At 36.5% G+C, this 230,686-nt stretch carries 169 protein-coding genes, 2 tRNA genes, 3 pseudogenes and 1 riboswitch (1 of these 175 cut by a window edge); of the genes and pseudogenes, 105 read left to right on the forward strand and 69 right to left on the reverse strand.

The window, feature by feature from the left end:
• Both G525_RS0105340 and G525_RS22210 read right to left on the reverse strand, forming a co-directional pair.
• Positions 1-309, reverse strand: a pseudogene (locus tag G525_RS0105340) (IS1595 family transposase); the annotation flags it as partial.
• A gap of 75 nt (positions 310-384) precedes the next feature.
• A complete protein-coding gene (locus G525_RS22210; RefSeq protein WP_035479127.1) occupies positions 385-1,500 on the reverse strand; it encodes a hypothetical protein in 1,116 nt (371 codons plus the stop codon).
• Between the two features lie 100 nt (positions 1,501-1,600).
• On the opposite strand from G525_RS22210, the gene proS reads away from it, so the two are divergent.
• The 3 genes from proS (at position 1,601) to rpsT (ending at position 3,616) form a co-directional block, all read left to right on the forward strand.
• Complete coding sequence (gene proS, locus G525_RS0105355; RefSeq protein WP_027125240.1) at positions 1,601-3,079, forward strand: proline--tRNA ligase; 1,479 nt, start codon at positions 1,601-1,603, stop codon at positions 3,077-3,079.
• Between the two features lie 187 nt (positions 3,080-3,266).
• Positions 3,267-3,338, forward strand: a tRNA-Glu gene (locus G525_RS0105365).
• A 26-nt stretch (positions 3,339-3,364) separates the two neighbouring features.
• On the forward strand, positions 3,365-3,616 hold the full coding sequence (rpsT, locus tag G525_RS0105370) for a 30S ribosomal protein S20 (RefSeq protein ID WP_027125241.1): 252 nt from the start codon (positions 3,365-3,367) through the stop codon (positions 3,614-3,616).
• Between the two features lie 232 nt (positions 3,617-3,848).
• Here the strand turns inward: rpsT and rho are convergent, their stop codons facing one another.
• On the reverse strand, positions 3,849-5,621 hold the full coding sequence (gene rho, locus G525_RS0105375; RefSeq protein WP_027125242.1) for a transcription termination factor Rho: 1,773 nt from the start codon (positions 5,619-5,621) through the stop codon (positions 3,849-3,851).
• Between the two features lie 219 nt (positions 5,622-5,840).
• Here rho and G525_RS0105380 point away from each other — a divergent pair, with 219 nt between their 5' ends.
• The gene (locus tag G525_RS0105380) at positions 5,841-6,251 is read left to right on the forward strand and encodes a DUF4293 domain-containing protein (RefSeq protein ID WP_027125243.1); all 411 of its coding nucleotides are present in this window, start codon (positions 5,841-5,843) and stop codon (positions 6,249-6,251) included.
• Between the two features lie 186 nt (positions 6,252-6,437).
• Here G525_RS0105380 and G525_RS0105385 read toward each other — a convergent pair whose 3' ends face one another.
• Entirely contained in the window at positions 6,438-6,929 is a 492-nt protein-coding gene (locus G525_RS0105385; RefSeq protein ID WP_027125244.1) for a metallophosphoesterase family protein, read from the reverse strand.
• A gap of 224 nt (positions 6,930-7,153) precedes the next feature.
• Between G525_RS0105385 and truA the strand changes: the two genes are divergently transcribed.
• Complete coding sequence (gene truA, locus G525_RS0105390; RefSeq protein WP_027125245.1) at positions 7,154-7,900, forward strand: tRNA pseudouridine(38-40) synthase TruA; 747 nt, start codon at positions 7,154-7,156, stop codon at positions 7,898-7,900.
• Between the two features lie 4 nt (positions 7,901-7,904).
• On the forward strand, positions 7,905-9,674 hold the full coding sequence (locus G525_RS0105395; RefSeq protein ID WP_027125246.1) for an ABC transporter ATP-binding protein: 1,770 nt from the start codon (positions 7,905-7,907) through the stop codon (positions 9,672-9,674).
• A gap of 88 nt (positions 9,675-9,762) precedes the next feature.
• On the opposite strand, the gene G525_RS0105400 is transcribed toward G525_RS0105395, so the two are convergent.
• Genes G525_RS0105400 through folP form a run of 3 tightly spaced genes read right to left on the reverse strand, consistent with a single transcriptional unit; the run spans position 9,763 to position 12,089 of the window.
• Positions 9,763-10,545 carry a diadenylate cyclase gene (locus G525_RS0105400; RefSeq protein ID WP_027125247.1) on the reverse strand — a complete coding sequence of 261 codons (783 nt, stop codon included), beginning with the start codon at positions 10,543-10,545 and terminating at the stop codon, positions 9,763-9,765.
• A 35-nt stretch (positions 10,546-10,580) separates the two neighbouring features.
• Positions 10,581-11,261 (reverse strand): hypothetical protein, encoded by a 681-nt coding sequence (locus tag G525_RS21665; RefSeq protein WP_051209815.1) that lies wholly within the window; start codon positions 11,259-11,261, stop codon positions 10,581-10,583.
• 3 nt (positions 11,262-11,264) lie between these two features.
• Positions 11,265-12,089 carry a dihydropteroate synthase gene (gene folP / locus G525_RS0105410; RefSeq protein WP_027125248.1) on the reverse strand — a complete coding sequence of 275 codons (825 nt, stop codon included), beginning with the start codon at positions 12,087-12,089 and terminating at the stop codon, positions 11,265-11,267.
• 163 nt (positions 12,090-12,252) lie between these two features.
• Between folP and G525_RS0105415 the strand changes: the two genes are divergently transcribed.
• The 5 genes from G525_RS0105415 (at position 12,253) to G525_RS0105435 (ending at position 15,974) form a co-directional block, all read left to right on the forward strand.
• Positions 12,253-12,792 carry a DUF1599 domain-containing protein gene (locus G525_RS0105415; protein WP_027125249.1) on the forward strand — a complete coding sequence of 180 codons (540 nt, stop codon included), beginning with the start codon at positions 12,253-12,255 and terminating at the stop codon, positions 12,790-12,792.
• A 29-nt stretch (positions 12,793-12,821) separates the two neighbouring features.
• Entirely contained in the window at positions 12,822-13,916 is a 1,095-nt protein-coding gene (locus tag G525_RS0105420) for a BT_3928 family protein (RefSeq protein ID WP_027125250.1), read from the forward strand.
• Positions 13,917-13,984: 68 nt separating this feature from the next.
• A complete protein-coding gene (tpiA, locus tag G525_RS0105425) occupies positions 13,985-14,734 on the forward strand; it encodes a triose-phosphate isomerase (protein ID WP_027125251.1) in 750 nt (249 codons plus the stop codon).
• Positions 14,735-14,810: 76 nt separating this feature from the next.
• Positions 14,811-15,647, forward strand: coding sequence for a 50S ribosomal protein L11 methyltransferase (gene prmA / locus G525_RS0105430; RefSeq protein ID WP_027125252.1), 837 nt, complete (start codon positions 14,811-14,813; stop codon positions 15,645-15,647).
• A gap of 51 nt (positions 15,648-15,698) precedes the next feature.
• The gene (locus G525_RS0105435; protein WP_027125253.1) at positions 15,699-15,974 is read left to right on the forward strand and encodes an ATP-dependent Clp protease adaptor ClpS; all 276 of its coding nucleotides are present in this window, start codon (positions 15,699-15,701) and stop codon (positions 15,972-15,974) included.
• A gap of 82 nt (positions 15,975-16,056) precedes the next feature.
• On the opposite strand, the gene G525_RS0105440 is transcribed toward G525_RS0105435, so the two are convergent.
• From G525_RS0105440 to G525_RS0105460, 5 genes are all read right to left on the reverse strand, one after another.
• A complete protein-coding gene (locus G525_RS0105440; protein ID WP_027125254.1) occupies positions 16,057-17,463 on the reverse strand; it encodes an MBL fold metallo-hydrolase in 1,407 nt (468 codons plus the stop codon).
• A gap of 151 nt (positions 17,464-17,614) precedes the next feature.
• On the reverse strand, positions 17,615-18,406 hold the full coding sequence (locus G525_RS0105445; protein WP_027125255.1) for a sulfite exporter TauE/SafE family protein: 792 nt from the start codon (positions 18,404-18,406) through the stop codon (positions 17,615-17,617).
• A 1-nt stretch (position 18,407) separates the two neighbouring features.
• The gene (locus G525_RS0105450) at positions 18,408-18,821 is read right to left on the reverse strand and encodes a DUF6691 family protein (protein ID WP_027125256.1); all 414 of its coding nucleotides are present in this window, start codon (positions 18,819-18,821) and stop codon (positions 18,408-18,410) included.
• A gap of 89 nt (positions 18,822-18,910) precedes the next feature.
• A complete protein-coding gene (locus G525_RS0105455; protein ID WP_027125257.1) occupies positions 18,911-19,471 on the reverse strand; it encodes a YeeE/YedE family protein in 561 nt (186 codons plus the stop codon).
• A 57-nt stretch (positions 19,472-19,528) separates the two neighbouring features.
• Positions 19,529-20,164, reverse strand: coding sequence for a Crp/Fnr family transcriptional regulator (locus tag G525_RS0105460; protein ID WP_027125258.1), 636 nt, complete (start codon positions 20,162-20,164; stop codon positions 19,529-19,531).
• Positions 20,165-20,314: 150 nt separating this feature from the next.
• Here G525_RS0105460 and G525_RS0105465 point away from each other — a divergent pair.
• The 6 genes from G525_RS0105465 to G525_RS0105490 all read left to right on the forward strand — a co-directional run bounded on the left by G525_RS0105465 (position 20,315) and on the right by G525_RS0105490 (position 23,157).
• Positions 20,315-20,388 (forward strand) — tRNA-Arg (locus G525_RS0105465).
• 518 nt (positions 20,389-20,906) lie between these two features.
• Positions 20,907-21,128, forward strand: a complete 222-nt coding sequence (locus G525_RS0105470) for a helix-turn-helix domain-containing protein (protein WP_027125259.1) — start codon at positions 20,907-20,909, stop codon at positions 21,126-21,128.
• Positions 21,115-21,447, forward strand: coding sequence for a HipA N-terminal domain-containing protein (locus G525_RS0105475; RefSeq protein ID WP_027125260.1), 333 nt, complete (start codon positions 21,115-21,117; stop codon positions 21,445-21,447). Before G525_RS0105470 ends, G525_RS0105475 begins: the two co-directional genes overlap by 14 nt.
• Positions 21,440-22,378: a HipA domain-containing protein gene (locus tag G525_RS0105480; RefSeq protein ID WP_027125261.1), complete on the forward strand. Its 939-nt coding sequence runs from the start codon at positions 21,440-21,442 to the stop codon at positions 22,376-22,378. The genes G525_RS0105475 and G525_RS0105480 overlap by 8 nt, the downstream gene beginning before the upstream one ends.
• A 216-nt stretch (positions 22,379-22,594) precedes the next feature.
• On the forward strand, positions 22,595-22,903 hold the full coding sequence (locus G525_RS20345) for a hypothetical protein (RefSeq protein ID WP_027125262.1): 309 nt from the start codon (positions 22,595-22,597) through the stop codon (positions 22,901-22,903).
• Positions 22,904-22,908: 5 nt separating this feature from the next.
• Positions 22,909-23,157, forward strand: a complete 249-nt coding sequence (locus G525_RS0105490; protein ID WP_027125263.1) for a hypothetical protein — start codon at positions 22,909-22,911, stop codon at positions 23,155-23,157.
• 26 nt (positions 23,158-23,183) lie between these two features.
• On the opposite strand, the gene G525_RS0105495 is transcribed toward G525_RS0105490, so the two are convergent.
• The 7 genes from G525_RS0105495 to G525_RS0105530 form a co-directional block, all read right to left on the reverse strand.
• Positions 23,184-23,552, reverse strand: a complete 369-nt coding sequence (locus tag G525_RS0105495; protein ID WP_027125264.1) for a hypothetical protein — start codon at positions 23,550-23,552, stop codon at positions 23,184-23,186.
• A gap of 133 nt (positions 23,553-23,685) precedes the next feature.
• Entirely contained in the window at positions 23,686-24,528 is an 843-nt protein-coding gene (locus tag G525_RS0105500) for a pPIWI-associating nuclease domain-containing protein (RefSeq protein ID WP_027125265.1), read from the reverse strand.
• 6 nt (positions 24,529-24,534) lie between these two features.
• The gene (locus G525_RS22215) at positions 24,535-24,699 is read right to left on the reverse strand and encodes a hypothetical protein (RefSeq protein ID WP_157491888.1); all 165 of its coding nucleotides are present in this window, start codon (positions 24,697-24,699) and stop codon (positions 24,535-24,537) included.
• A gap of 9 nt (positions 24,700-24,708) precedes the next feature.
• Entirely contained in the window at positions 24,709-25,206 is a 498-nt protein-coding gene (locus G525_RS22220; protein WP_157491889.1) for a hypothetical protein, read from the reverse strand.
• A 196-nt stretch (positions 25,207-25,402) separates the two neighbouring features.
• Positions 25,403-26,032 (reverse strand): recombinase family protein, encoded by a 630-nt coding sequence (locus G525_RS20350; RefSeq protein WP_051209816.1) that lies wholly within the window; start codon positions 26,030-26,032, stop codon positions 25,403-25,405.
• Between the two features lie 387 nt (positions 26,033-26,419).
• Positions 26,420-27,559 (reverse strand): DUF2971 domain-containing protein, encoded by a 1,140-nt coding sequence (locus G525_RS0105525; protein ID WP_027125268.1) that lies wholly within the window; start codon positions 27,557-27,559, stop codon positions 26,420-26,422.
• A 166-nt stretch (positions 27,560-27,725) separates the two neighbouring features.
• On the reverse strand, positions 27,726-29,225 hold the full coding sequence (locus tag G525_RS0105530; RefSeq protein ID WP_027125269.1) for a WG repeat-containing protein: 1,500 nt from the start codon (positions 29,223-29,225) through the stop codon (positions 27,726-27,728).
• Positions 29,226-29,460: 235 nt separating this feature from the next.
• On the opposite strand from G525_RS0105530, the gene G525_RS0105535 reads away from it, so the two are divergent.
• Together G525_RS0105535 and G525_RS0105545 are read left to right on the forward strand one after the other, a co-directional pair.
• Positions 29,461-29,736, forward strand: coding sequence for a hypothetical protein (locus G525_RS0105535; protein ID WP_027125270.1), 276 nt, complete (start codon positions 29,461-29,463; stop codon positions 29,734-29,736).
• A gap of 177 nt (positions 29,737-29,913) precedes the next feature.
• Positions 29,914-30,489: an SOS response-associated peptidase gene (locus G525_RS0105545; protein ID WP_084647710.1), complete on the forward strand. Its 576-nt coding sequence runs from the start codon at positions 29,914-29,916 to the stop codon at positions 30,487-30,489.
• A gap of 14 nt (positions 30,490-30,503) precedes the next feature.
• On the opposite strand, the gene G525_RS0105550 is transcribed toward G525_RS0105545, so the two are convergent.
• The 5 genes from G525_RS0105550 to G525_RS0105575 all read right to left on the reverse strand — a co-directional run bounded on the left by G525_RS0105550 (position 30,504) and on the right by G525_RS0105575 (position 38,687).
• A complete protein-coding gene (locus G525_RS0105550) occupies positions 30,504-31,010 on the reverse strand; it encodes a DUF4304 domain-containing protein (protein WP_027125273.1) in 507 nt (168 codons plus the stop codon).
• A gap of 251 nt (positions 31,011-31,261) precedes the next feature.
• Positions 31,262-32,533: a WD40/YVTN/BNR-like repeat-containing protein gene (locus tag G525_RS0105555; RefSeq protein WP_027125274.1), complete on the reverse strand. Its 1,272-nt coding sequence runs from the start codon at positions 32,531-32,533 to the stop codon at positions 31,262-31,264.
• A 278-nt stretch (positions 32,534-32,811) separates the two neighbouring features.
• Entirely contained in the window at positions 32,812-35,937 is a 3,126-nt protein-coding gene (locus G525_RS0105565; protein ID WP_035479131.1) for a type I restriction endonuclease subunit R, read from the reverse strand.
• A gap of 18 nt (positions 35,938-35,955) precedes the next feature.
• On the reverse strand, positions 35,956-37,176 hold the full coding sequence (locus tag G525_RS21670; RefSeq protein WP_051209817.1) for a restriction endonuclease subunit S: 1,221 nt from the start codon (positions 37,174-37,176) through the stop codon (positions 35,956-35,958).
• On the reverse strand, positions 37,173-38,687 hold the full coding sequence (locus tag G525_RS0105575; RefSeq protein WP_027125277.1) for a class I SAM-dependent DNA methyltransferase: 1,515 nt from the start codon (positions 38,685-38,687) through the stop codon (positions 37,173-37,175). Before G525_RS0105575 ends, G525_RS21670 begins: the two co-directional genes overlap by 4 nt.
• A gap of 296 nt (positions 38,688-38,983) precedes the next feature.
• On the opposite strand from G525_RS0105575, the gene G525_RS0105580 reads away from it, so the two are divergent.
• The 3 genes from G525_RS0105580 (at position 38,984) to G525_RS0105590 (ending at position 44,787) form a co-directional block, all read left to right on the forward strand.
• Positions 38,984-39,967: an SMODS domain-containing nucleotidyltransferase gene (locus G525_RS0105580; RefSeq protein WP_027125278.1), complete on the forward strand. Its 984-nt coding sequence runs from the start codon at positions 38,984-38,986 to the stop codon at positions 39,965-39,967.
• On the forward strand, positions 39,960-40,877 hold the full coding sequence (locus G525_RS0105585; RefSeq protein WP_027125279.1) for an S-4TM family putative pore-forming effector: 918 nt from the start codon (positions 39,960-39,962) through the stop codon (positions 40,875-40,877). The genes G525_RS0105580 and G525_RS0105585 overlap by 8 nt, the downstream gene beginning before the upstream one ends.
• A gap of 133 nt (positions 40,878-41,010) precedes the next feature.
• A complete protein-coding gene (locus tag G525_RS0105590; protein WP_027125280.1) occupies positions 41,011-44,787 on the forward strand; it encodes an nSTAND3 domain-containing NTPase in 3,777 nt (1,258 codons plus the stop codon).
• Positions 44,788-44,814: 27 nt separating this feature from the next.
• Here the strand turns inward: G525_RS0105590 and G525_RS0105595 are convergent, their stop codons facing one another.
• The 12 genes from G525_RS0105595 to G525_RS0105660 all read right to left on the reverse strand — a co-directional run bounded on the left by G525_RS0105595 (position 44,815) and on the right by G525_RS0105660 (position 54,777).
• Positions 44,815-45,396: a hypothetical protein gene (locus G525_RS0105595; RefSeq protein ID WP_027125281.1), complete on the reverse strand. Its 582-nt coding sequence runs from the start codon at positions 45,394-45,396 to the stop codon at positions 44,815-44,817.
• Between the two features lie 43 nt (positions 45,397-45,439).
• Entirely contained in the window at positions 45,440-46,465 is a 1,026-nt protein-coding gene (locus G525_RS0105600) for a zinc ribbon domain-containing protein (RefSeq protein WP_027125282.1), read from the reverse strand.
• 335 nt (positions 46,466-46,800) lie between these two features.
• Positions 46,801-47,049: a hypothetical protein gene (locus tag G525_RS0105610; RefSeq protein ID WP_027125284.1), complete on the reverse strand. Its 249-nt coding sequence runs from the start codon at positions 47,047-47,049 to the stop codon at positions 46,801-46,803.
• Positions 47,050-47,099: 50 nt separating this feature from the next.
• Positions 47,100-47,690, reverse strand: coding sequence for a ParA family protein (locus tag G525_RS0105615; protein WP_027125285.1), 591 nt, complete (start codon positions 47,688-47,690; stop codon positions 47,100-47,102).
• A gap of 7 nt (positions 47,691-47,697) precedes the next feature.
• On the reverse strand, positions 47,698-48,438 hold the full coding sequence (locus G525_RS0105620; protein WP_027125286.1) for a relaxase/mobilization nuclease domain-containing protein: 741 nt from the start codon (positions 48,436-48,438) through the stop codon (positions 47,698-47,700).
• Complete coding sequence (locus tag G525_RS0105625) at positions 48,435-49,031, reverse strand: hypothetical protein (RefSeq protein WP_027125287.1); 597 nt, start codon at positions 49,029-49,031, stop codon at positions 48,435-48,437. The genes G525_RS0105620 and G525_RS0105625 overlap by 4 nt, the downstream gene beginning before the upstream one ends.
• 10 nt (positions 49,032-49,041) lie before the next feature.
• A complete protein-coding gene (gene mobC / locus G525_RS0105630; RefSeq protein ID WP_169514428.1) occupies positions 49,042-49,377 on the reverse strand; it encodes a plasmid mobilization relaxosome protein MobC in 336 nt (111 codons plus the stop codon).
• A 116-nt stretch (positions 49,378-49,493) separates the two neighbouring features.
• Positions 49,494-50,333, reverse strand: coding sequence for a toprim domain-containing protein (locus G525_RS20360; RefSeq protein WP_051209818.1), 840 nt, complete (start codon positions 50,331-50,333; stop codon positions 49,494-49,496).
• Positions 50,334-50,338: 5 nt separating this feature from the next.
• On the reverse strand, positions 50,339-51,817 hold the full coding sequence (locus G525_RS20365; protein WP_051209819.1) for a DNA primase family protein: 1,479 nt from the start codon (positions 51,815-51,817) through the stop codon (positions 50,339-50,341).
• Positions 51,818-51,989: 172 nt separating this feature from the next.
• Positions 51,990-52,328, reverse strand: coding sequence for a helix-turn-helix domain-containing protein (locus G525_RS0105650; protein WP_027125289.1), 339 nt, complete (start codon positions 52,326-52,328; stop codon positions 51,990-51,992).
• A 76-nt stretch (positions 52,329-52,404) separates the two neighbouring features.
• Complete coding sequence (locus G525_RS0105655) at positions 52,405-53,436, reverse strand: hypothetical protein (RefSeq protein ID WP_027125290.1); 1,032 nt, start codon at positions 53,434-53,436, stop codon at positions 52,405-52,407.
• 90 nt (positions 53,437-53,526) lie between these two features.
• Positions 53,527-54,777: a tyrosine-type recombinase/integrase gene (locus G525_RS0105660; protein ID WP_027125291.1), complete on the reverse strand. Its 1,251-nt coding sequence runs from the start codon at positions 54,775-54,777 to the stop codon at positions 53,527-53,529.
• Between the two features lie 462 nt (positions 54,778-55,239).
• Between G525_RS0105660 and G525_RS20370 the strand changes: the two genes are divergently transcribed.
• Complete coding sequence (locus G525_RS20370) at positions 55,240-56,595, forward strand: site-specific integrase (RefSeq protein ID WP_035479134.1); 1,356 nt, start codon at positions 55,240-55,242, stop codon at positions 56,593-56,595.
• Between the two features lie 150 nt (positions 56,596-56,745).
• Positions 56,746-56,922, forward strand: a complete 177-nt coding sequence (locus G525_RS22010; protein WP_084647711.1) for a helix-turn-helix domain-containing protein — start codon at positions 56,746-56,748, stop codon at positions 56,920-56,922.
• Positions 56,923-56,953: 31 nt separating this feature from the next.
• Here G525_RS22010 and istB read toward each other — a convergent pair whose 3' ends face one another.
• The 4 genes from istB to pdxR form a co-directional block, all read right to left on the reverse strand.
• The gene (gene istB, locus G525_RS0105675) at positions 56,954-57,685 is read right to left on the reverse strand and encodes an IS21-like element helper ATPase IstB (protein ID WP_027125292.1); all 732 of its coding nucleotides are present in this window, start codon (positions 57,683-57,685) and stop codon (positions 56,954-56,956) included.
• A gap of 17 nt (positions 57,686-57,702) precedes the next feature.
• Positions 57,703-58,671 (reverse strand): Mu transposase domain-containing protein, encoded by a 969-nt coding sequence (locus tag G525_RS22645; protein WP_245577736.1) that lies wholly within the window; start codon positions 58,669-58,671, stop codon positions 57,703-57,705.
• Between the two features lie 75 nt (positions 58,672-58,746).
• Positions 58,747-59,247, reverse strand: coding sequence for a helix-turn-helix domain-containing protein (locus tag G525_RS22650; RefSeq protein ID WP_245577737.1), 501 nt, complete (start codon positions 59,245-59,247; stop codon positions 58,747-58,749).
• 315 nt (positions 59,248-59,562) lie between these two features.
• Positions 59,563-61,107, reverse strand: coding sequence for a MocR-like pyridoxine biosynthesis transcription factor PdxR (gene pdxR / locus G525_RS0105690; RefSeq protein ID WP_027125293.1), 1,545 nt, complete (start codon positions 61,105-61,107; stop codon positions 59,563-59,565).
• A 27-nt stretch (positions 61,108-61,134) separates the two neighbouring features.
• Here pdxR and G525_RS0105695 point away from each other — a divergent pair, with 27 nt between their 5' ends.
• The 17 genes and pseudogenes from G525_RS0105695 (at position 61,135) to G525_RS20395 (ending at position 89,539) form a co-directional block, all read left to right on the forward strand.
• Positions 61,135-62,382: a M14 family metallopeptidase gene (locus G525_RS0105695; RefSeq protein WP_035479136.1), complete on the forward strand. Its 1,248-nt coding sequence runs from the start codon at positions 61,135-61,137 to the stop codon at positions 62,380-62,382.
• 125 nt (positions 62,383-62,507) lie between these two features.
• Positions 62,508-65,585: a SusC/RagA family TonB-linked outer membrane protein gene (locus G525_RS0105700; protein ID WP_084647712.1), complete on the forward strand. Its 3,078-nt coding sequence runs from the start codon at positions 62,508-62,510 to the stop codon at positions 65,583-65,585.
• A 20-nt stretch (positions 65,586-65,605) separates the two neighbouring features.
• Positions 65,606-67,207 (forward strand): SusD/RagB family nutrient-binding outer membrane lipoprotein, encoded by a 1,602-nt coding sequence (locus G525_RS0105705; RefSeq protein ID WP_084647713.1) that lies wholly within the window; start codon positions 65,606-65,608, stop codon positions 67,205-67,207.
• A 10-nt stretch (positions 67,208-67,217) separates the two neighbouring features.
• Positions 67,218-67,721: a hypothetical protein gene (locus G525_RS0105710; protein WP_027125297.1), complete on the forward strand. Its 504-nt coding sequence runs from the start codon at positions 67,218-67,220 to the stop codon at positions 67,719-67,721.
• Positions 67,722-67,763: 42 nt separating this feature from the next.
• Positions 67,764-68,045, forward strand: coding sequence for a hypothetical protein (locus G525_RS0105715; RefSeq protein WP_027125298.1), 282 nt, complete (start codon positions 67,764-67,766; stop codon positions 68,043-68,045).
• A 414-nt stretch (positions 68,046-68,459) separates the two neighbouring features.
• Complete coding sequence (locus G525_RS0105720) at positions 68,460-69,629, forward strand: M14 family metallopeptidase (RefSeq protein WP_027125299.1); 1,170 nt, start codon at positions 68,460-68,462, stop codon at positions 69,627-69,629.
• Positions 69,619-71,172 (forward strand): N-acyl-D-amino-acid deacylase family protein, encoded by a 1,554-nt coding sequence (locus G525_RS0105725; RefSeq protein WP_027125300.1) that lies wholly within the window; start codon positions 69,619-69,621, stop codon positions 71,170-71,172. Before G525_RS0105720 ends, G525_RS0105725 begins: the two co-directional genes overlap by 11 nt.
• 17 nt (positions 71,173-71,189) lie before the next feature.
• The gene (locus tag G525_RS0105730) at positions 71,190-72,725 is read left to right on the forward strand and encodes a glutamate racemase (RefSeq protein ID WP_027125301.1); all 1,536 of its coding nucleotides are present in this window, start codon (positions 71,190-71,192) and stop codon (positions 72,723-72,725) included.
• A 157-nt stretch (positions 72,726-72,882) separates the two neighbouring features.
• Complete coding sequence (locus G525_RS0105735) at positions 72,883-74,577, forward strand: gamma-glutamyltransferase family protein (protein WP_027125302.1); 1,695 nt, start codon at positions 72,883-72,885, stop codon at positions 74,575-74,577.
• Between the two features lie 177 nt (positions 74,578-74,754).
• A complete protein-coding gene (locus G525_RS0105740; protein ID WP_035479139.1) occupies positions 74,755-76,107 on the forward strand; it encodes a metal-dependent hydrolase family protein in 1,353 nt (450 codons plus the stop codon).
• A gap of 462 nt (positions 76,108-76,569) precedes the next feature.
• Positions 76,570-76,884: a tyrosine-type recombinase/integrase gene (locus tag G525_RS21675; protein WP_027125304.1), complete on the forward strand. Its 315-nt coding sequence runs from the start codon at positions 76,570-76,572 to the stop codon at positions 76,882-76,884.
• 1,211 nt (positions 76,885-78,095) lie between these two features.
• Entirely contained in the window at positions 78,096-78,632 is a 537-nt protein-coding gene (locus G525_RS20390; RefSeq protein ID WP_051209821.1) for an RNA polymerase sigma-70 factor, read from the forward strand.
• A gap of 177 nt (positions 78,633-78,809) precedes the next feature.
• Positions 78,810-79,964 (forward strand): FecR family protein, encoded by a 1,155-nt coding sequence (locus G525_RS0105760; protein WP_027125305.1) that lies wholly within the window; start codon positions 78,810-78,812, stop codon positions 79,962-79,964.
• A 175-nt stretch (positions 79,965-80,139) separates the two neighbouring features.
• Positions 80,140-83,631: a TonB-dependent receptor gene (locus G525_RS0105765; RefSeq protein WP_027125306.1), complete on the forward strand. Its 3,492-nt coding sequence runs from the start codon at positions 80,140-80,142 to the stop codon at positions 83,629-83,631.
• A 12-nt stretch (positions 83,632-83,643) separates the two neighbouring features.
• A complete protein-coding gene (locus G525_RS0105770; RefSeq protein WP_027125307.1) occupies positions 83,644-84,987 on the forward strand; it encodes a RagB/SusD family nutrient uptake outer membrane protein in 1,344 nt (447 codons plus the stop codon).
• Positions 84,988-85,214: 227 nt separating this feature from the next.
• Positions 85,215-88,049: a M16 family metallopeptidase gene (locus G525_RS0105775; protein WP_027125308.1), complete on the forward strand. Its 2,835-nt coding sequence runs from the start codon at positions 85,215-85,217 to the stop codon at positions 88,047-88,049.
• 1,128 nt (positions 88,050-89,177) lie between these two features.
• Positions 89,178-89,539: pseudogene (locus G525_RS20395) on the forward strand (BfmA/BtgA family mobilization protein).
• A gap of 204 nt (positions 89,540-89,743) precedes the next feature.
• Here G525_RS20395 and G525_RS20400 read toward each other — a convergent pair.
• Positions 89,744-90,412 carry a hypothetical protein gene (locus G525_RS20400; RefSeq protein ID WP_051209822.1) on the reverse strand — a complete coding sequence of 223 codons (669 nt, stop codon included), beginning with the start codon at positions 90,410-90,412 and terminating at the stop codon, positions 89,744-89,746.
• A 441-nt stretch (positions 90,413-90,853) separates the two neighbouring features.
• On the opposite strand from G525_RS20400, the gene G525_RS0105795 reads away from it, so the two are divergent.
• From G525_RS0105795 to G525_RS0105825, 7 genes are all read left to right on the forward strand, one after another.
• Complete coding sequence (locus tag G525_RS0105795; protein WP_245577738.1) at positions 90,854-91,636, forward strand: DUF6577 family protein; 783 nt, start codon at positions 90,854-90,856, stop codon at positions 91,634-91,636.
• Positions 91,637-91,759: 123 nt separating this feature from the next.
• The gene (locus tag G525_RS0105800; RefSeq protein ID WP_027125311.1) at positions 91,760-92,068 is read left to right on the forward strand and encodes a hypothetical protein; all 309 of its coding nucleotides are present in this window, start codon (positions 91,760-91,762) and stop codon (positions 92,066-92,068) included.
• Positions 92,069-92,179: 111 nt separating this feature from the next.
• Positions 92,180-92,593, forward strand: a complete 414-nt coding sequence (locus G525_RS0105805) for a hypothetical protein (protein WP_027125312.1) — start codon at positions 92,180-92,182, stop codon at positions 92,591-92,593.
• Positions 92,594-92,891: 298 nt separating this feature from the next.
• Positions 92,892-93,074, forward strand: a riboswitch (cobalamin riboswitch).
• Between the two features lie 98 nt (positions 93,075-93,172).
• Entirely contained in the window at positions 93,173-95,176 is a 2,004-nt protein-coding gene (locus tag G525_RS0105810; RefSeq protein ID WP_035479201.1) for a TonB-dependent receptor plug domain-containing protein, read from the forward strand.
• 12 nt (positions 95,177-95,188) lie between these two features.
• Complete coding sequence (locus tag G525_RS0105815) at positions 95,189-96,325, forward strand: YncE family protein (protein WP_027125314.1); 1,137 nt, start codon at positions 95,189-95,191, stop codon at positions 96,323-96,325.
• 23 nt (positions 96,326-96,348) lie between these two features.
• Complete coding sequence (locus G525_RS0105820; protein ID WP_027125315.1) at positions 96,349-97,467, forward strand: hypothetical protein; 1,119 nt, start codon at positions 96,349-96,351, stop codon at positions 97,465-97,467.
• 21 nt (positions 97,468-97,488) lie between these two features.
• A complete protein-coding gene (locus tag G525_RS0105825; protein WP_027125316.1) occupies positions 97,489-98,811 on the forward strand; it encodes a DUF5074 domain-containing protein in 1,323 nt (440 codons plus the stop codon).
• Positions 98,812-99,083: 272 nt separating this feature from the next.
• Here G525_RS0105825 and G525_RS0105830 read toward each other — a convergent pair whose 3' ends face one another.
• Positions 99,084-99,476 (reverse strand): hypothetical protein, encoded by a 393-nt coding sequence (locus G525_RS0105830; protein WP_027125317.1) that lies wholly within the window; start codon positions 99,474-99,476, stop codon positions 99,084-99,086.
• 371 nt (positions 99,477-99,847) lie between these two features.
• Here G525_RS0105830 and G525_RS0105835 point away from each other — a divergent pair, with 371 nt between their 5' ends.
• The 3 genes from G525_RS0105835 (at position 99,848) to G525_RS0105845 (ending at position 101,598) form a co-directional block, all read left to right on the forward strand.
• On the forward strand, positions 99,848-100,468 hold the full coding sequence (locus tag G525_RS0105835; RefSeq protein WP_027125318.1) for a MarC family protein: 621 nt from the start codon (positions 99,848-99,850) through the stop codon (positions 100,466-100,468).
• Between the two features lie 279 nt (positions 100,469-100,747).
• Positions 100,748-101,044 (forward strand): cupin domain-containing protein, encoded by a 297-nt coding sequence (locus tag G525_RS0105840; RefSeq protein WP_027125319.1) that lies wholly within the window; start codon positions 100,748-100,750, stop codon positions 101,042-101,044.
• A gap of 152 nt (positions 101,045-101,196) precedes the next feature.
• A complete protein-coding gene (locus G525_RS0105845) occupies positions 101,197-101,598 on the forward strand; it encodes a carboxymuconolactone decarboxylase family protein (RefSeq protein ID WP_027125320.1) in 402 nt (133 codons plus the stop codon).
• 448 nt (positions 101,599-102,046) lie between these two features.
• Here G525_RS0105845 and G525_RS0105855 read toward each other — a convergent pair whose 3' ends face one another.
• From G525_RS0105855 to G525_RS0105865, 3 genes are all read right to left on the reverse strand, one after another.
• Positions 102,047-103,591 carry a RagB/SusD family nutrient uptake outer membrane protein gene (locus G525_RS0105855; RefSeq protein WP_027125321.1) on the reverse strand — a complete coding sequence of 515 codons (1,545 nt, stop codon included), beginning with the start codon at positions 103,589-103,591 and terminating at the stop codon, positions 102,047-102,049.
• Positions 103,592-103,611: 20 nt separating this feature from the next.
• On the reverse strand, positions 103,612-106,707 hold the full coding sequence (locus G525_RS0105860; protein ID WP_051209824.1) for a SusC/RagA family TonB-linked outer membrane protein: 3,096 nt from the start codon (positions 106,705-106,707) through the stop codon (positions 103,612-103,614).
• 260 nt (positions 106,708-106,967) lie between these two features.
• Positions 106,968-108,662, reverse strand: a complete 1,695-nt coding sequence (locus tag G525_RS0105865) for a tetratricopeptide repeat protein (RefSeq protein WP_027125323.1) — start codon at positions 108,660-108,662, stop codon at positions 106,968-106,970.
• A gap of 190 nt (positions 108,663-108,852) precedes the next feature.
• On the opposite strand from G525_RS0105865, the gene G525_RS0105870 reads away from it, so the two are divergent.
• The 4 genes from G525_RS0105870 to G525_RS0105885 all read left to right on the forward strand — a co-directional run bounded on the left by G525_RS0105870 (position 108,853) and on the right by G525_RS0105885 (position 119,036).
• Positions 108,853-110,871 (forward strand): MGH1-like glycoside hydrolase domain-containing protein, encoded by a 2,019-nt coding sequence (locus G525_RS0105870; protein WP_027125324.1) that lies wholly within the window; start codon positions 108,853-108,855, stop codon positions 110,869-110,871.
• Entirely contained in the window at positions 110,872-113,898 is a 3,027-nt protein-coding gene (locus tag G525_RS0105875; RefSeq protein ID WP_027125325.1) for an aminotransferase class III-fold pyridoxal phosphate-dependent enzyme, read from the forward strand.
• 10 nt (positions 113,899-113,908) lie between these two features.
• Positions 113,909-117,043, forward strand: coding sequence for a beta-galactosidase, LacZ type (gene lacZ, locus G525_RS0105880; protein ID WP_035479141.1), 3,135 nt, complete (start codon positions 113,909-113,911; stop codon positions 117,041-117,043).
• A 223-nt stretch (positions 117,044-117,266) separates the two neighbouring features.
• Positions 117,267-119,036 (forward strand): aminopeptidase P family protein, encoded by a 1,770-nt coding sequence (locus G525_RS0105885; RefSeq protein WP_027125327.1) that lies wholly within the window; start codon positions 117,267-117,269, stop codon positions 119,034-119,036.
• Between the two features lie 117 nt (positions 119,037-119,153).
• On the opposite strand, the gene G525_RS0105890 is transcribed toward G525_RS0105885, so the two are convergent.
• Positions 119,154-120,971 (reverse strand): TonB-dependent receptor plug domain-containing protein, encoded by a 1,818-nt coding sequence (locus tag G525_RS0105890; protein ID WP_027125328.1) that lies wholly within the window; start codon positions 120,969-120,971, stop codon positions 119,154-119,156.
• Positions 120,972-121,362: 391 nt separating this feature from the next.
• Between G525_RS0105890 and G525_RS0105895 the strand changes: the two genes are divergently transcribed.
• The 4 genes from G525_RS0105895 (at position 121,363) to G525_RS0105910 (ending at position 129,096) form a co-directional block, all read left to right on the forward strand.
• A complete protein-coding gene (locus tag G525_RS0105895) occupies positions 121,363-122,430 on the forward strand; it encodes an efflux RND transporter periplasmic adaptor subunit (RefSeq protein WP_027125329.1) in 1,068 nt (355 codons plus the stop codon).
• Entirely contained in the window at positions 122,430-125,519 is a 3,090-nt protein-coding gene (locus tag G525_RS0105900) for an efflux RND transporter permease subunit (RefSeq protein WP_027125330.1), read from the forward strand. The genes G525_RS0105895 and G525_RS0105900 overlap by 1 nt, the downstream gene beginning before the upstream one ends.
• Positions 125,506-126,825, forward strand: a complete 1,320-nt coding sequence (locus tag G525_RS0105905) for a TolC family protein (protein WP_027125331.1) — start codon at positions 125,506-125,508, stop codon at positions 126,823-126,825. The genes G525_RS0105900 and G525_RS0105905 overlap by 14 nt, the downstream gene beginning before the upstream one ends.
• 249 nt (positions 126,826-127,074) lie before the next feature.
• Entirely contained in the window at positions 127,075-129,096 is a 2,022-nt protein-coding gene (locus G525_RS0105910) for a protein-disulfide reductase DsbD family protein (protein ID WP_027125332.1), read from the forward strand.
• Positions 129,097-129,215: 119 nt separating this feature from the next.
• On the opposite strand, the gene G525_RS0105915 is transcribed toward G525_RS0105910, so the two are convergent.
• The 5 genes and pseudogenes from G525_RS0105915 to G525_RS20405 all read right to left on the reverse strand — a co-directional run bounded on the left by G525_RS0105915 (position 129,216) and on the right by G525_RS20405 (position 140,725).
• Positions 129,216-131,456, reverse strand: coding sequence for an FUSC family protein (locus tag G525_RS0105915; RefSeq protein ID WP_027125333.1), 2,241 nt, complete (start codon positions 131,454-131,456; stop codon positions 129,216-129,218).
• A 169-nt stretch (positions 131,457-131,625) separates the two neighbouring features.
• Complete coding sequence (locus G525_RS0105920; protein WP_027125334.1) at positions 131,626-132,192, reverse strand: hypothetical protein; 567 nt, start codon at positions 132,190-132,192, stop codon at positions 131,626-131,628.
• A 61-nt stretch (positions 132,193-132,253) separates the two neighbouring features.
• Positions 132,254-135,706: a pyruvate carboxylase gene (locus G525_RS0105925; protein ID WP_027125335.1), complete on the reverse strand. Its 3,453-nt coding sequence runs from the start codon at positions 135,704-135,706 to the stop codon at positions 132,254-132,256.
• 406 nt (positions 135,707-136,112) lie between these two features.
• Positions 136,113-138,026, reverse strand: coding sequence for a molecular chaperone HtpG (htpG, locus tag G525_RS0105930; RefSeq protein WP_027125336.1), 1,914 nt, complete (start codon positions 138,024-138,026; stop codon positions 136,113-136,115).
• Between the two features lie 249 nt (positions 138,027-138,275).
• Positions 138,276-140,725: pseudogene (locus G525_RS20405) on the reverse strand (alpha/beta hydrolase family protein).
• A gap of 176 nt (positions 140,726-140,901) precedes the next feature.
• Between G525_RS20405 and G525_RS0105940 the strand changes: the two are divergent.
• Positions 140,902-141,912 (forward strand): 3-oxoacyl-ACP synthase III family protein, encoded by a 1,011-nt coding sequence (locus G525_RS0105940; RefSeq protein WP_027125337.1) that lies wholly within the window; start codon positions 140,902-140,904, stop codon positions 141,910-141,912.
• 949 nt (positions 141,913-142,861) lie between these two features.
• Entirely contained in the window at positions 142,862-143,230 is a 369-nt protein-coding gene (locus tag G525_RS0105945; RefSeq protein WP_035479144.1) for a CoA-binding protein, read from the forward strand.
• Here the strand turns inward: G525_RS0105945 and G525_RS0105950 are convergent.
• Positions 143,201-144,643, reverse strand: a complete 1,443-nt coding sequence (locus G525_RS0105950) for a sodium:solute symporter (RefSeq protein ID WP_027125339.1) — start codon at positions 144,641-144,643, stop codon at positions 143,201-143,203. The two genes, G525_RS0105945 and G525_RS0105950, sit on opposite strands and share 30 nt — an antisense overlap.
• Before the next feature lie 123 nt (positions 144,644-144,766).
• On the opposite strand from G525_RS0105950, the gene recR reads away from it, so the two are divergent.
• The 13 genes from recR to rimO all read left to right on the forward strand — a co-directional run bounded on the left by recR (position 144,767) and on the right by rimO (position 156,733).
• Entirely contained in the window at positions 144,767-145,384 is a 618-nt protein-coding gene (gene recR / locus G525_RS0105955; protein ID WP_027125340.1) for a recombination mediator RecR, read from the forward strand.
• 6 nt (positions 145,385-145,390) lie between these two features.
• Complete coding sequence (locus G525_RS0105960) at positions 145,391-146,482, forward strand: glycosyltransferase family 2 protein (protein ID WP_027125341.1); 1,092 nt, start codon at positions 145,391-145,393, stop codon at positions 146,480-146,482.
• A 119-nt stretch (positions 146,483-146,601) separates the two neighbouring features.
• Positions 146,602-147,984 carry a dihydrolipoamide acetyltransferase family protein gene (locus G525_RS0105965; RefSeq protein ID WP_027125342.1) on the forward strand — a complete coding sequence of 461 codons (1,383 nt, stop codon included), beginning with the start codon at positions 146,602-146,604 and terminating at the stop codon, positions 147,982-147,984.
• Between the two features lie 162 nt (positions 147,985-148,146).
• On the forward strand, positions 148,147-148,923 hold the full coding sequence (locus G525_RS0105970) for a 3'-5' exonuclease (protein WP_027125343.1): 777 nt from the start codon (positions 148,147-148,149) through the stop codon (positions 148,921-148,923).
• 237 nt (positions 148,924-149,160) lie between these two features.
• The gene (locus G525_RS0105975; protein WP_027125344.1) at positions 149,161-149,772 is read left to right on the forward strand and encodes a fumarylacetoacetate hydrolase family protein; all 612 of its coding nucleotides are present in this window, start codon (positions 149,161-149,163) and stop codon (positions 149,770-149,772) included.
• Positions 149,773-150,114 carry an Hpt domain-containing protein gene (locus G525_RS0105980; RefSeq protein ID WP_027125345.1) on the forward strand — a complete coding sequence of 114 codons (342 nt, stop codon included), beginning with the start codon at positions 149,773-149,775 and terminating at the stop codon, positions 150,112-150,114. It abuts the gene before it with no gap.
• Complete coding sequence (locus tag G525_RS0105985; RefSeq protein ID WP_027125346.1) at positions 150,114-151,361, forward strand: competence/damage-inducible protein A; 1,248 nt, start codon at positions 150,114-150,116, stop codon at positions 151,359-151,361. Before G525_RS0105980 ends, G525_RS0105985 begins: the two co-directional genes overlap by 1 nt.
• A 78-nt stretch (positions 151,362-151,439) precedes the next feature.
• On the forward strand, positions 151,440-151,676 hold the full coding sequence (gene rpmB, locus G525_RS0105990) for a 50S ribosomal protein L28 (protein ID WP_027125347.1): 237 nt from the start codon (positions 151,440-151,442) through the stop codon (positions 151,674-151,676).
• 57 nt (positions 151,677-151,733) lie between these two features.
• Positions 151,734-151,916, forward strand: coding sequence for a 50S ribosomal protein L33 (gene rpmG, locus G525_RS0105995; protein WP_027125348.1), 183 nt, complete (start codon positions 151,734-151,736; stop codon positions 151,914-151,916).
• Positions 151,917-151,959: 43 nt separating this feature from the next.
• On the forward strand, positions 151,960-152,112 hold the full coding sequence (locus G525_RS22015; RefSeq protein ID WP_084647714.1) for a DUF4295 domain-containing protein: 153 nt from the start codon (positions 151,960-151,962) through the stop codon (positions 152,110-152,112).
• Between the two features lie 319 nt (positions 152,113-152,431).
• A complete protein-coding gene (gene ftsY / locus G525_RS0106010) occupies positions 152,432-153,385 on the forward strand; it encodes a signal recognition particle-docking protein FtsY (protein ID WP_027125349.1) in 954 nt (317 codons plus the stop codon).
• Between the two features lie 236 nt (positions 153,386-153,621).
• Positions 153,622-155,265, forward strand: coding sequence for an amidase family protein (locus G525_RS0106015; protein ID WP_027125350.1), 1,644 nt, complete (start codon positions 153,622-153,624; stop codon positions 155,263-155,265).
• 160 nt (positions 155,266-155,425) lie between these two features.
• Positions 155,426-156,733 (forward strand): 30S ribosomal protein S12 methylthiotransferase RimO, encoded by a 1,308-nt coding sequence (rimO, locus tag G525_RS0106020; RefSeq protein WP_027125351.1) that lies wholly within the window; start codon positions 155,426-155,428, stop codon positions 156,731-156,733.
• Positions 156,734-156,825: 92 nt separating this feature from the next.
• Here rimO and mgtE read toward each other — a convergent pair whose 3' ends face one another.
• A complete protein-coding gene (gene mgtE / locus G525_RS0106025; RefSeq protein ID WP_027125352.1) occupies positions 156,826-158,166 on the reverse strand; it encodes a magnesium transporter in 1,341 nt (446 codons plus the stop codon).
• 325 nt (positions 158,167-158,491) lie between these two features.
• On the opposite strand from mgtE, the gene G525_RS0106035 reads away from it, so the two are divergent.
• The 5 genes from G525_RS0106035 (at position 158,492) to G525_RS0106055 (ending at position 166,221) form a co-directional block, all read left to right on the forward strand.
• Positions 158,492-159,178, forward strand: a complete 687-nt coding sequence (locus tag G525_RS0106035) for a response regulator transcription factor (protein ID WP_027125354.1) — start codon at positions 158,492-158,494, stop codon at positions 159,176-159,178.
• A complete protein-coding gene (locus tag G525_RS20410) occupies positions 159,178-160,443 on the forward strand; it encodes a sensor histidine kinase (RefSeq protein WP_157491890.1) in 1,266 nt (421 codons plus the stop codon). The genes G525_RS0106035 and G525_RS20410 overlap by 1 nt, the downstream gene beginning before the upstream one ends.
• 199 nt (positions 160,444-160,642) lie before the next feature.
• Complete coding sequence (locus G525_RS0106045) at positions 160,643-161,989, forward strand: TolC family protein (protein WP_169514430.1); 1,347 nt, start codon at positions 160,643-160,645, stop codon at positions 161,987-161,989.
• A gap of 23 nt (positions 161,990-162,012) precedes the next feature.
• Positions 162,013-163,122 (forward strand): efflux RND transporter periplasmic adaptor subunit, encoded by a 1,110-nt coding sequence (locus G525_RS0106050; protein ID WP_051209825.1) that lies wholly within the window; start codon positions 162,013-162,015, stop codon positions 163,120-163,122.
• Between the two features lie 9 nt (positions 163,123-163,131).
• A complete protein-coding gene (locus G525_RS0106055) occupies positions 163,132-166,221 on the forward strand; it encodes an efflux RND transporter permease subunit (protein ID WP_027125357.1) in 3,090 nt (1,029 codons plus the stop codon).
• A gap of 42 nt (positions 166,222-166,263) precedes the next feature.
• Here the strand turns inward: G525_RS0106055 and G525_RS0106060 are convergent, their stop codons facing one another.
• Both G525_RS0106060 and G525_RS0106065 read right to left on the reverse strand, forming a co-directional pair.
• Positions 166,264-167,574 carry a carboxypeptidase-like regulatory domain-containing protein gene (locus G525_RS0106060; RefSeq protein WP_027125358.1) on the reverse strand — a complete coding sequence of 437 codons (1,311 nt, stop codon included), beginning with the start codon at positions 167,572-167,574 and terminating at the stop codon, positions 166,264-166,266.
• A 76-nt stretch (positions 167,575-167,650) separates the two neighbouring features.
• A complete protein-coding gene (locus tag G525_RS0106065; RefSeq protein WP_027125359.1) occupies positions 167,651-170,137 on the reverse strand; it encodes a M14 metallopeptidase family protein in 2,487 nt (828 codons plus the stop codon).
• 121 nt (positions 170,138-170,258) lie between these two features.
• On the opposite strand from G525_RS0106065, the gene bshC reads away from it, so the two are divergent.
• The 14 genes from bshC to era all read left to right on the forward strand — a co-directional run bounded on the left by bshC (position 170,259) and on the right by era (position 204,244).
• Entirely contained in the window at positions 170,259-171,869 is a 1,611-nt protein-coding gene (bshC, locus tag G525_RS0106070) for a bacillithiol biosynthesis cysteine-adding enzyme BshC (RefSeq protein ID WP_027125360.1), read from the forward strand.
• Between the two features lie 19 nt (positions 171,870-171,888).
• Positions 171,889-173,262: a pyridoxal phosphate-dependent decarboxylase family protein gene (locus tag G525_RS0106075; protein ID WP_027125361.1), complete on the forward strand. Its 1,374-nt coding sequence runs from the start codon at positions 171,889-171,891 to the stop codon at positions 173,260-173,262.
• A 379-nt stretch (positions 173,263-173,641) separates the two neighbouring features.
• Positions 173,642-178,366 carry a galactose oxidase-like domain-containing protein gene (locus tag G525_RS21680; RefSeq protein WP_051209826.1) on the forward strand — a complete coding sequence of 1,575 codons (4,725 nt, stop codon included), beginning with the start codon at positions 173,642-173,644 and terminating at the stop codon, positions 178,364-178,366.
• Between the two features lie 487 nt (positions 178,367-178,853).
• Entirely contained in the window at positions 178,854-183,875 is a 5,022-nt protein-coding gene (locus G525_RS21685) for a discoidin domain-containing protein (RefSeq protein ID WP_051209827.1), read from the forward strand.
• A gap of 525 nt (positions 183,876-184,400) precedes the next feature.
• Positions 184,401-190,022: an RICIN domain-containing protein gene (locus G525_RS20425; RefSeq protein ID WP_035479147.1), complete on the forward strand. Its 5,622-nt coding sequence runs from the start codon at positions 184,401-184,403 to the stop codon at positions 190,020-190,022.
• 545 nt (positions 190,023-190,567) lie between these two features.
• A complete protein-coding gene (locus G525_RS0106095) occupies positions 190,568-193,675 on the forward strand; it encodes a T9SS type A sorting domain-containing protein (protein WP_027125362.1) in 3,108 nt (1,035 codons plus the stop codon).
• Positions 193,676-194,184: 509 nt separating this feature from the next.
• Positions 194,185-197,184 carry a T9SS type A sorting domain-containing protein gene (locus G525_RS0106100; protein WP_027125363.1) on the forward strand — a complete coding sequence of 1,000 codons (3,000 nt, stop codon included), beginning with the start codon at positions 194,185-194,187 and terminating at the stop codon, positions 197,182-197,184.
• A 391-nt stretch (positions 197,185-197,575) separates the two neighbouring features.
• The gene (guaA, locus tag G525_RS0106105) at positions 197,576-199,111 is read left to right on the forward strand and encodes a glutamine-hydrolyzing GMP synthase (RefSeq protein ID WP_027125364.1); all 1,536 of its coding nucleotides are present in this window, start codon (positions 197,576-197,578) and stop codon (positions 199,109-199,111) included.
• A gap of 132 nt (positions 199,112-199,243) precedes the next feature.
• Complete coding sequence (locus G525_RS0106110; protein ID WP_027125365.1) at positions 199,244-201,151, forward strand: LysM peptidoglycan-binding domain-containing protein; 1,908 nt, start codon at positions 199,244-199,246, stop codon at positions 201,149-201,151.
• Positions 201,148-201,549, forward strand: coding sequence for an OsmC family protein (locus G525_RS0106115; RefSeq protein ID WP_027125366.1), 402 nt, complete (start codon positions 201,148-201,150; stop codon positions 201,547-201,549). The genes G525_RS0106110 and G525_RS0106115 overlap by 4 nt, the downstream gene beginning before the upstream one ends.
• Positions 201,549-202,133, forward strand: coding sequence for a DUF922 domain-containing protein (locus G525_RS20430; RefSeq protein WP_157491891.1), 585 nt, complete (start codon positions 201,549-201,551; stop codon positions 202,131-202,133). The genes G525_RS0106115 and G525_RS20430 overlap by 1 nt, the downstream gene beginning before the upstream one ends.
• Positions 202,134-202,149: 16 nt before the next feature.
• Positions 202,150-202,332 carry a DUF3820 family protein gene (locus G525_RS0106125; RefSeq protein WP_051209829.1) on the forward strand — a complete coding sequence of 61 codons (183 nt, stop codon included), beginning with the start codon at positions 202,150-202,152 and terminating at the stop codon, positions 202,330-202,332.
• A 34-nt stretch (positions 202,333-202,366) separates the two neighbouring features.
• Complete coding sequence (locus G525_RS20435; RefSeq protein WP_035479151.1) at positions 202,367-203,329, forward strand: YihY/virulence factor BrkB family protein; 963 nt, start codon at positions 202,367-202,369, stop codon at positions 203,327-203,329.
• Positions 203,330-203,365: 36 nt separating this feature from the next.
• A complete protein-coding gene (gene era, locus G525_RS0106135) occupies positions 203,366-204,244 on the forward strand; it encodes a GTPase Era (RefSeq protein ID WP_027125368.1) in 879 nt (292 codons plus the stop codon).
• Positions 204,245-204,367: 123 nt separating this feature from the next.
• Here the strand turns inward: era and G525_RS0106140 are convergent, their stop codons facing one another.
• Positions 204,368-204,874 (reverse strand): hypothetical protein, encoded by a 507-nt coding sequence (locus tag G525_RS0106140; RefSeq protein WP_027125369.1) that lies wholly within the window; start codon positions 204,872-204,874, stop codon positions 204,368-204,370.
• Between the two features lie 78 nt (positions 204,875-204,952).
• On the opposite strand from G525_RS0106140, the gene der reads away from it, so the two are divergent.
• A complete protein-coding gene (der, locus tag G525_RS0106145) occupies positions 204,953-206,257 on the forward strand; it encodes a ribosome biogenesis GTPase Der (protein ID WP_027125370.1) in 1,305 nt (434 codons plus the stop codon).
• A 95-nt stretch (positions 206,258-206,352) separates the two neighbouring features.
• Positions 206,353-209,133 (forward strand): outer membrane beta-barrel protein, encoded by a 2,781-nt coding sequence (locus G525_RS20440; RefSeq protein ID WP_035479153.1) that lies wholly within the window; start codon positions 206,353-206,355, stop codon positions 209,131-209,133.
• Between the two features lie 89 nt (positions 209,134-209,222).
• On the opposite strand, the gene G525_RS0106155 is transcribed toward G525_RS20440, so the two are convergent.
• The 6 genes from G525_RS0106155 to G525_RS0106180 all read right to left on the reverse strand — a co-directional run bounded on the left by G525_RS0106155 (position 209,223) and on the right by G525_RS0106180 (position 213,090).
• Positions 209,223-209,609: a VOC family protein gene (locus tag G525_RS0106155; protein ID WP_027125371.1), complete on the reverse strand. Its 387-nt coding sequence runs from the start codon at positions 209,607-209,609 to the stop codon at positions 209,223-209,225.
• Between the two features lie 175 nt (positions 209,610-209,784).
• Complete coding sequence (locus G525_RS0106160; protein WP_035479161.1) at positions 209,785-210,651, reverse strand: TPM domain-containing protein; 867 nt, start codon at positions 210,649-210,651, stop codon at positions 209,785-209,787.
• Between the two features lie 18 nt (positions 210,652-210,669).
• A complete protein-coding gene (locus G525_RS0106165) occupies positions 210,670-211,107 on the reverse strand; it encodes a TPM domain-containing protein (RefSeq protein WP_027125373.1) in 438 nt (145 codons plus the stop codon).
• 68 nt (positions 211,108-211,175) lie between these two features.
• Positions 211,176-211,775 carry a LemA family protein gene (locus G525_RS0106170; protein ID WP_027125374.1) on the reverse strand — a complete coding sequence of 200 codons (600 nt, stop codon included), beginning with the start codon at positions 211,773-211,775 and terminating at the stop codon, positions 211,176-211,178.
• Positions 211,776-211,787: 12 nt separating this feature from the next.
• Complete coding sequence (locus G525_RS0106175; protein WP_027125375.1) at positions 211,788-212,117, reverse strand: MerR family transcriptional regulator; 330 nt, start codon at positions 212,115-212,117, stop codon at positions 211,788-211,790.
• Between the two features lies 1 nt (position 212,118).
• Positions 212,119-213,090 (reverse strand): M23 family metallopeptidase, encoded by a 972-nt coding sequence (locus tag G525_RS0106180; protein ID WP_027125376.1) that lies wholly within the window; start codon positions 213,088-213,090, stop codon positions 212,119-212,121.
• Between the two features lie 217 nt (positions 213,091-213,307).
• On the opposite strand from G525_RS0106180, the gene alaS reads away from it, so the two are divergent.
• The 3 genes from alaS to G525_RS0106190 all read left to right on the forward strand — a co-directional run bounded on the left by alaS (position 213,308) and on the right by G525_RS0106190 (position 217,662).
• Complete coding sequence (alaS, locus tag G525_RS0106185) at positions 213,308-215,920, forward strand: alanine--tRNA ligase (protein ID WP_027125377.1); 2,613 nt, start codon at positions 213,308-213,310, stop codon at positions 215,918-215,920.
• Between the two features lie 482 nt (positions 215,921-216,402).
• Positions 216,403-216,492: a GxxExxY protein gene (locus G525_RS22830; RefSeq protein ID WP_342662739.1), complete on the forward strand. Its 90-nt coding sequence runs from the start codon at positions 216,403-216,405 to the stop codon at positions 216,490-216,492.
• Positions 216,493-216,705: 213 nt separating this feature from the next.
• Positions 216,706-217,662 carry a GSCFA domain-containing protein gene (locus G525_RS0106190; RefSeq protein WP_027125378.1) on the forward strand — a complete coding sequence of 319 codons (957 nt, stop codon included), beginning with the start codon at positions 216,706-216,708 and terminating at the stop codon, positions 217,660-217,662.
• An 80-nt stretch (positions 217,663-217,742) separates the two neighbouring features.
• Here the strand turns inward: G525_RS0106190 and coaD are convergent, their stop codons facing one another.
• Complete coding sequence (coaD, locus tag G525_RS0106195) at positions 217,743-218,198, reverse strand: pantetheine-phosphate adenylyltransferase (protein ID WP_027125379.1); 456 nt, start codon at positions 218,196-218,198, stop codon at positions 217,743-217,745.
• Positions 218,199-218,369: 171 nt separating this feature from the next.
• Complete coding sequence (locus G525_RS0106200; protein ID WP_027125380.1) at positions 218,370-219,347, reverse strand: D-alanine--D-alanine ligase; 978 nt, start codon at positions 219,345-219,347, stop codon at positions 218,370-218,372.
• Between the two features lie 334 nt (positions 219,348-219,681).
• Here G525_RS0106200 and G525_RS0106205 point away from each other — a divergent pair, with 334 nt between their 5' ends.
• The 4 genes from G525_RS0106205 to yaaA all read left to right on the forward strand — a co-directional run bounded on the left by G525_RS0106205 (position 219,682) and on the right by yaaA (position 222,975).
• Complete coding sequence (locus tag G525_RS0106205; protein WP_027125381.1) at positions 219,682-220,245, forward strand: PASTA domain-containing protein; 564 nt, start codon at positions 219,682-219,684, stop codon at positions 220,243-220,245.
• The gene (locus G525_RS0106210) at positions 220,245-221,294 is read left to right on the forward strand and encodes an RluA family pseudouridine synthase (RefSeq protein WP_027125382.1); all 1,050 of its coding nucleotides are present in this window, start codon (positions 220,245-220,247) and stop codon (positions 221,292-221,294) included. The genes G525_RS0106205 and G525_RS0106210 overlap by 1 nt, the downstream gene beginning before the upstream one ends.
• Positions 221,295-221,565: 271 nt before the next feature.
• A complete protein-coding gene (locus G525_RS0106215; RefSeq protein ID WP_035479163.1) occupies positions 221,566-222,093 on the forward strand; it encodes a hypothetical protein in 528 nt (175 codons plus the stop codon).
• A 123-nt stretch (positions 222,094-222,216) separates the two neighbouring features.
• Positions 222,217-222,975, forward strand: coding sequence for a peroxide stress protein YaaA (gene yaaA, locus G525_RS0106220; RefSeq protein WP_027125384.1), 759 nt, complete (start codon positions 222,217-222,219; stop codon positions 222,973-222,975).
• A 31-nt stretch (positions 222,976-223,006) separates the two neighbouring features.
• Here yaaA and G525_RS22025 read toward each other — a convergent pair whose 3' ends face one another.
• On the reverse strand, positions 223,007-223,138 hold the full coding sequence (locus G525_RS22025) for a 30S ribosomal protein THX (RefSeq protein WP_084647716.1): 132 nt from the start codon (positions 223,136-223,138) through the stop codon (positions 223,007-223,009).
• Positions 223,139-223,237: 99 nt separating this feature from the next.
• Here G525_RS22025 and G525_RS0106230 point away from each other — a divergent pair, with 99 nt between their 5' ends.
• The 3 genes from G525_RS0106230 (at position 223,238) to G525_RS0106240 (ending at position 225,600) form a co-directional block, all read left to right on the forward strand.
• Positions 223,238-223,960, forward strand: coding sequence for a hypothetical protein (locus G525_RS0106230; RefSeq protein ID WP_157491892.1), 723 nt, complete (start codon positions 223,238-223,240; stop codon positions 223,958-223,960).
• A complete protein-coding gene (locus G525_RS0106235; protein ID WP_027125386.1) occupies positions 223,961-224,692 on the forward strand; it encodes a uracil-DNA glycosylase family protein in 732 nt (243 codons plus the stop codon). It begins immediately after the preceding gene.
• Positions 224,693-224,805: 113 nt separating this feature from the next.
• Positions 224,806-225,600 carry a hypothetical protein gene (locus G525_RS0106240; protein WP_027125387.1) on the forward strand — a complete coding sequence of 265 codons (795 nt, stop codon included), beginning with the start codon at positions 224,806-224,808 and terminating at the stop codon, positions 225,598-225,600.
• Positions 225,601-225,820: 220 nt separating this feature from the next.
• Here the strand turns inward: G525_RS0106240 and G525_RS0106245 are convergent, their stop codons facing one another.
• The 4 genes from G525_RS0106245 to ggt form a co-directional block, all read right to left on the reverse strand.
• The gene (locus G525_RS0106245; RefSeq protein ID WP_157491893.1) at positions 225,821-226,120 is read right to left on the reverse strand and encodes a hypothetical protein; all 300 of its coding nucleotides are present in this window, start codon (positions 226,118-226,120) and stop codon (positions 225,821-225,823) included.
• 70 nt (positions 226,121-226,190) lie between these two features.
• Positions 226,191-227,990: a serine hydrolase gene (locus G525_RS0106250; protein ID WP_027125389.1), complete on the reverse strand. Its 1,800-nt coding sequence runs from the start codon at positions 227,988-227,990 to the stop codon at positions 226,191-226,193.
• A gap of 131 nt (positions 227,991-228,121) precedes the next feature.
• Complete coding sequence (locus G525_RS0106255) at positions 228,122-229,135, reverse strand: TQO small subunit DoxD (protein WP_027125390.1); 1,014 nt, start codon at positions 229,133-229,135, stop codon at positions 228,122-228,124.
• Between the two features lie 933 nt (positions 229,136-230,068).
• Positions 230,069-230,686 carry the end of a gamma-glutamyltransferase gene (ggt, locus tag G525_RS0106265; RefSeq protein WP_027125392.1) on the reverse strand. The gene runs 1,080 nt beyond the window's last position, so only the last 618 of its 1,698 coding nucleotides appear in the window; its start codon lies off the right edge, out of view — the gene reads right to left on this strand; it ends in the stop codon at positions 230,069-230,071.

Genomic DNA, 230,686 nt, shown 5'->3' on the forward strand with positions numbered 1-230,686 from the left:
ATAGCGCACACCCATATAGCGTGCAGATAGGCTCTTGGTTGATGAAGCCATTTCAAAACAAATAAAAAATGCTTTGCGAACTCCAAATTTAACCTTGTGGAAAAGCGTATTGGCCGTGGTAGATTCAATATGTCCGCAGATATTGCACTGTCTTGCAAAATCCTTGCGAACTTGGCAGGCAGTATGATTACATCTCAAGCATTTGTAGCCCATATTTGATTTAATTGAAGCTAAGTATTTCTTGCAATCTTCATCGGTTTTGAACCGATCAGAGAACTCTAGAAGATTTTGACCTTTAAAAATATCCATAATATTATATGTTTACTGACAATAAAGATATGTATTTAGATACTGACCTCTATTAAATTTTATAATTCTGAGATTTTATCTGCCACCACGTCTTGAGGATCCACTAGAGCTTCTTGATGGCGCAGAGGATCTTGATGGAGATGGGCTAGAGCTTCTTACCGATGGCGAAGAACTAGAGCTAGAACGGCTTGGTGTGTAGTTTGAGCTACTCCTTGAGCTAGAGCTGTTGTTTCCACTTCTCCTTGTAGTGTTGCTTCTAGATGTTCCAGAGCTATTAGTTCTTCTCGTAGGTGTTGTGGTTGTAGGCCGCGTTCTGCTATTAGGTCGTGTGCTCGGTTGAACCCTTCTATTTGTATTGGGTTGAACATTTCTGTTTGTTGAATTAGAACGCGTAGTGTTGCCACTTCTTCTATTAATAGTCGTATTGCTATTTCTTCTATTTATAGTAGTTGAGTTAGCGTTCGGTACTCTTCTGTTTGAAGAATTCACAGAGCTACGTCTTCCACTGTTGTTATTGTTTTTATTTATAGAAGACGCAGAATTTCTATTTATGGATGCGTTTGAGCGATTGTAGCTGGTGTAGATGCTGCCTCTCCTTCCATTACTGTAAGACAGATTTCTGTTATAACCGTAGTAACCGTAATAACCATTCCCATAATTTGGATAATATCCTCCATAACCATAGCCATAACCGTAATAAGGATAATATCCACCATATCCAAAGCCAAAACCATAGTAAGGGTAATATCCACCATACCCATAACCCCAACTGTATGGGCTATAATAACCATATCTGCTATATGGATACCAGCTGTTATTATTGTAATAAACATTGATATCTACGCTTTGGCTGTCTTGTCCCCAACCAGCATATCCGTCTTGGTACTCCATATCTCCGTTTTCGTCGGTATAGTTTCCTTCGTAATCGTCTATATTAGTAAAAATTACGTTTTCATCTTGAGCAATATACTCAAACTGTTGAGATTTCTGTCCAAAATACTCCTTGTAATAACTGTTGTTATTGGATGGAGCAGTTTCATAGTAGACTACATCCTGAGGAGCTTCGGAACGATAAATTCCATCATTTTCATAACCAGCGTACTGATATGATCCACAAGAAGCTACAGCGAAGAATAAACTTAGTGCAACAAAAAATGGCAATTTGCGATATAAGTATGTTTTAAATTGCATATCTATTTGTTTTTATTGTTGAACATTACAAAAATAGTTAGTTTTGTCGAACTATTTATTTATTTAACATAAGCGCAACTTTTGTGCCAAAATCCAAGTAATGAGTAAAAATCTTACAAGTAGAGCGGAAGACTATTCCAAATGGTACAACGAATTGGTTGTAAAGGCCGACCTGGCTGAGAACTCCGCAGTTAGAGGTTGTATGGTTATTAAACCATACGGCTACGCTATTTGGGAGAAAATGCAGGCGGAACTTGACCGAATGTTTAAGGAAACTGGGCATCAAAATGCTTATTTTCCGCTTTTTGTACCAAAGAGCTTGTTTGAAGCTGAAGAAAAGAATGCAGAAGGCTTTGCTAAGGAATGTGCTGTGGTTACACATTATCGATTACAGAATGATCCTGATAGTCCGGGAAAACTGCGCGTAGATCCGGAAGCTAAATTAGAAGAAGAGCTAGTTGTGAGACCTACAAGTGAAGCTATTATTTGGAGTACTTACAAAGGATGGATCCAAAGTTATAGAGACTTACCAATATTGATCAATCAATGGGCCAACGTTGTGCGATGGGAAATGCGAACACGTTTGTTTTTGAGAACTGCGGAGTTTTTATGGCAAGAAGGACATACAGCTCACGAAACCAGAAAAGAAGCATTGGCTGAGGCACTATTGATGAATCAGGTCTATGCTGATTTTGCTGAGAATTTTATGGCTATTCCTGTTATTCAAGGTGTGAAAACTGAAAGTGAGCGTTTTGCTGGTGCAGAAGAAACGTATTGTATTGAAGCGTTGATGCAAGACGGAAAAGCACTTCAAGCTGGAACTTCACATTTCTTAGGGCAAAATTTCGCCAAGGCATTTGATGTAAAATTCACAAACAATGAAGGTAAGCTGGATTATGTATGGGCAACCTCTTGGGGAGTGTCCACACGGTTGGTTGGTGCTTTAATCATGACTCACAGTGATGATAAAGGCCTGGTGCTACCTCCAAACTTGGCGCCAATTCAGGTAGTGATTGTTCCTATTCATAAAACGGAGGAGCAGTTGGAGGAGATTGGTGCTGTGGCAAAATCATTAATGCGTGAGTTTAAGGCAAAGGGCATCAGTTGTAAGTACGATGAACGTACGACACAACGTCCTGGAGCAAAATTTGCACAATATGAATTGCAAGGCGTGCCTTTGCGAATTGCGATTGGTCCCAAGGATTTAGAAAATAAAACGGTAGAGTTAGCGAGAAGAGATACCTTATCCAAAGAAAATGTGGCCATTGACGGTTTGGTGGATAAAATTGACGATTTGCTAATTGAAATTCAGCAGACATTATTTAAAAAAGCCCTTGATTTCAGGAATTCACATATTACTGAAGTTGATAGTTTTGATGATTTTAAAACTGTCTTAGAGACCAAGACTGGCTTTATATCAGCGCATTGGGACGGAACTGCTGAAACTGAGGATAAGATAAAGGAAATTACAAAAGCAACGATAAGATGCGTGCCCTTAGATCAGAAAAACGAATCGGGAAGCTGTGTGTTTACTGGGAAACCATCCACCGGAAGAGTGTTGTTTGCGAAGGCTTATTAAAATATTTTTAAAAAAGTTTGATTAGGTGTTGCAACATTTAAAAATAGTTGTATTTTTGCACCCGCTGAAAGACATGAATAATCAATATTTATGTCGGTCAGGTACACAATAAAATATTGTGTGTTCATTTAAAAAGTTTGCATATTGATAAAAAAAGCTATTAATTTGCAGTCGCAATAAAACAAATGGCCCGTTCGTCTATCGGTTAGGACGCCAGGTTTTCATCCTGGTAAGAGGGGTTCGATTCCCCTACGGGCTACAATTTTTTAATAAGAGAGAAAGAAAATGGCAAATCATAAGTCAGCATTAAAGAGAATCAGAAGTAGTGAGTCAAAACGTTTAACCAACAGGTATAAGCACAGAACTACCCGTAACGCTATTAAGAAGCTACGTGAAATGGAAAATGCAACAGAAGCTCAAGAGTTGTTGCCTTCAGTTTCAGCTATGATCGATAAATTAGCGAAGAAGAATATTATTCATGCTAACAAAGCAGCAAATTTGAAGTCAGGTTTGTCAAAGCATGTTGCTTCTTTATAAGATAAAGGAAAAGGTTTAATACTTTTAATAATCCATTCAATTTGAATGGATTTTTTTGTGTTTAAAAATTTGGATTATTGATTGTATAAATTGGTCTAGTTTTAAAATAGTTTCAGATGGATCTAAAATTAAAATACTTTCCAGATTTAGCTTTGTATAGTTGAATCTTAGCTAAAAACAAAAAAGCTCAAATTTTTAAATTTAAGCTTTTTTTATTCATCTGAATTATATATTATCCATTCATTGATACTAAAAACTCTTCATTGTTTTTGGTCTTTTTAAATCTGTCATTGATGAATTCCATAGCTTCAACGGGATTCATATCTGCAAGGTATTTACGCATCACCCACATTCTTTGAATGGTATTGTCATCCAATAGTAAATCGTCTCTACGCGTGCTGGAAGAGGTAAGGTCAATGGCTGGGAATATACGACGGTTAGATATTTTTCTATCCAATTGTAATTCCATATTACCGGTTCCTTTGAACTCTTCAAAGATCACTTCATCCATTTTAGAACCTGTTTCTGTTAATGCGGTTGCTATAATAGTCAAGGATCCGCCATTTTCAATATTACGGGCCGCCCCAAAGAAACGTTTTGGTTTGTGCAAGGCGTTGGCATCCACACCACCACTCAATATTTTACCAGAGGCTGGCTGAACAGTATTATAAGCTCTCGCCAAACGTGTGATGGAATCTAAGAGAATGACCACATCATGTCCACACTCTACGAGACGTTTTGCTTTTTCCAATACGATATTGGCGATTTTAACGTGCTCATGTGCTTCTTTGTCAAAGGTTGAAGCAATAACTTCTCCGCGAACATTACGTTGCATATCGGTTACCTCTTCTGGGCGCTCATCAATCAACAAAATCATTTGATAGACCTCAGGATGATTTGCCGCAATGGCGTTAGCCACATCTTTTAGAAGCATCGTTTTACCGGTTTTGGGCTGTGATACAATCATGCCACGTTGTCCTTTTCCTATTGGAGAAAACAAATCCATGATTCTTGTAGAAATCGTACTTTGTCTGTCGGCAATATTAAATTTTTCCTGAGGAAACAAAGGTGTCAAATGTTCAAAAGAAACCCGGTCTCTCACAACTTCGGGCTTTTGACCGTTTATTCTGCTTACTTTAATTAATGGGAAATATTTTTCACCTTCCTTAGGAGGTCTTACATGACCAAGAACGGTGTCTCCAGTTTTTAGACCAAACAATCTAATTTGAGATTGCGATACATAAATATCGTCTGGTGAGGAGAGGTAATTATAATCTGAGGATCGTAAAAATCCGTAACCATCCTGCATAATGTCCAAAACACCTTCACTTTCAATAATGGCATCAAATTCAAAATCTGGCTCTCTGTAACGGTTTCTATTGTCCTTGTTGCCGTTATTTACTTTAGAAGAGGCGTGATTGCTGTTATCACGATTATTGTTATCTCTATTAGAATTATGATCCCTAGAACTAGACTTATTCCCGTTGCTGTCATTAGAACGTTGTGATCTGTTCTCTTTCGGTTGTGGTTTGTTGGTCGATTCCTTTTCTTTTGGGTTATGTTTTTTCTTTTCTCGAGGCTCTGCTTTTTTAGGGCTAGATGATTCTGTTTTAGCCTTGGTAGAGATGTCAGCTGAAGCCGCCGCTTTAGAAGCTACAACCTGAGGTTGTGCTTTTTCAGCTATAGGTTTTGTTTCTTCGACTTTGTCAACTGGTAAGTCCATTTTTTGTTGGGTCTTGTCTGAAGTTGGTTTTTTCTCAACACGCTCTCTTTTTTTCTTTAAAGGCGCTTTTGCTGTTTTTGCTGGTTTTGGCGTTTCAGCTGGGGTGTCAGTAGTTGCAGTGATTTCTGTTTTTACGACATCTGGATTTGCTGCCTGTACATCTAAAATTTGATAGACTAGATCTAGTTTTTTGAGCGTACGGTACTTAGGTACATTAAGTTTTTGAGCTATTTCCTGGAGTTCAGAAAGCTTCTTTTCTTTTAATTGCGAAATTTCAAACATGTATGTTTATGGGTATTATTGTAAAATTGAAATTGGATTTATTCCGATACTCATTCAGAATTAAGAAGAGGAAAAAATCAAATGTAATTTAGAAGATTTAACAGCCTATCACTGTGTGAGTAACAAATTGTTAATGCAATAATACAATTTTATTTTAAAAATGACTGTATGTTTAAAAAGAAACTGTTAATTTTGCCCTTTAATTTTTTAGATTAATAAATGTTACAGCGTATACAATCCGTTTATTTACTTATAGCAGCCGTTTTTTCATGCGGCTTGATATTTGTATTCCATTTATGGACAAATGCCAACGATGTTCCAGTATATGCCAAGGATAATATGTTGTATTTAGCACTGTTTTTTGGATCGGCTGCATTATCTTTGATCTCTATTTTTAGTTATAAAAACAGGAAGTTCCAATTTGTTTTAGGACGACTTAATATCATATTAAACTTTATTTTATTAGGGTTATTTATTTATCTATTGCTAATGGCGCCTGGAGAGACTGAAATCTCTGAGAAAGGCGTTGGGATCTTTATTCCTATTTTCTCTATCGTATTTTTGGTGTTAGCCAATAAAGCCATAAAAAAGGATGAAGATCTTGTAAAATCTGTCGATAGATTGCGATAAACCTACTATCTTAATTTTATTAGTGCGTAAACCCGAGGTGAAGATCTCGGGTTTTTTTAGTGAAACTCATTTTTGAAAAGTACGAAGAATGCATTCAAAAATGTAAGTTCAATTATTTTCGCCCATTGCCGGGATCAGAGAAGACCTTATCAAAGAGAAGGATTTTTAGCAGTTTGGTTTTAAAACTCACTTCTTAAATTCAATCACCTCTAAATTATCAATCTTGCTCCCATCAATGGTAAAGCGCAACATTGTTCTGACGTTTTGAAATCCGTGTTTGCCAATGGCTCCCGGATTCATATGTATAAGATTGAGTTTTTTATCGGGCATCACTTTAAGGATATGGGAATGACCACAAATAAACAGTTTTGGAGGGTTTTGATAAATTGATTCTCTTATGCGAAAGTCATATTTTCCAGGATAGCCACCAATATGGGTGATCCATACATCAACACCTTCACACATAAACCGATTGTTTTCCGGGAATTCCAAACGTACTTTGGCATCATCGATATTGCCATAAACTGCTCTGAGCGGTTTGATCTTCTTAATAGCACCTGTTACTTCTATGTTGCCAATATCGCCTGCATGCCATACTTCGTCAGCCTGTTTCACATGTTTTAGGATTGCGTCGTCGATATAGCTGTGGGTATCTGAAAGTAGGAGGATTTTTTTCAAGTTCTGCTGTTTTGAAATATATTTAATATGAAACCTCACAGGTTTTGGAAACCCGTGAGGTTTAAAACGGAATTCTAATTATCTTTGCTCAGCACAAAAATAGTGATAATGACATTAATCTATTAGGGAGTAGTGTATTATCGCCTATCAAATCGTAGGTTAGTTATTCTATGGATTAAAGAACCGAAAATTTGATCTACATCTTTCAAATTTACCAAATTACATTGAGATATTTTATCGAATTGTCATATAACGGAAAAGAGTATCATGGTTGGCAAAGGCAACCCAACGCTATTTCCGTACAAGAGGTTTTGGAGCATGCATTGACTACGTTGCTGAGAATTCCTATAAAAATCATGGGCGCCGGGCGTACTGACACTGGCGTTCACGCCTCTCAAATGTACGCACATTTTGATATGGACGAAGCCTTTGATTTTGAGACCTTAGTATTTAAAATCAATTGGTTTTTGCCACCTGATATTGCCGTCCATCGCATTTTTATAGTACGGGATAAAGCACACGCCAGATTTCATGCATTGAGTCGAACTTATCATTACCGCATCTCTAACACCAAAAATGTATTCACACATGATTTTGCCTATAAAATTCATTTGCCTTTGGATATTGATAAAATGAATGAGGCCTGCAACATATTATTGCAGTATAAAGATTTTCAATGCTTTTCTAAAATGCATACTGATGTAAAAACGTATTATTGCGTTATTAAAGAAGCTTCGTGGGTTTTAAGCGGTACTGAATTGACTTTTATCATTACCGCCGATAGGTTTTTGAGAAATATGGTACGCGCTATTGTAGGAACCATGGTCAATATTGGTTTAGGGAAACTTGAGGTTAAACAATTACACGAGATCATCAAATCAAAAAGTAGGAGTGAGGCCGGATTTTCAGTTCCGGCCCATGGTCTATATTTAATGGATATTCAATATCCCAATACTATTTTTAACGATTAATGATATGACCAGCAAAAAGAAAACGAAAGTTTATGATGTCAGTCTTTTTAGGCGTTTAATGCAATATATTAAGCCTTATAAGCTTGTCTTTGCTTGGACTTTATTTTTTGTAATAGGGTTGGCTATTTTTGGTGCTTTAAGGCCTTATGTACTGCAGCAAGCTATTGACAACCATATAGAATCCCGCCAATATGAAGGGTTCATGTTCTATATTATTATAATGATTGCATTGCTGGTTCTTGAGGTAGTCTCTCAATTACTGTTCATCTATTATGCCAGTTGGTTGGGGCAATCTGTGGTTAAAGATATTCGGGTAAAGCTATTTAGGCATATCTTGAGTTTTAAGATGAAGTACTTTGACAACTCTTCTGTGGGCGTATTGATTACCAGAACAGTAACCGATATGGAGCGTATCTCCGATATTTTTGGAGAAGGTCTTTTTATGATTTTTAGTGATATTCTAAAGATGCTGGTGGTAAGTGGTGTCATGATTTTCATGAATTGGAAGCTCAGTATTTTAGTATTTACAACTATGCCCATCGTGCTTTTCGCAACTACAATTTTCCAGAAGTATATGAAAATTGCATTTGAAGATGTAAGGAATGAAGTCTCCAATCTCAACTCTTTCGTGCAAGAGCGTGTCACAGGAATGAAAATCCTGCAGCTTTTCACCAGAGAAGAAACAGAATATCGGAAGTTTAAAGAAATCAATGCCCGCCATAGAAAAGGTTGGTTAAAAACGGTTTGGTATAATTCGGTGTTCTTTCCAATAGCCGAATTTTTATCGTCATTAACTCTCGGACTAGTAGTTTGGTATGGCGGTATAAACATTCTTTCGGATGATTTAGCCTCCCAAGGCGATTTGTTTGCTTTTATTATGATGATTCCGATGTTGTTTAGGCCCTTGAACCAAATTGCAAACAGATTCAACACCCTTCAAATGGGGATTGTAGCTGCTAATCGGGTTTTTGATGTTTTGGATACTACCTCTCAAATTGATGATGTGGGGCAAATTGAAGCGCCAGAATTTGCTGGAGATATTAAATTTGAAACCGTTCATTTTTCATATATTGATGACGAGGAAGTCTTAAAAGGTATTTCGTTTGAAGTAAAATCGGGTCAAACCATTGCTATAGTCGGCGCAACAGGAGCTGGGAAATCGACCATTATTAACTTGTTGAATAGGTTTTATGATATTCAAAAGGGGAAGATTTTTATTGATGGTACTGATATCAAACAGATGACTTTAAGGTCTCTAAGAGCTCAAATAGCGGTCGTGCTTCAAGATGTCTTTCTTTTTGCGGATACTATTTTAAATAATATCACACTCAACAATCCTGAAATAACGGAAGCACGTGTGCAACAAGCGGCCAAGGATATTGGGATTCATGAATTTATCATGAGTCTGCCAAATGGCTATCATTATAACGTTAAGGAACGCGGCGTGATGCTGTCTTCAGGGCAACGGCAATTGATTTCTTTTTTGAGAGCTTATGTGACCAATCCGAGTATTTTGATTTTGGACGAAGCGACCTCTTCCGTAGATTTCTATTCTGAACAGTTAATGCAGGTTGCCACTGAAAAAATTACAAAGGATAGAACTTCAATCGTGATTGCACACCGTTTGGCAACCATTCAGAAGGCAGATAATATAATTGTTATGGACGCCGGACAAATTGTGGAACAGGGTACTCACAAACAATTACTTCAAAATAAGGATGGCTACTACAGAAATCTTTATGAGGTGCAGTTTTTGAAGGAAGAGGCTGTTTAGATACTTAAAACTGATTTTAGTATGTGGTGATCTTTGTTGAAAAATTACCACAAGCACTTATTAGATACTAATATTAGATTAGGGAATTTTACGCCAAATCTCTTTTAATCATTTCAATCAGTTCGGCATTGTCCTTGAACATCACAAACTCACCATTCTTTATAAAGGAAATCTGTCCTGTTTCTTCACTGACAGCAATAGCCAAGGCATCTGTTTTTTCGGTAATCCCTACCGCAGCACGATGTCTCAAACCAAACCTTTGTGGAATGTTTCTTTCGTTGCTAACAGGTAGTATCACACGTGTGGCCTTTACGGTATTACTTGCAATAACAATAGCGCCGTCGTGCAAAGGGCTGTTTTTAAAAAATATGGATTCTATGATGGGTTGGGTCACGGCAATATTCATCTCATCGCCAGAGCTTGTCAAAAAGTCGAGATTGTTATTGCGTTCCAAGACAATCAATGCACCAGTTCTGGTAGAGGCCATTTTCTGACAGGCAGAAATAATTACCTCAACATCAGTTTGGACTTGTTCTTCCGTTTTTAGAAAGTTAAGATGTCTTAAAAACTTACGTTTATTACCGAAATTTGTAGAACCCACCATCAACAGGAACTTTCTGATTTCTGGTTGGAAAACGACAATTAAAGCAATAATCCCAACGTCCATAAAACCGCTAAAAATAGTGCTCAATAAGCCCATCTTAAGGAAGGTAGTCAGTTTCCAAACAAAATAGATGATGATGATCCCAATAAAAATATTGATGGCAACAGTACCTTTTATGAGTTTGTAAACATAATATAAGAGAATGGCGACAAGGAAAACATCAATGAAATCGATGATTCCGAAATCCCAAAAATTAAGCTGATCCAAAAGTGTTGGTTTTTAGTAAAATTAATAAAATATGATTAATAAATAAATTCGTTTTCGTTAATGACCACATTGTTGGACTTCACTTTAGAAAGTGCAGATTTAAAGGTAATATAATCCTGAAAGTTCAGTTGGTCATTGATGTTCAGGAAAAATTCATAGGAAGCATCTTGTGGTAATGCTGCAAGATCCTCTTTTAAACTTTGTAAAGATGTTTTTTTAATAACAGAATCTTTAAAGATAGTCACAAGCTTGATGTCCTCAGCGCTTCTAAAATCAATGATGATGCGTTTTTCTCTCGGATTTTCATAGTCTGCTGATAAGTTGGGCAATACGTAATTGGTCTTATAAATGACCTTGGTGAAATCTAAAAAACCTAGGTTTTTGATACTCGTATCATTGCAGGTGTAATAGTTTTTAGAATTCACATTTTTATGAATTTCAGCATTTCGCTTTTTATCCTGTAAAAGGATAATTTCGGGAATAACCTGACTTAAAGTAAGTCTTCTATCAACATTAATAAGCCAGTTGGTTGTACTAATGATGTTGTTTTTATTAAGTTCTAAACTGTCTTTTTTCGTTTCATCATAAAAAATATAGATAGGTGAAATATCAAGAACTTCAGTAATGTCAGAATTTATTACTTCTGGAAGTAAAATTGTTTTTTCGTGATTACAAGAGAAAACCAAAAGCAATAATAGAAAACGTGAATATTTCATAGTTTATGAGTTTAAATGTTGTGTTAGTTTTACGCATTCTATAGCTTCCTTGACATCATGAACCCTTAAGATGGCAGCACGTTTTTGTAAAGCCACAGTATTCAAAACGGTGGTTCCGTTTAGAGCTTCAGATGCTGAAGTGCTAAGGGTTTTGTGGATCATTGATTTTCTTGATAACCCCACTAAGATTGGCTTTTCTAACATTTTAAATACTTCCAAATGCTTTAAAAGTTCATAATTCTGAGCGGTTGTTTTAGAAAATCCAAAACCAGAATCTACAATTACATCTATAATTCCTAAGGCCTTCGCCACAGCAATACGTTCAGAAAAATAATAAAGAATGTCTTTCAAAAGATGATTGTAATTCACATGTTGTTGCATGTTCTGCGGCGTACCTTTCATATGCATCATAATATAGGGCACTTTAAGTTTCGCCACGGTTGCCATCATCATAGAATCCATTTTTCCTGCTGATATATCATTAATTATGCAAGCTCCAGCGTTTATTCCTTGTTCTGCTACTTGACTTCTAAACGTATCAATAGAGATGCGAATATCAGGGAAGTGGTTGGATAAAAGTTTAATTATTGGCATCAACCGCCCCAATTCTTCCTTTTCACTGATATGTACAGCCTTTGGTCTCGAACTGTAGGCGCCAATATCAATAAAAGTAGCGCCATCGCTCAACATTTTATCAACTTGTTTTAAAACGGCATCTTCATTATTATAAAAACCGCCGTCATAAAACGAATCCGGAGTAAGGTTTAAGATACCCATAACCCTTGGGATGGTCAAATCAATAAGCTGTCCTTTACAATTAATGGTCATGAAGTGGGTCCGATTTCGAGGTTTAAAATTCAGAGTGGTGATTGTGCTAAAGTCAAATTTAAAGCTATTTCTTAAATTTTAATTTTATATCTGTAAAACTTTGAACCCTGAACTTTGAACTCTGAACTATTTAGGCGAAATTTACGCAAAATTACCAGTTTCTATGCAAGATACCTCAAAACAATATGATGCCGTTATTGAAAAATGCAGAAATCTCTTCGTTAATAAAATGTCCGATTACGGAAGTGCATGGCGTATTTTGAGGCTGCCATCATTGACAGATCAAATTTTTATAAAAGCACAGCGGATTAGAGGTTTGCAGCAAAATGCCGAGCAAAAAGTGGATGAGGGTGAAGAAAGTGAATTTATTGGCATTATTAACTATTGCACTATGGCCCTAATTCAATTAGATATGGGCGTGGTTGAAAAACCAGATTTGTCCGTCGATCAAGCAACCAAGCTTTATGATGAGAAGATTGTACTTTCCAAACAGCTGATGATGGATAAAAATCATGATTATGGAGAGGCATGGCGTGATATGAGGGTCAGTAGCTTGACCGACCTTATTTTGCAGAAACTATTACGGGTAAAACAAATTGAAAACAATTCTGGTAAAACTTTGGTTAGTGAAGGTATTGACGCCAATTACCAGGATATGATTAATTATGCGGTATTTGCTTTAATTTTGCTCAATCAAAAATAATGCAATCTTCAAAATAGATTTAAAATTTTATGAAACATTTCGTTAGCTTTAGTAGAATATTTGTAGGCATCCTTTTTATCATTTCTGGGTTTGTGAAATTGAATGACCCCTTGGGTTTTGCTTATAAACTTCAGGAATATTTTGGCACAGATGTTTTAAATCTGCCATTTTTAGACCCCTACGCACTTATTATTGCCATTATGGTGGTGGTTTTTGAAGTGGTGTTAGGAATCTTTCTTTTGATAGGATATAAACCGAAATTTACAGTGTGGAGTTTATTGCTGATGATTGTATTTTTCACGTTCCTAACGTTTTATTCTGCTTATTTTGATAAGGTAAAGGACTGTGGATGCTTTGGAGATGCAATGCCTTTAACGCCATGGCAAAGTTTTACAAAAGACATTATTTTGTTGTTTTTTGTTTTGATTTTATTTTTCGGAGTGAAGCATATCAAACCGATTTTCAGTAAACTTGGAACAACTGTTATTGCGCTTTTAGGCTTTCTTGCTTCACTATCCTTTGCATATTATGTGATCATGCATTTGCCGGCCATTGATTTTAGAGCCTATAAAATAGGAGATAATCTACAGGAAAACATGCAGCTTGCGCCTGATGCCAAAAGGGCCATCATTGATTACGAATGGACCTATACCATTAATGGCGAAACAAAAACTTTGACAGATCGCGGACAAGGGCCAGCTACTTACGATGAGATTATTGGTGTTGAAACAAAAGAAATTCAGGCAGCCGACCTCCCGAGGATTCAGGATTTTTCCATTGAATCTGAAGATGAAGATCTCACATCATATTTCTTGGAAAAAGATAAATTGCTCATGATTGTGGCATATAATTTAAAATCTTCAGAAAAAGAAGGGATGGCAAAATTGAAATCCTTGTCAGATGAAGCTCTTAAAAAAGGGTATACCATTATTGGCATGACGACTTCAGATGAAGCAACGAAGCAAAATATAAAAGCAAATTATAACTTAGATTTCGAGTTTTATCTGTGTGATGAAAAGGTGTTGAAAACCATTGTTCGCTCCAATCCTGGGGTAGTCATCTTGAATAAGGGGACCGTTGTGCAAAAGAAGCACTGGAATGATATTGAGGATTTAAAATTGTAACTTACAAAATAAAAATATTAATTATAAACTTGAAGTCCTTTCTCTTGAAAGGATCTATAAATAGGCTTATGAGAACTAAAATAGTAGCAGGAAATTGGAAAATGAACAATGATTTGGCACAAACCGAAACGTTGATTACAGAACTTAAGAGGCAGAACAATCCTTCTGATGTTGAGGTGATGATTGCACCATCGTTTACAAATCTTTGGCAGGCATTCAATTCATTAAAGGATGATTCGATTGAAGTTATTGCACAGAATATGCATTTTGCAGATTCCGGAGCTTACACAGGAGAAGTTAGTGGAGAAATGCTCAAGAGCCTTGGAATTAAGACGGTTATTTTAGGTCATAGTGAACGTCGGGCTTATTTCAATGAAACTGATGAACTATTGGCCAAAAAAGTAGATGCAGCATTGAAAAACGATATCCGTGTTATTTTCTGTTTTGGTGAAGAATTGAAAGATAGAAAGTCTGAAAAACATGAGGATGTTGTTGGCAATCAAATTAAAAACGCCCTATTTCATCTAGAAGCTGAGGCCTTTAAAAACATTGTTTTGGCTTATGAACCAGTATGGGCTATTGGCACTGGAGAAACAGCAAGTCCTGAGCAAGCACAAGATATGCACTCATTTATCCGAAAAACCTTGGCGGACAAATACGGCAAGGATTTAGCCGAGAGTGTGTCCATTCTTTATGGAGGAAGTTGTAAACCATCAAATGCGAAAGAAATTTTTTCAAAGCCAGATGTTGATGGTGGATTAATTGGAGGAGCAGCGCTTAAAGCTGAAGACTTTTTTGCAATTGCAAACTCATTTTAAATTTAATCAACCTTACTTCAATTTATAGTGTTACTTGTAAACTCTGTAAATCGTTAAGGATATCCTAAGTCAAATCATGTCCAATACCATTTATATAGGTTATTATTTTAAGGTTGCACCCTTGCAACCAGCAACTGAAATTCTGATTGCCGAATTAGGTTATGCGGGTTTTGAAAGCTTTGTGGAAACAGAGGAAGGCGTAACGGCATACATCCAAAAAGAGGAATGGAATGAAAATATTCTAGAAGATATTGATATTTTAAAATCTGATGAATTTGAAATTTCTTATACATTTGAGGATATTGAACAAACCAATTGGAACGAAGAATGGGAAAAGAATTTCAACCCCATTGTGGTTGATGGGGTCTGTTCCGTTCGAGCACCTTTTCATGCGAAACCGGAAACCGAATATGATATTGTCATCGAGCCAAAAATGAGTTTTGGAACGGGGCACCATGAAACGACCCACATGATGATTCAGCATATTCTTAACAATGATTTCAAAGACAAATCTGTATTGGATATGGGCTGTGGAACAGGTGTTTTAGCGATTCTTGCTGAAAAAAAAGGTGCCCATCCTATTGATGCCATTGATTATGATAATTGGTGCTATCTAAATAGTTTGGAGAATGTAGAGCGAAATGATTGTAAGCACATCACGGTTTTGGAAGGTGATGCAAGTTTGTTGAAAGATCAGAAGTACGATACAATTATTGCGAATATCAACCGAAACATCTTATTGAATGATTTGGGTGCCTACATAAAATGTTTGCACCCGAACGGATCAATTTTTTTGAGTGGATTCTACGCAGATGATATTCCAGCTATTCAAGAAGAATGCAATAAACAGGGCTTGAAGTACGTTGATAGATTAGAAAAAAATAAATGGGTTGCCTTAAAATTCGTAAATTAACGAACAGCCCAAATGAGTAGTATTAAATAGTGCATACTGAAGACTTAAAAAATGAGTACTAAAGAGAAAATTCAAGAAGACCTTCTCGTTGATACCTTAGAACAAAACTTGAACGAGATTGTATTGTATAATGACGATGTCAATACTTTTGATTACGTCATAGATACCTTAATTTACGCCTGTGACCATACTCCTGAACAGGCGGAGCAATGTTCTATCTTAGTGCATTATAAAGGGAAGTGTACCGTAAAAACTGGCCCTTATGAGGAACTTGAACCACGGTGTTCTAAGCTTCTTCAGGCTGGGTTGAGTGCGGAGATTGTATAAATTATGAGACCTCACAGGTTTTTGAAACCTGTGAGGTCTTACTAATATTAGCTTTGCGACTTTGCGTCTCTGCGAGCCAACTCTAAAAAGTCGACGGACACACAAATTCCGTCTTCGGCAAATCTGTTTCTTTAATGCTGGAATAGCCACCAGCAATATCCACTAGATCATTAAATCCGCGGGCTTTTAAAATTGATGCTGCAATGACCGAGCGATAGCCACCAGCACAATGGATGTGGTAGGTTTTTTTGCTGTCCACTTGGTTCATATTTTGATTGATAAGGTCTAGTGAGAAATGTTGTGCGCCTTCTAAATGCGTCGATTTATACTCCCCATCTTTTCTAACATCAAGAATATTGAGTTCTTCTGATTTTGCTTTTTCCGCAAATGCTTCTGCAGAAATGGATTCTAGAGTAGCCACATCTTTTCCAGCCGCTTTCCAAGCATCCATACCACCTTTCAAATAGCCGAGCGTATTGTCATAGCCCACGCGAGATAAACGGGTCACGGCTTCTTCGCTACGTCCTTCCGGCACTACAAGAATCAAAGGTTGTTTTAAATCAGTAATCAAGGCACCTACCCAAGGGGCAAATTGACCATCTAAACCGATAAATATAGAATTAGGAATATGACCTTCTATAAAATCACTTTGTGTTCTCACATCTAAAACCAACGCTTCTTCGTGGTTGGCCATTGCTTCAAAATCGTCAGGATTAAGAGCGACGTTTCCTGTTTCTAGAACCTGATCAAATGCTTCATACCCTGTTTTATTCATCAGGGCATTTTTTGCAAAATATTGTGGTGGTGGCGGCATTCCGTCCAAAACTTCATTTACAAATTCTGCTTTGGTCATATCCGCCCGAAGGGCATAATTGGTCTTCTTTTGATCGCCAATTGTGCCAACTGTTTCTTTGCTTAAGTTCTTCCCGCAAGCCGAACCTGCGCCGTGCGCTGGATACACAATAATAGTATCAGCCAAGGTCATAATTTTATTTCGAAGCGAATCGTAAAGCATACCCGCTAAGTCTTCTTTAGTTAAATCAGATTTAATGGCTAAATCAGGTCGTCCTACATCGCCTAAAAATAGGGTGTCGCCAGAAAATATAGCATGATGATTTCCATTTTCATCGCTGAGTAAAAAAGTTGATGATTCTAAGGTGTGGCCAGGAGTATGCAACACCTTTATAGTGATCTTTCCAATTTTGAACGTTTCACCATCTACAGCTGTATGGATATCATACGATGTTTCTGCTCCAGGACCAAAAACAATGGTCGCTCCTGTTTTGTTGGCCAAATCAACATGTCCAGAAACAAAATCGGCGTGAAAATGGGTTTCGAACACATATTTTATTTTAGCATTTTCAGCGTTGGCTTTGTCAATATAAGGTTGGATTTCGCGCAACGGATCGATTATAGCCACTTCACCTTCCGATTCAATGTAATAAGCACCTTGCGCCAAACATCCGGTATATATTTGTTCAATTTTCATCAATGTTTTTTTTTAATTCCTCAATCCATATAACTATTGGATTGAAATCTCATTTTTATATTTCCAAACCCTTTAATAGGAATGGTTTTTAATTTGTTTATCAAAGATACTAAACCTATAAATGTCATTTTGTAACTTCTGTAATCTTGACTTATGCCAATTCCATATACATAATATAACAGGCCATAATCAATGTGAAATATCCAAAGCCTTTTTTTAGCATTTGGTTGGAAACGTTCTTAGAGAAATAACCTCCTAAAATAATGCCTATGATAGTTACTGCAGAAAAGGTTAAAAGAAATGGCCATTGAATATCAATGTTTTGGATATCACCTGTAAATCCGATAAGTGAGTTTAGTGTTATAATTACTAATGATGTTCCAACGGCTTTTTTCATAGGAAGTTTTGCCCATAATACTAGGGCTGGTACATATAGAAATCCGCCACCAGCTCCAATAAGACCCGTGATTGTGCCAATAACAAGGCCTTGAATAAACGTGATATAATAAGGTTGGGTTTTGGTTGTAGTGACCACCTCTTTTTTAGTTTTGATCATGGATATGGAAGATAACAGCATGATAATCGCAAAAAAGAGCATGACGGCAATTTCTTTTGTAAGTATAAAATCACCAACACTGAAAAAAGTACCGGGCAAGCTCGGAACTAAATACCTTCTGGTTAAATAAACGGCTATAAAAGAGGGGAATGAAAAAATCAAGCCCGTTTTAAAATCCACCAGCTTTTTCTTATGTTTTTGGATGGTGCCAACCAATGAGGAAGAGCCAACTATAAACAAGGAATACGCGGTGGCAATAATCGGATTAAAGCCTAACAGGTACACCAGAATTGGAACGGTCAAGATAGAACCACCGCCACCGATAAGGCCTAATACGAGTCCCACTATAAGAGCTCCAGTATATCCTATAAGGTGTGCCGAATCCATATTAGTGCGGTAATTTATCCTTTAGGACGCCGTAGACGTAAGTGCCTAAAACAGCCGCTAAAATAACGATTAACATCGTAAAAACGCCTGTTCCAACCAAGATATACATGGGTCCCGGACAAGCACCAGATAGCGCCCATCCCAATCCGAAGAGAGTGCCTCCCAAAATATAACGCGTTAAACCTTTATCTTTATCAGGAACGCTCATCAAGTTGCCCTCAATATTTTTAAACTTGAATTTATTCGTTATTAACATTAATATGATTCCGGTACCAACAGCAGTACCAATAATGCCATACATGTGAAACGATTCAAAGCGAAACATCTCATAGATGCGATACCAGGAAACCGCTTCTGATTTCACCAGAATGATTCCAAAGACAATTCCAACGAGTAAAAATTTTAAAAATTTCATTTGTGTGTGTTTAATGTTTTTTGAATGTCAGAAGCAATGCCAGCGTCAACTTTTCAGCTAAATGTGGATTTGCAAAATGACAGCTTCTGTTAACCAAAAATTAAAGGGAATAATAAATGAATCATAATCAATCCACCTAAGAAAAATCCAATTACTGCAATTAAAGATGGCAGTTGTAGGTTGCTCAAGCCCGTAATGGCGTGCCCTGAGGTACAGCCACCAGCGTAACGGGTGCCGAATCCGACCAGAAAACCTCCAACAATTAAAATGGCCAATCCTTTAAGGCTGAAAGCAGCATCCCAGCTGAATAGTTCCGGCGGTAATAAGCTCTTCCCTGCGTTATCAAAACCGAGCTGTGACAGATTTTCAACAGTTACAGGATTTAAATCAATATCAATAGGATTTGAAAGTAAGAAATGAGCGATAAATCCACCGATGACGGCTCCTAGAACAACCGTTAAGTTCCATTTTTGGGATTTCCAATCGAAGTCAAAAAATTTGGTTTTTTTACCTGCACCTGCAATCGTGCAGAATGTTCTGAGGTTAGAGGACATGCCAAAGGTTTTTCCAAAATAGATAAGGATAAACATGATCATGGCAAGCAACGGTCCTGACACATACCATGGCCAAGGTTGTAAAATAGTTTCCATTAAATTAAATTTTTGCAAATGTAAGGGTAGTAAATGTGGAGTACGAATAATTCATGCTTAAAATTCGAGAACCTCAATTTTGTTCCGACTAAGCGCGATTTTTTTTTCATTTTCCAATTGTTTCAAAATTCTTGAAATAACGACGCGTGAGGTATTTAAATCTTCGGCAATATCCTGATGGGTTTTGGAAATTGTAGAAGAAGCATTAAGTTTTACATGATCCACTAAGTATTTAAAGAGGCGCTCGTCCATCTTCATAAAGGCCAAAGTGTCTATGGTTTCGAGCATTTCATTAAAGCGGATTTGATAACTGTTTAAAATAAAGTTCCGCCAAATTTCATTATTATGGAACCATTCCATCATTTTGTCGTTAGGAATCATGATGACACTAGAGTCTTTATCGGCAACCGCTCTGATTTTGCTTTTGGATCTTGACATGCAACAAGTCAATGACATAGAGCAGGTATCTCCCATTTCCAAAACATATAAGAGAAGTTCGTTATCATTGCTGTCTTCTCTTAGCACCTTGATGTTGCCTTCTAACAATAAAGGGACGTGGGTGAGATCCTGCCCTATATCCATAATAATATCATCTTTTTTAAAGTGTTTAATAATGCCATATTCAGAGATGCTCTGAACGACCGTATTATCAAATTGCTGATGGAACTGCGCTAATAATTTTTCTTGTATCATAAGCCAAAAATAAACATTTACAAATTTGAAATAAATTGTTTGGTACTAAAATAATAAAAGTGTTATATTTGCAGCCACTTTAAAAGGCCTTGCGCAGTCCAGATGGCAACTGCTCGAATGGTAACTCGCAAGTTAATTGAAGTAAAATTAGGCCTCGTGGCGCAACTGAATAGCGCACTTGATTACGGCTCAAGAGGTTACTGGTTTGAATCCAGTCGAGGTCACTAGTGTTTATAAGGGTTTCAAGAGATTGAGACCCTTTTTTATTTTTCATATTCACACTATATTCACACTTTTTAGAATTATGACTGTTCACACTACTCTTTATATTCCCTGATATTCTCGACTTTTCCAATTTGCAATAATGGATTGCAAAATAATTCTTTTTTTTTAGAACTACATTTGCTACACTTACTACATCTTTTTGAGAGCTGGTGAATGAAAATGTATATTATATTCCTGCTTTTCCATCTTCTAATCCGTCTACTGTAAAATAATTATTTGTTTTTAGAACTGCATTTACTACACTTACTACATCTTTTTTAGAGAGCTGATGAAAGAAAAAGCATTTTATGTACTCATAAAAGGACTTTGATCTGAGTAGCTATTAATGCTTTAAATAAAGTTTAAAAAAATCATAGAGTTATATGCAATAACATATAGTGTCTATCATTTTATATTAATTGTATGTTATTGCATATAATTTTGTATTTTTGTGCATAATTATACGCAAATACATATAATGGAAGAATTGGCGGATTTTGTAAAAACACGGCGGAAAGAAGTTAATCTCACTCAAGAAGAGTTTGCTGATAGGGCAGGAGTGGCATTGACTGTAATCAGAAAAATAGAACAGAATAAAACAAATTTGAATCTTGATAAGGTAAACCAAGTTTTAAAGATGTTTGGGCATAGATTGGTGCCTGTTAGTTTTAAAGATATAAAAGAAGATGAGACAAGCTAAAATCCAGTACGGAACTATCTTTTGTGGAACGTTAACGGAAACGGATGATGGAGAATTTATATTTAAGTATGATGATGATTATGTCAATCAATATCCCACTCAATTCATAACGTTTACTATGCCTGTGCGAAAAAAAGAGTATAAGGATAAACGATTATTTCCATTTTTTGAAGGCTTAATTCCTGAAGGGTGGTTATTAGATATCGCATCAAAAAATTGGAAAATAAATACCAACGATCGCATGGGATTGATATTAGCTTGTTGTCAAAATTGCATAGGTGCTGTTAGTGTTCAACCAATACAAATGAAAGATGAGTAAGTGTCTATATTGTTATAAGGACGTTGTATCAGGTAATGATTTTCACGCTGAATGTAGCCTTGCTTTTTTTGGTGTTGAAAACCCTCCTACAATAGAATATTCTCTAAAAGAAATGTCGCAATTGGCACTACAAGTTGTGGAACGCAGCGTTTCTGTTCCTGGTGTTCAACCTAAACTTTCTATGTCCTTGATTGCCGATAATAAAAAGGACAAACGTTTAACTGTAGTTGGGGCGTTGGGTGGAAATTATATTTTTAAACCGCCTTCCGAAGATTATCCAGAAATGCCTGCCAATGAACATTTGACGATGAACATGGCGCAATTATTTAATATTGATGTTGTACCACATTCCCTTATCAGGTTGGCGTCAGGTGAGTTGTCCTATATTACAAAACGGATTGATAGAAATGAAGATGGATCTAAAATCCATATGATTGATATGTTTCAAGTAGTGGAAGCTTTCGATAAGTACCGCGGCTCTATGGAACGAATAGGTAAAGCGATTCATGCCTATGCTGATAACACGTTTTTAGATGTACTTCGGTTTTACGAGCTGACTGTTTTTAGTTATTTAACAGGAAATAACGATATGCATTTAAAGAACTTCTCCATGCTAAAAACATCCTATGGTTGGGCTTTGTCTCCTGCTTATGATTTATTGAATGTTGCCATTGTGAATCCTGAAGATACCGAAGAACTAGCGTTAACTATTGCTGGGAAAAAGAAAAAAATAACCAAGAAAATACTCTTTGACTTTGGAATAGGTTTAGGCTTGTCTAAAAAGCAAATTGAAGGTGTTTTTAAACGCTTCAAGGAATTGGAAGATGATGCTTTAGCTTTGATTAAAATGTCGTTTTTAAGTGAGGATATGCAGCGTAATTATATTTCCAGTTTAGAAAATAAATATCAGATTTTAAATGAGATTTTTTGAGAAGTAATAAAGTTGTAATCTTTTTAGAATATTTCAAACGCAGTTTGTTCGTCGTTGATTTTTTAAATTCAATATAACTTAATCATTGTACTGAATTTTTTATATACAAATTTAGTTTGATTGTAAAATGAGCCGGAAGTCCAAGTCTCGAGAGAACCCGTAGACTTAGTAATATGAGTAAACATATATTACTAAGTGAACATAAAATTAAAAGTTATGGCAAAGAAAAGTTTTTCAGGTGGTTTAAATTCGTTGTTGGGTGAAACTAAACAGCCGGAACAATCTACAGAGAATGTAGAACCAAAAGCACCAAAAAAAGAAATTACAGAGACTTCTCAAATTGGTACCAAGGAAAAAGAAACCAGAGCTACTTTTATAGTAAATGAGGATTTACTGGAGAAATTAAAGTCCGTGGCTTATTGGGATCGAGCTCTCATAAAAGATGTTGTAAATAATGCTTTTGAAGATTATATTTCTCGCTATGAGAAAAAGAATGGTGAAATAAAAGAGGTGCCTAAGAAATAATAATTATGGATATCGTCAAATTTAAAATCACGCCTAAAACAATTATAATTGAGGTTAGAAATATTAATAATTACTTGTTTGATTTTAATGAACCTGTAGAAATAAATAAGGAAGATCGCGATGTATTATTGAAGCTTCATAATGCGCTTAATATCCTTTTTAAGGAAGAAAGTAATCCAGAGTGTAAAAACTATATTGCGCCAAATCAGATAAATATTTTTGACCAGATTGATGACTTTAAACTAAATGTTTAAAGACAAATAGAATCCTAGAAGTAGTTTTAATCGAGTTTTTTTCTATCTTCAATAAGTTTGCAATATGCAATATGATCATCTTCACTAAGATGCTTTTTCATCCATTCACTCATGCCAATATCATTTTTTTCCAATACATAACGATTAAACGAAATGATGTCTTTGCATAATTCAAAGCCTAAATTTTCCATGTTATTTCTAGTGTCTTTAGGTAATGCAATTAACCATTCTTCAAAATCTGTTTTTGTAGGTTCTAGGATCTCGGTTTCTTTGTGATACATATAAGAAACAAGGGCGAAACGAAGTAGCCTAGCGCGTTCTTCACGCTGATCTTCTGGAAGGTCCGCAATGATTGTTGCTATGGCTTCTCGTTGTTTTTTATTTGGATATTTCATTTGTTTGGAAATAACCTATAATATAAAAATTATATTCTTAATCAGATTCATTATGTATAAATGAAAATTCGCAGGATATTTTCCAAGTAGGCTAGGACCAACCATTGCTTATACACGGTATCAACTGTAGTATTTACTGATGCCAATCATCTGTGTTTACATTAAATTCCTCTATTGTTACTTTAGAATCTAATAACTTTTTTCCTATTTCCAAGTTCAATAAACTACAGAATGGAAATGATGTGTGCGTTTCGGCACCAATATCTTTATCTAAATCCCTATTTGAACCCCATTGTAATCTAACATCAACAGTTCCATCAACCTCGATTTTAATAATTTTACTTTCAATTTTCAGAACTTTTATAAAATCAGGCGTTATTTCTTCTAAATAGTGATGAGTGGACAAAAGACTAATTTCATCAATATTTGCATAAATAGAATGTTCAACAAATTCATTACTTATTTTATATTCGATTTGATTAATAATCAGTTCTCTACTTTCATTAATTGTCTTTGCAAAAGTTGAAAAAGCTCCAATTATCTGTTTAGAGAATATTTCTATTTGGCTACTTTCAATGTCGTAAGTACATTGATTTATGTGTGTATATTTATTTAAAATTTCTATTGAATCTTTAATGTCTTTTTTCAAGTCATTAATTTCCTCAATTTCCATTATTTCTTGCTCTACAAACTTGTCCTCAAGTCCTCCCTGAATTGCATATTTTACTCGTTGTCCTCTCGAAATTCCATTTGGTGTTTGAGTTTCATTCTTGTACCAGCTACAATTTCTAACATCATTATCTGGTGATAAAGAATGCAAAATATGTCGTGATAATTCTCTTATGCTATAAGCGAAGTTGTTAAACCTTAATTTGTTGTTTTGGTCATTCAGATTATCGATGCTTGAATCTAACAGATTCTTTTGAAATTCTGTTTCTAAAATAATTCGAAGTTCATTTACGTCCTTTTTTTTCATATGCAGCTAACGTTCTGTATATGATTTGTGGCGTGTTTCGTCAAACCTTTCCAAATAAAAACCGGCTTTGGGAAATCCGCAGGATTTTCCAAGTGTGGACTGACCAAGCCATAGCTTATATGCGGCTTGTTGTGGTGCGTACTTTCCCCCTTTGTTTCTTATATTATTCATTCAATAATCTTAAATTGGAAATGGAATTGAATCAACCCAAGTCCAAATTGGATCTATCATGTTTGGATAAAATACAATTGCAAAAAATCCAATAAAGGCCACTATTTCAGTTATCAATAATCCTGTTAATTGAGGGTTTTCATAGTAACTGTCAGTTTCCTTTTGGGTTTGATTAAATTCTAATTTTCCTTTGTGACGAATTTGTTGAATTGTTCCGATAAGTAATATGAAACAAATTGTCCACATAAAATATTTATTTACACCTGTTACATCTATTAATAACCTTGAGAAGTTGATAATATATATCATAAAAGCTATGTATAAATATGACTGTCCAATTCCAGAAATTATACTGCCGATTATATATTTTATTTCCTTTTTGTCAAAAGATTTTAATCCGATTAAAGCTCCTGGTAATCCTACAATGTTTAAAATTATCGGGCCTATTATTCTCGATATTAAACTAAAAAGAATAATGCAACCAACTATTATTGAAAATGTAATCATATATCCATTCGTAGTTTAAATTTTTCCGTCATTTTATTTTTTCGTATGCACCACAACTTGTTTATGCTAGTACTAAACGTACTAATAATGCCCTAATTTGAGAGTATATTAGCATCTTTTTGCTCTTAATTTACTTAGCAATATAATCTAATTTCAAATCTTTTTATGATTTGATCAATCTCATTCTAAATTAAAATCATTCAACCTTTAATAACTCCAGACCATTATCATTTAATGGGATTCCTTCCTTTTCGCTAATTCTTTTTGCTTCAAACCTTATATATTTATACAAAGTTCTTTTGCTTTTTATTCCGGTTGCTTTTAATAATTGATCTGCGGTTAATCCTTTTAGTCTTAAATTATAGGCTTCCTTGGCCAATAATTTTGCCGTATCAGATAGCCCTTTTGGTTTGCCGCCAATTCTTCCCTGAGATCTGGCATAGTTTAAACCTGCGATAGTCCGAGCTCTTATAAGTTCTCTTTCGAATTCGGCTACAGCTCCAAAGACGTTTGCTATAAATCTTCCTTCAGCCGTTGAGAAATCAAAATTCAATTCCCCTATTTTTAGGACTATTTTTAAGCGTGCAAACTCGTCCAAAAGGAAAATTAGGTCTTTCAAACTTCGTGCTAAACGATCCAATTTAAGAACTATTAAAACATCTTTCGGTCTTAATACTTCCATCAGCTTGTTTAGTTCAACGCGTTCGAGATCTTTCCCTGAAGCTTTGTCCAGAAATAATTTCTCACAACCTAAAGCAAGTAATTCTGTTTTTTGGGATTCAATATTTTGTTCGGTTGTTGAAACTCGTGCATATCCAAATACCATAAATAGTATAGATTAAAACGTGTATAAAAAGATAGTAAACTAAATTAAAATGTAAACCACAATGTACACTATTTTTTCTTTAAAAACTGTAGATCTATTTTAAATAATCAGGCTTTAAATATAGTTTATCAAAACTATCGTTATAGTAAACCATAGTTATTAAATGAAAGCTCTAGTCGATAGCCATAGCGCTTTTTGATTATTTACTTAAGGTCAGCGCGTTTTGATAAAAGACATAGTGAGCAGTGCTTTTGAAGGAATTCGGTCTATGTAGGCTTCGCGTATGAACAATGGCGTGGTATGGCACTGACAATTACAAACATGTATTTACGAGTAAGCGAGCACTAGCCATTGCTTATACACATGTTTGTTGTAGGCATTATTATTTCAAATTTCGATTTCTGATTTTTCGATTGCCATCATAAATTTATTTAATTCTACAATTTTAATGTTAAAACAAACTTTTCTTTTAATATAAATGTCTCCATTTACACTAGTTTTATTTGCAATTCCAATTTGTTGAATTCTATCGTTATAGTTTTCCTTTATTTCCCTGACAAGGATTAAAAAATGTTGAAGTTTTTGAAAAGCATTTTCTGTTATTTCAGCTGATGTTTTAAATAAATAGAAAACTTTATTGTTCTCTTCACAAATTTCTGAAAAATATAAATTATTAAAAAAATATGGGCCTAAAATAATTTTAGAGATAGTTTCTTTTTTAATATCAATCTTTCTTGAGTCTGTTCGGAATATATCTTGTTTTGTTGGAACATCTTGATCAAATATTTTGTCTCTTAATTTTTGGGTAATAAAATCTAATTTATCTCTAGAATGCCCAAGTTTATCTTTGGTTATTAAAACTCTCCATTCCTTTTCATATTTCCAAGCTTTATACTTTGTGGAAATATAGTATAATACGGGTTCTATCATACTTAATTCATTGTTTTTGAACTTTATATATTTTGAAATGTCAATTGAATATAATTTCTTTTTATAGGTTATTGGAAAGATGTAAGAGTCTTTAACATTAAGCTTGAGACTTTCTAATAATTTATTAATATTTAATTCAAGAACAAAACCATCATCATATGAATAATGAGCCCACATTAAATTATTATCGCAATTTTCTGTTAATGATAAAACCCCTGTATTGAAAGAATTTAAAAACGAGAGCATCAATTTTAAATCTTCAAAATTCACATTTTTTGATTTTTGATATGATTCAAAAAGTTTATCGTTTGTAAATTGTTCAATAAAATCTTTATTGCTTATCCCTAAACATTTATATATTCCTTGCAAAATGAGTGAAAAGTATTTTTGATTTAAATTTTTAAAATCCCATAAAAGCATACTTCCATCAAGAATATCATTAAGTTGATTTGGATGTGAAAAATATAAGTATGGATTTTCCTTACCGGTTAAAACATTTACCGAATTATCATTCAACGAATAGTGCTTATACATCTTCTTTGGATAATTTAAATTTGTAAAATCGTTGAGATTTATATTTGGAATGTTTTTATTCATAGTTTCTTTTTTACAATTTGCTGGTCATATAGTCTACGTGTATGAGCAGTGGCGTGGTTGGTCATGAACAATTTCAAACAGTTACTTGCCAGAGGAAAATCCGCAGGATTTTTCAAGTAGACGAGAATAAGCCCTTGCTTATACACACTCTTGTAACCAGTTATTTTTATTCACAAAATCTTGAATATCCAGAGCAAGCCTCGTAATTTCCTAATTCACAAGCTTTTTTCATATATTGACAAGACTTTTGTCTGTTTCCTTGTTTTCCATAAACTATTGCACATTTCAGATATGAATCCGTGTTATATGGATTAAGTTCAATTGCTTTCTCAAAGTCAGATATTGCAGAATAGGAACTTCCTCTAAGTTGATGTAAGTTTCCTCTTAAATAGTAAGAATCACTATAAGTCGGATTGTATTGTATTGATTTATCAAAATCTTGTTCTGCTTTATCGAGTTCGTTTAACATTAAGTAGGAAAGTCCTCTATTGTGATATGCTTCATAGTCCAAAGGGTTTTCTTCAATTGCTTTGCTAAATGTTTCTACAGAAGTTAAATATTCTTCTTGTTTACTCTCACGAAGCCCTTTTTTAATTAATTGTGCATAAAGAGAACTATTAATTTTAAAGCTTGAAACTTTATGAAAATCAAGCCATTTTTGTGTTGGACAATCTTTTACACAATTACCATTCTTGTCTATATAAAAAGTTTTTTCTTTTAAAGTTACTTTTGCTTTTCCATTCTCAAATTTTTCTGCATTATTAAAAATTGGTTTAATGACAAGATTTCCATTTTTGTCGGCATAACCACTTTGCATTCCTTTAACCCATACAGAGTATAGTTCATCTCCATAATTCCAAATGGTATTATATTTACCAAAAGGAATAACTATGTTACCTAAATAATCTACAACAGCATCTTGATAAACCCCATCACTAATTTGGAAAAGTAATTCATAATTTCTGTTACTTGAATTGAGTGATTTTATATAGTCATAAAATCGAAGCTTATTTATCTTATTATTAGAGTTTTCTAAATCATAAATTTTATAAGACACGTTAGTAGAATATCGATTTTCTTCTTTTTTTAGCATAATCGCATAATTATTTACGATATCTGAAACAGAACTGAATTCAGCTTCGGTTATTTGCTTTCCTTCATTATTAAAAAGACAAATTGAATTTTCTTTTTGATTTAATTTTACTTTAAAATATTTATTTCCAATAATTTTTATACTTCCAAATGCAATAGTTGGAATAATTTCTTGGTTTTTAAAATTGAAGACACCACTTTTTCCATTCTCAGTTACTTCAAAATAATTTGAACTGTAGACGCCATAATCTGAAGTGTAGATAGCTGATTCATCTTTGACTTCAAAAATATGCTGAACATTATCATGAATTAAAGGGATAAGAATTTCTCCGTTTTTATTTATTATTCCTCTTTTTCCATTTAACTCTACAACTGCGTAGTTAGAATAAAAATTTCCCGCCCAGTCATATTTTTTTTCAATTACTAAATCCTTACTTTCATTAATATAACCATATTTATTTGAAGAGAAATCTTGGATTGTTGCCATGCCATTATTGAATTGTCCTGTTTCATCACAAGATGTTAAAAATCCAACTGAAACTATAATTATTATTGTTTTGATGATGTTTTTCATAATTGGTTATAACTTGTTAATACCAGTACTAAATGGACTAATAAGACCTTAATTAGGCAGTCTGTAAGCATCTTTAACGGCTTAATTGACTTAGCAATATAATCTATTTTCAAGTCTTTTTATATCATTAATTTTCGAATCGTTGACCTTAAGCAGTTTTGGGTTACTTTGGAAAAGAACCAAAAATCTACAATCATTGGCAATGTTCAATTGAAAGTCTTTATAGTTTTGCAATATGAAGTTTACGAGATATTTCGCTGGAGTAATAAAAAACCAAGGCATTCCGCATATTGATGTCAATGAATATCGCAGGCTTTTCAATATAATTTCACTGGAGGCGAAATTGGAAGAACTTTATAAGCTCAATGACAATGAGCGAAGCCACGACAGGAAATATACGTTAGACATCAGGATCCACACTCTAAAAGAACTATTGGACAGGCAGACAATGGAAAACACTCCCCAAAACGTTCTGAAGTATATGTTGAGCGAATCAAAATCTGAATATTAATTTTAAGAATATTATATTTACATATGTGCTATTCAACTGTTTTAAGGAAACAAAAGGACGAAATCGAGGAAAGGCTGCAAAAACATTTTAACGCTACTTTTTCCATTGATGGAGAATATGAACCCTATTATCATGCCAATGGGTTTACCCATCGCAATCTTCAGATTATAAAAATGGATGAACCTGAAAAGGATAGTTCCCGCAAGCTGGGGCCTTGTTCCCAATTGGGCCAAAACAGACCCTGAGAGTTTCAGAAAAAAAAGCAATACTTTGAATGCACGATTGGAGAGCATATTTGAAAAATCTTCGTTCCGTGATAGTGCAAGAGATAAAAGGTGCCTGATACTTGCCGATGGGTTCTTTGAGCCACACCATGAGCAAAACGTATCGATTCCTTATTTTTGTTTTCAGCCGTCGAAAGAATATCCCAAAGGAGATCTGTTTCTATTTGCCGGACTTTACAACGAGCTTGATTCTGATTTATACACCACCACCATATTAACAACTGAAGCAAACAGTTTTTTTGCTGAAATCCATAACAAGAAAAAACGTATGCCTTTAGTCCTGGACCAGAATCTTTATTTGGATTGGTTTGATGATATTTCAGAACAGAGTGTTAACGAGATTATGGCCACAGGGTTTACCAACAAGGAATTTTTAGCGCATCCGGTAAGCAGGGATTTGTATAAAAAGGATGTTGATGCGAACAAGTCGTATATAATTAAGGAAGTTGAAAGGAACTCTTTATTTTAGGAAATAGTGGAACATCAATTGGATTGAGGGTAATTTTCGTTGAGATATTTTTTCACTAATTCTCCTCTTGGAAATTTTTCATGAAACGAAGCCCAGTCTTTGAGCGTTTTCAAGTCGTTAAGAAGTGGTAGAATACCTTTTTCAAAGTCTTTTCGCATCTCCTCGATAAACTCTTGGACGTTTGTGTCCGCCGTTAATTGGTAACCTGTTTTATTTTTATACGTATGTTCGAGTCTGCTAATCGGCACGAAATAGGAGTCCCTTTTATGGGAGAAGATGTCATTATAGGTGAGCTTTTTCTTTGCAGGATCTTTTATATGGTCAGGTAATGCTAGTCCAATGTTAAAGCAGAAGTCACTATTGTCTTTATTGTTCCATGAAAAATTTTGGAGATTAATTACAGTAAAAAAGACACCCATGTTTTTCCACCAAGTTTGCCCAGATGTCTGGTAACCCTGACTTTTTAATGTAGGCTTAAGGTACGTCTTGACTACTATTCTCTGAATGTCTTTTGCGTTCATCGTCTGTCGATATAATTGTTGTCTTCCTGCCCTAGACGATAGATCAAAGCTTTTTAATTTATATATTAAGGTCTTAAGGTCTTAGTTTATTGGAAGCACTTTTAATAAAAGAAATAGTAGCGGTCTCGGCGATGAGTAGTTGTTTGGGTTAGCACTTAACTTTGTAAGCACACATCAAACTGAAAATCCGTTAGAATTTTCAGAAGTAGGTGAAAAAATCAATTACTTATAGCGATTGTTGTATATAATTTTTATTCGAAAATGTGTTTCCAGATCTTTCCTCTAAACCCTGTAATGATTCCATAATTCTTGTAAAAATCTTCATCTAATCTATATTCGAAATCCTTAAAATTAAACTTGTAAATCCAATTTTCCCCTCCATCATAAGTCTCATAAACAACACTGTAATCGAGAGATCCTTTATTTGCATAATTTATTCCAATTCCTTTGTTATTATCAGTAAAATGGAAGTATTTGATCCATTTATCACTAGTTTTCTTCCAAGCAGCTGTAGGACTGCTTTTAAAAAATAGATTTTCTTCAAGACCATTATTCATATTAATATTTTTAGAAATAAAGGCATTATTTTCATTAAGCTGCTGAACATCCCATATCCAAGTATCAAAAACAGAATAACTGAATGTATTATTTATTCCTTCTATTATTATAGATTTCCCGTTAGATACATTTTCTCCAAGCGAAATGAGGCTATTATTAACCACACTTAATTTATGAAAATCAAAATAGGCCCCAGCTGTGCTAGTTGATGAATTATATATTAAATTGAAACTACTGTTATCATTCGTGTGATATATTTTACCCTCAACACCTAATAAATAACCATTTGTTGGAGTGGAAAATTCCATGTCAATTATATTATAAGAAGAACCTTCTTTTAAAATTTCATTAAAGGTCCTTCCTCCATCATCCGTATAGTAAAGAATGAAATGAGAATCAGTTTGGGTTCCAACCCAGCCTTTATTTTCATCTATAAAGTACATTGGTTTGATGTAAAACCCGAAGTCTTTAACAATTTGCCAATTATACCCTCCGTCAGTTGTTTTATATAATCTTCTGTGAGCAGCTAAAAAAGCAGTTTTTTCATTAACCATTTTTATATTCTGTATGTCATAATGTTGTAAATCATCCGTGCTGGACTTAACAATTAGTGGAAATGTTCCAAAAAGATTTAATGGCGTTGAAATTATGAATTTATCATTTTCAAATGCTGCTAAAGTGATTTTTTCATAATTTAATATTGGAATAATTACTTTAATTAAATCTATTTTCTTTTCTAAAGGTTCTACAGTAATTATGTCATCATTACCAATATTGGGATAGGTAAATTTAAAATTTGTAATCAAATCTAAGTTTTTTCCTTTTATTATCAATGTGTCTCCAATTCTTACTTTTGTTTTGCTAACATCTGTTATTTCTATAATATTTGATTCCATTTCTTCTTCACTTGAATTTGAACAAGAAATAAGAAATAATGAAATAAAAAGTATTAATAGGTTTTTCATGTAGTTAATTTTAAATTATGTAAAACTTGTTTGTACCAGCATTAAACATACCAATAAGATCCCAACTGGGCAGTATATCAGAAGCTTTGATGCCGTTAATTGACTTAGCAATATAGTCTAATTTCAAATCTTTTTTTAATTTTATCAACTTAGTCCATCTTAGCAATGAAAACTTAAAAATAAATTTATTAATAATAAGCGTATCTGAATATGTATTCGTCTTTTTAATTACTTGCATTAAATATTCATATCTTGGGAGAGCTTTGTAAAGTTGTTTTTTATTTCCCCGCAAAAAACGCTGCCAAGTTCTCACTTTGTGCCAAAACCTTATCAGCTTCCAATTTTGCTAAGTCTGGTGGATAGCCGTAACGCATTAAAATTTTTTTTACGGTAAGCCTTAATTTGGCGCGGACATCATCTCTGTTTTGCCAATCTACTGTGGCATTGTTTCTCACGACATCAACGATGGTGTGAATGAGTTCTCTCATTTTTTCATCGTCCAGCATTTTGGTGGAGTCGTTTTGAGACAGCACGGTGTAAAAAGCGTATTCTTCAGGAGTTAATTTGAGATCTACGCTCTTTTGGTCTTCCAAACGCATTTCTTTAGCCATTTCAGAAAGCTCAGCGAGGACTTGTGCTGAATCTATTTGGTTGTTGTGGTATCTTTTAACGATAGATTCCAACATCTCTGAAAAACGCTTCCCTTGTGCGATATTCTTGACTTTGCGTATTCTTACTTCATCGCTGAGTAATTTTTTAAGCAATTCGTAAGCAACGTTTTTTTGTTGCATGTTTTTTACTTCCAATAAAAACTCATCTGAAAGGATGCTTACCGACGGACTTTCTATTCCTGCGGCTTGAAATATATCAATGATGCCATCACTGCCTAATTTATCGTCAATAATCTGTTTGATGGCGGTTTCAACTTCATAATCTGAAATAACGGTATTACCAGAAAATTTATTGATTCGGCTTTTTATGGCTTGAAAAAAAGCGACATCATCTTTAATTTTATTGGCTTCTGCGCTAGGAACGGACATCGCATACAATTTAGACAATAGCGTGACTTCCTTTAAAAAGCGGTCTTTGAGTTTTGGCGTAGCCAAAATAAAGTTCTGCGCTCCTAAAATAATCTGTAAACGTCTGGAAACTTCCGAAGTGAAATAACTTCGGTAATCAAAACCTGAAAACATTTGATCCACAACTTCATATTTCTCAAGCATGCCTGCAATAGCTTCTCTAATATCAACAACAGGACTGCCTTCGCCACCGCTTTGTAAATAAACCGCCATGGCATTACGCAAATCTTGACCGATACCAATATAATCGACAATTAAACCGCCTGGCTTATCGCCGTAAACACGGTTCACTCTCGCAATGGCCTGCATTAAGTTGGCACCTTGCATTTTCTTATCCACGTATAAAGTGTGCAAACTTGGCGCATCAAAACCTGTGAGCCACATATCACGCACAATGACCAATTGTAAGGGATCGTTTTTATCTTTCATTCGCAACGCCAATTCCTTGCGTTGTCTTTTGATGGTATGGTGTGGTTGAAACATGGGAAGATCATCAGATGAACTGGTCATGACTACTTTTATGTTACCTTGGGTTAAATCCTCATTATGCCATTCGGGGCGAAGTGCAACGATTTCATTATAAAGCAAAACACAAATTCTGCGTGTCATGCCGACTATCATGGCTTTCCCTATAAATACTTCTTGGCGTGCTTCAAAATGTGCTACTAAATCTTTAGCAATGTCTTTGATACGCTCGGGATGTCCAATGACGGCTTCAATAGTTGCCGTTCTCTTTTTGACATATTCTAATTGTTCTTCAGAAACATGCGCAATGGCATTGATTTCTTCGTCTATCGTCGATGCCGTTTGTTCATCAAGTTTGATTTTTACCAAACGTGATTCATAACTAATGGGCACTGTGGCACCATCATCTACCGCTTGTTTGATATCGTAAACGTCAATATAATCGCCAAAAACTGCTGGTGTGGACTTGTCTTCTTTTTCAATGGGTGTCCCTGTAAAACCGATATAGGAAGCGTTGGGTAGCGCATCTCTTAAATACTTGGCATTACCATATCGGATTTCACTGCCTTCTTCGGTTTCAACTTCACGCGCTTTAAAACCGTATTGGCTTCGGTGAGCTTCATCGGCAACGACCACGATGTTGGTGCGTTCTGATAAAGTGTCAAATACATTGCCTTCGTCTGGCGAGAACTTTTGAATAGTGGTAAAAATAACGCCACCGCCACTCACATTTAATAGTTCTTTGATATGATCTCGGTTTTGCGCTTGTACAGGCGTTTGACGCAATAATTCTTTACAATTTCCAAAGGTAGAAAAGAGCTGATCGTCCAAATCGTTTCTATCGGTAAGGATGACGATGGTCGGATTGCCCATGGCGGGATGCGTTACAATTTGCCCGCTATAAAACACCATGGACAGTGATTTTCCTGAACCTTGTGTATGCCAAACCACCCCGATTTTACGATCGCCATCTTCGGCGTGTGTGGCTCTTACGGTTTGGTCTGCGGCTTTTTGAACGGCATAATACTGATGGTAAGCCGCTACTTTTTTAATCTTGACTTGAAAGATTAAACCTGTATTTTTATCCTTTTTCTCTTCTTGCTCAAAAACGGTACAATAGCGAATGAGTTCGACCAGCGTTTTTTTATTGAGCATGTGCTCGGTTAATATTTGTAAATCTGTGCGCGGATCATTGGGCAATGGAGTAGGAGCTTTCCAACTTAAATACCTCGAAAACGGTGCGGATAAGCTTGATGTTTTAGCATCAATACCATCACTGATAATGCAAATGCTGTTGAAATAAAAAATACTAGGAATAGCCGTTTTGTAATTCTGAATTTGTTGGTGCGCTCTGATTAAAGTGGCTTGCTCATCGGTGGCATTTTTAAGTTCGGCAAAAACCAAAGGCAAGCCGTTAACGAATATGACCACATCAAAACGTTTTTCGTTATTGTTCTCTTTAACGACCAATTGATTGACTGCCCAAAAACTATTGTTCTCTGGCTGAGCCACATCTAATAATTTAATATTGATACCGCGTGTTCTGCCGTCTTTATGATATTCTACGGTAACGCCATTGGTAAGATAGGTATGGAAACGTTCGTTGTTTTCCATAATATCCAAAGTGCCCAAGTTGCGTACTTTTTGAAAAGCTTCTATTCTGGCTGCTTCTGGCACTTCAGGGTTGAGCTTTTGAATGGCATTTTTTAATTGCTGTTCCAATAACACCGACTCAAAACTCTCACGTTGCGGATTATTGCTATAAGGTGCAATATCTGGTCCATAATGATAAGTATAGCCTTGCTCAACTAATTGCTCTATAAAAGCGTTTTCAATGGTGTTTTCGGTGATTTTGGTCATTTTATCTCAAACGTTTTTTTATTTCACAGCTAATTCTAAGGTTTCAACATTTTTCACTCGTAATTGTCCACTCATAAGTTGGGGTAACAAAGTGTCTCTGGTTTGTGATAGCGATTGTATTTGTTCTGAGTTAGTTAGAATCTTTTTAAAAATGGGTTGTATTATAGCGTCAAAATCCATTAAAACTTCATTTGGAGGTAAAACCGTTTCAAAATATCTTAATATATCGGTTTTTAAATTTACAAATACACTACCACTGCCTTGTTGAACTAATCTTGGTCTGATATTCGTAAAAAGTAAATACAAATATTCATTTGATACAATAGAACTGGGAAAGTGCATCCAGCCATCATGAATACACGTATCTACAGCTAAAATTTTAGGCATACCAGGCGTTGCGCTATTTGATAAAACTAGGCTTCCTTCTTTCTTTAGAGTTGTTTTAGATAATCCTTCAATTCTTATGTGCTCCTTAATGTTAAAGATATATGGAGATTCTGTGGCTGTGGCATCTGAAATTTTAAGCCATCTATAGCCCGAATCTGAAATATAGTCTTTTATAGGTCGTGGTGATCCTCCTCTTTTTATTTCAGTTAGATTTCCAATTTTCCCAATCCTCCATCCATCTGGCAATTCATCTTCCAATTGGTATTTCCCAAACCATTCTGTAAAAATAGTTTGTGCGGTTTGCTCTAAGGTGTCATTTTGAGCACGCAAATTTTCTATTTTACCATCAAAAGCTGTTAAGACATTGGCTATGGATTTTTGTTCTTTAAGGTTTATTGGATATTTAAACTCGATTGTCTTGAAAGCACTATGGTTTAGGTCTTTTTGTACTGAACCCGCTGCTACCTTCTGCACGTAATTATAGACTTTTTCACTTTTCAAGTACCAGTAAAGAAAATTCCAATATAATTTGTCATTAGGTATTACTTTAAAGCTATTGTTATGTAATATTCCATATTTGTTTTTAAGAACTTCTCCTACTTGTCCTGTCCGAGTAAAGATTACATCTTCTTTATGAATAATGCTTTGTTTGGGAACCAAATCAGGATTTGCGTATTGATCTACGGTGTTATTTAATAAATTATTAATTTTCAATAAGGGAATACCGTTTTCTTTGTCCGAAAGGACATGATTTGTTTTTGCATTTATTGCCACTCCCTGAGCTAAATCGACTAACGTTCCGATAGTCGTTTCAATCCATCCCTCTGGTAGGTTTTTATTTCCTTGACTCATAATGCAAATCCAATATTAGCCAATTGTGTTTTAATCTCTTGGTTAAGAGTTTCTTCTTGTTCCATTTGCGCTTTCAGCAAAGTCGTCAAATCTTTCATCTTTGTTTCAAACGGGATGCCATCACAAATTTCATCTTCAATCCCCACATAGCGCCCTGGTGTTAATACATGACTATGTTTGCGAATCTCTTCGATAGTTGCCGATTTACAAAAGCCTTTGATATCGGAGTAGAGTTCGATTCTCTCCGGTTTTCTCCAATTGTAATAGGTATCACGAATCTTAGCAATATCTGCATCACTAAAATCACGGTTCACTCGGTTTATCATATACCCCATTTCGGAAGCATCAATAAATAAGACTTCTTTGCTGTGGTCACTTTTCTCTCGGCGTAAAAACCAGATACAAGCAGGAATACCTGTGTTATAAAATAGTTGTTTTGGCAGTGCCACAATGCATTCTACCAAATCATTTTCTACTAATGATTTGCGTATCTCGCCTTCGCCAGAGGTATTAGAACTCAACGAGCCATTAGCCAAAACGGTTGCCATCACACCATTGGGTGCCAAGTGGTATAACATGTGTTGCATCCATCCAAAGTTGGCGTTGCCACTGGCAGGAATGCCGTATTGCCAGCGGGCATCCTCTTGTAACACATCAATGCCCCATTCCTTTTGGTTAAAGGGAGGATTGGCAAGAATATAATCAGCTTTCAAATCAGGGTGTGCATCTTTTAAAAAAGTACCTTCGGTATTCCACGCCACAAATTGTGAGTTGATATTTCGAATGGCAAGGTTCATACGCGACAATTTCCACGTGGTTTGGTTGCTTTCTTGTCCGTAAACGGTAATGTCTTTAATGTTTCCGCTGTGTTCGGTGACGAATTTTTCAGACATCACAAACATACCACCAGACCCACAGGCAGGATCATAAACCCGTCCTTTGTAAGGCTCAATCATTTCCACCATAAGTTTTACAATGGCTTTTGGCGTATAGAATTGTCCACCTTTTTTACCTTCGGCATTGGCAAATTCGCCTAAAAAGTATTCATAAACACGTCCAAAAAGATCTTTAGAGTTTTCGTTTTCTACTTGTAGTTCGGTATTGGAAATCAAGTCAATCAATTCGCCTAAAGACGTTTTGTCCAGATTGGCTTTTCCGTACACTTGAGGCAGAACGTTTTTGAGTTCTTTATTTTCTTTTTCAACAGCTTCCATTGCTTCGTCAATGGTTTGTCCGATGCTTGGGAGTTTGGCGTTGGCGTGAATATGTTCCCAACGCGCCAACTTAGGCACAAAGAAACAGTTTACGGCAATGTATTCATCCCGATCTTCAGGATCGCTCCATTCGTCGGCTTCTAATTTATGGTATAATTCATTAAAGGATTCTGAGATGTATTTTAGAAAGATGAGCCCTAACACGACGTGTTTGTATTCGGCTGCATCGATGTTTTTACGCAATTTATCTGCTGATTTGAACAGGTCTTGTTCAAAGGTATTTTTACTTTTTGCCATTTAAATGTATTGACTGTTTGGTTTAACGCTTTAAAAATAGCAAAACCGAGTGAGTATTGGTGTGTAAAGCTATAATTATATAAATATAGAATTGTATAAAGAGCAGGGAGTGAGGAGTTGAATGGGGAAATAACGTTTCATTTTAGCGTAAATTGTTGATAACCATTTGACAACATATTAGTGGTTTTCGAAAACTTTATAGAGAAAGGTATAAGTTTGGGTTTAATATAATGAAAATAGGTGCAGAGTTAATGATTGCACTTATAAATGAGTTGTAAGAATTATAACCAAACCAAATGGCAACATCAGTAAATTCAGCATTTAGCACCTTTAATGAAGATTATGTAAATCTTCTAAAGGAGAGGACAAATATAGCGAGAGCAAGTAGAAATTGGTTGTATGGACAATTGAATGGACTTGAAGATAAAGACGACCTTAATTTTCCTTATAAGTATGATGGTTGCCATATTAACTATGGTTCATTTGAAAGAAGAACTAAGATTCGCGAATTGGACGATGTTGACTTAATGTTCTGCTTAGGAGGTAGTGGTGCTTATTATTCTAAATTTGGAAATGAATATACTATACATACACCAAATGCTGGCTCAAGATTAAAATATTTATCAGATTCTGATATTTTAAACTCAAGAAGAGTCGTTAATAAATTTAAAAGCTCTTTATCTACAATTGGACAATATAAGTCGGCTGAAATAAATAGTCGTGGAGAGGCAGCAACATTAAAACTTTCGTCATACGAATGGGTATTCGACATTGTACCTTGTTTTAAAACTGATACAGATATTTATTTAATTCCTGATGGCAATGGAAATTGGAAACCGACTGACCCAAGGATAGACCAAAAAAGGATTACAACAGCAAATCAAAATAATAAAACACTTGTTTTACAGCTTGTTAGGACATTAAAGTATTGGAATAGAAGAAATTCAACTTACACTATTTCATCTTATCTTTTTGAAAATATTATAATCAATTTCGTTAATTCAAAAGCAGAATTAAATAACTATAATGATATAAATATCCGAGACTTTTTCTATTATTTAAGTTCGGCTATACTTAATTCTGTATATGACCCAAAGGGGTTTCAAGGGGATATGAATACTTTTACATATGTAGAGAGAGTAGCGATTTCAAGAAAGGCTGATTGGGCATATGAGAAAGCTAATGAAGCTGTTAATGCTGAATTAAAAGATAAAGACCAAAAAAAATCAATTAATCTTTGGGGAGAAATTTTCGGAGCAAATTTTCCTTCATATGGCTAATAGGGGAAAGAAAATATTAATAAGGCAAAATAAAGATATTCATATTAACGAATTACTTGCGCAAAAGAGAGTTTACTCCATTGCTAAAAATTATCAAGGGTTGTTGATATTTATTTCTGTTCCGCTACCAATTATTATTTCATTGTTAGTTAAAACTAACCCAACAATAATTAATGAAGCAAGCTATGTATTTGTGCTATATACAATTATGGCGGGAATTGGAGAAAAGATTTTAACAAGTACTATTGATAGATTAAAAAAAATCGCGGCATCGATTAAGGAAACGTTTGATACTATAGTACTTGACATTCCTGTAAATGAAACTTTAAATTTAGTACTTATAGATAGAGAAATAATTAGACGGTATTCTTTAAAGTACAAAGAGAATCAGAAAATTGTCGAAAAAGTTACAGATTGGTATTCTTTAGCTATAAGGAAAGTTGAAACTAACGTTGCAAGTTTACTTTGTCAACGTACTAATATCACTTATGATTTTTCAGTTCGTACACGTTATAAATTTATGGTTTATGTAATTAGCGTAATCACTTTTACTATTCTTTTAGTAATCGCTCTTATCAATGATTTTAGTGTACAAGCTTTTCTTATTGAGGTAGTTCTTCCATCAATTCCAGTTTTTATGTTTGCGTATAAAGAAATCAATTCAAATACAGAATCAATTGATAATCTAAGTCATTTGAGAAATCTTATTGAATCGACATTAGCAAAAACTAATATTGACGACAAGATTGATAAAGAACATTTGAGAAATATTCAAGATAGGATTTATAATAACAGACTTTTAAGTCCTATGATTCCAGAATTTATCTATAACTTTTTAAGACCAAAACTTGAGGATGAAATGAATTATTCAATGGAGGAACGGATAAAAATACTGCGAACAATAAAATAGTATATAAAAAATATTATGAGCCAATAGTTTTGTGCTTCAAAATCGCCTGCTTTTCAAGTACTAAAACGTTAGCGAACAATATACTCCTTAACGAACATCTTATGTAGACCACAAAACTTGACTTTAATTAAAAATGAATACAATAACTCAAATAGAAAATGCTTTAAAAGCAATTAATCAGGCAAGCTTTCAGACCTTAATAAACCATTTATTACACTTACAAGGCAACAAATTTATTAGTGCTCCCGGAGCTGTAGTCGGTAAAGAAAAAACCAGTAAAGGAACACCAGATTCTTTTTTTGTAAATGAAGATAAATACATTTTTGTGGAATGTACAACTCAGGAAAGATTAGGAGAATCGAAAAGTTTCTTTGAGAAGCTTTCAAAGGATGTTGACCATTGTTTTAAAGAAGAGATTACAACAATAAAAAAGGATAAAATAGAGAAAGTCATATTAGCATGCAATGAAAAAATTAGCGCTGAGGAATATAATCAACTAAATAACAAAGTAAAATCACTTAATCCGGAAACAAAGATTGAGGTTTTAAATATTCAAAATTTACCAATGCTGATATTTGACATCCCCAAGTTAGCTGAAGAATATCTGAACATTCAAATCGTAAAAGGTGATATATATACTCTTGACCACTTTCTTTTAAAAACAGAAAAGGGCTTACAACCTTCGCTTACTAATGAATTCATTGGTAGAGATGAAGAAGTTAAAAATAGTATTGAAGCTTTAAAAAAATATGACATTTTATTATTGTCAGGTGGTGCAGGTGTTGGAAAATCTAAATTGGCAGTTAAGATTTTGAAGGAACTTTCAAATGATGATTATGTTCCAATCGTTATCCAAAGTTCAGGAGTGTCATTATGGGATGATTATCAGCATCTTTTTTTTCCAGGGAAGCAACATATAATTTTGTTTGATGATGCTAATAAATCAATCAATAACCTAAATTATTTGTTGAGCAAATTAGAAGATTCCAAATCTTATTCTGCAAAAGTAATAATTACATCACGAGACTATGTGAAAAAACAGGTATGTGCCAGCCTTGATAATTATCCGTATAAAGAATTTATTATACCTGAATTTAAAGATGAAGAAATAGGGAAAATAATTGTGGGGGCTTTACCCAATCTTCAATACCATACCGATATAAAACGAAAAATTATAAATTTAGCCAAAGGAAATGCCAGAGTTGCGCTAATGGCTACTTATTCCGTTACGCCAGATTCTGAAACAAATTATTTAAGCAGTCCTGTATTACTATATGAAAAATACTTTAAAAAATTATCAGAGGAGATAGGCATTTTCAATAACCCTATTTTTCTCAAGTCTCTCGCTATTGTTTCATTTTTTGGTGTTTTAGACAGGACTAATGAAGAATTACAAAATACTCTTTCAATTAAATTTGGAATTGACTGGAATGAATTGTGGACGTCTATTATTGAGCTTCACAATAATGAAATAGTAGATGTCTATTCTAATGAAATAGTAAAAGTATCAGATCAGGTTTTAACAATATACGCCTTCTACAAATGTTTTATTGATGACCAGTCTGCCGTTATAAATTACACAGAATGGATTGCCACTTTTATAGAAAATTCTTCGAACAGAATTCGCGCCACGCTTATAGATGTGAATAATACATTTGTTTATAATCACGTGAAGGAATTAGTGTTACCTCATTTGAATGACGTTCTAAAGCTGATAGATTCAGACGAAGAATTATATGCTTTTTACAATCTATTTTGGTTTTACAAAAGTCGGGATTGTCTGTTGTATTTAAAAAAATGGATAGAATGTCTTCCACAAGAAGAACAGCAGGAAAAGCTAAGTTTTAGTTATAAGCATAATGATCATACACGAGCCACAAAGCATTTTGAACTTTTAAAATGTTTTTGGAACCATCCAAATGAATTATTCAAACCATCGCTTGAGCTAACATTGAGGCTTTTAAGCAAGCAGCCAAGTCGATTACCCGAAATATTAAAGTTTATCCACGAAGATTTTAAGTATAAGCTGGATGATAGAGAACAAGGATACCAAAGACAGAATATGCTATTGGATATTTTGTTAGATGGCAAGTTAAGTGACATTGAAAAATCATTTGCAAATGGTGTTTTTCTAAACTTATCAGAGGCTCTGTTGGGCTGGCATTATTCAGAATTTGCTTCAGCTAAGGGTGCCGCATTGACAATTTATAATTTTGATTTATATAAATCAGAGGAACTAACGAAATTGAGAGAGCGAATCCTCAACCAAGTATACCATTTGTTTGATTCTGAAAATGAGCAAATACATAGAATACTGCATAAAATTGTTCGTCCTGGTGGAGATATCGACAAGAGTTTTTATGTAGATGAATTGCCTATTTATCAAAAACTTATTTCTGAAAAATTGGATAATAAACAATATGCGCATTGTAAATTTGTCAGTGTACTTGCCAGCCATTTAACAGGTTTAGAAACTACATATCCTGAAAACTGGAATGATTTTATTGAATCTGATATAAGAAAACTATCTAAGTTTTTGAAGCCGAGTTGGGAATATAGAGAAGGAAAATCCATTATAGAATCTGAAAGCGAACAAAAACAAGAGTTTGATGATTTTGTAAGAACGAATAATTGGGAAAGTATTGAGAAATTTCTTGTAAATATTGATGCTTTATTCAAACAGCAAAAAGACAATAATGGTTGGCATATAGAATCCGCTATTACTGACATTTATATTTCTATAGCAAGAAAAGATAAATCCGACTTTGAAAACGCATTGAAATTATTCTTCGATGGTAAAGTCATCTTCCCATTACGAGCAACCGTTGTGAATATTGCCTTGTCGGAAAGTATTATGACAGGAAAAGAACTACTGGATTTAATGAACGAATATGAATTTAAAGGAAAGCCGTATTGGACATCTGTTCTGTTAACTATGTTACCAAGGAAACAGATTAATGAAACTTTCTTAGAGTTACTACTAAACAATTTCAAAAACTCTGTTGACTATATTTATGTTCCTCGAATGCTTGATTATCTGAAATATGAAACTGTATTTGATAGCTATAAGGACAAAAGAACGGAGTTAGAAGAACATAACATTATCACTTATATAACAAGCCTTATTCTGAATAAGATTCGAAAAACAAGACTTGATTTTGGTTCTCATTTTTGTGCGGAATGTGCACCTTATTTTAATAATCATCTTCAACTTCTAAAAAATGCTTATTGGGCACAGTATGAAATTGATTCTCATTTTGATTACGATGGTAAGGAATTAAAAGCAATTTTAGATATTGACAGAGCTTTTATTAATGAAAGTTTAAGAAATGATGTGATTGGGTTAGATTACTCTTCTAAAATTAGATTAGAAAACATTAATACTGATTATATTTGGGAGTATCCTGAATATGAAGAACTGATAGAAGATGTATTATTGACGATTTTAAATAAAGAAAAGTATGCATTATTTATTGAAGATGATGTTTATTCCTTATTCAAATATGGGAATACTGATGCAAAGAGAGCAGAAAAAGTCAAGGCATTGATTTCTAAATTAACTCAAAAACATTTTAATAATGAAAAATTACTAATGATGTTGGTAGAAGTTGTCTACAGCAGCTACAGAGATTGGTTTATGGAATTTTTCAAAGAGTTTCTTTTGCTGAATAAAGATATTGAAATTACAAAACAAATTAGTTTTGGCAGAACTTCAAGTACCACAGGTAGTTGGGTTCCTGTTTATCAGAAGAAAATTGAATTTTATCAAGATATTGTAAGAATGATAAATACTTTACCATATATCTTAGACTATTCTGAACATATAGATTATTTCGAGCAAAAAATTATTTGGAAGAAAAAAGATATTGAAAGAGAACAGAAGCGAGATTTTATGGAAGAATTTTATTAATAAAGACTTCTGTAAACACTCTCAATCCTAATCACAAAGCTTCCAACCATCAGTCGTTTTTCTATACGGTACAGTTTTTATGATTTCTTTTGGATTTTGCTTTTCGTTATTTTCTTCAAAAAAAGGAGTCTCACTTAAACGTTCGAACACAATTTTAACCTTGGCATTATTACTTTCTGGCAAATTCTGAACTTCGCTTATTTCTTTGAATTTATATTCGCAGGTTTTGAATTTTGCAGATAATGCCCCAGAACGTTCTTTTACTTTTCCTACAAGTAACTTCTTAGCTTTAGAGGTTAGTTGGATATTGAATACCTCTGTTTTGTTACCAAAATTGCTTTTTTGTGTAGCTAAGGTGTCAATGATTACTAGCCCCAAATCTTGAAATTTTAAATATTTTTCCATTTTATCGCCAAATCTTTTATTCATAGTGGTATTCACTCGTATTTCACCATAGTCAAATGTGGTAGTTTTTATTGCTGGTTTATTAGTTTTTGATTCGCACTCTCTAGCAATATCCGTAGCTTTGTTTTTTGAAAGTTCATCAGAACCACAAGCGGTTAATATTAAAGAAAATAGAATGGTTAATGTTATCATTATTAATTTCATAGTTACGTGTTTATAAGTTTATTCTTTAGTTAATCTCAAAAGTCTATTCTAGCCATAAGCCTTTTCCTATGCTATTTAAAAAATCTTCAACACCTTTTCTTATTGGAATCGGTAGGCTATGTAAGCGTTTTTGAATCGGTAGTTTTCCCATTTTATCAAGTGGTGTCATTGATAAATACAAATCATCATTTGATCTGTTCCAAAATCCAAAGATATATTCCTCTCCAGGCTCGATAATGATCCTTTCTTTAAAGGTAACTGTGCCTGCATGTGTTGGGCTGTCAGGATGGACCTGATTTTTATTTACGGTAAGTTTAAATTTGATTTCTTTGGATTCGTTGTCAAATTGTACAGATGAACCTATTTTACTTTTATGTTCATTGCCATGCACATAATCATACTCATCATTTAAGCGGGATAAAAATTGATAATCGTCAATGTAGTTTCTATTCCAATTATTCATTATAAGGAATACTAGATTTTCCGCTTCTAAAATCCGTAATGCTGAAAATAGTTTTTTATAAGCCACCAAACCTTTACCGTAATAGTGCTTTTTCAACTCTGCTAAACTATTTAATTGAATAGCGTGTTTTAAAACTCCATTTTCAAATCCAGAAAGATTTAGCCAAACTTTCTTATCTATAGCGGTATTGGAATCTCTAATTTTCTCTTTTAATCGCTCTTTCCTTAGTTCTTCTTGATGTAGTTTTTCTTGTTCGTGTTTCTCTTGAAATAGAGTATGGCAATGACTACATTTAAATCTATAAGATGATTTTCTTATTTTGGAGGTATAAAGTCTAAACTGAGTTTGGCTTTTAGGATGCTGAATTTCCATTGAGTTGCAGTCTGAACACAATAGGTAGAAACTCATTGTTGAGTACTCTAGAACTAAATCATTCAAGTCTTTTTGTGAAATTCCAACCGCAATTCGCAATTTGCTTGGTTGATTAATTAACTTGAAATCTTCATCAAACTCCCAATACTTTTCTAATAGTTCGGTTTGTTCTGGTGATAATTCATTTGAGATTTGTAGTTGTATGTTGGCGATTTTGTTTAAGATGTTTTCCATATTACTTCATAAAAAAAGCGTGGAACTGAACTTGTCGGCATAAGAGGTATCGCCAGACACCCACCCACCAAACAAGAACAGCCCACGCAGTAACGTGGGCGTCTTGCTTTAATGTTGGCGGGAATATTATTCTGGCGATTTCCTTATGCAACGATTAAAGCTAAAACAGCGCTTTATAATTTAATTGTTTTTTTCTATTCTATATTTTTCAAATTAATTTTAACAAATTTAGGGATATTAATTTTGATTAGCTTAGTGCTTTTGTTGAAAAACGATCAGAAAAACGATTTAGCAATGCTATATAATACTGCTAGTGATAATTGTTCTAACAATTGTTAATCTATGCTTGAATTACTTTTCGACTTAAGATATAAGTGTAACGCATCATTAATAACTTCTTTAATTTTTAGGTCTTCTTCCAATGCTCTCAATTTTACTTCTCTTAAAAGTTTTTTAGGGAGATAGAATGAAAATTGAATTTCATCTTCCTGTTTAACCTTGATTGGCATTACCTTTTGAATAGTCTTTACTTGACTACTTGCTTTTGCCTGATTTATTAGATCACTCATTTTATCCTTTTCCATAATTGTATAATTCTATTTTTATATAATGCTATAATTCCAGATTTATATATCTATATAAGACTTTTCAAAAGCTCTTTGGTTAAATTATCCAATTTCTTCTGTGCATTTTTATCAGTTCTAACACCGCCAACTAAAACAGATCTAGTAAACGATACTAAATCTGAAATATGAGTTTCAGCAATTTTTACGTTATACTCTGCCAATCCAATCAGGATATCTAAAGTTAGCGTGGTATTAGCTTTTACCATATTAAAAACTACCATTGTTTTATTTATTTTACCTTCATTTTCAATTAGGTCTATGGTACCTTTGATGGCCAATAGGTCTAGAATACCTGCTTTTGTTGGAATGAGAACTAAATCTGCTGTCTGTATCAATTTTGATAAGTGGTTTGATAGATAAGGAGGTGTGTCAATGAAGATAAAATCATAATTGAGCTTTTGAATACTATCAACTTCATTTTGTAAGGGAATAATATCAAAACTTGTAACCACATTTTTCAACTGAGCTAAACTGCCTTGCAAATCCATATCAATCATAGCTACTTTGGCACTAGCTGAAATATTTTGAGCGAGGTTAAAGGCGAGCGTAGATTTTCCAACCCCTCCTTTTTGATGTGTAATTAAAATAATTTTCGTCATAATTGTATTATCTAGATCTGTGGTTGTTGAATTTGATTTCTTGATCTTTGTAGCTTAAAAGCTTTTCGATTCCTTTTAGGGATAATTTTCTGTCAATTTCAGAACCCTTTTTGCTCACACCATTTTTATCGATGAATGAAATCCCTCTACCGATTTTGGTTTTAATATTCTGATTTTTAAGGTGAAAAACTATATCTTCAATAGAATCTGATATCGATATGGCAGAAAATATAGCCTCTTTCAAATCTGTTGATCGTTTGTCGGTAGGTATGAACTGTTCCTGTGCTTTAATTTTTTCAAGTTTGCGCTCTACTTTTCGCAAATCATACTTCTTTTCTATTTCACGGCAATAATCGAGATTTTTATAATGCGTAAAACTATCAGGTACTGCTAGATTGTTATCCATAATTCTACTAGCGACTATGTGGATGTGTTCTTTCTCTGAACCTTCCTCGTGGATATAAGTTGCGTACATATTGTTTTGAAAGCCTATTTTCTTCGCGTAACCCTCTGAAATATCAATCCAGTCTTGATTGTTCAGTTTACCCTTGTCTTCTGGAGCAATTCTAATTTTAATGTGAAAGGCTTTTTTTTCACAACGATCATTTCGTTTTTCCATTTCTTTCATCTGCTCAAATATTTGAGAGGCATTTCCTAAACACTTATTACTAATTAATAATTCGCCTCCTTTTTCACAATAAGAAAGTGCATTGCTTGTATATGATATGGATTGTAGCTTTGCTATCATTCTTCAAGTTTTTTTAGTTCTGCCTCTAAAGAATTCCTCCTAAGTCGTGTTTCATATTTATGTTTTAAATCACTGATTTTCTGTAAGATTACAGTGTCTTTTAGTCTAATCTGCTGTAATGTATTTTCTAGATGCTGAGCAGTTCCATTTTTTTCGGAAGCAGAATGAAAAAACACATAGTCATAAACTAGTTGATAATTATCTCTTTCTTCTTTCAAAACACTTTTCTCATTTAAATATTGGGGGATATATTTAAAGATTGGATAGCTCAATAGCACTAGAAATATTATAGATAATAAAAATTTAGAGCTAAAAGGCGTGTCTTTACCGAATAGGACATATTCTGTATTTTGATTGATAACTGTTGGAATTTCCTCTAGTACTTCTTTTAATTTTTCTTTTGAAAAACTCAAACTTTTCTTCAAAATGCTTTGATTGCTTAAAATACTTTTTATGTTATCTTCTTGACTTACTAAAATATCTTTGTCTATTTGAGATGCATTAGAATTATCAATTTTGTTTGAAATTTCATTCAATTTATCTGATACATTTTGCATCAGATTTAGAATTATATTGTCATTATTTTCTGCCATAATTGAAAATTTATAGTTGAGATTTTATTTCTAGAATATGATTTTTTATTGCCTCTATATCATCTAAAACAGCCTTTTGGTCTGCAATCATAAACTGGACTCCCGAGTTTAATTTCTTTGAAATTTGATTCAAATTCACACCAATTTTTATTAATTGGGAAGTGTAATTTGTAACATCAATATTTTTTTTATTGACCTCAAAAATTGGTTTACCTAGTTTCTCTAGTACACAATTTCTAATGTAGAAAGAGGCTTTTATTTGGAGTAATTCACATTGATCATTGAGCAGTATTTTATCTTCAGATGCTAAATAAAATATAACTCTATCTTTATTTTTTGACTTCATAATTTTCTTAATTATGGGGTTTGTTTCTATGAGCAGCTTTTGCTGCGAATAGCCAGGCTTGGGCATAAGTGTGAACGGAGTGGTCACGTTGCCCACGACTGGCTAAGCCCAGCACCTTACTTTTGTTGGCTTATTAAATAGTCGTTTAGATCGTTGTGTTCTGAGTAGTGTACACTACAATCAATGACCTCATTTTTGGTGTTATCTTCAATGTATTTTAAGGCTGTCTTTCCAGAGACGTCATTATCAAACAAAACTTTGATTTTGGAATAGTTTTGCACTAACGCCAATGTGTTTTTAACAAGCGCTGTGCTATTGAGAATAATAAAATCTTCCTTTGGAATTTTATTTTTGAGTGTCAAGTAGGCTAACGCATCCCATCCTGATTCAAAAAGAGAAACAGTATTTGATTGATTCAAAAAAGTTGTAATGGACTTTTTTCCAAGACAGCCTTTAAAAAATTTGTTTCGTATTTCGAAGCCCTCTAAATCGTTTCTAAATCCAATGCCATAATACTCTTTTTTGTTGTCGAATGTATAATGGATCTGGTGGAAAAATTGTCTGGCAAAATCGAGATTTATTTTTCTTTCATCGAGGTATGCTAACAAGTTTCTGTTCTTGAGATCAGTTATTTTTAGTATCGAATAAGTGGACTTATTAGCTTTAGGCGTTTCTTCTTTACGATGAAAGGAAAAAGTATTAATTGAAAGGATATTAAGAGCTTCCTTTGGAGAGCAATTGTTTAAATGCATTATTAGGTCTATAATTGATCCTCCTTCGTTCGTGCCATAATCCACCCATAAATTCTTAACTCGGTCAACTTTTAGTGATGCTGTTTTTTCATTTCTGAATGGAGAAGAGAACATTGAGTATTTTCCATAATTTTTTTCAGGTTCCAGGCCAAGTTTTTTCAGGTAGGAAATGATGTCTATGTTTTTTGCTTCTTTAAAGTTCATTGCTTTTAATGAGTTGTGTTTTGTTCAATAAAAAGAGGGTATCCATAACTTTTTCTCTCTCCTAACTTGAATCCGATTTTCTTTAGATTACGTGAGAATTTTCGACTAGAATAAATACTATACTGATTCATCCTACAATAGTTTTCATATTCGAAGTAAACTTCCTGGAGCGGTCTGGTTTTATGCATAGAGACCTCGTATCCTTCGTCTTCTAAAAACATTAATACACTATCGCTTTCTTTTTGGTATTGTAAAACTTCATCTTGTACTATTTTACTTTGAGTAAAGTCTTTATTTTTAAGCAGTCGAGATAATCCGTTTAATACCCAGTTAAATACTCCGGATAGTTCATCTTTTATGATTTTTTTTGAAAGTTCCTTGTCTTGGTCTTGAGAAGGTATAGTGACTCTGAATGGAAGAATTATAAACCTTCTGAAAAACGCATTGGTATTTTCAACTTCTTTAGGTAGCTCATTGCAGTTGAACATTAATTTGGCATAATCAGTGATAATCTGAGTGTCCTTATATAGTAACTTTGCTTCTACAGGCTCTCCTGAAACCAGCTGTTTGAAAATACTACTTTCTAGCTTTCCGTTGATTTCACTGGAGTAGTTAAGGAGTTTATTACCTAATTGAGCTCTTGAGTTTCCTTGGTCGTCAGTTAATCTGTTTAGAGAGAAATTTGTAACATTTTGACTGCCTAACAATGCCATCAGTATTTCGAACAAAACGCTCTTGCCGTTGGCGCCAGATCCGAATAAAAGCAAAACTTTTTCCAGTTTTAAGACACTGTTTTTTACGAATATATATCCTAGATATTCCGCCAATATGTTTTGCAACTCTATTTCTGGCAGCACTTTATCTAGAAATTTTTTAAATTGGGGTGCTTCCGCTTCGCTATTATGGTCGAACGGCAGTTGATAGGTTAAAAAATCTGACTTATCGAAAGGTCTTAAAATTTGTTTCCTAGATGTTATTTCAAAAGTTCCGTTATTCAGATTTATTAGAGTAGTGTTGCTTTTGTTCTCAGCTTCTTTTAATCGAGCATCAGATAGAAATTGTTTATGCAAATCATCCTTGAAAATGTGATATTTAGCATCGAATTTATAAATGCCCATTTTTAAGGCGACATCTCCTAAGAAGTCTTTGGAGTTGTTTTCGCTTATAACTTCCCAATATTGGGAATTAAATAAATAGATTGAATTATTTTTACGACAAAAGCTATAGCCATTATCATCTACCACTTTTAATAATATCTCTACACAAGAAACCAAAAAATGTTTTTTTTGAAGTTTACCTTGGCCCTCTGGTTGATCACAATATTCTCTAAAATCAACAGGCCTAATGCAATCGATTATTTTTTCTAGAATGTCATTAACTCGGTTTCTTACTGTTCTTTCTGAGGAATCATTAACTGATTTCAAAAGAGTTCCGTTTTCATTCAGTATCTCTTCAATACTAATAGTAGATATATGTGCGCTCATATGATTGCCATATATTTATATACAAGGATTCTCAAAGCCCCAACTGTAAGACTTAGTTTAATTGGTTCGTTATAGAGATGTTTCAAAAAAGAATTATTCTCTATTTCGGTTTGTGAGTTTGATTTGTTATCTTGTGCTTGAATTTTTCGAAGGTTGTTGTAATGCTCTATCATTACTTCAACCTTTTCTTTTTAGAAGCAAAAAACTCATCAGTCTCAGATTCTATTGCCTTAATGGTTTTTTGCTCACCCGACTGGATCCATTCAATTATTTCAGACTTGAAGAAGAAACTTCTGCCGTTTTTTTTGTGGTATGGAATAGTTTTTTTTCTACAAAACTCATAAATAGTTTTCGGCTTGTAACCTGTTAGTTTGGCTATTTGGTTAATGTCTTTAGGATCTTCATCTTCAGAAATTACTAATGTAGGCAACCTTGATGAGTCTTTTAGGTCAAGTATTAAGTCTTCAATGTTTCTTAATCTTGATTCAATAAGTTTAAATGGATTTTCCATCTTGTAGTGTTTTTAAGTTCGCTACAAAGATGTGATGTAAGTGAAGAGGGTAACCAGTTGTAATCGGTTACAAATGTTAGTAATTATACTTTTTTGCTCGTTCTTTTATTAGCTTTAGCTCTCTTACAGCCTTCTCTGTGTGGTCGTTAGAAATATTTTCGATTACAATTTCATGTAATCTTATTTTATTTTTAACTTTTTTTGATGTACTATTATCATCTATTCCTGTCCTATTTGATTGAGAAGTATAATATCTAAATTTTTGGTAAAGAGCTTCTCCAGATGACAAGCCAAAAGATTCTATAATTTTATTACAGTTTTTTCTAGTTACTGTAATATTTTCATAGACACATATTAAAGCGATTTGGTGTATTGTTAGCTTAGCTTTAGCCTTTGATTCAACTTTAAAATTGGCGCTATAAGAATGTTTCTGAAATAATGGTGCAAAAAGACGGTTTTGCGAAAAAATAATGCACCATGCTTTGTAATAGTAGCCTTCAAGTTGACCATCGTTAAAAGCACTATATATTTTATGCGTGTTTGCTTCTCTCAACAGTGTAAATCCTCCGCGATTAGTCCAGGTTTTATTTCGTGTTAAATATTCAAATACTTTATAAGAAAAATCCTCTCTGTTTGCGAACATTGGTAAGTGTGGTTTTATCTTATCATTTTCAAATTCATTAAATCCTTTTCTAAATCCTTCTGCATATTCAGTAAAATACGGTTTTAAGTCCAAAAAAGTTTTTATATTTTTTTTCCCATTGAGATGCATGTCGAAGTTGTTTTGAACAACTCCATTTAACTTGTTGCACAAGCTTTCTCTACTAAAGAAAGCTCCTTCAATAATAAATGGGTAAGGTGAATATAGTAAATGTTCTAAATCATTATCAATTGCTTTACTTCTGCAACTTTTTTTTTCTAATAGTTTTCGAGTTGATTTAAAATAAAATTCCGTGATGCTTTTGTCAATGGAATTGTTATCAAATAAAATTTCATGCATAAAATCCCAAGGGACTATAATGCTGGTTTTGTTGCTAGACCAATTAAAAAAACCACTAATATTTTTTAATTGGTCTATAAGCTTTATGTCGATCAATATATCTTTCATGTAATTTTTTTCGAATCTTATTTCTTTATTTAAATCAACAATATTAATGTAGTAAGTGTAGCAAATGCAGTTCTAAAAACAAACTTTATTTTAAAAATCTAGTAAAGAATTCGCAAATTCCTTCTTTGCTTTATCTTCAAAACCTGCAAAATAATTCTTGGTTACATTGAGGTCACTATGATTTAAGGCTTCACTAATAAATTCCATTGATGCTCCTTTTCGAATTGAATTTGTTGCAAATGAGTGTCTTGCCCAATAGAAACTGCAATCTGAAGATAAATTGTTTGATGTTGCGATTCTTTTAATATGGTCATTTATATAGCGATTGAAATTTTTTATTTTTTTGTATTGGGTTTCGCTGTTTTCTGATTGCGTTACAATGTTAAATACGAAGCCATCTTTCTTTTTATTGCCATGTTTCTTTATTATACTGCTTGTGAAGTCGGTTAAATAAATTGTGATTTCTGTTTTTTCTGAAGATTTATCAAAAGTTTTTGCTCTGTAGTAAGTGAATTTATTATTGGCGATATCTGAATATTTAAGTAAGGCGATATCTTTTAAGTTCATGCCATTGCAAGCATAGCTAAAAAACCAAAAATTCTTCGCCTCTTCTTCCTTGTCATTTGCAGCTTTTGCATTAAACAACGTTTTAAGTTCGAAACTATTTAATGCTTTTTTCACCTTTTTGGTACGAGGTATTTTATATTTGTTTTTTCCAAAGGGGTATATATCAATGCTTATGTCATTCTCTTCAATAGCATTGTTAAAGACCACTCTTAGTGTTCTCGTGTAAATTCCTACCGTAGTATAGCTTTTGCCATTGCCAATCATAAATTTTTCATAGTCCTTTAGCCAATCAACGGTAATGTCATTGAAGGATAGTTTGTCAATACTGCATTTCTTTTTATCCTCGCTAAAATTTGCTAGAGAGTTAAGGGTGTATCTATAACTTTCTGCTGTGCCAATTTTGTCATTACTTATATGTTTATCGATGACTAAATTGAAATGATATTTTATATTATTTTTATCAGTTGATTTGCGAAACAGCTTTGATTCAAATTTAGAAAAATCAAAAACTGACATTGCTTTGGCTTCATCATTCGCTCTTTTTTCAATAGCCTTTAACTTTAATTCTATTTCTTTGTTCGTGGCTCTTAATTTTTTATTTTCTGGATTTAACCAGATGGTTTCAAACTCCTTTTCTGTTAAGTCAATTCCAGTGGTGAAGTATCTTACTTTTTTAACATTTTCATGTTTGTTATAAACCCTTAGTTTAACTGAATATTTACCATTTTCTTTAATTCTTCTTGTTTCGTGATAAATTGAAATATTGTAAGTCATCCCTTTTTTGTTTAAATCAAAGATATAGGTATTCACACTATTTTCACACTTTTAATGGTATTAAAGAGTAATGAACAGGTATTGTATTTCTGTGATATTATTGATTTGCCTGTAAATAAAGGGGTTTTGGAGTATTTAGGTAATATTCAGGTAATGAACAAATACAGGGACTCTTGATTACGGCTCAAGAGGTTACTGGTTTGAATCCAGTCGAGGTCACTCTAAGCTATTACAAATAGCAACAAAACCGCGCAAATCCTAGGATTTGCGCGGTTTCTTCATTTTTAGGAATTCATATAATTTGATGTTTTATGGTAGCTTATGGTAGCTATTAGGCAACTTCGGATTAAAAATGGTAGCTTAGCTACCACGATGAAATTCAGCTTAAGGTTGAATTTTGGTTGTTCGGTTAAGTTTGATTCGACTTTCGTAGTAATTCAAGTTTAATTTAATACCAAAGTTATGCGTACTTCAAAAACATTCTCCATCCAATTTTGGATGGATACAAAGAAATCCATAAATGGAGAAGGGCTAATCTATGGCAGGGTTAATGTTGACCAAAAAAGATCAAGTATCAGTCTGAAGCGAAAGTTGGATATTGAGCAATGGGATGAAAAAAACCAAAAGCATCACGGCAATTCACAAAAAGCTAAAGATTTCAATCGCTATTTAGATTTATCAAGAGCTAAACTTTTTACTTGCTATCAAGAACTTCGTGACAATGGAAGTCCCGTGACAAGTAAAGCAATTAAAAATCTTTTTTTAAACGAAGGCTCATTTGGTCATACTCTTAAGGAGCTTATTGATTATCACTCTAAAAAAATTGAAAATACTCATGCAGTTGGGTCTATCAGAAATTTCAAGGTTACTGAAGGGTATGTGGAACGATTTCTAAAGAATAAGCACCTCACTGATATTGCTCTTTCAGTTTTGAACTATGAGTTCTTATGTGATTTTGAGAATTTCCTTAATGCTTATTATCCTAAGGGTCATCCCAAGGCGATGAGCCATAATACAGTTACCAAACACATTCAGCGCTTAAGAAAGATTGTAACGCTTGCCTATAATCTTGAATGGATTAAAGATGACCCTTTTCGAAGATGGAAATCTTCATTTGATAAGGTGGATAGAGAATTCCTATCTGATAGTGAGCTTTCAAAACTCGCCACACATCATTTTGAACTTGACCGTTTGGACCGTGTAAGAGATCTTTTTGTTTTCAGCGGCTATACAGGCATTTCTTATGTGGATATTCGGAATTTGACAAAGAAAAATGTTTGGATTGGCGATGATAAAGGTCATAAATGGATTACAACGTTTAGGCAAAAAACAAATACTAAAATCAAGATTCCATTGTTATTTCGTGCAGAACAGATTCTACTTAAGTATGAGGCGCATCCAGTGACACAGTTTACGGGTAAGCTTTTACCATCAATAACCAATGAGAAGGCGAATCTCTATTTGAAAGAAATTGCCAAGGAAGTCGGAATTGAAAAAAATCTAACCTTTCACATGGCACGGCATACGTTTGCTACAACAGTGGCATTAAGCAACGGAATGCCAATCGAAACCGTTTCTAAAATATTGGGACATTCAAAAATAACGACAACTCAAATTTATGCTCGTGTCATGGATCACAAGATAAAATCAGATATGGATGCCGTTCAAGAAAGACTCAATGAAAAGGCGAGAAAAATTGAAGAGGAAAAAGAACTTATGCATTTACGGGAAAAGATTATTGCGGCTGAAAAGAAAAACTATTCCCATATGAGTAAGGAAGAGCTTCTTAAGAAGTTGAACAATGTGCTTAACGAATAGCTCTATTGCGACTAATGGGATTAATAATTATAATCTCAAACCAAAAACTTTATATATGCAATAGCATATATAAACAAGAATTTTATTATTATTATATGCATTTACATATTATTTAGTACTTTTAATTATAATTATACTTAATTACATATAATGGAAGAGCTGTCAGATTTTGTTAAAACACGACGGAAGGAAGTTTATCTCACTCAAGAAGAGTTTGCAGACAAGGCAGGGGTGGCATTGACCGTAATTCGAAAAATAGAACAGAACATGGATAGGACGGACAAAGTGAACCACTCGCAGCGGATGAAAGTGAGCATAGCAAAGTAAGTGCTCAAAATCGATTCATCTGTGGTTAAAATTAGTGATTATTTTTTAGTTTTTTACGCATGGATTCTCCTTTAATATCTATTCTATGAGCTGTGTGCACCAGGCGATCCAAAATAGCATCTGCAATGGTCTGCTCTCCAATAATTTCGTGCCATGCTTCAACCGGTAATTGGGAGGCGATGATAATACTGTGTTTGCCATGTCTGTCCTCTATAATTTCCATAAAAGAATGCCTGTTGATACTATCCAAAGCTTTAAGTCCAAAGTCATCCAAGATGAGCAGATCTTGTTTTTCCAGTTTATTGATCTGCTTTAGATAGGAACCATCGGCTTTTGATGTTTTTAGCATGGTAAAGAGTTTATTGGTATTAAAATACATCACTTTGTGGCCCAATGAACAAGCTTGATGGCCAATCGCTGATGCCATGTAGCTTTTCCCCGCGCCTGTACTTCCAGTAATGAGTATGTTCTGTTTTTGTGTTATAAAATCACAACTTGAGAAGCGTTGTATTTGATTTTTATCCAAGCATCTTGAGGCATCATAATCGATAGCTTCCATAACGGCACTGTACCTAAAACGTGCCGCTTTTGTTAAGCGCTCTATCTTTCGGTTCTGCCGATCGTCCCATTCACTTTGGATGAGATACGCTACCAGTTCATCATTGGTGTAGGTAATGTTCTGTGGGGACAAGCTCCCGTCGAAGGCTCTGTACATACCGTATAGCCTCAACTGTTTCATGTGTTCTAATGTTTGTGTGTTCATTGTTTATGGTTTTAAATTTATTTATAATAATTACTGCCCCTGATATTGTTATGGTTGGGGATTTCTGTTTGCTGTTCGATATCTTCATCTAAAGTGTCCCATCCGTTTTTAAGGATACGTTCTATAATGTTATAATTGTGCGCACCATAATCCAGAGCGCGTTTACAGGCATTGTCCAATCGTACATTGCCCACTTTTTTGGTAAGGTGCAATATGCCCAGACATGATTTATAGGATTGCTCAGGGTGTTGTTTTTTATCGAGTATTTTAATGATCAGTACTTTGCAGTGGTCTCCTACCTGAGCAGCCCAGGCAATAAATTTTTCACTGCTCCATTCACTGACAAAACGATGGTGGGAAGGCATATGCTCCTTTATGGAGGTGTACCCATATTTTTGTTTTGCTCTTGTGTGGACTGTAAGTAGTTCTTGCTGATGGTAAACCTCTACAGTACTATCTGAGTAAATAACCTTGACCCGCTTGCCTATATGTTGATAGGGCACGCTATAATAGTGTTTATCTTTTCCGAAGTAGATATGGCTATTTTTATGGACCGTTGCATTTGCAGAACGTTTGATCTCATAGCGTTTTGATGGGAGTGCTTTGAGTTGGTGTTTTTCAATCTCTTCAAACAAAGAATAGCGTGAGTATTCCCGTCCTCTAAAAGACATGTTGTTATGCAATTTAAGCTGTTCTAAGATGGCTTTGTTAAGTTCAGACTTGGTATGGAAGGTCTGGTTGCGCAGTGGTGAAAATACACGGGTATATATAATGCGCACAGCATTTTCAACAATGGCCTTGTCCCTGGGTTTATACGCCCTGGTGGGCAATACAGCTGTTTCGTAATACGCTGCAAAGTCGGCAAAGTCTTCATTTACCTTGGGCCCATATCGACTGCTCTTGGTTACGGCAGCCCTTAAATTATCGGGGACCAAAGCCTCGGGCACGCCACCGTAAAACCAAATTGCATTTTCAACGCAGGCCATAAAATCTTCTTTCTTTTGGCTCTCACAGGCTTCTACATAGGTGTATTGACTACTGCCCAGAACACAGACAAAGACCTACAGGTCTTGTATTTCTCCTGTATGACGATCTACAATGGAGAGCTTTTTTCCTGTAAAGTCGATGAAAGGCTTATCGCCAGCTTTATGGGTAAAGTGCATCACGGGAGACACCTCTTTCGCCCATTCCCGATACCAATACCTAAACTGGGAGATTTTGTAACCATCTGGATGTTTGGCATAGTATTCTTGCCAGAGCAGCTCTTTTGTAACCCCCGTTTTGCGGAGCTCTTTATCAAAATAGGGGAAGTATGTTTCTAAGGTCAGTAACTGTGGACTCTTGTCTTTCTGGTCGGTTTTAAAGAGATTATTCAGTTCTTCAAGTGTCATGGCAGACACTTCGTAGTTGGTAAGCTGATAACGCTTAAAAAAGTCAATATACTTGGTGATCGTATTGCGCGATAGCCCTGTGACCAGGCTTATTTTGCGCTTGCTTATGCCTTCGCTGTAAAGTTTAAAAATCTGTTTTATTTTTCGCATATCTATTTGTGTGTTTGCCATAATATCTTTTTCTAAAAAGATATTTAAAGCTGTACAAATAGAATCGATTTTTAGTGGTTCACTTTCATCCGCTCAAGGTGGTTCACTTTCACCCGCTGTGCTATGCTCAGTTTAATCCGCTGGAGGTGGTATACTATGCCCGTTGTTTGCAGCTTATGAAGTTGAATAAGATAATGAGCGAAAAATCAGATTAGAGATGATGTGGGGTTTTTAGTTGTTTCGTTGATTGACAATTAATTTTTTTTTTTTTTTTTTTTTTTCTGTAAACCAATCTGGCGGAAAGATTTTAGTTTTCTTCAAAACTTATGAAAAAATTTAACCAATTTTAAAATTCTCGAACTCTTTATTCATGCGATCTATAGTGTCTCTTATTACTTTTTTGTTCACAGAAGCATAGCCCAATACTAGACCGTTTTCAGGTTTGTTATTCATGAAGTATTTGCTATATGGATGTGCAATGATTCCTTTTTTTAATAAAGCTTCAGAGAACTTCTTATCCTTTATTTGCAACGGTAATTTTCCAATAAGATGTAACCCTGAATTGTAAGGACTAATTCTAATGTCATTGCTGAATATGTTTTTGAAATAATTTAGAAAGAATGATTTACGATCCATTGACACCTCTAAAACTCTTCTAAGATGTTTGTTTAAATAATCTTTTTCAATAAAATTGCTTAGCGTATTTTGGATTGATGGGGAAACAAATCGGGTAGATTGTTCGGTTAATGCCCTAATAGTATCTATAAGATAGTTTGGCACAATCATATAGCCAATTCGGATGGAGGGATGCAAGAGTTTATTAAAAGTCCCTAAGTAGAACACTCGTTCTTGTTTATCCAGACTGAATAGTGATGAAATCGGATTCTCCAAATTGCTAAATTCATGATCATAATCATCTTCTATAATTATTGAACTGTTACTGGATGCCCATTTAAGTAGTTCCATTCGTCGTTTTAAACTCATCTTAATACCTTTCGGATATTGGTTTGAAGGGGTTGTATATATTAGTTTTGGATTTGTGCATCGTAACCCTGTTATTTCTATTCCTTCCTCGTCTATTTCAGATAAATGAATGCTAGCTTTTAAATTGTCAAAAAGATTGTAAGCGTAGGGGTATGTCGGATTTTCCATAACTACGTCATCATTTGGGTCAATCAATGCACTTCCAATTAAATATAAGGAATGTAAAGATCCAGTGGTAATAACAATTTGGTAGTAACTACAGTTAATACTTCTATATATTTTTAGATAATCAGCAATATTTCTCCTTAAGCACTCCAGCCCCAATGCACTTGAGTATGATAACTCAGATGCTCTTACTGTTCTCCAATAGTCATTAGATAACTTTTTCCAATGCTGAACCGGAAAAACATCCAACGGCGGAAGTCCCGGCCTAAATGCAACTCCTCTTTTAGCAGTGGATAGAATTTGAAGGTTCTTGTCAAATGATTGCGCAATCATGGACTTTTTTGGATAACCCCCATTATTGAGATGGCTTTTAAAATTATCTTCAGTATTTTGACTTTTTAGCGAAACAACATAATATCCTGATCCAGGAATAGCATCCACAAATTTCTCCAATGTCAATAAATTATAAGCTTTAACAACAGTACTTCTAGAGATACCTAAATCTTTTGCCAAAACGCGAGTTGGAGGTAGTTTTAGGTTTTCTTCTAAGCCTTTTTTAATAATTGCACTTTTTAGTGACTTATATAGGGGTAAGTATATGTTATTGTTAGAATTAGAAACCTTAAAACCGTAATTCAAAAGAATATTTTTAATGTTGAAATGCAAATTGGTATATGTATTTATTAAAAATTGGTATGTGCAATATATTGTAACCTTAACTACTTTTAACATAGTTAATGAGTTTTTTAACAGAAGTATATGATAAAACAAATCTTAAGGTACCAATTTTCTAGTCTTTTAATCTTGGCGCTTGTTTTAAGTGGCTGTTCAGCCATTAAGACTGTTGATTTTGAAAGTCTTGTAGACACGACCTCAAAACCCATTGATTTTCAGATTAAAAAAACGTATAAATTGGAAGACGATGGGGTTTATGTTAGCAATGAATTTACTGGTGCTCGTTTGAATGGATTTGAAAGAAAAAATGATAGTACTGCGATAGTGATAATAAAGCCAGAGAATTCACCTATAAATAATAGTGCTTATTACGCTTTTAAAGCTTGGTCAAAAAATGCTCGATCCTTTTATTTTGAATTTAATTATCCAGAATACTACAAGCATAGATATATGCCAAAGATAAAGGAAAATGGTAATTGGAGAGTGCTAGATTCTTCCCGTGTCTACAAAAATGATTCTATTTTTACCATAAAACTTAATTTGACTGATACACCAATAACGATTTCAGCGCAGGAAATTCAATCCTCAAATGATGTCAATTTATGGGTCTCCAAGACTATTGAAGGTAAAGATTATGTAAGATTAAAAAGTTATGGTAAATCAACACTTGGTATAGGTTTACCTGTTTTAGATATTTATAAAGGAGACAAAAAAGGGAAGGACATCGTGGTGCTGCTCACGAGACAGCACCCACCTGAAGTAACAGGCTATTACGCCTTTCAGGAATTTTTGAAAACGATTCTTGATGATTCTGATTTGGCTGCTACATTTTTAAATAAATACCGAGTATTGGCCTTTCCTATAATGAACCCCGATGGAGTTGATTTAGGACATTGGAGGCATAATGCGAATGGTATTGATACCAATAGGGATTGGTCTAAGTACAACCAATCAGAAATTAAACAGGCAGTGCAATTTATAGCGACTGCTTTAAAAAAGGATCATTCTAAAGTTTTATTGGGACTCGATTTTCATTCAACCTATGAAGATGTTTTCTATACCAATGATATTAGGAAATCAACGACACTTCCAAATTTCATTGATGATTGGTTTACTGCACTAGAAAGAAATATACCAGATTATAAAGTGAATGAAAAATCAAGTAACAGCACTAAGCCAGTATCAAAAGGTTGGTTTTTGTATGGGCATAATGCTGTAGGTATCACTTATGAAATTGGCGATGCTACCCCAAAAGATAAAATTCAATTAATTGGCAAAGTCTCTGCGGAACAAATGATGAAAATTTTAAATCAAGCTGTAGTAATTAAATGAATCATTTTTCTCATTGCGTTTTCAATATATTTTAAGAACAGTGGCCAAATGAGTTGTAGTCGTCGTAATCAAGGGTTGTTTCTTCAATAGGTAAGATATAATAATTAATCAACAATCAAAATAACATGAGTAATAAAACAAGGCTTTTAGGTGTGATTTTTATGTGCTTAAGCACACTTTTGTATGCGCAAAATACAGTTACGGGTACCGTGGTTGATGATAATGGGATGACCCTGCCAGGCGTAAATGTTATAGTTAAAGGGACCTCAAATGGGACTTCTACGGACATTGATGGTAATTATTCTATTGATGCTGCAGAAACCGATATTTTAGTGTTTAGCTATATCGGCTTTAAATCTCTAGAGGTCAAGATTGATCAGCGCTCAGTCATTAATATCACCTTATTGGAAGATTCACAATCTTTGGATGAAGTAGTGGTTACTGCCCAAGGTATCAAAAAATCCAAAAAAGCATTAGGATATGCCATTGCTAAATTGGATCCTGAAGATGTTGAAAATCGTCCTGAACCAAATTTAGCTAAAACATTACAAGGTAAAATTACCGGTGTTACGATTTCAGAATCAAATGGACAATCTGGGGCAACTACTAATATTAGAATTAGAGGTTCAATATCGCTTACGCAGTCCAATTCTCCTTTAATAGTGGTCAATGACGTGCCGTTTGCTGGCGACATCAATGATATTGATGCTAACGATATTTTAAGCATGAGCATATTAAAAGGTTTTAATGCGGCCGTTCTTTATGGTAGTGAAGGTAGGAATGGCGTCATATTAATTCAGACCAAAAGTGGAAATGCTGAATTAGGAATGTCTAAAACAACGGCTACGTTTTCCACCACCTCTTATATGAATATAGTTTCTCAATTGCCGGAATACCAGAATAAATACGGTCCTGGACAAGAAGGTAGTTATATCCCGTCATTTTTATCCAATTATGGACCGGCTTACTCCTCTATTGACGAGGTAGCACATCCCTACGCAGATATGGGGGAAGTTTTTCCTCAATATAAAGATGTGATGGTGCCTTATGTTGCTAAAAAAGATCATGTTAAAAATATATTTAATAACGGTTACGGCAAAATATACGCCCTTGCCGTTTCAACAACAAAAGATAATTTAGGATTCAACATTTCGGCTGGGTATACTGATGAAGAGGGTATTATCGACAATAACAGTTTGAAGCGTTTCAATATTGGACTTGGTGGTAATGCTAAATTAGGCGAAAAATTGCTTCTTTCGGCGACATTGAATTATTCTACAAGAAAAACCGACAGAGTTCAATCACAAGAAATTTTTAGACGAATATTTTATCTTCCAACGAATATTGATTTAACAGAATTGCCCTACCAAAATCCTTTTACTGGGGAATCTGTTTATTATAGAAATGATACAAATCCGTTGTGGGTATTAAATAATTCCGGTATTACTGATGATGTGGTAAGAGTGTTTGGGACAGTCAACGCAAACTATCAACTTAATGATAATCTTAATGTCATCTATAGGGTTGGATATGATAGTGAGCAGTTTGATACTTTCGATTATTCTAATAAGGGTGGGTATTTCAATGATGAATTCAGAACAGGTTATCTAAATATGGGTTATAATAAACAAGTTGTCGTGGATCAAACCATAATTGTTGGTTTCATCAAAGATTTGACTAATGAATTAGGTTTGGAAGCTCAGGTAGGCGGAAATTCTAAATTGTCAAAATCAAAGATTATGTCTTCTGATTCTCAGGGACAATTGACTTATGATTTTTTAAGGCCCTCTAACTACAGCACATCACAATCTTATTTTGAAACTGAAGATGAAAATTTGGCTGGTGTTTTCGGTCAGCTTCAATTCGACTATAAGAACTATTTATATGCCACCTTATCCGGTAGAAATGATTGGGGAAGTACGGTAGAATCCGGTAATCAGTCTTTATTTTATCCAGGTGCGTCCATTTCCTTCATCCCAACTTCAGCTTTCAATTTTGGCAGTGATGTCATAAATTATTTAAAAATTAGAGGTGCATACGCTACGTCTTCGGGCTTTCCCGAAGCATATAGAACAAGAAATACATTGATCATTGATGCCAATAGGTTTGCCTCGGCTGATGGTTCCCTGCCTGTAACCAATAGATTTAACAAAATATTTGCCAATCCCAATTTGCAACCTGAGTTGCATAAAGAGTTTGAAGTGGGTATTGAAACTAAATTACTTAATAACCGTGTGACTTTGGAAACATCGCTATATAAGAGGGTGTCAGAAGATCAGATTGTTGCATCACCTTTGGCGCCTTCTTCAGGTTATGATATTCAGTTTATCAATTTGGGAAGGGTTGATAATAAGGGGATTGAAGTTGATTTAGGAATTGATATCATTAAAAATGAGAATTTTCAATGGAATATGAGAAACCTATTTACTGCTGAAGAATCTTTAGTGGTTGAAACTACTGCTACTGGGGCTAATATTAATTTAATTGCTGATCGATGGGCAGTTGAAGGTCAACCTTTGAATGCTATTGTTGGAAGTTATGCACTAAGGGATAATAATGGTAATCTTTTAATAAGCGGGAATGGGGGCAGCACTAGAGTGGGTGAAGTTATTTCCAGTGATGATATTGGTTTGGATGATAGGGTTATTGGTGATCCCAACGCTGATTGGAGGTGGACAAATATCAATACATTTACTTATAAGAATTTTAGGTTGTCAGCACAAATAGAATATAGTCATGGTGGAGATATTTCTTCGCGTTCTGTAGAAGATATGCTTGAACGTGGTGTCACTAGAGATACAGAAAATCGAGAGGGATCTTTTGTGATACCTGGTATCTTAGCCGATGATGCAACCGGTGATGTTTTATTGGATCCCAATGGTAACTCTATTCCCAATACCGTTCAATTAAATGGATTAAGAACTGCTTTTTCAAATTATTATAATCCCAATGACTTGAGTATGTGGGATGCTTCTGTATTTCGTGTAAGAGAACTTTCTATTGGATATTCATTGATAAATAAAAAAGGAAGTAATCTTCCATTCGATAAGTTAGACTTATCATTGGTAGGGAGAAACCTTTGGTTTAAGGCGCCAAATTTTCCCAAATATGTGAATTATGATCCAGAAAATGACGGTGGCTTGGGAAGAAATAATTTGCCATCCACCAAAAGGATTGCACTAAGTTTATTATTGACATTTTAATCCATTAAAAAGCACAATAAATGAAAACAATATTTAGATACTTTGGCTTTACATTAGTTACATCACTTTGCCTATTGACTTGTGAAGTTAGTAATTTTGATCTTCAAGAAAATCCAAACCTACTAAACCCTAGTAGTGCCGATCCAGAATTTCTACTTAACGAGGTTCAGTATCTCTTTCAGGATATTATGGGTGATATGGTTATAAACACTGATGATATTATGCGCTATGAGGCTATGACAGATGTATATTCAGATGTCGCAGGTGTAAATGTTTTAAATGGGGAGTGGAAAAGATATTATGAAGCTTTAACTATTTCTAACACTTTGGAAGATTTAGCCGAGTCAGATTCAAATTTACTTTTCCACAACGCAATTAGTAAATTGCTGACTGGTTATCTTACCGTGACATTGGTTGATTATGTAGGGGATATCCCATATTCTGAAGGTGCGAATCCTACTGATTTTCCAAATCCTAATACAGATAATAGTGTTGAACTTTATAAAATGGTTCTTTCAGATATTGATGAGGCTATTGCAGATATAGAATTGGCCACTTTTAGTGTTTCTTCAGATTTGTTTTACAATAGCAATAAAGATAAATGGAAAGCATTTGCCAATTCTTTTAAGTTAAGATTGTTGATTCAAACAAGATTGGCTAGTAGCGATTTAGGAATTTCTGATTTACAAGGTCAAATAAATACATTATTGGCAAAAGACATTATTGATTCATCCTCCGACGATTTTGTATATTCTTATGCTTCTGTTCAAGAACCTGAAAGCAGGCATCCTTATTTTAGAAGAGGATATATCAACGGTTTTGCTCAATATATGGGTAATTATTTTATGTATATGCTGAAGGATTCAAAAAGTATGAGAGATCCTAGGATACGTTATTATTTTTATCGTCAATCTGATATTGACCCCTTTAGTGGTCCTCCATATTTAGCATGTCAAGGAGACCCTACAGTAGATTATTGTTATTTGGGCGATCAATATTGGGGATTAGATCATGGAGAGGCAAGGACGGGAAGAGGAGATAATTTATTAAGGACAGTATATGGGGTTTTTCCTGGAGGCGGCGCATTTGATCAAAACCAATTTGTTGGTTCTCCACATACCAACAACTTAGGAGGGGCAGGCTTTTTACCAATTCTAACATCTTACAATGTAAAATTTTTAGCTGCCGAAGCTGCGCTGATGCTGGGTACCAATGGAGATCCAGAAACATTGCTCGAACAAGGTATTAGGGCATCGATGAGTAAAGTGATGAATTTTGGTAACATAACATCTACTTATGCTGCAACTGCGGCAGACGTAGATGATTATGTGTTAGAAGTGTTAAATGATTACAGGGCTGCAAATACGGAAGAAGAAAGACTAGACGTTATTATTACTGAGTATTATTTAGCCACTTTTGGGAACTCGATTGAAGCTTATAATGCATACAGAAGAACAGGATATCCTTCAAATATTCAAACACCCATTGATAATGATAACCCTACTTTCCCTAGAAGTTTCCCTTATCCGAACGATGAGGTTTCGACAAATCTGTCAATAAGTCAAAAATCAATAACCGCAAAGATTTTTTGGGATAAAAATCCGGATGGTTTTATAAAATAAACGAAAAGTTATGAAAAAATTATTAAAAATTTCAGTTTGTTTTCTGGTTCTTTTTGGTTGTTCTGATGACGCCAACTTGTTAGAAGATATTGCAATGAGAGGCGGTTATATTCAATTTGAAGAAACACCAACTTTAAAAGTAAATATAGCAAATGTTGATAACGCTGTTATATCTGAGAGATTAATTGATCCAAATAAAAATGCAACAAACTATTCTCTCAATTTATTTTATAAAGATAAAGTGGTCATAGATTTTTTGGTCATAAATTCTTTTCCAGCAACTATGAACATTCCAATTAGTGACATTACAAGTGCTTTAGGGATGACAAATGCCGATATAAAGTTGAATACAAAATTTAAGTTTGTCGCTCTTGTGACCACGCCGACAGGAACATTTTCCGGTGAAACTCCAAAGTTTAATGATGAAAATATCAACTTAGGAGGGGATACAACTGTGCGTTTAAAAGCAACTGCATTGAACGATGCCATAGAGTTTGATATCACCTTTTTCTAACCTGCCAAACTAGAGCAATAAATTCTTTTTAAAAAAGGCCTTTTGTTTAGAGGACGGAGCTTAATTTATAACGGAAGCAAGAATAAATGTGGAGCTTTCATCAATGTTGCAAATTCAGGAGTTGTCAATTTCATTTCTTTTGGTGTTTGTATTGATGAAGAAATTGGTCTTAATAATAAATTTATTACTATGGATGACAGGAGGGGTAGCCGGTTAGGGGTTTCTGACGAACATATTGATGGGTTATCTGCTTTAGAAGATCTTTTGTGCTATCCTGACGGTTCACAAGATTTCCATATAGAAATGATAGTGATGAATTATTAAGGATTTATTTAACAAGGCTAAAAGATCTCTCTATACAAAACAATTATGGAATTTTCTTCAAGCGTTTTAGGAAGACATCTCGAGGGATGAATTATATGGCTTAATGCTTGTGTATTAGGCTAGTCAAATAACAGATTAATGGATGTGGCTAAGCTTTTTAATGCTGAAAATGAATCTGTTTAAGAAATGAGATATACATTTGAATAGATGATTAAAGTAGTTTAAGAACTATATTTTGAAGTAGTACTGAATCTGTAAAAATTAATTTTTAAACATTTATGCTATTTAGACAATCTCATTTTTATTTGATTAGTAGTATAGATGTCAACTGAATCGTTAATTCGAAATTTGCCTGTTTCATAATCTATACAGAAAGCGACACATATTGAACCATAATTCTTTATATCAAATTCAATGCTAAAACTAAAAAACATTGTTTCTATTGCTATTTTAATACTCGTAATATCTTCTTGTAATCAATCAAAATCTAAAAAAGATGTTGTTTTTGATGCATTATTTGAAGGGGCGAGATTAGATAGTGTTATTCCATTGGATAATAATAGCTTTCTGCTTAAAATAAACCCGGCTTTTGAGCCTGTTAATGATAGTCCTTACTATGCTTTTTCTTTGACCTCAGAGACAGCTCAAACAATTGAAGTTTTGCTAGATTATGGAGCTTATAAACATCGCTATATACCGAAGTTGAGCTACGATAAACATGTATGGAAAAAGATCAGTAAAAATAATATACGTTTTGACACAGTGAACAATAAGACGGTTCTCAAGTTAGATGTCTCTTCTAAAAAATTATATGTTTCTGCTCAAGAAATTGAAACATCGCAAGATACTTATAGATGGGTTGATAGTATTATAAATGATAAGCCAGAAATTAAAAAATCAATAGCTGGGACAACGGTTTTAAAACATAGCAATTATGTTATGCAATATGAAACTCCTGAGGTGAAAAAAGCGATTGTTCTAATTGCAAGACAGCATCCACCAGAAATTCCTGGAGGGTCTATAGGTTTTAAAGCATTTTATGAAGAACTAGTAGCTTCCAACGAGATTGCGCATCGATTTAGACAACACTATAATATTTATGCTTTTCCTTTATTAAATCCTGATGGTGCTGATTTAGGAAACTGGCGCCATAACGCTAATGGTGTGGACCTTAATCGAGATTGGGTTGAGTTTGAACAGCCGGAGACGCAGATGGTGAAAACTTTTTTAGTGAACAAATATAATAATGGAAACTCCATTGAATTCGCTATCGATTTTCATACATCTTACTCTGGACCTTATCTGTTGGTTCTTGATTCAATTAATAATGTTAAAAGCAAAGGAATCATTGATAAATGGATTGAGAACATTGAGACGAATTCCTCTTTTAAAGTAGAGGCAAGACCTAGAAGTCAAGAATTGCCTTACTGTTATAATTATTTTTATAACACTTATGGCTGTGAAGCTGTAACCTATGAAGAGGGAGATGAAATTGATAGAGATATTATTAAACAGCGTGCAAGGTTATATGCGCAACAATTTATGGAAACAATGATTTTAAAAATTAAAATCAATGAAATATAATTTGTTTCTTCTTTTGGCTATTATATCGTGCATCAGTTTGTCTTGTTTAGAGCCAGAAATTGAAGCTGATATTTTAATTATAAATGGCACCGTTTATAATGGAGTTGATCAAAAGCCTACAACTGAATGTGTTGCCATCAAAGATGATCTTATCATCTATATTGGTGATGCTAATGCTATTTCGATAAACGCAAAAATGACGATTGATGCTGATGGTTTAATTGTGTCACCCGGTTTTATAGACCCTCATACCCATGCTGATCGAGATTTAATCAATGAGGAAACCTCCCACAATCAACCCTTTTTGTTCCAAGGGATTACTACTGTTGTCGTAGGTAATGATGGAGATAGTTTTTATCCTACCTCCAAATACAGAGATTTATACGATAAGCAAGGTCTAGGCACCAATGCAGTATTGTTGTTTGGGCATGGGACAATAAGAGAGCAAGTCATGGGTAGAAGTGATAGAAAAGCTACCGATAATGAGATGTTTCAGATGCGGGAATTGGCCCATCAGGAAATGAATGCTGGAGCTTTTGGAATTTCTACAGGTTTATTTTACGCTCCAGGGAGTTATTCAAACAGCCAAGAAGTTATTGAGATTGCAAAAACAGTTTCAGAGCACAATGGCATCTATGATACGCATCTTAGAGATGAAAGCTCATATACAGTTGGTTTAATTCCAGCAATTGAGGAGGCAATAGAGATAGGCAGACAAGCTAAATTGCCTATACACATTTCGCATATCAAATGTTTGGGCGTAGATGTTTGGCACCAAAGTGCTGAGATAATAAATCGGATTGAAAGTGCACAACTTGAGGGGATAGAGGTTACGGCAAATCAATATCCTTATGATGCCTCTGCCACAGGTTTAAAATCTGCTGTGGTTCCGCGATGGGGTGAGAGTGGCGGTACAGACTCTCTCTTTATAAGATTTGAGAATAACAGATTAAGACCGAGAATATTACAGGAAACAAAAGTCAATATTGAGCGTAGAGGAGGTGCGGATAAATTGTTAATTGTAAAATGTGAAGACACTGCTTATGTTGGCAAAAATCTACTGGAAATTTCTGAGATTTTGAATATATCGCCAGAAGAAACTGTTTTCAATGTGTTGAAGACGGGATATGTGCGTGTGGCTTCTTTTAATATGAATTCAGATGATATCCATGCATTTATGAAACGAGATTGGGTTTTTACAGGATCTGATGGAAATACTGGACATCCTCGAAAATATGGAACCTTCCCTCGAAAATATCATAAGTATGTGGTACAAGATGAGGTCATCGATATTGGTTTTTTTATTAATCAAAGTACATCAAAGACTGCGGATGCTATCAGGATAAAAAAACGAGGCAGGTTGGTTGAAGGGTATTATGCAGATATCATAATATTTAACCCGAAAACATTTAAGGATAAAGCTGATTATAAAAATGCATTTCAGTTAGCAGAAGGGTTGGAATATAGCATTATCAACGGGAAACTGACAATTGATAAAAGAGAATACAATGGCAAATTAAACGGGAAAGTGCTAACGAAATAAATAAAACTCAAAAAAACATGAATAAACTAAATCTGTATATTGGAATCTTTGTGTTACTTATTTTAGCAAGTTGCAAAACTAGTTCTGAAAAAGAGCATTCATCTGAAGTTGAAAAATCAAATATTGTTAGTACTATTATCGCAGATAGAGATAATTTTTATCACATAGACTTCAAAAACTATCCTGTCAAAGAAAAGAGACTTCCAATTGGTGTGTTTGATTCAGGAATTGGAGGATTGACGGTTTTAAATGCTATTGTCAATTACGATGAAAACCAAAATGCAACCCTTTTAAAAGGCAGTGATGGGATAGTCGATTTTGACAAGGAATCTTTTATTTATTTAGCAGATCAAGCTAATATGCCATATGGCAATTACTCAAAGGAAAACAAAGGGGAGCTTTTAAAGGAGCATATCATTAAAGATGCTCAATTTTTACTGAGTAATAAGTATTATGTCAATGCTACCGATAAAAATTATACTGATGATAAAGAGCCTGTAAAGGTATTAGTTATTGCGTGTAATACTGCCACAGCTTATGGCAAAGAATATATAGAGGAGTTTATTAGAAAGTCAAATACCTATATAAAAGTCATTGGGGTTATTGACGCCGGTGTTAGAGGTGCTTTAGAAAGGATTGAAAAAGACGAGGATGCGATAATCGGGGTTTTGGCTACTGCTGGAACTGTGGCGTCAAAAGGCTACAGTAATAGTATCATAAATTTAAAAGATAAGTTAAATTACAAAGGCAATATTGAGGTGTTTTCTCAAGGAGGAATAGGTATAGCAGAAGCAGTAGATGAAGATACTGACTATTATAATAAAAATTTAAAGCGGCCTCAAGATAATTATAAAGGACCGAGTCTAAATGGTGATGTTAAAATTGATAAAACACTATTTGATATTTACAACTTTGATTTTGATGATAATAAAATGTTATGTGATTCAGAGAGAGCTGATGATTGCTCTATACTTCAAATTAATGATGCCGAGAATTATGTACGTTATCACTTAGTTACGTTGATGGAAAATATACGTAAGTCAAAAACCAATAATAAATTGAAATCTATTATTTTGGGATGTACCCATTATCCATATTTGAAGGATGAGATTTCAGGTGTCTTAAAAGAATTATATAATTATAAAGGGGTAGATGGTGTCTACTTTTATAGAGCTTTGATGGCAGCGAATGTTGAATTGATTGATCCAGCAGTTAACACGGCAAAAGAGCTTTATGACTACTTAAAGCAAGAGCAACTATTCAATCCTGATGGAGATATTAAAAGTAGTGAATTTTATATTAGTGTTGCCAATGCCGATAATGACAATATAGTAATAGATGCTGAAGGCAACTTTCCGTATGATTACAAATACGGTAGGAAGGAAGGGGAAATTCAAGAGTATGTCAAGATGGTTCCATTTAGCAGGACTAATATTTCTGATGATAAATTAGCCAGAGTTCAGGAGCAGATTCCTTATGTCTATCAGTTGATACAGACTTTTAATAAGAGCAATAGTAAAGTTAAAAAAATGACTGAAGATGAAAAAATATAGTCCGATGAATATCTTACTAGGGAATGATTCTGTGTATAGCAAAATTCTAAGTATTACCACGCTTAAAAAAAGTGGTAGATTGGTAGTTGTATTACCCTGTTTTTAAAGTTCTCTTTAATATTGTTATTTTAATAATTTAGTCTCAAAAACAAAGAATATGATTAGTAAGAAAATCCTTGTTATTTTATTCATTATAGTTTTATTCAGCTGTGGGCCGAATAGAACTACAACCTTACAATCTCCTCTACCTCCAGATATCGGTCAGGATTTACAGGCAAAAAACGGAATGGTTACTTCCGCTAATAAATTAGCAAGTCAAATAGGAGTCGATATTCTTAAAATTGGGGGAAATGCGGTTGATGCTGCGGTTGCCACAGCATTTGCGGTAAGTGTAACAGAACCTGAAATGTCTGGTTTAGGTGGTGGTGGAGCCATGATAATATGGTTAGAGAAAGAGAAAAAAACGATTTATCTGGACTTCTATTCCGCTAAACGTATGGTAACCTATACCAATTTACCGAATAAAGGTGACGATCAACCTCTTTGGGAAATAGCGATTCCAGGTGAAGTTGCGGGACTGCTTTATGCTTTGGAAAATCATGGTAACCTTTCAAGGAAACAGGTTATGCAACCAGCAATCGATCTCGCTGAAGATGGTTTTCCCATGTACCGAACATTGGCTGAATTTATAGATTCCAGTGCTGAGAGACTAAAAAAATATGAAGGATCAAAACTTTTCCTTCCAGATGATAACCCATTCCCAGTGGGAAAAATATTTAAGCAACCAGAACTTGCAGAAACTTTACGAGAAATTGCCGAAAAAGGCGCCGATGCTTTTTATAATGGTCCGATAACACAGGACATTATAGACGTCATGAATGAAGGAGGAAATCCAGTTACCTTACAGGATTTTAGAGATTATAAGGTAAGCACAAATAGAGGATTTTTAAAGACGTCATATAAGAATTGGACCATCTTGACGGCACCATCACCACAAGGAGGTTTAGAAATTATTTCAGATTTAAATCTATTAGAACCATTTAATTTGAAAGAAATGGGACTCCCCACACAATCCGACACAACTTTTCATGTATTAGCTGCCGCTATGCGCGCAGGCATTGCAGATCGACAATTTATTGCGGACCCTAATTGGGTGGATGCTCCCATCTCAGTATTAAGTTCTAAAGAGTTTGCCTTTAGACGAGCTAAAGAAGTTTTTAAAACACCTATTCCGGATACTATTTCTATTCAGACATTGAAAGACCTTAGCAAGACGCCTAAATTGGAAAACGTAAATGATGGAGAAACTACATCTTTATCGGTTATTGACAAGGACGGGAATGCTGTTAATTTAACACATACACTTAGTTCTGTTTTTGGCAAAAATGCCGTATGGGTTCGAGGTTTTTTCCTTAATAATTCAGGTATGAAATTCTCAAGTGTCGAAAATGTAGATGTATTAGATAAACCTAAATCCGATTATTGGACTAGATATTCTACTATTGCTCCAACAATTATTTTAAATCCTAACAATACAGTTAAAATGGTTTTAGGAGCCCCTGGAGGAGGACGAATTGACCCAGCAATAGTTCAAAGCATTATTTACATTCTCGACTATGGGATGGATCCTGCCACAGCAGCTAGAATGCCTCGAATCTACCCGAATTATGACACTTCAATTAATATTGGAAAAGGTTTTAAGGGAGAAGTTATAAGTAAAGCATATAATAGAGGTTATAGATTTCATGTGGGTTTAGGCGGATATGCGCGAATCTATGTGATTGAAAATGATAATGGAATATTAAAAGGTGCTGCCGATCCAAACCATGAAGGAGGGGTATCTGGTTATTAAATTAACTTAGCTGTTCAAATATATTCTATCGCAATAATTGGACAATTTAGGAAGTATAAAAGTCAAACTAATTTATTGAATGAATTATTATGTTCTTGAAAAGATACGAAGTATTCCCATAAAGGAATTTGTTCATTTTATAGCCAATTCGAATTAATAATAAAATCATTTGCAATCATGAAAAACAATTTATATTTCATCTTCTTCCTTATAACATTTAGTGTTATCACTCAAAAAAAAGATTCACAAATCATCTTAATAAAAAATGTAGAAATATTCGATGGTATTAACCAACAAACTATTATTGGAAATATTCTTATTGAAGGAAATAAGATTTCTAAAATTTCCAAGAGTAATATCTCTTCCACCTCTAAAGATGTTTTGGTTATCGATGGAGAGGGAAAGTTTGTAATGCCAGGAATGATTGATGCTCACACTCATATTGGTATGGAAGGGATCCCAATGGGTTCCGCGACGGTAGATTGGGGAACGGCCAATATTATTTCTACTCAAGCTGCAAAGCATCGTCTATTACATGGATTTACCACTTTAAGAAATATGGGCGGAAATGCTATACCTTTAGCCAAACAGATTGATAAAGGAACAGTACCTGGTCCGAGAATTTATCCAAGTGGAGCTTTTATATCTCAATCTGGTGGTCATGGCGATTTTGATAATATAACGGCGGTACCTCGAACTTCAGATAATTTGTCCTATTCAGAAAGACAGGGGATCGCAGCAATAGCCGATGGAACTGATCAAGTATTAAAACGTACACGCGAACAATTAAGGCAAGGTGCAACTCAAATAAAACTTATGGCGGGTGGTGGAATTGGCTCTTCTTATGATCCTATTGATGTTACCCAATATTCTTTGGAAGAATTCAAAGCCGCAGTTTTAGCAACTGATAATTTTGGAACTTACGTAGCCGTTCATGCCTACACACCACGAGCTATACAAATAGCAATTGAAGCTGGTGTCAAAACAATTGAACATGGACATTTAATGGATGAAGAGACTGCTAAAATTATGGCTGAAAAAGGAGTTTGGTTGAGTATTCAGCCATTTATGATTGAAGAGCAGAATGATTATCTTATAGGCTCACCAAGCAGAGAAAAACGAGATTATGTTTATGGGCATACGGATGAAGTTTATAAAATAGCGAAAACATATAAAGTAAAAACAGCATGGGGTACCGATCTTACCGGAAAACAGAAAATTGATAGACGTAATGATCTATCTCGATTAATTGGATTAAAAAAATGGTTTTCTCCATATGAAGCACTTAAAATGGTGACTTCTACAAATGCTGAAATGTTGCGTTTGAGTGGGCCACGTAATCCATATCAAGAAGGTAATTTAGGAGAGTTAACAGAAGGATCTTATGCTGATTTAATTATAATTAACGGCAATCCTATGAAAGAATTTGATTTACTAAATAATCCAGAAGAGAATTTTCTACTGATTATGAAAGATGGCAAAGTATATAAAAACTCACTAAATGATATGAAGTTCGATACCACGCTATAGATTCTATTGAAAAATACAAGAAGCTTTAAAATGGATACTTAGTCTGTTAATTGAATTTTGCAAATAATCAGACAGTTCGCATAAACTACGTAAGTCTTACTAATCTCAGATTAAATATTAGTCTAAGATTTTCAATTACTCAAGTTTTACATCCTGATCGAGCTGTTCAATCACTGTTATTTACAAGAGGATCCCTAATGTGGGCATTATAGATTTGACACAATAAAATTTTTGGATTGGCAATAATGTTCATAAATGGATAACAACGTTTAGGCAAAAAACAAATACTAAAATCAGGACTCTATTGTTGTATCGTGCAGAAAAGAATTTTCCGAAATAAAAGACGCATTCTGTTACACAGTTTACGGGTGAACTTTTAACATCAATAATATATGAGAAAGCCAACCTCTATCTGAAAGCGATAACCAAGGACGTTGAAATTGAAAAAAACTCAACTTTCACATGGCAAGACATACGTTTGCTACAACAGTGGCATTGAGCAACGGAATGCCAATCGAAACCGTTTCTAAAATATTGGGACATTCAAAAATCACGACTACTCAAATTTATGCTCGTGTCATGGATCACAAGATAAAATCAAATATGGACGCTGTGCAAAGAAGGCTCGACAAAAAAGCGAGGCAACTTGAAAAAGAACACGAGCTGAAACTGCTAAGAAAAAAAAATGCAGATGCTGAAAAGGACAAATATGCTGAGATGTCAAAGGATCAACTCCTTAAGAAGCTGAACAAAATAATGAACGAAAAATCAGATTAGAGATGATGTGAGATTTTTAGTTGTTTCTGTTTTCTTGATGGGCAATTAACAATAGGGTATTTAATTCGGCGTTAGCATTTTAATTTGATGAGGTTAAAATAGAATACCTTGATCATAGTTTAGTGAATATGGTGCATCAGGAAATATTTGCTGATTGCCTGTGGGATCGATGCTTCGATGGTCCATAGATGGCAATAGGAATTACCATTAGTTTTTCTCTTTCGTACACTCAATACCATTGAATGCGGCCATCTTTGCTTGGTCGATATCCTCAAATTGTTTTGTACCTAAAACGTCGCCAATATTGACTTTGAACTTTTTAGTGTATCTGTCTTGATAAATGACAATTAAATGATCCGTAATTTTTAAGTATGAGATGCCTTTCTTGCTAATCTTCCATTCTTTTTTTAGCCAGTTGATGCGTCTGTGGGACTTATTTCTTAATTATTTTTCATGCTTTTTGGGATTTACATAATCATTGGTCATTTTCTCAGCACAGACACATCCAACTTTAAATTCCTCTCCAAAATCCCTGTGGCTTACACCGTGTACATATCGTATGCGCTCGTTATTTCACATCATGCACGTTTCATACTGGGTTTCATCCGAAGATTGTCCCTCAGCTCTGATGTCATAAACCTCTTCTAAAATCCATCCCTTATGAGGAACACCCGATATATTCCAATAATTACTCATTTTGATATGTATCCATTTTTAAATGTACGAAATGTTGGATGATAAATTGTTGAGCAGTTACAACATGGGTGCGACATTTTACTATTTTAAAGCCAGCGTTTCTTTGATGTCATAATCATTTTAATTCTCAATTTTATATAGGAGATAGAAATTAAGATACTAGATTATGCCAATCACAAGCATTTTTTCATTGGAATGGATTTTAATTGTCATACTATATACACGCAAGTCAAATTTGTATAACTCGTCTATCAAATTATTATGGCATTAATCCTATCACTGGTCTCATATTCTCATTTACTTTTAAGTTGAAAATCATTTCATTTTAATTCTGGTGGAAAATTGGTAATTGGTTTGTTTTTATAATTATCTTGGTCGCTTATCCTTAATCTAACTGAACTGGTATTAATTTAACATCTTGTTTTTTAATATGGATAGGACACTAATAATAATTTTATAAATTTACGAGCTTCTAAAAGTTGTTCAGTTCAACAAAAATTTGTTTCAGTTTTAAAATGTTCACCGAAAGTTATTTAAAAACAATATTTGATACATATTATGCGTCTCTTGTAGCCTATGCCAACCGTTTTTTGTCTTCACACGATGAATGTGAAGATGTGGTGCAAGATATTTTTGCGGATTTGTGGCAAAAAGAAAACAACTTTCCAGATGAGATTTCACTGAAATCATATCTTTATAAGACCTCAAGAAATAAGTGTCTTAATATAATTAAGCATAATAAAGTAAAAGATAAATATGCAACAACTTCTTTTGGGCAGTTAAATGATGACAATCTATTTATGCAGCACGTACTTGAAGAAGATATTTCGAGACAGTTGTATGAGGCCATTAACACACTGCCAACTCGTAAGAGGCAGGTCATAATACTTAGCTTAAAAGGACTTAAGAATAAAGAAGTTGCTGAAAATCTTAACATCAAACTACAAACAGTTAAAACCTTAAAGTCTCAAGCTTATAAACTGCTAAGACAGAAATTTCAAGATTTAAGTGTTCTTATTTCATTCTTAATAGCTCCAATAATGAAGTTATAGATGTCGATGAACGAGCCGTACTGGTTTGGCTGTCCTTCTTGGATTGATGCAATATCGAATAAAGGCATTTAATGATGACCGTTATAATTTATCTTCTTAGCAAATTTATTTTTTTTAACACTTCTCAGTAGTACCTTTTTAGTTTTTAGTTGTTCTATTTATAAATACAATAATAGAATGAACACTATTTTTCATATTGCGAGACTGATTATCAAGAAAAAACTGGAGGTCTTGACACCTGCTGAAAAATTGCAATTAAAAGAATTTAAAAAAGAACATCCTTTTCTATCTAAGACTAATTTTTCTAAGATTTCTGATACTCTTAGAAGCTACGAGACCATAGATAAAGATAAGGCATGGGAAACTATTTTACTAAAGACAGAACAATCCAAAACGAAACAAAAAAATCCATTCTCCATTAGGTCTTGGATTAAATATGCTGCAGTTGCTATACTATTCTTGGGTATTGGATTTTTATATCAGCAAGGTTATTTAGGTGATACATCATCACTCGATATACCAAACGAATTCATTACGCTGGAACTCGGAAATGGTAGTACCAAAATTATAAATGAAGACGGCGCGTCTGAATTAATCGATAATGATGGGAATATAATAGGTAACCAAAAAGGAAAAACCTTAGTGTATGGCGCTACCGTATCAAATGAAACGTTAGTCTATAATACCTTAACCGTGCCTTATGGCAAACGCTTTGAGGTGCTCCTATCTGATGGTACTAGAGTACATTTAAACGCCGGAACTTCTTTAAAATATCCTGTTAAATTCATCGAAGGCCACAACAGACAAGTGTTCTTAAAGGGCGAAGCATTTTTTGAAGTTTCCAAAGATGAGAAGCATCCGTTTATTGTCAATGCTGAGGAAATTAATGTTAGAGTACTAGGCACCCAATTCAATATGTCTTCCTATTTGGAAGATGCAAAGATTACCACTGTGCTTCTTGAAGGTTCTGTAGTTGTCTATAGAAGTAACGAAACTTATAATCAGGACACGGCTACGCTTTTAAATTCAGGCTTTAAAGCTGAATGGAACTCGAATAATCATGTCATTAAAATTGATAAAGCTGATACTGAAATACACACAGCTTGGATGGATGGACGGTTAATCTTGAATGGGGTACCTTTTAATGACATTCTTAAGAAACTGGAAAGACAATATAACGTTGTCTTCATAAATAATGATAAGACATTAGAAAACAGGAGGTTTACTGCGCGTTTTGATGTGGAAAGCATTCATCAAGTCATACAAAGCCTGAGCTACTCGGCATCCTTTAACTATGAATTTGAATCTAATAAAATTATAATTAACCCATAAAAACTATAAAACATGTCTCTTTAAAACTAACAGAAACAATCAAAATAAAACATCATCTTTTTAATCTTTTGTAGGTATAGAATGAAAGAATAAAAAACCGGAAAATGTTAGAGCATTTTCCGATTTTAAAAAAAATGATCTAAAAATGTTCAACTCTTTAAATCAAATCAAAAGTATGAAAAAATTCATTATCAGGGTTTACAGCTTGCTATATATCCCTAAAATAAGTTTAAGAATGAAGCTCACCTACATGCTGCTTTTTTTAGCATTATTTCAAATTCAGGCCAACAGCACCTATTCTCAAAATACGAAAGTGACTTTAGACTGTAAAGCCATGACAATAACTGATGTCTTAAATGAGATCGAACGTAAAACCGAATTCAAATTTTTATATGAGGATGATATCCTAAAGAAGTATGAGATTGTCAGTATTTCTGCTACTAAAGAAAAGCTGTCAGAAGTGCTGAACAAACTTTTTATAAATACAAATATTGGCTATAAGGTGGTTAATAAGCAAATTGTTTTAACGCCTAAAGCTGTGTTTTATTCTAAAAAGGAACCCTCATTTTTGAATTCCTTGAAATTGAATTTATCAGATCTTTTAAACCAACAAAGTGTCAGTGGAATAGTGACCGATGAGAATGATGAGCCTTTAGCAGGTGCAACAATTGTTGTTAAAGGCTCAAAAAACGGAGTGAGTTCAGATATTAATGGTAACTATAATCTTTCGATTTCTGCAGATTCAGAGACTCTCATTGTATCCTACATTGGCTACGAAACTGTTGAGATTGTTATTAATAATCGAAGTCTTATTAATATTCAATTAAAAACATCCGTAACAAGTTTAGATGAATTTGTTATAATTGGTTATGGTCGCGCAAAGAAAAAAGATCTTACAGGGTCTGTTGGAACTGTTGATGTTGCAAACATTACCAATCAATCACCTACTATTAATTTAGATAATGCATTGCAAGGACAAGTAGCTGGTGTCTATGTATCAAGTTCTTCAGGACAACCAGGTGCAGCAGCTAAAGTACGGATTAGAGGTGCCACATCATTATTGGGTTCCAATCAACCTTTATATGTCATAGATGGTATTCCTGTGGTTCCAAATAGTAACATTCCATTAGGAGGTTCGGAAGGAGGTCGTTTAGGAGATGAGCTTGCGAAGGAGGGCATCAGTACTCCGATTGGAAATATTAGTACTGCTGACATAGAGTCTATAAGCGTCTTAAAGGATGCTTCTGCGGCTGCTATATATGGTTCCCGTGCTGCAAACGGGGTGATAATTATCAATACTAAACAAGGCATATACTCGGGCAAAACAAAATTTGAAGCTAGTGCATCAACAAGTGTCCAATTTGCTCAAACTTTGGACGTTCTCAATGCAGCGCAGTTTAAAGATGTATGGACAAAAGCCGTCGAGAATGGTACTCGAAATGATGCCTTCGCAGCTAGTGTTTTGGATGGCTCGTATTTTGGAAATGCGGATACTAATTGGGAAAAGGAAATAGGGCCAGGTAATCCTGTAACTTCTACCTATAATCTTAACGTTTATGGAGGATCCGAAAAGACCAGGTATAGCACGTCTTTAGGTGTTAACACTCAAGAAGGTGTCTATAAGAATACAGGATTTGACAGGTATAATTTTAATTTGAATCTTGACAATAAATTAAGTGAAAATTGGACTTTTGGTACCAAAGTCAACCTTTCTACAACAGATCAAGAGGCAATTGATGGTGGTATTACGCAACTCTCATATAATTTCAGGCCAGATTTACCAGTATTTGATGAAGACGGTAATTATTCGTTTTCACCTCAATTTAATAGCGAAAATCCAGTAGCAAGATCCCAAGGAACGAATAGCAATAATACACTTTTGATATTAGGATCAATTTATACAGAACTTGAAATTTTTAAGAACTTAAAGTTTAAGACCTTGTTCTCTATTAATTATAATTCTGGTAACCAGAAAAGCTTTTATCCGTTATATACTGCTATCGGTGGTTGGAGTCGATTAACTGGCAATGGAGATGGTTACGCACAAGAAAGCAGAAGTAGATTTACAAATACACTCTTGCAAAATACTTTAACTTATGATAAACTGATCGGCAATCATGATGTCAATGCGATAGTTGGGGCTTCTTTTGAAAAATCGAAAAACTCTTACCTCAAGGCATGGGGTGAAGGATTCTTTAATGATGTCTTAACTAATGTTTCAAGTGCTACAATATATAATGATTCTTCTTCTTATGAATCTGGATCTGGCTTAGCCTCATATTTTGGACGTGTCAACTATGGTTATGACAGTAGATATCTGTTAACGCTTTCCGCAAGAGTTGATGGTTCTTCTAAATTTGCAAAAGACAACCAGTATGCCTTTTTTCCAGCGGCAGCGCTTGCTTGGAGAATATCCAACGAATCATTCTTAGAAGATAGCAGAATTATAGACGATCTTAAGTTTCGTGCAAGTTTGGGAACAACAGGGCAGCAGGATTTTGGCGATTATGCATGGCGAACCTTATTTGAAACCGATAATTATGGTCCTGACCCGTCAGTTATCATATCTCAATTGGGAAATGATAAACTAAAATGGGAAACTACAGATCAGTTTGATCTCGGTATTGATTTCTCATTATTTGACAGTCGTTTTAGCGGCGGAGTTGGATATTATACCAAAACAACAAAGGACGCCTTATTTACAGCCATTACACCAGGTAGCACAGGGTATAACAGAATCATCGCAAATATAGGAAACACTGAAAATAAAGGTGTTGAATTAGAATTGAAAGGTGACATTATCCGCTCAAGTGGTTTCAATTGGAGCTTGTCTTTAAATGTGAGTAAAAATAAAAATAAATTGATCAAAATTTCTGACGATTTCAGGGATGAAGATGGCTTCTTAACTGGTTTTCCTGGTGGCGGACGATTGAAGGAAGGTAGTCCAATTGGCTTGATCTATGGCTATGTTTCTGAAGGTATTATCCAGACAACTGAAGAAATCGGGGCACTAAATGATGGGTCAAGTACTGGTGTTTATCAAAATAGTGCAACTGCTCCAGGAGATTTGAAATTTAAAGATTTAACGGGGCCGGACGGTGTGCCAGACGGTAAAATAACCAATCTAGATCAACAAGTTATTGGTGATACGCAACCAGATTTTTTTGGCGGTATTAATAATACTTTAAGGTACAAAGGATTTACGCTCTCAGCTTTCTTTACATTCTCGGCAGGGAATGACGTGCACGCATTTGGTTTGGGAAGAGATACTAACTTTGCAAGCACTTTTATTGGTGAAAACAAAGTGACCAGTGTTTTGAATGCTTGGACAAAAGAAAATACCGATACCGATATTCCGAGGATAGTATACTTTGACCCAAATGACAACGATAGAGTTTCATCGCATTATGTATATGATGCATCATATATAAGATTGAAAACTCTAAATCTTAATTATACATTCTCTCAAAAAGTAATTGATCAAATGAGGTTTTTCGATAGTTTATCACTTTATATGACTGCTCAAAATCTTTTTACCGTTACAAATTATCCAGGAGCAGACCCCGAGGCTTCTAACTTATACAATAATGATATAAGTGCAGGAAGAGATAATAACAGATTTCCTATTTCAAAGGTGTTTTCCGCAGGTGTGAAATTAGGATTTTAAAAACTAAAAATTATGAAAAAAATAGCAATTTATATATCAGCCTTCTTTTGTATGTTATCATGTGAATTAACGGATGTATTAGAAAATGACCCACCTAATAATTTAGTGGCTGAAAACGTGGTTAAGAATGAAGCTGACGCAAGAGCTTTGCTTAATGGGGCATATACTACCATAACATCATATACCAGCGCATATTATTATATGTACACTGAACTTATTCCTAGTGCTCTTGCAGGTTCCATGAGTCAAACTGGAGGTGGAAGTGTCAACGGTGAGTTTTCTATAAATGATGTTCGTTTTGATAACCCTTTTGTAAGAGACTATTGGTTGATTTTTTACAAGGTGATGGATATTGCGAATAATGCCATCATCCAAACTGCGGAACTCTCTGATGAAAATATTTCTCCTATCAGTAAAAAAGAGATCATAGGTGAAGCCCACTTTCTTAGAGCGATGGCAACTTTTGATGCCCTCAGATATTATGGTCAATTTTTTGATGAAGACAGTAAATATGGCATTGTTTTAAGAACAGAACCTTCAAATTTCGTAACTAGAGATAAAGCCAGAAGTACTGTTTCAGAAAGTTACACACAGATTTTGGCAGATTTGAACATCGCCATAGCTGATGCTCCTGAATACACGGTATCTTATAGAGCTTCCAAAACAGCTGCGAAAGCATTAAAGGCTAAAGTATTACTTTATCAAGGTAAATACGCAGAGGCGGCAGCTTTGGCTGACGAAGTGATTATGAGTGGTTCTACATCTTTAGAAAGTTCATTTGAGAATGTATTCAGTAAAGGATTGAAGTCTTCTGAAATGATCTTGATGACTTATAGAGACGAAAATTCCGATAATATTGATAATAATAGAAAGCGTTTTTATCCTGGCCGTGTTGGTGCCTCTTGGCTGACAACTTTAATGACGTCAGATCCACGGAAACCATTTAGTTATAGTGGTGACAGCGTTTTAAAAACAAACAATGCAGAAGTTTTTAGACCTACCTATTTTATTCGATTGGCAGAAATGTACTTGATTAAGGCAGAAGGGTTGGCCTTTAGTAATGGGAGCTTAGAAAATGCTAGTGCACCCCTGAATGTCATCAGAAATCGCGCAGGTATTGGAAATTCAACTGCAAAGAATTTGGATGAGCTAAAGGATGATATTTTTAATGAAATTGCTAGGGAATTAGCATTCGAAAACGGTAGCGAGTGGTTTGCAGCCATCCGATTCAATAAAATAATGAGCTTAAAGCCTACAGTTACAAGCTCAAACCAGTATATTCTTCCTATTCCGGAAGAGGAAATTAACGGAAATGGCTCAATTACACTCGCTGACCAAAATCCTGGTTACGAATAAAGAAGCCAATTAAAAATTTGAGTTAGTCCTTTTGATTTTTGGGCTGTAGCAATAATTAAAGTTATAGCCCTTCTTTCAAATAAATCCAGCTCAATTGTATTCCATTTCTTGAAGTATATCCATACTTCGTAGCTTCTTATTGGATCCTTTAACAGAATTGCTTTTTTGTTTTAGAAGATTCTAAAGTGGCGAAACCATAAATTACCCTAAACATTTAAAACAAAAGTATGAAAATTTTCAGAATACTATTAGTCTTCGTTTTTCTCCTAAGCTCCTATGGACTTTCGGCCCAAACAGATGTGGTCAACATAAAAAACCTTAATTCTAAAATTCCTATTGATCCTACAGTAAAAATAGGCAAACTAGGCAATGGTCTTACCTATTATATAAAACACAATCCTAAGCCTTCAGACAAAGCAGAGTTACGGCTTGTTTTAAATGTGGGCTCGATTTTAGAGGATGAGGATCAACAAGGCCTTGCACACTTTATCGAGCACATGGCTTTCAATGGTACCAAAAGTTTTGAAAAAAATAAGCTCATTGATTATTTACAAAGTCTTGGTGTTGAGTTTGGAGCCGACTTAAATGCTCATACCAGTTTTGATGAAACTGTATACAAACTTTCGATTCCAACTGATGACCCAGAGATTTTTAACACTAGTCTAAGTGTATTAAGAGATTGGGCAGACGGTATTACATTTTCCCATCAAGAAATTGATAACGAACGTGGTATTGTTGCTGAAGAATTGCGTGCAAGAAGTGGTGCAAGTACACGTATGTATTATCAATCTATACCAATGCTCACGAATAACTCAAGATATGCAAAAAGACTTCCTATTGGAACATTGGACGTGATAATGAATTCTGAATATGATGCTCTTAAAAGATTTTATAAAGATTGGTATCGTCCAGATTTAATGGCACTAGTGGTAGTAGGGGATTTTGATGTTGCCGAAACAGAAGAAAAAGTCAAAAAAATGTTTGGGGGTTTAAAAGTTGTTAAAAATCCTAGAGAACGTGTTTATTATGATATTAATGATAATGAAGCCCCTTCCGTTAGCATTATTACAGATAAGGAGGCACAAGGTGTTAGCATTTCTATTTACCATAAGAAGCGAGGTACTGAAGTTGAAACCTTGAAAGATTATAAAGAACAACTCCTACAAATGCTTTATTCAGGCATGTTAAAACAACGTCTTGCCGAGGTAGAGAAATCCTCAGAAGCACCATTTTTATCTGCAAATGCAGGTATGGGAAAGTTTTTGGGGCCTTTAGATAGTTATTATTTACGAGCCATCTTAAAAGAAGACAAGGTTAATGAGGGTATTGAAGCTTTATTGACAGAAAGTGAGCGGGCTAGACGCTTTGGTTTTAAAACTTCTGAATTAGAGCGTTATAAAGCAGAGTTACTCAATAGCGCAGATCTATATAGGAAAGAAACTGGAAAAATTCCAACGCGCAATTACGTAGAACGTTATATCGATAACTATACGGATAATAAACCTATTCCGAGTGATGCCTTTAGATACAATTTCTACAATGAAATATTGCCAACCATAACAGTGGAAGATGTCAATAACCTTACAAAAAAATGGATTAGCGATAAAAACATTGCAGTTGTCATAAATGCAATAGAAAAAGACGATTTGAAGTTGCCAACCGTAAGCGAGATATTGGAACTTCTAAATAGAAATTCAAAGAAGAAAGTGGAGCCTTATGTGGATACTCTTGAGAATCTTAAGTTAATGACTGAGATACCAAAAGAAGGTGAAATTATTAGCAGTACATATAACGACAAGGTTGATATGACGATGTGGAAATTTGCAAATGGCGTTACTGTAATTGCAAAACCAACAAGCTTTCAAAACGACATGATTTCAATGAATGGATTTAGACCTGGAGGAAGCTCTGTTGCGCCAGATTCAATATACGTTTCTGCAAGAAGCGCAGGTAATATCATTGGCGCTAGTGGCATTAATAATGTATCTAATATTGATTTAGATAAATTGAACATGGGTAAGAGTGTCAAAGTAACGCCGTACATTAACTTCTATGACGAACTGTTATCAGGAAGTAGTTCCGCTGCAGATTTAGAACGAATGCTACAAATGACTTATTTGTATTTTACAGCACCTAACAAAGATCGAAATGTATTTGACGCATATAAGGCAAATTCTTTATCACTATATAAAGATCAAGACAAAAGCCCTGATGCAGTGCTTAGGAAAAAAATCAGTGAAGTCATGACACAAAATCATTTAAGAGGAATCCCGCTTACAGAAAAACAAGTTGAGAAAGAGATGGATTTAGACATCGCTTTTGATTTTTACAAGGAAAGGTTCGCATCTGCCAATGGCTTCACCTTCGTTTTTGTGGGCAATTTTGATATTGAAAAACTTAAAACTTTTACTACGCAATATTTGGGAAGTCTTCCTTCGAATATTAATAAAACAAGCACTTGGAGTGATATCGGATTAAGACGTCCTGAAGGCATCATTAAAAACACAGTAGTAAAGGGTATTGATGATAAAAGTCAAGTGGTCATGAATTTTTCGGGCAGCTTAGATTTTACACTTGAAAAAAAGGAGCAATTAACCTTATTGGGCAAATTGCTCAAAATTAAGCTCACGGAAGAACTTCGCGAGAAAATGTCTGGGGTTTATGGTGTAAGAGTTTCTGGTTTTGCAGCCAATAGACCTAATGATTGGTACCGTATGAACATCGAATTTACTTGTGCACCGGAGAATATAGATAGGTTGAAAAATAAAGTTTTTGAAGAAATTGAAAAAATAAAGCGTGATGGCGCATCTCAAAAGGATTTGAACAAACTTAAGGAAGCCGAATTGTCACGTACAAAAGAATGGCTGACCAATAATAGTTATTGGATTGCAAAACTAAAGGAGGCTTATGAATTTGATTTAAAGTATCGCGATATTTTAAATTACGAAACTCAAATAAATGAGTTGAGCACCAAAGATTTTAAAGATGCAGCCAACACCTATTTTGATGAGAACAATTATGCTGAATTTATTTTGCTGCCTGAATCGATAGTTAAACATTAAAAACCTCCTTTAAGGATCAGTGAATTTAGTGTTCAAAAAGCTTGGATAAATTTTATTCAAGCTTTTTATATTTAATAGTATTGGCCTTAGATGAAAATCTAAAGTAGTGAAAGATAATATTGTTTTTATATCTTAATAAAGTGAGTTCCAATTTACAAAACCGCACTCCTTGTTGATGGATGGATGGATGGATGGATGGATGGAACAAAATTGACCTGTGCTTTTTGTGTTAACATATTTTCATCACTCGCTCAGCCCATTGCAACTCCATTTCGCGAAAAGCTCCATTTCGTGCAAAGCGCTTCCCTAAAAATCTTGGACCCAATTCCAAAGTTTACAGATTTACCGTGTAAATATGTCTTAATAAAATGTGCGTTATTTCTCGAGATTACCCTTTGGTTAACTTTGGAATAGCGTCCGCTTAACCAAGTAATCACTATTCCATTTTCTTCACAAAGTTTAAAATTTAGCTCGAGACGGACTGCATAACCGGTCGTGCCTCTCTTTTATAAGTCCTTACTCGATCTAAATTTTGGTTTCGGTATTCGAAAAAGGTAACAGCGATAGGCACTATGGGAAGTAAATGATTGAGAAGATGGTGATGGCTAATTGTATTCATACTGTTTAGACAAAAATTGTTGGCTATTATGAAGCTTTGATCCGACAACTCAAATTAAAAGGAAAACGCTCAAGATATAATAAGTAAATGGTTTTATATCATTATGGCAAGAAATACACAGCATTAAAAACCAAATATCGGGGCTTAAAAATTGGTCTATTTCATTAGAAATAAAAAAATTAAAAAGACTGGGCTTACAGTTTTATAAAATATAATTAAAAAACTTAATCTTGGAACTGTTAAAAGATAAGTTGTTACCGATCATTTGGAATCGGCTCTTTAGTTTTTGCAAGAAAGTATGAAAGCACCGAAATGGAATGGAGGGATGGAATAGCAAGAGGGTAACGGGCAGAGCCACGTTACGAATTCTTTTTAGCGCATAAGTTGTTGAATTTCAATTAATTAAAAACCGGTAAATTTTATAAATTTCATGAATTTGCGACAAACGCCCACAAACCGCCTGTAAACAGGGAAGAATTTGCGTCAAACCCACAAAAAAGCAAAAGATTATGGATTCATTCATCACCATCAGATTCAGAAGGAAAACCGCCAAACGTTTTCAAGAATTTTCAAAGACACACTTCAAGACTCATACAGAAACGATGGAAGCCATTCTTGACTTTTTCTTTTACAATGAGATCTCGCCAAAGGAAAAACTGGGGCCAACCGGAAGAACCATTGAAGCCAATTTAAAGAAACGGATGAATGCGATTATAGCGATAATTAAAGCCATCGAAAAGATCAGACCAAGCCAACCGTTGCTATGCTTCATTCCTTGTTTACAGAAATCCAACCAGTTAAAAAGCCGCGATTGATAGAGAAAAGTCCTGAAGAATTTAGAGCACAATTTGAAGGTAAAAAAACTGAATAAAATATTACCGTGCATTATCAATCGAGAAGTTGAACTATGTCATTTGAAAGATAATTATACTTATAGATTATATCTGTCTAATCCCTGAAATGAAAACATAAATAGATTTATTTCATGTTAAAATAGATTATCTCAAAACATATAGAATCTTGTTGGGTTTGAAATAGGAAAGAAGAGGCACCACATGCTTTTGTAGGGTTTTAGTTATAATGGGTCGCTATAGTCCTTAATCTTTGTGGTATGAAGATAGTCCCGTTGGGTTTTAAATGAGTGGTTCTTTTTTATTTCATCAGCTTTTAATATCCATTTTTTTGCACAGGCAACCCAATTGACAATTGGATTACCGTTCATTTTCCAACCTATGGCCTCATAAAAATTATAGAACATCTGGGCTTCTAAGTAACTCCGCTTTTCCTTTTTAAAAAAATCTAAAACTATGTGTTCATTTTCAGGTCTTGTTTGTTTAATAGAGTTTTTAAATGTTTTTATTTTTTGTTTATTAAAAGGAACCATATTTTGGACAGAGGTCGCATCAAAAATTGAACAAGAGTTGTTCGTTTTTTGATCAGGGTCAGTATCATATCTGAACAGCTCTATGATCGAGCCAATTTGTGGATTGCTAGAAGGATAGTATTTTAAATATCCTAATTTATTTAGATCTTGAAGTAATTTTAAGTAAGTAGTTCTCGAACGGATTTTTGCAATAGACATAATCAATTGACTATTGATCATTAATTTTTGTGGAAAACGCTTTTTATTCCACAATTGAAAGAAAGCCAGATACAAGTTTCGATGACCTGGGCCGATTCCTGGATCTTTGTGAAATTTGCGCATTACGCCATTGAGATGAGTGATGTAATTGACAGTTGACATAACATAAAGATTTTAAACATTATTTTGATAATTAGAAAATTAATCAATTTAAATAGTTTATTATCAGATATTTGTGATTTTATTTTCGAATAAAATTTGCTATTGTTTAGTCTCTTTTGATAGCATAATGCATGTCTGGTCATTTCGTTTAATGGAATCTGATATCTATTGATAGAAGCCAAATTTTTTAACAGAATAGGAGTTTTCAGATTTAATACGATCGAAACGCTTATTTCAGAAGAATTTTGAGAATTTGTTTAACTAAGTGCTCTATTCCCATAGGAAATTAGGATCTTCAAATTATCCTTTTTCGACAACAATAAGTGATGAGACCAGACGATATATATAACCATAAAACATTCATAGGTAATTTGAAAGACTCAAAATACTTCTGTATATTTTGAGACAATCAATTCAAAGATTTGGCAATAATTGCTTATATTGCCAAATCTTTGTGTAATAGAATTTAAAAAAAACATAGCAACTATCGCTTCCGAAACGCTACATATCGATAACCTTATTAAGGAATTTTCAGCTAAGGAGAATTTCAAAGTCATTGATATTATGGCCTATTATCAAAAATTTGGTAATGATGTTAAACGCGCTACCGTATATTGGAGAATATATGATCTTGTAAATAGGGGAATACTTCACAGAGTAAGCAGAGGATTGTATTCTTTATCAGAAAGTGAAGGCAAAGAATATATTCCAGAAATTAATAAATCTTTAATATACCTATCTGGCAAAATTTATAAGCAATTTCCATTTATTGATTTCTGTATATGGTCAACAAAATGGTTAAATGAGTTTATGTTACATCAACCATTTCGATTTTATAACATAGTAGAGGTAGAAAAGGAAGTGATGGAATCGGTTTTTTATGCACTAAAAGAACAAGGAAAAGAAGTGTTTCTGGACCCATCAGAAGACATAATCAATAATTACGTTGTAAATGCTTCTGAACCCATTATCATTACACGATTGACAACAGAAGCGCCTACCCAAAAAGTAAATAAAGTAGTCACCCAAACCATAGAGAAATTACTGGTAGATATTTATTGTGACCCAATAATTTTCGCAGCACAACAGGGAGCGGAATTAAAATGGATATACAAAGCAGTACTTGACAAATATAATGTAAATAAGCCTAAAATGCTTCGCTACGCGAGTAGAAGAAATAAGCGAGATGAAATAGAGAGTTTTAGAGAATTGATTAACAGATGATAAAATTAAACTTAATATCGAATTTGAAATTATTGAATCTATTATTTCTATACGATATAAGAGAAATTTTATTTTAATTTGACCATTCTTGGAAGTTCCCATTTGTCAGCTTAATTTACTACTATGAAAATTAATGAAAATCAAGAGAGTATATATAGCGGCTTTAAAAGTATTGGAGAAGAAATATCTGGATTTTATTTAGGTGTTTTGAAAATAATTAATGATGATACAATTCCTTCGAGATCTTATCTTATTGCTCATTCTGCAAGAGAAATTGATGGAGGTATCAGAGATATTTTAGCACCAAAGGAAGAAAAAGAGAAAAAACAGAAAGAATTATCATTAGAAGGGGAATTAAAAAATACTAAAGGCCATGTTGCTTCTATTTTGGTAGCATTAGATTTGCCTATTGATGATTCTTTTGCCTTATAATACATAGATGTTGCTACAAAATTCGTTAAGAATACGCATAGAAGCGGTGCTTTCAAGCCATCAAGAGCATCAAGTGATATAATTCTACTTTGGGAAAGGTATGAAATTATTTTGCTCAAATTATTAGGTAATTTTATAAATCAATTAAAGCAGATAGAGAGAATTTTAAAGTTTGATAAACCAACTGATGAAATTCTACACACGATAAAGAACATTTTTAGTGATAAGCAGAAAGAGCATTATTTTTACAACAATTTAAAGAATATTAATTGGCTTGAACCATTACACCAAAATGGTTTTTTTTCTCCTGAATATCTACTTGATGATTCTTATTGGAATCAATCCGAATATTTGGAATACCTATCGGTGCAAATAAAAGAGGGTGAAATTGACGAAGCCTACAGCGGAGCGAATCCTTTTTTAGAGGTTGAGGCATTTAAGCCAAGTTCACTTGAGCGTTTTTTCGTTTATAATAGTTTCAAAGCTCCGAGAAATTTTAATTCTACTGCAAGGCTTGTTGGCTGATTTTAATCAGCCGCTTTTTAATATCATGATAAATATTCTATTTAAAGACAGGATTAAGGGTAGGGTTCAAGCATTTTCGTCCTCATAAACCATTGGACCTATGATACACAAATAATTTTGTATACTTTACTTCTTCTCTATCAGTAAAATCTTAATTTATTCATTTGTCTGGACTTAGAATTTACCACGCGCCAATCTTGGTTGAACAGAAATTATTTTATAGGTCCCTTACAAATAGTTTCAAGAAATTTTAATTATTTAATGCTAGTATATTTAATAAGAAGGTCTAGTTTTGCAAATTAGTATTTTTAGAAAAGGTTGCCTGCTCTTGTAGGCATTAAAAGGGAATCTGGTGAAAATCCAGAACTGTCCCGCAGCTGTAAGCTTTTTGTTGAAGCCCAATTATGGTCACTGTCTATTGAGATGGGAAGGCCGGGTGGATGAAGCAAGTCAGAATACCTGCCATTTCTTATAATTCTTTAAGGCTTTCGGGGATTGGAGCTTGGATTTGTAATACAAGCGCTGTGTTAAACAGTTGTTTTTGTCTTCCTTATTCTTCCTCGTGTGCAAAAAATGATCATGAGGAACTGCATACATTTCATTTATATTTTATTTTTCGGATTGGTATCCTTTCCTACCGTTCTTTTTGCCCAAGTGCGGGATACCTTGGTTCCTATTGAATTAAGCGAAGTGCTCTTAAGTCACGACAAAAGCCGTTACGAAGCCCACCATTCGCCTGCTCCAGTCCAATCCATTTCAGGAGAAACACTCAAAAAACTCAGCAGTTTATCAGTTGCCGATGCGCTGAGGTATTTTAGTGGCATTCAGCTCAAGGATTACGGCGGGATCGGTGGTATAAAAACGGTTAATGTCCGAAGTATGGGCTCGCAACATACCGGCGTTTTTTATGATGGCATTCAATTGGGCAATGCGCAAAACGGCCAAGTGGACCTTGGTAAATTCTCTCTCGAAAACATGGAGCAAGTCAGCCTTTATCAAGGCCAGCGCACAGAAATGGATCAGTCTGCAAAATCCTATGCTTCCGCCAATACCATTTATCTCAAAACCAAAACGCCAAAATTTAATGAGGATCAAAAGTATCAGTTGGCAGTTGGCGTCCGCACAGGATCTTTCGGACTGTTCAATCCCTCATTGAGCCTCAATTACAAAATTAGTGAATCGATTTCAGCTCGTGTGAGTACCGAATTGGTAAACGCACATGGCAAATATCGATTTCAATACTCTAATGGGGTATATGATACCATTGCACAGAGAAAGAATGCTGACATCACCTCCTATCGTCTAGAAGCCTCGTTGCATGGCCAACATGATAAAGACACATGGAATCTGAAATATTACCATTATGATTCCGAAAGAGGATTGCCGGGAGCAATAGTGGCCAATCGGTTTAAGCGTCCGCAACGCTTGTGGGACAGAACTAATTTTTTGCAGGCCGATTACAAACATCAATTTTCACAGAAGTATTCGCTTACCGTTCGAGGGAAATACGCTGATAATTATTCGAGATATTTAGACCCAGAAATTATCACCACAACAGGATTTCTTGACAACACTTACGAACAGCAGGAGTATTACCTCTCTCTAGTGAATACATATAGGATCAAGCCATTTTGGACCTTGAGTTTGGCTACAGACTTTCAGTACAATGTAATGCAAGCCGATTTATACCGTTTTGCCTATCCAAAAAGAAGTTCACTTCTAAATGCTTTGGCGACGAATTTGAATTTTGAAAGATTTAATCTCCAGGCCAGTCTTTTAAGTACCAGTGTTTTTGAATCTGTGAAGTATTACGAAGCAGCAGATGATTTGCAAGAGTATTCGCCGTCTCTCCTAATTAATTTTCAACCGTTTGCGTCGCCTGATTTCAGGATGCGCACATTTTATAAAACCATATTTAGGATGCCCACCTTTAATGATCTGTATTACACCTTTGTGGGCAATACATTTTTGGATCCTGAATATTCTGAACAGATTAATTTAGGTTTTTCCTGGCAAAAGGAGGTTGGAACTACGGTTTTCAATTTGAGCAGTGACCTCTATAAAATTTGGATTACCGATAAAATTGTGGCCGTTCCAGGCACGAATCTGTTTAGATGGACCATGTTCAATCTTGGGGAGGTAGAAACATTGGGCATAGAAACGAAACTTACCAACTCCGGAAAGCTCGGGTCTAGGATTAATTATTCGGCTGTCCTTAACTATACGTTTCAGGAATCTTTAGATGTCACCCCCGGAGGCAGTAGCTACGGGCAACAAATCCCTTATACACCCAAGCATAGCGGCGGTTTAAGTGTAATGATCGATTATAAGGAATTCGGTTTTAACTATAGTTTTATTTATACAGGCGAACGCTATAGCCAAAAAGCAAACATTGCATCAAACTATTTGCAACCTTGGTATACGCACGACTTATCTCTGAGTTATGATTTCCCATTCTTGATGAAAAACCCTTTAAAATTGGGATTGGAAGTCAATAATGTTTTAGACCAGCAATATGCAGTCATTAAAAATTTCCCAATGCCCGGAAGGTCCTTTCGGTTAAGTCTTAATTACGAATTTTAATCTCAAAAAACGATGAAAAAACTATGTGTATTAGTGATGATTTTTTTTAATGTGTATGCTTGCCAAACTGATGATCCCGTAGCGGATGACATCATCCAAAACCCTGGAGACGGTGGCATTGAACAACCCGGCGGTATTGTTGAAGGCTTCTTTTTATTGAACGAAGGCAATATGTCCATGAACAAAGCGTCCCTTGATTATATGGATTATGAGACTGGAACTTACAGGAGAAATGTATTCAGTCAGGCCAATCCTAACTTAGTTGGAGGGCTAGGAGATGTAGGAAATACCATAGGTATCTATGGCTCAAAATTGTATGTTGTCGTGAATGCTTCCAATAAAATTGAAGTGCTCAATGCTGATACTGGCATACGCATCAAACAAATAGACCTTGCGAATGGTCGCTACGTCACGTTTTACAAAGGAAAAGTTTATGTGAGCAGTTATTTGGGCAGCATTGGAGACCCTAACGCTCCTAAAGGCATCGTGGCGGAGATTGACACCACGAGCTTGAATATTACTCGCCGAGTAGAGGTAGGGAGGCAGCCTGAAGAACTGGTGGCTTACAATGATAAAATTTATGTAGCCAACTCGGGTGGCTATAGTCCGCCAGATTATGAATCTACCATTTCTGTGATTGACATTCCTAGCTTTACAGAAAACAAACGTATTGAGGTGGCGGTCAACCTTCACCGTTTAAAAATTGATAGGGAAGGCGACCTATACGTGACCTCAAGAGGTGATTATTACGAGATTCCGTCAAAGTTGTTCGTAATCGACACCAAAACCGAAACGATTAAAAAGAGTTTTGATATCGGGGTGACTGATTTTACCATACATAATGATGTGGCTTATATGTACAGCACAGAGTTCAGTTATATTTCTGGCGATTATGATATTTCTTACCGAATGCTGGACACGCAAACAGAAATATTTCTGGAAACTACATTTATTTCTGACACCCACAAGGCGCTTATCGAAATGCCTTATGGCATCGCCGTTCATCCTGAATCAGGTGATGTCTTGATTACGGATGCCAAAGATTACGTAACGCCGGGTACGCTCTATTGCTTTACTCCGGAAGGCGCATTGAAATGGTCCGTTGAAACGGGTGATATTCCCGCACATATAGCTTTTAAATACAAATAATCTAAATCTTAAATAACAAAAAAATGAAAACAAATTACAACAAACTACTCGTGGCTATTTTTAGTATTGCCCTTTTTCTGACCGCGTGTTCTAACGATGATGATCATGGAATTTTAGCGCCAGAAGTGACAATGGACATCCAAGATCAAGCACTTCAACTGAGCGTTGGAGACAATTCTACCTTCTCGGCTAGTAATCAAAATAATTCAGTATATACGGAGACCTGGTCTTTGGGAGATAGCATTGTGTCTAATGCTGATACCTATATTTTTGAACCGAAAAACTCGGGGACTTATAATCTTTCTTATGCTGCTGTTAATGAAGCAGGGACGTTTGCCTATGAATACACCATAACGGTACTTCCTAAGTTAAGACCAATAACCGACGACAGCAAAGCGTTCGTAACGGCTCTTTTAGACTTTTGGCCAGCTCCGGGTCAGTTTATCAATAAAAAGCCTGGAAACCTAGAAAGTGCAGAAGGTATTATTGGAGGCCGTGGCTTAGTAAGTTTAGGAGGCTGGGGAGGTTCAGTAACCTATACTTTTGATCATACGGTACTTAATCATGCTGATAAAAACGACTTAATTATATATGGCAACGCCATGCCAACATTCTCTGAGCCGGGTGTTATTTATGTGATGCAAGATGATAATGCTAACGGATTGCCAGATGATAAATGGTACGAAATCAAAGGAAGTGGTCACGATTTAGAAGGTACTGACCGCGCTTATAAGGTTACTTATTACAGGCCTGCAACTGCTGATGGCGATGTGCCGTGGGAAGATAACAACGGCAATACTGGTGTTATCGCCAAAAACGCATTTCATAAACAAGCCTACTATCCAGAATGGATTACTGAAGATTCCTATACCATTTCTGGCACCTTGTTATCCGATAGTAATATTGATATGAGCAATCCTTCCTACATCACCAGTAAACCTTTTGAATACGGTTATGCTGACAACACGAGTGGTGGAGATCAAATTGATTTAGCTGATGCCATTGATGCAGACGGCAATCCCGTTAATTTAAGTGGGATTGACTTTATCAAGATTCAAACCGGAGTACAAGCCAATATGGGGTGGCTGGGTGAATTATCGACTGAAGTCACTGGTATTGCTGATTTAAATCTGATTGACTAATCATTATATAACTAAAACAACATGAAACTTAAATTCTCTTTTTTTAAAAAATTATGCATTCTCGCTTTTGCAGTGAGCATCGTAGGTTGTAGTAGTGATGACGATGTTTTTGTCAATCCACCATCCGTAGAGGGCGCCCAACAATTGCAAGATACCATCACCATGGGACAATCTCTTTTGCTGCGTCCGAAATTCAGCAATACCAAAAATTCAATTTATGAATGGAAGGTTGATGGCGAGTTGGTAGGCAATGATTCAACCTTCGTATTCATCCCGCAAGTCCGCGGAACGCATCAAGTAAGCGTCTTGGCGAAAAATGAAGGAGGAGAAGCGTCTCTGACTTACGACATCCACACATGGGGCGCTTTTGAAAATGGTTTTTACTTGATCAACGAAGGTTGGTTTGGACGAGGTACCGGAACGGTGGGGTTCTACCGCTATGATAGCCAAACTCTGGAAGATAGTGTGTTTGTGAAGACCAACCCAACTAAGGACCTCTTCCCTTTAAATTCTACTTTAGGATTTGGAACCATTCATAATGAAAAATTATATTTAGTGAGCAAGGTAGGAGGGCCAGTTGTGGTTTCTGATGCTTATTCGTTGGTAGAAGAACAACGGATTCCATCCAATTCTGGCAACGATTGGCGCGCATTTGTTGGGGTTTCAGATACGCAAGGTTTGTTGAGTTCCAGCAATGGTATTCATAAGGTGAATCTTGAAACGCTCCAAGTTGAAGATGCTCTAACTGGAATTTCAGGACAGATTGGAGACATGCTAAAGGTAGGAGAATATATCTTTATATTATCTCAACGCGAAGGTGTTCTTATATTAAATGCTGCCACTTATGAAGTTGAGAAACGTATCCCGGATATGGCTTTAGGTTTTGTAAAAACTGAAGACAATAGGGTTTGGGCAGCAGGTGGCACCACCTTGGTCAAAATTAATTCGAGTACTTTAGAAACTGAAGACATAGAGCTCGGCTTTAAAGCAAATAGTAGTTGGGGAGCTTGGCATCCTAGTTCAATAACTGCCCATGAGAATACGGTATTTATTGCTAAAAACGGATCTTTCGGAGGTGGAAATGAAATTTATCGCTATACAAATGACAGCGCTTCATTGCAAAATCCATTTATCAAACTTCCGGAAACAGAGGTGCTTTATGGTGCTGGATTGGCATTTAATCCAGATTCAGGTCAATTGGTTGTGCGTACCGTTCGTGATGGCTGGGGCGAAAACTTCAGTTATAATAAACTTCATTTTTATAATTCCGATTCCGGTAATTTAGAAAAAACCATAGCCTATGATGGTTATTATTTCCCAAGTACTATGGTGTTTCATGAATAGCTATGATGAATTTAGGAAATCCGCTCTTAATCTTTAATTATAAATGCTCCAGTATAACATTGGAGCTTTTTTTTTGCTCAACCTAGGTTAGTTGAAACCGATGATTGCTCTTAATGACCTGATATTTCCTGAGAATTTTATCGAAGAGTTTGTATTGCCCCTGGACATCAGTTGTGCCTTAGGTAGGATGTTCAAAAGCATTGTATCTTGAGAGATTTTGATTCAAATCAGTAAATCTCCATCAGACAATTCATTCAGTTTTTGATATGCGATTAATCGTTATCAGTCTTAGCTTGCCGAACTTCGCGAAATGTTGGATTGTTCTCGGTAATTCGTCCCGCTCCCTTTTTGTTGATTTTGAAAGTGACGTCTTTAGTTGTGGTAAATAAAAGTACCGATGAAAATGACGTTTGAAGATGTGATTTTAAAAATGCATAAGTGTCTTCTAAGCTGAGTTCTTGTTCCTCATCTTCTGTTTCTTTGGATCTGTAGTGTGATTTCACTAAAATCTTAAAGTCATCTTCTGTTTGAAGAGGTCGGACAAATATATTCTTCAGATTAGGTTTGCCAATAGTTTTTGCCATAGTCAATTTAGCAAAGGTACCGTCCTGAATACTTGCTTTTACTTGATTCCAGAAGAGGTCGAAAACGATTTGATAAGACATAAACTAAAGATTGAGGATAGAGTGTTTGTTGGTCCAAAAGTAATATAAATAAGTTGATTATCGACGAAGTCTAAATTCTTACCGTAGTCGTTTGTTGGAAATTCTCCTAATGATTGGCAATTCACAAACCGAAAACCTCATTAAAATAAACCTCTAAAAGATGATTTTTCATTGAAAAAAATCAAGGTTCCTAGGGTTTAGATGAAGAACGCTAATTTGGAATCCTGTGTATTTTTTAGATATAGTCCCATTTGTCAATTTTTGGAGCATAGAGATTGGCAAAAATCTCCCCTATTATTTAAATTAAATCAAAATTACCTAGGAAGTAAAGAAGTGATTCAAGTACTTTGAAAATTGAAATTTTTTAGCCAATGGATAACTTAATTACATTTTCAATTACGGTGTTTACCGGGTTTTTTGCCATTACCAATCCGATATCAAATATGACTGTTTTTTTATCTTTAACTCAAGGTGCGGATGAGGAAACAAAAAGAGATATCAATAAAAGAGCAAATATTATTGCCTTTGTAATTGTGACGGTTTTTGTGCTTTTGGGAAAATATATTTTCGAATTGTTTAATATTAGTATTCCTGCATTTAAAATTACAGGAGGAATACTAATATTTTATATTGGTTTTGATATGTTGCAATCAAAACAATCAAACATCAAATCGCTTAAAAAAGTGCAGATTGATGAAAACATTGCGGTTTCACCATTGGCCATTCCAATTTTGGCCGGACCAGGAACTATTGTAACCGCCATGAATTTTGTGTCTAATGTAAAGCCCATTCACGTGTTTTTGGTCATTGCTATATTTGGATGCATGAGTCTATTAACCTATCTAACTTTTAGGTTGAGTAGATATATTGTTAAATTGGTAGGCTACAATGTCATTGCTGTAATTGGAAAAATAATGGGTTTAATCATTGCCATTATTGGAACAGGTATGATCATAGAAGGAATTAAACTTTCCTTTAATTTAATGAACTAATCCATTTAGCCTTTTAAACTCGCTGAGTAAGCATAGCTTTTAGCTCAAATAATTCAGCTTTAAATCAACTTATTTTATCAAAATATACTTTTGATTTCTTCGGGCTTCTCTTTCGAAGCTCAGCATATTTGTTTTAAGTTTTCTTCCCGTTTTAATTATTGATAAATGCTTCTCTTTTTATAGACTAGTCTTCATGTTTATCATTTGGTATAATCAGAATATATGATTATAATGTTGGCTACTGATGTTTCTGAATGTGAATCATCTAAAAACTGCATAATGAAAAAAGTATCCCATCCCAGTGTGAAATTATTGGCTAAAGGCCAGAAGTTTAATGCCAAACAGATGGAGGCCAAATCTGGCGCGCTCTTGCCAAAACATACGGCATCCATCGAGTCTGTATTAATAGTATTGGAAGGAACATGTATTCTGGAATTGGAGGATAGTGATCATATCCTAAATAAGGGAGACAGTTTTGTGGTGCCACCAGGAATAAAGCATCAAATTAGGGTTATCAATGATTTTAAGGCGGTTCATGTGATGACCAACGATATCCAGTTCAAGTTTTTCGATTAATAAAGAAATAAAGAATGGTAAGTGCGTTTTGCTAATGAGCTAAGAGTTTCTTTTAGTGAATTGAAAGCTTTACTTTCACCTAGATTTACCGTATTGCGAGGGCATAAGAATTGAATTATTGAAATTATAATCTTAACTATTAAAATATAAAAATGGAAAAATCAAAACGCTATCAGGAAGGGAAAGACATCATAAAAAAATATGAAGATCCCTCAGGTGCTCCGGCATACTCCATAACTTTTGACAGCTTAATGGATTTAGATCCTGAACTTGAAAATTATATAGTTGAATTTGCTTTTGGGGACATTTATTCTAGAGAAGGGCTGTGCGATGAAAAAAAGACGCTGATTACAATTTCGTCTTTAGTAACCCAAGGATTGGAACCGCAATTAAAATTGCACGTCAATATAGGGCTCACCATAGGATTAACTCCAACTGAAATAGTGGACGCCATTATTCACTTGTTGCCATACACCGGTTTCCCACGGGTACTCAATGCCTTGAAAGTGGCCAAAGAGGTCTTTGTTGAAAGAAATCTTAAAGTAAGGGATTAATGAAGATGGTTTCAATTTTAGATTATCATCAAAATGCCTCTAAACACTTTTGTTAGTCTTCTCTAGATTGATTTCTTTGGATGCCTCAAAAATGTAATGCAGATCGTTAAACCGCTAAGGGAAAGGTCATGCATCTCGGATTTTTTAAATTGATGAATTGCAAACGCATTGCAATCAAGGCAAGAGCAGCGATCTTTCCTGCTTTCGTTTTATTGTTCTCGCTAAGTTCTTTTTCAAATAAACATTTATAACATTGTGGGCGATGGCGCCTGAGCAGATGACAATTAATCTGACAATGGTGCCTAAAGCAGTGGCAAATATAACGGCGGAAATTACAGAAATGCCAGTCCAAAAGCTCGTGTCAACAACAGTGCAGCTATAATTAAAAAAGGGTTGTCATTTTTTTAATGACAGCCCTTTTCGACTAATTCAAATAAATAAAAATTTTCTAATCAATAGCAGAGTTGGATTGAATCTCTGATAACGGTATTGGTAAGTAAGCGTGAGCTGCAGCGCTAAAATTAGTTCTTCCTGCGGCTTGCATGGCTTGGTCTAGCATTCCCCATCTACGTAGATCAAAAAATCGTACGGATTCTAGGGTCAATTCCATGGTGCGTTCATGGATGATCTGTTTCTTGACATCAGCTTGCGAAGTAGCCGAAATTGCCGGCATATTACCATGTACGGCTCTCACTTTATTGATGAGAGGAATGGCTTGAGCTGTAGCTCCCGTCTCGTTCAACGCTTCGGCATACATTAATAAGACATCAGCATAGCGCATTAACACCACATTGACCCCAACATAACTGTTGTTCCATACATAATTGGGCAACCACTTTCTGAAATAAGCAGCATTGTCATTGGTGTCTCCATAAGTTTCCATCATTAAGGCGTCCCATGTGCTGCCTTGCATTTGATTGGTGGTCGTATTATTAAAAAATGGATCTTTGAAGTAGAGTGAGCCATACAATCTATTGTCGTATAGACCATTATTGGCAATTCTACCTTCACTTTTCATTTCGTTTACCACGTTCATGGTTGCTGCAATGCCGCCCCATCCGCCCACGGACCAGTCTCCTACAAAGGCATGTAATCGTGTGGAATTATCTGATGTGGCATCTGAAGTTTTAAACTGGAGTTCAAATATCGATTCTTGATTGTTTTCATTTTCACCGTTAAAAAGACTTAAGAAATCAGTTTCTAAGGCGTATGAACCCGTCGTACCATCAACAATTGGCTTAAGGGCTACAACCGCATTTTCAAAATCCGAAGCTTCTGATGACGTTGCGTCTCCAGCTTTATATAAATATGCTTTTCCTAAATAGGCGAGGGCCGCTCCTTTAGTTGCTCTTCCTGGCTCCGTGTTATCGACGGTTTGAAGCATGGAGGCTGCATCCGTAAAATCCTTAATAATAACCTCCCACGATTCTGGTCGTGAAGCTAGGGGCTTATCTAAAGTTTCGTTTGAAATTAATTCAGTTCTTAAGATAATTTGTTCATAAAGCGTCAGTAATTTAAAATGATAGTATCCTCTTAAAAAAGTAGCTTCTCCAATAATCTGCTTTTTTTCTGCGTCAGAAATTTGATCTGATGTCATTTCTCCAACCTTAGAAATGACCTGATTTGAGAAATTCAACCCTTTGTAATTTGTGGTCCATATCACATCTAAAAATGTATGGCCATTGGTGTAATTGAAATTATATATAGACATCCAATGCGAATAGTTACTAGCATCTGGCCCGGGTAAGGCATAATCAGATCTAAAATATTCTACCACTGGTCTTCCTTCTTGCCAGCCATCCCAAAAATTACTTCTTGATTCCAATTCTGAATAGGCTGCCACCAAACCAGATTGTGCATCTTCAGCATTTCTCCAAAAGTTCTCGGTGGTGAGTTGATCAGGTGATGTTTGCTCTAAAAACTCATCATCACTGCAGGATGTTGTGAGAGTCAGTATAAAAGCAACGATAATTGATTTATATAAATTTTTCATTTTGTTTTGTTTAGTGATTCTTAAAATGCTAATTGTACTCCAAAAATTATAGATTTATATTTTGGATATAAACTATTATCAATACCTCTTGATAATACACTGCCACCAACTTCTGGGTCCAGGCCACTGTAATTTGTGAATGTAAATAGGTCTTGTCCTGTGAGGTAAATTCTGAATTTATCTAAGGCCATAGCCTCTAGAGCACTGGTTGGTAAGGAGTAGCCAAGCTGAATGGTTTTGATTCTCAAATAATCGCCATCCTCTAAAAACCGGGTTGAGGCCCTACTGTTTCTGTTGGGATCGCCCAAGACAGCCCTCGGAATGTTGGTGTTGGTATTGGAAGGTGTCCAAGCATTGGTCGCTTCAACTCTGTAATTCCTTCCCGTATCTAAGCTTAATAATCTAAAATCATTACCGTTATATATTTTGTTGCCACCAACACCTTGGAAAAATATATTAAAATCAAAATTTTTGTAATCGGCAGTCAAACTCAAGCTATACTCGTATTTGGGAATAGCCGTTCCCTGATAGGTTTCATCTTTAGAATCAATCTGTCCATCACCGTTCTGATCAACAAACCTGATGTCGCCAGGAGAAGCGTCTGGTTGTGCACCGTGGGCATCAATTTCAGCCTGTGTTTGGAATATCCCATTTGCCACAGGTAAGAAATATGCTCCAGGCTCATACCCAACTTGCGTTTGGTTCACAAAATGATCCGACCCAAACAATAACCCTATACCATATAATTTTTGATTGGCATTACTAAGTTTTGTAACTTCACTATTAACAGTTGTAAAGGTCCCAAAGGCAGAGTAGTTAAGTTCACCGTCGTTGTTAACATACCCCAACTCAAACTCTAAGCCACTATTTTCAAATTCACCTACGTTTACAACTGGATTATTGACACCACTTGATGGTGAAACCTCTTTTGTAATCAGTAAATCTTCAGTGGTGGTTTTATAATAGTTGATAGCACCTTTGAGTTTATTGCCTAATGAGGCAAAGTCGAGTCCAAAATTTGACGAGGTGTTGGTTTCCCATTGTAAATCGTCATTCTGTAAATCCCTGGCGATACTTCCTAAATAGGAGTTTTGTGGATTTCCAAAAACGTAACCGCCATTGCTTCCGTCTTTACCTTGGGAGATAAGAGCGATATAATCGTAGTAGCCCAAAGCACTATCGTTACCGGCCTGACCCCAGCTATACCTCAGTTTTAAGAAGTTGAAAACTTTTTGGTTTTTCATAAAATCCTCGTCGGTGATCTTCCAACCGGCAGCTACCGAAGGAAAAACGCCATATTGATTGTTCTTACCAAATTTTGAACTGCCATCCCTACGGACACTAGCTTGGAATAGATAGCGGTCATTGTAGGCATAATTGATTCTTCCAAACTGAGAAACCAATGCATATTCTGCGTGGGTTCCTTCTGCCGAATACGTGCCGTCGCTAAATGCATTTATGGTATTAAAACTAGGATCTAATATCGTTGCTGGTACCTTGTTGCCGTCTTCATCAAATTTATAGCCTTCAGCTTGCACATAGGTTTCTTTGAAAGGCTCGGAGATCCTTTGGTATCCCGCCAATAAATTGACCGAATGTTTATTAATGTCAAACTTGTAATTAATGGTGTATTCTTGATTTAACCTTCTGAATTCACTGTTGTACTCAGAAACAAAGGCATATTGATTTTGAGGATTGTCGTCTATGTCCCTAACTTGAAAAGGAGGATGATAGGCATAAGTATAATTATCTCTGTTTGAAAGGGAAAAATTTGCGTTGGCATTTAATCCCTTAATTATTTCGTAGTTAAAACTTACATTCCCCAAGAAGTATTTCATCTTTGTGTACCCGTCGATGATGGCATCTTCACCCACTGGATTTCTATGATCAGGTAAATCGCCAGTTCTATAGCCATATCCAGATGGTTTTGACGGATCTAAAACAGGTATTAAAGGCGAGATGAAATAGGTTTCTCTCAATGAAAATTTATAATCTTCTTGATTGGTTTCACTATAGTTCAAGCTCGTATTAATTTTTAATTTTCCCTTCGTACTTCCAATATTGGCATTGATGCCTTTTTTTGAAAATCCAGAACCTATTAAAATTCCTTTTTCATCGGCATAGCTCCCTGCCACGCTATAATTGATATTGTCCGATGCGCCACTAACGCGGACATTCAATAAATTTAATTGACCAGTTCTATGGGTTTCATCAACCCAATTCGTGTTTACACTGGGAGGGTTTTGAACATATTGTGGTAGACTCGCACTAGCATTCTCATACATTTGTCGGTGTACGGACACGTAGCCATCAGCATCCAACAAGTTCATTTTCTCTCTGGCGGTGTTAGAGCTCAAGGAGGTTTCTATCTCAATTTTTGTTTTACCTACTTTTCCTTTTTTTGTGGTAATGATAATCACCCCGTTGGCAGCTCTCGTTCCATAGATTGCCCCAGAAGCGGCATCTTTTAAAATTTCAATAGAGTCAATGTCATTCGCATTTAAGAAATATGGATCAGCTTGTACGCCGTCAACAATATATAAAGGTTGGTTGTTTCCAAAACTTCCAATACCCCTAATGGTAATATCTGATGTAGAGCCAGGGCTGCCAGAAGAAGATGTTACCGTAACGCCTGCAACCCTACCTTGTAATGCGTCCACGGGATTAGTGGTTACAACTTTGGTAAGATCTTCGCTTTTAACAGAACTAATGGCTCCGGTCACATCACTTTTCTTTTGCGTTCCATAGCCCACAATAACCACCTCGTCCAAATCTTCGGCACTTTCTTGTAATGAAACATTAATGGTTGTGTCATTACCTACCGTAACTTCTTGAGTTGAAAATCCTAAGTAGCTAAATACTAAGGTCGTTTGGGTGTTTGGAACTGTTATGGTGTAATTGCCGTCAAAGTCTGACTGTGTTCCTACCGATGGATTAGATTTGAGATTAACGGTCGCTCCCGGGACTGGTATTCCGGCATTGTCTGTAATAGTCCCTTTTATCAAAATGCCTTGAGCATAGGAGCTGGTCATAAATCCAAAAGACACAAATACAAAAAGTAGTAAAAACAGACCTTTAGAAGAGTGAATTTGATTTTTTGATTGTTTTTTTTTCATCTTAATAATTTGTTTATTAGTTAGCTGAAACTTCGTTTTAACTTAAGTTTAAGAATACCAAATATGAAATTATTTTAGGTTAAAACATTGGAAATCACCTTTACTTGACCTTTACAGCTGTGATAAAATTTAATTTTATTGAGATTTTTTGAAGATGAATAGGATTCGGTAAGTGCTTGGTTTTGTGAGTTTTGTTGTGTAATCAGTATGTTTTGTTGGATGGGATGTGGACAAAATAGTGTTAGAGATAACCTTATAACTTAAATGTTTTCTAAAAAAGTCACAAGATTGTCTTTTGACTCCAAGCCGAGCTTTTTTCTTAAGCGATGCCTTCCGATTTCTACAGAATTTAATGAGATATTGTTAATATTGGCAATTTCCTTGGAGCTCAATTTGAGTTTGACTTGTACCGCTAGCTGAACATCTTTATCCGTTAAGTGCGGGAATTCTTCCTTGATTTTAAATAGGAAGTCACTTTGTAAATTCTCTATATTGGCATGAAAACGTTGTATATCTTCATTGAAATCAAATTTAAACGTGTATTCTTTAATAAGACTATCAATGTTTTTTTTGAGCTCTTTTAAATCGGTGAATTTTAGATTCTTTAAAGACTTTGTGAAGTCTTTATATATGGAAGTGCGTTGTGAGATAAACAAGGCCAAGTTTGTGAGTTCCTTCTGGCGAAATTCTAATTTGTGCTCCAAATTCTCTCGTTCTAAATGTTGAGTTTTTAACTTCTCTTTTGATAGCTTATGGCTTTGCAAGTAAATCGCCTTCTTCTTTTTTATGTTATTCCAGAGGCTTCCAATAATTAGAATGGCAATAATGACCAATAATAGCGCACCAATCAGTAAGAAGTTTCTTTTCTGAGCTTCTAAATTTCGTTCTTGCTCTAAGAGTTTAATTTCGTTTTCACGTCGTTCGGCCTCGAACAAAACTCTCATTTCGGCTAAATTCTCACTTTTATTACTACTAAACATTTCTGACATCCCTTCGACATATTTCTTATAGTAGTTTAAAGCTTCTTTGTAATTGTTATTGCTTAAATAATAATCAGACATAATTCGATTATTCTCTATTATCAATTCCTTATTATTAGTTAAGCTTTCAGAAATTATTCTTGATTCTTTTAACAATTCATAAGATTTGTCGAAGTTGTTCAAGAGAATGTTTACTGTTGAAAGCTCATTTAAAATCTCAACTTTATTTCTTTCATAATGAATTTCATTTATAATGTTCAGAGAAGATTCTAAAAATACCATGGCGGAATCTAGTTCATTGATTTTACGATAGCACACCCCCATGTTCTTCATGGTAGCAGCAATTCTGTCCTTATTACTAGTATCTTTTATGAGATTTAAAGATCTCTTAAAAAATGATAAAGCTAAATCACAATCATCTTTGGCCTCATGTATTAATCCAATACTGTTGTAGCTGTAGGCAATGCGCTGTTTGTCACCTATTTTTTCATGAATTCTTAATGTTTCCGTGTGATATTGGAGCGCATTGTCAAGATATCCAATATCATAATAAAGCCACCCAAGAGTCCGTAGTGTAAACGCTAGATCATAATCATTTCCAATTTCTTTTCGTATTTCTAGAGATTGTAATCCATATTGAAGTGCTTTATCATAAATATCATTGAACAAATAACCTTGACAAAGATTGATAAGGGCTAAGCCTTCTTCCTCTTTTTGTTTGAATTCCTTTGATAATTGCAATGCCTCAGAGCCATATTCTATAGTTTTATCTGGATTGATTGCCCAATATATTTCCGCAATCCTATTTAATATGGCCGTTTTATTTGCACGTTTAGTTGTGGGTAATACTGTTAATAAGCTGTCCAATTCACTTTGCGACTCCGTTGGGTTTTCATCCCATAGATTTTTTTGAGCGTGCGTTGTGAAACAGATGCAGATAAAGGTAAATAGGATAAGATGTGAAAATTTATTCATTCGTCAGAATTTGTATGTAAAAGAGTTATACTCTTGTCGTTTGAAAGATTTATGTGTTCTCAAATATCGACAATATAATTTTATTTATTTTTCTCAAACATCACTTTGTAAGGTCAAGTAAAGGTCTATTTTGTGTTATTATCAATATAAATTCGAAATTTGTTATCTAATAATACTAACTGGTTATAAAATGTATCTAAAAAAAACAATTAAGTATTTAATGGTCTTTGGGCTGTTGTTTCACTTGAGTTGTAATACTTCAAAAGAATCTCCAAAAGATGAGAATACTACTGATTTCTTAAATTTCAGTAAAGATATTTTAGATTACCATATCACTCCAAAAGATGCTAAAGACAGATCGGGTCTCATGTTTTCTGATCAAGGCGCTTGGTTTGCCTATGGTCATCACAAAGAATCAAATGAGTCTATTGGCTTTTCAGGACCTTTTTTAATGACGCAACAAAATGGCGTTTGGTTGACTACTTCTTTTATAAGTGCCATGATTAATGTTGACAATAATTATGAATCATTAAGCTTTAAATCCTCTCATAGTTATGCCAGTCATCTTGAAAATCGCTATTCAAGTGAAAGATTATCTGTTATTGAAACATTGTTTTTTAAAAACGGTCATACCGCGTTATTTCAGACCAAAATTAAGAATACTGGTACCGAAACTATCGATGTAGAAATGCTTTGGGGAAATGCTCCAATTTTGATTGAAGGCATTTCATTGTCAGAAAATGATCACACCATCACTATTAATTCCACAAAAACCGATGCTATAGGCTACCTTACTTTCTCTAAAAACACCCAAGTTGAATTGGTCGACAGCTTACAATACAAAGCGAAAGAGGTTCTAACTTTAAAACCCAACGAAACCAAAGAAATTGTGGTGGCTCAAACCTTTATTTTCCCTGAATATTCATGGGAAGAAGAGAAACAAAGCATTGCTAACGTGAATTTTGATTCAGTTTTTGAAGTTCGAAAAAGCGAAAAGAACAATCAGTTAAAAGCCATTATTGAAAATAGGAAACTAGAATTTAAAGATGATAAATATGTTGGGGTTTTGGCTAAGTCACATTTAACCTTACAAAATAACTGGCGTATTCCTGCTGGGGAATTGACTAATGAAGGCTTATTTCCAAGTTATCATTATACCGGATTCCACGGGTTTTGGGCCTGGGATTCTTGGAAACATGCTGTGGGACTAGCCTATTATGATATTGACTTGGCGAAAAATCAAATGCGCGCCATGTTCGATTTTCAAAGTGACGATGGATTTATAGTCGATTGTATCTTTCGAGATACCACCATTGAAGCTCATAACTATCGCGACACCAAACCACCACTATCGGCATGGGCAGTTTCTAAAATTTATGAAAAAGATAAGGATGCCGAGTTTGTAAAAGAAATGTACCCAAAAATCAAAAAATACCATGAGTGGTGGTACGCCAAACGCGACCACGATCAAGATGGATTATGCGAATATGGTTCTACCGACGGGACCGTAATTGCCGCAAAATGGGAAAGTGGAATGGATAATGCCATTCGTTTTGACGATTCCAAAATCCTCAAAAATGGAGAAGGTGCGTATTCTTTAGATCAGGAAAGTGTCGATTTAAACGCTTATTTGTATGCTGAAAAACTTTATTTAAGTGAATTGGCAGAGATAATCAATAAATTAGAGGAGGCAAAATCCTATAAAGACGAAGCGGCACTATTGAAAGATAAAATCCAAGAACAATTCTATGACCCCGAAGACGGTTGGTTTTACGATACTACTCTTGACGGTAAAACTTTTATTAAAGGTGAAGGAAGTGAAGGCTGGACGGCACTTTGGGCAAATGCAGCAACACAGGAGCAAGCTAATGCTATAACACTTAATATGATGGATCCTGAAAAGTTCTATACGAAAGTCCCTTTTCAAACGATGAGTGCAGATCATGAAAAGTTCAATCCACTAAGAGGTTATTGGAGAGGCCCGAACTGGTTGGATCAGGCTTATTTTGGAGTGCAAGGCTTACGTAATTACGGATTTAATACAGAGGCAGATCAAGCGACCATTCAAATTATTGAAGGAGCCAATGGCGTTTTAGGAAAAGGAAAAGCCATTCGTGAAAATTACCATCCCATAACAGGAGAAGGATTAAACGCTCAAAATTTCAGTTGGAGTGCAGGACATCTTATAATGCTTTTACAAAATGACTAAATGAACTACGACAACTTAAAAATATCAAATCAGCAGGCTGAAGACATTCTCTTCAAGCTATTCCAGATTAAAGGAAAAGCAACAGCACTTCCTGGAGAATTGGATTTTAATTTTCGAATTAAAGTTGATAATGCCGAGGGCTATATTCTGAAAATCTCCCGTCCCAACGAAAATGAGAACTATCTCGATTTTCAACAACAACTCTTGCAGTTTGTTGCAGATCATGGAAAAAACCTTATGGCGCCAAAAGTTATAAGTGATACGAATGGCAATGCTATTTCTAAAATCACCGATGATTTTGGAAAGGAACGCCATGTTCGCTTATTAAGTTGGGTTTCTGGACGGGTTTGCAGTGGCGTCAATCCGCAATTAGATGATTTGCGTTTTAGTTTAGGTAAACAATGCGGATTGTTGACCCAAGCGCTGCAAGGGTTTGACCATGCAGAAGCACATCGCACATTTGATTGGGATGTGGCACAATCACTTTGGACAAAAGCCCATGTTAACTTGTTTAATAACGAAGAAAAAGCTATTGTTGAGAACTTTCAAGATCTATTCGAAAACTCTCAGGACACCTATTCGAAATTAAGAAAATCCGTCGTTCACAATGATGCCAACGATAATAATATCATTGTCTCCTCCGATTTAATTCATCCAAAAGTTGAAGCGGTCATAGATTATGGTGATGCTGTTTATACCCAGATTATTAATGATCTTGCGGTTGCCTGTGCGTATGCCATAATGGATCATAACGACCCGTTGGAAGCGGCTTTGCCGATTGTTGAAGGTTATTATTCGACGTTTGAATTGCAAGAAGACGAATTAGCGCATATATACAATGCTATTGCCATGCGATTGGTGATCTCGGTTACAAAATCTGCCATCAATAAGATTGCAGAACCTGATAACACCTACTTGTTAATCAGTGAAAAACCAGCGTGGGAAGTACTTAGAAAATGGCGCAATATAAGTTCGGACTTTGCTCATTTTAGTTTTAGAGATGTCTGTGGTTTCGAGGCGCATCCTAAGGCGAAGTCATTTAAAGATTGGGCTGAAAAACAAAATTTTGAACTAAACCACCTGTTTCCGAGCATTGATAAGAAAGAAGCATATCACGTCGATTTAAGCGTATCAAGTAAATGGATCGGTCACCAAGAAGAATTTAATGATTTAGATCTCCTTCAGTTTAAAATTGATCGACTTCAAAAGAATCATCCTGACAATATTATCGCTGGTGGTTATTTAGAACCTCGGGCTTTATATACTTCGGATGCTTATGATAAAATAGGAAATTCTGGTAAGGAAAGTAGAACCATTCACTTAGGGGTTGATTTCTGGTTGCCAAGTGGCACTCCTGTTCACGCATTATTTGATGGCGAAGTGGTTATTGCTGTCAATGACGCCGGTGATAAGGAATACGGTGGATTGGTGATCTTAAAACACCAAACCGATGACTATGAATTCTATACACTTTATGGGCATTTATCGGCTGAAAGTGCTACTAAACACAGAGTAGGAGACACTATAAAGAAAGATGAAAAAATTGGTGAATTAGGAACGTCAGATGAAAACGGTAATTGGGTGCCTCATCTTCATTTTCAAATCATGCTTTCACTTTTAGAATATAAGAATGATTTCCCTGGAGTGGCGTATTATAATCAAATAGACGTGTGGAAGAACATCTGTCCCAATCCGAATGTATTATTCAAATCCGAAGCACTTCAAAAAACTGTTGGCACTTCCAACGCAGAATTAATCAACTATAGAAAGCAACACTTAGGCAAAAGCTTAAGTCTTCAATATAAAGTGCCCATCAAGATGGTTCGGGGTGCGGGTCAATATTTAATGGATCAATACGGACGTAAATATTTGGACACCGTCAATAATGTGGCGCATGTTGGCCATGAAAATTATGACGTGGTAAAGGCAGGTCAGAAACAAATGGCTCTGATCAATACCAATTCGCGCTATTTGCACGACAATATCAACGCCTTGGCCGAAGAACTTATTGAAACCTTGCCCCCGGAATTAAGTGTTTTACATTTTGTCAATTCGGGTAGCGAAGCAAATGAACTGGCCATTAGAATGGTCAAAGCGGCCACTGGCCAACGGGATATTATAGCCAGTGAAGTGGGCTATCATGGCAATAGCAATATGTGCATTGACATCAGTTCCTATAAATTTGATGGAAAGGGTGGTAGTGGTGCGCCAGAACACACCCATATTTTCCCTTTGCCAGATGCGTTTAGAGGAACATATAGAGGTGATGACAGCGCAGAAAAATATGCAGAAGAGGTCCAAAAACAAATCGATGTTATTCATGAAAAAGGTCGCGGTGTTGGGGCGTTCATTATAGAACCTATTATCAGCTGTGGCGGACAAGTTGAGTTGCCCCAAGGTTTTTTAGCCAAAGCATACGAAAAAGTGAGAGCCGCTGGCGGTCTGTGTATTTCTGACGAAGTCCAAACGGGTTGTGGCCGGATGGGAAAAACATTCTGGGGCTTTCAATTACATGATGTGGTTCCGGATATTGTCACTATTGGCAAGCCGTTAGGAAACGGTCATCCCGTTGCAGCAGTGGCCTGTACGCCAGAAGTTGCAGATAAGTTTGCGAATGGCATGGAATATTTCAATACGTTTGGTGGGAATCCAGTGTCCTGTGCTATTGGTGCTGAGGTCATCCGTACCGTTAAGCGAGAAAAATTGCAAGAAAATGCCTTAAAAGTTGGCGCCTTTTTAAAGGATGAACTCCGGAAGCTGGCTCAAGAGTTTCCAATTATTGGTGATGTGCGCGGACAAGGCTTATTTCTTGGGATTGAATTGGTGGATGCGAATATGAATCCGTTGGCAGCACAAACCGATTATTTAGCGGATAGAATGAAAGACCACGGTATTTTAATGAGTACCGATGGCCCCGATAATAATGTTTTGAAAATTAAACCTCCAATTATCTTTACTAAAGACAACGCCAGAGAATTACTTTTTTATTTAAGAAAAATATTTGCAGAAGATTTTATGCAACTTTAAAATTATAGAAATGAGATTGAGACTATTAAGTATTATCGCCTTGTTAGTGGTTATGGGTTGCAAAAACGATCCTCTTTTGGAAGTGTCAGATCAAACACTCCACTTTAATCACGAAGTGTTTGAAGATCATAAACTTCCGCCAAGAGCCACCTATTTTGCATTTGAATCGGCTGATCTTAAAGAAAAAGAAAATTCAAAACGCTTCATGAGTTTAAACGGACCGTGGAAATTCAATTGGGTTAAAGATCCAAAAACGAGACCCACCACATTTCAAAATGTGAATTTTGACGACTCTGATTGGACAACAATTCCAGTTCCTGCAAATTGGGAAGTGGAAGGCTACGATCACCCAATTTATTTGGACGAGCGTTATCCGTTTACCACGACCTGGCCAGATGCACCAACCGATTATAATCCCGTAGGTACCTATAGAAAAGAAATTACTTTAAATAAGGAATTTTTAGCTGAAGATGTCATCTTGCATTTCGCGGGTGCCAAATCGGCAATCTATCTTTATATCAACGGCGACTATGTAGGCTATTCCCAAGGCAGTAAGTTGCCAGCGGAATTTAATATTACTAAGTATTTAAAAGAAGGTAAGAATTTATTGGCTTTGCAAATGTTCCGTTGGAGTGATGCCAGTTATTTGGAGAGCCAGGACTTTTTGCGCATGAGTGGTATTGAGCGTGACGTCTATTTATATACACAACCAAAAGTGACTGTTTCAGATTATTATGCCTATACCAATTTGGATGATAATTATGCGAACGGCATTTTTAAAAACACCGTCTCAATAGTCAATCATTCTAATGAGCCTGTCAAAAGAAAAGTGTTCATAGAAGTTTTTGATGGCGAAACATCAAAATTTACTGATTCTAAAGTTTTAGAGATTCCAGCGAATGATAGTATTCAATTTTCTTCAGAAAGCATTTTTGAAAATGTGAAACAATGGTCTGCCGAACAACCAAATCTATATACTTTAAAAATAGTTTTAGAAGATGAAAACAATGCTAAAAACGATCAATTCATCACCAGAAATGTAGGTTTCAAAAGTGTAGAGATCAAAAACTCTCAAGTGTTGATTAACGGAAAGGCTATTTACATTCGTGGTGTTAACCGACACGAAACGGATCCTCTCACGGGTCATATCGTATCACGAGAATCGATGGAGAAGGACATACAGCTAATGAAACTAAATAATATTAATGCGGTGCGGACTTCACATTATCCCAACGATCCGTATTGGTTGGAATTGTGCGATAGATATGGATTGTACGTGGTAGATGAAGCCAATATTGAAAGTCACCCGTTAGCCATAGACAAAAACACGCAAATAGGAAATGAAATGAGCTGGTTGCCAGCACATGAAGCGCGTACGCAACGCATGTACTATCGCGATCGGAATCATGTTTCAATTTACTCATGGTCTTTAGGTAATGAAGCGGGAACGGGGGAGATTTTCAGAACCACCTATAAGTGGTTAAAATCTCATGATGATAATCGGATTGTACAATATGAACCTGCGAGAAAAGAAGATTACACTGACTTGTATTGCCCAATGTATCCAAAGCCAGAATTTCTGATCGAACACGGAAAATCCAATTCGGATAAACCATCCATCATGATCGAATATGCGCATGCCATGGGGAACTCGGTCGGTAACTTGCAGGATTATTGGGATATTATTGAAACCTACCCTAATCTTCAAGGGGGTTATATTTGGGATTGGGTAGATCAGGCTTTGGAATATAAAGATGAAAATGGCAATCCGTATTTTGCTTATGGACATGACTACCATCCCGACTTGCCAACCGACGGAAACTTTTTGAATAACGGTTTGGTCGATCCACATCGTGTGCCACACCCACATTTAACAGAAGTCAAAAAAGTTTACGAACCCGTCCAATTCAATTATTTGGGAAATGGGATCATAGAAGTTACCAACAAGAATTTCTTTGTAGATTTTTCTGATAAAACCATTTCCTGGAAAATATTGGAAAACGGCAAAGAAGTTTTTCAAGATGAGAATATTAATGTTGATGTGAAGCCTCAAGATACAGAGAAAATCAAACTTGAGAAATTTCCAACTTCCTTATCTTCAGGTAATGAATACATCCTACAAGTCAGTTTAATTCAAAAAGAAGACAACAATTTAATTCCGAAAGGCTATGAAGTGGGCTGGGATGAGTTTGTACTTCAAAAAGGTCAATATAATATGGCAATTTCGTCTGAAGGGAAATCTCTTGAAATCGCTCAAAACGACGATACATTCACAATTAAAAATGACCTTGTTGATTTGAAGGTCAATGCAGAAACAGGAGAAATCCAATCGTGGACTTACGACGGAAAGCTCATCACTAATGAAGCGATCCGTCCAAATTTCTGGCGGGCACCAACAGATAATGATTTAGGAAACAATATGCAGGAATGGGCTAAAATCTGGCAGGACGCCACCTATAATTATAACTCTAACTTATCTTTAAAGCCTACTAAATCCAATGATGGCGTAACTTATAAAGTCAATTATCTATTGCCAAATAATGAGGCGAAAGTAGAAGTTAAATACACCTTGAAAACCGATGGGAGTTTAAATGTCCATTATAGCTTTACACCCAATCAAAAGGATCTGCCTAACATCCCTCGTTTAGGGATGTACATGACCTTATCCAATGATTTTACTGATGTGTCTTGGTATGGAAAAGGTGAGACGGAAAGTTATTGGGATAGGAAAACTGGGGTTAAAACAGGTGTGTATGCTGGGAAAATCGTAGATCAGTTTGAGAGATACCTCCGTCCTCAGGAAACAGGAAATAAAACGGATGTCCGTTGGGTTGAAGTCTCATCTCCTAACTTAAATTTAAAAGCTTCGAGCGCTGTTTTACTTAACACAAGTGTTTGGCCATTTGATATGACCGAAATTGATTTTAATAGTGATGATGCCAGCGAATCGGCTTCTGGTTTGGTGCCTGTCACTAAAAAGCACGGCGCCGATATTAAAATTGGCAATACGGTGCAATGGAACATTGATTATATGCAAATGGGAGTTGGCGGCGATACGTCGTGGGGACGATTAGTCCATCCGGAATATACAATTCTGGCGGATAAGGTCTATAAATATTCATTTGACATAAAACCTTTTAACTAAATTTAAACATTTGGAATAGAACCTTTTTAGATGGCCTTAGGGTATTTCATTTCTAACTGAAAAGCTTAGGTATGAAAAAGAAAATTTAAGCTAGGGCTTTTGTCTCAAGGACAGAATCTTACATGCAATCCTGAAATGCATGTATTAAAATGATGTTAAACAGTTGTAATTTTTTTCAGTACAGCAGACTTTCTGTAACTTTCCAATTCAAAATAAAACACTTATGACAGCCAAAGAAAAACTAGCTTCTCTGAGAACAGAAATGAAGAGAAACAACATAGATGCCTTCATCATTTATTCAGCCGATCCGCATCTGGGAGAATACCTTCCGGCAGAATGGAAAGAACGAACTTGGCTTTCTGGATTTACGGGTTCCGCTGGTTTTGTGGTCGTGACTGCTGATAAAGCTGGACTTTGGACTGATGGGCGTTATTTTTCGCAAGCTCCAAAAGAATTGAAAGGTTCGGGTATTGACTTGTTTAAAGACGGGATGGAAGGCACCCCCAATTATATTGATTGGATCATATCTGAAACTTCCGAAGGGTCGACTATTGCTGTTAATGCATTGGTCACTGCTCATGCCAATTGGGTTGATTTGGATAAAAAATTAACCAAGTCTAAACGTCATCTTAAAGACTCACCTTTGCTTAATAATGTGTGGACGGACCGTCCTGCACCGAGTAAAAACACTGTGTTTATACAACCAATAGAGCGAGCTGGCCAATCCGTAGCCGATAAAATTTCAGCCATTCGTGAAAAGATGAGCTCAGAAGGCGCTACAACACACGTTATCTCTAGTTTGGACGATGTGGCCTGGACCCTAAATCTACGAGGAAGTGATGTCAAATGCAACCCTGTATTTTTAGGCTACGTATTATTGACCCTGCAGGAATGCTTTCTTTTCGTGGATGTAGAAAAAGTGAGTGAAGAAACCGAAAACCAAATCAAAAAAGCAGGTGTGGCTATAAAGCCCTATCATGAGTTTTTTGATCACCTCTCAACATTAAAAGAGGAGTCGATCTTGATTGCACCTAATAGTAATCAATCTGTTTTTGACGCCGTTAAAAATGCGAACACTATTATTGAGAAGCCCGTGCCTGGAAATTTAATGAAGGCCATCAAAAATGAAGCAGAGCAGAAAGGTTTTAAAACAGTAATGCTAAGAGATGGCGTTGCTCTGGTGAAATTTCTTCATTGGTTGACCCATAACGCTGGAAAAGAAGAAATGGATGAATATAGCATCGGTGAGAAATTACACGAATTCCGCGCAGAAGGCAAGAATTATATCGGCAATAGTTTTGATAGTATTGTTGGTTATGAAGGAAATGGTGCCATTATGCATTATTCAGCAAAACCTGAGGGAAGTAAAAAAGTGACGAATCACGGGAGTATTTTAGTGGATTCTGGAGGGCAATATTTAGAGGGCACTACCGATATTACCAGGACATTTCCGTTAGGCGACGTTTCGGAAGAATTTAAAAAAGATGCCACAAGAGCTCTGAAAGGTTTGATTCAATTGTCGATAGCTAAGTTTCCTAAGGGCACAAAAGGTGTTCAACTCGATGCTTTAGCAAGAATGCCTTTATGGAAAGAAGGGAAGGATTACAATCACGGTACTGGACATGGGGTAGGCAGTTTTTTGAATGTACACGAAGGACCTCAAAGTATCCGAAAGGAAATCAATCCTGTGGAATTGCAAGCAGGGATGGTGATGTCTAATGAACCTGGTTATTATTTCGAAGATAACTATGGCATCCGACATGAGAATTTAATCCTGATCAAAACCTGGAAAAAAACCGAATGGAATACCTTTTATGAATTCGAAACCTTGACCTTATGTCCGTTTTTTAAGAGTATTATGGTAAAAGATATGCTTTCTCAAGAGGAAATAGATTGGATTAATACCTATCACAAAATGGTTCAAGAAAAACTGGGGCCATTGTTAGAGGGAGAAGTCAAAGCGTGGTTTGAAGAAATGGTGTCGCCTTTGTAAATAATAGTTTTGAATTATAAAATTTTCCTGGACTTTGTTCCGGGTTTTTTTTGAGAGATTAGTTCGATTTGATAAAAATGGGCAAGGAATGAATTTAGATTCTGCAGTTAGTTTTTATCAATCAAACTTATAGCTCACACCAAACATAAAATTCCCTTTAGGCATCGGTACTAAATTGGTCTCAGTGTATTCGGCATTGAAAATATTATTTGCCGATATTGAAATTTCAAATTTCTCTTTCTGGTAATCTACAGAGAGATCCATTACGCCATACTCATCTCCAGCGGTGCGAACTGCGTATTTATAGAGAATTGTTTGTGAGAAATTCTTAATCAATTGCGATCTGAAATTTGCGATAAACTGATGTTTCAAAGAGTTGATGGCATATCTGGAATATGGAAGATCAAGTTCCTTTATTTTATCTTCTATAAACGTGTAACCAAAATTGATTTTCTGGTCAAAGTTCAACATGGAAAAGCCATAATCAACAGATGCTTCTAAACCTTTGGTATTAAGACTTCTTATATTAGTGGCCTTAAAAGGCTCGTCCTCGGTAATTTTTATGAAATCGATTAGATTTTTAGAATCCCTATTAAAGAGAGCAAACGAGAAATTGAATGTCGATTTTTGAAATTTTAACCCAAGCTCTTCAGCAATAGCTTCTTCAGGTTTTAACTGATCATTGCCCAAAGTAGTAGGGTCGCTATAATATAAATCGGTATAGGTCGGGATTCTATATGTATAGCCCACGTTGGCAAAGGCACGCAGATTTTTGGTTATGTCTACCCCAGCATCTAAGCCCGGAAAAGCATGAAATTTAAAATCTGAATAATAAGACAGTGCCACTCCTGGAGTTAAATCGACACGATCATTCAAAATCTTAAAGCGTTGCTCCAAAAACAAGGTAGTTACAGTTCGGGAGTGACTGCCTAAATTATTACTTGATAAGAAAACCTTCTCAAAATTGACTCCAAAACCTGTAATACCAATGTTAGAACCGTAAGAACCATTCACTTGTGCGCCTATTTTATTGGAAATATGTAGATTTCTATAGCCGCTAGGGTTTTGACGGTCATACAAATATAAATCCTGATTTCGTCTCCAATAAACTTGAGGTGTAATGGTCAGATTCTCCTTTTTAAATCGTGTGGAAACCCCTACCAGACTGGTTTGAGTTTCTTCGTATTGATCTATTGCTGCTGGGGTCGCATAAAAGCCATTCGCTCCAAACTTTCTATCTGTAAACGTCGCTAAAACTTCAATGGGTGTTTTTTGAGTGTTGAATTGACTCTTGATAAAATAGTTTTGGGTGTCATAATCCGTGTTAGAACGATAGCCTTCAGAAACATTCTTCGAAAAATGCACCAATTGATTAGAATTTTCAAAATTACTACTGGCGGTCACTGCTGCTCCTAGCTGTTCATAAGAACCACCATTAAGGGCGATGGATACTTGATCAGTGCTTTTTTTCTTGGTGATGATATTTACCGCACCTGTAAAGGCATTTTGTCCATAAACCCTTGCTGCTGGCCCTTTTATGATTTCTATGCGTTCAATGATGTCCAAAGGCAGGGCTGCGTTTAACAGGTGGTGCCCTGTTTGGGGATCGTCCATCTTGATGCCATCAATCAGCAGTAGAGTTTGATCAAATCCGCCACCTCTAATATATAGGTCGGCTTGCATGCCATCTGTGCCGCGTTGTCTAATATCCAAACCTGCAACTTCCTGTAATAGTTTTGCCAAAGACGTAGCGGGACTTGTCTTAATGTCTTCGGAAGTAATAATCATTATGGAGCGTGACTCTTTTGAAAAAGGAATTTCAATACGTTGCGCTGAAATGATTATCTCGTCAAGATCTTGAGGTGTTTTTTGATTTTCTTGAGCGATAAAATAGACTGGAGTGACTAGAAATAAAAGTAGAAATCTAAAGTTCATTGTGGGTTTTAATAAGGGATCAAAGTTAAATAAACGGCTTGCGAAAATCCTAACAAAAAGTTGCTAATTCTAGATGCTTATCATTTCATGTTAGGATTCACTGGGCATCAGACACATAGTAAAGCTCTTGAAGGTCGAAACAAATGATTTATTTGAGATTCAATTTTTAGTTTGTTGAATGGAGGTGCATTTATTGATATGGTTTGCAAAAAAGATGTTATTTATTCTGCTAAACCCCAAAAGCTATCCTTTATATGGGGTTTAATATTAAAATTTGAATTTAAACTTTCTTAAAATTTGTTAAAAAAACCTAAGTATCTACACTTCTAAAATTAAAAAATTAGATTTGTGAAACCATGAACTATCCTTAAATTATATAACCCATCTTTTAATGAAAAAAGGATATATTGTTATCACGCTTATCATCTGTGGAATAGTTGCGCTTATATTTTATAGGATCAATGCGAATTCCAAAATCAACCGTCCAAAAAATGCACCAAGAACAGCTAATGTCATGGGGGTTGAAGGAAGGATCCTCAAAGCCGAGAAATTTGCTGAGAACCTAACTCTATCGGGTACTTTGGAAGCCAATGAAGAAATTGAGTTACGAAGTGAGGTTTCCGGAATTGTGGAAAGCATCAATTTTGAAGAAGGTAAGAAAGTGTCAAAAGGACAAGTTCTTTTTCGAGTGAATGATATTGAACTTCGGGCACAACTGTCAAAAGTGAAAACGGCACAGCAATTGGCTTCTGAAAATCAAAGAAGAGCGAAGCTGCTATTGGATAAACAGGCTATAAGCCAAGAGGAATTTGATGTGTCTAACGCCGATTTTGAATCGGCACGTGCCGAATCTGATCTTATCGCGGCCCAATTATCAAAAACAACGGTTCGGGCGCCTTTTTCGGGAACCATCGGTTTGCGTTCCATCTCAGAAGGCACTTACGTGACGCCTTTAACGCCAATTGCAAGATTGGTCAATACAAATCAACTAAAACTGACCTTTGCCATTCCTGACAAATATGTGTCTCGGATGAAAGTGGGCACCATTTTAACCTTTACCACCTCCAATTCCAAAGAAGAACATACAGCGACAATTTATGCCATAGAGCCCCAGGTGGATATTGCCACAAGGACCTTGAAGATGAGAGCCATTGCCGAAAACAAGGAAGGTAAACTATACCCAGGAACCTTTGCCAATGTGACCTTGCCGCTTGAAACGGTGGACGATGCCTTGCTGGTACCTACGGAGGCATTGATCCCTATTCAAAATGGAAAGAAAATATTCGTCGTAGAAAATGGCCAAGCCAAAGACGTTGAGGTTGAAACTGGCGCAAGAACAGACAGTTCTGTCCGGGTGCTTTCGGGAATTAAAGCTGGAGATACCATTTTGACTACCGGTGTGATGTCACTTAGAAATGGCACGCCGGTTAAAGTGAATTTAATGAATCAAGCCAACTGATGAGTTTATCCACCTTAAGTATCAAGCGTCCTGTACTCGCCATCGTGATGAATTTGGTCATCATGCTCTTCGGTATTATTGGTTTTACCTATCTCGGGGTCAGGGAATTTCCATCAATTGATCCCGCACAGATATCCGTAAGCACAAGTTATTCTGGTGCCAATGCTGATATTATTGAATCGCAGATCACTGAACCGCTCGAAAAATCCATCAACGGCATTGATGGGATCAGAAATATAACCTCTTCAAGTAACCAAGGATCCAGCAGGATCAGTATCGAATTTAATCTTGACAAAGACCTGGAGGAAGCTGCCAATGATGTGCGTGATAAAGTCTCACAAGCCATCAGAAGTTTGCCTCAGGATATCGATGCTGCGCCGGTGGTATCAAAAGCAGATGCCGATTCCCAAGCCATTATTTCCATGACCGTTCAAAGTGATAATAAGAACATCTTGGAACTCACGGATTATGCCGATAATGTCCTTGCCCAACGTTTGCAAACCATTCCGGGAGTGAGTAGTGTGCAAATTTGGGGACAGCGCCGTTATGCGATGCGGATGTGGATTGATCCTATAAAATTGGCATCCTATGGGGTTACGGTTTCTGAAGTGAGGCAAGCCCTATTGTCCCAAAATGTCGAACTGCCATCTGGAAAACTCACCGGGGCAAATACTGAATTGACGGTCAAAACCATTGGCAACCTTTCTACGGAAGAGGAGTTTAATGACATTATCATTTCCTCGGAAGGTGGAAAAGTGGTCCGCTTTAGTGATGTGGGAAAGGCCACTTTGGAAGCGGAAAACATGGAAACCAAGTTGAGCGATTCGGGCCAGCCCATGGTTGCCTTGGCCATCGTTCCACAACCGGGAGCAAATTATGTGGCCATTGCCGATGATTTTTACGAAGAATTCGAGAAACTCAAGGAAGATCTTCCTGCCGATTTCAAACTCAACGTCGTTATTGATAACACGTTATTTGTAAAACGCGCCATCACCGAGGTGGTTGAAACTTTGGCGATTTCCATTGTACTCGTTATTTTGGTCATTTATGTCTTTTTCAGAAACTGGTCCATGGCGCTGCGCCCGCTTATTGATATTCCAGTATCTTTGATTTCCACGTTCTTTATCATGTGGATGTTTGGTTTTTCCATCAATGTTTTGACGCTGCTTGCCATTGTGCTTGCCACTGGCTTGGTGGTGGATGATGGGATTGTGGTTACCGAAAATATCTACAAAAAGATAGAAGAAGGGATGTCGCCCATTGAAGCCGCCATAAAGGGCTCCAATGAAATATTCATGGCGGTCATTTCTATCTCCGTGACCTTGGCTGCAGTATTTTTACCGGTTATATTCTTGGAAGGTTTCGTCGGTCGTTTATTTAGGGAGTTCGGTGTGGTCATTGGCGCGGCGGTAATGATCTCGGCATTTGTGTCCTTGTCCTTAACCCCAATGCTGAATGCCTATATGATAAAACCGGGGAAACAGAAACGCTCTCGGTTCTACAATTTCACGGAACGCTATTTTGTAAGGATGAATGCAGCTTATGCCAGTTCATTGGGAAAATTCATGAAAAACAAATGGTGGAGTTTTCCAATTTTGGTCATTTGTATTGTGATGATTGGGGTGTTCTATAGCTTGCTTCAAAAAGAAACCGCACCTTACGATGATAGAAGTTACTTAAGGGTAAGTGTAACGGCGCCCGAGGGAGCGTCCTATGATTATATGGACCGTTTTATGAATGAAATGACCGATCTGATCAATGATTCCATTCCTGAAAAAAAGGTAAGTTTAATTATTACTTCCCCTGGTTTTGGTTCGTCTTCAGTAAATAGTGGTCGTGCCATTATTTCGTTGGTGGATCCGAGTGAGCGTGACCGATCACAAAAAGAGATCGCCGAAGATTTGACCAGATGGACCAAAAACTTTGAAAACGCACGCTCCAGTGTGTCAGAAACACCAACTATCGCCGTAAATAGAAGAGGGGGAATGCCTATCCAATATATCATTCAAGCGCCTAATTTTGAAAAACTGAAGGAGAAAATTCCGGAGTTTATGGAAGAGGCTGAAAACAATCCTGTTTTTGCCAATACCGATGTGGATTTAAAGTTCAACAAACCGGAAATCTACGTAAGTATTGATCGTGATAAAGCCAAAAGTTTAGGGGTTTCTGTGTTGGATGTGGCGCAAACCTTGCAATTGTCGTTAAGCGGACAACGCTTTGGATATTTTATGATGAATGGCAAGCAGTACCAGGTAATTGGCCAGTTTGATAAGAAGGACCGTAACAAACCGATGGATCTCAAGTCAATGTTTGTTAAAAACGATAAAGGCCAATTGATCCAAATGGATAATTTGGTAACCACAGAAGAGCAAAGCAGTCCGCCCCAGCTCTATCACAACAACCGATACATGTCGGCCACTGTTTCGGCAAGTTTGGCTCCAGGAATGAGTATCGGTGATGGTATTGAAGCCATGGAAAGCATCAAAGCAAAGGTGTTGGATGATTCCTTTACGACCGACTTAGGTGGTGAATCCCGTGATTTCGTTGAAAGTAGCTCCAACACCATCTTCGCCTTCGGACTGGCATTGTTGCTTATATTTTTGATTTTAGCCGCCCAATTTGAAAGTTTCATTGACCCGTTTGTCATTATCCTGACCGTGCCTATGGCGGTTGCCGGAGCGTTGTTTTCGCTTTGGCTATTTGGTCAAACATGGAATATCTTTAGCCAAATAGGCACCATTATGTTAATCGGGTTGGTTACCAAAAATGGTATTTTGATTGTGGAATTTGCCAACCAACTTCGAGAAGAGGGGATGGAAAAACACCAAGCCATCACGAAAGCCGCAGAATCCAGATTACGGCCAATTTTAATGACCAGTTTAACCATTGCATTGGGGGCCTTGCCAATTGCATTGTCACTTGGGGCGGCTTCTACAAGCCGTATAGGTATGGGGGTGGTCATTATTGGAGGAACTATGTTCTCATTGGTATTGACCCTGTTTGTTATCCCGTCCATTTATATGATGTGGTCCCGTGAGAAAAAACACCATCCAGAATTTGATAAAATTGATAGTTATGAAAGCGTTTAAAATCTGGTCAATATATCTGGGTGTATGTTTGGGATTGGTTTCCATACAAACACAAGCTCAAGAGGTATTGACCCTTGAAGAAGCGGTAGCAATTGCCTTGAAAAACAACTATGACATTCGTTTGGCAAAAAACGATTTAAAAACGGACTCTATTGGGGTAAGCCCGGGTTTCGCAGGAATGCTTCCAAGAATATTTGCACAGGCCAACACCAATAACAGCACACAAAATATCTCACAAACACGTTCGAACGGTGAGGTTATAGACTTGGATAATGCCAAAAACAATAGTCTTAATTATGGCGTTGGTCTGGACTGGACAATTTTTGATGGCTTAGGGATGTTTGCCCGCTACGACCAATTGAAAGAACTTGAAAAATTAGGTAAAGCAGAATTGCAAAGTGTGCTCTTGGATCGGGTGAGTGAGGTGATGATCACTTATTATGATTTGGTGCAACAACAGCAACAAAGGATTGCTTTAGATAGCACTTTGGTGATTTCCCGACAACGTGTTGAGCTTGCCGATAATCGCTTTAGTATTGGGAAAGCGTCCAAATTGGAAGTGTTAAATGCTCAGGTGGATTTGAATACGGACAAAACACTTTATATACGGCAGAATGAAATGTATGCCAATACAAAGATCAGGCTAAACGAAATCATGGGGAGACATCCGGAAATTGATTTTAAGGTGAGAGATGATGTATTAATTGCGACTGATTTGCAGCTCTCAGAATTGGAAGATTTAGCAAAGACTCAGAATCCTGAATTACAGGCTCAAATTATCAACAAACGCATTTCAGAATTAGAATTAAAACAGCTTAAGGGTAATCGTTATCCTAGAATTTTGGCCACAACCGGTTATAATTTCAGCGATTCAGAATCCAGTTTGGGATTTACCACAAAAAATAATGCACAAGGCTGGAATTATGGGTTTGCTGCAAGTATCGATATTTTTAACGGCTATAACCAAAATCGAAATGAAAAAATAACCAAGTTACAAATTGAAAATACAACCATTGCCATTGAACAGCAAACACAAACCATAAAATCACAATTACATACCGCATTTAAAACCTATCAGACGAATTTGAGCTTGATTGAATTGGAAACTAAAAATGAGGACATTGCAAAAGAAAATCTTGATATTACTTTGGCTAAATACAAAATAGGAACCATTCCAACCATCGAGTTTAGAACCGCACAGCTTAATTATATCCGAGCCACCTTACGAATGACCAATGCTATTTACCAAGCTAAATTATCAGAAATCACATTAAAACAACTTGCTGGAAATTTGTCTTTGCAATAAAACAGAATATCATGTCAATTATCAGCACATTAAAAAGGTTCTAAAGACTTTGTTAAACTCCGTCCGAACCTATCAAATTAGTATGTCTTCCAGGTTCTTTTAATTACCTTTAAACCTTGAAATTTATAAGTATTAAATATTTTTAACATTTTATTATAAGGGCATTCCTCAATTGGAACGTCTTGAGGTTAGAGATGTGACAATTCCTGTCTGTTTTAAATATTTTAATATCCTAACTAAGAGTATCAAATGAGAACTATCTTTCTTTACCTTTTATTGGTTTCATTACCTTGGACAACTGCAAAAGCCCAAGTTTTGGATCCTGTTAAATGGTCCACTTCTGTTGAAAAAATATCTGATACAGAGTATGATCTGATTGCAAAAGCAACTATTGATCGCGGTTGGCATCTGTATTCTCAAAGCGTCCCTGAAGACGGACCAATCCCTACCACATTTATGTATGATATTGGTAAACATGCAGAGCTTATGGGAAATACCATTGAGGATGAAGGCCAAACCGTTGACGATCCTGTTTTCAATATGCGTATCAAGTATTTTGACAATGTTGCTGAATTTAGGCAACGTATCAACGTGCTCAACAACGAACTTTCTATTGTTAAAGGTGAAGTTGAGTTTATGGTATGTGATGATATGCGCTGTTTGCCTCCAGCTTATATTGACTTAGAATTTGATTTAACTAAAGCAAAGCATGTCAGTGGAGCGGATGCTGATGTTTCAGAAGAAAATGGTACTATTGATTTTCAGGAACCTGTAAAAATAGATACTGATAAAGAAGTTATTATTACTGAGAAGGAAGAGGTAGAGGCTGAAAATAGTGGTCTCTGGACCATCTTTATTTTAGGTATGGGGGCTGGTCTTATCGCCTTGTTTACACCATGTGTTTTCCCGTTGATACCAATGACCGTGAGTTTCTTCACCAAACAAAGTAAAGACAAGGCTCAGGGTGTGAAAAATGCCATAATTTATGGTTTATGTATTGTTGTTATCTATGTGATCTTGGGTACCGGTGTTGTGGCCATTTTTGGAGCGAGTGCAATTAATGAGTTCTCTACAAGTGTTACCTTCAATCTTTTATTCTTTCTTATCCTTGTGATTTTTGCCGTATCCTTTTTAGGAGCATTTGAAATTATGTTGCCACAATCATGGGCGAATAAAATTGATAGTAAAGCCGATAGAGGGGGATATACCGGCATCTTTTTTATGGCCTTGGCACTTGCGATAGTTTCATTTTCCTGTACCGGACCTTTTGTAGGTAATATAATTGTCCTTTCTGCCACCAAAGGTGGGTTGGCTCCAATGATTGGGATGTTGGGCTTTTCGTTGGCATTGGCATTACCGTTTGCTTTATTTGCTGCATTCCCAGGTTGGATGAACTCGTTGCCTAAATCTGGTGGATGGTTGAATACGGTGAAAGTGGTTTTAGGATTCTTGGAATTGGCATTTGCCTTCAAATTCCTTTCCCAAGCCGATCTCGTTTTACAGTTGCATTTCTTGGAGCGGGAGGTGTTTATCGCTATTTGGATTGCCATTTTTGGAGCCTTGGCATTCTATCTTTTTGGAAAAATTAAATTACCGCATGATTCGCCACTGACCCATATTTCTGTAGGCCGTTTGAGTCTAGGTTTGTTGGTGTTGAGTTTTACAATTTATATGATTCCAGGACTCTGGGGAGCGCCTCTCAATTTAATTAGTGCATTTCCACCACCATTAGATTATTCTGAATCGCCTTACGGTGTGGGTAACTCTAAAACTGGAGGAGGATTTAGTGCAAGTGAGTTACAAGAACTTCCAGAGGGGGCTCATCTTTTGGCGCCTCATCAAATTTTGGCCTTCAACGATTACGATAAAGGACTCGCCTATGCTAAGGAAGTTGGTAAGCCAATAATGTTGGACTTTACCGGTTGGGCATGTGTCAACTGTAGAAAGATGGAACAGAATGTTTGGCCCAATGATCAAGTGTTGAATATGCTCAAGAATGAAGTAGTCTTGATTTCATTGTACGTTGATGATAAACGGAAGCTTGAAGATGATGAGGTTATGGAGTCTAAGCTGAGACCTGGTAAAAAATTAAAGTACATCGGACAGAAATGGAGTGAGTTCCAAACCATAAGATACAAAACAAACACACAGCCTTTTTATGCCCTGATAGGTCATGATGAGGAAAACCTTAATGATCCCGTGGGTTACACGCCAGATGCACAAGATTATATTGAATGGATGAAAGAAGGCGTAAGTGCCTTTAAAAAATAAGTCTTCAAGGTTGAGATTGAAGACATCAAGCTCTTAAAATCTATTTTTATATATAAGGAGATGCTCGTGCAAAAAGCCACTTCTTAATGTTGAAGAGGCTTTTTTTATAGGGAAAATCTTTAGATAACCTGACGATACTTTAAAGTTGCTTTTCTAAGATTGTCCGAAAGGGTTTTTAGCCAGATTAGTTGACTGGCAATTAAATAAGCTTCCTGAAGATTGTGGAGTGTTTCAGTATCTAATTCCGTATGACCTTTTTGGATGTTTTCGTCTCTTAGTCTTGATAAACTATGGTAGGTTTCCATCAACTTTTCCTGGGCCTTTTCAATATCAATGGTAACGGTCTCGCATTCGGCCTGGCTATTATCGAGGATGGAGCAAGACGCTTCAAGCGTATTGGCTATTCTTAATGTCAAGGCATTGAATTCTTTTGATGCCGGGGTGGTTTTATGATTTATAATAAAGCTTCCAATAGAGGCAATGGCAGACACCATAGTTTGATTTAAAGTCACCATATCATATATTAATTGAAACTCAATTTGTTTAGATTTTGGATCTTGGGTCAGCCTTTGGAAGGCAGCATTAAGATTACTAATGGCCAAAAACGCTTCTTTTCGTGCCAATTTATAAGCAAGTTCGTTCTCGTTTTTATCATAATATAGCATTTGGGTCGCCAATAGATATTTTCTGTTTTTGTCCAAAGCATCGACAAGCACATTCTTTAAATTCAAAGCTTCCCAACTTGGCCATAAGCTGTAATTGGCAACAACCGCAATGCTCGCTCCTATAATCGTATCAATGACACGATATTGGATTACTTGAAACGCATCAGGGTTGATAAGTGAATACACAAAAACAATATTGATGGTAATCAGCGCAGCGGACGATTTATAATTTTGTTGTACCAATGCAAATGCTAAGGTTAAGGAAATGATGGCCAAAATAGCATACACAACCACATTTTGGGTTAATAACACAATGGCAATGGCAACGGCAGCTCCAATAAGCGTCCCAATAATTCGATCTTTGGAGCGGTCTTTGGTCAGGCCGTAATTAGGGCGCATAATGACAATGATGGTCAAGAGAATCCAGTACGTATTTCTGATGTCTAAAACGGTTCCTAGTATAAAAGCGAAAATTATAGCCACAGTAAACCGTAAAGCATGTCTAAACATAGTCGAATTTAAGCTGAAATTTTGGGTAATGACGTTTAATCGATACTCTTGTAGTGTTAAAAACTGACTTGTGTTCTGTCTTTTTAAAGATACTTTGGAAGCATCTTTAACATTGGCCATTACACGCCGAATGGCGTTGATTTCATCAAGTATCTGTTCTTGGTAGTCATAGAGGTTTCGGAGAAGCAGAGCGCCTTCTCGAGCTTTTGGCAATTGAATGTCATTAACATATGTGGCTATGTTCTCTTTGGTTTTGGACAATGCATTTAATAATTGGTCGTTATCTGATGTTTTGTCATTTTGAATGAGTAAGTCTGATAAGTGGATCAAATCATTGCCCATTATTTTATTGAGTTTTTTGGAAGCTTTTAAGTATTTTTTATCGCTAAACAAACGATCTATATCATCGTAATTTAAATGTTTGGCTTCAATAAGTTCGAAAATATTGACTGATGAAATAAAAATCAATAAATGTTTTTCGTCGTAATGTGAACGTCCTGTACGTTTCCGTTCCAACAGCAGTAATTCTCTTAAGGTTTCATGCTTTTCATTGATCTGAGTTTGAAGAATAAAAGCTTGTTGTATGAGCTCTTGACGCTTTGACTTTTTTGTAAGCAAGCGTGCTCTTAATTTTAAATAGTCTCCAATAAGGGACAAGGTATCCGATAGGAATTGAATTTCATCTTTTTTTGGTGAAATTATTCTAAATACAATGGAAATGAGCAAATACCAAAGTCCGCCACAACCCATCAGTATGACGTGCACGAGAATATCAAAAGCGGTATCTTTCTGGATGGCAAAGGCCAATACCATGGCTAATAGGCCTGAAAAGGAGACCATCGATGCCCGAAATCCATAAATGGAAATTAAGGAAATGGTAAATGAAAAGACAGCAAGCGCTGCAATTAATAGGACGAGATAAGGTTTACAAAATAGAATGGTAGTAGTTACCAACATGGTTAAGGCAATGCTTATTAATATGGCATTAACCTTACGTTTCAAACTTCCTGGGATGTCTCCGGGAGCATTTAAAAAAGCACCCATGGTAATGGCGGGAGCATATTCAAAATAGCCAAAATACCCTAATACAGCTAAAGGGGTTACCGCCGCAAATGTGAGTCTTACGCCTCTATAAAAGTGGGCGCTTTTTATGAATATCTCTATGGTTGTTAGGAGTGCCTTCAAAAATCATTACAATTGTCTGCAAAGGTAAACTAATTGATTTGCTATTATTTCCAAGGTAAGGTTATTTTAATGTTACCCGTTTGAATTTTTCAGATATAAAAAAACCACTCCGTCTTGAGAAGTGGTTATAAATATTATAATTTGAGAGACGAGATTAATCTCATCTATGTTAATCCTCACTTCCCCAAGGTACACCTGGTGTATCTACTTCCTTTGTGAGATCAAATTTCACTGAAAACAATCGGTCTGTACCTATTCTTCGAAGATTGTAAGTAAATGAACTATCATCAACAGTTATCCACCATACGTTGTTGGCGGCATGATCCAATAAGTTGGCGGTAAATTGATCCGCCGGAAAAAACTGAATGTCTGGACGTCCAGTATTTGGACTCAGGCCACCGTATTGCGTAACGTCATCATCACTGCCATCCATCTTTCTATGGTCGTGTTTTAAAAGAATTAAATGGTCTTCTCCCATAGTAAGTACCCAGGTTCTAGATTTGTCATCGCCTACAAAAAATGGAATTCTTAGAATATTGTTTTCACAACTTCTAACATGCATTACTAATTTTTCCCCTGTAAAACCATCGCCAGCTTTTCCTCCAGCAATAATTGCACCTTCATAAGCTTTTCCACAGTGATTTTTTAAGGTGTCCCAAAATTTAACGGATCCAGGAACCTCCTGCGCCAGGAACTGGAGCGGTACTGCCAATAAAATAAAGAGTAATTTTTTCATGGATCCAAGATATGTATTTATTTGTAAGTTGCCAATCCCTATAAATTACCCAAAGGCGTAATCATTCCACGGTCAAAATCAAATCATCCTGAATCACCATCGTGCCTTCTTTAAGGGTGATGGATTTCACCTCGCCCGCTTTAACTGCGGTAACTGTGGTTTCCATTTTCATTGCTTCAATAATGAACAAAGGATCATTCTCTTTTACTTTTTGACCGCGTTTAACCAATACTTTGTATAAAGAACCTTGTAAAGGTGCTCCAATGTGACTGGTATTTGTTGGGTCTATTTTTTCGTGGGTTTCTTTTTTAATATTGAGAGATCTATCCAAAACTTCAACCAAGCGGTTTTCACCATTCACTTTAAAGAAAACGATCCTGACACCGTCTTCATTCGGAACGCCTACAGAAAGCAACCTGACAATAATTGTTTTGCCCGGTTCCAGTTCTATTAGGATTTCTTCACGCTGCTTCATGCCATAAAAGAAGTTTTTTGTAGGCACTAAGCTCAAATTGCCATAGAGTTTATAATTCTCATGGGCCTGTTCAAAAACTTTCGGATATAAGGTATAGGACAAGAAATCTTCAATTTCAATGGCTCGGGTAAAGCCTTTCTGAAATTTCTTTTTGAAGGCCTCATATTCCGCATCAAAATCGATAGGCTCCAAATGTGCGTTCGGTCTATCGGTATAGGACTTTTGATTTCTTAAAATGATTTTTTGTAATTTCTTTGGAAAACCACCGGTTGGTTGACCTAAATCGCCTTTAAAAAAATTGATTACGGATTCGGGAAATGAGATTCCCTCTCCACGTTCCATGACATCTTCCGGGGTAAGATTATTGGTAACCATAAAGATGGCCATATCGCCCACTACTTTGGAACTCGGCGTTACTTTTATCAGATTCCCGAACATAGTATTTACTTTGGCGTACATTCTTTTTACCTCATCAAACCGATCGCCCAATCCCAAGGCAATGGCCTGCGGACGTAAATTGGAATATTGGCCACCAGGAATCTCATGTTGAAAGACCTCTGCTGTTCCCGCCTTTAATCCTGATTCAAAAGGGTAATAGAACTCACGCGTGTCTTCCCAATAATTTGAGAATTGGTTTAAGGTTGTCATATCAAAGTCGTGCGCTCTGGGTTGCCCTTTCATCATCTCAACCACGGCATTAAAATTTGGTTGGGAGGTCAATCCGGATAAACCACCCAATGCCACATCAACCACGTCAACACCAGCCTCAATGGCTTTGAGGTAAGTTGCTGTCTGCAAGGAAGACGTGTCATGCGTATGTAAATGGATCGGAAGCTTAACGGTGTCCTTCAGCGCAGCTACCAATTCCGTTGCGGCATAAGGTTTTAATAAGCCCGCCATATCTTTAATGGCAATCATGTGCGCGCCAGCATTTTCTAGGTCTTTAGCTAATTGTGTGTAATATTGGAGCGTGTATTTGGTTTCATTAACGTCCAAAATATTTCCTGTATAGCTGATGGCAGCTTGCGCAATTCCGCCAGTTCCGTTTCTGACATAATTAATGCTTGGCTCCATAGCTTTTACCCAATTGAGTGAATCAAATATTCTAAAAATATCAACGCCATTTTCCCAGGATTTTTCTACAAATTTTTGAATCAAATTATCAGGATAGGCTTTGTACCCTACGCCATTACTGCCACGCAATAACATCTGGAATAAAATATTAGGGACTACTTTTCGTAGTTCGCGAAGACGTGTCCAGGGACTTTCATGTAAAAAGCGTAAGCAGACGTCAAAAGTGGCGCCCCCCCAAACTTCCATGCTGAAGGTGTTGGGATGATTTTTGGAGAAACTCTCAGCAACTTTCATCATATCAAAAGTTCGCATTCGTGTAGCCAATAAAGATTGATGCGCATCGCGCATGGTCGTATCGGTATAGTGGATTTTAGTATCGTTTTTGAGCCATTCGCAGAATTTTTCCGGTCCCATTTCCGTGAGCATGTCTTTTGTGCCCTTTGGATGTGGGGCCGAGAGGCTATATTTTGGGACTTTGGGGTTTCTAAAGACTTTATTCTCATCTTTATACTTTACATCAGAATTTCCGTTGACAATCACTTCTGCCAAGAACTGCGTCACTTTAGTCGTTCTGTCCTGTGGTAATTTAATTTTAAATAAGGAAGGCGTATTTTGGATGAAATTGACGGTGACTTTCCCTTCTTTAAAAGTGTCGTGCAGAATCACATTTTGTAAAAAGTGAATGTTGGTGTTGACACCTCTAATGCGGAATTCCTTTAAGGCACGCACCATTTTACGCACGGCGCCATCTAAAGTTCTTCCGTGGGCAGAGACTTTTACCAGCATCGAATCAAAAAAGGGGCTGACACTATAGCCTTGATAAATACTTCCCGCATCCAAACGGATGCCCATTCCTGAGGCACTTCGGTAGGTGGTGATGGTGCCGTAATCTGGAGTGAAATTATTGCCAGGATCTTCAGTGGTCAATCGGCATTGTAAAGCAAAACCATACGTTTTTAAAGTTTCTTGTTCGTAGATCTTAATTTGTTGGTCTGAAAGCTTATAGCCTCCAGCAATGAAAATTTGAGTTTTGACCAAATCGATTCCCGTTACCATTTCTGTAACCGTATGCTCTACTTGAATCCGTGGATTGACTTCAATAAAAAAGACATTATCTTCTTTATCGACCAAAAACTCTACCGTTCCAATATTGTTATAATTAACTTCTGTGGCAATATCTACGGCGTATTTGTAAAGTTCCTGTTTGACTTTATCAGAAACATTATGTGAAGGAGCAATCTCTACTACTTTTTGATGACGGCGCTGTACCGAACAATCCCTCTCGAACAAATGACGAATATTCCCGTGATTATCGGCTACAATCTGTACTTCAATATGTTTTGGGTCTTCCACGTATTTTTCGAGAAACATCGTGTCATCGCCAAACGAGTTGAGTGCTTCGTTTCGGGCAGAATCGAAATTCTGCTCCAGATCTTCGTCTTTTCTGATGATGCGCATCCCGCGTCCGCCACCACCCGAAGCAGCTTTCAGCATTAAGGGATACCCTATACTATGTGCTTCTGATAAAGCAATTTTTAAATTTGATAACTTCTTTTTGTTGCTTTCAATGATGGGAACTTTACATTTTACGGCAATTTTCTTTGCTGTGATCTTGTCGCCCAAAGCATCCATGACTTCCGGATCTGGACCGATGAAAATAATTCCGTTTTTTGCACACCTTCTGGCAAATTCTGAGTTTTCAGACAGAAAACCATACCCTGGATGAATGGCATCCACATTTTTAGACTTTGCCAACTCAATGATTTCATCCATATTCAAATATGGTTTCAACGGTTGATTGTCTTCTCCAATTTGATACGATTCATCGGCCTTATTGCGATGTTGGGAATAGCGGTCTTCATAGGTGTAGAGTGCGACAGTAGCAATATTCAATTCTGTACAGGCCCGCATGACACGTATGGCTATTTCTCCTCTGTTGGCAATAAGTACCTTTTGTATCTTCATGGTGTATCTATGTTTTGTAATGATTTTGGATGTCTAAAAATACCGAATCTATAAGCTTACTTGTCAGTTTTCTGTCACGAAATTCTGAGTTTTAGAATGAAGAGCTCTGTCTTGATAATGAGATTTTTATCCACTTGTATTCAACGATTCGTTCGAAGATAATTTTTAAATTATTTAAAAACAAAAAGTAGGCTTAAAAATTAAAGCAGATTGGCTGTTTGATATATTTGAGATTAGGAGATTTTCGTGAAGGATACATCCTGTGGTCAACGCTTTTAATCTATAAAACATGACTAATTTTCATAAAAAAACCATCCCGCTTTTGACGGGATGGTTTTATCATTTTGAACTTTAAATTGCATTGTCGCACATAAAGGCGCCTCGCAATGACCAGCATTATGGTACTTTATTTTATCATGTCATAAGAACGCTTGATGAATTCGCTCAGTTCTTTTCCTTTCAACAAGCCTTGAGAAAGACGTGCTAAATCTAAACTTTGAGAAATCAATCGCTCTTGTTTTTTCTTGGTTTTAGTGCTTAGAATTTCACTTACCAATTCCGAATTGGTATTGACCACCAAGTTATACATTTCTGGCATATTGCCCATCCCAAACATACCGCCACCGCCAGTTGCTTGCATCTCTTTCATACGACGCATAAACTCTGGTTGGGTGATGATGAATGGTGACGCATCGCTATCCATAGCCTCCAGTTGGACCATAAACTTCTCAGAAGGAATTGCTTCTTTCAAAATCGTTTCCAATTCGGTTTGTTGCTCCTCGGACAGTTTTGAAATTTTAGTGTCATCTTTCTTGATCAAATTGTCAACATGATCAGCATCCACACGTGCAAAGGTGATGTTCTCCTTAGTAGATTCCATTTTCTGCATCAAGTGACTGATAATTGGCGAATCCAATAACAACACTTCATATCCTTTTGCTTTCGCAGCTTCAGTATAACTGTGTTGTGCATCTTCGTTAGAAGCATATAAAATGACTAGTTTGCCATCTTTATCCGTTTGGTTATCCTTGATTTTGTCAAACAATTCTTGATAGGTATAATATTTACCGTCAACCGTTGGATATAGCGCAAATGCCTCTGCTTTATCAAAGAATTTATCTTCTGAAAGCATTCCGTATTCAATCACAATTTTGATGTCATTCCATTTTTTCTCAAAATCCCCACGATTCTCATTGAACAATGATTTCAATTTATCCGCTACTTTACGTGTGATATATGAAGAAATTTTCTTCACATTACCGTCTGCTTGCAAATAACTACGTGAAACGTTCAATGGAATATCTGGAGAATCAATCACCCCTCTTAACATGGTCAAGAACTCAGGAACGATGCCTTCAACATTATCCGTGACAAATACCTGATTTTGATACAATTGAATTTTATCCTTTTGGATATTCAAATCACCCGTCATTTTAGGGAAATATAAAATTCCGGTTAAATTGAACGGATAATCCACATTCAAATGGATATGGAATAACGGCTCTTCAAATTGCATTGGATACATTTCCCTGTAAAAAGAATTGTAGTCCTTATCTTCTAATTCAGTAGGTTGTTTGGTCCATGCTGGATTAGGATTGTTGATGATATTATCAACTGTTATTTTCTTTTGAGGTTCAGTAGTTTCTTTACCGTCTTTATCTTTTTTGGTCTCTGGTTTGTGGTCTGGATCATTAACTTCCTTAGTTCCAAATTTGATTGGAATAGGCATGAACTTATTGTACTTGGTCAATAGTTCACGGATTTTAGATTCTTCTAAAAACTCCGTAGAATCTTCTGCAATATGAAGAATGATTTCTGTACCGCGTTCCGTTTTAGGATCTGGTTCTAATGTAAATTCTGGAGAACCATCACAAGTCCAACGTGCGCCTTCTGTATCTTCTTTATAGGATTTAGTAATGAGTTCAACTTTCTCTGCCACCATAAAAGCGGAATAAAAACCTAACCCAAAATGACCGATGATACCAGAATCTTTTCCAGCATCTTTATATTTGTCTAAGAACTCCTCAGCTCCTGAAAAAGCGATTTGGTTGATGTATTTTTCAACTTCTTCAGCAGTCATTCCAATTCCTTCGTCGATGATGTGCAGTTTTTTACCCTCTTTATCGATTTTGACTTCGATTTGGGGGTTACCATATTCTACTTTTGCTTCGCCAATATTGGTTAAATGCTTTAATTTTAACGTAGCATCTGTAGCATTACTGATCAACTCACGTAAAAATATTTCGTGATCACTGTACAAGAACTTCTTTATCAGTGGAAAGATATTCTCTACCGAAACATTAATATTTCCTTTTGTCATATTTAATTTATTAAATGTTCCCATTAAAATAGGAAACCGATTGAACTTTAGTTTGTTTCATTGTACTAGTCAACAAAAATGCCAATTCAACTTTCGTGACAAGATGGCATAAGAAAAGCCATACTTTTGCAGAATGGCTTTTCTCAGTTTTTAGTTTTCAGTTCTCGGTTATCAGGTAGTGACATTGAACTGTCATTTTACAATTCCCTGATCCCTCATCACTGTTCAAATCATCAATCTGTTATTTCTTTAATCCTTAATCTGCTCTCTCTTTTGAATCGATTCGTCGTTCTTTTTATTCTTCACATAGGTTTCCAACCATTGGTCTTGTTCCCAGAGCATGTGCAAAATGGATTCCTTGGCGCTATAGCCATGACTTTCGTTAGGTAGCATGACCAATCTAACAGGTGCTCCCAATCCTTTTAAGGCGTTGAAATAACGCTCACTTTGCATTGGATAAGTTCCTGAGTTGTTATCAGCTTCACCGTGAATCAATAATAAAGGTGTCTTCATAGTGTTGGCATTCATAAAAGGCGACATCGTGTTGTAAACATCTGGAGCTTCCCAATAGTTGCGCTCTTCACTTTGAAACCCAAAAGGTGTCAAAGTTCTATTATATGCCCCACTTCTGGCGATACCTGCAGCAAATAAATTGGAATGTGATAGTAAATTTGCCGTCATAAACGCCCCATAAGAATGTCCGCCAACCGCAACGCGATCGCGATCAATATAGCCCATGGCATCAACAGCATCAATGGCTGCCTTGGCATTGCCTACCAATTGTTTGACAAAAGTATCGTTGGGCTGATCATCACCCTCTCCTACAATCGGGAACGCAGCATCATCCAATACCACATAACCTCTGGCAACCCAAAATAAAGGTGAGCCGTAAGATGGATACGTAAATTCATTGGAGTTGGAGGTGTTTTGACCGGCGCTGTTTTTGTCTTTATATTCACGCGGATAGGCCCACATGATCATCGGATATTTTTCACCTTTTTTATAATCGGTAGGCAAATACAAAGTTCCTGTGAGTGGCAATCCGTCATCACGTTTGTAGGTAATCACTTCTTTATGGACATCCTGTATGCTCTTAAATGGATTCTCAAACTGCGTCAAAGGTTGTAGGCCAATACGCTTTTTGATGTTTCTGATATAATAATTTGGATATTCATTTTTAGATTCAATCTGAACCACAAACTCTCCTGCTTTTGCATCTAAGGCAAAGGCGATATTCTCAACTTTATCGGTTAATTTCGATTGGTATAAGCGTTCGGTCTTTTGCGATTTAAGATTTATTTCATCTATAAAAGGGAATTGCCCATCGGCACTAAAACCATCACCAATTAAATAGGCTTTTCCATCATTGAGATCCAAACAGATTCATCATAAGCATTTAATGTGGTAACGAAATTTCCTGGATCACTATAGACATCTTGATAGTTTCTGTCCGAAAGCACTTTTGGAGCCTTATTTGCGTTGGAAGGGTCAAACAAATACGTTCTTGTATTTCTGCTGTTCCACCATCTGTCATAAGCAATGGCCGTGTTGTCGTTCCCCCAACGAATTCCGGCAAAACGATCTTTTGTTTTTAAAAGGGATTGTTTCTTAGCTGTAAAGGGTGCTTTTAGTTGAAACACTTCATCTCTAAATGCTACTTCCTTAGCAGGATCTCCTTCGTCTAAAGCTTCGGTCCATACTAAGGTTGCAGGCTGGTCATTACGCCAGCTTAAATTACGCATTCCTGTACGTACAGCCATAAACCCTTGAGGTAAATCTTCGATAAGCGGCACTTCCAATATTTTTTTTACCAAGTTGGCATTGGCATCATAAATAGTTGTGGTCGATGGAAATCTGCTATAGGGAACTAAATAAGAAAAAGGTTTGTTTATGGTGGTGACCATCACATAGTTTCCATCAGGAGAGAAATTGATACTCTCGTAAATATCCGTTGATTTCCAATTGCTGGATTTCCCGTTGAGATCTATTTTTTGGATATCAGATAATGCCAATTGTTCAAAATTATATTCGTCGTTGGGGTTTTTCAGTAAATCCTGGTAAGTTCTATTTTGAGCTTTGACACCAGCTTCACTTACAGAGATTGTAGGGCCTTCGGGAACGGATTTTTTTGGATCAATTAATTGCTTTTTTGAGGATGGAAGCGTTTGGACCAATAAGTAATCACTGCCCTTAGACCACGTATATGGCCTGCCCATGTTGGCGTTGAGGTTGTCTTCTGTTAATTTTTTTGCTTGAGCAGTATTGATATCTATATACCATAATTCAACACCCTTAGATGTGGTATTTGTAAAAGCAGCAAAATTTTGATTAGGTGACCATGACAAATAAGCAAGACGCCCATTTTCTGGCATTCCAGAAATATCTTTAGGATCGCCATTCCTTCCTTTTCTGATTTTAAAATCGGTATAGTACGTAGTCCTGCTACCAATATTTGTTACCGGATTAATACGCAATCCACCAAGACGCATTTCGGTTTCTGAAAGTTCATCAATGGTTTTATAATTGCTTCTATAAAGAAAAAGAATGTTTTCACCGTTGCGATCCATACTAATGCGGGGTGCCATTGGTGCCTCTGCAAGATTCAGGATGCTCTGATCAGGTTTTTGATAAGATAAATTGACTTGTCCAAAACTGATCAAGGACAGCAGAAAGAAGAAATTCAGTAATAATGCTTTCATTATAATACGATTTTAGTTAAAAAGTTAAAAATACTCAAAACGCCATAGAGGTAGCCTCAAATTAATGTTAAAATGGATTGTGATTTTGGCAATATGGTATTTAAAATCTGTATTTTTATGAATACTGCGAATATTGTTTAAATTGCAAGACTTTTTAATAATTAATAAATTGACTTATGTATAATTCCAAAATAATTGGATTAGGGCATTATGTTCCTGATAATGTGGTGACAAACGACGATCTTTCTAAAATGATGGATACTAATGACGAATGGATCCAAGAGCGTACAGGCATAAAGGAGCGTCGCTGGGCAATTGAAAACGATGGAGATACAACTTCGGCAATGGGAGTCAAAGCTGCCAAAATAGCTATAGAGCGTGCAGGAATAGATAAGGATGATATAGATTTTATTGTGTTTGCAACCTTAAGTCCTGATATGTATTTTCCAGGACCCGGGGTTCAGGTGCAGCAGGCCTTAGATATAAAGACCGTGGGCTCATTGGATGTTCGGAATCAATGCTCAGGCTTTATATATGCAATCTCGGTTGCAGATCAATATATAAAAACTGGAATGTATAAAAATATTTTGGTTATTGGGAGTGAGTTACATTCCCACGGATTGGATAAAACAACGCGTGGGCGAGGTGTTACCGTTATTTTTGGTGATGGGGCAGGAGCTGCGATCTTAACAAGGGAGGAAGACAATTCTAAAGGAATTCTTTCTACGCATTTACATTCTCAAGGAGAGCATGCCGAAGAATTGGTATTGGTGGCTCCAGGAATGGGAAAACGTTGGGTAAATGATATCCTTAAAGATAATGATCCAAATGACGAAAGCTATTTTCCACATATGAATGGGCAATTTGTATTTAAAAATGCGGTGGTTAGATTTAGTGAAGTCATTATGGAAGGTCTGGCAAAAAATAATATGAAAAAGGAAGCTATTGATATGTTGATTCCCCATCAGGCTAATTTGAGAATTTCGCAGTTTATCCAGAAAAAATTCGAACTTAGAGATGACCAAGTGTTCAATAATATTCAAAAGTATGGTAATACTACAGCTGCTTCTATTCCGATTGCGCTTACTGAGGCATGGGAAGAAGGTAAAATAAAAGAAGGTGATGTGGTCGTTTTGGCCGCTTTTGGGAGTGGCTTTACATGGGGAAGTGTGATCATTAAATGGTAACAAAAAATGGTAACAAATTCCTGCGAAGACAGGAATCTCGAGTTTAACTAAGGCAAATTTCGAGTATTAAAGGCGTTGTAGATTCTTTCAAAATTATTTTTCTCAGAATCTAAATAGCGAACACACTGAATTCGGGCAGACTAAAAGTCGGTTTCGTGAAATAGTTGATAAAGAATATGTTGTAACGCATAATTATTCGAAGTCACTTTGGCAATTGTGAAATGTCTAGAACATTGATAGGAACAAAGTAGACGGAATGAATCCAATAGCTATTGGGATGGGAAAAGCTATACCTGTAGAATAGTAATAACAACAATGAGTTTTCTGCTACTAATCAAAATTAACTAACACTTGATTAACTTATGAAACTCATCACTATTATATTAGACGTAGAAATTTCTATTTTATTTTATCAAAATCTAGTTTTAACATCAATTAACATCAATTCTGAAATTTTGAAGGTCAATACTTTCAAATTTAACTCTTGGCGTAGTGGAATGTGAGAAATTTTTTTCAAATTGAAAATACACTCATCTTGATTACTTAATGAAATTCGTGCATTTGTTCAAAATAAAAATCCAGAGGTCGACTCTGGATTTTGAATATTCCTAAATCCCAATCCTTTTTTTCTAAAAGTAGAAGGCTAATTCAAATCAATTTAAAAATAAGCATGGATAGTTAGGTGTATTAAAAAAATGATGAAAATGTTAATTCTCAAAGCCATTCTTACGATTTAACATAATTTTAACACTAAATTTTTAATTATTTTTATAGTAGTTTACATTTTTGATTGAAGATTACTACCAGCTGAGTCTTACGTAAATTAGGGGTTCTTTCTAAATGGTTTTCTTATTTGGGTAATGAATTTTGATTCTTAATAAAAGGACGGTTAAATTTGCCAACTCTTACGCTCGTGTCAACCATTTTTATAATATCTAATTTTAAAGCAATGTTATTAAATAAAAAAACTTTAGTATTCGGAGCCTCTTTAAATCCGAGCCGCTATTCCAATGTGGCGCTGCACAAATTGGTTGCTCACCAACATGACGTTGTGGCATTTGGGTTGCGGGAAGGGGTTGTTGCAGGTGTTAAAATTGATACGGAATTGAAACCATATACGGGTATTGATACGGTAACTTTATATATGAATGCCTCAAGACAAGTGCCATTTTATGAGTATTTGATGACGTTAAAACCTGAGCGTGTTATTTTCAATCCAGGAACAGAAAACCCTGATTTTTTTAAAATGCTACGTGAAGCTAACATTGAATTTGAAATGGCTTGCACTCTAGTTTTGCTTGGTACGAATCAGTATTAATCCTAGAAAGGTTAACGCTCCGTTTAAGATTAAGATAAAAGCTCCAAATTCAAAACCAAACCACCTCAAACTATTAATACTCAACAAATAGGATAAAATTGGAGATAGAATGGCAACAATAGGTACTAGTTTGTCTCTAACCTGCCATTTTGTAAAGAGACCAAAAGCATATAGCCCAAGTAAAGGACCATATGTATAGCCTGCAAAGACTAATAATTTTGCAATAACGCTTTCGTCCTTTATGACATATTTAAAAGCAATGATGATCACGATCAAGACAAAAGAGATCACGATGTGAATGCGCTTTCTGATAGCTACTTGTTGAGCAGCATCGTATTTTTTTTCAATGTCTAAAATGTCTATGCTAAATGAAGTGGTTAGTGCGGTTAAAGTACTGTCTGCACTACTGTAGGCTGCAGCGATCAATCCGAGTAGAAAAAAGACAAACACGCCAATGCCCAAATGTTCTTTTGCCAAAATGGGAAAAAGCTCATCTTTATGGGCATCGATACCATTCTGTTGTGCGTAAACGGTTAAAAGAAGGCCTAAACTTAAAATTACAAAATTTACTAGGGTCAATATGATGGTAAACCAGAACATATTCTTCTGTGCATCTTTTAAGCTTTTGCAGGTCAGGTTTTTTTGCATCATATCCTGATCCAATCCTGTCATCACAATGGCAATAAACGCTCCTGATATAAATTGCTTCCAGAAATAGTCATTAGATTTATAATCTTCAAAATAAAACATTTTGGATAAGTCGTTATCTAAAACAAAGCCTAAAATGTTTCCGCCACTAATACCTAAATCATCACTCACATAATAAATGGCAACACCAATAGCAATCAGCATAAATAAGGTTTGCAGTGTGTCAGTCCAGATAATGGTTTTGATCCCAGATTTAAAAGTGTACAACCAAATTAGAAAAACGGTGATGGTGACGGTTTGCCAAAAACTGATACCCAAGTCATCAAAGAGAAGAACTTGCAAAACATTAGCGACCAAAAACAGTCTGAAACTAGAGCCAACAATCCTTGATATTAAAAAAAATGAGGCACCGGTTTTGTAAGAAGCGTTTCCAAAGCGCTGATCCAAATAGGTGTAAATTGAAGTTAAATTAAGTTTATAATAAAGAGGGAGGAGTACGGTGCCAATTACCAAATAGCCTACAATGTAGCCCAATACCATCTGCATATAGCTAAATTGCGACGCTTCAACCCAACCCGGGACCGAAATGAAAGTCACTCCAGAGAGCGATGCGCCAATCATTCCAAAGGCCACAACATACCACGGTGCTTGTTTGTTGGCTTTGAAAAAAGTGTTGTTATCTGAGTTTTTTCCTGTTAGAAGCGCTATCAAAATCAGAACTCCAAAATAGGAAAGGATAAGAAGTATAATTGTTGTGGAATTCATAAATAAAAAATATGCGCGAAATTACTTATTTATGTTTTCAATTTTCAAATTCTACGCTTTAATATGCAATAAGAATTTGCTAAAGCATATAAAATTCACCGCTAAAATTGTAAATTCGCAACTATGGAATTTTCTTCAAAACTACTCGAAAAGGCGGTCAATGAAATGTCGCAGCTCCCCGGAATCGGGAAACGAACGGCATTACGTTTGGTGCTCCATTTATTAAAACAACCCAAAGAACAAACTATGTTAATGGCTTCTGCCTTGCAGAACATGAGAAATGATATCAAATTTTGCTCAAGTTGCCATAATATTAGTGACACCCAACTTTGTGAGATATGTTCCAATCCGCGAAGAACTGAAGAAATTATCTGTGTGGTGGAAGATATTAGAGATGTGATGGCGATTGAGAATACAAGTTCCTTCAAAGGTTTGTACCATGTTTTAGGAGGGAAAATATCACCTATGGACGGCATTGGGCCAAATGATCTCAATATTGTGTCCCTTGTAGAAAAAGTGAAAGAAGGCCGCGTAAAAGAATTGATTTTTGCATTAAGTTCTACTATGGAAGGTGATACTACCAACTTTTATATTTTTAGACAGATTCAAGATTACAACATTGTGACATCAACTATTGCAAGAGGGATATCAGTGGGGAATGATCTGGAATATACCGATGAGGTTACTCTTGGAAGAAGCATCTTGAATAGAATTCCTTTTGAATCCTCCTTAAAATCTTAATTTTTTTTGAAGTTATCGGTTGTCATATTAAACTATAACGTACGCTACTTTTTGGAGTTGTGTCTCAAAAGTGTACAAGATGCTATTGTAGATTTGGATGCCGAGATTATTGTTGTAGACAATTGTTCTTCAGATGACAGTTGCCAAATGGTAAAAGCGCTTTTTCCAACGGTTATTTTAATTGAAAATAAAGAAAATTTTGGCTTTTCTAAAGGAAATAATATAGGCGTTGCGGAAGCCACAGGTGATTATCTTTGTATTTTAAATCCGGATACCGTGGTTTCAGAGCGTGCTTTTAAAAAGTGTTTGGCATACGCTGATGATAAGCCGCAAATGGGTGTTTTAGGGTGCCAACTTATTGATGGCCGCGGTGAGTTTCTTCCTGAAAGTAAACGAAACATTCCCACTCCATTAGTGTCAATCAAAAAAATAATGGGCTTTTCAAAAGCTTATTATGCCAACCATTTGTTGCCTTCTGAGAACGGAGAGGTTGATATTCTTGTTGGTGCATTCATGATTCTCAGAAAGATAATTTATGAGGAGGTTAAAGGTTTTGATGAAGATTACTTTATGTATGGCGAGGATATCGATCTGTCCTACAAAGTATTAAAAGCTGGGTATCAGAATTTTTATTTTGGAGAAGTATGTACTTTACATTATAAGGGAGAAAGCACCTTTAAGGATAAAACTTACGCGAGACACTTTTACGGGGCGATGCAGATGTTCTATAACAAACATTTCAAATCCCATTCTTTTTATAATATTATGGTTTGGTTTGGAATACGGTTGTCCCGTTTATTCTTAAAATCACCTAGTCAAAATAATGAAGAAGTGGAATCTCGTGTTTTTCTGTCTGCCAATACAGAGCGCGCCATGAAATTTCCATTTAAAGTAGAGGTGGGTTCTAGTTTTTGGGAAATATCACCAAATACACAGGTGATTTTTGATGGTAACACTATTGATTTTGAGACGATTGTTGAGTGCATGCGTTCTTCTGACGCGTCCAGATGTTTGACTTTTAGGATTTTACCAAAAAGTGCTCGTTTTATAATTGGTAGTGATAGTTCAAAACAAAGGGGTGAAGTATTCCTCTTTTGAAAAGTCAAATGAATATATGGGTCATGAATTCGGAAATTATAAAGGATTATGTAATTAAGTATAGCAATTTTAACTAATTTTGCAACAGCAAATAAAAATTTTAGGATTAGAATAATAATATGGCAAAATTTGAACTGAAACTCCCAAAAATGGGAGAAAGTGTAGCAGAAGCAACCATCACTTCTTGGTTGAAAAATGTTGGAGACACTATTGAAGCTGATGAAGCAGTATTGGAAATTGCAACTGATAAGGTGGATAGTGAAGTGCCAAGTGAAGTGGATGGCATCTTGACCGAAATCCTTTTTAATGTAGATGATATCGTTAAGGTAGGTCAGGTGATTGCGGTTATTGAGACTGATGCAAGTGCTGCTCAAGCACCTGCAGCACCACAACAAGAGTCTGTTTTAGCACCCGGTGCTGAGTCTCCTGAAGTTGCACAAGTCGCACAAACAGTTGAAGCTGCAAAATCTGCTGTAGCAGCTCCCGTCACTTCTACTGAAGATCGTTTTTATTCGCCATTAGTTAAAAACATTGCCAAACAGGAAGGAGTTTCGCAATCTGAATTGGACGGTATTTCGGGTACTGGAAAAGATGGACGCGTCACTAAAAATGATATTTTTGTATATCTCGACAACAAAAAAACAGCGCCTGCCTCAACTGCGGCGTCTTCCACCTCTGAATCTGGTAAAGAAACTGCTTCAGCAGAGCCCGTAAAACAAGCATCTGTTGCAGCTCAGCCAAAACAGGAAAAAACGGGAGATAAACAAAAGGCTGCCTCAGAGTTTGCTAGTAATGGCGATGAGATTATTGAGATGACTAGAATGGGCAAGTTGATTTCACATCATATGGTGGAGTCCGTACAGAAATCTGCGCACGTTCAAAGTTTTATTGAAGCCGATGTGACCAATATTTGGAACTGGCGGAATAAAGTGAAAAGTGGATTTGCAAAGCATGAAGGTGAAAATCTAACGTTTACGCCAATATTCTTTGAAGCAGTGGCGAAGGCACTCCGCGATTTCCCTATGATGAATATTTCGCTTCAAGATGATAAAATCATTAAAAAGAAACATATTAACATTGGAATGGCTGCGGCACTTCCTGATGGAAACTTAATCGTTCCAGTTATAAAGGATGCTGACCAATTGAACCTGATTGGAATGACCAAACGTGTTAACGATTTGGCCAATAGAGCCCGTTTGAATCAATTGAAACCAGATGACATCCAAGGTGGGACCTATACCGTAACAAATGTTGGTACTTTTGGAAGTATTATGGGAACCCCAATTATCAATCAACCACAAGTGGGAATTTTGGCTCTCGGTGCGATCCGAAAAGTTCCAGCTGTTGTAGAGACTCCAGAAGGCGATTTTATTGCCATTCGCTATAGAATGTTCCTTTCGCACTCTTATGACCATCGTGTGGTCAATGGTGCATTGGGTGGGCAATTTGTAAAAGCGGTCAAGGATTATTTGGAAGCTTGGGATGTGAATCGCGAGATATAATCCGAAAATCAGTTCTGGCAGTTCGGTAGAAACGGGATGTAAATTGGTCCGTTTATTTTGAAACACAAAGCCTAAACAAATCATAAACCTAACCTTGAAACAGTTAGGTTTTTCTATTTTTACATTCATAAATTTTACATCATCAACAAACAAGAAAGCATAATGACTCTCAATCTTACCAAACCCATCTGTTTTTTTGACCTCGAAACCACAGGGATCAATATTACTTCAGACCGTATTGTGGAAATTGCTATTTTAAAAGTACATCCTAATGGAAAGGAGGAGCGAAAAACATGGTTAATAAATCCTGAAATGCCCATTCCAGCTGAGGTTACTGCAATTCATGGAATCTCTGATGCGGACATTGCTGATAAGCCAGTCTTTAAAGAATTAGCCAATGAGATTAATACCATGGTCAAGGATTCAGATCTAGCCGGCTTTAATAGCAACCGTTTTGATATTCCGCTGTTGGCAGAGGAAATGTTGCGTGCAGGTATCGATTTTGACATGAAAGGTCGTGTGGCAGTTGACGTACAAACTATTTTTCATAAAATGGAACAGCGCACATTGGCTGCAGCCTATAAGTTTTATTGCGACAAAAAACTGGAAGATGCCCATAGTGCGGAGGCCGATACAGAAGCAACCTATGAAGTCTTAAAAGCTCAAATTGCGAGATACGATGAATTGGAAAATGATACCAAGTTTTTAGCCGAATTCAGTTCCCGCAAGAAATTTGCTGATTTTGCAGGCTTCATCGTTTATAATAAATATAATGAAGAATGCTTTTCTTTTGGGAAACATAAAGCCAAAAGGGTAGAAGACGTATTGAATGAAGAGCCAGGGTATTTTGGATGGTTGCTCAATGCGGATTTCCCGCTATACACTAAAAAAGTATTGACTGCCATTAAGTTGAGAGCTTTTAATAATAAATTGGCCTAAACTTCCTGCGGTGGTAGACTTAGGTTCAGTGAAGCGCATCTCAAAGTTGTTCATAAGCGCTTTAGATTCCAGTTTCATTACGTGATTCTCTATAACACAATTCAGAAAGCTAATGAAATGAAATTCATCCTTGTTTTATTAATTTTGCCCAATACTATTAAGAAAAAACGGAAAAAATAATAAGTGTGCATTCGTGGCGATACACTTTTGCAGCTATCAAACCAATAACATTCAGAAATGAAAATCATTTGTATAGGTCGTAATTACACGGATCATATCAAGGAATTGGCCAATGAAAAACCAACAGATCCGGTCATATTCTTAAAGCCTGATACGGCTATTTTATTAAAAGGTCAGCCTTTTTTTATCCCTGATTTTTCTAATGATGTCCATCACGAAGTGGAAATTTTAGTAAAGATATCTAGAGTTGGGAAGCATATCGATAAAAAATTTGCGCACAAATATTATAATGAGATCGGTCTTGGAATCGATTTTACAGCACGAGATTTACAGCAAAAATTGAAAGATAAAGGCTTGCCGTGGGAAAAAGCGAAGGCCTTTGATGGCGCGGCACTGGTGGGTAAATGGTTGCCAAAGTCCGATTTTGAGTCGGTGGATGCCATTAATTTTTCATTAGAAAAAAATGACTCTGTCGTACAACAGGGCACTACAAGTCTTATGCTTTGGAAAATCGATGAACTCATAGAATATGTGTCAAAATATTTCACTTTAAAGATTGGAGACATTATCTTTACAGGAACGCCGTCAGGAGTTGCTAAAGTAGAAGCAAATGATGAACTGAGAGGATTGATTGAAAATAACGAAATGTTTAAATTAACAATCAAGTAAATGGAAAAAAATTATAAACTTTACCGCGTGCGTGAATTGGCCGATGGCGATGAGGATTTTATTATGGCGATTGCTGCGGCATTTTTGGAAGAAGTTCCAGAGGACGCTGCGCGACTTAAAAAAGCCGTGGCAGAAGCAGATTATTATACGACCTATCAGGCCGCTCATAAAATGAAACCCACTATTGATATGTTTGAGTTGGGGGTGCTTCAAGATTTGATCACGGTTCAGGATTGGGGGAAATTAGAGAAGAAGGGTGAGGATATTTCCGATGAACTAAAAAACGTTTTGGATGCTGTAAAAAAAGCATCTGATGAAATTAAAAAAGACTTCAACCTTTAATGTTAGCAGAAATTATCACCATTGGCGATGAAATCCTTATTGGCCAGATCGTAGACACCAATTCGGCATTTATCGCTAAACAACTGAATAAAATCGGAGTATCTGTCTATCAAATCACGTCGGTTCAGGATGATAGAGAGCACATCCTTAAATCATTTAGAGAAGCTGAAGAGAACGCCAATATCATCATTATTACTGGCGGACTTGGGCCAACTAAAGATGATATTACAAAAAAAACAATCGCAGAGTATTTTAACGACACTCTTGTGAGAGATGACGCCGTTACCGAAAATGTCAAACGGATCTGGTCGCATTTTGTGAATACCATACCATCACAAGTCAATCTGGACCAAGCACTAGTGCCTTCAAAAGCAGAAGTCTTGATGAACTATCAAGGAAGTGCTCCAGGAATGTGGCTTGAGAAAAACGGTAAAATATTCATTTCGCTTCCGGGGGTGCCTTATGAAATGAAAGAATTGATTGAGGATGCGGTCATCCCGAAATTGGTAAAGCGCTTTAAATTCCCATATATTCAACATGAAACAGTATTGACCTATGGCTTGGGGGAGAGTGCTTTGGCAGAACGCATTGAAGCTTGGGAAAATCATTTACCTTCTTATATAAAACTCGCTTATCTGCCAAGTTTGGGGAGAGTTCGATTGCGTCTTTCAGGCAAATCTATGGACAAGCACCTGATCCAGATTGAAATAAAGCATCAGATTGAATTGTTATTGCCACAAATTGAAGATATTTTTGTGGGCTTTGAACGTGATGAATCTATTGAAGCAGTTATTGGAAAAGAATTGATTGCTTTGGGGAAAACCGTAGCCACAGCAGAAAGTTGTACTGGTGGCAAATTGGCAGAATCTATGACTGCCATCGCTGGCGCATCACAATATTTTAAAGGGAGTGTGGTCAGTTACGCGACCCAAGCTAAGATAGAGGTCTTAAAAATTGATCCGAAATTGATCTCTAAGTTTTCAGTAGTGAGTCAGGAAGTTGCTGAAGCCATGGCTAGTTCAGCTTTGAAATTATTTGATACCGATTACGCTATTGCAACAACAGGAAATGCTGGGCCAACAAAAGGCGATGCCGATGCTGACGTAGGGACAGTCTTTATTGCAATTGCTACAAGAGACGAGGTGTTTTCAGAACGCTTTTCTTTCGGGAATCATCGCCATCAAGTCATAAATAGAGCCACGACTAAGGGCTTTGAGATGCTTCAAAAAGAAATTTTAAAAAAGTAACAATTTTAGTTTGTTGATATTGTAAAGTTTTACTAAATTTGCAAACTGTTTTAAATAACATTATTAAAGTTAGAAAGAATGTCAAGAGTTTGTGAACTTACTGGAAAAAAAGCGATGGTTGGAAACAACGTATCTCACGCTATGAATAAAACGAAGCGTAAATTTGATGCAAATTTGATCAAAAAACGTTTTTACATTCCTGAGGAGGATAAATGGGTAACTTTAAAAGTTTCTACATCAGCGTTGAAAACCATCAATAAAATTGGAATTACAGCGGCGCTTAAAGAAGCTAAAACAAAAGGTTTTTTAAAATAATAGCCAACAAGGATGAGATTTTCGCAGTCGCGGAAATGAATAATAAAATATTTTACAATGGCAAAAAAGGGCAATAGAATACAAGTCATATTAGAGTGTACTGAGCACAAAGAGTCTGGTCAACCAGGAACTTCTCGTTACATCACTACAAAAAATAAAAAAAACACACCAGACAGAATGGAGATTAAAAAATTTAATCCGGTTCTTAAGCGTGTGACAGTTCATAAAGAGATAAAATAAACGTAGATTCCCATAGACATGGGAATTGTAAAATAAATTTACAATGGCAAAGAAATCAGTTGCATCGTTACAAACAGGATCTAAAAGATTAACCAAAGCTATTAAAATGGTTAGATCTCCAAAAACAGGAGCTTACCATTTCGTTGAGGCCGTAATGGCACCTGAGTTTGTGGACGATTTTTTAAAGAAAAATTAAATATATACACTATATTTTAAAAAACTGCTTTCATTTGAAAGCAGTTTTTTTATGTCTATATTTGAGCTGAAAGTGACAAATTTACAGTTCGTATTATAAGGCAGGGATTTTGTTGTTATCTTTGGGCGTTACCTTTATCAACTTCAAGGTTTTCGCCAAAAAAACCTGAAGTTGATAAAGGTCGGGCTTTCCGCTATATCTTTTTAATGTGCTGGCTTTGACAAGCTCAGCCAGCACATTAAAAAGGATGCCGCTGCAATCCCTAACGCAAAAACGTCGTGGACATATAAATATCGCTTAACAAATAACGCGCAACATCATGAGCTTCTTCAAAAAAATATTCTCTTCAGAAAAAAAGGAAACCTTAGATAAAGGATTGGAAAAATCCAAAACTTCTTTTTTTACCAAGCTCAACAAAGCCGTAGCTGGAAAATCGAAAGTAGATGATGATGTTCTTGATAATCTCGAAGAAATTCTCGTATCTAGTGATGTAGGTGTCGATACAACTTTAAAAATCATTAAAAGAATTGAAGCGCGTGTCGCCCAGGATAAATATCTGGGAACTTCAGAACTCAATCAGATTTTAAGAGAGGAAATAGCAGGGTTATTATCTGAGATAGATAGTGGCAACGCTACTGAATTTTCAATACCAACGGGTAAAAAGCCTTATGTTCTTATGGTTGTGGGCGTTAATGGTGTTGGCAAAACCACAACTATCGGTAAGCTGGCATCACAATTTAAAAAACAAGGCTTAAATGTTGTGCTTGGTGCCGCAGACACCTTTAGAGCAGCTGCAATTGAGCAATTACAAGTTTGGGCAGACCGCGTTGATGTGCCTATGGTGCGTCAGAATTTTGGTAGTGACCCTGCTTCTGTCGCATTTGACACCTTAAAGGTTGGCGTCGCTAAAAATGCAGATGTAATAATTATTGATACCGCTGGACGTTTGCACAATAAGGTTAATTTAATGAATGAATTGACAAAGATTAAGCGTGTCATGCAAAAGGTTGTTGACGATGCGCCTCACGATGTGCTTTTGGTATTGGACGGTTCTACAGGACAGAATGCGTTTGAACAAGCAAAACAGTTTACAGCAGCCACAGAAGTGACATCCTTAGCAGTCACCAAACTTGATGGAACAGCCAAAGGAGGTGTGGTCATCGGTATTTCGGACCAATTTCAAATTCCCGTCAAGTATATTGGAGTAGGCGAAGGTATTGACGATTTACAAGTCTTCAATAAATATGAATTTGTAGATTCCTTTTTCAAGTAGTTGTAATTCCTGTGAAGGCAGGATTCTCATGTAATTTTACAATAGCTTAACAGATTTCCATATTTGTGCATCTACCAGCATTGTTTTGACCAAAAAGAAGAACAACAATATTTTCAGAGGTCGTTGGTGTTTTGTACCAATAACATTGTTCAATAATTGATTCAACAAACCTCTTTCCATTCAAGTCCTTTTGAATAATCAATTCCTTTTGAGTATTTTTAATAAAAATACAATCAATGAGAACATCTTTATTATGTATCACATTTGTTATCGTTTTTTCCTGTAAAAATTCTGAAGATAGTAAGGAAGTTGTGGAAAAACCTTCAGCAGAAATCAGTGCTGTTTCCACTAAAGAATTAACTGAATTTAAGGTGCTGGACTCCAAATTTATTGATAATTCCCAACTATGGGAAAGTTTCAATAAAGATTTATCGGATTTCACTGAAAATAAATACACGGCTTTAAAACCTTTAATTTTAGAACAAGATATCCCAACATTACAAAGCCATATTCAATCAGGGAAATTATCTTACGAAAATCTAACAAAATTTTATCTCTACCGTATTCGCAGCTTTGATAGAGAAAACGAACTCTCCTTAAACGCGGTGATCTCATTGAATCCGAAGGTCATTTCTGAAGCCAAACAAAAAGATATTGATTTTAAGAATAAAATGTTGAAACATCCCATTTATGGAATGCCCATTCTTTTAAAAGATAATATCAATACCAATGCCATGGCAACGACTGCCGGTGCTGTGGCGTTTCAAAACAACAATCCCAGCGACGCCTTTATTGTAGAACGTTTGAAAGAACAAGGTGCACTTATTTTAGGCAAGACCAATTTAAGCGAATGGGCCTATTTCTTTTGCGGAGAGTGTCCGAGTGGGTATAGCGCCATAGGAGGACAAACTTTAAACCCGTATGGTAGAAAGGTCATGGATACCAGTGGGTCTAGTTCGGGAAGTGGTGTTGCCGTTGCCGCTAATTTCTGTGTAGCAGCGGTTGGAACTGAAACATCGGGATCTATCTTATCTCCTGCCAGCCAAAATTCGGGGGTAGGATTAAAACCAACTATTGGGTTATTGAGCAGGAGCGGAATTGTGCCTATTTCATCAACCTTGGATACACCTGGGCCAATGGCCAAAAATGTCACGGACACTGCCATACTTTTGGATGCGATGCTTGGTTTTGATGGTACGGATTCAAAATCAGTCAAGAGTCATTTAGAAGATTCATCTTATTATGAAAGCAACTTTAAGACGAACAAGCTTAAAGGAAAGCGTTTTGGGGTATTGACAACATTATTGGAAGATTCTCTTTATGTGCGGGCTATTGAGGATTTAAAATCTGCAGGTGCCATCATTATCGAAATTGAACCGGAAAAGGTCGAATTACCTGATTTTTTGAGACTTCTCAATTTGGACATGAAAAGAGATTTCCCCAATTATATTACAACTTGGGGAGATTCCAATTTAGAAATTAAATCTATCGAAGATGTCATGTTATTCAACGAAAAAGATTCCGTGGCGACGATGCCCTATGGTCAAAGCTTATTTGCAGGAATTGTTGCAGATTCAGCTACTAATGAAGAATTTACTTCCATTAAAAATACGCTTAAAAACAATGGGCAGTTGTTTTTTGATATCCCATTTCAAAGAGACAACTTAAGCGCTATTTTGTCAATAAATAACGCTCATGCTGGTTTTGCAGCAGTTGCTGAATACCCAGCCATCACGGTTCCAATGGGGTATACCGATAGTGGTGCACCCAAAGGCTTGACGTTTATAGGAAGACCATGGACCGAAGCTTTACTTTTGTCATGGGCTTATGCTTATGAACAAGCATCGAAAAAACGTATGGCTCCTGAGAAGTATAATTGATCGGTTCAAGAGTCCAAAATTTTAAGTTATGAAAAGAGATAGGCATAAGGCCCAAAATTGTAAATCTTTATCCTTCAGGATACCCGTTCCTAAAAAGGTTTGTTAGGCGGGTTGTAATTCGTTTTATTCCGTACCTTTGCACACTTAATTTTTTTTGAATATGAGAACGAAATCACTTAAAAAGAACCGTATAAACGTTGTGACTTTAGGGTGCAGCAAAAATGTTTATGACAGTGAAGTCCTAATGGGACAACTCAAAGCGAGCGGTAAAGATGTGGTGCATGAAGAGGAAGGTAATATTGTGGTCATAAATACTTGTGGCTTTATCAATAATGCAAAAGAAGAAAGTATTAACACCATTCTCGAATTTATGCAGAAAAAGGAGGATGGTGAAGTGGACAAGGTTTTTGTGACCGGATGTTTAAGCGAACGTTACAAGCCAGATTTGCAAAAAGAAATCCCAAATGTGGATCAGTATTTTGGAACTACGGAATTACCTGGGCTCTTAAAAGCGCTTGGTGCGGATTATAAACATGAACTTATTGGTGAGCGTTTGACCACCACACCAAAAAATTACGCGTATCTAAAAATTGCAGAAGGTTGTGATAGACCTTGTAGTTTTTGTGCCATCCCACTGATGCGTGGTAAACACAAATCAACACCTATTGAGGATATTGTGATTGAAGCAGAAAAATTGGCAGCAAAGGGTGTGAAGGAGTTAATCCTCATTGCACAGGATCTTACCTATTACGGACTCGATTTATATAAAAAACGCAACCTCGCCGAATTACTTGAAGCGCTTGTGAAAGTAGAGGGCGTGGAATGGATTCGTTTGCATTATGCATTTCCGACGGGATTCCCCATGGATGTGCTAGATGTGATGAACCGAGAGCCAAAAATTTGTAACTATCTCGATATTCCGTTACAACATATTTCTGATAATATCCTAAAAAGTATGCGTCGCGGGACCACTAAGGAAAAAACGACCAAACTCCTTCAGGAATTTAGAAAGGCAGTTCCGGAAATGACCATAAGAACCACTTTAATTGTGGGATATCCAGGAGAGACTGAAGAAAATTTCCAGGAATTGAAACAATGGGTAACCGACATGCGTTTTGAACGTTTGGGCTGTTTTACCTATAGCCATGAAGAAAACACACATGCGTTTAATTTAGAAGACGATGTACCGCAAGAAGTCAAACAAGATCGTGCCAATCAAATCATGGAGGTGCAATCTCAAATCTCTTGGGAGTTGAATCAAGCCAAAATAGGCCAAGAATTTAAAGTGGTTATCGACCGTAAAGAGGGCAATTATTTTATTGGACGTACAGAATTTGATTCTCCGGATGTGGATAACGAAGTGCTGATTGATGCCACCTCATCTTATTTAAAAACAGGTGAGTTTGCTACAGTCACCATTACGGAAGCTGAAGATTTTGATCTTTACGGAAAAGTAGTGGCATCTTAAAAGTATGTCGTTAATTGACATTTCAATTAAACCAAATCTTCCTTTGAATTAATTTCATTGATCAAGATTTGGTTTTTTTTTCTTGCAGGAAATCAAAATCCAAAATACCGCGCTGCAATAGAGAAATAAATCAACACCCCACAAATGTCAGATAATGATGTTACCAATGGCGCACTCGCGGTGGCTGGATCTATTTTTAACTTGGTAAATATAAATGGGAGTAACATGCCAATTAAACTTCCGAGCATAACATTGATGACCATTGCAATACAAACTACGATAATAACTTCTGGAGCCCTAAAACTAGCAACCGCCGCAACACTCGCCGCCATAGTGATGCCCAGTAAAAAGGACACCATGAGTTCTCTGCCTATCAATTTATACCAATCGGAGATTTGAATTTCACCTAAGGCCAAATAGCGAATCATAAGCGTTGCCGATTGTGATCCGGCATTACCGCCACTGTCTATCAATAAAGGTAAAAAGAATACTAAAGCAACCACCTGCTGGATGACATCTTCAAAACTTGCCAATGCGGCTCCTGAAAAGACATTCATAAAAACTAAAAGGACGAGCCAAACAATCCTGTTCTTATATAAGATGAGGATGCGTTCCTTCAACGGATTTTTACTTGCGTTTTGAATCGACCCGAATTTATGGAAGTCTTCAGTAGATTCTTCTTCAATGACATCCATAATATCATCAAAGGTTACAATGCCTATAAGAACGCCATCATTACTTAAAACGGGCATGGCTTCCCGATCATAATCCTTAAAGACCTGAATGGCTGCTTCTTGATCATCCAAAGCATTTAAGAATACAAACCGATGATCGAGTAAGTCAGCAACAAGCTGTTCGGGACTAGCTAAGATAAGGTCTTTAATGGATACATCATCAATTAATTTCCAATTCTGATCGATGATATAAATAACGTTAAGCGTTTCAGAATCCTGACCGAATTTTCTAATGTGCTCAAAAGCCTTAGCAACAGTAATATCGGCTTTAATGGCAACAAATTCAGGAGTCATCAAGCGTCCAATACTATCCTTTGGATAGCTTAGAAGTTGAATCGTAATTTTGCGTTCTTCAGGAGAAAGCATCTCAATAAAGCTTTGCGCAATATCTCGGGGTAAATCCTCAAAAAATGAAGTTCTGTCATCAGGCTCAATATCATTGAGCAATCGTGATAGTTTTTGGGTGTTTTCTGATAACCCTTCAATGACTTCCTCTTGTTCGGATTGCGAGAGCATTTTAAAAACGTTCTTAGCCTGTTCCCTTGATAACAATCTGAACAAAATAATTTTATCATTGTTTGAGAAGTTTTCAACCATCAGTGACAAGTCCAAAGGATCCATATCCTGCATGGCACGCTTTAATTCACGCCATTTTTTATTTTTTATTAAATCGATAAAATGTGGTTTGGTAACTTGCATAAACGAATTTTTATTAGCATCAAAATCTTTGAAACAAGAACTTGTTTGGGAACTTTTATTTGGGTGATAAGTGCAAATGTAAGCCTTATATTTTGCTTTAATGCCCAAGGTTTTACCCCTGTTAATGAAAAATTTATTTCAGGCTCTAATTCTTTAGAGCCTATTGTTTTTATAGAATTATGACCTCGGGAAAATTCAAATTTTTATGACATAAAGACAAATTTAATTATACCTTCTGCATATTTGCTGTTTTTGACTGTGCTTCAATAATTGCGAATTCAATTTTATATTACCTAATTTTGAATATTCTAAAACAATCGTTCGGGTGAAGAAAATACTTATTATCGAAGATGATCCAGAGCTGAATAGAAATATTAAAGAAGCGCTTTTGGCAGAAAACATGCAGGTTGAAACGGTTTATGACGGGTTGTTGGCGGAGCGGATTCTTAACAAATCACATTTCGACTGTATCTTATTGGACATTAATTTGCCTGGAAAAAGTGGTTTTGACTTGGCGAAAGATTTCAGGACCCATAATATGGCAACGCCTATTTTAATGATTTCGGCGTTTTCTGAACTGGAAGATAAAGTACACGGCTATGAAATGGGAGCCGACGATTATATTACCAAACCTTTTTACATCCGCGAACTGATTTTAAAGATCAATTCCCTTATAAAACGCAGCCAAAACAATGCTGTTGACCGTCAAGAAAATGAACTTATTATTGCTGGCGATCTTCAGGTCAATACACGATTGAAAAAAGTAAGCCGACAGGAAACGGAAATTTCCTTAACACCAAGAGAATATCAAATTCTTCTAAAACTGTTGGAATCGAAAGGAGAAATTGTGTCCAAACAACGGTTGGTCCAAGAAATATGGGGGAAGTCTTTTGATGCCAATACCAATACCATCGAAGTGTATATTAATTTCTTAAGAAAGAAGATCGATCGGCCGTTTGATAAAGAATCCATCAAAACCAAAATCGGTTACGGCTATTATTTTGAGGACTGATGAGTATTAGAAGAAAAATTCTATTGTATTTTTCAGCAACAATCATCAGTTTGTTGGGCATGACCCTATTTTTTATTTACACCCTTTTCTATGAATATCGTGAAGAAGAGTTTCAGCAAAAACAAAAACAGAAAATCACCTCCACCATCAAGTTTCTAACGGAGATTAGACAAGCCGATGAATCCATTATCCAAGCCATGGATCGGATCAGTATCAATGAATTCTACGATGAGAAACTTCTGATTTTCGACCATTCAAAAACCTTGATCTATTCCAGTATCGACGATTTACAGATTCCACAGGAAGAGGTCAACAACATCCTGAAAGTATTGACCATCGTCAATCCATGGCTAGAAACCAAAGACGATTTATACGATGTGGTTGGTGTTTACGTGAAATACAACAACAATACCTACTACGGCATCAATAAAGCTTTAGACGAATCGGGTTATTCGAAATTGGATTTTTTACGATACGTATTGTTGATTACCTTTTTAGGAATTTCTTTAGTAGTGATTTTAATAGCCTATTACCTGTCGCGGATTATCGCGGAACCCATTGTGGATATCACCGAAAAAATTACCAATTATAATTTTGATACGCTTTATATTCCGATTGTAGTGAAGCGTTCTGAAAATGAAATTGTGGTTTTGGCGGAACAATTTAACAAGTTGATGAAACGAATGAAAGAGGCGGTTTCCTTTCAGAAACATGCTATTAATCATATTTCGCATGAATTAAAAACACCGATTGCTGTTTTGGTTTCCAATTTTGAACGCATGGAAAACGAAACGGATTTGGAGGTTTTGAAATCGCAGTTCAATCGTCAAAAAGAAGATACCAAAAACCTCAGTGAAATTATAAACCTCTTATTGGAACTCTCCAAAACCGATGCCGGCCAAAGCATTCCAAAAACAAAAATCCGAGTGGATGAGCTGATTTTTGATACGATGGATGAGCTGTTGCAATTATATCTTGATTTTGAATTCTCAGTCGATTATGTCGGGCCAACGGACAACGAAAGCTTGTTGACCATTCAAGGTTCTGCTCGTTTATTGAAAGCGGCATTTATGAACCTCATGTTGAATTCCATTCACTACAGTTCTAATAAAGAAGGCAGCATTCGTATTATTACTGATGAAAAACAACTTCAAGTTGATTTTATTAATGAAGGTCCTGTCATCACTACAGACGAACAGAAATTCCTCTTTCAGCACTTTTTTAGAGGCGAAAACAGTAAAGGCAAATCGGGTTTTGGCTTGTGACTTGTTTTTATTTCCAAAATTATTTCGCAACACCAAGGGTTGATATCGTATCATACAGACCATAAGAATTTAAATACCTTCACGGTGATCTTCCCTTTCCAAAGCGATTGATGCGTCTTCATTAATCGATTCTTAAGCTAAACTTTATCCATTTTAAGGTCTTTTTAAGCTTGTTTTGAAGTCTTTTGCCACCATGAAAATGAAAGACAACATCATAGGTGGTAAAAATACATTGGGTTCTACACGAATCTTTTCGAAGTTTGCATTCTTGATTTTTATCGGCATTAGCTCAAACGTTTTTGGGCAATTTCAGCAAGCAGATACCCTGAAACTTAGTCGACAGCAGTATGAAGAGCTTTTCTTAAAACAAAACCTGCTGCTCCTTGCTGAGACCTACAAAATAAATCAGGCTGAAGCCATGGTGTTACAGGCAAAACTCTGGCCTAATCCAAGCTTGACCGTTGAAGAAATAAATCTGTGGAGTACCAATAAACAATTGTCTTATTTAGAGGAGCCACTACCTCAGATTTTTGGAAATGTTGCCCAAAACACACAGTTTGCAGTTCAACTGGAACAACAAATTATCACCGCCGGTAAGCGAAAAAAGCTGATGGCCGTTGAAAGTGTAGGTGTTAAAGTCGCAGAACAGGAATTTGAACTACTTCTTCGAAATCTGAAATATGAGTTTAGAAATACCCTCACCGAATTACAGTATTTGCAGCTGTACACGCAAGTCTTTTTTAAACAACGCGATTTGATCCAGAATCTTCTAAACGCCTATAAACGACAACTTGAGAACGATCATACAAGCAAAGGCGACTACATGCGACTTCAAACCTTGCAATTGGAACTTTCAAAAGAAATCAATGAACTTTCCAAAGCGAAAAACGAAATGGAAAAGGAATTAAAAGTGCTTTTGAGCATTAACGTTCCGGTTCGTTTATTTGTGCAGGAAGATGATTTTACGCCCAATTTAGCCAAACTTCAAAATCTTGATGTTTTGAATCTGCAACAAGATCTCTTTACGCACAGACCTGATCTGAAAGTGGCCGAATTGGAACATGAGCATTTCAAGAATTTATTGACCTATGAAAAATCGCAAGCCATTCCAGATATTAATTTGAATGCTTCGTACGATCGTGGCGGAGGTATTTGGCCAAGTTTCTTCGGATTTGGGCTGTTCATAGATTTACCTGTTTTCAATAGAAATCAAGGCGCTATCGCCCATGCGCAATTCGGTATCGAAAACACGAACATCCTTTCCAATGACATGCGATTAAGGGCGCAGGCCGAATTTGATCAGCATTATAAAGATTTCAAAGCTGCTTTAATGTTTTATGAAAGCATAGAAATCGATTTTGAAACCGATTTAGACGAAATTTTCGAAAGTTACACCAAGAATTTCACGAGTCGGAATATCAGTATGCTCCAGTATTTAGATTTTCAAGAGGCTTATTTGGAGAATAAAAGAATCATCCTTGAATCGAAGAAAGAACTCCATCTACAATTGGAAAAGCTCCAATACACCATCGGAAAAGAAATTTAAAAACAACTTATTCAATCCTAAAAATGTACAACACCAATTTATACCGTCCCACTCTTTTTGCTTTTGTGCTTTTACTTATGAGTAGCTGCGCGAAAACTAAAAATGAACCTATCATTCAAGAAGATAAGGCCACGTTTTGCCTTAATGATTTCATGAAAGATGATATCATCAAATTTCCTGTAGAAAAAAGAGCTATAACCGAGTCTATTTTGCTTAATGCCAAAGTGGAAGCCAACCCGGACAAACTGGTGCATTTTGTGAGTTTGGTGAGTGGCTTGGTGACCAAAACCTATTTTTCTTCAGGTGAAGAGGTTAAAAAAGGACAGTTGCTTTTCGAAATGAGGAGCAGTGAGCTGAGTAACCTCACGTCACAAAAATCAAGTTTGCAATCCCAAATTCTCGTCGCCCAACGCGTATTGGAATCGGTTCAGGAAATGCATCGTGATAAGATCGCTTCCCAAAGAGATTTGATGGAAGCACAAAGTAATTTGGATGTATTAAATGCAGAACTTCAAAACACCAATGCGCAACTTAATTTATATAGTGCAAGTACTGAACGTGGTGTATTTCAGGTGAGAGCTTCCACTTCTGGCACTATTATCAGTAAAAATGTGGCAGCAGGCATGCAGGTTTCGGCAGAAAGTGATCCGCTTTTTACAATTTCTGATTTAAAGGAAGTTTGGATCATGGCCAATATTTACGCTGGTAATATTCCCTATGTAAAACAGGGCATGCCGGTAGAAATTAAAGCCTTGCCTTACGCCGATAAGATATTTTCAGGAGAAATAAATGCCATCTCACAAGTGTTTGATTCCAATGAACGTGTTTTAAAAGCACGTATCGTGATGGATAATTTAGACGGCAAACTCATGCCGGGAATGTTGATGGATGTTACCGTTGAAAAGGAGGACGGCCTTATGGCCAATGCGGCTCCTGTAAATGCGCTGATTTTTGACGATAACCAGCATTTTTTGGTGCTTTATAAATCCGATTGCGATATCGAAGTACGGAAAGTGACGCCCAACATCCAAAATTCCAACACGGTCTACTTTGAAAATAATATTGAAGAAGGCGAACAGATTATCACAAAAAATCACTTGCTGATTTACAACCACTTAAAAGCTCTAAAATAAACCTTATCCATGAAGAAATTTGTCCAAGGTATCGTTGGGTTTTCCTTAAAAAACTCCACCATTGTATTTTTTCTAACAGGATTGTTGTTGGTTGCTGGAATTATAAATTATATCAAAATTCCGATTGAAGCATTTCCAGATGTCACCAATACACGAGCGCGAATTATTACGCAATGGCCGGGTAGAAGTGCCGAAGAAGTAGAGAAATTTATTACCCTGCCTGTTTCTAAGGAAATGAATACCATTCCAAAAAAGGCTGAAGTGCGCTCCACATCTCTATTCGGGCTTTCGGTGGTCACCGTTATTTTTGATGATGATGTTGAAGACTTTTATGCACAACAATATGCTTCCAATAGACTTCAAGGTTTATCCTTGCCCGAAGGAAGTGATGCACAAATTGAACCTCCTTCTGGAGCCACCGGTGAAATTTTCAGATATGTGGTGAAAAGTGATTTACCAATAAAAGAAATTTCCGCCATTCACGATTGGGTCATTGAGCGCGAGCTTTTATCGGTTCCCGGCGTTGCGGATGTAGCAAGTTTTGGAGGTGAGGAGAAGATTTATGAAATTCAGATCAATCCCAGCGAATTAAAAAATTATGATCTTTCGCCCTTAGATGTCTACGAAGCGGTATCCAAAAGTAATATCAATGTTGGTGGTGATGTGATCCAGCGTGGTGATCAAGCCTATGCGGTGCGCGGCGTTGGTTTGTTGGAAAGTGTTGAAGACATAGAAAACATCCTGATTACGGTAAATGGATCTACTCCAGTTTTGGTGAAACACGTGGCCGAAGTCATTATTGCCGCCAAACCCAGATTGGGCCAAGTGGGTTTGGATGAAGATGATGATCTTGTTCAGGGCATTGTGATCATGTTACGAGGTGAGAATCCCGCTGATGTTATTGAAGGTCTAAAAACCCGGATAAATGAACTCAACACCCGGATTCTGCCTAAAAATGTGGAGATCGTTCCTTTTATTGACCGATCAGAATTAGTTGAAACCACAGTGAGTACCGTAACCACCAACTTAATTGAAGGGGTGATTTTGGTATCTTTGATCGTATTCATCTTTCTTTATAATTGGAGAACCACTCTGATTGTGGCGTCGGTAATTCCGCTATCCTTTTTATTTGCGATTATCATGTTGCGCATTCAAGGCTTACCAGCCAACTTAATATCTATGGGTGCACTCGATTTTGGACTGCTCTTGGAAGGTACTCTGGTTATTGTGGAACAGGTTTTTGTTTCCCTCCAGATAAAATCGCGTCTCATGGGGAAAGATAAATTCTCCAAAGTATCAAAATTGGGCATTATTAAAAAGAGTGTAGGCAAGGTGTCAACACCCATCTTTTTTGCCTTGTTCATTCTTATTATCGCGCTAATGCCAATCTTCACCTTCCAGAAAGTTGAAGGAAAGATGTTTTCGCCATTGGCCTTTACTTTGGGTTATGCACTGTTAGGCTCGTTGATTTTAAGTTTAACCTATGTGCCGGCCATGTGTAAAGTGCTGTTGAATAAAGGGGTCAATGATAAGGAGAGCATCGTTTCAAAGTTTTTCAATGTCCAGTTTTACAAGCTTTATAAGTTTACTGACAAACATGGAAAAGCCACTTTGTATACGTTTGTCGGTTTGCTGGTGATATGTGCCGTAAAATTCAGTTATTATGGCACGGAGTTTTTGCCAAAACTAAATGAAGGCGCCCTTTATGTTCGCGCCACCTTACCGGTCAGTATACATCTTGACGAATCGGTTAAGTTAGCGCAGGAGATGAAAGAAAAAATAAGACAACACGACGAAATAAAATTTGTATTGACCCAAACGGGACGTCCCAATGATGGTACCGATCCTACGGGGTTTTTCAATATCGAATTCCATATTGAATTAAAACCTGAAGGCGAATGGGAACGAGACATTTCAAAAGAAGATTTAATGGCCGAAATACGCGATGATTTGGAAACCTATCCTGGGATTAATTTTGGGTTTAGTCAACCTATTCAAGACAACGTGGAAGAGTATGTCGCCGGTGTGAAAAGTTCCTTGGTGATTAAAATTTTTGGTGATGATCTCTTCGAGTTGGAAGGAAAAGCTCATGAAGTTGCTGATGCCATCCGGGATATTGAAGGCATTACCGATTTGAATGTGTATGAAAATATCGGTCAACCCGAATTGCGAATTCAGTTGCATGACAACAAAATGGCAAAATATGGCGTGACCATGTCTGATGCGCAATCGGTGGTAGCCATGGCCATTGGAGGTCAGGCAGCAACTACTTTTTATGAAGGTGAACGGATGTTTGATATCCGAATTAGATATCAAAAGGAACATCGGGAATCTGCTGACGCTATTGGTAATATCTTGGTTCCAGTTTATGATGGCCATCATGTGCCATTAAAGGAAATTGCCACTATTAATTTTCATACAGGCCCTGCATTTATTTATCGGGAAGGTAACAGCCGTTATATTGGGGTTGGTTTTAGTATTGAAGGTCGCGATTTGGGAAGTACCATTGCCGAAGCACGTAAAAAAGTGGAAGCTGAAGTAGAAATCCCAGCGTACAACAAAGTGGAATGGGCGGGAGAATTTGAAAGTAAGGAACGTGCCAGTAAGCAATTAATGGTGGTCGTACCAATTTCATTATTGTTGATTCTTTTCTTGCTGTATATGAATTTTGGAAACGTGAAAGATACTATTATCGCCGCGCTTACCTTGCCTTTCGCCTTCGTTGGTGGCTTGATTTCCTTATGGGTTACGGGAACGGTTTTTGGTATTTCCGCGGGCATTGGATTTATAATCCTTTTTGGGGTTTCTACTATTAATGGCCTCATATTGATTACCGTTATTCATGAGAAATTACAGGAGTGCCACAAATTAAAAGCGGCGATTGCTTTGGGAGTTAAAGAGAAAATAAGACCTATTTTGATGATAGGCCTCATGGGAGCTATGGGTTTGTTACCAGCGGCACTTTCTAATGGGATGGGTTCTGAAATCCAAAAACCCTTGGCCATTATGATTGTGGGCGGTATTTTAATTTGCACCATATTGTCGTTGACAGTGTTGCCTCAGTTGTTTTATATGGCATATAGAAGATCTAAGGAATAATTGGGTGGGATATACAACGAAAAGAGGGAAGGCGAGATTCGGTTAGTCGCTCTCTTTTCGTCTCTCCAATGGCTTGTTGATTTTATCGATGGCCGATTCAATAGATTTCTCAGGTTCAATAATATTGTATTCTCCCCAAAATGCCGGATCAGAGAAACCGGAGGCTTCATCGCTTAAAATAACCGTAGGTTTTAAAGATTCTTTCCTGGTAAAGGTATCATCCAGACTTTCTTCCCAATCGGTAATGGCCATTTCGCTGCTTAATGTGTATACACTATTAAATAATCTGCCTTTCCAGTTTACCTTAAACGTTAATTGAAGATTGCTATATCCGTAATACCATTTGCCATTTTGGACCCTATAATCTACCCGATAGGCCGCTTCTGTTGGATACACAGTAACTTTATTGGGTTTCTTTTTAACGAACATTTTAGAAGCCATTTCACGATTGTCCACATTTAAGTTATACATGGCACTGACCAGGGAATAGGTTTCAGCATCAATATATAGTTTACCATAATGCATAGGTTCAATAATGTTAGGTTTTGGTTTGAATTTGACCACATATATGGAACGGTTATTGATTTCAGTAGATTTGTCAAAAGAAAACTCATAATTGCTAAGATCGTCTTCAGAAAATATAAACTGCGGATATTTGATCACATCCGCATAAAGTGAGCTATAGGGCCCACCCTGTAATTTTATGGCCAGCGTATCCAATCTATTATAATCTGTGCTTTTTCTTGCTTTGATAAGCTTTACTTTATCTGCTTTAGAGGAATTGTAAGGTTGTCGATATATTTCTACTATTGCTTCAGATAAACTGGCATCTCGGCGTCTTTTTTTTATCGTTTCCCTATAAAAGGCAGTCATTATCGTTTCTTCATTAATATAGTTTTCGCCTTTTTTATCCAAAACAGCTTTTACAAGAGTGTGGGCATTTTTTGGAGCATTTATTTTTATTTCTGAAAGCTCCATCACAGCTTCTTCCAATAAAATTTGGATGTCATCGCCATTCAGATTGGAAAGTGGAATTGTTTTGGTTTGGTAGCCTAAAAATAGCATTGTAACCTCTTGATCAGCTGAGTTGTTGGATACTTTTAAAAGAAACTCACCTTCAGAGTTTGTAATGGTACTAATATTGGTACCATTGACCAGTAAAGTAGCGAAAGCTAAAGGCTCTTTAGATTTGCTGTCAACCACGACTCCTTTAAACTCTGTGTGGATTTGGTTGATGTCTTGTTTTTGGAAACTAGGACTGGCATAAGCACTCCATCCGTAAAGAACAAAAAACAGGAGACTCAGCAAATGGCATTTGACTAATAGTTGAAGAGAGTAGGTGCGAGTTTTCATAACGTCTATTTTTTAATGTATAAAATACAAAAAAAATGAATGCCCTAACCTGCTTTATCTGTTAAGGTTAGAGGTTTTATTTTAGGAAGGTTTTATTGTTTACCAAAAATATGGCATTGACAAAAAATAATTTGCCATTCTCCCAAAAATTCCTGAAAAGGATGTCGTCTGCCATATAGATGATACTGCCACTTCCTAAACGTTCTTCTCCGAATACTAAAGAATTCTCAAGGTCCTTTAAGGTGTTCTTTCCGGCAAAACCGGATGCCTTTTTCGGATGGTCACCTAAGTAGGCCACATTGTAGCCGTTTTCCAAAAGGCTATAAGTATTAGATCCTGATTTTAGCGTAAAATAGCTTTGGTCATAACCAAAGGCCAAAGGATGCGTATTGTCCACCTCCGATTTGAAAATAGCACCGGTAATCAGGTTGTTTGTGTTTTCTCGTTCTCTTTCAGCGTAGGGCGTCAGGTTGCTTTTTACTTTGGTTGTATCTTTAGAAGTATTTGACTTTAATTCAAAGTCTTTATGGTCTGCAAAAATGTTTAATGCGCCATCTATAGCAATAACTTTTCCTCCTTTCTTAATCCAATTTTGAAGTTTTTCTAAATTGGAGTCATTAAAGAACCGGCCATAATTTCCATGAGGAATAACCAATACTGAGTATTTATCAAGCTCAATCTGTGCGAAATCACTGGTGTTGATGGACGTTACCGGATAATGCAATTGTTGTTCAAAAAAGTGCCATACTTCACCATACCCCAAAGACGAGGTATAGGTTCCTGAAAGAACTGCAATGTTTTGTTTGTTGATCAATTTGACATTTGGCGAGCCGAAATCTGGTCCTGATTTTGAAAACCCACTAGAAATTGGAACTGCTTTTCTTTTAAATTTATTGGCAGCTGTGATCACGACATCATCAAAATTGTCAATCTTTTTATTATCACCTCTAATAATGATCAGTGCGCCTCTATCAAAAGATTCCGATTTTCTGGTGGTTAAAGGTTGTTCCGTAAACCGTATTTTAATATTTTGTTTCAATAATTCGGCTAAAAATTCCGCATCCTTCATATGGTTCCATTTACTGATATAAGCTACGGCATTCGTATTTTTTACATTTAATTCTAGCGTTTTTCCTACAATTTCGGTTTCAACTAAACGCGTACTTGCCGTTGCATCCAATCCATAAGCGTATGGTAAGCTCCATGCTGTAATATCATAGGTAATGGAATCGGCTAATTTGGTATTGGGTTCCAATAAAACCTGTACCATTTGACCTTTTGGTTGATTGGTGCTCACCACAATATTTTCCTCAGAAGAATTGAGATTACCATTTTTGCCGTCTTTGTAATTATAGCCTGATATTTTTTTGGATGTTGCGGCGCCATATTTTATGTCGTGTCGGTCTAATAGTGTTTTTAACCCCTCTATTTTATCAGAAGAACCACTCATGACGTAACTCTTATATTTCACGTTTTTATTGGCGAAGAATTTCTTGAATTCCAAATTCAGTCTGTCGGCGTTTTTAGAAGCCATTTCCACCGTTGATAATCCGGTTGTGTAATGGTGCTCCAAACGATCGACGAGCGTTAAGACATCGCCTTCATCATTAAGAATACCTAAACCTGATTGACCGCCTTGCTCATAAGTCATCCCAATCGCTCCCAGATAAGTGGGGTAGGTGTCTCCGTAACTTGGGTAAAGCAAATCAAACCTTTCCCGTGTAAAATACAGCCAGCCATAGGTATCAAAGTGTTTGGCGTGATTTGCACCAATTTGGGTTTGAAAATCGCGTTGCCAATCGGTTATGATGTCATGAAAGGGTTCTGCTGCTGGCGAGAAATAATAGGGATCATTGATGCCCTGTTCATGAAAATCGACGTGGATTTGTGGCAACCACTTATTGTAGACTTTTAATCGTGCTTGTGTTTCTTTTTGGGTAGCCCAGACCCAATCCCTGTTAAGATCAAAAAGGTAGTGGTTGGCCCTTCCTCTAGGCCAAGGTTCATTGTGTTCGCTCGCTTGTTGGTCAATATTATAAGGTGTGCTTTTGGTTTGAATGTACCAATTGACGTAACGGTCACGTCCATCAGGATTGAGACAAGGATCAATAATGATTACGGTATTTTTCAACCATGTCTGTTTTTCCGTCACTAACGTATAAATAGTTTTCATCGAAGCTTCTGTGCTTGACGCTTCATTTCCATGAACGTTATAGCTGAGCCATACCACCGCAATGTCATTGAAAGTTGAATTTCCATCACCTATGCCAGCATTTTTAAGGTGGCTCTGTCGGATGTTCTCAAGATTTTTGATATTATCTTCTGAAGAAATAATCGCCGTATAGAGCGGTCGTCTTTCATAAGTCTCGCCATACTTTTCAAATTTTACCTGATTTGGTAATTGTGATGCCACCATTTTAAAATAATCCACGACCTGATGGTGTCCGGAAAATTCTGTGCCTAATGGATACCCAAGAAATTCTGATGGCGATTGAATATTTTGGGCATGCGATACACAATTGGCGCTCAAAAGCACAAAGAGGAAAATAGATAACTTTTGCATAGTGTGGTAACCTAGAATAATTAAGTAGAGTAAAGATAGGGAGCGAAAGTGAATTAACTTTAATTTAGTACTCAAAAAATACTAAGAGCAGTATCTTTACATTTCATTTTTATTTACGCGTATGCCAACCGATTATATTCCATTTAAAGACACTCATTATTTTTCATCCCTGATTTGCGATTATTTAGATGAAAAAGACGATTTGAAGCCTTTTTATAATCGCTTTCCAAATCTTGAAAGTTTTGAAGAGCAAATAAAAGAGAAGCAAGATTCTTATAATAAAAATAACAGATCAGATTTGGTCAAAGCCCTCATGATGCAATATGAAGATTTGACAATTTCTGCCATGACGCTTACAAATATTGATCTTTTGAAGCATGGCACAACCTTTACAGTCACTACAGGCCATCAATTAAATTTATTTACCGGTCCCTTATATTTTTTCTATAAAATTGTTTCTACAATTAATCTTTGCAAGGAATTAAAAGCGGTATATCCACATTTTAATTTTGTTCCCATTTATTGGATGGCTACAGAAGATCATGATTTTGAAGAAATCAACTATTTTAATTTTAAGGGAAAAAAGGTACAATGGAACAGGGAAGCTTCTGGTGCCGTGGGAGAGCTCGATTTAGAAGGTTTGGATAACGTATATGATGTGTTTGCAGCGCAGCTTGGCAAAAGTGAAAATGCAAAATCCTTAAAAAAACTATTTCAACAGGCCTATTTAGAACATGACAATTTAACAGCCGCAACGCGTTTTTTGGTCAATAAGCTCTTCTCAATTTATGGATTGGTTATTTTGGATGGGAATGATCCGATCCTGAAAAAAATATATCAGCCTTATATAGAAGAAGAATTGATACAACAAACGGCATTTAAAAAAGTGTCTCAAACCAATGAAAAGATCAATGCCTTGCCAGCAAATTATAAAATTCAGGTGAACCCTAGAGAAATAAATCTGTTTTATAATAGTCAGAACCTAAGAGAACGTATTTTAGAGACCGATGGTGTTTTTGGTGTTTTGGATACCGATATCCGTTGGTCAAAAGACGAATTGCTTGCTGAGGTCAATGAGCATCCAGAACGGTTCAGTCCGAATGTTATTTTGCGTCCCATGTACCAAGAAATTATTCTGCCCAATTTGTGTTATATCGGTGGGGGCGGAGAATTGGCCTATTGGTTGCAATTGAAATCCAATTTTGAAGCACAGGATGTGACCTTCCCGATTTTGCTATTAAGAAATTCGGTATTGCTCATCACGGAAAGACAAAAGGAAAAACTTAATAAGTTACAGGTTTCTGTTGCTGATCTTTTTTTGAGCCAAAATGATTTGATGACCAAGGTGACCAAGTCCATTTCTGATATTAACATCGATTTTACGCCACAAAAAGAACATTTAAAGAAGCAATTTGAAGATTTATATGCTTTGGCAGAGCAAACCGATAAATCCTTTAAAGGGGCAGTTGCGGCACAGGAAGTAAAACAGATTAAAGGGCTTGAGAACCTTGAAAAGAGATTATTGACCGCACAAACACGAAAACTTGATGACGTTTTGGAGCGGGTTAAGCTGCTTCAGGATGAGCTTTTTCCGAGACAGAGTCTTCAAGAGCGGCATCTCAATATTTCCGAATTTTATTTGGAATATGGCGAAGGAATCATTCAAAGCTTGATTGAGAATTTAAAACCTTTAAAAGCTGAATTTCTAATTTTAGACATTTCAAACCTTTAGATCCCGACTTATGAAGAGTATGCATAAAATCGATTTGAACTTAATTGAGATGACCCTAGATATCATGAAATATGCTATAGGTCGTATTTCTGCCACTGAGCACCTTATTGGCAAGCCCAAAAAAGAAGCGGAACTTAAGAGTTTGGTTGGAGAAACCATTACTGCAAAAGGTATTGGTGGAGAATATGCTTTTAATCTATGGAAAGATCATTTGGCCACTGCAAATGTGCCTGTAGACCATCCACGAAATCTTGCCTTTGTACCGGCATCGCCAACAAAAGCAGCCATTATGTTTGATTTGGTGACTTCGGCATCCAGTATTCATGGTGCCTATTGGATGGAAGGTGCCGGTGGGATTTTTTGTGAGAATGAAGCTATGAAATGGATCGTTTCGCTTACGGGATTACCGGAAGGCGCATTTGGAGTGTTTACCAGCGGAGGTACGGCGGCTAATCTGTCTGCCATTGTCACGGCAAGGGAGCATTGGCGTCAAAATCCTGAATTTCAAAGAGAAAAGGGGTTGATCATTACCTCAATAGGCGCACATTCATCTATCAAAGCGATGGCAAAAGTGGCTGATGTTGATATTCTTTTGGTCGATACTGAAGAGCGTATGACAGGTGACGATCTAAAAATGGCGATTGAAAACTTGACCGAGCATGAACGTAAGCGCTTGTTTGCTGTGGTAGCAACGGCCGGAACAACAAATGCAGGGATTATTGATGATATGGCGAATATTGCTTCAGTATGTCAAGAAGAAAATTTATGGTTTCATGTAGATGCCGCTTACGGTGGTGGTGCCTTGGTTGCAGATTCAGTCCGTCATTTGTTTGATGGGATTGAAAAAGCAGACAGTGTGACCATTGATCCCCATAAATGGATGTTCTCTCCTTACGACTGTGGGGCGGTTATTTATAAACAACCAGAATTGGCAAGAAACGCCCATTCTCAACAAGGTTCTTATTTGGATATTTTTAAGGACGAAGGCGCACATGGCTTTAATCCGACAGATTATCAAATTCAGTTAACCCGTCGTGTACGTGGATTACCATTATGGTTTTCATTGGCAACGCATGGTACAGATCGGTATAGGCAAGCGGTAGAACGCGGTATTGAACTGGCGCAAATAGCAGGAAAAATGATTGAAGCGCATCCCGATTTAGAATTGGTACGAGAACCTAGTCTATCTTGTGTTCTATACCGAAGAATAGGATGGGAGCCCGATGATTATACCCATTGGACCTATGAGAACCATCGCAAAGGTTTTGCTTTGGTGACACCTACCAAATGGAAAAACGGAGATAGGTTTGAAACTGTTTCTCGATTTTGTTTTATCAATCCAGATACGACAGAAAAGGATATTGAAATGATTTTGGAAACGATGGTGTCCTAGAGAAATCATTTTCTTATTAATTTTATCTATTGAAGATTTTTAAATGTTATATGGCTTCTAAATAAGACATTCACAATTTCTTTTAATATTAAAAATACTCTCCTCAATGAAAAGTATTTTTAATTAGATTAAATAGCTGATTAACAGAGGTGTTATATTTGAATAAAACCGATTTTTAAATTTTGCCGATAATATAAGCCGTTCATCTGAAAAATATTTTTATACCAAATTTAGTCCGTTTCTTTGCAGGGCAAAGCAGACATTTTGTACCCTAAATTGATTCATATATGAAATACTCAAAATATGAATTTAAAGTTGTCTGAAACATTTAATCACATTTTCCCCACCCAATCTAACTCAATCTTAATGACTGACAATTATGACACGTTTATATTTTTCTGCCGTTTCTTTGGTCCTATCCTTAATAGGGCTTAAAACTTTTTCCCAAAGCCCTCAGGTTGTAGGGCAATGGAGTGACCCTATTTCATTCGACATAGTGCCTGTTGCCGTGGCTAATTTGCCAGATGGCAGGTTGGTAACTTGGTCTTCAAAATATCACGATGATTTTGGTGGTGATGATGGATATACCTTTACCCAAGTTTTTGATCCTTTAGGAGGGCCAGATGGATTGGGGGGTATTTTGCCAAGAACAGTTACGGATACCAATCACGATATGTTCTGTCCTGGAATTAATAATTTGCCTGATGGAAGAATTATGGTAACTGGGGGAAGTTCTGCTGAAAAAACAAGTATTTATGATCCCCGCACCAATGTCTGGACTGCGGGAGACGATTTAAATATTCCCAGAGGTTATCAAGGGTCCGTAACGTTATCGGATGGCTCCATATTTACCATTGGAGGCTCATGGAGTGGAAGTGCAACCTTTGGTGGCAGGGATGCTGAGATTTGGACAGAGACCTCAGGATGGCGAAGACTTACAGGATTACCTGGTGAGTTGCTATGGAATTCAAATGATTTAGCTGGCGAAAAAGAAGAGCAATATCGCTTAGATAATCATGCGTGGCTTTTTGCTGCACCAAATGGCAAAATATTTCATGCTGGCCCTGGAGAAAATATGCATTGGATAGATGTTACTGGAAATAGTGGCAATGGGTCTTTCTGGCCTGCTGGGCCAAGCGGTAAAAGAGGAGTTGACCACATGTCCATGAATGGTAATTCAACCTTATATGATATTGGAAAAATTTTAAAAATCGGAGGGAGCGCCTCGTATTCCTCTAATACCATTAGTAATAAAAAGGCTTTCGTTATTGATATCAATAACGAAAATGATGTTACTGTTACCCCTACCGGTCCAATGGCACAGGGTAGGATTTATGTCACCAGTGTAGTTCTTCCAAATGGGGAGGTTTTAGTAATGGGCGGTATGGAAAATGCCGTGGTATTCTCAGATAATAACGCGCATTTGACTGCTGAAATTTATAGTCCGTTGACCAATTCATTTCAAACCCTAGCCAGCATGCAAGTGCCTAGAACCTATCACAGTACCGGAGTATTATTACCAGATGGACGTGTTTTTATGGGCGGCGGTGGTCTTTGTGGGGAAAAGTGTGGGGCGAATCATAAAGATGCTGAAATCTTTAGTCCCCCTTATTTGTTTAATTCAAGTGGAGGTTTAGCTACACGTCCAACTTTAAACGCGCCTGATAAAGCATATTATAATTCATCTTTACCAGTTACCACTTCGGTAGGAAGTAACCCAGACTTTTCTTTTTTAAGATTTTCTTCTGCCACCCATAGTGTAAATAATGAGCAACGACGCGTTCCTGTCACCTATACAGGATCCAATGGAAATTACCAATTAAACATTCCTAATGCTAACATAATGCCTCCAGGTTATTATATGCTATTCGTGTTGGATGACAATGGCATTCCTAGTATTGCTGAAACGGTATGGGTTGGCAGTAAAGATGATCAGGTTGCGAACGCTAATTTACTGGTAGAATTCGATTTTTTTGAAGGTGCTGGAAATCGGGTTAATGATCTTTCCGGGAACAATAATCACGGCACTATCAAAGAAAGAAATGACGCTGGTGAAGAGATAGGATTAAAACAAGAGTATTGGAGTACCGACGGTATTTACGGAAATGCGCTTGAAATGGATGGCATTGAGCATTTGAGCAATTCAATTATCGAAATTCCCACTTCGGGTTCATTAGAAAGCATTACCAATCAAATCACCGTTATGGCCTGGGTCAATAGAAATACCGAAAGCGTGGTGGCACAAGATGGTAATAAAATCCCCAATGTATCCATTTTTTCACATGATTATCCGCGCTCTTTTTTTATGGGCTACCATGCATCCGAGTTTAAAGTGGAGTTTAGAACACTCGACGGTAACCATTTTAATGGATATACTGGAACCCATTATACGCCAGGGAAATGGGAACATTTTGTTATGACCTATAACGGTGCCATTGGCAGGGTTTATGTAGACGGGAAACAGATATTCGAACATGCGGTTTCCGGAAATTTGAAAATCAACGCGGGTGATAATTTAACTGGCAACACCTTTACGCTTTCAGGATTTTACGATACTCGAACTTCAGGTTTGCCAGGCTATGCCAATTATAGCGGAATTTCTGATGAGTTGGACGGCCGTATGGATGATTTTAAGTTATATGACACAGCCCTCACTGAAGCAGAGATACAGAGCATTTATAACGCCGAACGCAAAATCGTTAAAAACGACAATCCTTGTGATGATGTGACTTTGGTTTATGAGGTGAATGGCAAGCGGGATAACGGCGCCAAGGAATTAACCTTAAAAGTTGGCGACTCTATCGGGTTCTTTCTCAATAAAGATGATATAGACTTTGAGGAAATAAAAGTTATTGGTCCTGATGGAGAAACTTTTCTTAACAGTAATATTATCAATGGAATTACCACCGCACAGGCAGGCGTGTACCAAGCTACCTTTACTTTAAAGGATACGTCTTATGCCTTAGATTTGAAAGCTATATATGCGAGTAGTGAGATGAATAAAGAATTATCGAATGGTTCTAAAATGGTTCATCACAAGCGTTTTAAGGAAAATGCCGTAGATAAAAAACCATTGAGTTATTGGAGTACCGAATGGGGGAATACAGGAGACGTTGTGCCTAAACATGACCATGAAATTCATTTTGATGTGGGTGAAACGTCGAATATTTCAGGAATTGAATATTTGCCACGACATCCTGAAACTGGTTTGAATGGAACAATTAAAACCTATGAGATTTACGTTAGTAATTCTACTTCTTCTTGGGGTGCGCCTGTAGCAACGTCCGATACGCATGGAGAATGGGCTTATACCCATGATCTAAAAACTGTAATATTTCCTGAAAAGGAGGGCCGCTATTTGCGCTTGGTTGCAAAATCCGCATATAATAATTCCCCTCAAGCTACCATTGGCGAACTTAATGTCATACTTATTGAAAATACAGAATGCTATAAAGAACTGAAAATAAACGTGCATACTCCCAAAACGTTTACTTATGATGAAAGCTGGTCAGCAGCTGAGGGTGACCCGAGTGGGGTTTCTACTAAATATGACGATATCGTCATTGAATCTGGACAGGGTGCTGTCTTTTCAGCCAACACTACCGTCAATAATTTAACTATTAATTCTGGAGCCTCTTTAACGGTTGACGAACAGAAGATTTTAACCTTTCAGTCCATTACTTTAAATTCAGATGCCACTGCTTTTGCCAGCTTAATAGATAAGGGCTGGGTTGCGGGAGATGTCATCTACAACCGATATGTCAATGTCATGGGCACTGAGGCTGGTGGTGGCAATGATTTAGTTTCTTCGCCTGTAACCAGTGCAGTATTTAATTCTGAATTTGTGACTAACAACCCAAAACTGTCTGAACATCCGGACGCTAATGGTACCTATGCATTTGCGCCTTATATTGTTGTAGAAGGAAAATATAAGAATTTTGATATCGGAACGGACAGATCAGGAAAAATCCCTATCGTTTCGGGAGTAGGATATAGAATGGCCACTACTGATGTTGAAGAAGAGAACTTTAAGGGAAGCCCAGTGACTTTTATAGGTAATATTAATCGGAATGTGGTCAATGTTCCCCTTGCTGATCCGGTCGGAGGAAACGGTTGGAATTTAATCGGGAATCCTTACCCTGCCTATATTGATTTTTATAGTTTCTTAAATGAAAATATCGATCAACTAGATGAGCGAGATGCTTATCAAGCTGTCTATGCGTATACTGGTAAAGCCAATCGAGATAAATGGCGAATTATAAACTTTATACCACAGGATGATTCTGCAAATATTGCTCCTGGCCAAGGCTTCTTTGTGAAATCAAAATCTGGAGGTGGTCTTGTAAATTTCTTGCCTGAAATGCGGACAACACAAGGTTCAGGAAGTTATATTGAAAACCGATCTAATATTAATAAGGTGTTGAGCAAACTGTCATTGCGCCGGGCTGAAGCTGTAGCGAGCACAAGTGTCTATTTTATTGATGGTACAACCCGAGGCCTAGACCCGGGTTATGATGCGGCAGAGTTTGGTGGCAGCAAGATTGATTTTGCAATTTTCACGAATCTTTTGGAAGATAATAAAGGCCTTGGTATAGCCATTCAAGCGCTTCCTTATGAAGATTTCAATGATGTGGTCGTTCCTTTGGGCATAAGAGCTAAAGGGGGCCAAGAGTTGACCATTAGCGTTGATGATCTTTCCACGTTGCCTTCTAATGTAAATGTCTATTTGGAAGATACCCAAAACAAAACGCTTACTTATTTGAATAATGAGGACTTTAAATTCACGCCAACTCAAGATATCAACGTTTCCGACCGTTTTAATGTGCATTATTCATCTAAAACGCTATCTGTTGATGACTTGGTATCTAATAATATTTGGATTTATACGACTGCCGTTCCAAAAACTCTGTTTATCAAAGGTCAACTGGGAAGATCCACCAATGCTTGCTTATATGACATACAAGGTCGGTTGGTAATGAGTAAAATCCTGGATTCTAATAATCCTCAAAATACATTGGATATCTCCACTATTGGTTCCGGTGTGTATGTGGTTAAAGTTAGTAACGACAATTTAATTAAAACACAGAAAGTTATAATAAAATAGATTTTTCGAATCTAACATTTTATTTCATTGATGATTATATAAAAGCTGAACAATCAAGAATTGTTCAGCTTTTTTAGTTTTCTAAAAGTATTATTGATGTTTGCTTTACGGTTTTTAAATTGATTAAAAGTTCTAATATTCTAATTGTAAGGAGCTTTGCATTACTATTTAATCAGTAATTTCTAAGAAAACTAATAACTGTTGACTATTTCTTGAAGGGAAAGAGCATCTATTGAGTTCGCACGGAATTTTAGATTTCAATACCTCGAAAATTCAGCTGATTTTTGTAACCTTTTAATTTTAAGATAATTTGAAGCGTTTTTTGGTAGTTGAACCTTTGTCGAAAAGTTTGGTAGTTTGACTTGATAAATTTTTGATATAAAATTTAAGTATGTTATTTGCTCGGATAAATGGATTTCCTAGTCCTTTTAATTAATTCAGAATGACTTAAGATTATACCTCAACTAATTCAAATTTTTATACCGCTATGAACAACTTTACTTATTCTACTATTTTTTCACTGCTCCTATTGTTAGGTGTGAAAGGTCTTGCTCAAAACGCTCAAACCGTTGGTCAATGGAGTGCTCCAATTCCTTTTGATATCGTGCCTGTGGCCGTCGCTAATTTACCAGATGGTAAGTTGCTGACATGGTCATCTAAATATCATGACAATTTTGGAGGTGCGGACGGATATACGTTTACCCAAATATTTGATCCGTCTATTGGTTCAGATGGAGGTGTGTTTCCAAGAACAAGAACCCAAACCAATCACGATATGTTCTGTCCTGGCATTAACAATTTGGCCGATGGACGAATTATGGCAACAGGGGGAAGCTCAAGTGAAAGGGCCAGTATCTATGATCCTAAAACACAACTTTGGACAAGGGCAGATGATATGCTTGTAGCTCGGGGCTATCAAGGTGCAGTAACTTTAGCTGATGGTTCAGCATTCACTTTAGGTGGGTCATGGAGTGGTGGTGCCTATGGAGGTAGGACAGGTGAAGTTTGGACAGAAGAATCAGGATGGCGTTTACTTCCTGGATTGCCAGGAGAATTACTTTGGAATGCTGAAGACAGTAATAGAGAGCCGGAAAATGAATTTAGATTAGACAACCATGCTTGGTTATTTGCGGCTCCAAATGGAAAGGTTTTTCATGCCGGTCCGGGAGAAACCATGCATTGGTTTGATGTTACAGGGAATGGCTCATCACAAGTAATTGGTCAAAGAGGAACAGATAAATCAGCTATGAATGGCAATGCCGTTTTGTACGATATAGGAAAGGTTTTAAAAATTGGAGGAAATGGATCTTATGATGGTAATGATTTAAGTACCACCAAAGGATATGTTATTGATTTTAATGATGAAAACAATGTTACGGTAACACAAACCAGTAATGATATGGCCCATGGAAGGATTTATGTCACAAGCGTAGCCCTTCCAAATGGAGAAGTTTTGGTTTTGGGAGGCATGAATAGATCTCGAGTGTTCTCTGATGTGGATGCACATTTATCTGCAGAAATGTTTAATCCTGATACAAATACCTTTAGAACCTTGGCCAGTATGCAAGTGCCAAGAACCTACCATAGTGCGGGTATTCTTTTAAATGATGGTCGTGTTTTTATCGGCGGCGGCGGACTTTGTGGGAATTGTCCTGCAGGTGGCGCCAATCATCCTGATGCAGAGATTTATAGCCCTCCTTACTTGTTTGATACCAATGGAGATTTGGCAGTGCGTCCAACTCTAGGCGCTCCGGATAATGCTTTTTATGAGAATATATTGCCAGTCACTGCTTCGTCAGATGTTACAGAGTTTGCTTTTGTTAGAATGTCATCTGCAACTCATAGTGTAAATAATGAGCAACGAAGAGTTCCTGTAACTTTCACAGAGTCTAATGGCGTTTACTTATTAAATATGCCAAATGCAAACATAATGACTCCTGGTTATTATATGTTATTCGCAATGAATGGAGATGGAGTTCCTAGTATGTCAGAAGCTGTATTGGTAGGTCCGCCAGATGCTCGGATACATGGCGAAGATTTATTAGTAGAATTTGAGTTTTTTGAAGGCACTGGGTCTTTTATCACAGATACATCTGGTAAAGGTAATAATGGAGAAATAAAAGAAAGAGATGATAATGGAGTTTCAATACCATTAAGTTCTGAGTTTTGGACTCCTGATGGTTTCTCAGGAAGTGCGCTTAAAATGGATGGCATGGAATTTACCAGTAATACAATAGTGGAAGTTCCTACATCGCCGTCATTGGCGGCATTGACAGATCAAATTACGGTCATGGCCTGGGTGAATAGAAATACGGGCAGTGTAATACCACAAAACGGTGAGATTCCCAATGTGGCTATTTTCGCCCATGATTATGCCTCCTTTTTCTTTGGGTATCATAACTCTCTATACAAATTAGAGTTTTTTACGGATAATGGAGGTGCAGCCAGTTGTTATACAGGTGAATATAATCCTGGTGAATGGGAGCATCTTGTAGGTACTTATGATGGTGCGGTTGCAAGACTTTACGTTAATGGTAAACAAATTTGTAGCGATATTGTAACTGGTAATTTGCAGATTAACACACAGGATCCTTTATATAATACGTTTACACTTTCTGGATTTTATGATAGACGCCCTGCACCTGTTGTGGCTTATGGAAATAGTAGTGGTATTACAGATGAACTTGATGGCAGCATGGACAAGTTTAAATTGTATGGTATTGCCCTTACAGCTGAAGAAATACAGAATATATATAATAATGAGCGAGGTGTTGTGGTTGATGGTAAATCATGCGAGGATTTAGAAATCGTTTACGAAATAAATGGTGTAAGGAATAGTGGGGCCACAGAGATCACAGTAAATGAAGGTGATGATGTAGGTTTATTTCTTAACATAGAAACTGTGGATCATACCTTAAGAGCACCAGACGGAAGTATTTTGAATAATAACATTATCACAGATATTACAAATGCTCAGGCAGGATTATATACTATAAATACCACCTTAGATATGCCGTTTTTGCTCGACCCAATGTTATTGTCTGTAAGTAGCGAGGAAACCGTTGATGAAGCTGCAGGTGCGTTAAATGCACTTGATGGTAATCCTGCTACCTATTGGCATACAGAATGGGCACCTGGAGGACAAGCAACCGATCCTAATTATCCGCACGAGATGGTACTAGATATGGGTGAAAACTCGGTTTTATCAGGCTTTAGTTATTTACCTCGACAGGAACAATCCAATGGTAGAGTAGGTGACTTTGCTATATATATCAGTGATTCAACGACAGACTGGGGTACTGCCGTTGCTTCAGGAACGGGAACCAACAATATGACTGCTCAGACCCTTACTTTTCCTGCAACACAAGGACGGTATGTGCGATTCTTAGCGTTGACACCAGCAATTGCTGGCCAGAGATGGGCATCAGCTGCTGAGCTTAGCGTTATTAGGTCAGTTCCAGCTGTGATTTATGCTGATAGTGAAGAACTCGTGGGTGAGTTCGCTCCAGCCGTGCAAGCAGCTGATGGAGATCCTAATACTATTTGGCATACAAAATGGAGAGGGACCAGTGACCCATATCCTCATGAGATACAAATAGATTTGGGCGAGCAACAAAGTGTGCTAGGCCTTGAATATTTACCTCGACAAGACGCTAGTTTAAATGGTACAATTGCTGGGTATGAAATTTATGTAAGTAATACTAATGGTAATTGGGGCGTTCCAGTAGCAACTTCCAATACAAATGGAACATGGGCGTACAATCATGATAGAAAAACTGTAAATTTTACTCAAAAACAAGGTCGATATGTCCGGTTACGTGCCACTTCGGAAGGCGCTGGTCAAGCATGGGCATCCGCTGCGGAAATTAAGGTTTTAACGCCATCTAATCAGTGCGTTAAATCTATATTGGTAAATGTTCAAAATCCTATAACTTATACCTATTCTAATGACACATGGACGCCTAGCGATCCAACCAATGGTTTAGCAACTTCAATCGATACGATTATAATTAATGATGGTGAAGTTCAATTTTCCAACGATATATTCTGTGGTAATTTAATAGTTGAACCAGGTGCGGCACTAACTGTAAATGCCGCTGCGACATTGACAGCTACTATAATAACTTTGAATTCTATATCAAGTTCTTATTCTAGTTTAATTGTTAATGGTGAAGTAAATGGAGAGGTTAATTATAAGCGATTTGTCAATATCATAGGATCGTCTTCTGGTGGAAACGACCTTATCTCTTCGCCTGTAGAAAATGGAATATTTGATTTTGATTTTGTGGATGCAAATCCAAATTTACCGCAGAATCCTAATAACTTTGGAATATATGCATTTGCTCCTTTTAATGTAGATAATGGTGCTTATGAGAATTTTGACATTGGTGTTTACCGCCAAGGTGAAATTCCTCTGATCTCTGGGATGGGTTATAGAGCGGCGACAAATGAAGGCAGTAACTTAACCTTTACGGGGTCGGTTGCCAAATCGATTGTCAATATTCCTATTTCGGATGCTTCGGCAGGCCGCGCTTGGAACCTTATTGGTAATCCGTATCCATCTTATCTTGATGTGAAAGAGTTCGTTGAAAATAATGTAGACGAATTTAACGCTCAATACATGGCGGTTTATGGTTATACGGGTAGTAAAGGCAGTTGGGAAACTTATAATAATGCGACAGATGGACCATTAATTGCTCCAGGACAGGGGTTCTTTGTTAAAGCAAAATCAAATGGTGGTGTTATTCAGTTTACGCCAGCAATGAGACGTGCAGGGTCTTCAGATGACTTTATTCTTGGAAGACAAAATGCGAATAAGGCCTTAAGTAAGCTTAAGTTAAGCAACGCATCCACTTCTGTGTCAACGAGCATCTATTTTATTGAAGGAACAACTAGAGGCTTGGATCCGGGATATGATGCTGCTGCTTATGGAGCTACTGCAGTTGATTTTGCAATATTTACTAACTTATTAAAGGATAATTTAGGCCTTGATATCGCTATTCAGTCTTTGCCTTATGAAGATATTAATGACGTAGTAGTACCTTTGGGAATTAAATCAAAGCCTGAAGCTAAACTTGTGATCAGTATTGATGAGCTCTCCACGCTTCCATCCAATATTAATGTTTATTTAGAAGACACTGTAAATAAGACGCTTACTTTGTTGAATAATGAGACATTTGTATTTTCCCCAGAGACAGAAATAAATGGAATTGGCCGTTTCTTTGTGCACTATTCAGCAAAAACGCTTTCAATTTTGGATATGGATACTGATGACAATTTACATATTTATACTACGGTATCGCCTAAGGCTTTATATATTAAGGGACAACTGACAAAAGCAACCACCGCCAGTCTATACGATATTCAAGGCCGATTGGTATTGAGTAAAGTTCTAAATCCTAGTACTACAGAGAACACAATAGATATCTCAACCGTAAGCACTGGAGTTTATGTGGTTAAGCTTAATAATGATAATCAAATTAAAACCCAAAAGATTATCATTAAATAAGACATAAAAAAATAACTTTAACACAGGCTGCTCTCACTAAGAGCAGCTTTTTGTTTTTTAAATATTTTTAAACTCGAGGAAAAGCTAATAACGAAAATTTTGGAGTCATTAAAATAAAATAGCTTGGATGAAAAAATAACATTGATGGATTTCTTGTACGCAAAGACCAATGAAGTTATTTTCTATCTTGAGTATACTGCTATTTGATTCGAATTTTTCGAAATTGTAGTTGCATTTGAATCGCTATTATGCTCCTATCAAAGTCTTTTAAAATGAAGATGTAACAATTTCATGTTTTAAAAACCAGCTAAGTTTAGTAGAAAGCCTTTATCCATGAATTTCACATTTAATAATCGATTATTGATGCTTTTTAATATCGATCGTCGCGTTTAATTAATTAATGACCGTGATATATTGTTGATTAATAGATGTTTCGTCGAAAAAAAAAGTAGTTTATCTTGATAAATATTTATTTAAAGTATTAGTGCTTTTCTTTATGAAGCTATTAATCAAATTCTTTCTTCGATGTTTTATTCAACAAAAAAAAACAGGATTTCCTTTGTAATTTTGGGGATTTCCATCTTTGCTGTCCTGGGAGTTGCACCTTTTTTCTTAGGATCAGGTCTTACCACACCTGTGCCTGTAGGAACATTCTTAAACGGAAACTTTCCAGATGTTACAGCGTCGGCCCTGCCTTATCGACCAGCTTTTCCAAACCTTACTTTCAATTCCCCTTTAACATTCGCTGATGTACCCAATAGTAACGTATTGATAGTTGGTCAGCGTAATGGTGAAATTTTTTGGTTTGAGAATGATGAAACAGTGACCACAAAGAACCTCTTGGCAGATTTGTCTGACAGGGTAGGTGTGGTGTGGGATGGAGGGTTTTTAGGTTTAGCCATCCATCCTGAATTTGGTACTCCTGGTAAGAATTATTTTTATACTTATTATACTTCCAAAGATGATCAAGGTAGAGATTTCCCTGATGCCTTTTTAAGTGGTTTCGGATGTTATCAGGAGGATTATTGGGGTGGTTTTCTGTATCTAAGACGTTATGAAATTAACCCAGCCACATTTACTATTGTTCCAGGATCAGAATTAACAATGCTTAAAATGCGAATGTTTAGTTGTACGCATCGTGGAGGATCTATGGATTTCGGAACAGATGGATTTTTATATTTGACCACGGGTGAACAATCTGCTTATACAAAACCACAAAATATAACCACCAATTTGGACGGAGCAGTTTTAAGAATTGACGTCAATCAAGATCCGACTAAAAGTCATGCGCCTATAAGAAGGTTAAACACCGGACGTTTTGCAGATGAAATATCTGGTGTTGGCTATGGGATACCAAATGACAATCCATTTCTAAGTCCTTCCGGTCAAAATTTTGAAGAATACTATACGCTAGGTCATAGAAATCCGCATAGAATGACCAAAGATGCACTCACTGGCACTTTTTATATTGGAGAAGTTGGAGAGAGTACGCACGAAGAAATTAATGTAGTTAAAAAAGGAAAAAATTATGGATGGCCTGTTTATGAAGGTTATGCTACGGGTCCTGGAGCGAATTGTGGCAGGCCTGATGCTGGAATGTATAATAATATGCCACATGAAGGTCCTTTGGTGGCTTTTCCTCGTTCAGATGCGAACACCATAATAGGGGGTTATGTCTATCGTGGCACCAAAATGCCTGACTTATATGGTAAATTTATCTGTGCGGATTATGGAGCTGGTGAAGAAATTTGGTCTGTAGATGTAAATACTGGTGCTTATGATCTAATAACGGCATTTTCACCAACAGATATTATATCTTTTGGAGAAGACAATAAGGGAGAACTTTATTTATTACCTCAAGGAGATAATGTTTTTTTATATACCTTAACTCAAGTGAATGAGTCGCCCACTGATTCCGCTCCCCAATTACTTTCAGAGACTGGTGCTTTTCAAGATTTACAAACATTGACGCCAAATCCTGGAGTCATACCGTACGATTTAATAGAATCATTTTGGTCTGATGGGGCTGAGAAAAAACGATGGTTGGTAATTCCCAATGATGGTGCTCATGATACACCACAGGAAAAAATTAGTTTTTCAGAAGATGGTGATTGGGAATTCCCTACTGGATCTGTAATCATAAAGCATTTTGAAATGCCAATTGATGAGTTGAATCCGATGGTAACAAAACGTCTGGAAACTCGCTTCTCAGTAAAAGCCAGTTCCGGTAACTTTTACTTTTTGACCTATAAATGGAACAGTGCTCAAACAGATGCTGTTTTGTTGGAAACTCGTTTGGATGAAAATATTGAAATTACTACAGCGAATGGGTCTATAAGAAATCAAACGTGGACCTATCCAGGTGTTCAAGATTGTATCTCTTGCCATAATCCTGCAACAAAAGGAACTTTAGGCACTAGAACCCGCTATATGAATTCTGATTTGACCTACCCAACCACCGGACTAACAGCCAATCAATTGGTCACCTTAAGTCATTTAGGAATTTTAGATGAACCCATTGACGATAATACTGTGTTGGGCTATCAGACCTACAAAGCTCTTGATGACACCAGTGCTAACTTGGATGATAAGGCAAGATCTTATCTCGATTTGAATTGCGCTTATTGTCACAGACCCGGAGGAACTGGAGAAAGAGCACAGTTTGATTTAAGACTTTCCAACAATTTAGTTGAAACAGGGTTGATGTACGCCGGAATAAATACGCCTCTAGGAATTCCTGGGGAGAAGATAGTAGTAGGTGGTGATGCTTCAAAATCTATCCTTTACCATAGAACAGAGAGCATTGATCCTACGGTTGCGATGCCTCCAATTGCTAAAAATGTAGTGGATCAAAAAGGGGTAGACCTCATTTTTGAATGGATAAACCAACTCGATCCCAATTATGAGGATCCAAGGATTAAGCCTTCTACTTACATGGTTACAAACGTAGGCAGCAGTTTGGTAATGGATATCGCTGGGGTATCTCAGGCCAATTATGCCGATGTGCATCAATGGCAGTATGTTGCTGGAGGTAATCAACAATTTATAATAACATCCGCAGGTGGTATTTATTATACGCTCAAAGCAGTTCATAGTAGTAAAAATATAGACGTTGCAGGTCAAGGTCAAGCTCCAGGAACTAATGTGATTCAATATGAAGAGAATGGTACGGATGCCCAATTATTTTCCTTTGACTATCTTGGAAATGGTCAATATGCCATAAAAAGTAAAGCGAATGGTCTCTATCTTGGAATAGAGAATAAGTCGGTGGTTAATGGCGGTAGTATTAAAACCTATGCCAATGATGGATCTGATTTTTTTAAGTGGACATTTACTGATTTATTGAACGTTCCAGTAACTGGAGTTTCCGTAACACCTGAGTCGGCAGGTGTATTCACAGATGAAACCTTTTCTTTAACTGCCTCGGTATTGCCTGTTAACGCTAGTGAACAGAATGTCCTGTGGTCTTCAAGTGATGAAACCGTTGCTACGGTAGATGGATTTGGAGTTGTTACCGGCATTAATATAGGCACTGCTACCATTTCAGCAACTACCGTTGAGGGCGCATTCACTGACGTTTCTCAGATAACCGTATACGCGGGTTCTACCATTGGTGCTTCTGTTTACAACATAACCAACGTAGGCAGTGCATTGGATATGGGTGTTGCTGGGCAATCCTTAGATGATCTTGCGGATGTTATTCAATATATAGGTAGTTCAATTCCTGATCAGCGGTTTATTATAGCACCTGCTGGAGAGAATTATTATACGTTGAAGGCCGTGCATAGCAATAAAAATGTAGATGTGCTATATGCCGGACAAGAACAGGGAACGAATGTAATACAGTACCTAGAAAATGGCACGGATGCTCAATTATTTTCTTTGGAATATCTTGGGGACGACAAGTACGCGATAAAGAGCAAAGTAAACGGACTTTATTTGGGAATAGAAAATAATTCAACAGATGTTGGGGCTAGCATTAAAACTTATGCCAATGATGGATCTGATTTCTTTAAGTGGACATTTACGGATTTAAGAGCAAATGATTGTATCGGGACCATTGTGGATCATACCGACCCAGTCGGTACTGGCACCATTACTGCAAGAGGAGAGATTGATATAGCAGAAAATAGATTCAAGGCCTTTGATAATAAAAAGACAGCTAATGATTTTAGTAAATGGTTAGACAACACAGGTGTTCCTAGTGCTAGCAATCCGAGCTTTATTGCCATTGAGTTTGAAAGACCTCAATATGTAAATCAATTAGTAATTACAAGTGCTAATGATGAACCTGTCAGGGATCCTCAAAATTTTAGAATATTGGGATCTAATGATGGTGCTTTTACGGAGTTGGGGAATTGGACGGGTCAGCAATTTTTCGCCCGTTACCAATCTAAACATTTAGTATTTAATAATACGACAGCTTACAAAACATATCGATTGGAAATTACTAAAAATCTTGGTAATGTAGCCATGACTCAATTGGCCGAGATAGAATTGTTGGGCTGTGATAGTGCGCCGGTAAGTACGACTTATACCTACAATAACGGTTGGTCACCTGCCGATCCGAATGGTATTACTTATGCTAATGATGTTATTGAAATCAATGCTGGAGCAGCAATAATTTCAAATAATACGGTGTGTGATGTTTTAATCATTAACCCAGGAGCTGGTCTTACCATAAATAATGGTATAACGCTCACAACAAATACAGCAACATTAAAATCGACATCGAAGTTGTATTCGAGTGTCATTGCTGATGGAACAATTGACGGAACTATAAAATATGAGCGATTTGTAAATGCTAACGCCAGCGCTGGCGGAAATGATCTTATATCGCCGCCGCTTTCTGGTGAAATTTGGTCAAGTTTCTTAGTATCTGAAAGCAATGCTGCAGATCTGCTAGATAACGGTGCAACCAATCCAACAACTTATGCCTTTGGGCCTTTTGATAAGACTGCAGATGCATATGTAAATTATACCAGCGTTGAGCCTGAAGGTTTGGCATTAGCAAGTGGTGTAGGGTATAGAGCGGCAACTGATGTTGGAGCAACCTTAACTTTTACCGGCACAATTTTAAAAACTCAAATTGCAGTAGATATCGTAAATTCTGGGGCTATTTATTCTGATTGGAATTTAATAGGTAACCCGTATCCGTCATATTTAGACATGGCTTTATTTTTGTCCTATGGTTTAGATTCTGGTTCTAATCCAAGTGTTCGCAATATAGATATTCTAGAGAATGCTTCCGGTATCTATGGGTATACAGGAGAGGCAACAGCCAACAAATGGAATGTAATTACATTAGCCAATGCAAGTGACAAATTAATGGCGCCGGGCCAAGGCTTTTTTGTGGCCGCGAAGGCTGCCGATGTGGCGGCATATGACATTGTTTTTGATCCTTCGATGAGAGCAAATGGCACGGATGATGATTTTATCCCGAATAGGAATGCGAATTCATTAACTTATTTAAAATTAAATGCAAATAAGGGCGATAAAAATTATACAACAGAGTTTTACTTTAACCCTAAAGCTAGCTTAGGTCTAGACCATGGATACGATGGTAAAATTTTAGGTAATGTGGCACCTGGGTTTGCGCTTTATTCACATTTAGTGAAAGATGATACAGGACTCCCAATTGCTTTACAGGCCTTAAATCCATCAGATTTGGCCAATACAATAATTCCGTTGGGAGTTAATGCAAATAGAGGTGAACAAATTAGTTTTAGTATCAGTGAAACTACTTTGCCAAATGATGTTCAAGTTTATTTGGAAGATAAAGTTGCGAAGTCGTATACTCTATTAAATTCAAGTGATTATAACCTTACTCCAAATACGGAGCTAAGTGGCAAAGGCCGTTTCTATCTTCATATCTCATCAAAAACATTATCAATAGATGAAAATAACTCTGATAATTTATTGATTTATGCAACCGCAAATCCAAAATTATTAATCATTAAAGGACAGTTAAATGCAGCAACCATGGTAAATTTATATGATATCAATGGAAGATTGATTTTAAATAAAACACTAAATCAATCTGAATTGGTAAACAGTGTTGATATTTCAAGAATTGGAACTGGCGTGTATTTTGCAAAAGTATTTAATGAAAGTCAAATTAAAACGCAAAAACTGATTATAAAATGATCTTTTAAACTGAAGAGTCAAATTGGCCATTTTGTAATGAGAATCTAAAATTTTCTTTAATAGCATTTTAGTGAGAGAAGGAGTGGAGCCGCAAGGCCTTCACTCCTTTATTTATAGATCATAATCCTGCAAAGTGCATTCTAATAAAGTTTTATTAAATTTATAATCACGAGACTAAATGTTTGCGATATCTAGTAAAATAAATGTTATAGGATTGGTATGACTTTGAATAGGTAAGAAACGAATTCAAAATTGGGATAAGAGACCTATTAAGTGCTTATTGAATTCAATTGTGACGAAATTTTCACTAGCAGTTCATCGAATATAAATTTATTTAACACGTATTTTATAATTATTTGCTTATGAATTTTATATATATTTGTCGTTAAAAGTTATTTTTTTTGTCGATAAAATTAAGTTATTTGTCGGCGTAGGTTGAAAAATGGTTATGGGTTCCTCTTTATTTTTTTATATTTTAAAATCAAAGAAGACTATAAATTAACCTGTTATTAATACACTATTTTAACAATTATTACTCACAAATTATGAAACAAAAATTACCTGTTATTTTTTCTCTAATATTTCTATTAGGTCTCAACGGTTTTTCTAAAAACCTTGAAGAACTAGATATTTGGAGCACCCCAGTTTCTGTTGAATTAGAAGCTGTTGCTTTACTTAGTTTGACAGATGCTAAGTTGTATGTGTCCAATTTAAGCACTTCATCAGTAATTGAAAAAGCTCTTTTAAGTTTTGATGAGATTGATACCTATGTATCACCCGCTTGTCCGGAAGAAGGCCAGTCCTGTGATGATGGAGATTCAAATACTGTTAATGACGCCTTAGATGCTGACTGCAATTGTGTAGGTGTAGCAAGAGCTTTATCATGCGAAGATGTAGAGATAGCCTATCAAATTAATGATGGCATAAGAGTGAATGATGCAACAACAGTTACCGTTGGAGAAGGTGACAAAATTGCCTTATTCAGTAATTTAGAAAATTATACGGTTTCAGGTCCAGGCGGTATTGTTCCGGGTAACACCATCAACAATATCGGAACTAGTCAGGCTGGCGTTTATACTGTAAATGGCACCTATAGGAGTGCATTACCAATGGCAGCACCAATTTTGCATTATGTATCAAGCCAAGAGACAGTTGCTGAAACAGCTCCAGCAACAAATGCATTTGATGGTAGTAATTCTACATTCTGGCATTCACAATATTCTAATGATCCAGATGCGCCATATCCTCATGAAATTCAGATAGATATGGGTGCTGGCTCCGTATTATCTGGTTTCACGTATCTACCGCGTCAAGGAAATGCGAATGGGAGGATTGCTGGCTATGAGATCTATGTCAGTAATTCAACTACTGATTGGGGTGCGCCTGTAGCTCAGGGGGTTGTAGGAGGAACTGGAGTTAATGCACTATGGGAAAATAATGAAGATAGAAAAACTGTGAGTTTCCCTGCAAAACAGGGTAGGTACTTACGTTTTGTAGCCACAAGGCCGGCAAACAGTACTCATCCATGGGCAACTGCAGCGGATCTTACGGTTATTAGAGCAACAGGAGTCACGGCAACAGCGAGTAGTTCGCAAGCTATCAATCCACCTTCATACGCTATTGACAATAATGATGGAACATTTTGGCATTCAAGATATACGGGTACTCCCCAGACGGCCTATCCTCATTATATTACATTAGATTTGGGGGTTAGTTCCAATGTGTCTGCTCTGGAGTATTTGCCACGTCAGGACGCAAATTCAAATGGTAGGATCTTAAATTATGAGATATATGTAGGGAACTCAATTGCCGAATTGGATGCTGCCACAACGCCGCTAACTTCAGGGACTTGGACGTATACCGGTACAGCAGCCCAGCAGAGAGTTTTAAAAACTGTTAATTTTACTGAGACATCAGGTAGATATGTACGCTTGTCAGCAACCCTAGCTGTAACAGATAGTAACGATGGATGGACTTTTGCTTCTGCAGCTAGAGTTCGTGCTGTCAGAACAAGCATCAATGTACCCTGTTCAAAAACCATCGCAATTAATGTAGATCCTATAGTTACTTACACCTATACAGATGGTGCCTGGGCTCCAGAAACCCCAATTGGTACAGCTACTGCAAATGATATTATTAATATTGCTTCAGGTAACGCAGTGATTTCCAATGACATGAACTGTAATGCTTTAACGGTTAGTCCAGGAGCATCACTTACGGTAGATCCTGGAGTCATATTAACCACGAACACCACAGCTTTAGAATCGACATCCCTCACTTATTCCAGTTTAATCTTAAATGGTACGCTTGAGGGTGAAGTGAGCTATTCGCGGTATACCAACGTTGTAGGAACCTTAGGAGCTGGAGGAGGTAATGATTTGATTTCAGCACCTTTATCCGGTGTGGTTTTTGGGCCATTCGCTACTGCCAATACCGGTCTTCTTGCAGCATCAGGAGTGGCAAGAGCCTTTGCGCCTTATAATACGAATGCTGGTGAATATCAAAATTATAATATTACAGATAATGTAGCTACCACCATTACTTCAGGCGCTGGTTTTAGGGCAGCAGCCACAAACGGCAACAATCTGATCTTTACAGGAACCGTTGCTAAAACTAATGTGGATGTTCCTATTTTGGATGTGGGATTAGGTAAGGCTTGGAACCTTATTGGAAATCCGTATCCATCTTATCTTGATTTTGACACCTTCTTTACTGCAAATTTAGATGAACTTAGAGCAGGCGAAGCTTATCAGGCCATTTACGGTTATAAAGGAAATACAGGTGATTGGAATATTGTAAATAACGCAACATCCTCTGAATTTCCATTGATAGCTCCTGGACAAGGTTTCTTTGTAAAAGCTAAGATAGGTGGGGGCAGTATTCAATTTACGCCGGCTATGAGAAGGGTGGGTGATTCAGATGATTATATTGTAGGTAGATCTTCTAATTCAAATAAGGCCTTTAGTAAGCTTAAGTTGATTAGTGCATCTAGAGCTGTTTCCACAAGTATTTATTTTATTGAGGGCACAACTAGGGGCTTGGATCCTGGTTATGACGCTGCCGCTTATGCTGCGACTCCTGTTGATTTTTCAATATTTACGAATTTATTGGAAGATGGTGACGGTTCAGGTCTCGATATCGCTATTCAGTCCTTACCTTATAATGATTTTAACGATGTCACTGTACCGTTGGGAATCAAGGCTAAAGCAAACACTGAATTGATTATAAGTGTTGATGACCTTTCAACAATACCTTCTCATATCAATGTGTATTTGGAAGATGTTCAGAATAAGACGCTTACTTTGTTGAACAATGATGTCTTTAGATTTACACCTTCAATAGATGTGAATAGTTCAGAACTTTTCAATGTCCATTATTCAGCTCGAACACTGTCAATTGGAGATATGCAGTTCAGTGATGATTTACGAATCTATACCACTACGTCACCTAAGACTTTATTTATTAAAGGCCAATTGACAAAAGCTACAACAGCAAACTTATACGATATTCAAGGCCGATTGGTATTGAGCAAAGTATTAAATCCAAACAGTACAGAGAACACAATGGATATCTCAACCGTAAGTACTGGAGTCTATGTGGTAAAGGTCAATAGTGACAACCAAGTTAAAAAACAAAAAGTATTAATTAAATAGTATTTAAAAAATAAATAACAAGAAAAGCTGTCCTGTATGGACGGCTTTTTTTATTTATAACTATCGGGATTTGATGCTTTGCAGTACATCGATCCTAGAAAACCTGCTCAGTTTCCTTATGCTAATAGAGTCTGTTGGTTTAATATCTTAAATACTTAAGAGGGTTAGTGTTAACGGATTTATAATACGTAGCAAAACTTACAACTATCATGCTGTTTAGATGTACACTAATCAAATGGAAGGCCTTGACGAGAATGTAAGGATTTTATTGTCAGTGGTTTAGGTTATTATCTTTCCAAGGTGTCAAAAATAAATATATTTATTTGGTATTTATAAATACTTGGTAATGTATTATGTATATATTTGCGACTAATTTCCATGCATGTTGTCGTTGAATATGAGCGTTTCATCGAAGGGAGTTGAAAAATTAATAATTTTTAAAATGCATCCGAGTGAGCAATGAGATTATTACAAGGAATACTATCTATTAACATTAATTACCCCAAATTATGAAACTAAAATTACCTATTATTTTTACTTTTTTATGTCTTTTAGGTCTCAGTGGTTTTTCTAAAAATCATAACGACCTAAATGTATGGAGCACCCCAGTTTCTTTTGAATTGGAGGCTGTTGCTTTACTAAATTTGCCGGATGCTCTTTTTTATGCGTCTAAAAATGAATTGAGTTTAGCTAAGGTTGAGTCGTATGTTGCGCCGCCTTGCCCTGTTGCAGGAACTTCTTGTGATGATAAAAATCCAAATACTATTAATGATGTAGCAGATGGCAACTGTAACTGTTCTGGGGTACCTATATCATGTGATGGTGCGGTTGTATCTTATGAGATAAATGCCGGTGACAGATTAAGTGGTGCTGCAACAGTTACGGTGGGTCAAGGTGAGGATATTACCTTATTCAGCAATTTGGAAAATTATACGGTTACAGGTCCAAATGGTATCGTTACAGGCGGAACCATTGCTAATATTGGATCTGCTCAAGCTGGAATTTATACTGTGAATGGCACGTATAGGAGAGCAATATCAACGGCAGCTCCAATTGTGCAATATGCATCAAGCCAAGAGGGAACGGCTGAAGTAGCTCCTGCAACAAATGCTCTTGATGGCGATCCTGGTACCTACTGGCATTCACAGTATGGCAATGGAAATTTGGTTGGTTACCCTCATGAACTGCAATTCGATATGGGCGAAGGATCAGTATTATCTGGCTTTACCTACTTACCACGTCAAGGAACTTGTGATGGTTGTTCAAATGGAAGGGTTGGTAGTTATGAGATTTATGTTAGTAATTCAACTACGAATTGGGGTACTCCAGTAGCTAGAGGATTTGATGGAGGTACAGGAGCTAATGCACCATGGGGAAGTACTATGCTCTTAGAAACTGCTAATTTTCCTGCAAAACAGGGCAGGTATTTACGTTTTGTGGCTATTTCACCAGCAACTGCAGGACAGCCTTGGGCAACAGCTGCGGAAATCACAGTGAAAAGAGTAACCGCAACAGCTAGTAGTGCTTTAGCGGCTAATCCTGCTTCAAACGCTAACGATAATAATACTAATACATTTTGGCAGACTGCTTCTGGTGCAACAGGTTCACCATTCATTACTTTAGATCTGGGGATTGAATCGAATGTTACAGGACTTGAATATGTACCACGTCAGACCGGCACAGTTGGTAGGATTACAACTTATGATGTGTTTGTAAGTAATTCCCTTAGTGATTTTGGTACGCGGGTTGGTTATGGTACTTGGAGTTACTCTAATCCGACAAGTTTAAAATTAGCCGCTAATTTTATTGAAAAACGTGGTCGTTATGTAAGACTGGTTTCCAAAAGTGGCACTGCTGCCACAGCAGCTGAGGTAAGAGCAATCAGATCAACGGTTAACATACCCTGCACCAAGACCATCCAAATCAATGTGGATCCTATTGAAACCTTCACTTTTACTGATGGCACTTGGGCACCACGTACTCCTATTGGTAATGCCACTTCCAATGATGCGATCTTGATTTCTTCAGGAAATGTTTTGATTTCCAGTAATATGACTTCTAATACTTTAACAATTAATCCTGGGGCTTCACTTACTATAGGCTCAGGGGTGACTGTAACTGCCAATTCCACAACTTTAAAGTCAACATCAGTTTCTTATTCGAGTTTAATCTTAAATGGGTTACTTGAAGGTGTCGTGAGTTATGAGCGCTTTACAAATATTATCGGTACTTCCGCTAGTGGTGGTAATGATTTGATATCTGCTCCGTTAACGGGTGTGGTTTTTGGCCCTTTTGCAGCGGCCAATGCTAATTTAGCTGCATCTGGAATACAAAGAGCATTTGCACCATATGTTTTAGGTTTAGGCGCGTACAAAAATTATAACATTACAGATAATGTAATGACGACTATTACTTCAGGTGTTGGGTTCAGAGCCGCTACAACCAACGGAAGTAATTTGATTTATACGGGATCAGTGGCAAAAGCTAATGTGGACGTTCCTGTTTCCGGTGCCGTTGAAGGTAAGGCATGGAACCTTATAGGCAATCCTTATCCTTCTTATTTGAATGTAGGAGATTTCTTTTCACCAAATAACATCGCCCAATTAGAAGACAGCTATGTATCCATTTATGGCTATAAAGGTAGTAAAAGTGATTGGGAAGTTTACAATTTAGCAAATAATAACGATGCACTTCTTGCTCCAGGACAGGGGTTCTTTGTTAAAGGGAAACCAGGTATGGGGATTGTGGAGTTTACACCCGCAATGCGACGCACAGGAAGTTCAGACGACTTTATCGCCGGTAGATCAAATACTTCAAAAGCTCTCAGCAAGCTTAAATTGAGCAGTCCGTCCAAAGAAGTATCCACAAGTGTTTATTTTATAGAAGGCACAACCAGAGGCTTGGACCCTGGTTACGATGCTGCTGTCTATGGCGCAACTGCTGTAGATTTTTCAATCTACACCAATTTGGTAAAGGACAATTCAAAACTTGATATCGCTATTCAATCTTTACCTTATGATGATTTCAACGGGGTTGTCGTACCCTTAGGAATTAAGGCTAAAGCCGGAACTGAATTGGTTATTAGCATTGACGACCTGTCGACAATACCATCCAATGTCAATGTGTATTTAGAGGATGTTGAAAATAAGACCCTTACACTCTTAAATATTAAAGGGTTTAGATTCACACCTTCTGTGGACATTAATAGTTCCGATCTTTACAAGATCCATTATTCAGCTAGAACACTTTCAGTTGATGATATGCAGATGAATGACGATTTACGAATCTATACGACTGCAGCACCTAAGGCTCTTTTTGTTAAAGGTCAGTTGACAAAAAACACTACAGCAAGCTTATACGACATTCAAGGAAGATTGGTGTTGCGTAAAGTTTTAAATTCTAACAGTACTGAGAATAAAATTGATATTTCAACCATAAATACTGGTGTTTATGTGGTAAAAATTAATAATGATAACCAAGTTAAAACACAAAAAGTGATCATTAAATAATAAAGAATATATTTATAATAGGAAAAGCTGTCCGAAGGGATGGCTTTTTTTATTTGAATCTATAGCAATGCTGACTATTCCCTGTATTTGCTGTAGCGGAAGACAATTTTGATGATTAGGCGAAAATTTGATCTCGTCTATTGATTTTGATAGAAATTCATAATGAGAAAGAAGTCTGAATTCACTTTTTATTTTTATATATATTAATGCGATTGATTTGAAGCAATTTACAATTTCCTTTGTTCGATAAGAGTTTTTTCTTCCATTGGTGCAGACCTTACGGGATTTAACCAAAACTAACTGTTATAAAATTCAATATCTTTACACAAATTAATCAAAGAAATCAAGAGTCCAAAATTCGTCATTAGAAAATCAATTACTACTTTTGCGCATGCAACATAATAAAGTCCTTATCCTAGATTTCGGATCGCAATACACACAGCTGATTGCGCGCCGCGTTAGAGAACTCAACATTTATTGTGAGATCTATCCTTTCAACAAAATACCATCAGATATTGATAGTTTCAAAGCGGTCATTTTATCTGGAGGACCTTCGTCTGTAAGAGCAGAGAATGCCCCACATCCCGATTTGTCTAAAATTAGAGGTCATATGCCATTGTTGGGGGTGTGTTATGGCGCTCAGTATTTGTCGCATTTTTCGGGTGGCTTGGTGGCTCCTTCTGATTCTCGCGAATATGGAAGAGCTAACTTAACCTACATTAAGGTTAAGGAACCTTTATTTAATCACATTGATGCAGGTAGTCAAGTGTGGATGAGCCATAGTGATACCATTAAAAAATTGCCATCAAACGGATTGTTAATTGCCAGTACGAAAGATGTTGAAAACGCTGCGTTTGTAATTGAAGGAGAGCAAACCTACGGAATTCAATTTCATCCTGAAGTCTATCATTCTACTGACGGCAAGCAACTTTTGGAAAACTTTTTGGTCCATATTGCAAATTTAGAACAGGATTGGACCCCACAATCTTTTGTTGAAGAAACTGTTGAAGCTTTACAAGAACAAATTGGTGATGATAAGGTTGTTTTAGGTCTATCTGGTGGCGTGGATTCGTCAGTAGCTGCAATTTTGCTTCATAAAGCTATTGGCACAAATTTGTATTGCATTTTTGTGAATAATGGTTTACTTCGTAAAAACGAATTTGAAAGTGTACTTTCACAATATGAGGGTATGGGTCTCAATGTAAAAGGTGTTGATGCTTCGGCACGTTTTTTGGATGCCCTTGCCGGATTGAGCGATCCCGAATTAAAGCGCAAAGCTATTGGACGTGTGTTTATTGAAGTTTTTGATGATGAAGCGCATAAAATTAATGATGTGAAATGGTTGGCACAAGGCACTATTTATCCAGATGTTATAGAAAGTGTATCAGCAACGGGAGGCCCAAGTGCCACTATAAAGAGCCATCATAATGTTGGGGGATTGCCTGATTTTATGAAACTTAAAATTGTAGAACCTTTAAGAGCATTATTTAAAGACGAAGTACGGCGTGTTGGTGCTTCCATGGAAATGGATGCAGCTATATTGGGACGTCATCCTTTCCCTGGCCCCGGATTGGCCATTCGGATTCTAGGCGATATTACCGCTGAGAAAGTGCGTATCCTACAAGAAGTGGATGCCGTATTTATCGACAATCTTAAAGCGTGGAATTTGTACGACAAAGTATGGCAAGCGGGAGCAATTTTATTGCCAGTAAATAGCGTGGGTGTTATGGGTGATGAGCGAACTTATGAAAAATGTGTCGCCTTAAGAGCCGTAGAAAGCACCGATGGAATGACTGCGGATTGGGTAAATCTACCTTATGAATTTCTGCAAAAAACCTCCAACGAAATAATAAATAAAGTAAAAGGCGTTAATAGAGTAGTGTATGACATTAGTTCAAAGCCGCCAGCAACGATCGAATGGGAATAATTAATTCCTGCGAACACAGGAAGTCTGTAAGTTTAACGGAGTCAATCCCATCACTATTATAAGAATAAGAAGTTAAGAAATTCCTTTCTTCTTTTTTAAGAGGAATTATAACGGGAATATAAAACGATATCAATGAAAAAACTCATTTTAATTTGTTTCATCACTTTGTCCTGCAGTTGGTTTGCCAATGCGCAGAAATTTAAGCAACATACGGTTAAGCAAGGTGAAACGGTAGAGTCTATCGCAAAGAAATACCAAGTAACAGCTTCTGATATTTATGCTTTAAATCCGGATGCCAAAAAAAAACTGAGCATAAACGCAGTTTTGATTATTCCGAATACGGCTACTTTTTCTTCTGATGCGACCGAGGAAATTAAAGAGTTGACGGGTTATACATCCCATAAAGTAAGACGCAAGGAAACACTTTATAGCATATCAAAGGAATATAATGTCGAAATTGAGGATATAAAGAAGCATAACAAGCGCTTATATTCAGAAAATTTAAGAAAAGGCGATCAAATTAGGGTCCCCAAGTACAAAACGGTGGTTTCGAAAGTGACGCCAAGTAGTGCCATTAAAACGTATACAGTTCAGCCAAAAGAAGGAAAATGGCGTGTGGCCTATAAATTTGGAATTACAGTTGCCGAATTGGAGACCATGAATCCTGGAATGAACGAGGTCTTACAGCCTGGAGACTTAATTAACGTGCCAAATTCAACGGATGAAAAAGTTATCGATGATAGTTTCAATTATTATACAGTTCAAAAAAGTGAAGGCTACTACCGTTTAAAAGTAAAACTAGGCTTGACTCAAGAGGATTTGGAAAAGCTTAACCCAGAACTGAAAATTGACGGACTAAAAGAAGGTATGGTTTTAAAAGTGCCGAATAATGTAACCGTTGGAGAAGTGGCTGGTAGTGTTGATGCAACCAACCTGAGCACTAATTTAAGGAACTTAAAAACGAAACGAATTGCCGTCATGTTGCCGTTTCGTTTGAATAGAGTGGATACGGATTCGGTTCAAGAAGCTAAAGAATTGATTAAAACAGACACGCGCTTGTCCGTTTCTTTGGATTTTCATGCGGGCGTTTTGATGGCAGTTGATTCAGCCAAACAGTTAGGTGTTTCCACAAGATTAAAAGTTTTTGATACTGAGGATCAACTTGCTCAAATTTCTAAAATTTTGAACAGCAATGATTTTTCAAGCTATGATGCCGTTATTGGACCTTTAAGAGTAAATAATTTTGATCGCGTGGCTAGAGCGCTTGAGAAAGATCACATTCCAGTAATATCTCCTATAACCAAGCCAGAGCAGCTGTTTAACAATGTTTTTCAAACCGTACCTGATACTGAACTGCTAGAAAAGGCGATTATTCAATATGTAAAAAATGATGCCTCGAGAGTCAATGTGGTCATCATCTCCGATCATTCTCAAAGCGCGCGCAGTAATCGATTGAAAGCTGAATTTGGAAATGCAAAACAAATCTTCTCTAGAAAAAATAAGGAAGGTCAGGATGCCTTTTATATTCTGGCGGCCGATTTAAACGGTGCTTTTGCAAGCGGAAAAAATTATGTCTTTTTAGAAACTGCCAATGAAGCCTTGGTATCAAATGTAACCAGTATGCTTAATGGGTTGACCAATAAGAATCAAGACATTGTTTTGGTTTCAACCAACAAAACGGATGCTTTTGAAGGTGCTAACGTGTCCAACTATCATCTTGCCAATCTGAAATTCCACTATCCATCTACAAATAAAAGCTTAAATTCAAGTCAGCCGAATAGCTTTGTCAAATCATACAAAAAGAAATATGGTGTTGAGCCCAATAAATTTGCTGCGAGAGGTTTTGATTTGACTTTAGATGTTCTTTTGCGACTGGCTTCTGATGAGGATCTCTACAAGGCATCCAACAATTCAATTGAAACGCAGTATACAGAAAATAAATTTAGATATTCTAAGAAGTTGAATGGTGGCTATTACAACGAAGCTGTATATATTGTAAAGTACACTCCAGAACTAACCATAGAAGAAGCAAAATTATGACCTCAAAAGTAGTTTACCTTGGCGATTTAAGAACCGAATGTACCCATAATAAATCTGGAGATACTTTTATAACTGATGCACCTACAGATAATAATGGCAAAGGTTTGGCATTTTCGCCAACAGACACTGTTGCAACGGGATTGGCAAGTTGTATGATGACCGTTATGGGCATCAAAGCTAGAGATATGGGGGTTGAAATGAAAGGAACTACGGCTGAAGTCACTAAAATTATGGCTAGTGGTCCTCGACGGATTTCAAAAATTGAAGTGGTTTTGGATTTGCCATTTCCGGCAGATGATAAAACAAAGACCATACTTGAAAATACAGCCAGAACTTGTCCTGTTTTTTACAGTCTTCATCCTGATATAGAAAAGGATATCACCTTTAAGTGGGCTTGATGATTTACAGACTGTTTATTTCTTTAATGTTGGTTGTGCTATTTAAAGGACAATCCACTACTGACGAAGTTTTAGAATGGCAGGAAAAACACCAACTTAAATGGTCGAATTTTCAAGGACAACCTAAAAGTCAAGGTGATGTTGTGGCTTTAACAGCTTCCGGAATTTCTTTTGAGTATGCTATCCATGAAGAAAATGGAAAAGCGGTGGGCTTTAGTTCAAAAGCCGAAGCGCATTTTTACCCACAACGTTCATGGGTTCACAAAGAAAGATCATCTGACCATATCCTCGCTCATGAGCAGTTGCATTTTGATATTACAGAAGTGCATGTACGCAAATTTAGAAAGGAAATCTCACAATTAAACATTTCAAAACAGATCAAACAAAATTTGAACAGAACCTATCAGGGTATCAATAGAGACATGGCAGCCATGCAAAATATGTATGATTTGGAAACGAATCATTCAAGAGACACCATAGCTCAAGCTGTTTGGAAACAAAAGATTGAGAACGCTTTAGCCGACTACAGCGATTATAAAAAAACAGAAATAAGTGTTAGAACCCGACAAGAATTTTCTCATTAAACTTGCCCATACTAAGATGCCGTTTGGTAAATATGAAGGAAGGTTTCTCATTGATCTCCCTGAGTATTATGTGGTGTGGTACCATAACAAAGGATTTCCTAAAGGTCAACTAGGGCTGATGCTTGCAACCGTATATGAGCTAAAACTAAATGGCTTAGAGAACTTAATTCGAAACATAAAACAAAGGTATCCAAAGTAATGTTTTTAACTTTATCCCTAAAATTCGTTTCCAAATGGATGCAACACCTGTTAAAAAATCTGAACATGTTGAAGAGAAATTCAAATTAAAACATCTTCCTTCATTATTTGTTAAAAGCTTTAAAGCTTGGAATGATGAGGATCCATGGCGGTTAAGCGCCGTTGTGGCGTATTATGCTGTATTATCTTTGCCCGGATTGATTGTGATTCTGATCAATATTGTTGGTTCCATTTGGGGGCCCGCGATTGTGCAAGGCCATTTGACCCAAGAAATTGGAGAAGCACTAGGACCGGATGCCGCAGAAATCATTAAAACGATGATTACCGAAACACTCAATACTGAGAAAAATATTATCTCTACACTAATTGGGATTGCCAGTATTATTTTTGGGGCTACTGGAGTGTTTTATCAATTGCAGATTTCTCTTAATAAAATATGGAAGGTCGAAGAAACGGAAAAATTCAGTTTCAGGAAAATGATTACAGACCGCGCCAGAAGTTTTGCCTTTATATTGGTGATTGGTTTTTTATTGCTCATTAGTTTTATTGTGACGGCAGTTTTGGGTGTATTTAGCAATTATATAAAAGAGCTGTTTCCTCAAATTGTGCTCTATGTTGCTTATTTGTTGGATTTAGTTGTTTCCGTGGGAGTGGTTACCACGCTTTTTGCGCTGATGTTCAAATATATGCCAGACACAAAAATTAGATGGAAAACCGTTTGGATAGGTGCGTTTATCACTGCCCTTCTCTTTACACTTGGTAAATATATATTGGGTCTTTACTTTGGGACTGCCAACCCTGGATCTACTTACGGTGCTGCTGGAAGTATTGTTTTGATTCTACTTTGGGTTTCGTATTCCTGTCTTATTTTCTTTTTCGGAGCAGCATTTACGAGAGAGTTTTCAATAAAATACAGACATGATTCCCATACCATATCAGAAGTGCTCACTGAAATTGAGAATGAAAAACGGACTTCTCAAAATAATCAATCGTCTTAAAATTTAAAACTTATCTTTGTATAAATTATTCTAAAGATGCATACAGCAGGTTTTGTAAATATTATTGGGAATCCTAATGTTGGTAAATCAACATTGATGAATGCCTTTGTGGGCGAAAAATTATCAATCATCACATCTAAAGCGCAAACGACAAGACATCGGATTCTTGGAATTGTGAATGGTGATGATTTTCAGGTGATTTTATCGGATACTCCAGGAATAATCAAACCGGCTTATGAACTCCAAGAGTCCATGATGGACTTTGTCAAATCTGCCTTTGATGATGCCGATGTGTTAGTGTACATGGTCGAAATTGGTGAGCAGGAGCTTAAAGATGAGGCCTTTTTTAGAAAAATTACAAATTCTAAAATCCCTGTGTTATTAGTGTTGAATAAGATTGACAAATCTGACCAACAACAGTTGGAAGCACAAGTGCAATTATGGACTGAAAAGGTGCCTAATGCAGAGATTTATCCTATTTCAGCCTTAGAAGGATTTAATGTTAAAGAAGTATTTGGTAGAATTATCGAATTGTTGCCAGAGTCGCCCGCATTTTATCCAAAAGATCAATTGACAGACAAACCAGAACGGTTTTTTGTTAATGAAACCATTCGGGAAAAAATATTGATCCATTACAAGAAAGAAATTCCTTATGCGGTCGAAATTGATACTGAGGAGTTTTTTGAAGAGGAAACCATTATAAGAATGCGATCGGTGATTATGGTAGAGCGCGAAACTCAAAAAGGAATCATCATTGGTCATAAAGGCGCCGCACTCAAAAGAGTAGGCGTGGAAGCTAGAAAAGATTTAGAACTGTTTTTTGGCAAACAAGTCCATTTGGAACTTTACGTAAAAGTTAATAAAAATTGGAGGAGCGACCAGCGGCAATTGAAACGTTTTGGTTATAATCAGTAGGAAGTCTTTAGGTTGCAAGTATTTTTTAATTCAAATCTGCCTTCTCATTGTAGATGATTTTTAAATAATTCGCTATGATACTTTGTGTCATAACTCGTACGCTCAGGTTATAGAGTGCTCGTCCTAAGCTATTCCATTGGTCTTTAGTGTCATTTCCATAAAATTATAAAGTCCATGCATTTCTGATTTTCCTTTGGCTCTTCCGTAGCGTCCTGCAAAATACAGTCCAAACCAGACAACAACCATAAATAACATCAATCCCATCGGAATTCCGTATGGATTATTTAAAGTCCAATGGGTATAAGTCCAAATCCCAAAAGCAATAAATAATCCAGCTACCAAAAAATGCAAGAATATAAACATGGTCCATACGGTTGGATTAGGTCCAAATAAGCCATGGAGCATTGAGGTTTTGGCGTCAATTTCATTGATTTCCAAATGCAATTGCGGCGACCAAAAATGCTGTTCATGTTTCGGACGTCGGATAAAGACATGATCATCAACCCGTACAATCTTATAAGTTTCACAAGTTTTTTTAGAATCTTCAAAGATTTTTAAAACAGACGCATTGTCGTGGTTTAATTCTCTTTTAAATCGCGGTCTTAGGACAATTTCATTTGATATGGACATACATATAATTAAAAGCGCTGAAAAATACTCTATTTTTTTTAGAATGGAAACACTACCTTTGCAAACAATTTAGAAGTCATGAGTAATATAGTCGCAATTATAGGTCGTCCTAATGTAGGAAAATCAACGTTATTCAATCGTTTAATCAAACGGAGGGAAGCAATTGTTGATGCAGTGAGTGGTGTGACCAGAGATAGGCACTACGGCAAGTCAGAATGGAATGGTCGCGAATTTACCGTTATTGATACCGGAGGGTATATTATTGGCAGTGACGATGTTTTTGAAGCAGAAATTGATAAGCAGGTCGAACTTGCTATTGATGAAGCCGATGTGATCGTTTTTGTGGTTGATGTAGAAACAGGTGTCACCGGCATGGATGAAGACGTTGCCAACCTGCTCAGAAAAGTAAAGAAACCCGTATTTTTGGCAGTCAATAAGGTGGATAATAATAAACGCGCAGAAGATGCTGTTGAATTTTATGCATTGGGATTGGGAGAATATTTCACTATTGCCAGTATCAACGGAAGTGGTACAGGAGATTTATTGGATGAGGTTGTAAAAGCCCTACCAGAACATGTAGAGGAAGAGGAAAGTGATTTGCCAAGATTTGCTGTAGTCGGTCGACCTAACGCTGGGAAATCATCATTCATAAATGCCCTTATTGGCGAAGATCGTTATATCGTAACCGATATTGCCGGAACTACAAGAGATTCCATTGATACCAAATACAACCAATTCGGGTTCGAGTTTAACTTGATCGACACGGCAGGAATCCGTCGGAAATCAAAAGTCAAGGAAGATTTGGAATTTTATTCCGTAATGCGTAGCATTAGAGCCATTGAACATGCTGATGTGGTTTTATTGGTTCATGATGCCACACGTGGATTTGACGGACAGGTCCAAAATATATTTTGGTTGGCTGAACGCAATAGAAAAGGGATCGTCATTTTAGTAAATAAATGGGATTTGGTGGAAAAAGACACCAATTCTGTAAGAGATTACGAAAAACAAATCCGACAGGAAATGGAACCATTTACTGATGTTCCTATTGTGTTTATGTCGGTACTCAACAAACAACGTATTTTTAAAGCCATTGAAACCGCGGTTGAAGTATATAACAATCGCTCTAAGAAAATAAAAACGAGTAAGCTCAATGAGGTGTTATTACCAATAATTGAAAATTACCCACCGCCAGCATTAAAGGGGAAATTCGTAAAGATTAAATACATCATGCAGTTGCCAACACCTCAACCACAGTTTGCGTTTTTCTGTAATTTACCACAATATGTCAAAGATCCCTACAAGCGCTTTTTAGAAAATAAATTACGTGAGCACTTTGGTTTTCATGGGGTGCCAATAAGCGTTTACATGCGAAAAAAATAAAAGTGAATTTTTTATAGTTTCTTTAAGGTAATTCGTACGATTTCTAGCTTATCTTGAATTTTTAAAGCTATTAATCATCATCGTCAATCAAACTAATGAAGAAATTTCTATGCATTCTCGCATTATTATGCGCATGCGTGACCTTTTCGCAAGGTAACCCATTTAAAATTTCAGGCACTTTAATTTCAGAGACAGATCAATCACCATTAGAGTCGGCCACTGTTTATCTTGAATCTCCTAAGGATTCTACGTTGGTCACTTATACCATATCAGATAAGAACGGTGCTTTTCTTTTGGACAATAGGACTTATGAAGATTCTCTAAACTTGATTGTTTCTTATATCGGATTTGAAACCTTTACTAAAACTATCAAAATTGGGAAAGTCCCTATCCATTTAAATACAATTGCTTTAAAAACTGCCAATGTATTGGACGAGGTAATTGTAAGATCAAGAGCACCTATAACCATAAAAAAAGATACCTTAGAATTCAATGTTGCTTCTTTTAAAACCAAAAGAGATGCCAACGTTGAAGATTTACTGAAGGAACTTCCGGGGGTGGAGGTTGATGAAGATGGCGCAATTAAAGTTAACGGCAAGGAAGTCAGTCAGATTTTGGTCAATGGCAAACCTTTTTTTGGCAATGACCCTACTATTACCACTAGAAATCTCACTAAGGAATTAATAGAGAAAATCCAGATTACCGATACAAAATCCAAAGCAGAAGCCTTCAGTGGAGAGAAGGGTACGAGTGAAAATAAAACGATCAACCTTACCATAAAAGAAGAAAATAATAAAGGTGTCTTTGGACGATTGTCTGCTGGAGGGGGTACTGATGATCGCTACGAATATGCGGGTATGGTCAATATTTTTGATAATGAACAGCGACTGAGCGTTTTGGCAGGTGGTAATAATATTAATTCCTCAGGGTTCAGCTTTGGTGAAATAAGAAAAATGTTTGGTGGGGCAAGAAATATGTCATATAATAGCAGTGGTTCTTTCACTATTGATGGGCGCTCTTTTGGTGGAGGTCAAGGCATTACTACCTCAAATACTGCGGGTGTAAATTATGCTGATGAGCTGGGAAAAGACAACGATCTTTCAGGAGATTATTTCCATTCTGGTAGCAATTCCAAAAATGCTACAACTACAGCACGAGAGAATTTTTTACCAGATTCTAGATATTTTACAAATTCCTCTTCAAATTCAGTAAACGATACGGATAGCCATAGTGCGAATATGACCTTTGATATAAAAATAGACTCTACATTGATGGTCAATGTGAGACCATCTTTTCGGTTTTCTGAATCTACAACTACTTTTGACAGACAAGAGAATTCGTTAGACGAAAATGAGGTTTTAACCAATCAGTCAGAAACCTCCTCCTTTGTAGAGACCATGGGAAAAAATTTTGGTAATAATCTGAATGTGACGAAGAGGTTCGGTTCGAAGGGCTCTTTTATAAGATTGCGTATAGATGCTGATGTGAGTGCTACCAATACTGACGATTATTTAAATTCTGAAACTAATATTTATGGTGATGATCCTAATGATATTGTAAGAAAGCAGTTTACTGATGGCGAAAGAACCTCAAATATGTTAGATATGGGACTTACCTATAGAATGCCTTTGGACGCTAAAAATTGGTATTTAGATTTCAGGTATGATTTTGACACAGATAAGAGTAGAGACTTTAGAAGCACCTTTGATTTTGATGAAAACTCTCAATCCTATGATGATTTCAATACTGAATTGAGCACCAATTTCATCAACAAAAACCGTAGACACGCACCCAATGTTAGGTTGGTCTATAATACAGATAAAATGAGGTTCAGGTTGGGATCTGGTTACACGAATAGAACCATTGAAAATGCTGATAAATTACGTCCAGAATTGAGTTTGAAGCAAAGTTTCAACTTTTTGGAACTGAACGCCAATTTGAATTATCGCTTCAGTCCAAAATCTTCTTTTGACGCCCGCTATGATAGTAGAAACGAAGCCCCTCAAATAGCTCAATTACAACCGTTTGAGGATGTGTCGGATCCTTTAAACACGATTACTGGAAATCCAAATTTGACACCTTCAAAACGTCATAACTTGAGTTTTAATTACAATAATTTTGATTATCAAAAGAGAACTGGATTTTATATGTATGCCAGCGCCAATCTTATTGAAGATAAGGTTGTGACAAAGTCAGTTGTGGATGAGGATTTTGTAAGAAATACAACGTTTACCAATGTTGATGGCAATTATGGAATGAACATGGGGTCTAGCTACAGTAAGGACTTTAAATTGGATACTTTACAAACTATAAAAGTTCGTGTGGGCTTATCAGCTAATCTGGATAACCAGGTCAATTTTAATAATGGGGTGGAATATGCCTCTGTCAGCAGTAGGCTTTTCCCTAGTTTGGACGTGACCTACACTTGGAAGAAGCTATTTGAAATTCGACCGAATTACCGCTTGTCCTATACCAATACCCGATATGATTTAGAGCATTTGGAGAATCGAAATTTTATGAGCCATAACCTAGGAATCAGAACGGCAACTTTTTTTCCGAAAAAACTGGAATGGCGAAATGACATCAACTTTACGTACAATCCGGACGTAGCCCAAGGTTTCCAGAAAAGTGCTTGGTTTTGGAATGCTACTGTCGCCTATTCAGTTTTAAAGGACAATGGGACCATCACATTAAAAGTTTATGATTTATTAAATCAAAACACAAATGCCCAACGGACCACCACTGATAACTATATTCAGGATTCCCAAAGTACTGTTTTAGAACAATATTTTATGTTGAGCTTTAGTTGGAAGTTTAATAGCCTTGGATCAAACAGTGGAGGTAGTAGTGCGCCACCACCGCCCATGATATTTTAATAGAATTATGATTGTTATACATTCATACTTTATAAGGGCATCAATTTTTTAAAAGCATGGGTTTTTAGAATTCGGTACAATAAATTTGATTATTTATTTTGTGTGCTAACAGACCAATAATTTCCTGCATAATCCATGAAAGCACCCCTTGTGTCTGGATCGTCTTCTTTATTGATAGGTCTTTCCAAAAGAAGGCACTCATTTTCTATGGCTAAATCAAAGGTTTTAAAAACATCTAGAACATACATATGCAACATGGTGGTAACGGCAGGATAATCTTCTGTGCTGTCACTTATCATCACTATCGAATCGTCCAATTGGAGTTCTATATGCATTATGGAGCCATCTTCTCGTTCATAACGTCTTAATTCCTTCGCTTCAAAAACGATTTTTAAAAGATCGACAAGTTTTTCCGCATCATCAACAATGAGATAGGGGGATAGTGAATTGTAGTTTTTTGGTTTATATGAAGTCATGATCGCATTGAAATAAAAGTTGAAATCGCAACTGAATTTAAATAATTTCTTGCAGATAGTACTGATTTTCAAAGATTATTAAATGGATATAGGAGAACTATTTCAACTAAAAATTAGAGACATCACTTCGTGGAATTTCTTAAATGTTGAATCATTGCCCTCTGAAGACGATTATTTACCATCCTCCTGAAGCGCCGCCGCCGCCAAAGCCTCCACCGCCAAATCCACCTCCGAAACCGCCACCGCCTCCGAAGCCTCCACCAAAACCACCGCCTGAAGAACGACTGCCTCCACCAAAACCACCACGCCCTAAATTGCTCAGAATAATGGCGTCCCAAATACTGAAATCATTACCTCGGTTATTGCCTGGACCACTACCGCCGCCTTTATTGTTTTTGGAGATAGAAATCATAATGATGATGAAAATGATGAAGAGCAAGAAAATAAAACCAACAGGAAAACCTTCTTGAGTCCTATTCTCTTGACGCGTGCCTTGGTATTCTCCCGTCATCACCTCAAAAATGGCATCAGCGCCTCTATTTAGTCCGCCATTGTAATCATTTTGTTTGAAAAATGGAATGATATCACGCTCAATGATGCGTTTGGACATGGCATCTGTCAATAAATGTTCTACACCATAACCTGTGTTAATGGCAATTTTCCGATCATCTTTAGCCAATAAAATTAAGATGCCGTTATCTTCTTGTTCCTGTCCAATACCCCATTTTTGGCCCCATTGCGCTCCTAAATAATTGATGTTCTCTCCTTGGGTAGAACTGATTATGGCCACTACGATTTGTGTGGACGTTGTGTCAGAATATCGAATGAGTTTTTGCTCCAAACTATTTTTCTGACTTTCCGATAATAAAGGAGTAAACTGGTAAACACTGGTCTGCTCAGTAGTTTTTGCTGGCCTATCAGGAATATTAAACTGGGAAAATCCCACTTGGATACAGGATAAGGTCAATAATGCACTAAAAAGAAAGCGTTTAAAAACGCTTTCCTTAATATATAAATATTGATTGATTATTGAAGACTGCATGCTGCTTACTTAAATTTATTATCCTATTGAAATATCATCAGGAATTTCGTTTTTATCTCCAGTTTCCCAAGGAAAGAAAGTTTCCAATTGCTTTCCTGCTTTTAAAATGCCATCAACTAACCCTTGTTTAAAATGACCTCTTTTAAAATGCCCTTGCATAACATTTTTGGTGCTTTCCCAGAAATCATCATCAACAACATTATTAATGCCTTCATCCCCAAAAATAACAAAGGTTTTATCTTCTACGGCAACGTAGATCAAGACGCCATTTTGTAGTTTCGTATTGTCCATTTTAAGTAAATGAAACACTTCCAAAGCACGCTCATAAGGATCAATTTTAGAGGTCTTTTCAAGATGTACCCTTATCTCTCCTGAGGTGTTTTTTTCAGCCGATCTGATGGCTTCAATGACTTGCTTTTCGTCTTGTGCTGTAAGAAAATCTTCTGTTTTGGACATTTCTCTATTTTCGTTTTAGAAATCTTAATTCTTTTAAAGCGTTGATAGCCTGAACTGATAAATGAAGATTATTTGAAATCAAAATCCACATCGGGTGCCTTTTCCGCACCTGCATCAGCTTTGTAATAGCTCATGTCATCAAAATTAAAAAGACCCGCCAACACGCTATTTGGAAAAGTTTTGATGTGTTTGTTATAAGGTTCTACGTTACCGTTAAATCGATCTCTGGCGACATTGATCCTATTTTCAGTGCCTTCTAACTGTGATTGCAATTCTAAGAAATTTTGATTTGCTTTTAATTCTGGGTAACGTTCCACAGACACTAATAATCTTGATAAAGCGCCGCTCAATCCGCTTTGAGCTTGCTGAAATTGTGCCATGTTTTCTTCATTCAGGTTGCTGGCATCAATGGTTGTCGATGTTGCTTTAGCTCTTGCTTCAATAACGTCCGTTAAAGTACCACGTTCAAAATCGGCAGCACCTTGAACTGTTTTAACAAGATTACCGATAAGGTCATTACGACGTTGATAACTGCTTTCTACGTCACCCCAACTTCTGGTAGCCGTCTCCTTAAGTTCTACTGCGGTATTGTTAAAATTTTTGCCCCAAGAATAGAGTGCGAAAGCAATAAGAGCGATAATAATTACGGGAACGAGCCATTTTTTCATGATATGTTGGTTTTAGAGTTGTGATTTTATTTTTACAAGTTGTGATTTTATGTCTTCTAATTTACTTATAATATCAAAAGTGTTGAGCGCTTGTTGCTTGCCTTCTTTTAAATGTGTTTTTGCACCCTCAAGAGTAAAGCCGCGCTGTTTCACTAAATGGTAAATGAATTTGAGGTTTTTAATATCCTCTGGGGTGAACTTACGATTGCCTTTGGCATTCTTCTTGGGTTTCAGGATGTCAAACTCCTTTTCCCAAAACCGAATTAGAGAGGTATTGACCTTAAAAGCCTTGGCTACCTCCCCAATGCCGTAATATCTCTTTTCTGGTAGATCAATGTGCATATTAATCTAGGGATTGATTTTCTAAAGAAGCATGCTCCAATAATTTGTTATACTCTTCAGCAGATAAATTACCATAATAGAAGTTCATTGGATTGATGCGTTCGTCATCTTTAAAAACTTCGTAATGAACGTGAGGTCCTTGAGAGCGACCAGTGCTACCTACAAATCCTATTAAGTCACCGCGTTTTACTTTTTGGTTCACGCGCACGTTGTATTTATATAAATGGCCATAAAGAGTCACATAACCATAGCCATGGTCAATTCTAATATGATTGCCGTATCCTGTAGAGGCATTATCGGCTCTTTTTACGACACCATCTCCTGTAGCATATACAGGCGTACCTCTAGGAGCAGTAAAGTCCATCCCATAATGGAATTTTTTTACTTTGGTAAAGGGATCGGTTCTATAACCATACCCTGAAGCCATACGTGTTAAATCTTCATTGCTGATTGGTTGAATGGCAGGAATGGAGGCTAGAAATTTTTCTTTGTCCGCTGCTAAGACCGCAATTTCATCTAAAGATTTGGATTGGACTACAATTTGTTTTTGTAAGATGTCCATTCGTCTATTGGACTCAATGATAATTTTTGAATTATCAAAACCTTCCAAAGATTTGTAACGATTAACGCCTCCAAAACCTGCTTTTCGCTGTTCTTCCGGAATTGGATTCGCTTCAAAATAAAGACGGTAAATTGAATTGTCACGCGCTTCAACATTTGCCAAGACAGATTGGGCCTCGTCCATTTTTTTATTAAGCAATTGATATTGCAGCTCCATATGCTGAAGTTCTCTCGCTAAAGCACGCTCTTTAGGCGATTTGACAAATTGGCTGGCCAAAAACACAAATAAGAACGCAAAAAGTGCAGATCCTAAAAAAAAGATAAAGGCATACTTTGCAGTATTCCTTTTTCTTCTCTCTATTTTCTTATAAGAGAGGGTTTCAGAATCGTAATAATATTTTACCTTACTCATTACCTAATTTATACTATTTTTGCAGCTTGAAAAGCCTGTTATAGGTCTGTAGACATCAACTAAACGAACAAACCTACAAAATATTTTATTTGTAAATTTAGTAAAAGTAAATGATTATAGAATAAAGTAGGCGTACGATATGGAAACTTTAAAACAAATTTGTGATAAATTCCGTTGTACTGCCATTTAAATAGTAAACCGACATTAATTTATAGAAATGAAATCTCAAGACATACGTTCCACTTTTTTAAACTTTTTTAAGGAGAAACAACATAGCATTTTACCATCTGCACCCATGGTTTTAAAGGATGATCCTACTTTAATGTTCGTCAATTCGGGAATGGCACCTTTTAAGGAATATTTTTTAGGAATTGCAAAGCCTAAAAACAATAGAATTGCCGATAGTCAAAAATGCTTAAGGGTTTCTGGAAAACACAATGATTTGGAAGAGGTTGGCTATGACACCTACCATCATACCTTATTTGAGATGCTGGGCAACTGGAGTTTTGGCGATTATTTTAAAAAGGAAGCCATTTCATGGGCATGGGAATTATTGACTGAGGTGTATGGAGTAGATAAGGACATGCTTTATGTTACTGTTTTTGAAGGCAGCGAAGAAGATAAGTTGCCAATGGACCAAGAGGCTTATGACTTGTGGAAATCCTTTATTGCTGAAGACCGGATCTTGATGGGCAATAAAAAGGATAATTTCTGGGAAATGGGAGATCAAGGACCGTGTGGACCCTGTAGTGAAATCCATGTCGATATTCGTTCAGCAGAAGAGAAAGCAGCCGTTGATGGAAAGACCTTGGTCAATATGGATCATCCTCAGGTGGTGGAGATATGGAACCTTGTTTTCATGCAATACAATAGAAAAGCCAATGGTTCCTTGGAGGTGTTGCCGCAAAAACATATTGATACAGGGATGGGGTTTGAACGCTTATGTATGGTGCTGCAAGGTGTGACCTCCAATTATGATACGGATGTTTTTACCCCGATTATCCGTGAGATTGAAACGATTGCCAATAAACCTTATGGTAAGGATGAGGAGGTCGATGTTGCGATCCGTGTGATTTCTGACCATGTACGTGCAGTGGCATTTTCTATTGCAGACGGACAGCTGCCCAGTAATACTGGCGCGGGTTACGTCATCCGTCGAATTTTAAGACGGGCCATTCGTTACAGTTTTACATTTTTAGATCAAAAGGAACCATTTATTTATAGGTTAGTGGAGGTGCTGAGTAAGAAAATGGGAGCGGCATTTCCTGAATTGAAATCGCAAAAACAGCTGATTGAAAACGTAATTAAAGAGGAGGAGCAATCATTTTTAAGAACTTTAGATCAAGGTTTGGTGCTATTGAACCGAATTGTGGAAGATTCTAAAACTGAGGTTATTTCGGGTGAAAAGGCGTTTGAGCTTTATGATACCTTCGGATTTCCTATTGATTTAACAGCATTAATTCTGCGGGAAAAAGGTTTGAAATTGGACGAAGCAGAATTTCATGTTGAAATGAAGAAACAAAAAGACCGCTCACGTGCCGCCGGTGAAATGACCACAGAAGATTGGACCATTTTATCCGATGATGCGATTCAGGAATTTATAGGTTATGACTTTCTTGAAACCAATGTGAAAATTACAAGGTTTAGAAAAGTGGTTTCAAAAAAGGATGGTGAAATGTATCAATTGGTGTTTAATCTTACTCCTTTTTATGCAGAAGGAGGCGGACAGGTTGGTGACAAAGGCTATTTGACTGATAGTAATGGCGATATTGTTTATATTTTGGATACCAAAAAAGAGAACAACGTGGCGATTCATTTTACTAAAAACCTACCTAAAAATCTTAACGCTACGTTCACGGCCTCTGTGGATGAAAAACAGCGCAGAAGAACGGAAGCTAACCACACGGCAACGCACTTGTTGCACCAAGCCTTACGCGAAGTTTTAGGAGAGCATGTTGAGCAAAAAGGAAGTGCGGTGCATTCTAAATATTTACGCTTTGATTTCTCTCATTTTTCTAAAATGACACCAGAAGAATTAACGGATGTGGAAGATTTTGTCAACGCACGTATCGACGGCAAATTAGCCCTTCAAGAACAGCGTAACATTCCTATGCAAATGGCTATTGATGAAGGTGCCATAGCACTTTTTGGAGAAAAATATGGCGATACGGTGCGTACCGTGCGCTATGGAAATTCTTTTGAGCTATGTGGTGGTACCCATGTAAAGAATACCGGAGATATTTGGTATTTTAAAATTGTATCAGAAGGAGCGGTAGCTTCAGGAATCCGTCGTATTGAGGCCATTACCAATGATGCGGTCAAATATTACTACCAAGAGCATGACCGTGCCTTTTTTGAAATCAAAGGACTTTTAAATAATGCGCAAGAACCGGTTAAGGCCATTCAGAACTTACAAGCTGAAAATGCCGATTTAAAAAAGCAAATTGACAATTTATTAAAAGAGAAAGCAAAAAACCTTAAGGGTGATCTTCAAAATGAATTGACGCAGATCAACGGAGTTCAGTTTTTGGCTAAAAAAGTAGATTTAGATGCCTCGGGAATTAAGGATTTGTCTTTTGAATTGGGACAGCAACACGATAATTTATTCTTGTTATTTGCTGCTGAAAAAGATGGAAAGGCTTTACTATCCTGTTATATTTCTAAGGAGTTGGTAGAAAGTAAAGGCTTAAATGCTGGTACTATTGTACGAGAATTGGGTAAACATATCCAAGGCGGCGGCGGCGGACAGCCATTCTTTGCAACTGCGGGAGGTAAGAATCCACAAGGGATTGAAAAGGCTTTAGAGGCTGCAGAGGGGTATTTGGAATAGATTATTTCGGAATGTGGATGGATTCCATTCCTTAAAAAGGTGCAATAAAGCTCTCGCAGAGTCGCGGAGTCGCAGAGAAAAGTTGAAAACACATTGATCTGAACTTAGATGAATATATTTGAATTATTAAATGCTTCATGCCTTTACGCCTCCTGCGAGCAAAAACTTTTATTATTGAAAATGAGATTATAAATATTGAAGTATCTTAGTATAGGGACAATTAATAATCTCCATTAACTTTATACTTAGCGCCTCTGCGAGAAAAAACCAAACTATGTCTGAAAATGAGATTTCTGGTATTATTATAGATGCTTGTTATCATAGTTATGTTGACTTGGGCCCGGGATTATTGGAATCGGTTTATTAAGAAATTCTATGTTATGAGTTAAGAGCAAAAGGTCTATATGTTGAAGGACAAAAATCACTTCCCGTATTATGGAAGGACGTTTAACTTGAACTAGGTTATAGAACGAAAAGTAATTGTGGAAATTAAGTCAGATGAAGAAATCCATCCAGTACATCCAAAACAGGTATTGACTTATTTAAAATTGACAGGTCTAAAACTTGGATGATTAATTCACTTCAATAGCCCACTAATCAAAAAAGGAATCACAAGAATTGTAAATAATTTATAGTATTGCTTTTATAAGACTTTGCGCCTATGCGCCTCTGCGAGAAAATAATTTTAGCAGCGCACTAATCAAAAAATGGAATTACAAGCATAATATATAATTTTTAGTATTGCTGCATCAGACTTTGCGCCTCTGCGAGAAAAAAAATTGATAATGAAACTACAAACCCAAATCCCATTTAAAAAACACACCGAAAATCTCATAGATTATCACTCTAAGGTCTTTTTGTTGGGCTCTTGTTTTGTAGACAATATTGGTAGGAAACTCGATTACTATAAATTTCAGAGTCATCAGAACCCGTTTGGCGTATTATTTCATCCTAAAGCCATAGAAACATTGGTTTTAAGGGCTGTTGAAGATATTCTCTATAATGAAGAAGATGTATTTTATCATAATGAACAATGGCATTGTTTTGACGCCCACTCTCAGATGAGCCATAGCTCAAAAGAGGATGTGATTACCAATTTAAATGTACAACTGCAAATTACAAGACAACAGCTCAAAGACGCCAGCCATATTGTAATCACTTTAGGTACAGCATGGGTTTACAGACATTATAAATCCAATTTACCAATAGCCAATTGCCATAAAATTTCGCAACAGAGTTTTAGAAAAGAGTTACTTTCCAATGACGAAATTACCGCTAGCCTTCAAAATATAAGAAGCAAAATTTTGCAGGTCAATACTAACGCTACGCTTATCTTTACACTGTCTCCGATCCGGCATGTTAAAGATGGATTTATAGAAAACACCCTCAGTAAAGCACATTTAATTGCTGCTATTCACAATTTTATTGCCCAACCTTCTGAAATGGGAAGTTTCTACTTTCCGGCTTATGAAATCATGATGGATGAACTCCGCGACTATCGGTTTTATACTGAGGATATGTTGCATCCTAATGCTACGGCCATCAGTTATATTTGGGAGAAATTTCAGAAGGTCTGGGTGTCTGAAAGTACTGTTGCGATGATGGCTGAGGTTGATGCTATTCAAAAGGGAATTGCGCACAGGCCGTTCAATCCCCAATCTGAAGCCCATGTCAATTTTTTAATACAACTGGAACTTAGAAAAAAAGCCCTTCAGAGGAAAATTGAGCATATTTCGTTTTAGAAATTCTATAAGTGATCTTTAGTACCAGAGAGTATTGTTTAAGTTACTTTAAGTGATCTCTGAACTGACTGATTATGCATTTATAACACCCGAACACTAGCAGGTACTAAGACGGTATAATCCCCATTGTTTCTGATGACATCCCTAACAATGGACGATGAGATATAAGATGTACTTGCGGCAGTCAGCAAAAACACAGTTTCTATCTTGGATAGTTTTCTATTGGTATGTGCAATGGCTTTTTCAAACTCAAAGTCGGCAGGATTCCGTAAGCCTCTTAATATAAACTGTGCCTCAATTTCCTTACAAAAATCGATGGTCAAACCTTTATAGGTCCTTACTTTTACTTTGGGTTGATCTTTAAAGGCTTCTTCAATGAACTTCAAACGCTGCTCTAAAGAGAACATGTATTTTTTATCGGCATTGATACCAATAGCAATCACCACTTCATCAAACACTTTTAAACCGCGATTGATGATATCATAATGACCTAGAGTTAGCGGATCAAAAGACCCAGGGAAGAGTGCACGTTTCATAATATTTCCCCAGAAAAGGGCATCTCATTTTATAAGTTAGAACTCAAATATAACTATTAATTGTGATTCATAAAGGCGTTCATTGTCTTTATAACAGTCGTCATGAAGGAAGGAATGCCCTATATAAGTTTAAATATTCAAATCTATTGATTAATTAATCCTTCTGCATTTTTAATTCTTAAGGCATTCGTCAATCGCATTTCCAAATAAATCCGCTAAACTAATGCCAGCCGAGGCCGCTTGCTGTGGTAAAATGCTCGCTTTGGTCATTCCAGGTACAGTGTTGACTTCCAATAAATGGGGTTCGCCGTCCTTAAATATAAATTCGCTACGGCTGAAACCTTTCATTTTTAAAACTTCATACACCCTCTTGGCAACGGTTCTTACCTGTTCCTCTTGTTCCTCTGTCAATCGAGCTGGTGTAATCTCTTGGGATTCTCCCAAGTATTTGGCCTGATAATCAAAGAAATCATTATTGCTTACAATTTCAGTAATCGGAAGTACGGTCACTTCACCTTTGTAAGTGATCACCCCCACGGATACTTCTACACCATCTAAAAAAGATTCAATAATCACTTCGTCATCTTCCTTAAAGGCAACTTCCAGCGCTTTATTAAAATCTTCTCTTTTATAAACTTTGCTGATGCCAAAACTACTTCCCGCCTTGTTCGCTTTCACAAAACATGGTAAGCCTACTTTAGCGATAATGGCATCTTCATCAATGGCATCGCCTAAATTCACGTAAAACGATTCTGCCGTTTTAATGCCATAAGGTTTTAAAGTGCTCAAACAATCCCGTTTGTTGAAAGTCAAGGCCGCTTGATACATATTGCAGCTGGTTTGTGGAATGCTCAACAATTCCAAATACCCCTGCATAAATCCGTCTTCTCCGGGCGTACCATGAATGGCATTGAACACACAGTCAAAGGTTATTTTGATACCATCAACAGTTGCTGAAAAATCGTTTTTATCAATAGCATGTTCTTGGTTGTTGGGATCTACATAGACCCATTTATTTTTGAAAATATGAACGCGATGTGGACTGTATTTTGCTTGGTCAAGGGTTTCGTAAACTACTTGTCCGCTTTTGAGGGAAATTTCGAATTCGCTCGAAAAACCTCCCATGATGATGGCAATGTTTTTTTTCATATCAATTTCCCACGGAAGTGGGAATCTCATTAATTTAGTTCATTCCTATTTTATTGACCTATTTTGTAAAGTAGGTTAATAATTATTTTTCAAGAAAGTGGAACTCCAATTTAAGTTAATCTTTCTGATCACGATTATTAGAATACTTCGTGAGAAATCGCGAATCCTTAATTACCACTATTTCATATCATTTATTGCAATTACAATATATAGACATTTTAAAGGTTATATCTTCGCGAGTTCGCAACATATCTTCGCAAACAAAAATATCACATTAAAAGCAAAAGAAAAAACGGTTGTGTTTTTATATATTTGTCACTTATAATAAATTTTCATGAGTCTAATAAAATTTTTATCGAGCAAAGCTTTTCTAAAGCAAATTATTCTTGCTGTCGTGGTGCTCGTAGTGTTGTGTTTCTTAGTGTTGAAGTGGTTAGATTATAGCACCAATCATGGGAGTTTTGTGACGGTTCCTGATTTGGCTGGAAAGACCATTGAAACCGCAGAAATTCAATTGAACGACAACCAATTGACCATGGAAATTCAAGATTCTGCCAATTACAATCCTAAATACCCAAAATACTCGGTTATTGAACAATATCCAAGAGCGGGAAGTCAGGTAAAAGAAAACCGAAAAATATATTTGATTCTAAATCCATCAGGTTTCCGTAAAGTAGAAGTACCCATTGTTGTAGGCCGTACGTTCCGTCAGGCCAAACCAACCCTTGAAGCTATTGGTTTTGAGGTGGGAAAAATTTCCTATATAGACGATATCGGTTTAGATGAAGTGCAGTCCATTTCTTATGAGGGTAAAGCGGTCAATGCTGGCGATTTACTCCCAATGACATCCACAATTGATGTGGTATTAGGTAATGGTAATAGAGGCGAAAACGAATAATGACAGACAATACTCCCAATTTAGAAGAGCAGAATGATGATGAGTTGTATGAGCATTATGCCTTTACAGCTGTAAAAGGACAGTCACCATTGCGTATCGATAAATATTTGATGAATTTTATCGAGAACGCAACGCGTAATAAAATTCAGGCTGCCGCCAAAAACGGTAGTATATATGTCAATGACCTTCCCGTAAAATCCAATTATAAGGTCAAGCCTTTTGATAAGATTCGGGTACTTTTTGAGCATCCACCCTATGAGTTTTTGCTAACTCCAGAAAATATCCCACTTCATATTGTTTATGAAGATGATGATTTGCTCGTGGTCAATAAGGAAGCGGGTATGGTTGTCCATCCAGGACATGGGAATTATTCAGGCACGTTAATCAATGCATTGACCTATCATTTTGATAACCTGCCCAACAATTCCAGTAATAGACCCGGATTGGTCCATCGGATTGATAAGGATACTAGCGGACTTTTGGTTATCGCTAAAACCGAAGCTGCCATGACGCATCTTGCCAAACAATTCTTTAATAAAACCAGTGAGCGTGAGTATGTGGCCATCGTTTGGGGAAATATTGAAGCCGAGGAAGGCACTATTGAAGGCAATATTGGAAGACATCCAAAAAACAGATTGCAAAACACGGTATATCTTGAGGATGATGAGGACAAGGGCAAACCAGCCGTTACCCATTTTAAAGTTTTGGAGCGTTTGGGCTATGTTACTTTAGTGTCCTGTAAGCTAGAAACTGGCCGTACGCACCAAATCCGCGTGCATATGAAACATATTGGTCACACGCTTTTTAATGACGCCCGATATGGTGGCGATAAAATCTTAAAAGGAACCACCTTTACTAAATACAAGCAGTTTGTTGACAATTGCTTTAAAATTCTACCACGGCAGGCATTACATGCTAAAACTTTGGGCTTTGTACATCCTACAACGGGTAAATTCATGAGCTTTGACTCTGAAGTGCCACAGGATATGCAGAATTGTATCGATAAATGGCGCCATTACGCCAAGCATCAGGATATGGATTTTGAATAGCCTTTAATTTTTTAATAACATAAGTGGCTCTTTACAATTTCTTATTTTGGGCGTTACCCTCTTTCAATAAATTTCCAGAGGGTCAGGTGGTCACTACTCGCTCTCTTTGAGGAGCTCAACATGCCGTTCCACTCTTAACGCACGTGCTGAGATAGGCACAACTTTATGCTTAGCTAAAAATTTAAAATTTTAAAAGGAGTTGACGCAACCAATGCCAACTATTGGCATCTATCAAAAACATGTCTTTCCCTAATGTAAAAATTGACACATTATGAGATCTAAAATTTATACTATTTCTATTTTTTTGCTGATTGGCACTTTAATGAGTTCTTGCGCTTCTGATGACGATTTAAGTTACCAAAATGATTTCCAAAACAGCCAAAAGGCGTGGTTGATTTTCAAAGATAAATCTGAAGACTCCTATACATATACCATTGCAGGTGGTTCATGGGTAGGGTATTCATGGGAAACCAAAATCACGGTAAGCAATGGGAAGATAATTCAAAGACATTTCAACTATATTATGACGGAAGGTCTAAATGACCTATCTCAAGAAGAAATGGAATGGGTTGAGACTGGTGAAGATATAGGAAGTCATGAAAATCAGGGTGCTGATGCATTAACATTAGACGACATTTACAATAAGGCAGAAAATATATGGTTGATTAAAAGAGATCATGCAAAGATTTATTTTGAGACTGATACTAATGGATTAATAGCAACCTGTGGTTATATTGAAAACGGTTGTATGGACGATTGCTTTGTTGGAATTAAAATTAAGAGCATAGAAAGTTTATAAAGCTGGAAGTTTTAAATTTTGCCTACCGCTTCGCTTTAAATTAATGAAAATTTGTTTCGTAACTTTACAAATTGAAAAGCAATCAATTTTAATATAAAGCAACCCACTTTCGTTGGCATCATTATGAAACTTGTCTTATCTCCCGCAAAATCCTTGGATTTTGAAACAGCATTACCCACAGAAAAAAATACGCAACCTGAATTTTTAAAACACTCAGAGCGCTTGAATAAAGTGCTTAAGAAAAAATCCGTCAAGGCATTATCAGACTTAATGAGCATATCTAAAGATTTGAGCCAACTCAATTATGAGCGCAATCAGGAGTGGGAAGTGCCTTTTACTAAAGAGAACGCTAGACCGGCAATCTATGCTTTCAATGGCGATGTGTATAGAGGGTTGGATGCCTATACCATTCCAAAGTCGAAAATTGATAAGACACAGGATACAATAAGAATCCTTTCAGGACTATATGGTATTCTTAAACCTTTGGACTTAATTCAGCCTTACCGATTGGAAATGGGCACTAAAATAAGTATCGGAAAAAGTAAAAACTTATATGAATTTTGGAAAAAGGACATTACCAAAGCTCTAAACAATGAATTGGAAGATGGTGAAGTATTCCTTAATTTGGCGAGTATTGAATATTTTAAATCGGTAGATACAAAAGTCTTAAAGGTGCCAGTGATGAATGTGGATTTTAAGGAATTGAAAAATGGTGACTATAAAACCATCGGGATTTATGCCAAATTGGCCCGTGGACTCATGGCACGCTACATCATAGATAATAATGTAGAGACATTAGATGCTATTAGAGGATTTGATTTAGAAAACTACCGATTTCATGAAAAGCTATCTAAAGAAAACACTTTAGTGTTTACAAGATAACAGACTGCTGATAGAGATTAAAGCGAAGCGCTTAAGGTTTCGATTTCTTATCAATACTGATTTTTTCAAGTGTTGAAGGTCTTCTTTTAATCCTTAGACGTTTTACGCCATAAGATCCGCGTTGAATTTTCCCGCGTCTTGTTTTTTTATCGCCTTTTCCCATTTTTTTAGTTTATTAGTTGTTAAAATGAACTAATTATTAAGATACTCAATATTTGTAACTTCAAACTCATATCTTCAGACTTTAATCATAATTTAACAGATGTACTTTTACTTTATTATCGCTTTTCAAGGCTTTTGTATTTATCACCTATTTAAAAATAGGAACTCCTACTATTGGGTTTTCGCAATCGTATTTCTGCCGCTGGTGGGATGTCTTGCTTATTTGATCACTCAAGTTTTTAATAAAAAAGATGCAGAGAAAATACAAGGTAATTTGACTACCATCTTGGATCCTTCCAAAAAAGTAAGAGATTTGGAACGAAAACTTGAATTTGCTGAAACCTATTTGAATAGGATCAATCTAGCAGATGCACTACTTGCTGCCCATAATTATCCCGAAGCCATCAAACAGTACCACATCGCTTTGGAGGATAAGACCCAAAATGATTTTTATGTAAAAGCGCAATTGATTAAAGCCTACTTTTATAACAAAGATTTTGATCAGGTTATTGCACTGAGTGAAGTTTCTGAAAGTCATAAGGAATTCGAGAAAACGGATGTTCCATTCCTTTATGGGATGGCCTTGGCCGAAAAAGGTAGAGGTGTTGAAGCAGAAAAGCAATTGCGATTGATTGATAGACCCTATTGCAATTATAAGGAGCGGTTGGCTTTGGCGAATTTCTTATTAAATTTAGAGAGACCTAAAGACGCCAAAGAAATCTTAGATGAGCTCCATGTTGAAATGCAAAACATGACAAAAATGAATCTGCGCCTTTATAGAACGACCATTCTAGAAGTGGAAAAATTGAGAAACAGTCTGTAAATGTTTATTCATAAACATCCATATCCGCCATTTATTAAAGAGGATACCACCAAACTTATTGTGGGAACATTGCCGCCACCACGATTTTCAGTGGGGGAGCTGTTGGAAAAGGATGTCGATTTTTGTTATGGAAGTTATTTCAATTCCCTTTGGTTGTTTATTGACAAAATTTATGATCTGAATTTAAGATTTGACAATTCCGAAGAAGCAGTAGCTCAGCGCAAAGAGTTTTTAATAGCTCATAAAATTGGGATCTGTGATATTGTTGCCAGTGCCGAACGTGAAAAAATTGATGCATCCGATTTAGGGATGACCAACATTCAACTGCGAAATATCGTTGGATATCTCAAAGAGTTTCCCAATATCGATACCTTGTTATTTACTGGAGGCAATAGTAAAAATGGACCAGAATATTTTTTTAGAAAACATCTGAAAACTTTCGGATTGAAGTTGGATTTAGTTTCAAATGAAGTGCCACGAATTCACGAATTTGAACTTCCTAATACTCTCAATCGAGCAGAAGAACAAGCGCTTCCAAATTCTGGTAATTCACCACAAGCGAAATCAAAGATTTTAAAAAGCCGAATCATTAAAACAGTATCCCTAACTTCGGGGTCTGGTGCTGCAAACATCTCTATTAGCAGAATGCCGCTCTACCAACATCTCAAAGCTAGAAATCCTGAGTTTAATACTTTTGATTTTAGGGTGTTGCAATACCGTGAGTTTATTTGAGTTAACACCGTATTTGAAAGTGTTAATGATAATCGTGGTAATGTTCTAATTTTCAAACCATCGTGAGTTTGTTGATTTCGACTTAACCATTCCCAACCCCACGAGAACAAACTATGAAAAAAATATTACAAATTAGCAATGGTATGGCACTCATTTCTACCATTACCATCAACTACCTGTCAAATACAGGAGCTATAAATAATACGACCATAGGCGAAGTTTCAAAAAGCTTAAACACGTTGTTTACGCCTGCAGGGTATGCCTTTGCCATTTGGGGATTTATATATTTGCTCTTAATTGGTTTTATTGTGTATCAGGGCAGAAGCTTATTTGTAAAGGTGAGAGATGATGCATTTGTAATGGAAATAGGATGGTGGTTTGTCATTTCCTGTGTGGCGAATACAACTTGGGTGTTCTTATGGGTTTATGGCTATACGGGATTATCCTGTGTGTTTATATTTTTAATGCTTTTCTCTTTGCTGAAAATTGTCATGGACAATGCCATGGAATTATGGGATGCGCCCATTTCGGTTATTGCTTTTTTATGGTGGCCCTTTGTGTTTTATAGTGGCTGGGTAACAGTGGCTAGTATGGCCAACGTATCCGCATATCTAACAAAAATAGAATGGAATGGCTTTGGAATGTCCCCGGAAGCTTGGACCATTTTTATGATTATTGTGGCTTTGAGTGTAAATTTAATCGTCACCTGGACGCGCAATATGCGCGAATTCGCTCTGGTTGGCGCATGGGCACTCAGTGCCATTGCCTATAAGAATTATGAGCCGGAGATCACCATTGCCTATGTTGCCGGTTTTGCTGCGCTTGTTTTAATTGTGAGCAGTTTTGCTCATGGCTATATCAACAGAGCTACCAGTCCAATGGCAAAGTTGAAGGAGCATTTTCAGTAGTGCGAGCCCATTTCCTATGAGACAAACTTTAAGAATTGATACTGTTTAACAAGATAGGAAGGGAAATTCCAAAACGCTAAACCAGCAGTACCGATTTTTTAACCTGTTTTTAAATGATGGTGGTTTTGATTAACAGTTCTCTGTGTTCAACGAAAGTACAAGGTTACTCTACGTCGTTATAAAAAAAGACAGACAAAAACCCATAGGTTTTTTATAACTTCTAGAACCCTTTTCCAAAGAACTTAGAAATGTCAAAATAGTAGGCCACTTCTTCACCATCCAATTTTTTTAAGCTTAATATATCATAGGGTTTGTTTTTATAATGAGAAAGTGACTGTCCTAACAATTGACACCCTTGACAGTCTTTTTTTACATACTCATATTCTTCAACAATACTGTTTACGATAACTGCTTTTTCATAAGTGCTTCCATCACGTTCATGTTTTGCTATATTTTTTGAAGAAGCACAAGAAAGTGCTAGAAAAACAAGCATGACGCCTATAGTAATAAAATTTCTCATAAGGATAGGTTTTTTAATGTTGGTTTTTTGAGGCAACTACAACTGTCGGCATATGATTCTCATTATAAATTTAGGATTTCTTAGCCTTAAAAGTGCCGTTAGGTTGAATCAGGTTCATATCTTTAATAATGTCGTCAGTTTCTAAGAACTCAATTTTAAATCCGTCTGCAGCCTTAAATGAAAACTTGTGTTTTTCAGTAGGCATCAGTTCATATTCAGGTTGCCCAGGAACAAACAGATAGAGAACGTTCTCATTTTTAATATAGATTTTTAGTGTGGTGCCCATCAAATTATAATCGCCCACATACATTTCTAAATCTGCATTGCTAACCTCAATAGTGTTTGGCGAGCGTTTAAAGGCAATAGGTTCTAATGCTGCTTCAGTTTTCATGCTCACATTTATAATCTCACCACCATCACCGCTCGCAAAGTTTAATCGCATTTGTCCAGTTTCTGTAGTATCAATACCGGTTTTGGTCACCTCAAAAGGTTCAAATACATCATAATGGTAGTGTCTTAAAAAAAGCTTTTTGCGTTTAAGAATTGCAAATAAGGAGTCGTTTTCAACTATAATATTAAAACTGCCATAACCTGCATTCTCATAACTGCCCGTATAGTCCTGCTTTATATGGGATGGTTTTGTGTTCTTTATTTGGGTTGTCTTACTGTCTTCAAGTTTGAGCTCTTCCTGCATCTTTTTTGCTTTTTCTTGTGAGTCAATAAAGCGTTTGGTCCAGTCGGTTTTTTTACCTTCAAAGAAACGATCTGCTATGGTATTCCTCACAATGCCAGGAACTGAAGATCCGTTCTGATTGACCAAGACCACAATACCCAATTTATCACTTGGATAAAAAGCGACACTCGCTGAAAAACCATCGATATTGCCACCGTGTTCCACCCGATAGTGTCCTCTATAGGAGGTTTCCATCCACCCATAACCGTAGTTCGCAAAAAACATATCCGGATGATCTTCTTCAGGTAATGCAGCAGCCATGACCATTTGGGAACTGATAGCTTCATTAATGTAGATTTCAGGTAAAATCTCCTGGTCGTTGTGTTTTCCTTTGTTGATCCACATGTTTAACCATTTGGCCATATCATTGGCACTGCTATAAATGCTTCCTGCCGGACTCATCCCAGAAATGTCATAATAATCCATTTTGCTGATGACATTGCCCTTTTTAAGTTCGTAACCAAAAGCGACGTTATCACTTTTTTGCAATTCACTCAATAAGGTTTGTGAACGCGACATGCCCAAGGGCTCAAAAAATCTGCTTTTGATATTTTTTTCCCAAGATTCACCGGTAATTTTCTCTGCAATAACTCCTTGTGCCAAAAACATAAAATTATTATAATGCCATTCCTGCCTTAAACCAGTAATAGGTTCTTGATAGGCAATCCGCTCGATTAAGCTATCCTTATCGGCCGATGGAAACAAATACCAACTAAAATCATGACGAGGTAAACCCGTACTATGGCGCATCAAATCTTTGATGATGACTTGATTGTTTAGATTGTCATTATAGAATTTTAATTCGGGAATGTATTTTATGGGGCTGTCGTCAAAAGATAATTTGTCTTCCGCCCTTAATTGGCCCAATATGGCTGAAGTAAAAGCTTTCGTTGAAGAACCAATCGCAAAAAGCGTGTTGGCATCCGTGGGTACTTTATTTTCATAATCGCTATAACCGAACCCTTTTGAGTAGATCACTTTATTACCATCAACAATGGCTACGGAAAAGCCAACGGCTTTAGTAGCCTCCAATACGGCATTGAGATCTTTGTCAAGGCCTTTAAGTCGCTTGTCGGTTTGTGCGTAAATGGATGGGAAAAGTGCGAGACATAAGATAAGACAGATGAACTTTTTCATGAGCTATTGGTTTTGGTGGATTACTTTATCAGTATTCTAATGTCTGGAAAAGTTACGTTTTTCAATGAAATAAAACATTCTCCCAAAACATAATTTATCTAAAATGTTTCGGGAGAATGTTAGAAGAGGTGCTATTTAGTAATGGTATGTTCCCAATTGGCACCACTAATATCTGTGATTTTTAAGGTGTAATTTCCTTTTGGAAGGTTTTTAATTACGTCATCCTTAAAATTGAGGTTGGCTTTTGCACCCAACGGAATAACTAAACTGTGCTTTCCTGGTTTGACCTTGGCAATATAATAATTGTCAATGAGGTTCTTATCAATGCCTGCCAAATCATCTGGTTGATAGTCTATGACTTTATTTCCTTGAGTATCCGTCAAGGTAATTTCAATCATCCAAGCGCCGTAAACATCTACACCTTCCGTTCTGTAGACGTCAAATGAAAGACCGTTGGCATTTAATTGACCTTCGGAGATTTCAAGTTTTGGTTTGACTGATTTATTATGCAAGGTTCCCCAAACGCCGCCATGGAACATTTGGTTGGTATAGAGCGTCAATCCGAAAATAAAGAGGGCGCCCACCAGAACTACTTTTGGAAAGATGCGATCTCTAATTGGTAAAATACCAGATCCTAACCATGCAAACCATTTCTTTTTAGTAAAGGCATAGTTCTTTTTCATTAGGTAGTTGTCCATTGAATATTTACCGCTCCCCGTAAAGAACAGCATATAGCCTGTGGCAATTCCAAGGACGCCAATTTGCCATTCATCCAAACAGGTGGTGCCAATCCAGCCCGAACCTAACAAGATGCCCATGGCCAATCCGAAGACGCCAATACTCATGAGTCGGGTAAACAGACCAAGAATCATAAAGAGGCCAACAATACCTTCTATAATGGTAAAACCTACCATGGCCAACCACAGTGCGTCTGGATTTTCAACTAAATATTGAATAATGGGTTTAATGCCCAAGGCATGGGGAAGGAAGTGGTTAAACTTCTCACCGATATAACCGGCAACTTCCGGATCTAATTTATTGTCTAAAATAATTCTTCTGTAAAAGGCTGAAAAGTAGGTCCAGCCTATGACCATTCTTACAGAAAGGGCTAATAGCCCAGCGTCGTTTTTAATAGGTAATTTCATTGTATTTATTCTCAAAAAGGGTTACTTATTTCTTTTGGCTAACTGTAGGAGTTAGCCTTGTTAACTTAAGAAATGAGTTACAGATGAACCTTTAGGTTCTGATAGAGAATGTAATAGGGGATACGTGTTACGGAATTTGCGTTGCCCGTGAACATTGAGGTTTGTTGTAGCGAAAGCTCAAGGCCAATCGCAGTGAGTTGCGGTTTGGGGTCAATAAATGCAGGAGAAATTTGATGTATAGTCTTTGTGACCGCAGATACCGATTCTATATCTTCATAAACTTGGCAAACACTTTTGTTTGAAACTTCGGTTTGTGGAATTTCAAGAGCTGTCTGTACCGAGTTTCTAACCTTACAAGGTGAAAGTAGCAAAAGAAATATGAGCCCAACTAATGAGGCTAATGTCGCTGCTTTTCTTATGTGTAGTTTTTCTTTCACGCGGCAAAGATAGCCTTATTTTTGACTTTTGGAGATATGCTATTGTTTGATGTTTTTATTACTTGATATATCCTACATAATAATTGTTTCATAGAAAAACTGTAAAGTGCTAAAGGCCAAATTCCAACTGAATATTTAGTGGAAATTTTTGAAGTATTGAGGAGATACTAATTTTTTAATATCAATTTAGAATTAGTGAATTCATTGAATACGTGAAAAAAATCAATCACGATATCCTCATGGTAAATAAACTTTGAGTTTCTTGGCAAAAGAAGTTGTTTCACAGAGTGAAGACACAACGAAGAGTTTGATTATATGAGGAATTGTAGGTAATAATTGAAATTATTAAATCTATGAAATTCCTGTCTCTTAAAATAGTGTCATCAGCGGTCCATAAGGCTTCTAAGATTTTAGGCACCGAAAGCCGAAAGCAAACTGCTCTATGGAAATGATTGGTTAATTGGAGATTTCATATTATTAGTACTGTTGGCAAAAGTTAGTACCCTACAGCACCGCCGTCCGGACTCGAAGAATCCGATGCCCCAATAAATACGTCAGCATCGGTAGGAATTAAAATTCCCATTAACCTTCCTAGATTTGTTGTTTCTTTGGTGGTGTGTCCCATGTGCTCCAATGCTTTTTGGGTATCAGGAGACATTAAATCTTTTTCAAAAGTCAGTTCATTTGGAAACCATTGATGGTGGATCTTCATAACTTCAATGGCTTTTTTAATAGGCATTTCATATTCAATGACATTCAAAATTGTTTGGAAAACGGTATTAATGATCGTTCTTCCTCCTGGGCTTCCAATTACGAGGTAGGGTTTTCCGTTTTTGGTGACAATGGTGGGACTCATGCTGCTTAACATTCTTTTTTCTGGTTGGATGATATTTGGATTGGTGCCAATTAACCATCCACTGTTTGTATAGCCAGGTTGCGGATTAAAATCGCCCATTTCATTATTAAAAATAAATCCAAGTTTTGGCGAACCCAATCCTGAGCCATAAGATTGCTCAAGAGTATAAGTGAGCGATACGGCATTTCCCGCTTTATCTACTACCGATAGATGCGTGGTGTTTTTACCATCATAAAGCTGTCCAAATTTTAAAGAATC

Source organism: Gelidibacter mesophilus DSM 14095, from assembly GCF_000423005.1.
Classification (GTDB): Bacteria; Bacteroidota; Bacteroidia; order Flavobacteriales; family Flavobacteriaceae; genus Gelidibacter; species Gelidibacter mesophilus.

Excerpts from the sequence above, each read along its gene's own strand:
- G525_RS22210 (WP_035479127.1), bottom strand. The coding sequence starts at position 1,500 with ATGCAATTTAAAACATACTTATATCGCAAATTGCCATTTTTTGTTGCA.
- proS (WP_027125240.1), top strand. The coding sequence starts at position 1,601 with ATGAGTAAAAATCTTACAAGTAGAGCGGAAGACTATTCCAAATGGTAC.
- rpsT (WP_027125241.1), top strand. The coding sequence starts at position 3,365 with ATGGCAAATCATAAGTCAGCATTAAAGAGAATCAGAAGTAGTGAGTCA.
- rho (WP_027125242.1), bottom strand. The coding sequence starts at position 5,621 with ATGTTTGAAATTTCGCAATTAAAAGAAAAGAAGCTTTCTGAACTCCAG.
- G525_RS0105380 (WP_027125243.1), top strand. The coding sequence starts at position 5,841 with ATGTTACAGCGTATACAATCCGTTTATTTACTTATAGCAGCCGTTTTT.
- G525_RS0105395 (WP_027125246.1), top strand. The coding sequence starts at position 7,905 with ATGACCAGCAAAAAGAAAACGAAAGTTTATGATGTCAGTCTTTTTAGG.
- G525_RS21665 (WP_051209815.1), bottom strand. The coding sequence starts at position 11,261 with ATGAAATATTCACGTTTTCTATTATTGCTTTTGGTTTTCTCTTGTAAT.
- folP (WP_027125248.1), bottom strand. The coding sequence starts at position 12,089 with ATGACCATTAATTGTAAAGGACAGCTTATTGATTTGACCATCCCAAGG.
- G525_RS0105415 (WP_027125249.1), top strand. The coding sequence starts at position 12,253 with ATGCAAGATACCTCAAAACAATATGATGCCGTTATTGAAAAATGCAGA.
- G525_RS0105420 (WP_027125250.1), top strand. The coding sequence starts at position 12,822 with ATGAAACATTTCGTTAGCTTTAGTAGAATATTTGTAGGCATCCTTTTT.
- tpiA (WP_027125251.1), top strand. The coding sequence starts at position 13,985 with ATGAGAACTAAAATAGTAGCAGGAAATTGGAAAATGAACAATGATTTG.
- prmA (WP_027125252.1), top strand. The coding sequence starts at position 14,811 with ATGTCCAATACCATTTATATAGGTTATTATTTTAAGGTTGCACCCTTG.
- G525_RS0105435 (WP_027125253.1), top strand. The coding sequence starts at position 15,699 with ATGAGTACTAAAGAGAAAATTCAAGAAGACCTTCTCGTTGATACCTTA.
- G525_RS0105440 (WP_027125254.1), bottom strand. The coding sequence starts at position 17,463 with ATGAAAATTGAACAAATATATACCGGATGTTTGGCGCAAGGTGCTTAT.
- G525_RS0105445 (WP_027125255.1), bottom strand. The coding sequence starts at position 18,406 with ATGGATTCGGCACACCTTATAGGATATACTGGAGCTCTTATAGTGGGA.
- G525_RS0105450 (WP_027125256.1), bottom strand. The coding sequence starts at position 18,821 with ATGAAATTTTTAAAATTTTTACTCGTTGGAATTGTCTTTGGAATCATT.
- G525_RS0105455 (WP_027125257.1), bottom strand. The coding sequence starts at position 19,471 with ATGGAAACTATTTTACAACCTTGGCCATGGTATGTGTCAGGACCGTTG.
- G525_RS0105460 (WP_027125258.1), bottom strand. The coding sequence starts at position 20,164 with ATGATACAAGAAAAATTATTAGCGCAGTTCCATCAGCAATTTGATAAT.
- G525_RS0105470 (WP_027125259.1), top strand. The coding sequence starts at position 20,907 with ATGGAAGAATTGGCGGATTTTGTAAAAACACGGCGGAAAGAAGTTAAT.
- G525_RS0105475 (WP_027125260.1), top strand. The coding sequence starts at position 21,115 with ATGAGACAAGCTAAAATCCAGTACGGAACTATCTTTTGTGGAACGTTA.
- G525_RS0105480 (WP_027125261.1), top strand. The coding sequence starts at position 21,440 with ATGAGTAAGTGTCTATATTGTTATAAGGACGTTGTATCAGGTAATGAT.
- G525_RS20345 (WP_027125262.1), top strand. The coding sequence starts at position 22,595 with ATGGCAAAGAAAAGTTTTTCAGGTGGTTTAAATTCGTTGTTGGGTGAA.
- G525_RS0105490 (WP_027125263.1), top strand. The coding sequence starts at position 22,909 with ATGGATATCGTCAAATTTAAAATCACGCCTAAAACAATTATAATTGAG.
- G525_RS0105495 (WP_027125264.1), bottom strand. The coding sequence starts at position 23,552 with ATGAAATATCCAAATAAAAAACAACGAGAAGCCATAGCAACAATCATT.
- G525_RS0105500 (WP_027125265.1), bottom strand. The coding sequence starts at position 24,528 with ATGAAAAAAAAGGACGTAAATGAACTTCGAATTATTTTAGAAACAGAA.
- G525_RS22215 (WP_157491888.1), bottom strand. The coding sequence starts at position 24,699 with ATGAATAATATAAGAAACAAAGGGGGAAAGTACGCACCACAACAAGCC.
- G525_RS22220 (WP_157491889.1), bottom strand. The coding sequence starts at position 25,206 with ATGATTACATTTTCAATAATAGTTGGTTGCATTATTCTTTTTAGTTTA.
- G525_RS20350 (WP_051209816.1), bottom strand. The coding sequence starts at position 26,032 with ATGGTATTTGGATATGCACGAGTTTCAACAACCGAACAAAATATTGAA.
- G525_RS0105525 (WP_027125268.1), bottom strand. The coding sequence starts at position 27,559 with ATGAATAAAAACATTCCAAATATAAATCTCAACGATTTTACAAATTTA.
- G525_RS0105530 (WP_027125269.1), bottom strand. The coding sequence starts at position 29,225 with ATGAAAAACATCATCAAAACAATAATAATTATAGTTTCAGTTGGATTT.
- G525_RS0105535 (WP_027125270.1), top strand. The coding sequence starts at position 29,461 with ATGAAGTTTACGAGATATTTCGCTGGAGTAATAAAAAACCAAGGCATT.
- G525_RS0105545 (WP_084647710.1), top strand. The coding sequence starts at position 29,914 with ATGAACCTGAAAAGGATAGTTCCCGCAAGCTGGGGCCTTGTTCCCAAT.
- G525_RS0105550 (WP_027125273.1), bottom strand. The coding sequence starts at position 31,010 with ATGAACGCAAAAGACATTCAGAGAATAGTAGTCAAGACGTACCTTAAG.
- G525_RS0105555 (WP_027125274.1), bottom strand. The coding sequence starts at position 32,533 with ATGAAAAACCTATTAATACTTTTTATTTCATTATTTCTTATTTCTTGT.
- G525_RS0105565 (WP_035479131.1), bottom strand. The coding sequence starts at position 35,937 with ATGACCAAAATCACCGAAAACACCATTGAAAACGCTTTTATAGAGCAA.
- G525_RS21670 (WP_051209817.1), bottom strand. The coding sequence starts at position 37,176 with ATGAGTCAAGGAAATAAAAACCTACCAGAGGGATGGATTGAAACGACT.
- G525_RS0105575 (WP_027125277.1), bottom strand. The coding sequence starts at position 38,687 with ATGGCAAAAAGTAAAAATACCTTTGAACAAGACCTGTTCAAATCAGCA.
- G525_RS0105580 (WP_027125278.1), top strand. The coding sequence starts at position 38,984 with ATGGCAACATCAGTAAATTCAGCATTTAGCACCTTTAATGAAGATTAT.
- G525_RS0105585 (WP_027125279.1), top strand. The coding sequence starts at position 39,960 with ATGGCTAATAGGGGAAAGAAAATATTAATAAGGCAAAATAAAGATATT.
- G525_RS0105590 (WP_027125280.1), top strand. The coding sequence starts at position 41,011 with ATGAATACAATAACTCAAATAGAAAATGCTTTAAAAGCAATTAATCAG.
- G525_RS0105595 (WP_027125281.1), bottom strand. The coding sequence starts at position 45,396 with ATGAAATTAATAATGATAACATTAACCATTCTATTTTCTTTAATATTA.
- G525_RS0105600 (WP_027125282.1), bottom strand. The coding sequence starts at position 46,465 with ATGGAAAACATCTTAAACAAAATCGCCAACATACAACTACAAATCTCA.
- G525_RS0105610 (WP_027125284.1), bottom strand. The coding sequence starts at position 47,049 with ATGGAAAAGGATAAAATGAGTGATCTAATAAATCAGGCAAAAGCAAGT.
- G525_RS0105615 (WP_027125285.1), bottom strand. The coding sequence starts at position 47,690 with ATGACGAAAATTATTTTAATTACACATCAAAAAGGAGGGGTTGGAAAA.
- G525_RS0105620 (WP_027125286.1), bottom strand. The coding sequence starts at position 48,438 with ATGATAGCAAAGCTACAATCCATATCATATACAAGCAATGCACTTTCT.
- G525_RS0105625 (WP_027125287.1), bottom strand. The coding sequence starts at position 49,031 with ATGGCAGAAAATAATGACAATATAATTCTAAATCTGATGCAAAATGTA.
- mobC (WP_169514428.1), bottom strand. The coding sequence starts at position 49,377 with ATGAAGTCAAAAAATAAAGATAGAGTTATATTTTATTTAGCATCTGAA.
- G525_RS20360 (WP_051209818.1), bottom strand. The coding sequence starts at position 50,333 with ATGAACTTTAAAGAAGCAAAAAACATAGACATCATTTCCTACCTGAAA.
- G525_RS20365 (WP_051209819.1), bottom strand. The coding sequence starts at position 51,817 with ATGAGCGCACATATATCTACTATTAGTATTGAAGAGATACTGAATGAA.
- G525_RS0105650 (WP_027125289.1), bottom strand. The coding sequence starts at position 52,328 with ATGGAAAATCCATTTAAACTTATTGAATCAAGATTAAGAAACATTGAA.
- G525_RS0105655 (WP_027125290.1), bottom strand. The coding sequence starts at position 53,436 with ATGAAAGATATATTGATCGACATAAAGCTTATAGACCAATTAAAAAAT.
- G525_RS0105660 (WP_027125291.1), bottom strand. The coding sequence starts at position 54,777 with ATGACTTACAATATTTCAATTTATCACGAAACAAGAAGAATTAAAGAA.
- G525_RS20370 (WP_035479134.1), top strand. The coding sequence starts at position 55,240 with ATGCGTACTTCAAAAACATTCTCCATCCAATTTTGGATGGATACAAAG.
- G525_RS22010 (WP_084647711.1), top strand. The coding sequence starts at position 56,746 with ATGGAAGAGCTGTCAGATTTTGTTAAAACACGACGGAAGGAAGTTTAT.
- istB (WP_027125292.1), bottom strand. The coding sequence starts at position 57,685 with ATGAACACACAAACATTAGAACACATGAAACAGTTGAGGCTATACGGT.
- G525_RS22645 (WP_245577736.1), bottom strand. The coding sequence starts at position 58,671 with ATGGCCTGCGTTGAAAATGCAATTTGGTTTTACGGTGGCGTGCCCGAG.
- G525_RS22650 (WP_245577737.1), bottom strand. The coding sequence starts at position 59,247 with ATGGCAAACACACAAATAGATATGCGAAAAATAAAACAGATTTTTAAA.
- pdxR (WP_027125293.1), bottom strand. The coding sequence starts at position 61,107 with ATGTTAAAAGTAGTTAAGGTTACAATATATTGCACATACCAATTTTTA.
- G525_RS0105695 (WP_035479136.1), top strand. The coding sequence starts at position 61,135 with ATGATAAAACAAATCTTAAGGTACCAATTTTCTAGTCTTTTAATCTTG.
- G525_RS0105700 (WP_084647712.1), top strand. The coding sequence starts at position 62,508 with ATGAGTAATAAAACAAGGCTTTTAGGTGTGATTTTTATGTGCTTAAGC.
- G525_RS0105705 (WP_084647713.1), top strand. The coding sequence starts at position 65,606 with ATGAAAACAATATTTAGATACTTTGGCTTTACATTAGTTACATCACTT.
- G525_RS0105710 (WP_027125297.1), top strand. The coding sequence starts at position 67,218 with ATGAAAAAATTATTAAAAATTTCAGTTTGTTTTCTGGTTCTTTTTGGT.
- G525_RS0105720 (WP_027125299.1), top strand. The coding sequence starts at position 68,460 with ATGCTAAAACTAAAAAACATTGTTTCTATTGCTATTTTAATACTCGTA.
- G525_RS0105725 (WP_027125300.1), top strand. The coding sequence starts at position 69,619 with ATGAAATATAATTTGTTTCTTCTTTTGGCTATTATATCGTGCATCAGT.
- G525_RS0105730 (WP_027125301.1), top strand. The coding sequence starts at position 71,190 with ATGAATAAACTAAATCTGTATATTGGAATCTTTGTGTTACTTATTTTA.
- G525_RS0105735 (WP_027125302.1), top strand. The coding sequence starts at position 72,883 with ATGATTAGTAAGAAAATCCTTGTTATTTTATTCATTATAGTTTTATTC.
- G525_RS0105740 (WP_035479139.1), top strand. The coding sequence starts at position 74,755 with ATGAAAAACAATTTATATTTCATCTTCTTCCTTATAACATTTAGTGTT.
- G525_RS21675 (WP_027125304.1), top strand. The coding sequence starts at position 76,570 with ATGGCAAGACATACGTTTGCTACAACAGTGGCATTGAGCAACGGAATG.
- G525_RS20390 (WP_051209821.1), top strand. The coding sequence starts at position 78,096 with ATGTTCACCGAAAGTTATTTAAAAACAATATTTGATACATATTATGCG.
- G525_RS0105760 (WP_027125305.1), top strand. The coding sequence starts at position 78,810 with ATGAACACTATTTTTCATATTGCGAGACTGATTATCAAGAAAAAACTG.
- G525_RS0105765 (WP_027125306.1), top strand. The coding sequence starts at position 80,140 with ATGAAAAAATTCATTATCAGGGTTTACAGCTTGCTATATATCCCTAAA.
- G525_RS0105770 (WP_027125307.1), top strand. The coding sequence starts at position 83,644 with ATGAAAAAAATAGCAATTTATATATCAGCCTTCTTTTGTATGTTATCA.
- G525_RS0105775 (WP_027125308.1), top strand. The coding sequence starts at position 85,215 with ATGAAAATTTTCAGAATACTATTAGTCTTCGTTTTTCTCCTAAGCTCC.
- G525_RS20400 (WP_051209822.1), bottom strand. The coding sequence starts at position 90,412 with ATGTCAACTGTCAATTACATCACTCATCTCAATGGCGTAATGCGCAAA.
- G525_RS0105800 (WP_027125311.1), top strand. The coding sequence starts at position 91,760 with ATGAAAATTAATGAAAATCAAGAGAGTATATATAGCGGCTTTAAAAGT.
- G525_RS0105810 (WP_035479201.1), top strand. The coding sequence starts at position 93,173 with ATGAGGAACTGCATACATTTCATTTATATTTTATTTTTCGGATTGGTA.
- G525_RS0105815 (WP_027125314.1), top strand. The coding sequence starts at position 95,189 with ATGAAAAAACTATGTGTATTAGTGATGATTTTTTTTAATGTGTATGCT.
- G525_RS0105820 (WP_027125315.1), top strand. The coding sequence starts at position 96,349 with ATGAAAACAAATTACAACAAACTACTCGTGGCTATTTTTAGTATTGCC.
- G525_RS0105825 (WP_027125316.1), top strand. The coding sequence starts at position 97,489 with ATGAAACTTAAATTCTCTTTTTTTAAAAAATTATGCATTCTCGCTTTT.
- G525_RS0105830 (WP_027125317.1), bottom strand. The coding sequence starts at position 99,476 with ATGTCTTATCAAATCGTTTTCGACCTCTTCTGGAATCAAGTAAAAGCA.
- G525_RS0105835 (WP_027125318.1), top strand. The coding sequence starts at position 99,848 with ATGGATAACTTAATTACATTTTCAATTACGGTGTTTACCGGGTTTTTT.
- G525_RS0105840 (WP_027125319.1), top strand. The coding sequence starts at position 100,748 with ATGAAAAAAGTATCCCATCCCAGTGTGAAATTATTGGCTAAAGGCCAG.
- G525_RS0105845 (WP_027125320.1), top strand. The coding sequence starts at position 101,197 with ATGGAAAAATCAAAACGCTATCAGGAAGGGAAAGACATCATAAAAAAA.
- G525_RS0105855 (WP_027125321.1), bottom strand. The coding sequence starts at position 103,591 with ATGAAAAATTTATATAAATCAATTATCGTTGCTTTTATACTGACTCTC.
- G525_RS0105860 (WP_051209824.1), bottom strand. The coding sequence starts at position 106,707 with ATGAAAAAAAAACAATCAAAAAATCAAATTCACTCTTCTAAAGGTCTG.
- G525_RS0105865 (WP_027125323.1), bottom strand. The coding sequence starts at position 108,662 with ATGAATAAATTTTCACATCTTATCCTATTTACCTTTATCTGCATCTGT.
- G525_RS0105870 (WP_027125324.1), top strand. The coding sequence starts at position 108,853 with ATGTATCTAAAAAAAACAATTAAGTATTTAATGGTCTTTGGGCTGTTG.
- G525_RS0105875 (WP_027125325.1), top strand. The coding sequence starts at position 110,872 with ATGAACTACGACAACTTAAAAATATCAAATCAGCAGGCTGAAGACATT.
- lacZ (WP_035479141.1), top strand. The coding sequence starts at position 113,909 with ATGAGATTGAGACTATTAAGTATTATCGCCTTGTTAGTGGTTATGGGT.
- G525_RS0105885 (WP_027125327.1), top strand. The coding sequence starts at position 117,267 with ATGACAGCCAAAGAAAAACTAGCTTCTCTGAGAACAGAAATGAAGAGA.
- G525_RS0105890 (WP_027125328.1), bottom strand. The coding sequence starts at position 120,971 with ATGAACTTTAGATTTCTACTTTTATTTCTAGTCACTCCAGTCTATTTT.
- G525_RS0105895 (WP_027125329.1), top strand. The coding sequence starts at position 121,363 with ATGAAAAAAGGATATATTGTTATCACGCTTATCATCTGTGGAATAGTT.
- G525_RS0105900 (WP_027125330.1), top strand. The coding sequence starts at position 122,430 with ATGAGTTTATCCACCTTAAGTATCAAGCGTCCTGTACTCGCCATCGTG.
- G525_RS0105905 (WP_027125331.1), top strand. The coding sequence starts at position 125,506 with ATGAAAGCGTTTAAAATCTGGTCAATATATCTGGGTGTATGTTTGGGA.
- G525_RS0105910 (WP_027125332.1), top strand. The coding sequence starts at position 127,075 with ATGAGAACTATCTTTCTTTACCTTTTATTGGTTTCATTACCTTGGACA.
- G525_RS0105920 (WP_027125334.1), bottom strand. The coding sequence starts at position 132,192 with ATGAAAAAATTACTCTTTATTTTATTGGCAGTACCGCTCCAGTTCCTG.
- G525_RS0105925 (WP_027125335.1), bottom strand. The coding sequence starts at position 135,706 with ATGAAGATACAAAAGGTACTTATTGCCAACAGAGGAGAAATAGCCATA.
- htpG (WP_027125336.1), bottom strand. The coding sequence starts at position 138,026 with ATGACAAAAGGAAATATTAATGTTTCGGTAGAGAATATCTTTCCACTG.
- G525_RS0105940 (WP_027125337.1), top strand. The coding sequence starts at position 140,902 with ATGTATAATTCCAAAATAATTGGATTAGGGCATTATGTTCCTGATAAT.
- G525_RS0105945 (WP_035479144.1), top strand. The coding sequence starts at position 142,862 with ATGTTATTAAATAAAAAAACTTTAGTATTCGGAGCCTCTTTAAATCCG.
- G525_RS0105950 (WP_027125339.1), bottom strand. The coding sequence starts at position 144,643 with ATGAATTCCACAACAATTATACTTCTTATCCTTTCCTATTTTGGAGTT.
- recR (WP_027125340.1), top strand. The coding sequence starts at position 144,767 with ATGGAATTTTCTTCAAAACTACTCGAAAAGGCGGTCAATGAAATGTCG.
- G525_RS0105965 (WP_027125342.1), top strand. The coding sequence starts at position 146,602 with ATGGCAAAATTTGAACTGAAACTCCCAAAAATGGGAGAAAGTGTAGCA.
- G525_RS0105970 (WP_027125343.1), top strand. The coding sequence starts at position 148,147 with ATGACTCTCAATCTTACCAAACCCATCTGTTTTTTTGACCTCGAAACC.
- G525_RS0105975 (WP_027125344.1), top strand. The coding sequence starts at position 149,161 with ATGAAAATCATTTGTATAGGTCGTAATTACACGGATCATATCAAGGAA.
- G525_RS0105980 (WP_027125345.1), top strand. The coding sequence starts at position 149,773 with ATGGAAAAAAATTATAAACTTTACCGCGTGCGTGAATTGGCCGATGGC.
- G525_RS0105985 (WP_027125346.1), top strand. The coding sequence starts at position 150,114 with ATGTTAGCAGAAATTATCACCATTGGCGATGAAATCCTTATTGGCCAG.
- rpmB (WP_027125347.1), top strand. The coding sequence starts at position 151,440 with ATGTCAAGAGTTTGTGAACTTACTGGAAAAAAAGCGATGGTTGGAAAC.
- rpmG (WP_027125348.1), top strand. The coding sequence starts at position 151,734 with ATGGCAAAAAAGGGCAATAGAATACAAGTCATATTAGAGTGTACTGAG.
- G525_RS22015 (WP_084647714.1), top strand. The coding sequence starts at position 151,960 with ATGGCAAAGAAATCAGTTGCATCGTTACAAACAGGATCTAAAAGATTA.
- ftsY (WP_027125349.1), top strand. The coding sequence starts at position 152,432 with ATGAGCTTCTTCAAAAAAATATTCTCTTCAGAAAAAAAGGAAACCTTA.
- G525_RS0106015 (WP_027125350.1), top strand. The coding sequence starts at position 153,622 with ATGAGAACATCTTTATTATGTATCACATTTGTTATCGTTTTTTCCTGT.
- rimO (WP_027125351.1), top strand. The coding sequence starts at position 155,426 with ATGAGAACGAAATCACTTAAAAAGAACCGTATAAACGTTGTGACTTTA.
- mgtE (WP_027125352.1), bottom strand. The coding sequence starts at position 158,166 with ATGCAAGTTACCAAACCACATTTTATCGATTTAATAAAAAATAAAAAA.
- G525_RS20410 (WP_157491890.1), top strand. The coding sequence starts at position 159,178 with ATGAGTATTAGAAGAAAAATTCTATTGTATTTTTCAGCAACAATCATC.
- G525_RS0106045 (WP_169514430.1), top strand. The coding sequence starts at position 160,643 with ATGAAAGACAACATCATAGGTGGTAAAAATACATTGGGTTCTACACGA.
- G525_RS0106050 (WP_051209825.1), top strand. The coding sequence starts at position 162,013 with ATGTACAACACCAATTTATACCGTCCCACTCTTTTTGCTTTTGTGCTT.
- G525_RS0106055 (WP_027125357.1), top strand. The coding sequence starts at position 163,132 with ATGAAGAAATTTGTCCAAGGTATCGTTGGGTTTTCCTTAAAAAACTCC.
- G525_RS0106060 (WP_027125358.1), bottom strand. The coding sequence starts at position 167,574 with ATGAAAACTCGCACCTACTCTCTTCAACTATTAGTCAAATGCCATTTG.
- G525_RS0106065 (WP_027125359.1), bottom strand. The coding sequence starts at position 170,137 with ATGCAAAAGTTATCTATTTTCCTCTTTGTGCTTTTGAGCGCCAATTGT.
- bshC (WP_027125360.1), top strand. The coding sequence starts at position 170,259 with ATGCCAACCGATTATATTCCATTTAAAGACACTCATTATTTTTCATCC.
- G525_RS0106075 (WP_027125361.1), top strand. The coding sequence starts at position 171,889 with ATGCATAAAATCGATTTGAACTTAATTGAGATGACCCTAGATATCATG.
- G525_RS21680 (WP_051209826.1), top strand. The coding sequence starts at position 173,642 with ATGACACGTTTATATTTTTCTGCCGTTTCTTTGGTCCTATCCTTAATA.
- G525_RS21685 (WP_051209827.1), top strand. The coding sequence starts at position 178,854 with ATGAACAACTTTACTTATTCTACTATTTTTTCACTGCTCCTATTGTTA.
- G525_RS20425 (WP_035479147.1), top strand. The coding sequence starts at position 184,401 with ATGTTTTATTCAACAAAAAAAAACAGGATTTCCTTTGTAATTTTGGGG.
- G525_RS0106095 (WP_027125362.1), top strand. The coding sequence starts at position 190,568 with ATGAAACAAAAATTACCTGTTATTTTTTCTCTAATATTTCTATTAGGT.
- G525_RS0106100 (WP_027125363.1), top strand. The coding sequence starts at position 194,185 with ATGAAACTAAAATTACCTATTATTTTTACTTTTTTATGTCTTTTAGGT.
- guaA (WP_027125364.1), top strand. The coding sequence starts at position 197,576 with ATGCAACATAATAAAGTCCTTATCCTAGATTTCGGATCGCAATACACA.
- G525_RS0106110 (WP_027125365.1), top strand. The coding sequence starts at position 199,244 with ATGAAAAAACTCATTTTAATTTGTTTCATCACTTTGTCCTGCAGTTGG.
- G525_RS0106115 (WP_027125366.1), top strand. The coding sequence starts at position 201,148 with ATGACCTCAAAAGTAGTTTACCTTGGCGATTTAAGAACCGAATGTACC.
- G525_RS20430 (WP_157491891.1), top strand. The coding sequence starts at position 201,549 with ATGATTTACAGACTGTTTATTTCTTTAATGTTGGTTGTGCTATTTAAA.
- G525_RS0106125 (WP_051209829.1), top strand. The coding sequence starts at position 202,150 with ATGCCGTTTGGTAAATATGAAGGAAGGTTTCTCATTGATCTCCCTGAG.
- G525_RS20435 (WP_035479151.1), top strand. The coding sequence starts at position 202,367 with ATGGATGCAACACCTGTTAAAAAATCTGAACATGTTGAAGAGAAATTC.
- era (WP_027125368.1), top strand. The coding sequence starts at position 203,366 with ATGCATACAGCAGGTTTTGTAAATATTATTGGGAATCCTAATGTTGGT.
- G525_RS0106140 (WP_027125369.1), bottom strand. The coding sequence starts at position 204,874 with ATGTCCATATCAAATGAAATTGTCCTAAGACCGCGATTTAAAAGAGAA.
- der (WP_027125370.1), top strand. The coding sequence starts at position 204,953 with ATGAGTAATATAGTCGCAATTATAGGTCGTCCTAATGTAGGAAAATCA.
- G525_RS20440 (WP_035479153.1), top strand. The coding sequence starts at position 206,353 with ATGAAGAAATTTCTATGCATTCTCGCATTATTATGCGCATGCGTGACC.
- G525_RS0106155 (WP_027125371.1), bottom strand. The coding sequence starts at position 209,609 with ATGACTTCATATAAACCAAAAAACTACAATTCACTATCCCCCTATCTC.
- G525_RS0106160 (WP_035479161.1), bottom strand. The coding sequence starts at position 210,651 with ATGCAGTCTTCAATAATCAATCAATATTTATATATTAAGGAAAGCGTT.
- G525_RS0106165 (WP_027125373.1), bottom strand. The coding sequence starts at position 211,107 with ATGTCCAAAACAGAAGATTTTCTTACAGCACAAGACGAAAAGCAAGTC.
- G525_RS0106170 (WP_027125374.1), bottom strand. The coding sequence starts at position 211,775 with ATGAAAAAATGGCTCGTTCCCGTAATTATTATCGCTCTTATTGCTTTC.
- G525_RS0106175 (WP_027125375.1), bottom strand. The coding sequence starts at position 212,117 with ATGCACATTGATCTACCAGAAAAGAGATATTACGGCATTGGGGAGGTA.
- G525_RS0106180 (WP_027125376.1), bottom strand. The coding sequence starts at position 213,090 with ATGAGTAAGGTAAAATATTATTACGATTCTGAAACCCTCTCTTATAAG.
- alaS (WP_027125377.1), top strand. The coding sequence starts at position 213,308 with ATGAAATCTCAAGACATACGTTCCACTTTTTTAAACTTTTTTAAGGAG.
- G525_RS0106190 (WP_027125378.1), top strand. The coding sequence starts at position 216,706 with ATGAAACTACAAACCCAAATCCCATTTAAAAAACACACCGAAAATCTC.
- coaD (WP_027125379.1), bottom strand. The coding sequence starts at position 218,198 with ATGAAACGTGCACTCTTCCCTGGGTCTTTTGATCCGCTAACTCTAGGT.
- G525_RS0106200 (WP_027125380.1), bottom strand. The coding sequence starts at position 219,347 with ATGAAAAAAAACATTGCCATCATCATGGGAGGTTTTTCGAGCGAATTC.
- G525_RS0106205 (WP_027125381.1), top strand. The coding sequence starts at position 219,682 with ATGAGTCTAATAAAATTTTTATCGAGCAAAGCTTTTCTAAAGCAAATT.
- G525_RS0106210 (WP_027125382.1), top strand. The coding sequence starts at position 220,245 with ATGACAGACAATACTCCCAATTTAGAAGAGCAGAATGATGATGAGTTG.
- G525_RS0106215 (WP_035479163.1), top strand. The coding sequence starts at position 221,566 with ATGAGATCTAAAATTTATACTATTTCTATTTTTTTGCTGATTGGCACT.
- yaaA (WP_027125384.1), top strand. The coding sequence starts at position 222,217 with ATGAAACTTGTCTTATCTCCCGCAAAATCCTTGGATTTTGAAACAGCA.
- G525_RS22025 (WP_084647716.1), bottom strand. The coding sequence starts at position 223,138 with ATGGGAAAAGGCGATAAAAAAACAAGACGCGGGAAAATTCAACGCGGA.
- G525_RS0106230 (WP_157491892.1), top strand. The coding sequence starts at position 223,238 with ATGTACTTTTACTTTATTATCGCTTTTCAAGGCTTTTGTATTTATCAC.
- G525_RS0106235 (WP_027125386.1), top strand. The coding sequence starts at position 223,961 with ATGTTTATTCATAAACATCCATATCCGCCATTTATTAAAGAGGATACC.
- G525_RS0106240 (WP_027125387.1), top strand. The coding sequence starts at position 224,806 with ATGAAAAAAATATTACAAATTAGCAATGGTATGGCACTCATTTCTACC.
- G525_RS0106245 (WP_157491893.1), bottom strand. The coding sequence starts at position 226,120 with ATGAGAAATTTTATTACTATAGGCGTCATGCTTGTTTTTCTAGCACTT.
- G525_RS0106250 (WP_027125389.1), bottom strand. The coding sequence starts at position 227,990 with ATGAAAAAGTTCATCTGTCTTATCTTATGTCTCGCACTTTTCCCATCC.
- G525_RS0106255 (WP_027125390.1), bottom strand. The coding sequence starts at position 229,135 with ATGAAATTACCTATTAAAAACGACGCTGGGCTATTAGCCCTTTCTGTA.